Raw genomic sequence first — 229937 nt, 5'->3', positions numbered from 1 at the left:
CGACCTCCAGCGCCATCTGGGTGAAGGTGCCGGGCGAGGCCCCCGTCGACCGGAACAGCACGAACTCCGCGCCGCCGCAGCGGTACAGCAGCCCACCGGGCCGTTCGTCGACCGGCTCCAGACCGAGCTTCTCGGCGTAGAAGCGCCGCGCCCGGTCAAGGTCCTGGGCGGGAAGGCGGGTCGCCACACGGGCCCCGGCCAGCACATCTCTGTCGTCCGCGTCCATGTCTCCACTGTGCCCCGTGAGGAGTCCGGAGGGAGAATCGGGAGTGTCAGCCGTACTCGCCAAGCGACGGAGAGGTGGCGAAGGCCATGGCTGAACACCCGCACGCAGCGCTGGTCCGCAAGGGATTCGAGGCCTTCTCGCGCGGTGACATGGACACCTTGCGCGGGCTGATCGCCGGGGACGCCACACACCACGTGCCCGGAGATCACCCGTTGTCGGGCGACTTCAAGGGGATCGACTCGATCATCGAGATGTACGAGCGGCTCGGCACGGAGACCAACGGGACGGCGCGTGCCGATCTGATCGGCGTCTGTGTCGACGGCCGCGGCCACGCGGTCGGCATGACCCGCTTCACGGCCGACCGCAACGGCAAGCACCTGGACGACACCGGCTGCATCATCTTCCGGATCGTCGGGGACAAGGTCACCGACCTCGACGAGTGTGTCGAGGACATCGACAAGAACAACGAGTTCTGGTCCTGAACAAGCACTGAACAGGCCGAAGGCCGGGTGCCCTCCCATGGGGAACAGGAGGACACCCGGCCTTCGGTTCAAGCTGTTGGATCCGCGCCCGCGTGGCGAACGCAGGCCGCGCGCGGATCCGAGGGGTGCCGGACGGGAGCGGATGAGAGAGGGCCCGCTCGATTCCCTCCGGCGTCACATCAGACGTCAGCCCTTGAGCGCGGCGACCTTCTGAGCCAGCGCCGACTTCTTGTTGGCAGCCTGGTTCTTGTGGATGACGCCCTTCGAGACGGCCTTGTCGAGCTGACGCGCGGCAGCGCGCTGGTACTCGGTGGCCTTCTCGACGTCACCCGCGGCAGCAGCCTCACGGGCCTTGCGGATCGCGGTCTTGAGGGAGGACTTGACGGCCTTGTTGCGCAGCCGCGCCTTCTCGTTGGTCTTGATCCGCTTGATCTGGGACTTGATGTTCGCCACGAATGAGCCTTCTCAGGTTCTGGCACGGGGCCGCACGGATGCCGCACGGTCCTGTACCGGGTGATTTCTTGAAGGAGTGCCTCCTGCGAGAGGGCATGAGGCACAGCCCCCCACGGTACCAGCGGGCTCATTCATGGCCCAAACCCGTCCATGGTCCCCACCCGTGGGACGATGGAGGCTACGTATCGATCCGATCCGACCCGAGACCGCAGACACTGCGGACGCCTCAAGAATCAGGACCCTGCGTGCCCGCGATCCCTAGCCATGTGCCCGAGCCGAGCCGTACCGACCCGGCTCTGATCCGCAATTTCTGCATCATCGCGCACATCGACCACGGCAAGTCCACGCTCGCCGACCGGATGCTCCAGCTGACCGGAGTGGTCGAGCAGCGGCAGATGCGTGCTCAGTACCTCGACCGCATGGACATCGAGCGTGAGCGCGGCATCACGATCAAGTCCCAGGCGGTGCGACTCCCGTGGGCCCCGTCCCACGACAAGAGCAAGACGCACATCCTGAACATGATCGACACCCCGGGGCACGTCGACTTCACCTACGAGGTCTCGCGATCACTCGCCGCCTGCGAGGGCACCATCCTCCTGGTCGACGCCGCCCAGGGCATCGAGGCGCAGACCCTCGCCAACCTCTACCTGGCGATGGAGAACGACCTCACGATCATCCCCGTGCTGAACAAGATCGACCTGCCGGCCGCGCAGCCCGAGAAGTTCGCCGAGGAGCTCGCCCACCTCATCGGGTGCGAGCCCGACGACGTGCTCAAGGTCTCCGCCAAGACCGGGCTCGGTGTCGAGGCGCTGCTGGACAAGGTCGTCGAACAGGTTCCGGCCCCGGTCGGTGTGAAGGACGCCCCCGCGCGGGCCATGATCTTCGACTCCGTCTACGACTCCTACCGGGGCGTGGTGACGTACGTCCGTGTCATCGACGGGCAGCTCAACAAGCGTGAGCGCATCAAGATGATGTCCACGGGTGCCACGCACGAGCTGCTGGAGATCGGCACCAACTCACCGGAGATGCTGTCGTCCGACGGTCTCGGCGTCGGCGAGGTGGGTTACCTCATCACCGGCGTGAAGGACGTCCGCCAGTCCAAGGTCGGTGACACGGTCACCAGCCAGTCCAAGGGTGCCGTGGAGCCGCTGGGCGGCTACAAGGACCCCAAGCCGATGGTGTTCTCCGGCCTCTACCCGCTGGACGGCTCGGACTACCCGGAGCTGCGCGAGGCCCTCGACAAGCTCCAGCTCAACGACGCCGCGCTGGTCTACGAGCCGGAGACCTCCGCCGCCCTCGGCTTCGGCTTCCGCGTCGGTTTCCTCGGCCTGCTGCACCTGGACGTGATCCGGGAGCGGCTGGAGCGCGAGTTCGGGCTCGACCTGATCGCGACCGCCCCGAACGTGGTCTACCGCGTCGTCATGGAGGACGGCACCGAGCACACGGTCACCAACCCGAGCGAGTTCCCCGAGGGCAAGATCGCGGAGGTCTACGAGCCGGTCGTGCGGGCCACCATCCTGGCGCCCAGCGAGTTCATCGGCTCGATCATGGAGCTGTGCCAGACCCGGCGCGGCACCCTGCTCGGCATGGACTACCTCTCCGAGGAGCGGGTCGAGGTCCGCTACACCCTGCCCCTCGCCGAGATCGTCTTCGACTTCTTCGACCAGCTGAAGTCCAAGACCCGCGGCTACGCCTCGCTCGACTACGAGCCCACCGGGGAGCAGACGTCCAGCCTGGTCAAGGTCGACATCCTGCTGCACGGCGACAAGGTGGACGCCTTCTCGGCGATCACCCACAGGGACCAGGCGTACGCCTATGGCGTGCGGCTCGTCGCGAAGCTCAAGGAGCTCATCCCGCGGCAGGCCTTCGAGGTGCCGGTCCAGGCCGCCATCGGCTCCCGGGTGATCGCCCGCGAGACCATCCGCGCCATCCGCAAGGACGTCCTCGCCAAGTGCTACGGCGGTGACATCTCCCGTAAGCGCAAGCTGCTGGAGAAGCAGAAGGAGGGCAAGAAGCGGATGAAGATGGTGGGTTCCGTGGAAGTTCCGCAGGAGGCCTTCATCGCCGTCCTGTCGAGCGATGACAGCGCGGGGTCGGGCAAGGGCAAGAAGTAATCACGGATTACCGTGGGTTACACCGCAAACCGGGTAGAACAGGGGCCCGTCGTGCGAAAGTGCGGCGGGCCCCTGTGCGTACGCGGGGTAGCTCTCTATAGGAAGTGACAGGCCGCGGACCCTTACGCAGGGGCCGGTCGGCCTTTACTCTGATCCCTGCTCGATAGTTACTCGTGAGTTAAACAACGGCTCGCGAACAGCAGCTCGTGAGTGAAAACCCAGCCGCACCTGAGCCAGCCGCGCCGTCGCGGGCCCCGGAGGATGTCGTGAGCGACACACAGACACTGATCGAGAACCGTCCGCCGTCCGTGGCGGGCCTCTTCCTGGACCGCGTGGCCGCCACGCCGGACGCCGAGGCCTACCGCTATCCGGTGCCCGCGTCCTCGGGGCAGGGGCCGGACGACTGGAAGTCGCTGAGCTGGGCGCAGGCCGCCGAGCGGGTCTACGCCATCGCGGCCGGCCTGATCGAGCTCGGCGTGCAGTCCGAGCAGCGCGTCGCCCTCGCGTCCAGCACCCGGATCGAGTGGATCCTCGCCGACCTCGGCATCATGTGCGCCGGCGCCGCCACGACCACGGTCTACCCGCAGACCAACGCGGAGGAGTCGGCGTACATCCTGTCGGACTCCGAGAGCCGGGTGCTGATCGCGGAGAACGTCGAGCAGCTGGCCAAGGCGCGTGAGAAGCGCGCCGAGCTGCCCGACCTCACCCACGTCGTGGTCGTCGACCCGGCCGGGGTCGAGACCGCCGACTGGATCCTCACCCTGGACGAGCTGGAGAAGCGCGGCGCGGCCCGGCTGGAGAAGGACCCCGACCTGATCAAGGAGCGGGTCGGCGCGATCACCAAGGACCAGCTGGCCACCCTCATCTACACCTCCGGCACCACCGGCCGCCCCAAGGGCGTGCGCCTCCCGCACGACAACTGGTCGTACATGGCGAAGGCGATCGCCGCGACCGGGCTGATCAGCGGCGAGGACGTGCAGTACCTGTGGCTGCCCCTCGCGCACGTCTTCGGCAAGGTGCTCACCTCCGGCCAGATCGAGGTCGGGCACGTCACCGCGGTGGACGGCCGCGTCGACAAGATCATCGAGAATCTGCCCGTGGTGCAGCCGACGTACATGGCGGCCGTGCCCCGCATCTTCGAGAAGGTCTACAACGGTGTCGCCGCGAAGGCCCGGGCGGGCGGCGGCGCCAAGTACAAGATCTTCCAGTGGGCCGCCGAGGTCGCCCGCGAGTACGCCAAGGTCGCGCAGGACAACTTCCGGCGTACCGGGACGATGTCCGTGCCGTTCGGGCTGGGCGCCAAGCACAAGGTCGCCGACGCGCTGGTGTACGCCAAGATCCGGGAGGCCTTCGGCGGCAACCTGCGGGCCTGCGTCTCGGGTTCGGCGGCGCTGGCACCCGAGATCGGGTACTTCTTCTCCGGTGTCGGCATCCACATCCTGGAGGGCTACGGCCTGACCGAGTCCTCGGCGGCGTCGTTCGTGAACCCGGGCGAGGCCTACCGCACCGGCACGGTCGGCAAGCCGCTGCCCGGCACGGAGGTGCGGATCGCCGACGACGGGGAGATCCTGCTGCGCGGCCCGGGCATCATGGAGGGCTACCACAAGCTGCCCGAGAAGACCGCCGAGGTGCTGGAGGCGGACGGCTGGTTCCACACCGGGGACATCGGGGAGCTGTCGCCCGACGGGTATCTGCGGATCACCGACCGCAAGAAGGACCTGATCAAGACGTCGGGCGGCAAGTACATCGCGCCGGCCGAGGTCGAGGGGCAGTTCAAGGCGGTGTGCCCGTACGTGTCCAACATCCTCGTGCACGGGGCCGACCGGAACTTCTGCACGGCGCTCATCGCGCTCGACGAGGTCGCGATCACGGAGTGGGCGAAGGAGAACGGGCTGGAGGGGAAGTCGTACGAGGAGATCGTTTCCTCGCCGGTCACGGTGGAGATGGTCGACGGGTATGTGAAGCAGCTCAACGAGGGGCTTCAGCGGTGGCAGACGATCAAGAAGTTCCGGTTGCTGCCGCGGGATCTTGACGTGGAGCACGGGGAGATCACGCCGAGTCTGAAGTTGAAGCGGCCTGTTGTGGAGCGGGAGTACAAGCATCTGATCGAGGAGATGTACGAGGGGTCTCGCGAGGCGTAACGGGGTGGCGCGGGGATTCGTGGGCGGCTGCGGGTCGTTCGTGGTTGCTTGCGCCCACGCGGCGGAGCCGCAAATCGACACGGCCCCGCGCCCCTCAGGTACGTTCATCCACCCGGCGTTTTAGCTCCTGGACTTCTGCGCGTAGGCGTTCCACTTCTCTTCCTTTCCGGTAAAGGTCCAGGAAGACGCCGACCTTTGCCCTGAGGACCCAGGGGTCGAAGGGCTTGGTCACGTAGTCGGCGGCGCCTGTCGCGTAGCCGCGGAAGGCGTAGCCCGAGTCGTCGTCCGCGCCCGTCAGGAAGATGATCGGGACGTCGCGGGTCTGGTCCAGGCGTTTGATGTGGGCGGCCGTCTCGAAGCCGTCCATGCCGGGCATGCGGATGTCCAGCAGGACCAGGGCGACGGGCTGCCGCAGTACGGCCTTCATCGCCTCCTCGCCGGAACGGGCGCGTATCAACGGCTCGTTGAGGGAGGCGAGGACGGCCTCCAGGGCAGTCAGGTTGTCCTCCATGTCGTCGACCAGGAGGATTCCGGCGCGTTCGGTGCTCATGACGGCCGGGCCTCCTGTGTGCTCTCCGCTTCCGGCGTGTCATCCGGGTCCAGCAGTTCGCACACGACCGTCAGCAGCCGGTCGATGTCCACCGGCTTGGGCACGTAGTCGTTGGCGCCGCGGGCGATGGACTTCTCGCGGTCGCCGGGCATCGCCTTCGCGGTCAGGGCGACGATGGGCAGGTCCGCCCAGCGCGGGGTGCGGCGGATGGCGGAGATGGTCTCGTAGCCGTCCATCTCCGGCATCATGATGTCCATCAGGACGAGTGCGACGTCCGCGCTGCGCTCCAGCATCTCGATGCCCTCGCGGCCGTTCTCCGCGTACAGCACGGTCATGCCGACGCGGCCGAGGACATGGGTGAGGGCGAAGACGTTGCGGATGTCGTCGTCGACGATCAGCACCCGCCGCCCGGCCAGGATCCGGCCCGGCCTGCCGGACGTCCACGACTCCAGCCTGGTCGACGAGGGCCAGGCGTCGTCCGTGTCGTACACGGCCGGGAACGGTCCGGCGGTGGCCGGCTGGAGGGTCGGGGGCGGTCCGGGGGGATCCTCGGGGGCCGGTCCGGGCGCCGTGTGACCGGGGCTCACGACGGGCACGTACAGGGTGAACGTGGAGCCCTTGCCGGGTTCGCTCTCGGCGACGATCCGGCCGCCGAGCAGGCCCGCGATCTCCCGGCTGATGGACAGGCCGAGGCCGGTGCCGCCGTACTTGCGGTTGGTGGTGCCGTCGGCCTGCTGGAATGCCTCGAAGATCACCGGGAGTTTCTCCGGCGCGATGCCGATGCCGGTGTCGGACACGGTGAAGGCGATGACGTCGTCGGTGTCCCGGACGTAGTGATGCTCGGCGTCCTTCACCCGGTCGACCCGCAGTTCGACCTTGCCCGACGCGGTGAACTTGATCGCGTTGGAGAGGAGGTTGCGCAGGATCTGCTGGAGGCGCTGCTCGTCCGAGTACATCTCGCGCGGTACGTCCTCGCCGACCGCCAGCTCGAAGGCGAGCCCCCGGTCGATGGTCAGGGGGCGGAACGTGGCGTGGACGTAGTCCAGCAGTTTGATGAGGGGGAGCCGCTTGGGGCGTACGTCCATCCGGCCGGCCTCGATCTTCGACAGGTCCAGGATGTCGTTGATCAGCTGGAGGAGGTCCGAGCCCGAGCGGTGGATCGTCGTCGCGAACTGCACCTCCTGGTCGGAGAGATGACCGTCCGGGTTGTCGGAGAGCAGCCGGGCCAGGATCAGCAGGGAGTTGAGCGGGGTGCGCAGCTCGTGCGACATGTTCGCCAGGAACTCCGACTTGTACTGCGAGGACGTAGCCAGCAGGGCGGCCTTCTCCTCCAGCTCCGCGTTGGACCGTTGGAGTTCGCCCTGCTGCTTCTGGAGTTCGTCCGAGCGTTCCTGGAGCTGCATGGCCAGGCGCTGGGACTCGCCGAGCAGGGACTCCGTGCGGGAGTTGGCGATGATCGTGTTGATGGCGACGCCGATGGTGTTGACGAACTGGTCGAAGAAGGCCAGGTGCACGTCGGAGAAGCGGGAGAAGGAGGCGAGCTCGATAACGCCGAGGAGCTTGTTCTCGAAGAGGATCGGGATGATGACGATCGTCGTGGGAGCCGCCTCGCCGAGACCGCTGTTGATCTTGATGTAGTCGGTCGGGGCGCCCTCGACCAGGATCCGCTTCTTCTCCCGGGCCGCCTGCGCGACCAGGCCGTGCACCGGGAGGGCGCCGGTCTCGACCGTCGCGTCCTGGGCGGCGCCGTAGCCGGCGATGAAGGCGAGCCCCTTGGTGGGAACCGTCGCTCCGGCCTCCTCCGGATCGGCCAGGTAGAACGCGCCGTACTGGGCGTTCACCAGCGGCGTCAGCTCGCGGAGTATCAGGTCGGCGACCTCCATCAGGTCGCGGTGGCCCTGCATCAGGGCGGCCAGGCGCGCCAGGTTGGATTCCAGCCAGTCCTTCGCGCGGGTCGTCTCGCGCAGGTTGGCCACCATCAGGTTGATGTTGTCCTTGAGCTCGGTGACCTCGCCGCGGGTCTCGACCGTGATCGAGCGGGACATGTCGCCCTGGGCCACGGCGGAGGCGACCTCGGCGATCGCGCGGACCTGGGTGGTGAGGTTCGAGGCCAGTTCGTTGACGTTCGTCGTCAGGCGCTTCCAGGTGCCGTAGACGCCCTCGACCCTGGCCTGGCCGCCGAGCTGTCCCTCGGAGCCGACCTCGCGGGCCACGCGCGTGACCTCCGAGGCGAAGGAGGACAGTGTGTCGACCATCGTGTTGATCGTGGTCTTCAGCTCCAGGATCTCGCCGCGCGCGTCCACGTCGATCTTCCGGGACAGGTCGCCCTGCGCCACGGCCGTCGCGACCTGGGCGATGTTGCGGACCTGGGAGGTGAGGTTGTCGGCCATGGAGTTGACGTTGTCCGTCAGGTCCCGCCAGACGCCGGAGACGCCCAGCACCTGGGCCCGGCCGCCGAGCCGGCCGTCGGTGCCGACCTCGCGGGCGACCCGGGTGACCTCGTCGGCGAAGGCGCGCAGCTGCTCCACCATCGTGTTGACGGTGTCCTTCAGCTCCAGGATCTCGCCGCGGGCGTCGACCGTGATCTTCTTCGACAGGTCGCCGTTCGCCACGGCCGTCGTCACCTGGGCGATGTTGCGGACCTGCGAGGTCAGGTTCAGCGCCATGAAGTTGACGTTGTCGGTGAGGTCTTTCCAGACGCCGGAGACGCCCCGGACCTGGGCCTGACCGCCGAGGTTTCCCTCGGTGCCGACCTCGCGGGCGACGCGGGTGACCTCGTCGGCGAAGGCGGAGAGCTGGTCGACCATCGTGTTGATCGTGGACTTGAGCTCCAGGATCTCGCCCTTGGCCTCCACCGTGATCTTCTTGCCGAGATCGCCCTGGGCGACGGCGGTGGAGACGAGCGCGATGTTCCGCACCTGCGAGGTGAGGTTGTCGGCCATGAAGTTGACGTTGTCGGTGAGGTCTTTCCAGACGCCGGAGACGCCCCGGACCTGGGCCCGGCCGCCGAGGTTTCCCTCGGTGCCGACTTCGCGGGCGACGCGGGTGACCTCGTCGGCGAAGGCGGAGAGCTGGTCGACCATCGTGTTGATGGTCGACTTGAGCTCCAGGATCTCGCCCTGCGCGTCGACCGTGATCTTCTGGGACAGGTCGCCGTTGGCCACGGCCGTCGTCACCTGGGCGATGTTGCGGACCTGCGAGGTCAGGTTCGACGCCATGAAGTTGACGTTGTCGGTGAGGTCCTTCCAGACCCCGGACACGCCCCGGACCTGGGCCCGGCCGCCCAACTGCCCCTCGGTGCCGACTTCGCGGGCGACGCGGGTGACCTCGTCGGCGAAGGCGGAGAGCTGGTCGACCATCGTGTTCACGGTCAGCTTCAGTTCCAGCAGCTCGCCGGTCGCCTCCACCGTGACCGTGCGGGTCAGATCGCCGCGTGCCACCGCCGTCGTGACCGCCGCGATGTCCCGCACCTGGGCCGTCAGCCGGGCCGCCATCGTGTTGACGGCCTCGGTCACGTCCCGCCAACTGCCCGACAGCCCCTGCACTTTGGCCCGGCCGCCGAGCCGCCCCTCGGTGCCGACCTCGCGCGCGACCCGCGTCACCTCGCCGGTGAACAGGGAGAGCTGGTCGACCATCTTGTTCACGGCCCGGCCGAGGCGTCGCAGGTCGCCGCGTAATTCGCGCGTCCCGTCGTGCAGATCGACCCGCTGGGTCAGATCGCCGCCGGCCACCGCGTCCAGTACGCGCGTGGCGTTCGCCGCCGGGGCGACGAGGGCGTCGAGCAGCTGGTTCACGTGGTTGACGCGGGACGTCCACAGGCCCTGTCCCGGACTGGCCGAGAGCCGCTCGTCGAGCCGGCCGTACCGCACCAGCTCCCGTCTGACGCGCTGCACCTCGGTGGTGAAGTGGATGTCGCGGTCCATGATCTGGTTGAAGACCGCGGTGAGTTCGGCCACCATCCCGTGGCCGGTTTCCGGCACCTTGGTGAAGTCGCCGTCGCGTGCGGCTGTCATGGCTGCGAGCAGGGGACGCAGATCGGATGCACGAATCTGACCGTCTTCGTACCGGTCTTCGACCACAGGAGTAGCACTGTTCTCACTCATGACGGCCCACTTCGGTAACTCGGCGCTTATGGGCGTGGCCAGTCTGTCACCCTGTCGGCATCGACTGTGGCGTATTCGTACGAACTGCCCGGGGAGCTGTCCATGGGGGCCATTCCGACGCAACGGGAGACCGCTTCCCGTGCCTCAGAGGCGCCTGCGCACGCTTCGGAGATCTCTGTGCCGCCGCACGAGGGGGCCGTCTCCGAGGAGTGTGCGCTGCCTTCCGAGGCGCCGGCGCTCGGGTCCGAGGCGCCCGTGCCCGGCTCCGAGGCGCCCGTGCCCGCATCCGGGCCCGTGGTCGCTTCCGAGAGGCTCGTGGTGGCTTCCGAGGGGCTCGTGGTGGCATCCGAGGAGCCGGTGGTGGTTTCCGAGGCGCCCGCGAAGGAGCGCGCGCGGGCGTACGCGGCCCTGTCCGGCAGCTCTCTCGCGCCGGGCTCCGCGCGCGCCCTGGTGCGCGCGGCGATCGCCGAGTGGACCGGACTCGGCCTGCCCGGTGCCGAGCACCTCACCGACCGTCTCGCCGACGACGCCCTGCTCGTCGTCAGCGAACTCGTCACCAACGCCGTCGTGCACGCCGGCACCGACGTCCAGCTGGAATGCCGGCTGGAATGCGACGACCAGGACACGGCCGCGCTGCTCGTCGAGGTCTCCGACCACCACCCCTCACGCGCCCCGCGCGGCAGCGAGCCGGAAACACCGCAGGACACCCCGGAGTACGGACGCGGCCTGCGGCTCGTCGGCGCGCTCTCCGAGGCCTGGGGCATCACGTACCGCACGGGCCGGAAGACCGTGTGGGCGCGGTTGCCCGCCGGGGGATGCGAGGCCGGCGATCAGATCGAGGCGTACGCCGGGGAGCACGCGCTGGCGCGCGGGCTGCGCGTGGCGGAGATCCTGGCGCCGGAGCCACCTCCCGGGCAGGAGGCCCGGGAGAGCCGATGGAAAGACGCACGCGACCCGCAGGCCCCCGGCGGCTCCGGCGACCTGCGCGACTGGCAGGACCTGCGGGACTGGCGGGAGCGGTACGAGGACTGCGACGGCCGGGACGGACGCGATGGCTCCTGGCTGGGCCGCGGAGCCCTCTCCTTCCTCGCCGAGGCCTCCGACCTCCTCGCCGGACAGCTCGACGAGGACCTGGTCGCCGCCCTCGCCGGGCAGTTGATCGTGCCCCGGCTGGCCGACTGGTGCGCGGTGTGGCTGGAGGACGAGGCCACCGCCGGCGGCTGGAGCGGCGGGGCCGGAGCGGGCGGGCCCCGGCTGGCCCGGGTCTGGCACGGCAGCGAGAACCGCATCGAGGAGCTGCGCCGGGCCCTGGAGAAGGACACCCCCCACCCGTCCGACCCGTTACAAGCCGGTCCGTCCGACTATCCCTGGCCCGGCGAGGCGCTCGGTGACGCCCCCGGCGAGCCGGGCTCGGCCCTGGCGTACCGGCTCGTCGCCGGCGGACGCCCGCTGGGCACCCTCGTCATCGGACGGTCCGGGTCCGCCGGCTTCCCCGACGAGATCACCGGCCTGGTCGAGGACCTCAGCCGCCGGGTCGCGCTCGCCATCGGCGCCGCCCGCCAGTACGCCCGCCAGGCCACCATCAGCGCCGTACTCCAGCGCGGACTGCTGCCCGGCGCCGTGGCCGAGATCCCCGGGGTGCGCAGCGCCCTCGTCTACGAGCCGTGCGACAAGGGCGGGCCCAGCGGCGACTTCTACGACCTGTTCCCGGCCGGAGACGGCCGCTGGTGCTTCGCCGTCGGCGACGTCCAGGGCAAGGGACCCGAGGCCGCCGTCGTGATCGGTCTGGCCCGGCCCTGGCTGCGGCTGCTGGCCCGTGAGGGCTACCGGGTCGCCGACGTCCTCGACCGCCTCAACCAGCTCCTGCTCGACGACGCCACGGAGGCCGCGGACGCGGCGGCCCGGGCGCTGGTGGCGGCGGGCGCGCGGCCGACCCCGCCCGGCGACGGACCCCAGACGCGTTTCCTGTCCCTGCTGTACGGCGAACTCGTCCCCTTCGACGGCGGTGTCCGCTGCACCGTCGCCTCCGCCGGGCACCCGCTGCCCCTGCTGCTCGGGGCGGGCGGCGAGGTCCACACGGCCGCGCAGCCGCAGACCCTGCTGGGCGTCGTCGAGGACGCCACCTACGCGAGTGAGACCTTCGAGCTGCGCTCCGGCGACACGCTGCTGTGCGTGACCGACGGCGTCACCGAGCGCCGCTCCGGCTCCCGCCAGTTCGACGACGGCGACGGTCTCGCGACGGCGCTGGCCGGGTGCGCGGGGCTGGACGCGGAGCTGATAGCCGAGCGGATCACGCGGCTGGTGCACGAGTTCGGGGCGCGGCCCCCGGCGGACGATCTGGCGCTGCTGGTGCTCCAGGCGGAGTGAGTGCCCGGGTGCTGGACAATGGGACGTATGCCTTCCGCACTCCCCGACGGTGAGCCCGTCCCCGACGACGGCGCGCTGCCCGCCTCCGCGCTCGCCGGGGCCGCCGACCGTCCGCTCGGGTTCTACCTGCACGTTCCGTACTGCGCGACGCGCTGCGGCTACTGCGACTTCAACACCTACACGGCGACCGAGCTGCGCGGCACCGGTGGTGTGCTGGCCTCGCGCGACAACTACGCCGAGACGCTGGTCGACGAGGTCCGGCTGGCGCGGAAGGTGCTGGGGGACGACCCGCGGCCCGTTCGCACGGTGTTCGTGGGCGGGGGTACGCCGACCCTGCTCGACGCCGGTGACCTGGTGCGGATGCTCGCGGCCGTCCGTGACGAGTTCGGGCTGGCCGAGGACGCCGAGGTCACGACCGAGGCGAATCCGGAGTCGGTGGATCCGGCGTATCTGGAGGCTCTGCGTGAGGGGGGCTTCAACCGGATCTCCTTCGGGATGCAGAGTGCGCGGCAGCATGTGCTGAAGGTGCTGGACCGGACGCATACGCCGGGGCGGCCCGAGGCGTGTGTCGCGGAGGCCCGGGCGGCCGGGTTCGAGCATGTCAATCTCGACCTGATCTACGGCACGCCGGGGGAGTCCGACGACGACTGGCGGGCGTCGCTGGACGCGGTGCTGGGGGCCGGGCCGGACCATGTCAGCGCGTACGCCCTGATCGTCGAGGAGGGGACGCAGCTGGCTCGGCGGATCCGCCGGGGCGAGGTGCCGATGACGGACGACGATGTCCATGCCGACCGGTACCTGATCGCGGACGAGGTCCTCTCGGGCGCGGGTTTCGAGTGGTACGAGGTGTCCAACTGGGCCACGTCATCGGCGGGGCGGTGCCTGCACAACGAGCTGTACTGGCGGGGGGCCGACTGGTGGGGGGCCGGGCCGGGTGCGCACAGTCATGTGGGCGGGGTGCGGTGGTGGAACGTGAAGCATCCCGGGGCGTATGCGGGGGCGCTGGCGGCGGGGCGGTCGCCGGGGGCCGGGCGTGAGGTGCTGTCGGAGGAGGACCGGCGGGTCGAGCGGATTCTACTGGAGTTGCGGTTGCGGGAGGGGGTGCCGTTGTCGTTGCTGCGGGAGGAGGGGCTGGCGGCTTCGCGGCGGGCGTTGTCGGACGGGCTTCTGGAGGAAGGGCCGTACGAGTCGGGGCGGGCTGTGCTCACTCTGCGGGGGCGGTTGCTGGCCGACGGCGTGGTGCGCGACCTGGTGGACTGAGGTGCTGGGCGTTGTCGCTGGGGCCGGGTGGGTCCGCAGCCCGGCGGAGCGGGGTGCCGCTGCGCCCACCCGTGCCGCCCTGGGGGTACCTCCCAGGCCCTTAAGGCACTGGGGGAGGCACGATTGCCCGCAGCTAAGCGGCATGCCGCAGCCCGGCGGAGCGGGGTGCCGCTGCGCCCACCCGCGCCGCCCTGGGGGTACCTCCCAGGCCCTTGAGGCACCGGGGGAGGCACGATTGCCCGCAGCTCAGCAGCTACGTCGGTGTCGTCACGAAGTCGATCAGTTCCTCGACCCGGCCCAGTAGTTCCGGCTCCAGGTCCTTGTACGACCGTACGGCCGACAGGATTCGCTGCCAGGCCGCGCCCGTGTTCTCCGGCCAGCCCAGTGCCCTGCACACTCCCGTCTTCCAGTCCTGGCCGCGTGGGACCCGGGGCCATGCCTCGATGCCCAGGGACGACGGCTTCACCGCCTCCCAGATGTCGATGTAGGGGTGGCCGACGACCAGGGCGTGGTCGCTCGTCACCGACTGGGCGATGCGCCACTCCTTCGAGCCGGGCACGAGGTGGTCCACCAGGACGCCCAGCCGCGCGTCCGGGCCGGGGGCGAAGTCGGCGACGATCGACGGCAGGTCGTCGACGCCCTCCAGGTACTCCACGACCACGCCCTCGATGCGCAGGTCGTCGCCCCAGACCCTCTCGACCAGCTCGGCGTCGTGCCGGCCCTCGACGTAGATCCGCCCGGCGCGGGCCACGCGGGCGCGGGCGCCGGGGACGGCCACCGAACCGGACGCGGTACGGGTGGGACGTGCGGGGCCGGCGGGCGAGGGACGGACCAGGGTCACGACCCGGCCCTCCAGCAGGAACCCGCGCGGCTCCATGGGGAACACCCGGTGCTTGCCGAAGCGGTCCTCCAGGGTCACCGTGCCCGCCTCGCAGCGGATCACCGCACCGCAGAAACCGGTCCCGGCCTCCTCGACCACCAGGCCCGGCTCCGCCGGGACCTCGGGAACCGGCTTCGGCTTCTTCCACGGCGGGGTCAGGTCCGGAGAGTACTGGCGCATTCGAATGACGATAGGAGAAGGCGTACGGCGATCACCGCGACACGCCGAAATACGCCGCCAGCGCGTCGCGCTGGGCGCGCACGAACACCGCGTCCACCACCGCTCCGTGACCGGGCACGTACAGCGCGTCCTCGCCGCCCAGGTCGAGCAGCCGGTCCAGGGCGGCCGGCCAGTGCGACGGCACGGCGTCGGGGCCCGCCTGCGGCTCGCCGGACTCCTCGACCAGGTCGCCGCAGAACACCACCTCCGGATCGCCCGGCACCAGCACCGCCAGGTCGTGCGCGGTGTGCCCGGGGCCCACGTTCGCCAGCAGCACCTGGCGTCCGCCGCCCAGGTCGAGGGTCCACTCGCCGGAGACCAGGTGGCGGGGCGCGACCAGCCGGTCCGCCGCCTCCTGCGCGGTGGTCTCCGCCAGGCCGTTGCGCACCGCGTCCGCGCGCAGCTCCTCGCGGTCCCGCAGGCGCGTCAGCACCGCGTCCACGCCCACCGCGCCGAACACCTCCGCGTCCGTGAACTCCGCCACCCCGAAGACATGGTCGAAGTGGGGATGGGTCAGCGCGAGATGCGTCACACGGTGACCGGTGAGCGACCGTGCCTGCTCGCGCAACCGCGCGCCCTCGGCCGGGCTCGACCCGGCGTCGATCATGAGGACCGCGTCCTCACCGGCGACCAGCCCCGCCGTGCAGTCCCACACCGGGAGCCGGCACCGCCCCACGCCCGCGGCCACGCGCTCCCAGCCGAGCTCTTCCCAAGTCACCGTCATACGGCGACGCTAGCGGTGACCGCCGCCCGGGGCACGGCAGCACGCGACCAGCCTTGCCGGGGGTGTACCCCACAGCCGTACACTGGGCGGGGAATGCTGGCACTCGCACGCGCAGAGTGCCAGGCCCCACAGGCAGGACACGAGGCGGACGACTTCTGGAGGTGCGCGCGAATGCTCAGTGAACGCAGGCTTCAGGTGCTGCGCGCCATCGTCCAGGACTACGTCGGCACCGAGGAGCCGGTGGGCTCCAAGGCCCTCACCGAGCGGCACAACCTCGGCGTCTCGCCGGCCACCGTCCGCAACGACATGGCGGCCCTGGAGGACGAGGGGTACATCGCCCAGCCGCACACCAGCGCCGGGCGCATCCCCACCGACAAGGGCTACCGGCTGTTCGTGGACAAGCTGGCCGGCGTCAAGCCGATGACCGCGCCCGAGCGGCGCGCCATCCAGAACTTCCTCGAGGGCGCCGTCGACCTCGACGACGTCGTGGCGCGGACGGTACGGCTGCTGGCGCAGCTCACGCGCCAGGTGGCCGTAGTGCAGTACCCGTCGCTGACCCGCTCGACCGTGCGGCACGTGGAGCTGCTCGCTCTCGCGCCCGCGCGGCTGATGCTCGTGCTGATCACGGACACCGGGCGGGTCGAGCAGCGCGTGGTCGACTGCCCGGCGCCCTTCGGCGAGGCCTCGCTCGCGGATCTGCGCGCGCGGCTCAACAGCCGGGTGGCGAACCGCCGTTTCACGGATGTGCCGAGTCTGGTGGAGGATCTGCCGGAGGCGTTCGAGCACGAGGACCGGGGTACGGTCTCCACGGTGCTCTCCACACTTCTGGAGACGCTCGTCGAGGAGAACGAGGAGCGGCTGATGATCGGCGGCACCGCCAACCTGACCCGCTTCGGGCATGACTTTCCCCTCACGATCCGGCCGGTGCTGGAGGCGCTGGAGGAGCAGGTGGTGCTCCTCAAGCTGCTCGGCGAGGCGCAGGATCCGGGCGTGACCGTACGGATCGGTCATGAGAACGCCCACGAAGGACTCAACTCCACGTCCGTCGTGTCGGTCGGCTACGGTTCGGGCGGCGAGGCTGTCGCCAAGCTCGGCGTGGTCGGACCGACCCGCATGGACTACCCGGGAACGATGGGAGCGGTACGCGCAGTGGCACGGTACGTCGGACAGATCCTGGCGGAGTCGTAGTGGCCACGGACTACTACGCCGTACTCGGCGTGCGCCGCGACGCGTCGCAGGAAGAGATCAAGAAGGCCTTCCGGCGGCTCGCGCGCGAGCTGCACCCGGACGTCAACCCCGATCCGAAGACCCAGGAGCGGTTCAAGGAGATCAACGCCGCCTACGAGGTGCTGTCGGACCCGCAGAAGAAGCAGGTCTACGACCTCGGCGGCGACCCGCTCTCGCAGGCCGGAGGCGGCGGTGCGGGCGGCTTCGGGGCCGGTGGCTTCGGGAACTTCTCCGACATCATGGACGCCTTCTTCGGCACGGCGTCGCAGCGCGGTCCGCGCTCGCGCACCCGCCGCGGCCAGGACGCGATGATCCGCATCGAGGTGGAGCTCGACGAGGCGGCCTTCGGCACGACGAAGGACATCCAGGTCGACACGGCGGTCGTCTGCAACACCTGCAACGGTGAGGGCGCGGCGCCGGGGACCTCCGCACAGACGTGTGACATGTGCCGCGGCCGCGGTGAGGTGTCCCAGGTCACGCGGTCCTTCCTAGGCCAGGTCATGACCTCGCGGCCCTGTCCGCAGTGCCAGGGGTTCGGCACGGTGGTGCCCACGCCGTGCCCGGAGTGCGCGGGCGACGGGCGTGTGCGGTCCCGCCGTACGCTCACGGTCAAGATCCCGGCCGGTGTCGACAACGGCACGCGGATCCAGCTCGCCGGTGAGGGCGAAGTCGGTCCCGGCGGCGGCCCTGCGGGCGACCTGTACGTCGAGATCCACGAACTGCCCCACTCGCAGTTCCAGCGGCGCGGCGACGACCTGCACTGCACGGTCACGCTCCCGATGACGGCGGCCGCCCTCGGCACGAAGGTGCCGCTGGAGACGCTGGACGGCCTGGAGGAGGTCGACATCCGCCCGGGCACCCAGTCCGGCCAGTCGATCCCGCTGCACGGCCGCGGTGTCACGCACCTGCGGGGCGGGGGACGCGGCGACCTCATCGTCCACGTCGAGGTCCAGACCCCGAACAAGCTGGACGTCGAGCAGGAGCGCCTGCTGCGCGAGCTGGCCAAGCTGCGCGGCGAGGAACGGCCGACGGGTCAGTTCCAGCCGGGGCAGCAGGGGTTGTTCTCGCGGTTGAAGGATGCCTTCAACGGGCGGTGACGCCGGCGGCTCGGCCGCTGCTGGGGGTCCGGGGGTCGGTCCCCGGGCAGGCACAGTCAGCCCGGGCAGCAGGGGTTGTTCTCGCGGTTGAAGGATGCCTTCAACGGGCGGTGACGCCAGGTCCTCCAGGGGGCGGTGGTGGCTTTTCCTCTGGTCTATGCCACACGGCAGGCCGGTTTCGGAGTAGTCCGGAGGACGTGACAACATGCGGTCATGTCCTCCGCGCTGACCGATCTCTTCCCCCACCCGATCGTGCAGGCCCCCATGGCGGGCGGCGTCTCCGTACCGAAGCTCGCCGCCGCCGTGTGCGAGGCGGGCGGGCTCGGGTTCCTCGCCGCCGGGTACAAGACGGCCGACGGGATGTACGAGGAGATCAAGCAGCTGAGGAGCCTCACCGGCAGGCCCTTCGGCGTGAACCTCTTCATGCCGCAGCCGGAGTACGCCGACCCCGCCGCCATCGACGTCTACGCCCACCAGCTGGCCGGCGAGGCCTCCTGGTACGAGGCCGAGCTCGGCGACCCCGACAGCGGCCGCGACGACGGCTACGAGACCAAGCTCGCGGTCCTGCGCGACAACCCCGTGCCGGTGGTGTCGTTCCACTTCGGCACGCCGAGCCGGGAGGTCGTCGACACCCTGCACCGGGTCGGCACCTTCGTCCTGGTCACGGCCACCACCCCCGACGAGGCCCGGGCCGTCGAGCGGTCCGGCGCGGACGCGGTCATCGCGCAGGGCGTCGAGGCCGGCGGTCACCAGGGCACGCACCGGGACATCCCCGAGACGGACGGTTCCGGCATCGGGCTGCTGTCGCTCCTCGCCCAGATCCGGGAGACCGTGAGCATCCCGATCATCGCCGCCGGCGGCATCATGCGCGGCGGCCAGATCGCCGCGGTCCTCGCGGCGGGCGCGAGCGCGGCCCAGCTCGGCACCGCGTTCCTCGCCACCGCCGAGTCGGGCGCGAACACCCTGCACAAGCAGGCGCTGACCAACCCCCTGTTCGTCCGTACGGAGTTGACCCGGGCCTTCTCCGGGCGCCCGGCGCGCGGCCTGGTCAACCGCTTCCTGCGCGAGCACGGCCCGTACGCGCCCGCCGCCTACCCCGAGATCCACCACCTCACCTCGCCGCTGCGCAAGGCCGCCGCCAAGGCGGGGGACGCGCAGGGCATGGCGCTGTGGGCCGGGCAGGGCCACCGGATGGCGCGGGAGCTGCCCGCCGGGCAGCTCGTGGAGGTGCTGGCCGGTGAACTCGCCGCGGCGCGGACGGCGTTGTCGGGCGGAGGCGGGGTGCGATGACGGCACCGGTGTTCGTGGTCGAGCACTTCGACGCGGCCGGAGGCGGCCGCTTCGTCCTCGACGGCCCGGAGGGACGGCACGCCGTCTCCGTGAAGCGGCTGCGGCCCGGCGAGGACGTCGTCCTCACGGACGGCGCCGGGCGCTGGGCGGACGGTGTCGTGCTCGACACCGAGGGCAAGGACCGGCTGATCGTCCGGCTGGACCCGGTGACGGAGGAACCGCCGGAGCAGCCCCGGGTCACCGTCGTCCAGGCGCTGCCCAAGGGCGACCGCGGGGAACTGGCCGTCGAGACGATGACCGAGGTCGGCGTCGACGCGATCGTGCCGTGGGCGGCGGCGCGCTGCATCACGCAGTGGAAGGGCGACCGCGGGCTGAAGGCGCTGGGCAAGTGGCAGGCGACGGCCCGCGAGGCGGGCAAGCAGTCCCGCCGGGTGCGCTTCCCGCAGGTCGCACAGGCGGCGACGACCAAGCAGGTCGCCGCGCTGCTGGCCGCTGCCGACTTCGCCGCCGTGCTGCACGAGAGCGGGGACGAGGCGCTGGCGACGGCCGAACTGCCGTCGTCCGGCGAGATCGTGCTCGTCGTGGGGCCCGAAGGGGGCGTGACGCCGGAGGAGTTGGCGCTGTTCGCACAGGCGGGGGGCAAGGCGTATCGCCTCGGGCGCAGTGTGCTGCGCACATCGACTGCCGGGACGGCGGCCGCGGCCGTGCTCCTGGCTCGCACCGGCCGCTGGACCTGACCCTTCTCGGAGGCACCGTGGAACTCGCACAGGTACGACTGCTCGTGACCGACTTCGCCGCCTGCTACCACTTCTACGGCGAGGTCCTCGGCCTCAAGCCGCAGTCGGGGGCGGTGGACGGGCCGTACGAGAAGTTCAGCCCCGCCGTCGGCTCGGCGGGGATCGCCCTCCAGGACCGCACGATGATGGCCGAGGTCCTGGACGAGCTGGGTGACGCGGCGAACGGCCACCGCTCCCTGGTCGTCCTGCGCGTCGACGCCCTGGACGCGTACTGCGAGGAGGTCACGATGCGCGGCGCCACGATCCTGCACGGCCCGGCCCACCTGACCGACCGTCTGCGCGTCGCCCACCTCAAGGACCCGGAGGGCAACTTGGTCGAGCTGCAGGAGTGGTTGCTGCTGCACGGCTGACGCCTTTGCGCCCTACCGCTCGGCCCCCGACAGTGGCAGTCTCCCCTCCATGGGGGCACTGAGGAGGATTTGGCGGGGGTCGCGCATCCGTACGGCGGCGGTCGCGGTGACCTGTGCGGTGGCCGCCGTCGGCGGCGTGGTCGCGTGTGAACCCGGTGGCGGGATCAGTTCCGCGGCCGTTGCGTACACCACCGACGAGGCCGTCACCAAGGAGCTCAACCGGCAGAAGGCGGGCGTGCGGTGGCTGACGTGCACCGCCTCCTACGGGAATTCCGGCCAGGGCGGGAAGCCGTCGCCCTCGGCGAGTGAGAAGACCGTCGCCACCGTCCACTGCGAGGGGGAGACGGAGGACGGGAAGGACATCACCGTCGACGGCAAGGTCACCCACGCGGTGGACGGCGCCTGTGTGCGCGGGAACATCACCGCCAAGGTGGACGGCAAGGTGTGGTTCGAGGTCGACGGGCTCGGCGACTGCAACTCCACCAGCCCGCCGCCCGTGGGAGGCGGGCCCTCGAACGGGCAGCCCGGTGCCACCGTCACCGTGACCGTCACGCAGACCATCTGGTGCGATCGGTACCCGGACTGCCGCCCTGTCGAGGGCAAGTGATCCGAACCCTGTCCGCACGGCGGCCTCCCTGCATAGGGTGATCGGGTGACACAGTCCGCATCGCCTGCTTACCTCCGCTTCCCGCACGTGCACGGTGACCTGGTCGCCTTCACCGCCGAGGACGACGTGTGGCTCGCTCCTCTCGACGGCGGACGGGCCTGGCGGGTCAGCGCCGAGAACGTGCCGGTGACCCTGCCCCGCATCTCGCCCGACGGCACCACGGTCGCCTGGACCTCCACCCGCGACGGCGCCCCCGAGGTGCACATCGCCCCGGTCGACGGCGGTCCCGCCAAGCGCCTGACGTACTGGGGCAGTCTGAAGACCCAGGTGCGCGGCTGGACCCCGGACGGCGAGGTCCTCGCGATCAGTTCGCACGGCCAGGCGAGCCTGCGCCGCACCTGGGCGCGTGCCGTCCCGCTCGACGGCGGTCCCGCCACCACCCTGCCGTACGGGCCGGTCGGTGACATCGCCTTCGGGCCGAGTGTCGTCCTGCTGTCCGCGCCGATGGGGCGCGAGGCCGCCTGGTGGAAGCGGTACCGGGGCGGTACGGCGGGCAAGTTGTGGATCGACCCGGACGGCGACGGGGAGTTCGTCCGGCTGCACGAGGAACTCGACGGGAACATCGAGTACCCGCTGTGGGTGGGGATGGGGGTCCCCCCGCTCGAGCGAAGCCGAGAGTGGGGGAGGGTGGCCTTCCTCTCCGACCACGAGGGCACCGGCGCGCTGTACTCCTCCCTCGCCGACGGGTCCGACCTGCGGCGGCACACCCCGCTCGACGGCTTCTACGCCCGGCATGCCGCGACCGACGGCACCCGTGTCGTCTACTCCAGCGCCGGTGAGCTGTGGGTGCTGGACGACCTGGACGGGGCGGAGCCGCGGCGGCTGGACGTGCGGCTCGGCGGACAGCGCGTCGATCTCCAGCCGTTCCCCGTGAACGCCTCCCGGTGGTTCGGGTCGGCGTCCCCGGACCACACCGCACGCGGCAGCGCCGTGTCCGTACGCGGCTGCGTCCACTGGGTCACCCACCGCTCCGGCCCGGCCCGCGCCCTGGCCGCCACGCCCGGCGTGCGGGCCCGGTTGCCGCGGACGTTCCGCGCGGACGGCGAGGAGTGGGTGGTGTGGGTGACGGACGCCGAGGGCGACGACGCCCTGGAGTTCGCGCCCGCCACCGGCCTCACCCCGGGGGCGACACCGCGCCGGCTCGCCGCCGGGCAGCTCGGCAGGGTGCTGGAGCTCGCCATGGCACCGGACGGCAGTCGCGCGGCCGTGGCCTCCCACGACGGTCGCCTGCTGCTCGTCGAGAGGGAGACGGGCGAGGTGCGGGAGGTGGACCGCAGCGAGGACGGTGATGTGTCCGGGCTCGTCTTCTCGCCCGACTCCTCCTGGCTCGCCTGGTCCCACCCCGGCCCGCGGCCCCTGTCGCAGCTGAAGCTCGCCAACACCACCGACCTGTCGGTCACCGAGGCGACCCCGCTGCGCTTCCAGGACTACGCGCCGGCGTTCACGACGGACGGCAAGCACCTCGCGTTCCTGTCGAACCGCTCCTTCGACCCGGTCTACGACGAGCACGTCTTCGACCTGGCCTTCGTGGAGGGGGCCCGGCCGCATCTGATCACGCTCGCGGCCACCACGCCCTCCCCGTTCGGGCCGCAGCGGCACGGCCGGTCCTTCGAGACGCCGGACCGGGAGGAGACCCCCGACAGCGAGGGCACCCCCACCACCCGCATCGACCTCGAAGGCCTCGCCGACCGCATCGTGCCCTTCCCGGTCGAGGCCGCCCGCTACTCCAACCTCCGTGCCGCCAAGGACGGCGTCCTGTGGCTGCGCCACCCGGTCGCCGGTGTGCTCGGCGCGTCCCGGGCCACCCCGGACGACCCCGAGCCCAAGTCCGAACTGGAGCGGTACGACCTGGCCCAGCAGCGCGTCGAGCATCTCGCCGTCGACGCCGACCACTTCGAGGTCAGCGGCGACGGCAAGCGGGTACTGCTGTGGACCGACGGACGGCTGAAGGTCGTCCCCAGCGACCGGCGCGCCTCCGGCGACGACGACAGCGACACCAACATCACCGTCGACCTGGGCCGCGTACGCCAGTTCATCGACCCGGCCGCCGAGTGGCGGCAGATGTTCGACGAGAACGGCCGCATCATGCGCGACCACTTCTGGCGGCCGGACATGAGCGGCGTCGACTGGGACGGCGTCCTCGACCGCTACCGGCCGGTCGTGGACCGGCTCGCCACCCACGACGACCTGGTCGACCTGCTGTGGGAGGTGCAGGGCGAACTCGGCACCTCGCACGCCTACGTCACCCCGCGCGGCGGCTTCGGCGGCGGTCCCCGCCAGGGCCTGCTCGGCGCCGACATCTCCCGCCACGAGGACGGCAGTTGGCGCGTCGACCGCATCCTGCCCTCCGAGACCTCCGACCCGGACGCCCGCAGCCCGCTGGCCGCACCCGGCGTCGCCGTACGCCCCGGGGACGCGATCCTCGCCATCGCCGGACAGCCGGTGGACCCGGTGACCGGCCCCGGCCCGCTGCTGATCGGCACGGCGGGCAAGCCGGTGGAGCTGACCGTCTCCCCGTCCGGCGGAGGCGACCCGCGGCACGCCGTCGTCGTCCCGGTCGCCGACGAGGAGCCGTTGCGCTACCACGCCTGGGTCGCCGACCGGCGCGCCTACGTCCACGAGAAGTCCGGCGGCCGCCTCGGCTACCTCCACGTCCCGGACATGCAGGCCCCCGGCTGGGCCCAGATCCACCGCGACCTGCGCGTCGAGGTCGCTCGCGAGGGCCTGGTCGTCGACGTCCGCGAGAACCGCGGCGGCCACACCTCCCAACTGGTCGTCGAGAAACTCGCCCGCCGCATCGTCGGCTGGGCCGTCCCGCGCGGCATGCGCCCCTACAGCTATCCCGAGGACGCCCCCCGCGGCCCCGTCGTGGCCGTCGCCAACGAGTTCTCCGGCTCCGACGGCGACATCGTCAACGCCGCGATCAAGGCCCTGGGCCTCGGCCCGGTGGTCGGCACCCGCACCTGGGGCGGCGTCATCGGCATCGACAGCCGCTACCGCCTGGTCGACGGCACCCTGGTCACCCAGCCCAAGTACGCCTTCTGGCTGGAGGGCTACGAGTGGGGGGTGGAGAACCACGGGGTGGACCCCGACGTAGAGGTCCTCCAGCGCCCCCAGGATTACGCGGCGGGCAGGGACCCCCAACTGGACGAGGCCATCCGACTCGCTTTGAAGAGTCTGGAGGGCAGTCCGGCAAAAACGCCGCCGGCTTTGCCGACTTCTTAGGGGCGCGGGGCTGTATCGATGTGCGGCTCCGCCGCGTGGGCGCGACCAGCCACAACGCACCCGCACATGACGACGATACGATGCCCGAGTCGGACCCCACATTCGGCCAACCCCCGGAGGAAACATGGCAGGGGAACCCCAGGACGACTGCCTGTTCTGCAAGATCGTCGCGGGAACCATCCCGGCGACGATCGTCCGCGAGACGGACACCACCGTCGCGTTCCGCGACATCAACCCCCAGGCCCCCACCCACGTCCTGATCATCCCCAAGGCGCACTACGAGAACGCCGCCGCCCTCGCCGCCGCCGACCCGGCCCTCACCGCGGACGTGCTCCGCGAGGCCCAGGCCGTCGCCGACGAGGAAAAGCTGGACAGCTTCCGCCTCGTCTTCAACACCGGCAGCGGCGCCGGCCAGACGGTCTGGCACGTACACGGCCACGTGCTCGGCGGCCGCGGCCTCGACTGGCCTCCGGGGTAATGGGGTAATCCGCCTTGTCCGTACGCGAACTCGTGGTGCTCGGCACCGCCAGCCAGGTCCCGACCCGGCACCGCAACCACAACGGCTACCTGCTCCGCTGGGACGGCGAGGGCATCCTGTTCGACCCCGGCGAGGGCACGCAGCGCCAGATGGTGCGGGCCGGGGTCGCCGCGCACGACCTGAACCGGATCTGCGTCACGCACTTCCACGGTGACCACGCACTCGGTCTGCCCGGGGTCATCCAGCGCATCAACCTCGACCAGGTGCCGCACGAGATCACCGCCCACTACCCGAAGTCCGGGCAGCGCTTCTACGAGCGGCTCCAGTACGCCACGCCCTACCGTGCGACCGTTTTCCTCACCGAGGCCCCGGCCGACGGGGACGGCGTCCTCGCGGTCACGCCGTCGTACACGCTGGACACCCGCAGGCTGTCGCACTCGATCGAGTCGTACGGCTACCGGATCACCGAGCACGACGGCCGCCGGATGCTGCCCGAGCGGCTCGCCGCACACGGCATCAAGGGGCCGGACGTCGGCCGGATCCAGCGCGAGGGCTCCCTCGGCGGGGTCTCGCTCGACGACGTCAGCGAGGTGCGGCGCGGGCAGCGGTTCGCGTTCGTCATGGACACCCGGCTGTGCGAGGGGGTGTACGCGCTCGCCGAGGGCTGCGACATGCTCGTCATCGAGTCGACGTTCCTCGACGAGGACGAGCAACTGGCCGTGGAGCACGGGCACCTGACGGCAGGTCAGGCCGCGCGGGTGGCCAGGGACGGCGGAGTGCGGCACCTGGTGCTGACCCACTTCAGCCAGCGCTACACCGACCCTGGGGGCACCTCCCGGACGGAGTCTGGGGGAGAGTTCGAGCGGCAGGCGCGGGCGGCGGGGTACGAGGGCGAGTTGACCGTGGCGCACGATCTGCTGAGGGTGCCGGTTCCGAAGCGTCGGTGAAACGCCCGTACGATGAATTGATGTCCCTCCCCAAAGCCGAACTGCACCTTCATATCGAAGGCACCCTGGAACCGGAACTCGCCTTCGAGCTCGCCGCGCGCAACGGCGTCACCCTGCCCTACGCGGACACGGACGAGCTGCGCGAGGCCTACCGGTTCGAGGACCTCCAGTCGTTCCTGAACCTGTACTACGAGCTCATGGCCGTCCTGCGCACCGAGCGGGACTTCGAGGACCTCGCGAACGCCTACCTCGCACGCGCCGCCGCCCAGGGCGTGCGGCACGCGGAGATCTTCTTCGACCCGCAGGCCCACACCAGCCGCGGGCTGGAGCTCGGCACGGTCGTCGAGGGGCTGTGGCGGGCGCTCGGCGACAGCGCGTCCCGGCACGGCGTCTCGACCCGGCTGATCATGTGCTTCCTGCGCGACGAGTCCGCCGAGTCGGCCCTGGCCACCCTGGACGCGGCCAAGCCGTACCTGGACCGGATCACCGGCGTCGGCCTCGACTCGGCCGAGGTCGGGCATCCGCCGGCGAAGTTCCGCGAGGTGTACGAGGCCGCCGCCGCGCTCGGGCTGCGGCGGGTCGCGCACGCCGGTGAGGAGGGGCCGCCGGAGTACATCACCGAGGCCCTGGACGTCCTCGGCGTCGAGCGGGTCGACCACGGGCTGCGCTGTGTGGAGGACCCGGCGCTGGTGGAGCGGCTGGTGCGGGAGCGGGTGCCGCTGACGCTGTGTCCCCTGTCGAACGTCCGGCTGCGCACCGTCGACACCCTGGCCGACCATCCGCTGCCCGCCATGCTGGACGCCGGCCTCATATGCACGGTGAACTCCGACGACCCGGCCTACTTCGGCGGGTACGCCGGTGACAACTTCGACGCCGTGCGCGGCACCCTCGGCCTGAGCGAGGAGCGGCTGCGCGAGCTCGCCCGCAACTCCTTCCTCGCCTCGTTCCTGGAGGACGACGAGGAGTTGCGGGCGAGGTATCTCGCCGAGGTGGAGGCCTACGCGTTCCGCTGAGGAATCCGCGGCCTCACAGGACCTCCGACCCCGCCTTGTCGTAGGCGCGCTGGGCCGGGACGGCCGGGGCGTCCACGGGGATCTCCACTACCTGCTGTTCCCGGGCGCCGATCTCGGGGACCGCTCCGGTGGGGGTGCCCGTGGCGGCGGCGACCAGGGCGGCCGGGTGGCCGCCGCGGCGGCGGATCGCGCCGGCGAGCAGCGGGCGCCCGCTCGTGTGCAGGGCGACGGCGGTCATCGGCAGGGCGACCACCAGCAGACCGGCGGCCAGGATCGAGCCCATGACCGGGAACCCGGCCTGCGCCGACAGCACGCTGCCGGCCAGCGGCCCGGCGGCCGTGCCCAGCGAGGACGCCGAGCCGACGAGCACCGCCCAGCGGCCGCGCGGGTCGAGCGAGGCGGCGAGCCCGATCAGATACGACAGCACCACCGGATACAGGGTGTTCCAGGCGATCTCGCCGGTCGCGAAGCTCGTCAGGTCGGTCGCGGAGGCGCTGAGCACGATGCAGCCGGCGATGAGGACCGTGCCCGCCCCGATCGGCACCGCGCGTCCCAGCCGCGCCCCGAGCGCGCCCGCCGCGAGGACGCCGGTCAGTCCGGCGCCCAGCGCCACGGCGAAGACGACGCCGACGGTGGCCTCGCCGAGGTGGGCCTGGGTCAGCCCGATCTGTCCGCTCACGCCCCACAGGGAGTTCTGGGCGAGCGACCAGCACAGCATGGCGGCGGCCAGCACCAGGCCCGAACGGGCGTGGGGCAGCCGGGCCTTGTGGTGCCGTGTGGGCGCGGCGGGCGTACCGGCGGGCAGGCGGCCGGTCAGCGGCCACACGGCCAGGGCCGTGAGGGCGATCGCGGCCAGGGGCAGACCGTGCCCCGGCCCGAGGTGCGGGACCGTCAGATACACCGCGCCCGCGAGGGCGGAGACGGTGAGCAGCCCGGCCGTGGAGGCCCGGTGCGGATCCCGCTGGGCGGCGATGAGGGTGGCGGCGACGGTGGTGGCCGTGCCGGATCCGAACCCGCCGACCATCGCGCCGGCGACGACGGCCGGGACGGCGGTGGTCAGCGCGGCACCGCCGTAGCCGAGCAGGGCGAGTGCGAGTCCGAGCCGGGCGAGGGTGCGGGCTCCCAGTGCCTCGACCCGTGAGGCCAGGGCGAATCCGGCGGTGGCCGAACTCAGCAGCAGCGCGCTGCCGACGGCGCCGGCCTGGGTGGCGGAGAGCGGAAGGCCCGAGTCGAGTCTGCCGACGGTGGTCGGCAGCAGATACGGGGCGAGGTACCCGGCCGTGAAAAGGGCGACGAGGGGCCAGGGGGTGGTGCGGGGGGCGAACACGGGCGTTCCCAGGGCATGCGAAAGGAGCGGTGGAAGAGGGGGGGTGGGCGACGACCGTCGACGGACAGGAACGCGCGGGCAATTTGTATCAAGCATGTAGTCGTACGAGTTAACCCGGAGAGTGTGATGTGGCGCACGTTGTGTTTGGTGCGGTGAAGTCCGGGTAAACGAACGCCTTTCACGAGGCGCCGTGGGTGTTTTCGCTAACGCCAGTGCACGGATCCGGCGCCCGTCGGAACCGTCGCTTCGGCCTTCGCCCGGATCTCCCGCATCACGGCGACGATCCGCTCCTCGTGCTCCGGCGTGAGCCGGGCCACCGGCACCGAGCAGCTGATCGCGTCCAGTGCGGGGGTGTCGTAGCGCAGCGCGAAGCCGAAGCCGACGATGCCGGTCACGCCCTCCTCGCGGTCCACGGACCAGCCGCGGGCCCGGACCCGGGCGAGGTCGGCCGCCAGGGACTCCCGGCTCGTGTGCGTGTTCGGGGTCAGCGCCTCGTACGGCCCCTCGGGCAGCTCCGTGTCCGGGCGTTGTGCCAGCAGGGCCTTGCCGAGGGCCCCGGCGTGCGCGGGCAGGCGCCGCCCCACCCGGCTGATCGTGCGCAGGTACTCGTGCGACTCCCGCGTCGCCAGATAGGCCACGTCCCGGCCGTCCAGCCGCCCCATGTGGATCGTCTCGCCGAGCGCCTCGGACGCCTCGTCGAGATACGGCCGTACGACCCTGACCCGCGGGTCGGAGTCGAGGTAGCTGGTGCCGGTGAGCAGGGCGTGGATGCCGATGCCGTACAGGGAGCCGGTGATGTCGGTGCGGACCCAGCCGCGCGAGATCAGGGTCTGGAGCAGCGCGTACATCGAGCTGCGGGGCACGCCGAGTTCGTCGGCCAGCTCCTGGAGCCGTGCCGGGCGGTCGCCGCGCGCCGCGAGGACTTCCAGCAGTTCGACCGTGCGGGCCGCGGACTTCACTTCACGGACGCCCCCTGTGTCTGGCATGTGCCGATCGTAATCGGACAGCCCCGCCTGGTTGACGTTCGCCTATCCAACCCGCATTCTCATACATAGATGACGTCTACATGAGGAGATGGCCCGGAGATGGCCCCGGAAACGAGCGAGGAGATGCCCGTGAGTGCTGGACCGAGTGCGGTCGCGCACCGGCTGCGGGACGGTATGGCCCAGGGCGTGCTGTCGTTCCCGCTGACCAGCTTCCGCGACGACGGCAGCCTCGACCCGGACGGCTTCCGCGCCTATGTCGCGGACCGGCTCGCCGCCTCGCCCGGCGCCGTCTTCCCCGCCTGCGGCACCGGCGAGTTCTTCTCGCTCGACGAGGACGAGTACCGGCAGGTCGTCACCATCACGGTCGAGGAGGCGGCGGGCCGCGTCCCCGTCGTCGCGGGCATCGGCTACGGCTGGGCGCAGGCCGTCCGGTTCGCGCGCATCGCCGAGGACGCCGGAGCCGACGCGCTGCTCGTGCTGCCGCACTACCTCGTCGCCGCCCCGCAGGACGGCCTGGTCGCCCAGCTGGAACAGATCGCCGCCCGCACCCGGCTGCCCCTGATCGCCTACCAGCGCGGCCAGGTCACGTTCACCGCCGAGTCGCTCAGGCGCGTCGCGGCCCTGCCGGGCGTCATCGGCCTCAAGGACGGCCACAGCGACCTCGACCGGCTCCAGCGCCTCACGCTCGCCGCGCCCGAGGGCTTCCTGTTCTTCAACGGCGCCGCCACCGCCGAGATCCAGGCCCGCGCCTATGCCACCGTCGGCGTCCCCGCCTACTCCTCCGCCGTCCACGCCTTCGCCCCCGAGATCGCCGGTGCCTTCTTCGACGCCCTGCGCGACGGCGACCACGGCACCGTCGACAAACTGCTGCGCGGCTTCTACGTCCCGCTCGTCGAACTGCGCGACCGCGTCCCCGGGTACGCCGTGTCGCTGGTGAAGGCGGCGGCCCGGCTGCGCGGCCACCCGGTGGGCCCCGTGCGCGCCCCGCTCACCGACCCCGCGCCCGCCGACCTGGCCGCCCTCAGCGCCCTCCTCACCGCCGGGCTCGACCTCGTAGGAGCCGCTCTGTGAACCTCGCCATCACCGACGTACGGCTGACGCCGATCCTGGTCGCGGACCCGCCGCTGCTGAACACGCAGGGCGTGCACCAGCCCTACACGCCCCGGCTGATCGTCGAGGTCGTCACGGCGGACGGGGTGACCGGCGTGGGGGAGACCTACGGCGACACCAAGTACCTGGAGCTGGCCCGGCCCTTCGCCGAGCGGCTGAAGGGGCGGCAGGTCAGCGACCTCAACGGGCTGTTCACGGTCGCGGACCAGGTCGCGGTGGACGCCTCCCGGGTCGAGAACGCCGTCGACGTCGGCGGGCTGCGCGGCGTCCAGACCGCCGACAAGCTGCGTCTTTCCGTCGTCTCCGGCTTCGAGGTCGCCTGCCTCGACGCCCTCGGCAAGGCCCTCGGGCTGCCCGTGCACGCGCTGCTCGGCGGCAAGGTGCGCGACGCCGTCGAATACAGCGCGTACCTGTTCTACAAGTGGGCCGGCCACCCGGAGGGCGTCGCCTGCGAGAAGGACGACTGGGGGGCCGCCGTCGACCCGGCCGGGGTCGTGGAACAGGCCCGCCGGTTCACCGAGCGGTACGGCTTCACCTCCTTCAAGCTCAAGGGCGGCGTCTTCCCGCCCGACGAGGAGATCGCGGCCGTCCGGGCGCTCGCCGAGGCGTTCCCCGGGCATCCGCTGCGGCTCGACCCCAACGGCGCCTGGTCCCTCCAGACCTCGCTGAAGGTGGCGCGGGAACTCGGGGACGTCCTGGAGTACCTGGAGGACCCGACCCTCGGCACCCCCGCCATGGCCGAGGTCGCCGAACGGACCGGGGTGCCGCTCGCCACCAACATGTGCGTGACGACCTTCGCCGAGATCAAGGAGGCGTTCACCAGGGGCGCCGTCCAGGTGGTGCTCTCCGATCACCACTACTGGGGCGGACCGCGCAACACCCAGCAGCTCGCGGCCGTCTGCCGCACCTTCGGCGTCGGCGTGTCGATGCACTCCAACACCCACCTGGGCATCTCGCTCGCCGCGATGACCCACGTGGCGGCCACCGTCCCGGACCTCCACCACGCCTGCGACTCCCACTACCCCTGGCAGTCCGAGGACGTGCTCACCGAGCGGCTCACCTTCGAGGGCGGCAGGGTGACCGTGCCGGACGCGCCCGGGCTCGGCGTGGAGCTCGACCGTGAGCGGCTGGCCGTGCTGCACCGGCGGTGGCTGGATGACGACGGTGGGCTGCGCGACCGGGACGACGCGGCGGCCATGCGGGTCGCCGACCCGGAGTGGGTGACGCCCTCGATGCCCCGCTGGTAGCCCCGGCTCCCGCCTCGCCCAGGGGGCGCGCGGGGGCCGGTGCGAGCTGACGGAACGGGTGGGCCTGGCGTGATCGGCGTCACGTTGTCGGTGGTGTGGTGCACACTGGCCTGATCCGCACCACGTCAGGGAGCGCATCGTGATCGCGTCCACCGCCCCGGCCGGAAAGGGCCCGGCCGGAAAGGGATCGCACCGCCAGAGCCAGGTCGATCCCCTCGCCCCGCTGCGCGCGCCGCAGGACCCGCCCTGGGACGTCTACCTCACCGGCACGGTCTTCCTCGACATCATCTTCACCGGCCTCGACTCCGCCCCGGTGCGCGGGACCGAGTCCTGGGCGCGCGGGATGGGATCGAGTCCCGGCGGCGTCGCCAACATGGCCACCGCCCTGGCCCGCCTCGGCCTGCGGACGTCCCTCGCGGCGGCCTTCGGCGACGACCACTACGGCGACTACTGCTGGGACGCCCTGGAGCACGGCGAGGGCATCGACCTCTCCCCGTCGCGCACGGTGCCCGGCTGGCACTCCCCGGTGACGGTCTCCATGGCCTACGAGGGCGAGCGCACGATGGTCTCCCACGGCCACGAGCCGCCCCCGGAGGAGCCCGCCCCCGCGTGCCCGCCCCGCGCGCGTGCCGCCGTCGCCTCCCTCGCCCCCGGCGTGAGCGCGCCCTGGATCGCCCAGGCCGCGAGCAAGGGCACCCGGGTCTTCGGCGACGTCGGCTGGGACGACACCGGCGCGTGGGACCTGGCGGAGCTGCCCGACCTGCGGCACTGCGAGGCGTTCCTGCCGAACGCGGAGGAGGCCATGCGGTACACGGGCGCGGACTGTCCCAGGGCGGCGGCGCACGCGCTGACCGAGCACGTGCCGCTCGCGGTGGTCACCCTCGGGGCGGACGGGGCGTACGCGGTGGACCGGCGTACGGGGGAGACCGCGGAGGTGCCGGCGATCGAGGTCGAGGCGCTCGATCCGACCGGGGCGGGGGACGTGTTCGTCGCCGGGTTCGTGACCGGGACGCTGGCGGACTGGCCGCTGGCGGACCGGCTGGCCTTCGCCGGGCTGACGGCGGCGCTGTCGGTGCAGGAGTTCGGCGGGTCGCTGTCGGCCCCGGGGTGGTCGGAGATCGCGGCGTGGTGGCGGCGGGTGCAGTCGGTGGAGGGGCAGGACCGCGAGGCGTTGCGGCGGTACGGGTTCCTGGCGGGGCTCGTGTCGGAGGAGCTGGACAGGCCCTGGCCGTTGCGGCGGGCCGTGCCGACGATCGGGTTCCGGCGCTCGGCGTGACCCTCCTGGCCGACCATGGGGCTCCGCCCCCTGGACCCCCGGGACCTATATGCCCACCCACCGCCCGAATCGGTCGGCCAAAAGGCCCCGTCGCCTCGGATTCCAACCCCGCCCCCAAAACCCCTACGGCGTTGTCAGTCCCCCGTCGTACCCTGGGAACCGCGAGGCCGCCCTCAGCTACGCGGCCGTGAAGAGGAGGAACCGCAGGCCTTCAGCGCCGGCCCATGACTCAGACACCCACAGCTCACACCCCCGCGCAGGAGCAGGCGAGAGCGCAGTTCACCGTCCCCGCCCAGCACCCCATGGTGACGGTGCTGGGTTCCGGCGACGCCCTCCTGCGCGTGATCGAGAAGGCCTTCCCGGCGGCCGACATCCACGTCCGGGGCAATGAGATCAGCGCGGTCGGCGACCCTGTGGACGTCGCCCTCATCGCCCGCGTGTTCGACGAGATGATGCTGGTGCTCCGCACCGGACAGCCGATGACGGAGGACGCAGTGGAACGCTCGATCGCCATGCTCAAGGCGAGCGAGAACGGGGAGAGCGACGGCCAGGAGACCCCGGCCCAGGTGCTCACGCAGAACATCCTGTCCTCGCGAGGCCGCACGATCCGCCCCAAGACGCTCAACCAGAAGCGCTACGTGGACGCGATCGACAAGCACACGATCGTCTTCGGCATCGGCCCGGCGGGCACCGGCAAGACGTACCTGGCGATGGCCAAGGCGGTGCAGGCCCTGCAGTCCAAGCAGGTCAACCGCATCATCCTGACCCGCCCGGCGGTCGAGGCGGGCGAGCGGCTCGGATTCCTCCCGGGCACGCTCTACGAGAAGATCGACCCGTACCTGCGCCCGCTCTACGACGCGCTGCACGACATGCTCGACCCGGACTCCATCCCCCGCCTGATGGCGGCGGGCACGATCGAGGTCGCGCCGCTCGCCTACATGCGCGGCCGCACGCTCAACGACGCCTTCATCATCCTGGACGAGGCCCAGAACACGAGCCCCGAGCAGATGAAGATGTTCCTCACCCGCCTCGGCTTCGACTCGAAGATCGTGATCACGGGTGACGTGACGCAGGTCGACCTCCCGGACGGGACGAAGAGCGGTCTGCGACAGGTGCAGGACATCCTGGACGGCGTAGAGGACGTCCACTTCTCCCGGCTGTCGTCCCACGACGTCGTCCGGCACAAGCTCGTGGGCCGTATCGTCGACGCGTACGAGCAGTACGACACCAAGCACGGCACCCAGAACGGCACGCACAAGGGCCGCGGCAAGTCCGGGCACAAGGGGAAGTAGACCGAGCACCAGCATGTCGATCGACGTCAACAACGAGTCCGGTACCGAGGTCGACGAGCAGGCGATCCTCGACATCGCCCGCTACGCGCTCGCGCGGATGCGCATCCACCCGCTCTCCGAGCTCTCGGTGATCGTCGTGGACGCCGCCGCCATGGAGCAGCTCCACATCCAGTGGATGGACCTGCCGGGCCCGACGGATGTCATGTCCTTCCCGATGGACGAGCTGCGCCCGCCGTCCAAGGACGACGACGAGCCGCCGCAGGGGCTGCTCGGCGACATCGTGCTGTGCCCCGAGGTCGCGGAGAAGCAGGGCAAGGAAGCGGACACGCAGCACTCCATGGACGAGGAGCTCCAGCTGCTCACCGTCCACGGGGTGCTGCACCTGCTGGGCTACGACCACGAGGAACCGGACGAGAAGGCCGAGATGTTCGGCCTCCAGGCGGCCATCGTGGACGGCTGGCGCGCGGAGCGGGGCCTGACCGGCCCGTCCCCGGCGCCGACGGTCTCGTAGCGCCGCCGATGAGTCCGCAACTCGCCCTGGGTGCGGTCGCCCTGGTCGTCGTGGCCTGGCTCGCCGCCTGCGCGGAGGCGGGCCTCGCGCGCGTCTCCAGCTTCCGCGCCGAGGAGGCCGTGCGCTCCGGCCGCCGGGGCAGCGCCAAGCTCTCCCAGGTCGCCGCCGACCCCACCCGCTACCTCAACGTGGCGCTACTGGTCCGCGTCGCCTGTGAGATGGCCGCCGCCGCGCTGATCACCTACGGCTGCCTCAAGGCGTTCGACGGCACGACCGAGGCCCTCCTGATCGCCATCGCGGTGATGGTCCTCGTGTCGTACGTCGCCGTCGGCGTCTCCCCGCGCACCATCGGCCGCCAGCACCCGCTGAACACGGCGACGGTCTCGGCGTACGTCCTGGTGCCGCTGGCCCGGATCATGGGCCCGATCCCGTCGCTGCTCATCCTCATCGGCAACGCGCTCACCCCCGGCAAGGGCTTCCGCCGGGGCCCCTTCGCCTCCGAGGCGGAGCTGCGCGCGCTGGTCGACCTCGCCGAGAAGGAGTCGCTCATCGAGGACGAGGAGCGCCGCATGGTGCACTCGGTCTTCGAGCTGGGCGACACGCTCGTCCGGGAGGTCATGGTCCCGCGCACGGACCTGGTGGTCATCGAGCGCTACAAGACCATCCGCCAGGCCCTCACCCTCGCCCTGCGCTCCGGCTTCTCCCGCATCCCGGTGACCGGCGAGAGCGAGGACGACATCGTCGGGATCGTCTATCTGAAGGACCTGGTCCGCAAGACGCACATCAGCCGCGAGGCCGAGTCCGAGCAGGTGTCCACGGCGATGCGCCCGGCGTTCTTCGTGCCCGACACCAAGAACGCGGGCGACCTGCTGCGCGAGATGCAGAAGGAACGCAACCACGTCGCCGTCGCCGTCGACGAGTACGGCGGCACCGCCGGCATCGTCACCATCGAGGACATCCTCGAGGAGATCGTCGGCGAGATCACCGACGAGTACGACCGCGAACTGCCGCCGGTGGAGGACCTCGGCAAGGACAGTTACCGGGTCACCGCCCGCCTGGACATCGGCGACCTGGGCGAGCTGTACGGCCTGGAGGCGTTCGACGACGAGGACGTCGAGACGGTCGGCGGTCTGCTCGCCAAGGCGCTGGGCCGGGTTCCCATCGCCGGCGCGTCGTCCGTCGTCGCCCTCCCGGACGGCAGGGAACTGCGCCTGACCGCGGAGGCCGCGGCCGGCCGCCGGAACAAGATCGTGACGGTGCTGGTCGAGCCGGTGGACCCGGCGGACCCTCTACCGGACGAGGAGGAGAAGCCGGAATGACTCCCCAGGAACTGCGCGCGTTCTGCCTGTCGTTCAACGCGGCGGTCGAGGACTTCCCGTTCAGCCCGGAGATCTCGGTCTTCAAGGTCCAGGGCAAGCTCTTCGCCCTGTCGCACCTCGACGCGCGTCCCCTCAAGGCCAACCTCAAGTGCGACCCGGACGACGCGCTCCGGCTGCGCCGCGAGCACGAGGGCCTGATCGTCCCCGGCTGGCACATGAACAAGCGGCACTGGAACACGGTCACGTGCGACGGGGGACTCCCGGACCGGCTGGTCCGGGAGCTGATCGAGGACTCGTACGACCTCGTCGTCGCGGGCCTGCCGCGAGCGGACCGCCTGCGCCTCGACCGGCCCTGACGCTTCCGTATGCTCGGATCATGACCGACAGCAGCGCGCTCGACCCCGAGGACCGCAAGATCGTCACCCTGGCCCGTTCCGCGCGGGCCCGCAACGGCGTGCCCGAGGGGGCGGCCGTACGGGACGAGACCGGACGTACGTATGTCGCGGGGACCGTGGCCCTCGACTCCCTGAAGCTCAGTGCCCTCCGGACGGCGGTGGCGATGGCGGTGGCCTCGGGCGCCACGTCGCTGGAGGCGGCGGCGGTCGTGACGGAGGCGGAGACCGTTTCCCCGGAGGATCTGGCGGCGGTGCGGGATCTCGGTGGCGCGCAGACGCCGGTGCTGGTGGCGGGGTTCGACGGGGTCGTGCGGCTGACGGTCCCGGCAGGCTGAGGCCTGCGAGGGCTGCGCCCCCGGACCCCCGTCGGCCTGAACGGCCTCGTCCTCAAGCGCCGGACGGGCTGGTTGCCGACCAGCCGGCCGGTGAAGTCCGGCGGCGGCACCGTCGACTTCACCGGCACGGCGACCGGGCCGCAGTCGCCGGGCCCGTTCGTGTGCGACTGATCCCGGCCGGGCCGGGCGCGACCTACAGCGCGTCCGGCCCGCGCTCGCCCGTCCGCACCCGCACGACCGTGTCCACGGGCAGCGCCCACACCTTGCCGTCGCCGATCTTGCCGGTGTGCGCGGCCTTCACGACCGCGTCGATGACGCCCTCGGCGTCCGCGTCCTCGACGACGACCTCGATCCGGACCTTTGGTACCAGGTCGACCTGGTACTCGGCGCCGCGGTACACCTCGGTGTGGCCGCGCTGCCGCCCGTAGCCGCTGGCCTCGCTCACGGTCAGGCCCTGCACGCCGAGTTCCTGCAGGGCGTTCTTGATCTCGTCGAGGCGGTACGGCTTGACGATCGCGGTGATGAGCTTCATGCCTGGGGGGTGACCTTCTGGGCGGAGGGGACGACGGAGGAGGAGACCGGGGCGCCGTGGCCCAGGACTCCGTGATCGTAGGCCGTCTCGGCGTGCACCGTAAGGTCCAGGCCGGTCTGCTCCTGCTCCTCGCTCGCGCGGAAGCCCAGCGTGGCGTCGATCAGCCTGCCGATCCCGTACGTCACACCGAAGGCGTACGCCGCGACCACGACCACGGCCAGCAGCTGCTTGCCGAGCTGGCCGAGGCCGCCGCCGTAGAGGAAGCCCTCGGCGCCGCCGGTCATCGACTCCACGGCGAAGACGCCGATGAGGAGCGTGCCGATGATCCCGCCGACCAGGTGGACGCCGACGACGTCGAGGGAGTCGTCGTAGTTCAGCTTGAACTTCCAGCTCACGGCGTACGAGCAGATGGCCCCGGCGGTGAGGCCGACGACCAGGGCGCCGAGCAGGGAGACCGAGCCGCAGGACGGGGTGATGGCGACCAGGCCGGCGACCGCGCCGGAGGCTGCGCCCAGGGTGGTGGGGTGGCCGTCGCGCTTCTGCTCGACGAAGAGCCAGCCGAGCAGGCCGGTGCAGCCCGCGGCGAGGGTGTTGAGGAACGCGGCGGCCGCGAGGCCGTTGGCGCCGAGCGCGGACCCGGCGTTGAAGCCGAACCAGCCGAACCAGAGCAGACCGGCGCCCAGCATCACCATGGGCAGGTTGTGCGGGCGCATGGCGTCCTTCTTGAAGCCCAGCCGCGGGCCCAGGACCAGGCACAACGCGAGTCCCGAGGCGCCGGAGACGATCTCCACGGGCAGCCCGCCGGCGAAGTCGAGGGCACCGAGCTTCTCCAGGATCCAGCCGCCCGGGCCCCAGACCCAATGCGCGACCGGAACGTATACGAGCAGCGCCCACACCGGCACGAAGACCAGCCACGCCCCGAACTTCGCCCGGTCGGCGACCGCGCCGCTGACCAATGCGGCCGTGATGATCGCGAAGGTGAGCTGGAAGGTGGCGAAGAGCAGGGTGGGGACCGTCCCCTGGAGGCTGTCCGGGCCGAGGCCGCTCATGCCGGCGTGTTCGAGCCCGCCGATGAGCCCGCCCGCGGTGTCGTCGCCGAAGGCGAGGGAGTACCCGGCGGCCAGCCACACCACGGTCACCAGGGCGATCGACACGAAGCTCATCATCAGCATGTTGAGCACGCTCTTCGTGCGGACCATGCCGCCGTAGAACAGGGCCAGGCCCGGGGTCATCAGCAGGACGAGGGCGGTGGCGGCGAGCAGCCAGGCGGTGTCGCCGGTGTCGGCGCTTGCGGCGGCCAGAGGCACGGTGTCTCCAACGAGGTGGGGCTCCGGGGGCTCGTCAGAGGTTCACCGGCCCGCGTTTCCGGTTGCGTACGGGTGTGTTTCCGTGACGTTTCGTTGCTTGCGGGTTTCGTGAAGCTCACGGCGCGGGCGGCGTTCGGGCGCCTGTGCGGCAGGGCTCTGTGGATCAGGGAGAATGGGCGCCATGAGCGTTCGTACCCAGTCATCCGAAGAGTCGGCCGAGGCTGTCCACAGGGCCCGGCTTCGCCTGCTTCGTGGGCCGTCCCAACGCGGGCAAGTCCACCCTCACGAATGCTCTGGTCGGCCAGAAGGTGGCGATCACGGCGAACCAGCCGCAGACGACGCGGCACACCGTGCGGGGCATCGTGCACCGCCCGGACGCCCAGCTGATCCTGGTCGACACCCCGGGGCTGCACAAGCCGCGCACGCTGCTGGGCGAGCGGCTGAATGACGTCGTGCGCACGACGTGGGCCGAGGTGGACGTGATCGGCTTCTGCCTGCCGGCGAACGAGAAGCTCGGCCCCGGCGACCGCTTCATCGCCAAGGAACTCGCGTCCATCAAGAAGACGCCGAAGATCGCGATCGTCACCAAGACCGACCTGGTGGACAGCAAGACGCTCGCCGAGCAGCTCATCGCGATCGACCAGCTCGGCAAGGAGCTCGGCTTCGAGTGGGCGGAGATCGTCCCGGTGTCGGCGGTCGGCGACAAGCAGGTGGACCTGCTGGCCGACCTGCTCGTCCCGCTCCTGCCGGAGGGCCCGGCGCTCTACCCCGAGGGCGACCTCACCGACGAGCCCGAGCAGGTCATGATCGCCGAGCTGATCCGCGAGGCCGCGCTGGAGGGCGTCCGAGACGAGCTCCCGCACTCCATCGCCGTGGTCGTCGAGGAGATGCTCCCCCGCGAGGACCGCCCGGCCGACAAGCCCCTGCTCGACATCCACGCCTTCGTCTACATCGAGCGCCCCAGCCAGAAGGGCATCATCATCGGCCCCAAGGGCAAGCGCCTGAAGGAGGTCGGCATCAAGTCCCGCAAACAGATCGAGGCCCTGCTCGGCACCCCGGTGTTCCTGGACCTGCATGTGAAGGTCGCCAAGGACTGGCAGCGGGATCCGAGGCAGTTGCGCAAGTTGGGGTTTTGAGGTTCGGGTGCGGGTTGCCTGTGGGTGGTCGGCGTCGGGTGGGGGTGCGGTTGGGCACGCCGGCCGCGCGGCGGTAGCCGCATATTGATGGAGCCTGGACCTGCACGTGAAGGTCGCCAAGGACTGGCAGCGGGATCCGAGGCAGTTGCGCAAGTTGGGGTTTTGAGGCTCCAGGGCGCTATAACGGCGTCGCCAGGCTCGCCCAGACCGCGTTGCCGCCGGTGAGGGGCGAGCGCGTGACTCCCCAGCTGTCGGCTATCTCGCGGACGAGCAGCAGGCCACGGCCGCCCTCGTCGTCGAGGCCGGGGCAGTGGTCCGGGATGCCCCGGCCCGTGAGGTCGCCGTCGTGCACCTCCAGCCGGAAACGCTCCGCCGTCATCCGGCCGACGCCGCACAGGACCCACTCGCCGGGCGTGTGCAGAACGGCGTTGGTCACCAGCTCGGACACCACCAGGACGGCGTTCGCGCACACCTCGTCGGGCACCTGCCACGAGGCCAGCCGCGCCTGCGTGGCATGACGGGCGACCCTGACGCTGGTCCGGTGGGACGGCAGCTCCAGCCAGTGCGTGCGGCCCGGGCGCACCGCGTCCAGGAACCGGGGAGTGGAAGTCGTGTGGGGGGACACGGCGTTCGCCTTCCGTGGGGGTGGGCGCAGTCAAGGAAGGGGCGAGGCGCGAATCGGACGGGCCGGAAAGGGGAGTTGGGGGTTCCGGTGCCCTGTTCGCACAAGTAACTATGCTCGCAGAGCAGTTCACGCTGCAACCGTCTGCCTGATAATTTCAGAAGGAAGGTATCGCGGCTCCGGGCCGCTTGGCGGAACGATCAACTCCCTGTCAGGCTGGCGCCGGTGACGACCCCTCGGGAGGCACGGCGTGAGCGACGCGCGATCTGGCACCGGCGCCGGCGCGCCCACCGTGCTCCGCATGATCCTGGGACGCCGCCTCCAGGAGGCCCGCCAGGCCGCGGGGCTCTCCCTCGACGACGCCGCCAAGGCCCTGCGCGTCACGCCGCTGACCATCCGCCGCCTGGAGAAGGCCGAGGTCGGCCTGAAGATCCTCTACGTCGAGAAGCTGCTCCAGACCTACGGGGCGGAGCAGCAGGAGATCGACGAGTTCGTCACCCTGGCCGAACGGGCCAACGAGCCCGGCTGGTGGCACCCGTACCGCGATGTGATGCCGTCCTGGTTCACGGCCTACGTGAGTCTGGAGACCGGCGCGAGAACCCTGCGCACCTACGAGCCGCAGTACGTCACGGGCCTCCTCCAGACACCCGGGTACGCGCGTGCCGTGCTGCGCGGAGGCTTCCCGAACGACGACGACGAGGACCTGGACCGGCGTGTGGAGCTGCGGCTGCGCCGCCAGAGCCTGCTGACGAAGCCGGACGCGCCCACACTCTGGGTGGTGATGGAGGAGGCCGTACTGCACCGGGTGGTGGGCGGCCCCGAGGTGATGCGCGAGCAGATCGACCGGCTCCTGGAGGCATCCGAGCTGGACCATGTCAGCGTCGACATCGTGCCGTTCGACGCGGGCGCCCACGTCGGGGCGTGCGCGCCCTTCACCTACTTCCGGTTCGAGGAGCGGGAACTGCCCGACATCGTCTACAGCGAGATCCTCTCCGCGTCCGTCTACCTCGACCAGCGCGCCGACGTCGTGGCCCATCTGGAGGCCCACAACCGGCTGTCGCTGAAGACCTCGTCCGCGGACAGCAAGGCGCTGTTGAACCGCATGCGGAAGGAGTACTCATGACCATCGCCGACGGCGCCGTCTACAACGGGATGCCCGCGTCGGACCTCGGGGAACAGGGCTGGGAGCGTCCGTGGAGCGGCCCCAACGGGGGCCAGTGCGTGGAGACCAAGCAACTGGCCGACGGCCGCGTGGCGGTGCGGCAGTCGGCCGATCCCGCCGGTCCCGCGCTGATCTACACGCCCGAGGAGATCACCGCGTTCGTCGCGGGGGTCAAGCAGGGCCTCGCCGACCACCTCACGGCCCGCTGAACCCCCGCTGATCCACCCCACCCCCCACCGAGAGGCACCCCCCATGAGCAACTCGCAGGCCGCGCGGGACATCGACACCAGCAGGCCGCACTCCGCCCGCATGTACGACTACTACCTGGGCGGCAAGGACCACTTCGAGGTCGACAAGCAGGCGGCCGAGCGGGTCGCCGAGGCCTACCCCGCCATCTTCGTCTGCGCCCGCGAGAACCGGGCCTTCATGCACCGGGCCACCCGGGTCCTCGCCCGCGAGCACGGCATCCGCCAGTGGCTGGACATCGGCACCGGCATCCCCACCGAGCCCAACCTGCACCAGGTGGCCCAGTCCGTGGTCCCGGACGCCCGCGTGGTCTACGCCGACAACGACCCCCTCGTCCTCAAGTACGCCGAGCGCCTGATGCGCAGCACGGCCGAGGGCCGTACGACGTACATCGAGGCCGACGTCAACGACCCGCAGTCGCTGCTGACCGCGCCCGAACTGGCCGAGGTCCTGGACCTGAGCCGCCCGGTCGCGCTGTCCCTCAATGCCCTGATGCACTTCGTCACCGACGCCCAGGACCCGTACGGCATCGTGCGCCGCCTGCTGGACGTCCTGCCCTCGGGCAGCGCCCTGGCGCTGAGCCACTGCACGCCCGACTTCGACCCGGCCACCTGGCAGAAGGTCACCGACATCTACACCTCGGCCGGGACACCGGTGCGGTTCCGCCCCCGGGCGGACGTCGCCCGCTTCTTCGACGGCCTGGAGCTGCTCGACCCGGGCGTCACCGTGGGCCACCGCTGGCGTCCCGACGCCTCCGACGGTGACGCCCCGACGGACGCCGAGGTCAGCCTGTGGACCGGGGTGGGCATCAAGCCGTAGCCCCCTCCCTCTGGGCCCGCAGCACCTCCCGGTACCAGCGGTACGACGACTTCGGGGTCCGCTGAAGGGTCTCGAAGTCGACGTGCACCAGGCCGAAGCGGCGTGCGTAGCCCTCCGCCCACTCGAAGTTGTCGAGCAGGGACCACACGAAGTAGCCGCGCACGTCGACGCCCGCCTCCAGCGCCCGGTGCAGGGCCCGGATGTGGCCGTCCAGGTAGGCGATGCGGTCCTGGTCGTCGGTGTCCGGGTACGAGCAGCCGTTCTCGGTGATGACGACGGGCGGGAGCCGGTCGCCGTAGCGGTCCTGGAAGGTGGTGAGGAGCTCGGTCAGGCCCTCGGGCACGACCGGCCAGCCGAAGTCGGTGACCGGGTGGCCCGTGACCTCCCGGACCGAGAAGGGGAGTTCCGCGGGCATGGCGACGCCGCCGAAGGTGATGTCGGTGCCCTGCGGGGCACCCACCCGTGTCGGCGCGTAGTAGTTGACGCCGTACCAGTCGAGCGGTTCGGCGATCACCTTCAGGTCGGCCTCGACGTCCCCGGGCATCAGCTCGCCGATGCCGTCCGGGTACCGGCCCAGCAGCAGCGGGTCCGCGAACAGGCGGTTCAGCAGCACGTCGTAGAACTCGGCCGCCTCCACGTCCTCCGCCTCGGTGGACGCCGCCCAGGTCGGGCCGTGCGAGTTGGCGATGCCGATGTCCGTGGCGCCCGCGGCGCGCAGGGCGCGGACGGCCAGGCCGTGGGCCAGCAACTGGTGGTGGGCGGCCGGGAGCGCGTCGAACAGCAGCTGCCTGCCCGGCGCGTGCACGCCCAGGGCGTGGCCCAGCAGGGTGTGTTCGGCGGGCTCGTTGAGGGTGATCCACTGCGGCACCCGGTCCCCGAGGCGGCCGGCGACCAGCGAGACGTACTCGGCGAAGCGCGCTGCCGTGTCCCGCTCCAGCCAGTCCAGGTCCGCCGGCAGGTCCCAGTGGAACAGGGTCGGCACCGGGCGCACCCCCGCCGCGCACAGGTCGTCCACCAGCCGGTCGTAGAAGTCCAGGCCCTTCTCGGAGCGCACCCGCGGCCACGAGACCGAGAAGCGGTAGGCGTTCACGCCGAGGCCGGCCAGCAGGGCCACGTCCTCGCGGTGGCGGTGGTAGTGGTCGCAGGCCACCGCCGCCGTCGAGCCGTCCTTGACCCGGCCCGGCCCGGCCGTGAAGGCGTCCCACACGGACGGCTCGCGCTCGTCCGCCGCGCCCTCGATCTGGTGCGCCGAGGTCGACACGCCCCAGAGGAAGCCGGCCGGGAATCGGGGGATCGGATTGCCTGCGTCAGTCGCCATGCGCGGATCATCCGTACCGCCGGTAACGGAAGTCAACAGGCCGCCGCGGAAGACCTGTCAGGCACCTTCCTTCAGCACCCGCGAGATCAGCTTCCGCTGTTGGTCCGTCAGCCGCGGGTCGGCCGCGTACACCGTCTTCCCGTCCACGGTGATCTGGTAGCTGAACCCGTCCGGGACCCCCATCGGCGGCGTGCTCCGGCCGGCGGCGACCGCCTGCTCGGCCAGTGCGTGCCATTCGGGGGCATCGGGGCGGCCGGAGGTGTCCACCTCGGCATACCGCTCGATGCCCGCGAACCCGCCCGTGCGCCTCACCTGAATACGCATGGCACCTGTCTAGTACGGAACTACAGGGTCCGCACCCCGACCTGCTCCCAGGCCTTCGACACGGCGTCCAGCTCCTCCCCGTCGCCGAACCGCTCCCGCGCGGCCTTGACGGTGAGCGTGGCGAAGTCGGCGAACATCGCCTGCTGCTTCAGCTCGCCGCCGGTCAGCACGTCGTACCAGATCAGCCCCGCGCGCTCCCAGGCGTGGCCGCCGAGGGCCGTGGCCGCCAGGTAGAAGGCGTGGTTCGGGATGCCCGAGTTGATGTGGACACCGCCGTTGTCGCGACCGGTGCGCACGTAGTCGTCCATCGTGGCCGGCTGCGGGTCCTTGCCCAGGACGTCGTCGTCGTACGCCGTGCCCGGCTCCTTCATGGAGCGCAGTGCCTTGCCCGTCACCCGCGGGGCGAGCAGGCCCGCGCCGATCAGCCAGTCGGCCTCGGCGGCGGTCTGGCCCAGCGTGTACTGCTTGATGAGCGAGCCGAAGACGTCCGACACGGACTCGTTCAGCGCGCCGGGCTGGCCGAAGTAGGTGAGGTTGGCCGTGTACTGCGTGACACCGTGGACCAGCTCGTGGCCGATGACGTCGATCGGGATGGTGAAGTCGAGGAAGATCTCCCCGTCCCCGTCGCCGAAGACCATCTGCTCGCCGTTCCAGAAGGCGTTGTTGTACTCGCGGTCGTAGTGCACGGTCGCGTTCAGCGGCAGGCCGTTGCCGTCGATCGAGTCGCGCTGGTACGCCTTCAGGAGCAGCTCGAACGTGGCGCCGAGACCCGCGTAGGCGCGGTTGACGGTGGCGTCCTTGCCGGGCTTGTCGCCCTCGCCGCGGACCCTGTGGCCGGGCAGGTCGGTGCCGTGCCGGGCGTCGTGGACGGTGCGCTGCGGCTTGCCGTCGGCGACCGCGGCGACGGCGGTGGCGCCGATGACCGTGGTGAGGCGGCGCTGGGTGCGCTCGAAGGCGTCGCGCTCCAGGGTCCGGCGGGCGGGTCCGGCGAGCGCCGAGTCCTCGGCCTGGGCGAGCTTGTCGAGGACATGGGGCGGAACGATGGTGCAGAAGACGGGCTCGAAGCCCCCGTGAGTCGTCATGCCCGGCACCCTTGCACTGCGTGACGGGACTGTCACTAGTCGCCACCATGATTGGTGAAATACGGGGACAAGGGTCCTCACGCTCCGTGGCGAAGTGGTATAGCGCACTTTTTGTCCCGTATGGGCGGCCGGTCCCGCATACTGATACGGACCCGCGCACCCCGGAGGGCCTCGGCTAGCATGCTGCGCATCATGCGTTTCGGGCTGCTTCTCCTTAGCTGCCGCGGCGAGGGCCTGTAGTCGAGGCCGACTCCCTCCCCGCGGAGCTTGGTGCTGCGTCGTCGGCCGTCCTTCCGGACACTCTGAGGAGCCCCCGCATCATGGCGAACCGCCAGCAGCCCAGTTCCATGCCGATCCACAAGTACGGCCGCTACGAGCAGGTCGACATCCCGGACCGCACCTGGCCGGACCAGCGCATCACCACCGCCCCCCGCTGGCTCTCCACGGACCTGCGCGACGGCAACCAGGCCCTGATCGACCCCATGTCGCCCGCCCGCAAGCGCGCGATGTTCGACCTGCTGGTCAAGATGGGCTACAAGGAGATCGAGGTCGGCTTCCCGGCCTCCGGCCAGACCGACTTCGACTTCGTACGCTCGATCATCGAAGAGCCCGGGGCCATCCCCGACGACGTCACCATCTCCGTACTGACCCAGGCCCGTGAGGACCTGATCGAGCGCACGGTGGAGTCGCTGAAGGGCGCCAAGCGCGCGACCGTCCATCTCTACAACGCCACCGCCCCCGTCTTCCGCCGGGTCGTCTTCCGGGGCTCCAAGGACGACATCAAGCAGATCGCCGTCGACGGCACGCGGCTGGTCATGGAGTACGCGGAGAAGCTGCTGGGCCCGGAGACCGAGTTCGGCTACCAGTACAGCCCCGAGATCTTCACCGACACGGAGCTGGACTTCGCGCTGGAGGTCTGCGAGGCCGTCATGGACGTCTGGCAGCCCGGCCCGGGCCGCGAGATCATCCTCAACCTGCCCGCAACGGTGGAGCGTTCGACCCCGTCGACCCACGCCGACCGCTTCGAGTGGATGGGCCGCAACCTCTCCCGCCGCGAGCACGTCTGCCTGTCGATCCACCCGCACAACGACCGCGGCACGGCCGTCGCCGCCGCCGAGCTGGCCCTGATGGCCGGTGCCGACCGCGTCGAGGGCTGCCTGTTCGGGCAGGGCGAGCGCACCGGCAACGTCGACCTGGTCACCCTGGGCATGAACCTCTTCTCCCAGGGCGTCGACCCGCAGATCGACTTCTCCGACATCGACGAGATCCGTCGTACGTGGGAGTACTGCAACCAGATGGAGGTCCACCCGCGCCACCCGTACGTGGGCGACCTGGTCTACACGTCCTTCTCCGGCTCCCACCAGGACGCCATCAACAAGGGCTTCGACGCCATGGAGGCCGACGCGAAGGCCAAGGGCGTCACCGTCGACGACATCGAGTGGGCGGTGCCCTACCTGCCGATCGACCCCAAGGACGTCGGCCGCTCCTACGAGGCGGTCATCCGGGTCAACTCGCAGTCCGGCAAGGGCGGTATCGCGTACGTCCTGAAGAACGACCACAAGCTGGAACTGCCCCGCCGGATGCAGATCGAGTTCTCGAAGATCATCCAGGCGAAGACGGACGCCGAGGGCGGCGAGGTCACGCCGAAGGACATCTGGGCGACCTTCCGGGACGAGTACCTGCCCAACCCCGAGAACCCGTGGGGCCGGATCCAGGTCAAGAACAACCAGTCGACGACCGACACCGACGGCGTGGACACGCTGACGGTGGAGGCCACGGTCGACGGCCAGGACACCGTCCTGACCGGCTCCGGCAACGGCCCGATCTCGGCCTTCTTCGACGCGCTCCAGTCCGTCGGCATCGACGTACGCCTGCTGGACTACCAGGAGCACACGATGAGCGAGGGCGCCTCCGCGCAGGCCGCCTCGTACATCGAATGCGCGATCGACGACAAGGTCCTGTGGGGGATCGGAATCGACGCGAACACCACGCGGGCCTCGCTGAAGGCGGTCGTCTCGGCCGTCAACCGCGCGACGCGCTGACCAGCCCTGTAGGCGGTTTGAGGGCTCCGTCCGCTGATGTCCGGCGGGCGGAGCCCCGTCGTATACCGGCCAATCCCTGTGAGGGTCACGGAAAGGTCTCCTCCGGGGTACTGACTCCTCCTCACAGATGTGGCTAACATCACGCAAGCGCGGCGACGCTGCCGTGCGGCGTGACGGAGGTGCGACGTGCTGCCAGGACGGGGACGAAACGGCCGTGCCGCCAGGCTTTCGAGCATCCTGGGCACCCGTACCGCGTGGACGCCCGCCGGTGACGGGGAGTTCTTCTGCCCCGGCTGCGGCGGCGACCGCAACTACCAGCGGCTGACCGGCCAACGCCGCTTCACCCTGCTCGGCCTGCCGGTGCTGCCGCGCGGCGAGACCGGCCCGGTCGTGGAGTGCGCCGCCTGCCGCCGCCACTTCGGCACGGACGTCCTCGACCATCCGACCACCACCCGCTTCTCCGCGATGCTCCGCGACGCAGTACACACCGTCGCCCTCGCCGTGCTGGCCGCGGGCGGCGCCGGTTCCCGTACGGCGCTGGAGGCCGCGGTGCTCGCCGTGCGCGCGGCCGGCTTCGACGACTGCACGGAGGAACAGCTGGCCGCCCTCGTGGAGGCGCTGAGGGCGGACACCGGCCGGATCACCGGGGAGCCCTGCGGCGCGGGGCTGGCCATAGAGCTGCACGAGGCGCTGGACCCGCTCGCCCCGCACCTCGCCACGGTCGGCCGCGAATCGATCCTGCTCCAGGGAGCGCGCATCGCCCTGGCGGACGGTCCCTACACACCGGCCGAGCGGGACGTGCTCGCGACGGTGGGCGCGGCGCTCACCATCTGCTCGGACGACGTGACCCGGGTGCTGGCGGCGGCGGCCCGGACGCCGTCGTAGAGCGGCGCTGCTGCCGGTTCTGTCGTGGAGCGGCGCTGCTGCCGGGTTCTGTCGATGAACGGCGCCCCTGCCGGGCCCTGGGACCTGACAGGCCCTAGAGCAGCCCCGCCGCCGTCAGGTACGTCCCGACCCGCTCCACCTCGGCCTGTGACAACGGCACCTGTGGCTCCGCCGTGGCCGGGCAGTCGATCACGCCCCGCAGGTGCAGCGCGGCCTTGAAGGCGCCGATCGCCGAGGAGCCGGGGCCCATGCGGGCCGGGTCGCCGACGCCGACCAGGCCGAACAGGGCGCACAGCCGCTCCTGTTCGGCACGGGCCTGCTCCCACTCCCCGGCGCGGCACAGGCGGTCCAGGCGGGCGTAGCCGTGCGGGTCGACGTTGCCGAGGCCGGGCACGGTGCCGTCCGCGCCGACCGCGAGCGCCGCGTCGACGATCAGCTCGGAGCCGGTCAGCACGCTGAAGCCGGTGATGCCCGGGTGGGCCCTGGCCCCGGTCACGACCTGGCGGAAGGCGGCCAGGTCGCCGCTGGAGTCCTTGAGCGCGGCCAGGACACCGTCGGCGGCCAGCTCCAGGACCACGTCCGCGGGCAGCTTCGTGTGGACGGCGACGGGGATGTCGTAGGCGACCACCGGGACCGGGCTCGCGGCGGCGACCGCGCGGTAGTGGCGGGCGATCTCCGCCGGGTGGGTGCGGGCGTAGAACGGGGCGGTGACGACGACCGCGTCCGCGCCCGCCGCCGTCACCGCCGCGACATGGTCCACCACCCTGGCCGTCGTCATGTCGATCGCCCCGGCCAGCACCGGGAGTTGCCCGCCCGTGTGGGCCGCGACCGACTCGACCACCAGCCTGCGCTGGGCGTCCGTCAGATACGCCGCCTCCGAGGTCGAGCCGAGCACGAACAGACCGTGCACCCCGCCGGACACCAGATGGTCGACCAGCCTGAGCAGCGAGGGGACGTCAACCTCGCGTTCCGGTGTCAGGGGCGTGCAGACGGGCGGGATGACACCGGTCAGCGGGGTGAGGGTCATGGAGCCTCCATCGGGTCGCTCTGGCGGACGAGATCGCGGGTCGACTCGTCCTCCTGGACAGGATGGTGGCAGCGGAAGCGGTGCGCGGGGGCCGACGCGACCGAGAAGTCCGGCATCGCCTCCGCGCACGTCGCGTCGGCCTTCCAGCAGCGCGTGCGGAACGGGCAGCCGCTCGGCGGGCGCGTCGCCGACGGGACGGGACCGGCCAGCGGGATCGGCTCGATCGGGTCGAGCAGGCCGGGCGTGGCGGAGAACAGGGCGCGGGTGTACGGGTGCCGGGACCGGTCGGTGACCAGGGCGGCCGGGGACTCCTCGACGATCCGGCCCAGGTACATGGTGATCACGCGGTCGCTCATCCGCCGGACCGTCTGGATGTCGTGCGAGACGAACACCAGGGCCAGGCCCAGGCGTTCCTTCAGGTCCAGCAGCAGATTGAGGATCTGGGCGCGGACCGACACGTCCAGGGCGCTCGTCGGCTCGTCCGCCACGACCAGGTCCGGGTCGAGCGCCAGCGCCCGGGCGATCGCGACGCGCTGCCGCTGCCCGCCCGACAACTGGCCCGGCAGGGCGTCGGCGAGGGCCCGGGGGAGGCCGACCAGCGACATCAACTCCCTGACTCTCTCGTCACGTTGACCCCGAGTGCCCCGGTCGTGCACGTCCAGCGGGTCCCGCAGGATCTGCCGTACGGTCAGACGGCGGTTCAGGGCCGTCGACGGGTCCTGGAAGATCATGCCGGTGCTGCCGCCGACGGCCCGGCGGCGTTCGGCGGGCGGCATCGCCCACAGGTCGCGGCCCCGGAACGACACCGTGCCCCGGGTCGGCCGCTCCACCCCGACCAGTACCTTCGCCAGGGTCGACTTCCCGCAGCCCGACTCGCCCACCACGCCGACGGTCTCGCCGGGCGCGATGGCCAGGTCGGCGCCGGTCAGGGCGTACACCCGGTCACGGGTGAACAGGCCGCCGCTGCGGGCCTTGTGGACGACGTGGGTGTCGGAGAGCTCCACCAGAGCGGGCTGTGCGTTCATGACACCGCCTCGGTCTCCGTGGTCGCCGGCTCCATGGCCGGGTGATGGCAGGCCGCTGTGTGGGCCGCGGTGCCGGCCAGGACCGGAGCCGTCGTACGGCAGACCTCGCTCGCGCGCGGGCAGCGGTCGGCGAACCGGCACCCGGCCGGGAAGTCGGCCGGGGACGGCACGACCCCCTTGATCTGCGTCATCCGTTCCTGCGCCGACTCCAGCGACAGCACGCTGCCGAGCAGGCCGCGCGTGTAGTGGTGGGCCGGGGCCTCCACCAGGTCGGCGGTCACGCCCGTCTCCACGATCTGCCCGCCGTACATCACCACCACCCGGTCGGTGACGTCCGCGACCAGCGCCAGGTCGTGCGAGACGAGGATCAGCGCGAAGCCCAGCTCCTCGCGCAGCCGCAGCAGCAGCTCTATGACCTGGGCCTGCACGGTCACGTCGAGGGCGGTCGTCGGCTCGTCGGCGACGATCAGCTTCGGGTCGCGGGACAGGGCCATGGCGATCAGGACGCGCTGCCGCTGCCCGCCGGACAGTTCGTGCGGGTAGCTGCGCAGGGTGCGCTCGGGGTCGAGGCCGACCATCGTCAGCAACTCGGCGGGGCTGCGCCGCCCGCCGCGCCGGACGACCTGCTTGAGCTGGGCGCGGATCGTCATCGCCGGGTTCAGCGACGACAGCGCGTCCTGGTAGACCATCGCCATCTCGTGGCCCAGGAGCCTGCGGCGTACGCGCATCGGCTCGGCGAGCAGGTCCCGCCGGTCGAACCGGACCTGGCCGCCGACGCGCGCCCCCTTCGGCTGGAGGCCCATGATCGCGAGCGCGGTCAGTGACTTGCCGCAGCCCGACTCGCCGACCAGGCCCAGGACTTCACCGGGATGCACCTCGAAGCTGATGCCGTCCACGATGTCCACACCGCCGTGCCGCCGGTCGAAGCCGATGGTGAGGTTCTCCACGGCGAGCACGGGCTCGCCGTCCCGGGGCAGTCGACGCGCCCGGGCCCGCAGCCGCCGGGCCGCTTCCGTCAGGCCGGGCAGCTGCACGACCTCCCCGCTGCCGGGCTCCGGCGCCTGGAGCCGGTCGTCCTCGGGGACCTCCACCTCGCGCGCGGCCGGGGCCGCCCACGCGTCGGACACCCCCTCGGACAGGATGTTCAGCGACAGCACCGTGACCAGCATCAGCAGGCCGGGAAACACGGTCGCCCACCAGCCGCCGGTGAGCACCATGTTCTTGCCGTCCGCGATGACACTGCCCCAGGACGGGTCGGGCGGCCGTACGCCCGCTCCGATGAAGGACAGCGACGCCTCGAAGACGATCGCCTCGGCGACCTGCACCGTGCAGAACACCAGCACGGGCGCGGCGCAGTTGATCGCCACATGCTTCAGCACGATGTGAGGTGTCCGGGCGCCGATCACCCGTTCCGCCGTCACGTAGTCCTCGCCGTACTGGTCGAGGACGTTCGCGCGGACGACCCGGGCCACCGGCGGCGTGAACAGGAACGCGATCGCGCAGATCAGCACCGTGATGCCGCCGCCGAACACGGCGACCAGCACGGCGGCGAGCGCGATGCCCGGGAACGCCATGACGACGTCCAGGCAGCGCATCAGCGTCTCGTCGACCGCCTTGCGCGAGGTGGCCGCGACCGCTCCGAGCAGTGCCCCGGCCACCAGCGCCAGGCCGGTGGCGCCCAGCCCGATCGCGAGCGACCAGCGCGCCCCGTACATCAGCCGGCTGAGGATGTCCCGGCCGAGACTGTCCTGGCCCATCCAGTGTCCGGCGGAGGGATGCCCGGTGCCGTCGACGGGCGGCTGCTGGTCGAGCGGGTCGTGCGGGGCGAGCAGCGGGGCGAGCAGCGCCAGCAGCACGACGACCGCCAGGAAGCAGACGGCGGCCTTCGACGGCAACGGCAGCCGGCGCCAGGCGCGCAGCCGCACGCCGGGCCGGGACAGCGCCTCGGTGAGGCTCTTGCGGGTCGCCGGACGGGTCATCATGCGGTCGCATCCCTCAGTCGCGGGTTGACCAGCAGGTAGAGGACGTCGATGACGAGGTTCACGACCACGAACCCGGCCGCCGTGGTCAGGACGACGCCCTGGACGACGGCCGGATCGCCGTTCTTCACGGCGTCGATCATCAGCTTGCCCATGCCGGGCAGCGAGAAGATCGTCTCGATGACGACCGCGCCGCCCAGCAGATAGCCGACCCGCAGCCCGAGCACGGTGAGCGGATTGATGAGCGCATTGCGCAGCACGTTCCGCCCGACCACCACCCGGGGCGGCAGCCCGCTGCCGATCGCCGTCCGGACGTAGTCCTTGTCCAGCTCCTCCACCACGGCCGTCCGCACGATCCGGGTCAGCTGCGCCGCCACCGGCAGGGAGAGAGCGAGGGCGGGGAGCGTCATGGTCCTCAGCCAGCCGGTGAAGGAGTCGGCCGGGTTGATGTAGCCGCCGGTCGGGAACCAGCCCAGGTCGACCGCCAGATACTGGATCATCAGCAGCGCCAGCCAGAAGCCGGGGGCCGCGACACCGGTCAGCGACACGACCCGGATGATCTGGTCGGGCAGCCGGTCCCGGTGGATCGCCGCGGTCACGCCGCCCACGAGGGACAGCACGACCGCGATGCCCAGGCCCAGGAAGGTCAGCTGGAGGGTGAGCGGCAGCGCGGTGGTGACCTGGTCGATCACCGGCGCCCGGGTCAGCGCGCTGGTGCCCAGGTCGCCGTGGAACAGGTCGGCGACGAAGTCGGCGTAGCGCACGGGCAGCGGGTCGAGCAGGCCGTGTTCCTCGCGGAAGTCGTGCAGTTGCCGTGGGGTCGGGTTGGCGCCCTGGAAGAACGCGGACGCCGGATCGACGTCCGAGAACCGCATCACCAGGAAGACGAACAGCACGATGCCGAGCATCAGCGGCACGAGCAGGGCGACGCGGCGGAGCAGGATCCGCAGGACTGCCGTCATGCCGCTAGGCCCACTTGGCCTGGAGGAGGTTGATGCCCGGGTAGGCCTGGGCCCTTATGCCGCTGAGCCGCTTCGGGTCCCAGGCCGTCATCAGCTCGTTGTGGACGACCGGGTAGAGCACGGCCTGTTCGGCGACGACGTCGACGTAGTCCTGGACCATCGCCTTCTTCTTCTCCGGGTCCGGCTCCCGGGTGGCCCGGTCCATGTCCCTGAAGAGCGCCTTGGCGACGGGGTCGCCGGCCCACCGCGTGTACTGCATCCACAGGTTCTCGGGCCCGTAGTTGTAGTGCATGATCAGGTCGGCGTCGAGGCCGAACTGGTTGGGGTTGGAGGCGGCGGCGACGACCTGGTAGTCCTGCTTCTGGTCCATCTTCGTGAACACGGCCGTGGTCTCCTGCGGGGACAGGGTCGTCTTCACACCGATCGCGTCCCAGGACGCCTTGATGGTGGGCAGGCAGTCGACGATCCAGCTCACGTTCACCGCGAGGATGTCGATGCTCAGCCCCTTGACCCCGGCCTCCTTCAGCAGCGTCTTCGCCTTGTCCGGGTCGTAGTCGTACACGGTCTTCGCCCGGCGGTAGGACGGGTTGCTCTCGTCGAGGAAGGAACTCGACGGCTTGCCGTGCCCCTTGAGCGCCACCTCCACCATCTTCTCGGTGTCGATGGCGTAGTGCAGGGCCTGACGCACGCGCACGTCGTCGAAGGGCTTGTGCCGGGTGTTGAACATCAGGAACAGGTTGTTCATCCCGGCTCCGCCGGCGACCGTCAGCCCGCCGCTCTCCAACTGCGCGATGTTGGCGTACGGGATGTTGTCCGCGATCTGCGCGCCCGCGCTCGCCCCCGAGATCTTCGCGACGCGGGGTGCCGCGTCCACGATCGTCAGCCAGTTCATCTTCCGGAAGGCCGGCTTGCGCGGGCCGTTGTATCCGTCGAAGGCCTCGAAGGTCGTGTTCGACTTCGGGTGGTGAGCGGTCTGCCGGTACGGCCCCGAGCCGATCGCCTTGCCCTTGATGGCGTCGTCCCACGCGCCGGGCTTGGAGAACACGTGCTTCGGCATGATCTTGGCGAGGGTCAGCCGCGCGAGCCCGTCCGGGAACGGGAACTTGAGCACCAGCTCCACGGTCCGCGCGTCGATCTTCCGGACCTCCTTCAGCCAGCTCGCGAAGAAGCCCTTGGCGAGGGTCTGGGTGCCCGGGTCGAGGATCCGCTCGAAGACGAAGACCACGTCGTCGGCGGTCACCGGCTTGCCGTCGTGGAATGTGGCCCCCTCCCGCAGCGTGAACCTCCAGGACGTGCCGCCCGGGTCCTCCGGCACCTCGGTCGCCAGGGCCGCGTACGGCTCGCGGGAGATCGGGTCGGTGTCCAGCAGGCCCTCGTAGATGTGATGGTTCGCGGCCATGCAGAACGCGGACGCCGTCTGGGTGGGGTCCCAGCTGCCGTCGTTGCCGTAGCCGATCACGGCGGTCAGCGTCCGGTTCGCCCCGCTGCCGCCGCCACCGGTGTCGTTGGTGGACTCCGGCCCGGCCGAACAGGCCGACAGCGACGCGGAGACGGCGGCGGCCGCGCCCAGCACGCCGGTGTACTTCAGGAACGTCCGGCGGTGCGGCGCCGGCACGTCGTGGGTCACGTCGCGCACGGGGTCCTCCAGCGAGAGGTCTGGAAAGGAGAAGGGGGAGGGTGAGCAGCGGAGATACGACGTCCTACGTCCGGCGGTCAGCGCGACCATAGGAGGGGCCGTGGGGGCGGTCAAGGGATCGCGCACGAATGGCGTATCTGCCACAGGTGGGACCAATGGCACTGCCCTGGCAGGTGAGTTGACGGCACATCAGGGCAGGCATGATGAGGGGCGTGACTGAGTTGTGGACCGAGAGTGGCGCCGGCGTCCTGAGACTGCCGTCCGGCCGGCTGGTGCGGGGGCGAGGTCTGCGCCACCCCATGGACCCCGGCGCACCCCTTCCCTCCTACGGCGTCTACCTGCTCGGCCGGCAGCCGCCCGAGGTCCCCTGGGAGGCGTGCTGGATCCGCTGGCCCGACTTCCGCCTCCCGTCGGACCGGCCGGCCGCCCGCGAGGTGCTGGCCGACGCCTGGGAGCGGGCCGCCGGGGAGCGCGTGGAGATCGCCTGCGGCGGAGGACGCGGCCGCACGGGCACGGCCCTGGCCTGCCTCGCGGTCCTGGACGGCGTACCCGCCGAGGAGGCGGTGGCGTACGTGCGCCGGCACTACGACCGGCATGCGGTGGAAACGCCTTGGCAGCGGCGGTACGTACGCCGGTTCGGCGAGGGGTGAGCCCTTCCTTCGGCGCGGCGCCTCATACCTTGGTCGCCCCGCCGTAGACCGACGGCCGACAGCCGGGCCGGGCGTCCGCTCGGCACAGTGGACGGCATGGAAGAGACCAAGGGGATCAAGCAGGCGAAGAGCATCAGCCGGGCGCAGTTCCTGGCCGGGGCGGCGGCGGTGGGGGTCGCCGGGGCGCTGGGGCCGGCGGGACAGGGCCGGGCGGCGGAGCCCCGGCACGGCAGGGGGTTGCGCCGGCGGGGCGTCGTCTACACGGTCGGGGAGGGCGAGACGCCGGGGACCGCGTGGAACGCCCGCCGGATGCGGGCCGATGTCCGGGCCATCCGGGACGACCTGCACGCCGACACCATCGACGTCACCGGCGACGGCGTCGAGCGGCTCACCGCCACCGCCGCCGAGGCCGCCGAACGCGGGCTGCACATCTGGCTGCAGCCGACGCTCGGCGACGCCCCGCAGCGGGACATCCTGGAGCACCTGGCCGAGACCGGCCGGTTCGCGGAACGGCTCCGCCGGCAGGGCGCCGGTGTCGACTTCAGCGTCGGCTGCGAGTTCTGGCTGTTCGTCCCCGGCATCCTGCCGGGCGAGACGGTCCTGGAGCGCATCAGGAACCTGCAGAACGGCACGGTCGACTGGCCCCGGGCGCAGCGCCGCCTCGCCGACTTCACGGCGAAGGCCGCGAAGACCGGCCGCTCCGTCTTCAAGGGCAACCTCAGCTACGCCGCCGCCCAGTCCATCGACGACCCGGACTGGAACCTCTTCGACATCGTCGGCATCGACTACTACTCGTACTTCCCCGAGCGCTCCGGGTACGTCCGGGAGCTGAAGCGGTACCTGCGGTGGGGAAAGCCGCTCGCCATCACCGAGTTCGGTACCTGCGCCTACGTCGGTGCCCCCGAGACCGCCGGCATGGGCTGGGACGTCGTCGACTACGACAAGGAGCCGCCGGAGATCAAGGGCGACCTGGTCCGCAGCGAGCGCGTCCAGGCCGACTACGTGGGCGAACTGCTGGACGTCTTCGAGTCGATGGGCCTGTACGCGGCGATGACCTTCGAGTTCCTCACCGCGGACGCCCCGCACCGCCCGGACGAACCCCGCCTCGACCTCGACATGGCGACGTACGCCCTCACGAAGGCGATCAAGGACCGCCCGGACGACCCCGCCTCCGGCTGGCACTGGGAGCCCAAGGAGGCGTTCCACGCGGTGGCCCGCCGGTACGGGGCGGCGGGCCACCGCGATCAGGGGTGAACGGCGCCCGGTAGCCGCAGCATGAAGACGTCGACCGGGTCCTGGGATTCGACCGTGAAGCCGTGACGTTCGTAGAGGCGGCGGGCCGGGCTGCCCTGGAGGACGTTCAGGCGGACGAGTGCGTCGTCCGCGTCGGTCCGGGTCAGCAGGGTGCGCAGGACCGCCGCTCCCAGGCCCCGGCCCTGGAGGGCCGGGGCGAGATAGAAGTGTTCCAGCCAGTGGCCGTTCTCGTCGGTCTCGGACGGGCGCAGGGCGACACTGCCCGCGAAGGCGCCGTCGGCCTCGATGACCGAGGTGTGCCGGGCGGAGAAGCCGTCGCGCAGGCGCTGTCTGACCCGGTGTTCGTCATAGCGGCCCAGACGCTCCAGGTCCGGGCGCATCACCACCGCCCGCAGTTCCGCTATCGGCTCGACATCCGCCGGCCCGGCCGGGCGCATGGTCCACGAGTGTTCCATGGAGCGGGATCGTAGGGTCGAAGAAATCCGCATACCGCTTTTTCGGCGATCTGCTTTTCGTCTTTGCCGAACCCCTTGTGCTGCCCCGCAGTTGTAGGGCACAGACCCTTCCCGAGTGTAGACGCGGAGCGTCACCGCAGAGATGCGAAGAGTGAAACTCCGAAAGGAGGGGGAGCACGGTGGAGGCACGACACTCGGCGCTCTGCGCCGAAGAAGCGGAGGATGCGGTGAAAGAATTGCGGGCAGAACTCGCCAGGACCGGAATTGTCCAGACGTCACTGGGGCTTCACCCGGTGAATCTTGTGCGGGAAGTACCCTGTCCGCTCGTGGAATCGGGCCGGTGTTCCGTTCGCGCCGCTCGGCGGCTCGCGGCGGTGCCGCGATGAAGCCCCCGGTCGGCGCGTACGTCGTGGACACCCGCAGCGGCCGCATCGGCATCGTCATGGGGCATGAGGGGCCCTACGTACAGCTGAGGCCGTACGGCGGCGGCAAGGAGTGGGACGCCGACCCCGGTGCCGTCCGGCACGCCACCCCCGCGGAGCGGCTGCGCGCGGCGACGGCGTACGCCAACGCCCGCAGCAGGGGTGAGGTCCCTTGACGCCATGACCCTGCGAGAATGGCGCCATGAGTCTGTTCCGCGACGACGGCATCGTGCTGCGCACCCAGAAGCTGGGTGAGGCGGACCGGATCATCACGCTGCTCACCCGCGGTCACGGACGGGTACGGGCGGTGGCCAGGGGTGTGCGCCGGACGAAGTCGAAGTTCGGTGCGCGCCTCGAACCCTTCTCCCACGTCGACGTGCAGTTCTTCGCCAAGGGCAGCGAGCTGGTCGGACGCGGGCTGCCGCTGTGCACGCAGAGCGAGACCATCGCGCCCTACGGGGGCGGGATCGTCAGCGACTACGCGCGGTACACCGCCGGGACCGCGATGCTGGAGACCGCCGAGCGGTTCACCGACCACGAGGGGGAGCCGGCCGTGCAGCAGTATCTGCTGCTCGTCGGCGGGCTGCGGACCCTCGCCCGCGGGGAGCACGCGCCGCATCTCGTGCTGGACGCGTTCCTGCTCCGCTCCCTCGCCGTCAACGGCTACGCCCCGAGCTTCACCGACTGCGCCAAGTGCGGCATGCCCGGGCCCAACCGGTTCTTCTCGGTCGCCTCGGGCGGTTCCGTCTGCGTGGACTGCCGGGTGCCCGGCAGCGTCGTACCCTCGCCGCAGGCCCTGGAACTCCTCGGCGCGCTGCTTACGGGAGACTGGGAGACCGCGGACGCCTGCGAGGCGCGGTACGTCCGGGAGGGCAGCGGGCTGGTGTCCGCGTATCTGCACTGGCACATGGAGCGCGGGCTGCGCTCCCTGCGCTACGTCGAGAAGTAAGCCCTACAGAAGTAAGCAAGCAAGCACGAGGAGCGAGAAACACATGGCCGTACGCGGGATCCTGGGGCGGCAGCGCCGGGAGTACAGGACGCCGGAGCCGCACCCGTCCGGCGCGCGGCCTCCGAAGCTCGGAGAGCTCGTACCGCAGCATGTGGCGATCGTCATGGACGGCAACGGGCGGTGGGCGAAGGAGCGGGGCCTGCCGCGCACCGAGGGCCACAAGGTCGGCGCCGAGCGGGTGCTCGACGTGCTCCAGGGCGCCATCGAGATGGGCGTGGGCGCCATCTCCCTGTACGCCTTCTCCACCGAGAACTGGAAGCGGTCGCCGGAAGAGGTGCGCTTCCTGATGAACTTCAACCGGGACTTCATCCGCAAGACCCGCGACCAGCTCGACGAGCTGGGCATCCGGGTGCGCTGGGTGGGCCGTATGCCCAAGCTCTGGCGCTCGGTCGCCAAGGAGCTCCAGATCGCCCAGGAGCAGACCAAGGACAACGACAAGCTCACGCTGTACTTCTGCATGAACTACGGCGGGCGCGCCGAGATCGCCGACGCGGCGCAGGCGCTCGCGGCCGATGTGAAGGCCGGGAAGCTCGATCCGTCGAAGGTCAACGAGAAGACCTTCGCGAAGTACATGTACTACCCGGACATGCCGGACGTGGACCTGTTCCTGCGCCCGAGCGGTGAGCAGCGCACCTCCAACTACCTGCTCTGGCAGAGCGCGTACGCCGAGATGGTCTTCCAGGACGTGCTCTGGCCGGACTTCGACCGCCGCGACCTGTGGCGGGCCTGCCTGGAGTTCGCCTCCCGGGACCGCCGCTTCGGCGGGGCCATCCCGAACGAGGAACTGCTGGCCATGGAGGGCAAGCAGCCGTAGGTCTCACCGGCCTCGCCCGGCCCGGCAGCCCCTCGAGTGGCAGCCGGGCCGCCCTGGTCCGCTACTTCGCCGCCGCCGCGCAGTCGGCGCACGTGCCGAAGATCTCCACCGTGTGGGCCACGTTCACGAAGCCGTGCTCGGCGGCGATCGCCTCCGCCCACTTCTCCACGGCCGGGCCCTCGACCTCGACGGCCTTGCCGCAGCCGCGGCACACCAGGTGGTGGTGATGGTCGTCGGTGGAGCAGCGGCGGTAGACGGACTCGCCGTCGGCGGTGCGCAGGACGTCGACCTCGCCGGCGTCGGCGAGGGACTGCAGGGTGCGGTAGACCGTGGTGAGCCCGACCGAGTCGCCCTTGTGCTTGAGCATGTCGTGCAGTTCCTGCGCGCTGCGGAACTCGTCGACCTCGTCCAGGGCCGCCGCCACGGCGGCACGCTGCCTGGTGGCGCGGCCCTTCACGGACGGTCCAGCGGTCGTCACCGTTGCCTCCTCACGTCTGCCTTGCCCGGGCCATTGTGCCAGCCCGGGGCGGGGGCGGTCAGACGCCGACTTCGTCGGATGCCTCCCGGGTGGCCGGAATCGCGCACTCGGCAGGGTCGTGGGCCGGATCCGCGGCGCTCCGGGCGCGGGCGCGGCGGCGGGCCAGAGGGGCCGCCAGCGCCGTCAGCACGACGAAGGCGCCGATGGTCAGCAGCACGATCGTCGCGCCGGGCGGCACGTCCTGGTAGTACGACGTGACGGTGCCGCCGATCGTCACACTCACGCCGATGGCCACGGCGATCACGAAGGTCGCGGCGAAGCTGCGGCCGATCTGCTGGGCGGCCGCGACGGGCACCACCATCAGCGCGCTGACCAGGAGCAGGCCGACCACGCGCATCGCCACCGTCACCGTGACGGCCGCGGTGATCGCCGTCAGCAGGTTCAGGGCCCGCACCGGCAGACCCGTCACCCGGGCGAACTCCTCGTCCTGGCTGACCGCGAACAGCTGCCGGCGCAGGCCGAGGGTGACCAGGACGACGAAGGCGGCCAGCACGCAGATCGCCGTGACGTCCGACTCCGACACCGTCGACAGGGAGCCGAAGAGGTACGACGTCAGATTGGCGTTGGAGCCCGTCGGCGCGAGGTTGATGAACATCACACCGCCGGCCATGCCGCCGTAGAACAGCATCGCGAGGGCGATGTCGCCGCGGGTCCGGCCGTACCAGCGGATCAGCTCCATGAGGACCGCGCCGATGACGGAGACGAGGGTCGCCATCCACACCGGGGACCAGGTCAGCAGGAAGCCGAGGCCGACGCCGGTCATCGCCACGTGCCCGATGCCGTCGCCCATCAGGGCCTGGCGGCGCTGGACCAGGTAGATCCCCACGGCGGGTGCCGTGATGCCGACCAGGACGGCGGCGAGCAGCGCCCGCTGCATGAAGGCGTAGTCGAGGAAGTCCATCAGCTCAGCAGTCCCGTGCGGATCGGTTCGGCGCCCGCGGGTGCGTGCGGGTGTACGTGGTCGTGGCCGGGCAGGGCGTGCTGCCCGACCGCCTTCGGGGGCGGTCCGTCGTGCACGACGCAGCCGTCGCGCAGGACGACCGCCCGGTCGATGAGGGGCTCCAGGGGGCCCAGTTCGTGCAGCACCAGCAGCACGGTCGTGCCCTGCGAGACCTGCTCGCGCAGCGTGTGCGCGAGCACCTCCTGGCTGGCCAGGTCGACCCCGGCCATCGGCTCGTCCATGATCAGCAGTTCCGGCTCGGAGGCCAGCGCCCGGGCGATCAGGACCCGCTGGTGCTGGCCGCCGGAGAGCGCGTTGACGGAGTCCTTGGCCCGGTCGGCCATGCCGACGAGCTCCAGGGCCTGCCGTACGGCCGTGTGGTCCGCCTTGCGCAGCACGCCGAAGCGGGCCCGGGACAGGCGGCCCGAGGAGACCACCTCGGTCACCGTGGCGGGCACACCGCCGGCGGCCGTGGTGCGCTGCGGGACATAGCCCACGCGGTGCCAGTCGCGGAACCGCCTGCGGTCCGTGCCGAACAGTTCGATCTCGCCGGCGCCGGTCTGCACCTGGCCGATGATGCTGCGCACGGCCGTGGACTTGCCGGAGCCGTTCGCGCCGAGCAGCGCGACGACCTCACCGTGGCGCACGGTGAGGTCGATGCCGCGCAGGACGGGGCGCGAGCCCAGGTCGGCGCGGACGCCGCGCAGGGATACGACGGGCTCGGTCATGCCGTCCTCCGATGGGTCGATCACTTGGCTCCCAGGGCCGCCTGAAGGCCCTTGAGGTTGGCTTCCATCACCTGGAAGTAGTCGTCGCCGCGGGACTTGTCGGTGATGCCCTCGAGCGGGTCGAGGACGTCCGTCTTCAGCTTCGCGTCCTGGGCCAGGGTCTTGGCGGTCTTGTCGGAGACCAGTGTCTCGTAGAAGACGGTGGTGACACCGTCGGCCTTGGCCTCCTGCTGGAGCTCCCTGACCCGGGCGGCGCTGGGCTCGCTCTCGGGGTCGAGGCCGGAGATGGCCTCCTGGGTGAGGCCGTAGCGCTCGGCGAGGTAGCCGAAGGCGGCGTGGTTGGTGAAGAAGACCTTGGTCCTGGTGTCCTTCAGACCGTTCTCGAACTTGCCGTTGAGGCCGTTCAGCTTCTGGACCAGGGCCGCGGTGTTCTTCTTGTAGTCGGCCGCGTGGTCGGGGTCCGCCTTCTCGAAGGCCTTGCCGACGCCCTGGGCGACCTCGGCGTACTTCACCGGGTCCAGCCAGATGTGGGGGTCGCGCGCGTGCTCTTCCTCCTCGGAGTGCCCCTCCTCGCCCTCGTGGGCGTGCTCGGTGCCGCCGTGGTCCTCCAGGGTGGTCAGGCCGGCCGCGTCGATCTTCGTCTTGATGCCGGTCTGCGAGACCGCCTCGTCGACGGCGGGCTGGAGGCCCTTGAGGTAGAGCGCCGCGTCGGCCTCTTCGAGCTGCGCCCGCTGCTTGGTGCTGATCTCCAGGTCGTGCGGCTCCTGGCCGGGCTCGGTCAGGCTGGTGACGTTCGCGTGGTCGCCGCCGATCTGCTCGGCGAGGAACGCCATCGGGTAGAACGACGCGACGACGTCGAACTTGTCCGTGTTGCCCGTCGCCGCGCTGTCGCTGGAGCAGGCGGAGAGGGCGCCGAGGCCGAGAGCGGTGGCCGCGCTGACCGCGGTGGCGGATATGAGGCGTCGTCGTACGTTCATGACACTCATTTTCAACAAATATGGAAACCGTTGTCAACAAACCAGCTGAGCGGGTTCCGGGGACGGGGTCTGGCGGTCGAGGGAGGGGGAGCGATTTGATTGAGGGGGCGCCCCCGCCGGTAACCTGAAGCATTCGCTGGAAGCAACTCGCTTCGTCGCCCGTCGTCGTAATGAAGAGAGCACCGTGGCCGCCGACAAGATCGACACCATCGTCAGCCTGAGCAAGCGCCGTGGCTTCGTATTCCCCTGTAGTGAGATCTACGGCGGTCAGCGCGCCGCTTGGGACTACGGCCCCCTGGGTGTCGAGCTCAAGGAGAACCTCAAGCGTCAGTGGTGGCGCTACATGGTGACGTCGCGCGAGGACGTCGTCGGTATCGACTCGTCCGTGATCCTGGCCCCCGAGGTCTGGGTCGCCTCCGGCCACGTCGCCACCTTCACGGACCCGCTGACCGAGTGCACCTCCTGCCACAAGCGGTTCCGCGCGGACCACCTGGAGGAGGCCTACGAGGCCAAGCACAACCGCCCGCCGGAGAACGGCCTGGCCGACGTCAACTGCCCCAACTGCGGCAACAAGGGCCAGTTCACGGAGCCCAAGCAGTTCTCGGGCCTGCTGTCCACGCACCTCGGCCCGACGCAGGACTCCGGCTCCATCGCCTACCTGCGGCCCGAGACCGCCCAGGGCATCTTCACCAACTTCTCCCAGGTGCAGACCACCTCCCGCCGCAAGCCGCCGTTCGGCATCGCCCAGATGGGCAAGTCCTTCCGCAACGAGATCACGCCCGGCAACTTCATCTTCCGCACCCGCGAGTTCGAGCAGATGGAGATGGAGTTCTTCGTCAAGCCGGGCGAGGACGAGAAGTGGCAGGAGTACTGGATGGAGCAGCGCTGGAACTGGTACACCGGTCTCGGCCTGCGTGAAGAGAACATGCGCTGGTACGAGCACCCCAAGGAGAAGCTCTCCCACTACTCCAAGCGCACCGCCGACATCGAGTACCGCTTCAACTTCGGCGGCAGCGAGTGGGGCGAGCTGGAGGGTGTCGCCAACCGCACGGACTACGACCTCGGCGCCCACTCCAAGGCCTCCGGCCAGGACCTCACCTACTTCGACCAGGAGGCCGGCGAGCGCTGGACCCCGTACGTCATCGAGCCCGCGGCCGGTGTCGGCCGCGCGATGCTGGCGTTCCTCCTGGACGCCTACATCGAGGACGAGGCGCCCAACGCCAAGGGCAAGATGGAGAAGCGCACGGTGCTGCGCCTCGACCCGCGCCTGTCCCCGGTGAAGGTCGCGGTGCTCCCGCTGTCCCGGAACCCGGAGCTGTCCCCGAAGGCCAAGGGCCTCGCCCAGGCGCTGCGCCAGAACTGGAACATCGAGTTCGACGACGCCGGCGCGATCGGCCGCCGCTACCGCCGCCAGGACGAGATCGGTACGCCGTTCTGCGTGACCGTCGACTTCGACACCCTGGAGGACAACGCGGTCACCGTCCGCGAGCGTGACTCCATGAAGCAGGAGCGCGTCTCCCTCGACCAGATCGAGGGCTACCTGGCGGCCCGCCTGATCGGCTGCTGATCGCCTCTTCCGCGCACGCCGGTGCCGGGTTCCTCCGCGGAGGAACCCGGCACCGGCGCGTTTCACGCCGTGCAGGGCCGACTGGTCCTTCATCACCGCTGCCGATTGGCCCTGTTTCCGGCAGCGGCGCGGCGCCAGGGTGAGCGCATGAGTATCGCCTTTCTGCTGACCACCCTCGTCGTCGTCGCCACGCCGGGCACCGGAGTCGTCTACACCCTCGCCGCCGCGCTCTCCCGGGGCCGGCGCGCGAGCATCGTCGCGGCCGTCGGGTGCACGCTCGGGACCGTGCCGCATCTGCTGGCCACGGTCACCGGGGTCGCCGCCCTGCTGCACGCCAGTGCGACCGCGTTCCAGGTGCTGAAGTACGCCGGGGTCGCCTACCTCCTGTACATGGCGTGGGCCACGGTGCGGGACAAGGAGGCGCTCGTGGTGGAGGAGCGGCGGGCGGCGCCGGTCTCCGCGCGGCGGGTGATCGTACGGGGTGTGCTGATCAACATCCTCAATCCCAAGCTGACGATCTTCTTCTTCGCGTTCCTGCCGCAGTTCGTGAGCCCCGGTGAGCCGCACGCGGTGGTGCGCATGGCGGCGCTCGGCGGGGTGTTCATGCTGGCGACCTTCGCCGTGTTCGCCGCGTACGGGGTGCTGGCCGCGTCGGTGCGCAGCCATGTGATCGGGCGGCCCCGGGTGATGGCGTGGCTGCGGCGGGGGTTCGCGGGGTCGTTCGTGGCGCTGGGGGCGAAGCTGGCGGTCACGGCGCGGTAGCCGGGGTCCGGGGTGGTGGTTCCGGGGCGTGCCGACCCGTATCGAATGACGGCTGACAGATATTGAAATCTGTCAGCTGTCATGCCACAGTGGACGGCATGACGATGCGAACCCGACCCCTCGGAACCACCGGCCCCCAGGTCTCCGCCCTCGGCCTCGGCTGCATGGGCATGTCCGCGCTGTACGGCGAGGCGGACCGGGCCGAGTCCGTCGCGACCCTCCACGCGGCGCTCGAAGCGGGCGTCACCCTGCTGGACACCGGCGACTTCTACGGCATGGGCCACAACGAGATGCTGATCGGCGAGGCCCTGCGCACGGCCCCCGCCGCCCGGCGTGAACAGGCCCTGGTCAGTGTGAAGTTCGGCGCCCTGCGCGGCCCGGACGGCGGCTGGTCCGGCTACGACGGCCGGCCCGCCGCCGTGCGGAACTTCGCCGCGTACTCCCTCCAGCGGCTCGGCGTCGACCACATCGACGTCTACCGCATCGCCCGCCTCGACCCCGACGTGCCGATCGAGGAGACGGTCGGCGCGATCGCGGAACTGGTCGAGAAGGGATACGTGCGGCACATCGGCCTCAGCGAGGTCGGCGCCGAGACGATCCGGCGGGCCGCCGCCACCGCGCCCGTCTCCGACCTCCAGATCGAGTATTCCCTCATCTCGCGCGGCATCGAGGACGAGATCCTCCCCACCACGCGCGAGCTGGGCATCGGCATCACGGCGTACGGCGTGCTCTCCCGGGGCCTGATCTCCGGCCACTTCACCGCCGACCGGCAGCTCGGCGCCGGCGACTTCCGGGCGATGTCCCCGCGCTTCCAGGGGGACAACCTCCGGCACAACCTGAACCTCGTCGAGGCGCTGCGGAAGATCGCCGAGCAGAAGGGCGTCAGCGTCGCGCAGATCGCCATCGCCTGGGTGCTCGCCCGTGGTGAGGACATCGTGCCCCTGGTCGGCGCCCGCCGCCGCGACCGGCTCACGGAGGCGCTGGGCGCGCTGGACGTCTCGCTGGAGGCGGCCGACCTGACCGCGATCGAGGAGGCCGTACCGCCCGGCGCCGCCGCCGGCGACCGCTACCCGGCGGCCCAGATGGCACACCTCGAGAGCTGAACCGGGCTGCGGGTACGGTCAGGGCATGGCACCGACCAGCGAGATCCTGACCGCCGAGCGCATCCTCGAGGCGACCGAGGAGGTGCTGCGCCGGCACGGCCCGGCCAAGGCCACCGTGGTGGACGTGGCCCGCGCGCTCGGCGTCAGCCACGGCAGCGTCTACCGCCACTTCCGCACCAAGGCGGCGCTGCGCGAGGCCGTCACCAAGCGCTGGCTGGACCGCACGTCCGGGGAACTGGCCGGGATCGTCGCCGCGGACCGCGACCCGGAGGCCCGGCTGCGGGACTGGCTCGCCACGCTGTTCGCCGCGAAGCGCCGCAAGGCGGGCGACGATCCGGAGCTGTTCGCCACGTACATGGTCCTCACCGGCGAGAACGGCACGGTGGTGCGCGAGCACATCGCCGACCTGACCGGCCAGCTGACCCGGATCGTCGAGGCGGGCGTCGAGTCCGGCGCCTTCGCCGCCGGCACCGACCCCGCGATGACCGCCCGCGCCCTCTTCCACGCCACGGGCCGCTTCCATGACCCGTGCTACGCCCGGGAGTGGGAAGAGCCCGGCATCGAGGCGGACTTCACGGCGGTCATGGACCTGCTGGTCCGGGCGCTGCGGGCCTGAGAGGACCGCCGTACCGGGTGCGCCCCGGCAGGGGGAGGCACAGGATGGGAAGGGAGGGGTGGGTCGCCGCGCGGGGGCGCTGAGAAGGAGATGGCGATCGTGGATCTCATACTGCGTCCGGGCACCGCGGACGATGCCGCGGAGTGCGGCAGGATCTGCTACGAGGCCTTCGCCGGTATCGCCGGGGAGCACGCGTTCCCACCCGACTTCCCGAGCCCCGACGTGGGTGTCGCGGTGATCGAGGGAGCCCTGACGCACCCGGGCTTCTACAGTGTCGTCGCCGAGCTCGACGGGCGGATCGTGGGCAGCAACTTCCTCGACGAACGCTCGGCCGTCGTCGGGGTGGGGCCCATCACCGTCGACCCCGGCGTGCAGAACGCGGGCGTGGGCCGCCGCCTGATGCGGGACGTGATGGAGCGGGCCGACGAGCGCGGGGCGCCGGGCATCCGGCTGTTGCAGACCGGCTACCACAACAGGTCGTTCTCGCTGTACGTGAGCCTCGGCTTCGTCCACCGGGCCACGGTGGCCTGTGTGCAGGGCCCGCCGATCGGGCGTCCGATGCCCGGCTACACGGTGCGGGAGGCCACGGACGCGGACCTCGGCGCCTGCAACGACGTGTGCCGGCAGGTCCACGGCGTCGACCGGGGCGGCGAGGTCGCCGACGGGCTCAAACAGGGCACCGCCCGGGTCGTGGAGCGCGCGGGACGCGTCACCGGGTACGCCACCGACCTCGCCTTCTTCGCGCACGCCGTCGGCGAGACCACCCCGGACCTCCAGGCCCTGATCGCGGCGGCCCCGCAGTTCGCGGGCCCGGGCATCCTCGTCCCCGTGCGCGACAGCGTGCTGCTGAGGTGGTGCCTGTCCAACGGCCTCAAGGTCGTGCAGCTGATGAGCCTGATGACCATCGGCCTGTACAACGAGCCCGACGGGGCGTACCTGCCCTCGATCCTCTACTAGGGCCGGCCCGTCCGGCCGATCATGCCGCCGTCGGGTCCACCGTCGCCTGGTGGGCCTCCGCCAGGTGTTCCTCGGCCTTCAGCCAGGGCAGGAACTGGGCGCCTCTGCGCCAGCCGCAGGTGTCGCATCTGATGGTGCGCTGCACGCCCGTGCGCCGCACCCGCACGACATGCTCCCGGCCGTGCTGGTCCCAGCGGCTGACCTTGCTGGTGTCGCTTTGCGCCATGACGTCTCCCGCGTCCAGGAATCCGGCGGATCCGGTCCGCTCGCAGCAAGGAGTGTGCTGCAAGACCAACATCAACAGGGTTTTCCCGGACGCGAGTTATCAGGCCGTGAGATACCTCAAGCGACCGTGCGCGGCAGCCGGAGACTCAGCAGGCCGGTCAGCACCACACCGGCGAGCTGCACCAGCAGCGTCGTGACCAGGGCGTCCCGCATGCCCATCCCCGGGACCAGGGACAGGAACAGCGTGCCCAGGGTGGCCACCCCGAGGGCCAGCGCCGACTGCTGAGTGGTGATCATCACGCCGCTGCCGACACCGGCGCGGGCGGGCGGCACCTCGGAGAGGATGACCCGGTAGATGACGGGGAGTTGCAGCGCCTGGCCCGCGCCGGCGACCGCCGCTCCGGGGAGCAGCTCGACGAAGCCGAGGTGCGGCCAGAAGCGCCAGGCGGCCAGTGCCATCAGCGCCAGGCCCAGGCCCTGGAGCGCGGCGCCCGCCGTCACGACCCGCGTGCCGTACCGGGCGACCAGTCGCGGGCCCAGCAGTGAGAAGACGAAGAACACCACCGCCAGCGGCGCGAGCGCCAGGCCCGCGGCGACCGGGTCGAGGCCGGCGCCCTGCTGCAACGCCACCGCGATCACGAACATGAAGCCGCTGAAGCCGATGGAGAAGGGCAGCACCAGCAGCAGTCCCCGGCGCAGGGAGACGAGCGCGAACAGACTCGGCGGCACCAGCGGCGTACGGCCCTCGCGGTCGGCCCGCCGCTCCACCAGGTAGAACGCCGCCGCCGTGAACGGGAACGCCACCAGCGACAGCCAGGTCCACAGCGGCCAGCCCGCCGCCCGGCCCTCGGTGAGCGGGACGAGCAGCGTGAGCAGCGAGGCCGCCAGCAGGACCGTGCCCGGGACGTCGACCGGCTCCGGGCGCGTGGAGCGGGTCTCGGGGACCGCCCGGGCGGCCAGGAACAGCCCGGCGAGGACGACCGGCACGTTGACGAGGAACACCGACCGCCAGCCGGTCCCCGCGATGTCGGCGGCCACCAGGACCCCGCCGAGGATCTGCCCGGCCACCATGGACAGCCCGGCGGTGGCGCCGTACAGGCCCATGGCCTTCGCCCGCCGGGGGCCGGTCGTGGTCGACTGGATGGTGGCCAGCACCTGCGGCAGCATCGCGGCGGCCGACGCGCCCTGTGCGACCCGGGCCGCGACCAGCGACCAGGCGCCGGGCGCCAGGCCGCACGCCAGCGAGGTCAGCCCGAAGGCCGCCATGCCGACGAGGAACAGCCGCCGCCGGCCGAACAGGTCACCGAGCCGTCCGCCGAGGACCAGCAGGACGGCGTACGACACCCCGTAGCCGGCGACGACGAGTTCGAGGACCGACTCGCTCGCGGCGAGGTCGGCGCCGATGGTGGGCAGGGCGACGTTCACGATGAAGAAGTCGATGAGCGGGAGTGCCGCGGCCAGCAGCACCGTGAACAGTCCGAGCCCGCCGAGCACGGGAGCCGGGGCGGCGGGGGAGCGGACGGGACGTGAAGTGAGGGATTCCGTGGTCACGTCATCAGCCTGCGGCGGCGCCCAGGCTGGTACCAGAGTGTCCTTATCCTGGTAGTAACACCACCTGGAAACAGGGTCCGGGTGGCGGCAGGCTGAAGGGTATGACGACCTTGGCGCAGGAGACAGCGGCCCACCCGCCCGAGGCACCCGGTGACGCGGACGTCCGGCGGCACGAGCTGGCGGCGTTCCTGCGCAGCCGCCGGGAGCGGATCGCCCCCGAGCAGGTCGGCCTGCCCCGGGGCCGCCGGCGCCGGACGCCGGGGCTGCGCCGAGAGGAGGTCGCCCAGCTCTCCGCGGTGGGCGTCACCTGGTACACGTGGCTGGAGCAGGCCCGGGACATCCAGGTCTCCGTCCAGGTCCTCGACGCCCTGGCCCGCGCGCTGCTGCTCGACCCCAGCGAGCGCGCCCACCTCTTCCGGCTGGCCGGGGCCGCCGACCCGACGCCGGCGACCACGTGCCCGTCGGTCACGCCGGCGATGCGGGCGGTGCTGGAGCAGGTCGAGCCGTTCCCGGCGTGCCTGCAGAACAGCCGGTACGACATCCTCGCCCACAACCGCACGTACGGGCTGCTGCTGTGCGACCTGGACGCGGTGCCGCCCGAGGACCGCAACTGCATGGTCCTGTCCTACACGCACGCCGAGTGGCAGTCGTCGATCGTGCACCTGGAGGAGACGCAGCGGCTGATGGCCGCGCGCTTCCGGGCCGCGATGGCCGGCCATCTCGCCGAGCCCGCCTGGACGATGCTCCTGAAGCGCCTGCGCACGGAGTCCCCCGCCTTCCGCGCGGCCTGGGACCGCCACGAGGTCGTCGCCCACCGCACCAAGCGCAAGGAGTTCCTCAACCACCACGTCGGCCGCATCACCGTCGACCACACGGACTTCTGGCTGACGCCGGGGACAGGCCCGCGGATCGTCACGTACGTCCCGGCCGACCAGGAGTCCCGGGACCGCCTGGAGCAGCTCCGATCCATAGCGCTGAGCAGAGAAACCGACCGCCAGGGGCGCGGGGAACTGCGCGAGCAGCCCCAACTCACCCGCGGCTAGTCACGCTCCGCAGTCACCGCCACATCCCGCACCTCCGCAGACTCCAGCCTTTCAGCCGTCCGCTCGGCAGTCCCCCGAGCCCACCGCCCACTGCTCACCGCCCCCAGCACCAGCACCGCGAACCCGCACGCCGCGATGATCCACCAGCCCGGCCGCGCGGCCGGCACGAACATCTCGCGGTACGAGGACGCGCCCACGCCGGAGGCGAGCACCGCGCCCACCACCGCGACGCCGAGCGTCTGGCCGAGCTGACGGCTCGTCGAGGCGACGGCCGCGGCGACGCCCGCCTGGGCGCGCGGCATGCCGGAGACCGCCGTGTTGGTGATCGGCGCGTTGACGAAGCCGAAGCCGATGCCGAACAGGACGTACCCCGCGACGAGGGTGGCGTCGGAGGTCTCGGCCTCGAACGCGGCGAAGAGGATGCCGCTGACCGTCATCGCGCAGCCCGCGATCAGCAGCGGCACACGCGGGCCCCGGCTGCCGACCAGGCGGCCGGAGAGCGGGGCGCACAGGAAGGTCGGGGCCGCCATCGGCAGCATCCACAGACCCGCCTCCAGGGCGTTCAGGCCGCGGACGTTCTGCAGGTACAGCGTGGACAGGAACAGGAAGCCGCCGAGTGCGGCGAACGCGCTGATCGCGATGACCGTGGCTCCGCTGAACGGCGCCGAGCGGAAGAAGCGCAGGTCGATCAACGGCTGCGCGCGGCGCGGTTCGTACCACAGCAGTCCGGCCAGCGCGGCCAGGGCGACAGCGGCCGGCAGGGCCGTGGAGGTGAACGGCGTGCTCGGCGCCTCGATGATCGCGTACGTGAGCGTGCCGAACAGCGCGATCACCAGGAGCTGCCCGACCGGGTCCGGGCGGCGGGCCTTGGGGGCTCGGGACTCGGGGACGAAGCGCAGGGTGAGCAGCAGTGCCGCCAGGCCCACCGGCAGGTTGATCCAGAAGATCGAGCGCCAGCCGACCGACTCGACCAGGAGGCCCCCGACCAGCGGGCCGGCGGCCATGGATATGCCGACGACCGCGCCCCACACGCCGATCGCCCGGGCCCGCTCGCGCGGGTCGGTGAAGGTGTTGGTGATGATCGACATGGCGACCGGGTTCAGCATCGAACCGCCCACCGCCTGCACCATCCGGAACGCGACCAGCGCTTCGAGGTTCGGCGCGAGGGAACACAGCACCGAGCCGAGGGTGAAGACCACCAGGCCCGCCATGAAGACCCGCTTGCGGCCGATCCGGTCGGCCGTGGAGCCCGCGAGCATCAGCAGCGAGGCCAGGACCAGCGTGTAGGCGTCGATCGTCCACTGGAGGCCGGACGTGCTCGCGTGCAGGTCCTGTTGCATCGACGGCAGGGCCACGTTCAGGACCGTGTTGTCCAGGCTCACGATCAGCAGGCTCATGCAGCAGATCGCGAGCACCAGCATGCGGCGGCGGGGGCTGAGCTCGGGCATGGGCGCCATCGTACGCCGATTTCGATAGTGTGCCTAACTAATGAATTTTGCCATCTCATTGCACGGCACAATGGAGGAATGTCCACGCCCCTGCAGATCGGTCCGCACACCGTCCAGCCCCCCGTCGTCCTGGCCCCCATGGCCGGGATCACCAACGCGCCGTTCCGCACCCTGTGCAGAGAGTTCAGCGGCGGCAAGGGCCTGTTCGTCAGCGAGATGATCACCACCAGGGCGCTGGTCGAGCGCAACGAGAAGACCATGCAGCTCATTCACTTCGACGCGAGTGAGCGCCCCCGGTCCATCCAGCTGTACGGCGTGGACCCGGCGACCGTCGGCAAGGCCGTCCGCATGATCGCGGAGGAGGACCTCGCCGACCACATCGACCTGAACTTCGGCTGCCCGGTGCCGAAGGTGACCCGCAAGGGCGGCGGCTCCGCGCTCCCGTACAAGCGGAACCTGCTGCGGGCCATCCTGCGCGAGGCGGTCAGCGGCGCCGGCGAGCTGCCGGTGACGATGAAGATGCGCAAGGGCATCGACGACGACCACATCACCTTCCTCGACGCCGGCCGGATCGCCGTCGAGGAGGGCGTCACCGCCATCGCCCTGCACGGCCGCACCGCCGCCCAGCACTACGGCGGCACCGCCGACTGGGACGCCATCGCCCGGCTGAAGGAGCACGTGCCGGAGATCCCCGTGCTCGGCAACGGCGACATCTGGTCGGCCGAGGACGCGCTGCGGATGGTGCGGGAGACCGGCTGCGACGGAGTGGTCGTGGGGCGCGGGTGCCTCGGACGGCCCTGGCTGTTCGCGGACCTCGTCGCGGCTTTCGAGGGGCGCTCCCAGGACATCGCACGGCCCACCCTGAGGGAAGTCGCCGACGTCATGGTCCGGCACGCCACCCTGCTCGGCGAGTGGATCGGGGACGAGTCGCGGGGCGTGATCGACTTCCGCAAGCACGTCGCCTGGTACCTCAAGGGCTTCGCGGTCGGCTCCGAGATGCGCAAGCGGCTCGCGATCACCTCGTCGCTCGAAGAGCTGCGGGCCGGCCTCGACGAGCTGGACCTCGACCAGCCCTGGCCCGTCGGCGCCGACGGGCCCCGGGGCCGTACGTCCGGCAACAACCGGGTGGTGCTGCCGGACGGCTGGCTCAAGGACCCGTACGACTGCGCGGGCATCGGCGAGGACGCGGAGCTGGACACCTCCGGCGGCTGATCAGCCGCCCGAGGGATGCGGTGTGGAGCCGAACGCCGTGAGGAAGCGGTCGCGGAACGCGCTCATCTTCCAGACGGGGGCGTCGCGGTCGGGCTTCAGGCCTTCCGTCCAGTTCCAGTCGGCGACCTTGTCGAGGACCTCCCGGTCCTTCGCGACGATCGACACCGGCACGTCCCGGCTGGCGCGGTCGCCGCTGACCCGGGCGATGGGCTGGTGGTCGCCGAGGAAGACCAGGACGGTCTCGTCGGTGCCGTAGCGCTCCAGCCACTGGGTGAGGCTGGTGACCGAGTACTGGATGGACCTGCCGTACTCCTGCCGGGACTTGGTGGTGTCGGTGATGATGTCGGCGGCCTTCTTGCCGGACTTCTGGATGGCGTCGAAGACCGAGCCGTCGCCCAGTTCGTCCCAGCCGACCGTCTTCGGGATGGGCGCCCAGGGCTGGTGACTGGAGGTCAGGATGACGAACGACATCAGCGGCTTGTCGCGCTTCTTTCCGTGCACCCGGCGCTGGAACGCCTCCAGCGCGTACTGGTCGGGCATCGTCGACCAGCTGAACTTCGGGCCCTTGTAGCCCAGGTCGAAGGCGTCGTAGAGCTTGTCGAGGCCGTACCACTTCTCCTCCGGCCAGCCCTTCTGCACGCCCGGCATCACACCGACCGTGTCCCAGGCGCCGGTCTTCTGGAACGCCTTGGTGAGGGTGAGGTGATCCCCTGCGGTGACCGTGCGGTAGCGGCGCTGGTTGTCGATCCACAGGCCCGACATGGTCGTGGAGTGGCCGAGCCAGCTGCTGCCGCCGTAGGTCGCCGAGGTCAGCCAGCCGCTGCGGGCGTGGAAGCCGGCCTTCGCCAGGGCCTCGGTGCTCGTGTCGAGGGTGCGGTCGACGCCGGGGGCCATGATCGGGTCCTCGACGGCGCTGCGGCCGTAGCTCTCGATGAACGTGAAGATCACGTCCTTGCCGCGCAGGTCGGGGAGGAGCTGGCCGGGCGGGGTGTTGCCGAAGGTGTCCGCCTTCGACTCCTGCACGAACGCCGCCTCGTCCCGCAGCGACTCCACCGTCCGCTGCGCGTGCACCCGCAGGGCCCCGGCCCCGCGCTCGGAGGCGATCGGACCGCCGAACAGCGTCAGGCCCAGCGCGGAGCAGGTGACCCAGGCGGTACCGGCGAGCAGGGCGCCCTTGGTCGCCCGGGGCCGGTGGCGGGCCAGCACGTCGCTGAGCCGGATCGTCGCGGCGACCATGACGGCCGCCACGAGCAGGACGAGTACGACCGCCCCGACGGCGGCGGCGGTCGCGACACCCCCGCCCAGCGTGTCCTCGACGTAAGCCTGCGCGTCCGGGAGCAGGTCCCAGTCCAGCGCGGCGTTGAAGCCCCGGCCCAGGTACTCGTTGAACCCCATGTCGAGCAGGTTCACCGTGGTCAGCGCGGTGAGACCGAGCCCGTACAGCACCGCCGCCACCAGCCGGGGCCGGCGCGGCAGCACCAGCGTCACGACGGCCCCGGCGACCGCCTCCGCCGGGATCCGCGCGAAGCGGTCCGGCTCGACGGCGGGGAGGGTGTTGGGCAGGAGCAGGGCCCCGAGCACCAGGGCGGCGGCGAGGGCGGTGGTGGTCAGACGGAGGGCGCGGGCGGCCCGGGGATGACGGGTGCGCCAGGCGCGGAGGTGCGCGAGCCGGGATCCGGGGGCGGGAGCCCCCACCTCCGCGGTGACGACCTCCGCCCTCTCCTCACGCTCCGTCCCGGACTCGTCCCCCGGGATGTCCGGCTGTGATGACTGGCGGAAGCGTGTGAAGACAGGCACCCGAAGGTCCTTCCCGTACGAAACCCGGCGAGGTGGCGGACCCGCGTGGGGGTACGGGTCCGCCGCCGTTCCGTACGGGGCGCCCACCAGGTGTGTTCAGCCCACCGGGCCAGCGCTCGGCAAACACCGGGCAAACGGCCGGCCAACCGGCCTGCCGACCGGCTCTCAGGCGCCGCCGACCGCCGTGAGCAGTGCCAACGGGGCCGACGCCGACCGGGATTCACGGACGCACGCGTGCGGGTACGGCACCGGCTCGGGGTGGGTGTCGCGGCCGTAGCCCGCGAGGACCTCCGGCAGCCGGTGGCCGGTCGCGCTCGCCGCGTCGACCAGGCCGCGGGCGATCGCGCGGGCCTCGTCGTGCAGCCCGTAGCGGGCCAGGCCCAGCGCGATCAGCGCGTTGTCGTGCGGCCAGACCGAGCCGCGGTGGTAGGAGAGCGGGTGGTAGGCGGGCTGGCCGGCGGCCAGGGTGCGCACGCCCCAGCCGGAGAAGAAGTCGGGCTCCAGCAGGCGCCGGCCGACCTGTTCGCCGTACTCCTTGTCCAGCAGGCCCGACCACAGCAGATGCCCGGCGTCGGAGGCGAGCGCGTCGACCTGCTTGCCCCGGCCGTCGAGCGCGAGCGCCGGGAAGGAGTGCTCCGGCATCCAGAAGTCCCGCTGGAAACGGTCGCGCAGATCACCGGCCGCCTGCTCCAGCAGGTCCGCGTACGTCGTGTCCTGCCAGACCGTGCGCGCCAGCCACGCCGTGCGGCGCAGCGCGTCGTACGCGTAGCCCTGGGCGCCCGCGGCCGTCACCGGGCCGCCCGGCCGGGTGCCCTCGGCGGAGCAGATGGCGCCGGGGGAGTCCTTCCAGTTCTGGTTGGCGAGGCCGCCCTGGTCGGCGCGGTAGACGAGATAGCCGCGCGAGGTCAGGCCGCCGTGGTCCAGCATCCAGCCGACCGCCGCCCGGGCGTGCGGCTCCAGACGGCGGGCCGGGCCGGTCTCGCCGGTCTGCTCGGTGTACGCCCCGAGCAGGACGAGGAACAGGGGCGTGGCGTCGACCGAGCCGTAGTAGCGGCCGTAGGGGACCTGGCCGAAGTGCGCCAGTTCGCCGTGCCGCACCTCGTGCACGATCTTCCCGGGCTGGGCGACCTCGCTGGCACCGGCGTCCGTGGCCTGGGTGGCGGCGAGCGCGGGCAGCGTGGCGGCGGCCAGCCGGGGCCGGTAGGGCAGGGCGAACAGCGAGGTCAGCAGGGCGTCCCGGCCCAGCAGGGTCAGGAACCAGGGCGCACCGGCGGCCGGGACGCGCAGCTCCTCGCCGTCCGGGCCCTTCGCCGGGACCTGGAGCGCGGCCAGGTCGGCGAGGCCCCGGGTGCAGGCCGCGGACAGCTCCGGCCAGCCGGCCGGCAGGGCCACGCCCTCCATGAACCGGCCCTCCCGGGCCAGGAGCTGCTCCTTCAGGGCGGCGGGGGAGCGGGGCACGCGCAGGGCGCGCTTGTCTCCGTGCGGGCGGGCCATGACCCGCAGGACCAGCTCGGCCGTGCCGTGCGGTTCCAGGTCCAGGGTCCACACCAGGCGGCGGGCGCCGGTGCCGGTCTCCTCCACGGCGTCCGGCTGGGGCTCGGTCGTCACCGTCGTGACGGACCGCCACTCGCCGCGCCGGTAGCTGAACTCCACGCCGTGCCCGAGGACCTGGCGGGAGCGGACGGCGCCCGCTTTCGTGTAGGTGCGGTGGTCGGTGCGCAGCTCGAACTGGTCGGTGAAGTCGGCGTCGGCGGTGACCGCGAGGCGGACCGTCGTCGGCACCGGGCGGTTGCTGGTGACCCGCAGCGACTCCACGAACGAGGCGTCCCCGACGGCCTGTTCGCGGAAGAGCGTGTACGCGGGCGGCTCGTCGCGGCCGCCGCGCGGGACGAGGACGCAGCGCGCGGTGTCCCCGTCGGCCACCGGCGTCAGCGTGTCGGGCACGGCCCCGTCGACGGTGAGCTGCCACCGGCTCAGGTGCCGCGCGTCCCGTACGAACATTCCGTCCGGGGCGCTGCCGCCCCGGTAGCCGCTGATGTCGCCGCGGTCGCCGACGGCGGCGAACGTCCCGCCGTGCACGAGCAGATGATGCCGGTCCGTCATCCCCGGTCCCCTCCCTTGATCGCCGTGACGCCGTTCCTGTCGCCTGTGGGCCGGTCGTGCAGCAGGTCGAGCGTGAGCGCGGCGGTCCAGCCGAAGCCGGTCGCGCCGCAGGCCTGTGCGGTGTACGGGTCCACGTACTCCGCGAAGTCGGAGGAGCCCGCGGTGTGCAGGATCCCCCGGCGCAGGGCGTCGGCCCGGCCGCGCTCGCCGTGCAGCCGCAGCCCGCGCTCCAGCAGCCAGCTGGTGTTGAACCAGGCCGGGCCGCGCCAGTAGCGGTGCGGGTCGAAGGCCTCGCCGAGCAGGTCGTAGCTGGGCACCAGCCGGGTCGTGCCGCCGAGCCCGAAGTGCGGGCCGCTCAGGGTGCGCACCAGGGTGGTCGTAAGGTCGCGCGGCAGGGCCGGCAGCAGCAGCGGGACGAGCCCGGAGACACCGCGCTCGGGGATCAGCTCCCCGGCGCGCACGTCCCGGCACAGGAACATCCCGGCCGACGGCTCCCACAGCCGCTCCACCAGGGCGGCGGTGAGCCGCTCGGCGCGGTCCTGCCGGGCCGAGGCCGCCGCGCCCAGTTCGCGGGCGATCCGGGCCAGGGCGTACTCGGAGGCGATGAGCAGGGCGTTGAACGCCGGGTCCTCCACGGCGAAGTCTCCCGGTCCGTCGGCGTATCCGCGGTCCCGGTAGTCGGCCGCCAGCCGTACGTACCGCCCGTAGTCCAGATCCGTCGGCCGGTCCTCGGGGGAGCCGTGGGCGAGGTCGGCGCGGCGGAAGGAGCGGGCCGGAGCCGGAGTGACCCGGGAGAGCGGGCGGTCCCAGCAGGGGCTGTTGTCCATACCCTGTTCCCAGGGGTGCACGACGGACACCAGTCCGCCTCCCCCCAGGTCGCGCCGGTGCAGCAGATACCGGTGCCAGGCCGCGAGCCGGGGATACACCCGGGTGAGGAAGCCGCGCGCCCGGGACAGACCGGGGTCGGCGAGGTGCACCAGCCACGCGGCCAGCGCGTGGACCGGTGGCTGCACGATCCCGGAGGTCTGTACGGTGCGCGGGGCGCCCGCGGCGTGCCCCGCGGTCGAGGAGCGCCAGAAGTCGGGGCTGGGGAAGTACGCGTCGAGGGGGACGGAGGGGTTGAAGACGATGTGCGGGATCCGCCCGTCCGCCCACTGGGCCGCCAGCAGCGTCTCCAGCTCCGTCTGTGCCCGTAACGGCGACAGGTGCCGCAGGCCGATCGCGATGAACGCCGAGTCCCACGACCACTGGTGCGGATACAGACCGCGCGAGGGCACCGTGGACGAGCCCGTCCAGCCGGCCTCCAGTACGGCGGCGGCCCTGACGTGCAGGGGTGAGGCGGCACTGGACGGATCGTATGCAACCGTTCGTCCTGTGGGACGAGGGGCGCGTTGTGCGGTGCTGTCCACTCGGGGCTCTCCGGTAAGACGTCCGGCCGGCCGGTTCGGCTGCGGCTACCGTGGGGTTACGTCTATTTAACACGCAAAACCCACTATGTAAGGCAAGGTTGAGAAACACAAGGGGGTGTGCATGACCGGACGGCCCGTCAGAACGGGACGAGGTGCCGGCCAGGCGAGCGCCGGCGAACTGCTCGAACTGGTGCGCAGTCGCCGCGCCGTGACCCGGGGTGCGCTCCAGCAGGCGACCGGACTGTCCCGCGCCACCGTCGGGCAGCGGCTCGACCGGCTCTTCCGCGCGGGCTGGCTGCGCGAGGGCGCCGGGGGGCCGGTGGACTCCCCGCTGGGCGGGCGCCCCTCCATCACCCTGGAGTTCGACGACGAGCACGCGGTGGTCCTGGCGGCCGACCTCGACACCCGGCACGCGCGGGCGGCCGTGCTGTCGCTGAGCGGCGAGATCCTCACCGAGCACTCCGGCACCCTCGTCGTGGAGGACGGGCCGGACGCCGTGCTGGGTGAACTCGGCCGCTGGTTCGGCGAGCTGCTGGAGAAGACCGGCCGCGGGGCCGAGTCCGTGTGCGGGGTCGGGCTCGCCGTGCCCGGCCCGGTCGACACCGACACCGGCCGCGTCGTCCAGCCGCCGATGATGCCCGGCTGGGACGGCTACGACATAAGGAGCCGGCTGGCCCGGGCGCTCACCGAGCACACGGGCGCCGCCGCCGTGCCGGTACTGGTGGACAACGACGCCAACCTCATGGCGTACGGCGAACAGCGCACCGGCTATCCCGACTGCTCCGCCTTCGTGCTGGTCAAGGTCTCCACCGGCATCGGCGCCGGGGTCGTGGTGGACGGCGCGGTGTTCCGGGGTATCGACGGAGGCGCCGGGGACATCGGGCACATCCGGGTGCCGGAGGGCGCCCAGACGCTGTGCCGGTGCGGTTCCTACGGCTGTCTGGCCGCCATCGCGAGCGGTGGCGCGGTGGCGCGGCGGCTGGTGGAGGCCGGGGTGCCGGCGGCCTCCGGCTCGGACGTGCGGGACCTGCTGGCCTCCGGGCATCCCGACGCGGTCGGCCTGGCCCGGGAGGCCGGGCGCCGGGTCGGGGACGTGCTGGCGACCGTGGTGACGTTGCTCAACCCCGGCGTGCTGATGATCGCCGGGGATCTGGCCGGAACCCCGTTCCTCACGGGCGTGCGCGAACTGCTCTACCAGCGGGCGCTGCCCCGCTCCACCGCCCACCTGGACATCGTGACGGCACGGCTCGGCGAGCGGTCCGGGCTGGTCGGGGCCGGGGCGATGGTCGTGGAGCACCTCTACGCCCCCGAGCGGGTCGAGGAGCGGCTGCGCGCGCTCGGGGTGTGACCGGGACATTTCGGCCCCGAGACGCGTCCGCATGGTGAAATCTCGTCGGCTGTGGCAGCGTGATTCTCGCCACCCTTGATAAGGGTTGCGCTCAGATGAGCGGATCTTGAGCGGCTGCACTTCTCCAAAGGGTGGCACTGAGTGCCACCCTTTGATCGTTCATCGAGCGAAATCAAGCGCGCCGAACGCCGCTCGTATGAGCGCTCCACGGGCTCAAAGGAGGTTCGTGCGTTCAAGAAGTGAAAACATACGGCTGTGATCGCTTGCCGAGCCTTGACTTTCGATCCGCTGGCGGACGAGTGGTTACAGGCGTATGACGCGCGAGTGGACGTACCCAGAAGCCTTTGATCTGGGTATGTTCCTCGCCGTCAGGGCAGCCACCGCGTCCTCGAGGAGTCGAGACCCGTGTCGGAAAACAAAGATCCCCACGTAGCTGAGCACGGTACGAGTGTTGAGGGCGTGAAGTTCGTTTACGACTTCACCGAGGGCAACAAGGACCTCAAGGACCTCCTCGGTGGCAAGGGCGCGAACCTCGCCGAGATGACGAACCTGGGCCTTCCGGTGCCGCCCGGCTTCACGATCACCACCGAGGCGTGCAAGGTCTACCTCGAAAGCGGCGAGGAGCCGGCGGCACTGCGTGACGAGGTGAGTGCGCACCTCGACGCGCTGGAGGCCCGCATGGGCAAGAAGCTCGGCCAGGCCGACGACCCGCTCCTCGTGTCGGTGCGCTCGGGCGCCAAGTTCTCCATGCCCGGCATGATGGACACCGTCCTCAACATCGGCCTCTCCGACAAGTCGGTGCAGGGCCTGGCCAAGCAGGCCGGCGACGACCGCTTCGCCTGGGACTCCTACCGCCGCCTCATCCAGATGTTCGGCAAGACCGTCCTCGGCGTCGACGGCGAGCTCTTCGAGGACGCGCTGGAGGCGGCCAAGGCGGCCAAGAAGGTCACGGTCGACACCGAGCTGGAGGCGGCCGACCTCAAGAAGCTCGTCACCAAGTTCAAGAAGATCGTCAAGACCGAGGCCGGCCGGGACTTCCCGCAGGACCCGCGCGAGCAGATGGACCTCGCCATCCACGCGGTCTTCGACTCCTGGAACACCGACCGCGCCAAGCTCTACCGCCGCCAGGAGCGCATCCCGCACGACCTGGGCACGGCCGTCAACGTCTGCTCGATGGTCTTCGGCAACCTCGGCCCCGACTCCGGCACGGGCGTGGCGTTCACCCGCGACCCCGCCTCCGGCCACCAGGGCGTCTACGGCGACTACCTGCAGAACGCGCAGGGCGAGGACGTGGTCGCGGGCATCCGCAACACCGTGCCGCTCGCGGAGCTGGAGCAGATCGACAAGAAGTCGTACGACCAGCTGATGCAGATCATGGAGACGCTGGAGAACCACTACAAGGACCTCTGCGACATCGAGTTCACCATCGAACGCGGTGTGCTGTGGATGCTCCAGACCCGCGTCGGCAAGCGCACGGCGGGCGCCGCCTTCCGCATCGCGACCCAGCTGGTGGACCAGGGCCTGATCGACGAGGCCGAGGCGCTCACCCGCGTCAACGGCGCCCAGCTCGCGCAGCTGATGTTCCCCCGCTTCGACGAGAGCGCGAAGGTCGAGACGGTCGGCCGGGGCATCGCGGCCTCGCCGGGCGCGGCGGTCGGCAAGGCCGTGTTCGACTCCTACACGGCGGTCAAGTGGTCGCGCTCCGGCGAGAAGGTCATCCTGATCCGCCGCGAGACCAACCCCGACGACCTCGACGGCATGATCGCCGCCGAGGGCATCCTGACCTCGCGCGGCGGCAAGACCTCCCACGCGGCCGTCGTCGCGCGCGGCATGGGCAAGACCTGTGTCTGCGGCGCCGAGGAGCTGGAGGTCGACACCAAGCGCCGCCGGATGACCGTGCCGGGCGGGCACGTCGTCGAGGAGGGCGACGTCGTCTCCATCGACGGCTCGTCGGGCAAGGTGTACCTCGGTGAGGTACCCGTCGTGCCGTCGCCGGTCGTGGAGTACTTCGAGGGCCGGATGCACGCCGGTGCCGAGGACGCCGACGAGCTGGTCGAGGCGGTCCACCGCATCATGGCGTTCGCCGACCGCAAGCGCCGCCTGCGCGTGCGGGCCAACGCCGACAACGCCGAGGACGCGCTGCGTGCCCGCCGCTTCGGCGCCCAGGGCATCGGCCTGTGCCGCACCGAGCACATGTTCCTCGGCGACCGGCGCGAGCTGGTGGAGCGGCTGATCCTGGCCGACACCCAGGCCGAGCGCGAGGAGTCCCTCAAGGAGCTGCTGCCGCTGCAGAAGCAGGACTTCGTCCAGCTCTTCGAGTCGATGGACGGCCTCCCGGTCACCGTCCGCCTCCTGGACCCGCCGCTGCACGAGTTCCTGCCCGACATCACCGAACTGTCGGTCCGCGTGGCCCTGGCGGAGTCCCGCCAGGAGCCGCACGAGAACGAACTCCGCCTCCTCCAGGCGGTCCACCGCCTGCACGAGCAGAACCCGATGCTCGGCCTGCGCGGCGTGCGCCTCGGCCTGGTCATCCCCGGCCTGTTCACCATGCAGGTCCGGGCGATCGCCGAGGCCGCCGCCGAACGCAAGGCCGCCAAGGGCGATCCGCGTGCCGAGATCATGATCCCGCTCGTCGGCACCGTGCAGGAGTTGGAGATCGTGCGCGAGGAGGCCGACAAGGTCATCGCCGAGGTCGAGGCGGCCTCGGGCACGCAGCTCAAGCTGTCCATCGGCACCATGATCGAGCTGCCGCGCGCCGCCCTGACCGCCGGCCAGATCGCCGAGGCCGCCCAGTTCTTCTCCTTCGGCACGAACGACCTGACCCAGACGGTGTGGGGCTTCTCCCGGGACGACGTGGAGGCCAGCTTCTTCACCGCGTACCTGGAGAAGGGCATCTTCGGCGTCTCCCCGTTCGAGACGATCGACAAGGACGGCGTCGGCTCCCTGGTGAAGCTCGCCGTCAAGGCCGGCCGTGAGACCCGCCCCGATCTCAAGCTCGGCGTCTGCGGTGAGCACGGCGGCGACCCGGAGTCGGTCCACTTCTTCCACGAGGTGGGACTCGACTACGTCTCCTGCTCCCCGTTCCGCATCCCGGTGGCCCGGCTGGAGGCGGGCCGCGCGGCGGTCCAGTCGCAGGGCAGCGACCACCGGTAGACCCGTGGCCCGTGCAGGGCCACTGAAGAACCCGGAGCCGTCGGCGGTCCCCGACCACCCTCACCGATCGCGGCGGCTCCGGTGCACGGAGGAGGGCGGGGCGGCACCTTGTGCGGAGGTGCCGCCCCCTCCGTTGTGCCCTCCGAGTGCGTCAGGCGTCGTGGCAGCCCGCCGACGGCGCGCCCCTGGTGGAGCTACGCGCTGCACTGTCTCCCGGCGTCGGTGTGCTTGGGGTACCAGCGGTAGTAGCTGTCGTCGAGGTTACGGCTGTGCGTGTCCCGTCCGTGCCGGGGCCGCCATCCACGCCAGTAGTGGGTGTTACCGATCGCACAGCGGTGCGCGTACAAAGCCGTGCGTGTGGAAGTGGTCCCACACGCTCCGTCATGCACGACGGCGTTCGCATCGCTGCCGCTCGCGCCGTAGACGACCGGGCCTACCGGCCCTATCCCCCGCAGAAAAGCACATCGACTCCAACGCGGCCTGGAATACGGCCGTCACTGTGAATGCCGCTGCCCTCGCCGCGCTTCTGGCCGCTCGTGTCAGGCAATGCTGCGGAGCGTGAATCCGCGACGTCGCCTCATTTGGCCGCATTACATCAATGCCGCGAAGATCTGCCCGGACCTCAATCGGACTCATGCGTCGCGCAGGCTGGACCGTCACCGCCGCCGCAGTCGATCATTACCGGTCACGCGTGGCCCTGTGCGGCAAGCGCCTCGGTCAAATCTCTGACCGTTCGTTCCAGTCAGTTTTCTGGTCCAGGACCGCGACTATGCTCCCCACATCGGTGTCATGGCTGCCTGGATCGCTCCCCTCTGAGCGTTCCGCGAAATGATCAGTGGAGGTGGGTCGTTGAGTAAAGAGCCATTCGATGGTGCCAATTTGGTGACGATCAAGTCCGCATTGTTCGTGGACTTCGACAACATCTACTTGGGACTTCGCGATATGGACCCGGGGGCGGCTGAAGCGTTTGCGACCCGTCCGGACAGGTGGATGAGTTGGTTGGAAGGCAAGAGCGACACAGGTGAAGCTACCCAGGGTGGCCCCGCTCGCCGCTTCCTCGTGCGGAACGTGTATATCAACCCGGAGGCTTTCGGCAGGTACCGCGCCTTCTTCACGCGCAGTGGGTTTCGGTCGATCGACTGCCCACCCTTGACTTCCCGAGGCAAGAACAGTGCCGACATCTACATGGTGCTCGACATCATGGATGCTCTCGCGGACGAGACCCGGTACGACGAGTTTGTGATCATGTCGGCGGACGCCGATTTCACACCCGTGTTGCAGAGGCTCCGGGCCAAGGATCGGTGGACGACGGTGGTGGCGGCCGGCTTGAGCGCCGCTGCCTTCCGAGCGACGTGCGATGTGTTCGTGACGCCTGAGCAGCTCGCCGCAGCCTCGCTCTGGGACGAGTTCCATGCGACTGAGGTGACGTTCGACAGCGACGCCGAGCAGGTCACGGTCGTCCTTCCGCAACAAGCGGGCAGCGACCAGCGCGAGGCAGTCGTCAAGGAGATCTACCGCGTCGTGCGGGCGGCTCCCCGTCCGCTCGCCTCAGCTTCCGCGGCACAGGCGGCGCTCAACATCGATCCCTCGGTGAAGGATTCCGCATGGTACGGCGCCGGAAGCTTCAGTGGGTTCGTGAAGACTCATTGCAGTGATCTTGAGTATGTTGCCACGCCACCCGGATACCTTCTCGATCCAACGCTGCACTCCTTCGAGGACAAGGGTGGTCGGGCAAAGCTTCCTCGTCTTCTCGCTCAGGTGAGTGCCCTGACAGATGTGCCGGCGTTGCAGCCGGACGCCTATGCCCTGCTGTTCGAGGTCCTCGCCCAGGACTTGCAGACTTCTCCGTTTCAGCTGTACCCGACGTCGAAGAGGGTCCGAGACGAAACAGAGTCGCGTGGCAACCCCGTAACTCGCAACGCCGTCAACTTCGTACTCAAGGGGCTTGTCTACGTGGGACAGCGGATGGCCGAAGGTGTTACGGCGGAGGCCCTTGCCGAGGCGTGGGTGGAAAACGTCTACACGTTGTGCGCGAACGCACGGATGTCGCTCTCCGAGGAGGACCGGAACCTGATCCGTAGGTGGATCACCGGGGGTGACATCAGCGGATTCGAGGTGGGGTTGGCAGCCGGCAGCCCTGAGGAGACAGCCTCTCGAGCCATCTGATCAGGCGTACGAGGCCGCCCTCGATACCGAGTGCCTCGTCGGTGACCAGGACGCCGCCGGGGCGTAGCGGGTCCACCCACGCGTCCGGGATCCCAGGCACGGAGCAGGTGGCGATGATCCAGTCGAAGGAACCGGCGGTGTAGCCCTGTCTGCCGTCTGCCGGAAACAGCGGCGGCCTCGGGCGCCCGGTCCCCGGCCAACGAGGCATCCGTCGTCGGCGTCCTGGGTGCGTTCACCTATCCGTTGTTCGACGTCTGGGTCACGCCGTTGGATCTCGCGATCCGTACGTCCGTGGACGTTCCTCGTTCTCGTGCTGGTCCTTCTCGCCCCGGCCCCTGCCGCCGCCGCTCCCGGGGCGGCGGGGGACCCGGTCGGGCCGCTGCTGGAGCGGGCCGCGAGCCCGCTGCGCACCGCCGAAGCCGGCGGGGAGGGGAGCGATCTGCGCCCGGTCGGCGCGGCGGTCGGGGACGCGGTCGTGGTGGGGATGGGCGAGGCGACGCACGGCTCGCACGAGTTCCTCGCCATAAAGGACCGGGTCTTCCGGTACCTGGTGGAGCGCCGGGGCTTTCGCACCTTCGCCCTGGAGACGGCCTGGAGCACCGGGGTTCGCCTCGACGACTACGTCGTGCACGGCAAGGGCGACCCGGAGCGCATCATGCGTGAGGACTTCCAGTACACGTACGCGCTGGACCCGACCGCCGAGAACCTGGCCCTGGTCGAATGGATGCGGGACCACAACCGCCGCCACCCGCAGGACTCGGTCCGCTTCATGGGTAACGACTGGGGGTGCACCGGACCAGAGCTGTACGACCGGGTCACGGACTACATCGCCCGGGTCCGTCCGGGCCTCACGCCGCGCTTCGAGGAGCTGTACCGGGGGCTGCGGCCGGCCGTCCCTTCCGGCGAGTACCAGAGGGCCTACCTGGCCCTGCCGTTCGCCGAACGGCGGGAGAAGGCGTCCCGGACCGGACGCGCCCTGGAGTTGCTGGAGTCGCCGGCGCCGCGCGGCGAGGCCGTGCGGGAGGAGTTCGCCGAGGTGCTGCGGCACGCCACGGTGATCGACCAGACGGCCACCGGGTACGGCTTCGACTTCGAGGATCCCCGGCAGGTTGCCGAGGCCATGCGGTGGCGGGACCAGGTCATGGCCGACAACGTCGTCTGGTGGCGCGAGCACACCGGGCACCGGATCCTGCTGGCCGGCCACAACAACCACATCGGCTACGACCCCGAGGATCCGCGGGTCCTGCCCAGACGCAGGGCGAGTTCCTGCGCGACCGGCTCGGCGGCGGGTACGTGAGCGTCGGACTCACCTTCGGCCGGGGCTCGTTCAAGGCCACCGACCCGGAGGAGTCGCACATGCTCACCCACACGGTCGGCCCCGCCGGGCCCGGCAGCAACGAGCACACGCTGGACCAGGTGCGCTACGACCGCTACGTCATGGACCTGCGTACCGCCCCGGGGCCGGCCCGCCCCTGGCGCGCCGAGGCCCGGCCCACGCGCAGTGTCGGCACCGCCTATCCGGGAGACCGGAACTGGTTCGACATCGCGCTGGGCCGCTGCTTCGACGTGCTGATCCATCAGGACCGGGGGCGGCGGGAGGTGGACCTGCTGTCCATGTCCTGAGGGGCCTGAGAGGGCTGAGGGGCTCTCACTGGAGCAGGCCTTCACGCAGGCATACGGCGGTGCCGGTCAGGGCGGCCTCGTGCAGGGCGGTGAGGGCCGGCAGCGGCGTCGCCAGCGGGGTGGATTCCAGGTCGGCGAGGGCGAACAGGCCGTCCTGGTCGTGTTCGTCGCTGCGCCTGACGGGCTGTCCGGGGGCGAGACGGCCGCCGTGGAAGTAGAAGTCGATCACCGGGCCCGTGCCCTTCACGTCGGCCCGGTGGTCGTAGCCGATGAACCGGGGCTCCCGGTCCAGGACGATGCCGGTCTCCTCGTGCAGCTCCCGGCGCGCGGCACCGAGGGGGTCCTCCCCGTGGTCGAGCATGCCGCCCGGCAGTCCCCAGAGTCCGACACCGGGCTGGCCTTGGGCGTAGCGCAGCAGCAGCATCCGGTCCTCGGCGTCGAGGAGCAGGACGCACGAGGCGACGATGGTCTGCGGCAGCGTCCTGACCCACTCGTCACGCGGCAGCACGCGCGGTACGTCGGTGGCGGGCACGGTCGTGTCCACGGTGGTGTTCCTTCCGTCGTCCGGGCAGCCCGCGACGAGCTGCCCGAACGGTGGAACGGCCGGACGCGCCGATGGTCACCGGTGTACTCGTGTCACGTGTCGCAGGCGATCCCGTCGTTGTCCCGGTCCAGGTGGGAGGCGTAGCCGGGCTCACCGCGGTGGATGGGGGCGGCACCGGCGGCCCGGACGGCGTCGCAGTTGGCGTAGTAGACGTCCGCCGAGCCGCCCGAACCACTGTCGTCGGAGCCGCCGCCCGCGGCCGGTCGTGCGGTGACCGTGATGGTGGCTCTGACGGTCTTGGTGGCGGTGACCGTGGGAGCGGGCTCCGGCTTCTTCGCGAGCGGTGTCGCGGTGGCGGTGGCGGTGGCGGTCGCGGTGACCGTGACGGTCGGCTGCGGCTTGGCGGCCGCGGGCTTCGCGTCGGCCGTCGTGTCGCCGGAGGCGCCGATACCGACGCCGATGAACCAGGCCAGGCCGAGGGCGGGCAGCACATAGCGCTTGCGTGCCCAGCGGGGCGCCGGGCGGGCGGGCTGCGGCGCGGGCGGCATGGGCGGCCCGGGATACGGGTTGGCGTTCGGGCCGGTGTACGGATTGGTCATGGTCGTCCCCCCAGTGGTGACACGTGAGGGGACGACCGTAGATCCGGGTGGCTCCGGATGGCGGAGGGGTGACCATTTTGTGATGGTTACGTGAAGCAGGGTGGTGCGGTTACCCGCGGAACGGGCCCGTCACCTCGTAGGTGATGCCGCCCGAGGAGCTGCCGCTGGTGCCGCGCTGGCTGGAGAAGTACAGGCGGGTGCCGTCCGGGGAGAAGGCCGGGCCCGTGATCTCCGAGCCGGACTGGCCGTCGATGCGGAGGAACGGGGCGACCACGTCGGCGGGGGTGATGACGCAGATCTCCATGTTGCCGCCGTCCTCGGCGACGAAGAGGTCGCCGGAGGCGGTGCCGGTGACGTTGTCGACGCCCGTGAGGGGGGCCGTGCCGCCGGTGACCAGGGAGTCGTCGTAGGCGAGTTCGATGGTCTGGGCGGCCGCGTTGTACTGCCAGACGCGGTTGTCGCCCTTCGTGGTGAACCAGCAGGTGTCGTTCGCGTAGTAGCAGCCCTCGCCGCCGTTGAAGCGCTTGGCGCCGGAGACCTGGCTGCGGGTGGCGGTCGCGCCGGAGGGGTCGGGGACCCGGGCCCAGGTGACCGGGCCGCTGGTGCCGCTGCCCGCCACGAGGACCTCGAGAGTGCCGGAGGACAGGTCGCCCCAGGTCGTCGGGCGGAAGCGGTAGAAGCAGCCGTCGGTGACGTCCTCGGTCAGGTAGATGACCTGGCGCACGGGATCGGCCGCCGCCGCCTCGTGCTTGAAGCGGCCCATGGCGTCGCGGCGCACCGCCGCCTTCGCGCCCCAGGGGTCCGTCTCGTAGACGTAGCCCCGGTCCACCTCCTCGCAGGACAGCCAGGTGTTCCACGGCGTCTTGCCGCCGGCGCAGTTCTGCCGGGTGTTGGACAGGATGCGGTACGCGCCGGTGATCGCCCCGGTCGAGGAGAACCTCACCGCGCTCGCGCCGCCCGAAGGGTTGATCTCGGAGTTGGAGACATAGATCCAGCCCGTGCCGTCGGCGTAACAGGCGCCGCCGTCAGGGGCGTTGTGCCAGGTGTACGACGTGGTCCCGACCCGCTGGCCCGAGCGGGCGACTACCCGGCTGGTGAAGCCACTGGGCAGTCTGATGCCGTTGGCGTCCGGGGAGCCCAGCGGCCCGTAGGGGCCGGTGCCGGGCTGGGCCGGGGCCGCGTACGCGGCCCCGCGCCACAGGGTTCCGCCCAGGGCGGCCGACGTGCCGCCGAGGACGGCCGCACGCAGGAGGCTACGACGTTCCACTCTCACTCCAAGAGGTGCCGTACCGCCCTGCCGCCGGTCGACGGCAGGGTTGTGCGTGGGGGGAGGCGAGAGGGAGGCTAGGCGGGCAGGGTTGACGGGGCATGGACAACTCGTGGCGCTGGGGCGGCATGCTGTGTGCCGCCTGTGGGACCAGGCGCTCGCGGGCCTCGCCTTGTCGTTCGTGGGCTCACGCGGGCAGTGCCGGGGCCTCCCGTCTCCGGGTGGACCTCGGCCGGTCGGTGCCCGGCCCGTGTCCTTCGGCGGGCGGCCGTACGGACGGCAGGCGGATCACCACGTCCAGTCCGCCCGTCGCCGCCGCGTGCAGGGTCGCCTCGCCGCCGCCGGCGTGGGCGAGGCGCTGCACCAGGGCGAGGCCGAGTCCCGAGCCGCCCTTGGGCGCGCCCGGGGCGCGCCAGAAACGGTCGAAGGCGCGGGCCCGCTGCTCCTCCGTCATGCCGGGGCCCTCGTCGGTGACGTGCAGGTCGACCCAGCGGGGGCGGCTGTCGCGCAGGGCGCGCCGCGGCGGGGCCGGCATCCGCAGCTCGATCGTGACGGTGCTGCCGGGCGGGGACGCCCGCAGGGCGTTGGACAGCAGGTTGTCCATGATCTGCTCGACGGCTCCCGGCACGGCCAGCACCGGGCCGACGCTGCCCGTGAAGAGCGCGAGGGAGACGTTCTCCCGCGCGAACAGTGGCTGCCAGGTGCGGTGCCGTTCCGCGCAGACCGTGCCCAGGTCGACGGTGGCGGGGATCGCCGCGTGCTCCTCCAGCCGGGCCATCGCCAGCAGGTGCTCGACCATACGGGCGAGCCGGTCCGTCTCCGTGACGGCCGCGGTGAGGCTGCCGCGGGCCCGGGCGGCGACGTCCGGCTCCATGTTCTCCAGGCGCAGCCGCAACGCCGCGAGCGGGGTCTTCAGCTGGTGCGAGGCCTCGCCGGCGAACGCCCGCTGGGAGGCGAGCAGATGGGCGAGGCGGGCCGCGGTGCGGTTGAACGCGGCGGCCAGACTGCGCACTTCCGGCGGGCCCTTGGTGATCGTCACCGGAGTGAACCGGCCGCCGCCCTCCGCCAGCTCGTGCGTGGCGCGCTCCAGTTCGCGGATCGGGCGGCCGGCCCAGCGGGCGAAGGCGAAACCGACCACGGCCACCGCCGTCAGCGCGGCGAGACCGCCCAGGGCGAGCAGCAGCCACACGTGGTGGACCCGCTCGTGCACCGTCCGCGTGGGCACCGTCAGCCACACGGCACCCACGGGCTGGGCCTCCTGACCGACCGGCGCGGCCACCGACAGGTACTCGACCCCGCCGATCGTGGAGGTGCGCACATCCACCGTCGAGGTGCCGCGCAGCGCGGCCGCGATGCCCGGCCGGTCGGCCAGGGCGCCGGACACCGAGGTGTCCCCCGGGTGTGAGGTGGCGAGCGTCGCGCCCGAGGCGGCGACGACCACCACCTTCCCGCCGATGCGCTTCGCGCAGTGCGCGACCCGCGCGGGCAGGTCCCGCTCGGCCCGCCCCGCCGCGAGGGACAGCGCGGCGTACGCGGAGACCGACTCGGCCTCGTCCTTCGCCGCGTTGACCACCTGCTCCCGCTCGCCGCGCGAGTAGACGAAGCCCAGCGGGATCTCCAGGCAGAGCAGCACCAGCGCGGCGAGGGTGAGGTAGCTGATCAGCAGCCGGCGGGTCATGGAGAGGCCACCTGCGGGGCGTTCGGCCCCGTGTGCACCGCCAGCCGGAAGCCCACGCCCCGCAGGGTCCTGATCCACGCCGGGTGGCCCAGCTTGCGGCGCAGCGCGGCCACATGGACGTCCAGTGTCTTGGTCGGGCCGTCGTAGTGCGGATCCCAGACCCGGTCGAGGATCTGCTGGCGCGAGTAGACCGCGCCCGGGTCCTCGCTGAGGAGCGCCAGCAGGTCGAACTCCTTGGGGGTGAGCGGGACGGGGGAGTCGCCGACCCAGACCTGGCGGGTACGGCGGTCCACGACGAGCGGGCCCGGGTCGTGGGGTGGGTCGGGGGCCGGGTCGTACGACGGTGTGGCAGGGGGGTCCTCCCGTGTGCCCGGTGTGCCCTGCGCGCCCGGTGTGCCCGGTGGCTCGGGGAAGGGCTGCTGGGTGCGTTGCGTGCGGCGGGTCACCGCGCGGACCCGGGCCACCAGTTCCCGCACGCTGAATGGTTTCGCCAGGTAGTCGTCGGCGCCCAGTTCCAGGCCCAGCACACGGTCGGCCTCCTCGCCGCGGGCGCTGAGGATGACGATGGGCACGTCCGAGACCTGCCGGATGCCGCGGCAGACGTCGATGCCGTCCATGTCCGGCAGTCCCAGGTCGAGCAGGACGACATCGTTGTACGGGCCTCTCAGCCCGTCCGTGCCCGTGGCGACATGATCGACCGTCAGTCCGAAGTGGCCCAGCCCTTCGGTGAGCGGCTCCGCGATCGTCTCGTCGTCCTCGATGAGCAGCACTCGTAGGCCCATACGTCCTGTCTCTCCGTGAAGCCGACATGAATCCGGGCAGCGTGAATTCGCATTTTCCGCCCTGGAGTTCACACGCTACAAGATGACCGTTCGTCTGGGTATCCGGACAAAGAATGTTCAATTCCTGGCCGGGCTCTTCAGTTCGCTTAACCTTCTGCTGTAGGTCGTCCGTCTACGGTGAGGTGCACAGATCGAAACCGCAGCTCAGGAGAGTTCAGGAGGCGGAGTTGAAGGCATTGCTGGATCGTGCCCGCACGCTCAGGACGCGCGTCGATTTCGACAGCGGCGAATACCGGAAACTGGCCGAAGGGCAATATCCGGAGGCGTTGTTCATCACCTGCTCGGACTCCCGGGTCATACCCGCGCTCATCACGGGTGCACGGCCCGGGGAGATATTCGAGCTGCGCAACGCGGGCAATATCGTGCCGCCGTACGGACGGCCCGGGGCCTCGGGAGAGGCGGCCACCATCGAGTACGCACTGGAAGTGCTCGGGGTTCAGGACATCGTGGTGTGCGGTCACTCACACTGCGGCGCGATGGGTGCGCTGAAGTCCGGCGACGACCTGTCCGCGCTGCCCGGCGTGGACGCGTGGCTCCACATCGCCCGCCCCGAACTGACCCCCGTACTGGAGTCCGCGCCGGACGACCCGTCACTGCCGGAGGTCTCCCAGGGCAACGTCGTCAACCAGCTGGCCGCGTTGCGGAGTTACCCGGTGGTCCGACAGCGGCTCGACACGGGACGGCTGCGGCTGCACGGCTGGTACTACGAGGTCGACACGGGCTTCGTCTACGAACTCGGCGACGACGGCGCGTTCCGGGTGCATGCCGCGTGAGCGGGGCGCATGCGCGGGGGCGGACACGGGGCGGCGACGCCATGCCGGGGGGCCGGCGGACCGGCCCTGGGGGAGACGCGGGGGGTTGGGGGGCGGCTGACTCCGAGGGGGGTGCTGCCGACTGGGGGTCGGGCGGCTTCCCAAGGGGCCCGGGTGCTCGCGGTGAGGGCGCGGCGGGGTGGGGGTCCGCCGGCTCCGAGGGGGGTGCTTCGGACTGGGGGCCGGGCGGTTCCTCGGAGGGCTCGGGGCGCTGGGAGTCGGGCGGCATCGCAGGGGGCCCGGGGGACTGGGGATCGGGTGGTCGCGGGGAGACCGCGGCGGACTGGGGGCCAGCTGGTTCCGACGGCGGCGCTTCGGACTGGGGTCCGGGCAGGTCGGCCGGGGACTCGGCGAGGGGTGCCGCGGGCTGGGGATCAGGCGGACCAGCGGGCGGTTTGATGGGGGGTCGGCCGAGTGGCCCCGGCGGTGGCCTGGCCGGGGACTCGGCGGGCGGCGTCGCGGGACGGCGGTCGGGCGGTCCGGCGGGCGGCCGGTCGGAGGGCCCGGGTGGCGGCCCCGCGTGGGATTCGGCGGGGGGTGCTGGGGGCGGTCGGTCGGGTGGTCCGGCGGGTGGTGTCGGCGGTGATCCGGCGTGGGACTCTGCCGGAGGCGCTGCGGGCGGGCGGTCGAGTGGTCTCGGCGGTGATCCGGCGTGGGATTCGGCGGGGGGTGCTGGGGGCGGGCGGTCGGGTGGTCCGGGCGGGGGCCCGTATGGCGGACCGGATGGCGGTCCCGGCCGTGGCCCGGCGTGGGACTCGGCGGGGGGCGCTGCGCGCGGACGGCCGGGTGGTTCGGCGGGTGGTCGGTCGGGTGACCCGGAGGGTGGTCCGTATGGCGGTGCCGACCGTGGCCCCGCCTGGGAATCGGCGGGCGGCGTCGCGGGACGGCGGTCGGGCGGTCCCCCCGGCGGTCCGGGGGGCGGCCTGGGCGGTGTGCTGGGTGGGCTGGTCGGGCGGGTGAAGGGCGGTGGCGGCAAGGTAGGGGCCAAGGGTGACCTCGTCACCGACATCACCGCCTCGCTCGTCGTCTTCCTCGTCGCCCTGCCGCTGTGCATCGGTGTCGCCGTCGCCTCCGGCGTGCCCGCCGAACTCGGGATCATCTCCGGGGTGATCGGCGGTCTGGTCGTCGGCGCGGCACGCGGCAGTACGCTCCAGGTCAGCGGGCCGGCCGCCGGCCTCGCCGCGCTCGTCTCGGAGACCGTCGCCGAGGTCGGCGTGGCCATGCTCGGCGTGATCGTGCTGTTCACCGGCCTCCTCCAGATCGTCCTCGGACTCGTGCGGCTCGGCCGGATGTTCCAGGCCATCTCCGTCGCCGTCGTCCAGGGCATGCTGGCCGGCATCGGCGTGCCGCTGATGTTCAGCCAGGCCTATCCGATGGCCGACGCCAAGGCCCCCGGCACGGCGATCGAGAACATGGCCGGCATCCCCGCGCTGCTGGCCGGCATCCTGACCGACCCGCAGGCGATGATCGCCACCCTGCTCGGCGTCGTCACGATCGTGCTCAGCTTCCTGTGGAAGAAGGTGCCGGGCCCGGCCGGGAAGGTCCCCGCCGCGCTGGTCGCGGTAGGCATCGGCATCGTGGTCGCCGCGCTGCCCGGCGTGGACGTGAAGACGCTCCAGGTGGGCAATCTGCTCGCCTCCGTGTCGCTGCCCGGGCCGGAGCAGTTCGCCGGGCTCGCGGACGGGGCGATCATCACCGCCATCCTCACCTTCACGGTCATCGCCTCCGCCGAGAGCCTGTTCACGGCCGCCGCGGTGGACCGTATGCACAGCGGCCCGCGCACCCGCTACAACACCGAGCTGATCGCCCAGGGCGCCGGGAACACCGTCGCCGGCATCCTCGGCGCGCTCCCGATCACCGCGGTCGTGGCCCGCAGTTCGGCCAACGTCCAGGCCGGGGCCAAGACCCGGCTCTCCCGCACCCTGCACGGCCTGTGGCTGCTCGCGTTCGCGCTGCTGCTGCCGCAGGTGCTCGCGCTGATCCCGATCTCGGTGCTCGCCGGTGTCCTCGTGCACAGCGGCTGGAAGCTGTTCGGGCCCGCCGAGTTCCCGAAGATGTGGCGGCAGGACAAGGGCGAGTTCGCGGTGATGACGCTGACCACCCTGGTCATCGTGGTGACCGCGCTGCTGGAGGGCGTGCTGATCGGCCTCGCCGCGGGCATCGTGCTGGCCGCGCTGCGCATGTCCCAGACCGCGATCCGCCAGCACGTCGAGGACGACACGGCGAAGGTCGTCATGGCCGGCAACGCGACGTTCCTGCGGTTGCCGAAGGTGATCGAGGCGCTGGAGGCCGCCGCCGCGGCCGGGAAGCCCAAGATCCGGCTCGACCTGACCGGCGTGACCCACCTGGACCACGCCTGCCGCAACCAGGTCGAGGAGTTCACCGCCCAGCAGCGGGGACTGGGGCTGCGGGTGGAGCTGCTGATGCCGGGGGAGGCGAAGCCGGGCGGCGACCGCGTCGCTGCGCCCGCGGGAGACGCCCAGACACCGCTGCCCAAACGGCCTGTCGCGGCGATGGCCGAAGAACCATGGGGCGAAGCAGCGGGGGAACCCTCCCCCTGGCCCACCGCCGACGCCGAGTGGTTCTACCTCGACACCCGCCCCCTCCCCGACGACCAGCGGTCGAGCCCGGTGGGCTGACGGATACGCCAGGAGCCGGTGGCCCGGGTCCGCCCCGCCCCCACGCCCCCTCGTAGGCTGGATCGCGGCCACCGACGGAGGGAGCCTGCCATGCCGGGCTGGAACACACAGGACATCCCGGATCAGAGCGGCCGCGTCGCGGTCGTCACCGGCGCCAACAGCGGGATCGGGTTCGTCACGGCACGGGAGCTGGCCCGCAAGGGCGCGCGGGTGGTGCTCGCGTGCCGCAGCGAGGCCCGGGGGAACGCGGCCGTGGACCGGCTCCGTGCGGAACTGCCCGAGGCCCGGGTCGAGCTGGGGCGGCTCGACCTCGGGGACCTGGCCTCCGTACGGGAGTTCGCGGCCGGCTTCCCGTACGAGCGGCTGGACGTGCTCGTCGACAACGCCGGGGTGATGGCGCTGCCGTACGGGACGACGGCGGACGGTTTCGAGACGCAGTTCGGGGTCAACCACCTGGGGCACTTCGCCCTCACCGGCCTGCTGCTGCCCGCGCTGCTCGCGGCGCCGGGGGCCCGGGTCGTGGTCGTCTCCAGCGGGATGCACGCCCTCGCCAACATCGACATCAACGACCTCAACAGCGAGCGGCGCTACCGGCGCTGGATCGCCTACGCCCGGTCCAAGACGGCCAACCTGCTGTTCACGCACGAGCTGGCGCGCCGGGCGGCGGCGCACGGCACGGACCTGGTGGCGGCCGCGGCCCACCCCGGGTACGCGGCCACCAACCTCCAGACCACCGGGCCGCTCGCCGAGGGACGCCCGGCCGCCGAGCGGCTCGTGCGGATCGCCAACCGGGTCGTCGCCCAGCCGGCCGAGGCGGGCGCGCTGCCGATCCTGTACGCCGCGACGGAACCCGGCGTGCGGCCCGACTCCTTCACCGGCCCGCGCATCGCCATGTGGCGCGGGGCGCCCGCACCGTCCTGGCGGGCGCCCTGGACCCTCAACGACGCGGCGGGACAGCGGCTGTGGGCCGCGTCCGAGGAACTCACCGGCGTGACGTACGACGCCCTGACGGCATGACACTCACAGAGACACGGCCACCGCGTTGAACGTCGTCTCCGGCGTCTGCGGGCTGGTGAAGCGGGCGTTGACCAGGTAGAGGCGGTCGCCGTAACGGGCGGCGGTGGTGGGGACGTCGAAGCGGGGGTCGGTGATCGTCCTGGTCAGGGTGGCGGTGATGGCCTTCCGGTCGAGGTACCAGACGGTGACCTTGTTCAGGCGGTTCTGGACGACGTACAGCGTGCGGCCGAGACGGACCAGGCCGTCGCCGCCCGCCACGTCCGGCGCGCCCTCCAGCGCGATCTTGACGGCGTGGCCGGTCCGGAGGTCCACGCGGTACAGCTGACCCGCGTTGACGACGATCAGCCCGCGTCCGTCGGGCGTGGCGACCAGGCCGTTGGCGCTGTTGGTCCCGGCGGGCTCCTGCACCCACTCGCCGGTGAGCGGCAAGGCGCGGACCTCGCCCCGCCGCCCGCGCGGCACACCGTGGAGGACGGCCGCACGGGAGTCGGTGAACCAGGCGCGGTCCTCGTGCAGGACCACGTCGTTGATGAACGGCGCGGCGTCCCGGGTGAGTTGGTACGTGGTGAGCAGCTCGCCGGTGCGCGCGTCGACGATCCTCGCGGTGCCTGAGGCGCCGCCGGCCACGTACAGCAGGCCGTCACGGTCCAGCTTCAGGCCGATGGACGCGAGTCCGGCGGTGCCCTCGTGCAGCACACCGCCCTCGCCGGTGCGCAGGTCGGTGCGGTAGATCGCGCCGTCGGCGCGCGAGCCCATGTACGCGTACGGCCTGCTGCCGATGGTGATCCCCTCGGGGAGCCAGCCGTCGGGCAGCGGGAACTCGGTCGGCCGGCCGGTCCCGGGGACGGCCTGCGCCGTGCCGGTGGTGCCGGCGGCCACGGCGAGCGCGGCGACGGCCCCGCCGAGCACGCTCCGCCGGGACGGCCGGGGATGGTTCCGGGTCATGGTCGGGCCTCCGTGGAAGGAAGGTGGGGGTGTGACTCGATGAAACGCGAAGGACCCCCGGCACGGCAGTCGAGTCGGTGAACTCGACAGCAACTCGACAGCAACTCGACATCCCTGCCCGGCAGTTGCTCAGTAGACGATCGACACGATCCGGCACACGGCCTCGGCGAGCCGCCGGTCCCCGTCGACCCGGGCCCGGGCGAGAGCGTCGGCCGGCTCGACACCCCGCGTGCACAGCCGCCAGGCGGTCTCCGGGTCCAGCTCCACGGTGGCCGCCGCCGGCCGGCCGCCGGGATCCTCCGCCAGGGACCAGCCGTCCGGCCCGGCGGTCACGGTCCAGGTGCCCCCTCCCGGGCCGGGGACCGTCACCTCCACCCGCGTGCCGGCCGGCGCGGCGGTGTCGCGCAGCGTGTGGGGCAGGGCCCGCATGAAGGTGTCCAGGACCAGGGACAGGGCCCGCGGCCCGGGGTCGGTGGCCAGCCCGGCCGCGTGCCGGATCTGCTGGCGGTGCGTCCAGTACTCGGTGTACTCCCGCGCACAGTCCAGCCACATCGGCGCCGGGTCCGCCCCGGCCCAGGACACGCCCAGGGACGGCGCGTCCAGGTCGGCGTGCGCGAAGCGGCGGGCCAGTTCGGAGCCGGCCTCCTCCAAGGCGTCGACGAGCGCGGCCGGGTCCATGCCCCGGTGGCGGTCGACCCACTCCTGGTTGGCGCGGTGGATGAACGCCTCCAGGGTCTCTCCCGGCGCGAAGGCGCCGAACTCCCGGCGGCCGAGGCGGGCGGAGTAATCCCCGAGGACGTGTACGGCGACGTCGTGCACGGTCCAGCCCGGCACGGCCGCCGCCTGCCACTGCCCGGGCCGCAGTCCCCGCAACAGGCCCAGCAGCGCCCCGAGTTCCGGCTCGAACAGCGGGCGGGCGTCGATCGGGGCACCGAGCCAGGAGAGGCCGGGCCTGTCGTTCGGCTGCACAACCATGGCCCCAGCCTGCCAGGGGACAAGCAGGAACGCCCCTCCGGGGAGGGGCGTTCCGAGCCGGGCGTCCGCGTTCCTACGCGGTGCGCACCTTGTACGTCGTGACCTGTACCTCCTCGTCGTCCAGGCACTGCCCGGACGCGAGGTCGAAGCGCTGCTTCAGCAGCGGGGAGGCGACGAACGGGCGGCCCTGGTGGGTGCCGGTCAGGCCGCGGGAGAGGACCGCCGCGCCGGTGAACGGGTCGCGGTTGTCGATGGCGAACAGCTCACCGGTGCGGTCCCGGAAGACCGCCGCCTGGCGGCCGTCCGGCAGCAGTGCCGCCACCCCGCGGCCCGGGAGCAGCATGCTGAGGTCGCAGACGGTGAACCAGTCGCCTTCCAGAGCGAGTTCGACCTTCAGATCGGTGGTCTCAGGAGCCAGGGTCATCGCTGGGCGCTTCCTTCCAGTACGTCTTCGGCGGGTCGCATGCCGATGGACAGCAGCGGCAGGTCGGGCTTCATCTGGTCGCGCTCGGGCACGAAGGCGACGACCGGGTCCGGGGTGTCCGGCGCGTTCACGAAGGACACGAACCGGGCGAGCTTCTCGGGGTCGTTGATGGTCTCGGCCCATTCGTCGCGGTAGTGCGCGATGTGCGCCTGCATCAGCTTCTCCAGCTCGTCGCAGATGCCGAGCGAGTCGTGGACCACGACGTCCCGCACGTGCTCCAGGCCGCCGGGGATCCGCTCCAGCCAGGTCGACGTGCGCTCCAGGCGGTCGGCCGTGCGGATGTAGAACATCAGGAACCGGTCGATCAGGCGGACGAGTTCGGCGTCGGACAGGTCCTGGGCGAGCAGGTCCGCGTGGCGCGGGGTGGCGCCGCCGTTGCCGCCGACGTACAGGTTCCAGCCGTTGGCGGTGGCGATCACGCCGAAGTCCTTCGACTGGGCCTCGGCGCACTCGCGCTGGCAGCCGGAGACGGCCGACTTCAGCTTGTGCGGCGACCGGAGCCCGCGGTAGCGCAACTCCAGGTCGATCGCCATGCGGACGGAGTCCTGGACGCCGTAGCGGCACCAGGTCTGGCCGACGCAGGACTTCACCGTGCGCAGTGACTTGCCGTAGGCGTGGCCGGACTCGAAGCCGGCGTCGACCAGGCGGGCCCAGATCAGCGGCAGCTGCTCGACGCGGGCGCCGAACATGTCGATCCGCTGGCCGCCGGTGATCTTCGTGTAGAGGCCGAAGTCGCGGGCGATCTCGCCGATCACGATCAGCTTCTCCGGGGCGATCTCACCGCCCGGGATGCGCGGGACGACCGAGTACGAGCCGTTCTTCTGGAGGTTGGCCAGGAAGTGGTCGTTGGTGTCCTGCAGCGCGGCCTGCTCACCGTCGAGGACGTAGCTGCTCGCGCCGATCGCCGGGGCGAGGGAGGCGATGATCGAGGCGACCGCCGGCTTGCAGACCTCGCAGCCGTCGCCGCCCCTGGCCTCCTCGCGGCCGTGGCGGTCCAGCAGCTCCTGGTAGCTGTTGATGCGCAGGGCGAGGACGATCTCGTACAGCTCCTCGCGGGTCTGCGAGAAGCAGCCGCACAGGCCCTTGTCGACCTCGATGCCGCCGGCCTCCAGCTCGGCGTTGACGAGCTGGCCGAGGACCTTGACGCAGGAGCCGCAGCCGGTGCCGGCCTTGGTGCACTTCTTCACCTCGGGCACGGTCGTGCACTGGTGGTCGGTGACCGCGCCGCGGATCGCGCCCTTGGAGACGTTGTGGCAGGAGCAGATGATCGCGTCGTCCGGCAGCGCGGACGGGCCGAGCTGGGCCGGGGCGCCGGCGCCGGCGGGCAGGACGAGGGCCTCGGGCGCGACCGGCGGGACCGAGCCGGTGAACGCCTTCAGCGTGCCGTACGCCTCCGCGTCGCCGACCAGGATGCCGCCGAGCAGCGTGCCGTCGCGGCCGATGACCAGCTTCTTGTACAGGCCCGCGCGGGAGTCGGAGTAGACGACGTCCAGACAGTCCTCGGCGGTGCCGTGCGCGTCGCCGAAGGACGCCACGTCCACGCCGAGCAGCTTCAGCTTGGTGGACAGGTCGGCGCCGGTGAAGGCGGCCTCGTCGGCGGCGATCGTCGCGGCGGCCGTCTCCGCCTGCTCGTAGCCGGGCGCGACCAGGCCGTACACCCGGCCGTCGGCGGCCAGCGCGCACTCGCCGATCGCGAACACGTGCGGGTCGTTCACCGTGCGGCACTGCTCGTCGACCGCGATGCCGCCGCGCTCGCCGACCGTCAGGCCGCAGTCGCGGGCCAGCTGGTCGCGGGGGCGGACACCGGCGGAGAACACCACCATGTCGGTGGCGAGTTCGGAGCCGTCGGACAGCTTCATGCCGGTCACGGAGCCGTCCTCGCCGACGACGATCTCCTGCGTGCCGACGCCCGTGTGGACGCTCAGGCCCATCTCCTCGATGGTGCGCAGCAGGGCGGCGCCGCCGCCCTCGTCGACCTGCACGGGCATCAGACGGGGCGCGAACTCCACGATGTGGGAGGTGAGTCCGAGACCCTTCAGCGCGCCCGCGGCCTCCAGGCCGAGCAGACCGCCGCCGACCACGGCACCCGTCGTCGCGTTCTTGGCGTACTCCTCGATCGCGAGGAGGTCCTCGATCGTGCGGTAGACGAAGCAGCCCTCGGCGTCCTTGTTCGGGACCGGCGGTACGAACGGGTACGAGCCGGTGGCCAGGACGAGCACGTCGTAGTCGACGACGAGACCGGAGCGGGCGGTCACCCTGCGCGCCTCGCGGTCGATCGTCTCCGCCGGGTCGCCGACGCGCAGCTCGATGCCGTGGTCCTCGATGAACCGCAGGTCCGTCATGGACAGGTCCTCGGGCGTCTTGCCCGAGAAGTACGAGGTGAGCTGGACCCGGTCGTACGCGGGGCGCGGCTCCTCACAGAGCACGACCACGCGGTGCGTGGCGGTCAGGCCGCGCTCGGCGAGCGCTTCGAGGAAGCGCTGGCCGACCATGCCATGGCCGACGAGCACGATCGTGGGGGTGTCCGCGGACATCAGGAGCCTCCATCGTTGGTAAGCAGGTGGAGCAGCGGGCCGCCGTCGGAGGGGAGCGGCTCTGCTCCCTCCCAGGCGCGCGCGAGCGCGCCGACGGTGCCGAGTTCGCCGACGAGGACCCCGCCGACCAGGCGGTCGTCGCGGACGACGACCTTCCGGTAGGTGCCGCGGGTGGCGTCGGTGAGCTGGACGACGTCGTCGCCCGGCAGCGCCTCGGTCTCGCCGAACGCGGCGAGGTCGAAGGGGCTGTCGTGCCCGTTCAGTGTGAGTCGGGTCAGGGAGCGGGTGCCGGTGTAGCGGGCGTCCGTGTCGCCGGCGAGCAGTTCCGCGAGCGCGTCGGCTTGTTCGAGCGCCGGGGCGGCGAGGCCGTAGAGGACGCCGTCGTGCTGGGCGCAGTCGCCGATGGCGTGGATGTACGGGTCGGAGGTGCGCAGCTCGTCGTCGACGACGACGCCCTTGCGGACGTCGAGGCCGGCGGCCTGCGCGAGGCCCACCCGGGGGCGGACGCCGCAGGCCACGACGACGAGGTCGGCGTCGAGCGCGTACCCGTCGGCCATCTCCACGGAGCGGACGGCGCCGCCGACGCAGCGCACGTCCCGTACGCGGCACTCGGTGTGCACCTCGACGCCCAGGTCGGTCAGGTGCCGCTTGACGAGCTTGGAGGCGGCCGGGTCGAGCTGGCGCTCCATCAGCCGCTCGGACTGCTGGGCGAGGACGACCTGGACGCCGCGCAGGGCGAGCGCGCGGGCCGCGGAGACCCCGAGGAGCCCGCCCCCGATCACGACCGCCCGCGCCCCCGGCCGGACCGCCTTGGACAGGCCCAGGCAGTCGTCCATGGTCCGGAAGGCGTGAACGCCCTCGGGCAGCACGTGGTCGGGGGTGAACAGGCCGCGCAGGGGCGGCAGGACGGGGTTGGATCCGGTGGCGAGGACGAGCCGGTCGTATGCGATCACCGTGCCGTCGGCGCACTCGACGGTGCGTTCGTCGCGGTCGATGCCGACGACCCGGCCGCGCGTGGCGTGCGCGGGCGCAGGCAGGGCGATCACCTCGGGGCTGTAACGTCCGGCCAGCACCTCGGCGAGCAGCACCCGGTTGTACGGCCGGTGCTCCTCTTCGCCGATCAGCAACGCGGGCGTGCCGAGCTCACCGAGCCGCCGGGCGAGCCGTACGCCCGCGAGGCCGGTGCCGATCACCACCACACGCTCATTCGAGGTCATGTCCTTGAGCGTGCGGTGCCGGTGTTTCCCGGCAGCATCACGACTGTTTCCCACGGGGAACGCTGCCCTCAGCGGGGGCCGGGGGTGGATGTGAGGGTTCCTGGAGTGCGGCGACGGCGGGCTGTGAGGACAGCGTCGCACGGCCGTCGCATAGGCTCCCGATCATGCCCGACATACCGCTGACCATGATCGCCCTGCTCTGTGTGGCGGCTCTCGCCGCCGGGTGGATCGACGCCGTGGTCGGCGGCGGCGGCCTCCTGCTGCTGCCGGTGCTGCTGCTGGGGCTACCGTCGCACACGCCCGCGGCGCACGCCCTGGGCACCAACAAGGCGGTCGCCATCGTCGGCACGACGGGCGCGGCGGTGACGTACGCCCGCAAGGCGCCGGTGGATGTCCGTACGGCTGTGCGCATCGGGCTGGCCGCGCTCGCCGGGTCGTCCGCCGGGGCGTTCTTCGCGGCCGGGATGAGCACCGACGTCCTCAAGCCGGTGATCATGGTGGTGCTGCTCGGGGTCGCCGCGTTCGTGATCCTGCGGCCCGCCTTCGGCACGGCCCCCGCGACCGGCCCGGCCAGCCGGCGCCGGATCCTCGCGGCGATCGGCCTCGCGGGCCTCGGCATCGGCTTCTACGACGGTCTCGTCGGCCCCGGCACCGGCACCTTCCTGGTCCTCGCGCTCACCGCCGTGCTCCACCTCGACCTCGTCAGCGCCTCCGCCACCGCCAAGATCGTCAACTGCTGCACCAACGCGGGCGCTCTCGCCACGTTCGCCTGGCAGGGCGCGGTCCTGTGGCAGCTGGCCGCCCTGATGGCCGTGTTCAACCTGGCCGGCGGCACCCTGGGCGCCCACACGGCCCTGAAGCAGGGCAGCGGCTTCGTCCGCGTCGTGCTGCTGACGGTGGTGTTCGCCCTGGTGGGGAACCTGGCGTATGAGCAGTGGGTGGCCTAGGACCGGTCGGACAGGCCCTGGGGCCGCAGATCCAGCAGCTCGATGATCCCCGTGCCGCCCTCGTCGCCGTGCCCCTGGCTGAGGCGCCGCTCCATCAGCGCCATGTACGGCGTCAGCAGCTCCGGGCTCACCCGCTGCTCCCCGGCCGTGCGCAGCAGTGTGGCGTTGCCCGCGACCTGCATGGCGAGGTTGGAGGCGACGTCCCTGGTGTAGTCGCCGCTCTCCAGCTGGTCGGCGGTCTGGTGCGCGGCCCGGGCCATCGCGGTCAGCCAGTCCACGAGCAGCGGCGCGAAGTCCTTCGGGGCGATGTCCTCCGGGCGGATCAGCGCGAAGGCGTGCGTGATACCCGCGAACATGCCGTTCATCGCGCTGAGCAGCGCCACGTCGTGCAGCGCGGCGAAGCCCGGGTCGGCCCCGGTGTACCGGGCGCCGGCCGGGACGGCGAGGGTGTCGCGGTGCTCGGCGAACAGCTCGGGGGAGCCGCTGTAGAAGACGTACCCGCCGGACTCCGGGACCCCGATCATCGGCGGGACGGCCATGATCCCGCCGTCCAGGAAGCGGGCGCCGCGCGCTTCGGCCCAGGCGGCGCGGCTGCGGCCCTCGCCGGGCGTGCCCGTGGTGAGGTTCACCAGGTCCCGTCCCGCGAGAGAGGCCCCGTCGAGGGCCTCGCCCACGGAGGCGTCGTCGAGCAGACAGACGACCACGAGCCGGTTCGCGGCCACGGCCTCCGCGGCGGTCCGGGCGACGGTGGCGCCCTCGGTGGCGAGGGGTTCGGCGCGGGAGGCGGTGCGGTTCCAGACGGTCACCGGGTGTCCTGCGGTGAGCCAGGCGCGGGCCAGGGCGGTGCCCATGTCGCCGGTGCCGAGGAGGGTGAGAGGTGTGCGGGGGTCAACTGGGTTGCGGGTCATGGCGTTTAGGCTCGTCCCAGGGGAGGCGCCTGCTCAAGTACGTACTTCGAAGTGGGTGGTTACCCCGGGGGAAGGGTGCAGGCAGGACAAGGGGAGGGCTCGGGCATGGGGACGACGGGGCGGCGGCCGGGGGCGTACGTCTGCGGGATCGACGCGGCGATGGACGTGATCGGCGGCAAGTGGAAGGTGCTGATCCTCTGGGCGCTGAACGAGCGGCCCTGCCGCTTCGGCGAGCTGCGCCGCGAGCTGCCGGGGATCACCGAGAAGGTGCTGGCCTCGCACCTGCGGGAGATGGAGGCCGACGGCCTGGTGCACCGCGAGGCGTACGACGAGGTGCCGCCCCGCGTGGAGTACTCGCTGACACCCCGGGGCGTGAGCCTGAACGAGGCACTGCGGCCGCTCGGGGCCTGGGGGAAGGCCCATGTCCTGGGAGAGTCACCGGCTGCCGGTCAGATGCGCGAAGACGACGACGTTCCCCTGGTACCCGGAGCCGCGTGAGTAGCCGCCGCCGCAGGTGATGACCCTCAGTTCTGGGCGGCGGGCGGCGCCGTAGACCTTCTCGTCGGGGAAGCCCTTCGCCGCGTACGCCTCGACGGCGTCCACGGTGAACACCGCGACGCTGCCGTCCCGCCGGTCCACCTCGACCGTGGCGCCCTTGGCCAGGGCGCCGAGGCCGTAGAAGACCGCGGGGCCGTCGGCGTTGTCGACGTGGCCCGCGACGATCGCGGTGCCCCGCTCGCCGGGCGTGGTGCCGGCCTCGTACCAGCCGGCGAGGTTCTTCCGCTCGGCGGGCGGTACGTCGAGACTGCCGGTCCTCGTCAGGCCGAGGCCGGTCAGGGGCGCGTTCACCCGGATCGCCGGGATGCGGATGCGGTCGGGCGGCGAGGGAGGCAGCGCGGGCACCGCGGGCCGTTCACCGGCCCGGCCGTCCTGCCCGTCCTGCCCGGCGCGGGCCTGCGCGGCGGAGGGCTGCGGCGGGGCGTGCGTCTCGGCGGCGTCACGCAGCAGCCAGGCCCCGGAGCACAGGGCGAACACCGTGAGGGCCGCCATGGCGGCGTCGGCCGGGTTGCCGAACCTCGTGCCGTACCTGGGGAACCTGCGCATGGCCGACCTTTCCTGATCCCCGACAGCCGTCCGGTTTCCGGCCTGCGACCCCCGGCCCCGGCTCCCGTCCGGGGTGCGCCCCGTACCCCCCTCCGGGCCGCGAGGGGCGTCGGACCCGGAGGGGGAGGGGACATGCGGTACCGGCGACGGACAGCGGAGGGTGTCCGTCAGATCCCGTCGCCTCTCGCCCGGCGATGCAGGAGCCAGGTACCGCCCGCGGCGGCGACGGCGAGGGCCGCCACACCGGCCGCGGTCTGCACGGGATCGGGGCCCAGTGCGCCGCCGACCCCCGTCTTCACACTCCCTCTGGGATGGACCCCGGATCGCCCGGAGGTCAGCGTGACCACCAGGTCACCGGTGACCCGCCGGCCGCTCCCGGTGCAGGTCGCCGTGATCTCGTAGGTCCCCGGCTGTGCGCTCGGCGGCACCCTGAACCGCCCGGTCGCGTCCTGCTCGTGCGGGCCCGGCGCGAGGCTGAGGGAGCCGGCCCCGACCGCGCCGGCGTCGCCCGTCGCCGTACCGCCGTCGCCGCAGGCCGCCGTGCGCACCGTGACCTGACCGCCCGGGACGACCGAGGACGGCTCCACCTCCATGTCACCGGCGGGCGCGCCGTACGCCGGGGCGACGGCGAGCGCCGCGGCGGCGACGGCGAGCGCCGCGGCGGCGACGGCGAGCGCGGTGCCGGTCAGCGGCCGGGCGGTACGTCGCATCAGTGCTCCTTCGAGCGGTTCGGTCGTGCACCTGCCCTTCCGAGGTAACGGGCAGTGGGGCGCCCGCGCTTTCTGAGAAAGCGTCAGAATTGGGGTGAATGGGTGTCAGGGGGAGGCGGACCGGCCGGTCTTCATGGACGTCTGTGCAGGTCACAGGCGATCTGCGGACGGGGCGCGGAAAAGCGCGGGGCGCGCGTGTGAACGGGTGATCCGGGTGCCGCGCCCCTCCGGCCTTGACCTCAAGAAAGGTTGAGGTATGAGGCTGTGCGGCATGAACACAGCCGTTACGCACGCATCCACCCCTGCCCGGACCGCGACCGAGCCCCTCCGGGTGACCCTCGTCGTCGGCAGCAACCGCCACGGCCGCTTCGGCCCGGTCGTCGCCCGCTGGCTCCTCGGCCACCTCCAAGGCCGGGACGACCTGGTCGCCGAGGTCGTGGACGTCGCCGACGTCGACCTGCCGATGTCCTTCGAACGGACCCCCGAGGCGACCGCCGCACTGTCCGGCGTCACCCCCGAACTGGCCGGCGCGGACGCCTTCGTGGTCCTCACCCCCGAGTACAACCACTCCTTCCCGGCGGGCCTGAAGAACCTCGTCGACTGGCACTTCGGCGAGTGGCGGGCCAAGCCCGTCGCCCTCGTCTCCTACGGGGGGCTGGCCGGCGGCCTGCGCGCTGTCGAGCACCTCCGGCAGGTCTTCGCCGAACTGCACGCCGTGACGGTCCGCGACACCGTCTCCTTCCACAACGCCGGCGCGTCCTTCGACGACGCGGGCACCCTGCGCGATCCGTCCGGCCCGGACGCGGCGGCCAAGACCATGCTGGACCAACTGGTCTGGTGGGGCCTGGCGTTGCGCGAGGCCAGGGCGAAGCGGCCGTACGCGGGCTGAGCCCCGGCCGCATCCCTGCCCGCCCCTGTCACCCCCGCGCCCGCCAGTCACCGCCCGCGATCGGCCTCCCGCGAGTCCGGAGCCGTGCGGCGACGGCGGGCGCGGCCACGTACACCCAGGCCCGCAGGACCGCCCCGTCCGCGTCGCGTACGACCTTGCGCTCGACGCGTTCGTACAGGCTGCGCGGGTCGCCCGGCACGTAGTCCTCCAGCCGGTCCAGCTCGGCGAGCAGCTCCGCGTACGTCTCCGGGTGTGTGGTGACCAACTCCCCGCACACGACCCCGCCGCCCGGCTCCTCGACCGCGTAGGGATAGCCCGGCCCCTCGTACAGCACCGCGCCCGAGAGCCGCCCCGGCACCTCGGAGCGGGTGCGGCCGCGCAGGAAGAGGTCGTGGTTGACCTCGCCGGGGCGGAGGGTGCCGTAGACGAAGAAGGGCAGGGTCACAGGAACGATTCTCCACCCTCACACACCTCCACACCGGGCCTATGGACATGACATGTCCGGGACGCCTTAACTCGCGGTCAACATCAACGCCGCACCCGGTCGACCCCACGCGACCGGGTGCGCCCGTATGAGGAGACCGATGAGTCGGATACGTCACGTCCGGGGTTCCCGTCTCGCCCTCGCGGGCGGTGCCGCCACCGGCACCGCCGTCCTGCTGGCCGCCGCGCTCTCGCCGACCGCCCTGGCGGAGGAAGGGCCGACCCGGTCCGACGCGATCGACAGTGCCGAGACGGTCCTCGCCGACCGGGCCGCGGACCTGGGCCTCACCGCGGACCAGGAGACGAAGGTCCGGGACGTGGTCGTCGACGAGGACGGCACCCGGCACGTCCGCTACGACCGCACGTACCACCGACTCCCGGTCCTGGGCGGTGACTTCGTCCTCCATCTGAACCCGGACGGCACCTACCGCGGCACGAGCCGGGCCACGAAGTCCGCGCTCTCCGTCAAGAGCGTCACCCCCAAGGTGACCGCCCCGAAGGCCGCCGACCTCGCCGCGAGCCTGCTGCGCGCCGCGCACCTCGGCGAGACCCTGAAGCAGCTGACCGCCAAGCCGCGGCTGGTCGTCGACGCCCTGCACGGCGCCCCCAAGCTGGCCTGGCAGACCGACGCGGTGGCGCACGACGGGCTCGGCAACCCGGTCGGACGCACGGTGCTGACCGACGCGACGACAGGCGACCGGATCGACGCCTGGGAGACCCTGGAGTCGGCGTCGGGCGACGGCAAGTCCCTCTACGGCGGCACGGTCCCGCTGGAGACGACGAAGTCCGGGGCGTCGTACCAGCTGAAGGACGCGACGCGGGGCGGCACGTACACGGGCGACGCGGCGAACAAGACGGACAAGTGCCTGCTGACGATCTGTCTGACCCGCGCCCCCGCGACGGTGTTCACGGACGCCGACAACCACTGGGCCACGGGCGAGACCGCCGACCGCGCGACGGTCGCGGTGGACGCCCAGTACGGCACGGACGTCACCTGGGACTACTTCAAGAACGCGCACGGCCGCAACGGCATCGCCGGCGACGGCAAGGGCTCGTACAACCGCGTCCACTACGGCAAGGACTACAACAACGCCTTCTGGGACGACAACTGCTTCTGCATGACGTACGGCGACGGCGACGGCAAGCAGCTCGGCCCGCTGGTGTCGCTGGACGTGGCCGGGCACGAGATGTCCCACGGCGTGACGTCGAAGACGGCGGCGCTGACGTACTCGGGCGAGTCCGGCGGTCTGAACGAGGCCACGTCGGACATCTTCGGCACGCTGGTGGAGTTCTACGCGGACAACGCCGAGGACCCGGGTGACTGGCTGATCGGCGAGAACGTCGTCCGCTCCGGGCTCGGCCGGGAGGCCCTGCGCCGCATGGACAAGCCGTCGACGGACGGGAAGTCCGCCGACTGCTGGAGCAAGGAGCTGGGCGACCTCGACGTGCACTACTCCTCGGGCGTCGGCAACCACTTCGCGTACCTGCTCGCGGAGGGCAGCGGCGCGAAGACGATCAACGGCGTCGCCCACACCTCCCCGACCTGCGACGACTCCACGGTGCAGGGCATCGGCCGGGCCAAGCTGGGCAAGATCTGGTACCGCGCCCTGACGGTCTACATGACGTCCTCGACGGACTACGCGGGCGCCCGTACGGCCACCCTGAACGCGGCGAAGGACCTCTACGGCAGCGGCAGCACGGAGCAGAAGGCCGTGGCGGCGGCATGGAGCGCGGTCGGCGTGGGCTGAGCCTCACCGAGACACGTGACGGGCGCACCTTCGGTGCGCCCGTTCCGTCACTCCCAGACCACCACGTTGCGCCGCACCGGTACGGACGCCGAACCGGTCGCGAAGAGTTCGGGCGAATGGGCCCGGATGCGCTCGATGTCGCTGAAGACGGCGCGCAGGTGGGTGCGCATGGCGGTCCGGGCCGACGCGAGGTCGCCCCCGACGACCGCGTCGAAGATCTCCCGGTGCTGGTCGGCGAAGACCGCGGGGGAGACGTTCTCGTGCAGGCCCAGGCGCCGGGCCCGGTCCAGATGGCCCTTGGCCGCGGCGACCGTGGTCCACACGTTGCCGTGGCCGCTCAGCCGCATCAGGCCCTGGTGGAAGGCCTCGTCCAGCTCGAAGAACTCCTCCAGATCCAGGCCCGGGCGCTGCTGACGTGCGAGATTGTCCCGCAGTTCCGTGATCACGGAGTGGTCCGGCTCGGACGGCAGGGCGTCCAGTGAGGCCAGCTCGACGGCCTCCCGCAGGAACTGCGCGTCCGCGACCTGCGCCGGGTCCACCCGGGACACGAACGAGCCGATCTTGGGGAAGATCTGCACCAGCCCGTCCTGGGCCAGCAGGATCAGGCTCTCCCGCACCGGGGTGCGGCTCACGCCGAGGGACGCGGCGAGCTCGTTCTCCGACAGGGCCGCGCCCGGGGGAAGTTCGAGGGTCAGCACCATCTGACGCAGCTTCAGGTAGATGGAGCGCCGGCTGGTCCGCCGGTTCGTCTGGGCCATGTGCACATCCTACGTATCGCAGCAGGGGTATTGCTCGACTGTGCGACAGGTGCTTGTATACAAGCACTGCACGACAGGAGCGACGTCCGCTCCCGTCGGCCCCCGCCCGCTCTCAGCCGCCGTAAGGAGAGCCCCCAGTGAGCAAGATCGAGCGCGTCGAGGTCTTCGTCGCCTCCCCGGGCCGCACGTTCGTCACCCTGCGCATCACCACCACGGACGGGGTCACCGGCCTCGGCGACGCCACCCTCAACGGGCGCGAGCTGGCCGTGGCGAGCTATCTGCGCGACCACGTCGCCCCGCTGCTGATCGGCCGGGACCCGGCGCGGATCGAGGACACCTGGCAGTACCTCTACAAGGGCGCCTACTGGCGGCGCGGCCCGGTCACCATGACGGCCGTCGCCGCCGTCGACACGGCCCTGTGGGACATCAAGGGCAAGACCGCCGGGCTTCCCGTGTACGAGCTGCTCGGCGGCCGGTCCCGGGACGGCGTGCTCGTCTACTCGCACGCCAGCGGCACCGACGTCCCCTCTCTCCTCGACGACGTCGAGCGCTATCTGGAGCTGGGTTACAAGGCGGTACGGGCGCAGGCAGCCGTACCCGACGTCGGCGGCACCTACGGCGTCCGCAAGGGCAAGCTCTACGAACCGGCGGCCGGCGACCTGCCCGACGAGCAGCCCTGGGACACCGAGGCCTACCTCGGCTTCGCGCCGACGTACCTGGAGGCCGTACGGGAGCGCTTCGGCTTCGGCTTCCACCTCCTGCACGACGTGCACCACCGGCTGACACCGATCGAGGCGGCCCGCTTCGGCAAGAGCGTCGAGGCCTGCCGGCTGTTCTGGATGGAGGACCCCACCCCGGCCGAGAACCAGGAGGCGTTCCGGCTCATCCGGCAGCACACGACGACCCCGATCGCCGTCGGCGAGGTGTTCAACTCCATCTGGGACGTCCAGCACCTGATCACCGAGCAGCTCATCGACTACGTGCGCACCACCGTGGTCCACGCGGGCGGCATCACGCACCTGCGCCGGATCTTCGACCTGGCCGCGCTGTACCACGTCCGCACCGGCTCGCACGGCGCCACCGACCTCTCCCCGGTCAGCATGGCCGCCGCCGTGCACCTCGACATCGCCGTACCCAACTTCGGCATCCAGGAGCACATGGGCCATCCGGACGAGGCCCGCGAGGTGTTCCGCACGGGCGTCACCTTCGCCGACGGCATGCTGCACCCCTCGGACCAGCCGGGTCTCGGTGTCGAGTACGACGAGAAGGCCGCCGAACGCTTCCCGTACCAGCGGCGCTATCTCCCGGTCGCGCGCCGGCTCGACGGCTCCGTGCACGACTGGTGAGCGGCGTGCACCGGCTGAACCGCGCCGCGCTCGGCGCCCTCCCGCCCGCCTCGCGCCCCCGCGTCGACCCCGCCGGGCTGCGCCCCCGGATCGTCCACTTCGGCATCGGTGCCTTCCACCGGGCGCACCAGGCCGTCTACACCGAGAACGCCGCCGCGGACTCCGGCGAGCCCTGGGGCATCGCCGCGGTCGCTCCCCGGTCGGCGGCGACCGTCGACGCCCTGCGCGCGCAGGACTGCCTGTACTCGGTGACCGAGCGCGGGCCCGAGGGCGACGCCCCCCGTGTCGTCGGCTCGCTCACCGGCGCGTACCTGCTCGGGCGGGACGGGGCGGTCGTCGACGGGCTGCTCACCGACCCCGAGGTGACGGTGGTGACGCTCACCATCACGGAGAAGGGCTACCGCGCCGCCGGTCCGGACACGGTGATCGCACGCCTGGCCGCCGGGCTGGCCGCGCGGATGCGCTCCGGTGCCGCCCCGGTCAGCGTCGTGTCCTGCGACAACATGGCGGACAACGGAGCCGTGCTGCGGACCGCCGTCCGGGACGCCGTGCGCGCCTCGGGAGGGCGGGACCGCGAGCGGATCCTGGAGCTGATCGACCGGTACGTGGCCTTTCCCGCCACCGTCGTGGACCGGATCGTCCCCGCCGCCACAACGGCCGACCTCACGGACACCGCCACCCGGCTGGGCGTCCACGACGCGCTGCCCGTCAGCGGTGAGCCGTACCGGCAGTGGGTGCTGGAGGACCGCTTCGCCGCCCCGCGTCCCCCGTGGGAGCTGGACGGAGCCCTCCTCGTCCCCGACGTCGCCCCCTACCAGCTGACCAAGCTGCGGCTGCTCAACGGCTCGCACTCCGCCCTCGCCGCGCTCGGCATCGCGGCGGGCCGCACCACCGTCGCCGACGCGATGGCCGACGGCTGGGGCGAGCGGCTCGTCAAGGCCCTGTGCGCCGAGGTCGCCCCCACGCTGCCGGACGGCGGCCCGGACCCCGGCCGGTACGCCGACGACCTCGTCGCCCGCTTCCGCAACCCGGGCATGCGGCACCTGCTGCGGCAGATCGCCTCCGACGGCTCGCTCAAGATCACCGAGCGCTGGCTGCCGGCCCTGCGCGTCCTGCGTGAGCGCGGCGCGGCCACACCCGTCCTCGAACTCGCCCTGGCGGGCTGGGTGAACCTCACCCGGGACCAGGACATCCCGGACCCCGCCCAGGACGCGCTCGCCGCCTGCCGGCGCACCGCGGCGGACGACACGGCCGTCGTCCGCGCGCTGCTCACCACCGTCGGCGCGCCCGACCTCGCCGGCGACTCCGGGCTCGTCACCGCCGTCGTACGGCATCTCCCGGCCCTGCGCGTCGGACGAGTGGACATCTGACCGCCACCCCCCACCCCCGAGGAAGTCCCCGCTCACGAACAACGGAGTTCACGATGAAGGACACCACGACCACGGCCGAGCCGGCCGGTGCCGTGCGACGCAGTACGCGTGACCTGACCAAGGCCGCCGTGTCCGGCTGGCTGGGCACGGCCATGGAGTTCATGGACTTCCAGCTGTACTCGCTGGCGGCCGCGATCGTCTTCAACAAGGTCTTCTTCCCGGACGTCAGCCCCGCCATCGGCCTCATCGCCGCGATGGCCACCTACGGCGTCGGCTACGTCGCCCGCCTCGCCGGCGCGGTCTACTTCGGCAGAATGGGCGACCGGCTCGGCCGCAAGAAGGTCCTGACGATCACCATCCTGCTGATGGGCGCCTCGACCACCCTCATCGGGGTCCTGCCCACCTACGCGACCATCGGCATCATGGCGCCCGTCCTGCTCGTCGTCCTGCGGCTGGCGCAGGGCTTCGGCGCGGGCGCGGAGATCGCCGGCGCGACCGTGATGCTCGCCGAGTACGCCCCGGCGCAGCGACGCGGGCTGGTCTCCTCGCTGGTGTCGCTGGGCACCAACTCGGGCACCCTGGCCGCCTCCGGGCTGTGGGCGGTGCTCCTCGCCGTGCTCAGCGAGGAGCAACTGCTCTCCTGGGGCTGGCGGCTGCCCTTCCTGCTGAGCTTCGGCCTGTTGCTGTTCGCGGTGTGGCTGCGGCGCAACCTCAAGGAGAGCCCGGTCTTCGAGGAGCGGCCCGACGTCGTGGACGGCGTGGCGATGAGCCGCCGCGAGGTGGAGTCGGCCGTCACGGAAGGCAAGGGCGGCGACACCGGGCTGCTGGAGGCGGGCCTGAAGCAGCGCAAGGGCCGGGCGTTCTTCCTGGCGCTCGGGCTGCGCTTCGGGCAGGCGGGCAACTCCGGGCTGATCCAGACGTTCCTCGTCGGCTACATCGCGACCGAACTCGCGGCCGAGCGCTCCGTCCCCACCGACGCCATCGTGTACGGGTCGCTGCTGGGTTTCCTCACGGTGCCGGCCGTCGGCCTGCTCGGCGACCGCTTCGGACGCCGCAGGATGTATCTGGCGCTCACCTCGCTCACGGCCGTCGCCGCCTTCCCGCTGATGATGCTGATCACCTCGGGCAGCACGCCCGCGCTCATGGCCGGCATGATCCTGGGGCTGAACATCGGCGTCCTCGGACTGTTCGCGCTGGAGAGCGTGACGATGGCCGAACTCTTCGGCTCCCGTACCCGGTTCACCCAGCTCGCGCTGGCCAAGGAGATCGGCGGCGTCCTCGCCACCGCGATCGGGCCGGTGCTCGCGGCGAGCCTCACCGCCGCCACCGGAAGCTGGTGGCCCATCGCGGCGATGCTCGTCGTCTACTCCCTCATCACCCTCGTCAGCGCGCTGCTCTCGCCCGAGACGCGCGGGCGCGACCTCGTCCGGCTGGAGGACGCCGTATGACCCCCATGAAGGCCGTCGTCGTGCACGGCGCCGGTGACGTCCGGATCGACGAGCGGCCCCGGCCGGAGCCCGCGCGGGACGAGGTGCTGCTCGCCATGGAGTGGGGCGGCATCTGCGGCTCCGACGTCGCGTACTGGAGGAAGGGCGCCTCCGGCACGGCGGCCCTCTCCCACCCCCTGGTCCTCGGCCACGAGGTCGCCGGCCGGGTAGCGGCGCTGGGCCCCGGGGTGACCGGCCTCGCCGAGGGGCAGCCCGTCACCGTCCACCCGGCCCAGCTCGTCGGCGAGCTCCCCGAGCGGCTCGCCGGGCGCAGCAACCTCCACGCGCACGTCCGCTACCTCGGCTCGGCGGCCCACACCCCGCACACCGACGGCGGATTCAGCGAGTTCCGCACGGTCCCCGCGGCCCAGGTCCGTCCGCTGCCCGACGGTGTGGACACCCAGTCGGGCGCCCTGGCGGAGCCGCTGGCGGTCGCCCTGCACGCCGTGGGCCGGGCGGGCGGACTGCGGGGCCGTACGGTCCTGGTGAACGGGGCCGGCCCGATCGGCTCGCTGGTCGTCGCCGCCGCCCGGCATCTCGGCGCGCGGTCGGTGTGCGCGGCCGACCTGTCCGCCGCGTCGCTCGCCGTGGCCCGCAAGATGGGCGCGGACACGACCGTCGACATCTCCCGGGGCGAGGAACTGCCGCGCGACACCGACGTCGTCTTCGAGGCGTCCGGCGCACCGGCCGCGCTGGGGGCGGTCCTGCGGGCCACGGCCCGCGGCGGCACCCTCGTGCAGGTCGGCAACCTGCCGGGGACGGCCGAGCCCGCCGTCCTGGGCGACCTCGTCACCCGCGAGATCACCTGGATCGGCTCCTACCGCTTCGTCGACGAGATCGACGACGCCCTGCGCGCCCTGCGCGACGGCCTGGACGTCTCCCCGGTCATCAGCCATCGCTTCCCGCTGGACCAGGCCGAGCGGGCCCTCGCGGTCGCGGCGGATCCGGCGAGCGCGAGCAGCAAGGTGATGCTGCGGCTCGGCGGACCGGTCACGGTCTGACCCCATACGTACGCCCTCCGGGCTACCCAACCAGGAGAACAGGAGAGCACGTTGCCCCACCCGACCGCCGGTTCCCGGGCCGCCGGGCCCGGTCGCGACGGGCACACCGCGGCGGACGTCGTGTGCCTGGGCGAGACCATGGCCGTCCTCAGCCCGCCGGACGACCGGCCGCTCGCCGACCAGTCCGCGCTCCGCCTCTCCGTCGGCGGCGCCGAGTCCAACGTGGCCTGCGGGCTGGCGGCGCTCGGGCACCGCGCGGCCTGGCTGAGCCGGGTGGGCGACGACGCGTTCGGGCAGCGCATCCGCGCGGAACTCGCGGCCCGGGGAGTCGAGGTGGGCGCCGTCGGTGTCGATCCGCTGCGTCCGACGGGCGTGTACTTCAAGGACCCGGGGCCGGACGCCACCCGGCCGCTGTACTACCGGAGCGGATCGGCCGCGGCCCACATGGGACCGGAACTGGCCCGCGCGCCCGAGCTGCGGGGGCCGCGCGTCGTGCACGTGTCGGGCATCACCGCGGCGCTGTCCGGCAGTTGCGCCCGACTGCTGGAGGAGATCGTCGTACGCCGCACGCCCTGGGGCGCGGCGGCGGCCCGGCCGGTCGTCTCCTTCGACGTCAACCACCGCCCCGCCCTGTGGAGGGGGCGGGCCGCCGACGCGGCAGCGGCGTTGCGGGACCTGGCCCGGGCCGCGGACCTGGTGTTCGTGGGACGCGACGAGGCCGAGGCACTGTGGGGCACGCGCCACCCCGACGACATCGCGAGCCTGCTCGCCCCGGCACCGCTCGTCGTCGTCAAGGACGCGGAGCACGGCGCGACCTCGTACGCGGCGGGCGGCGAGGTCACCTTCGCCCCCGCCCCCGCTGTCGAGGTGGTGGAACCGGTCGGCGCGGGCGACGCCTTCGCCGCCGGGTACCTGTCCGGTGTCCTGGAGGACGCCGACGAGGAGTCCCGCCTGCACCGCGCCCACCGGTCGGCGGCGACGGCCCTGCGCAGCCGGGACGACATCCCCGACCTGGGCATCGCGGCCTCTTCGACCCTCACAGGGCGACGGCCTTAGGGCCGCACCGCCTCCAGACGCACCGCGCACGCCTTGAACTCCGGCATCCGGGAGGTCGGGTCGAGCGCGGGGTTGGTGAGGGAGTTCGCGCGGCCCTCGCCCGGCCAGTGGAACGGCATGAAGACGGTGTCGGGGCGGATGGTGCTGGTGATACGGGCGGGCGCCACGGCCCGGCCCCGCCGGGACACGACGGCCACGGGATCGCCCTCGGCCGCCCCGAGCCGGGCCGCGAGCCGCGGATGCAGCTCCACGAACGGCCCGGGCGCGGCGGCGTTCAGCTCCGTCACGCGCCGGGTCTGCGCCCCGGACTGGTACTGCGCCACGACCCGCCCCGTGGTGAGCAGCACGGGGTATTCGTCATCCGGTTCCTCGGCGATGGCCCGGTGCGAGACGGGGACGAAGCGGGCGCGTCCGTCGGGGGTGGCGAAACGGTCGAGGAAGAGGCGCGGGGTGCCGGGGTGGGCAACGCCCGCCGTGTCAGCCGTCTCGGTGGAGGCCGGGTGACCCGCCGCGCCCCGTTGCGCGCCGGGGTCACCCGCCTCGTCCTCGGCCCCCGTCAGGCCCTCCGGCTCCGCCGCCGGGCACGGCCAGAACACCCCGTTCTCCTCGACGATCCTGCGGTACGTGATCCCCGAGTAGTCCGCGGGACCGCCCGCGCTCGCCCGGCGGAGTTCCTCGAAGATCTCCTCCGGGTCGGTCGGGAAGCCCTTCTCCACGCCCAGGCGGGCGGCCAGTTCGTGGAGGACCTCCAGGTCGCTGCGGACGCCGTCGGGCGGGGTGATGGCCTGGCGGCGGAGCAGGACCCTGCCCTCCAGATTGGTCGTCGTGCCCGTCTCCTCGGCCCACTGGGTGACCGGCAGGACCACGTCCGCGAGCTCCGCCGTCTCCGACAGGACCACGTCACACACGGCCAGGAAGTCCAGGGACTTGATGCGCTCCTCGATGTGCGCGGCACGCGGCGCCGACACCACCGGGTTGGACGCCATCAGCAGCAGGGACCTGATGTCCGTGCCCAGCGCGTCCAGCAGCTCGTACGCACTGCGCCCCGGCCCCGGCAGCGAGTCGGGGTCCACGCCCCACACCTCGGCGACATGCCGCCGCGCCGCCGGGTCGTCGAGCTTGCGGTAGCCCGGCAACTGGTCGGCCTTCTGCCCGTGTTCGCGGCCGCCCTGCCCGTTGCCCTGCCCGGTCAGGCAGCCGTACCCGGACAGCGGGCGGCCCGCCCGTCCGGTCGCCAGGCACAGGTTGATCCACGCGCCCACCGTGTCGGTGCCCTTGGACTGCTGCTCCGGCCCCCGTGCCGTCAGTACCATCGCCGACTCGGGCTCACAGAACATCCGTACCGTCTGGCGCAGTTCGGGTACGGACACCCCCGTGATCCGCTCCACGTACTCCGGCCAGTGCGCCATCGCCGCGGCCCGGGCGTCCTCCCAGCCCGCGGTCCGCTCCTGGACGTACTCCTCGTCCACCCGGCCCTCGGCGATCACCAGGTGCAGCAGGCCCAGGGCGAGCGCCAGGTCCGTGCCCGGCCGGGGCGCCAGATGCAGGTCCGCCTGCTCGGCGGTCTTCGTGCGGCGCGGGTCGATGACGATCAGCGTGCCGCCGTTCTCCCTCAGCTCGTTGAAGAACCGCAGGGACGGCGGCATGGTCTCCGCGAGGTTCGAGCCGACCAGGATCACGCAGCCGGTCTTCGGGATGTCCTCCAGCGGGAACGGCAGCCCCCGGTCGAGACCGAACGCCTTGATCCCGGCCGCCGCCGCCGACGACATGCAGAAACGGCCGTTGTAGTCGATCTGGGAGGTGCCGAGCACGACCCGCGCGAACTTGCCGAGCGTGTACGCCTTCTCGTTCGTCAGGCCGCCCCCGCCGAACACCCCGACCCCGTCCGGCCCGTACTGCGCGCGCGTCCGGCGCAGCCCGTCGGCGATCCGGTCCAGTGCCTCGTCCCAGGAGGCCGGCACCAGCGCGCCCCCCTCGCGCACCAACGGCGAGGTCAGGCGCACGTTCGAGGCCAGCACCGCCGGCGCCGTACGGCCCTTGCCGCACAGCGCGCCCCGGTTCACCGGGAAGTCCGTACGCTCGCTCACCTCGACCGTCCCGTCGGGCGCGGGCGTCAGGTTCATCCCGCACTGCAGGGCGCAGTACGGGCAGTGCGTGGGCGTGGCGGTGGTCTGCATACCGTTCAGCCTGCTTCCGTCGTGTTACGCCCGGGACGGTTCCCTGTTACGCGGCAGGGACGGCAACCTCCCCGCCGCCACCCCGCCCGCGTGAGGCACACGCCCGTCCGCCTTCAGGTCGCCGCCGACCGGCACGGACGTTGCCGATGTGACGAAAAACGTCACATGTGGCTCATTGCTCTCCTTTCTTGGCTGATCCGACCTCGTTGAGAGTTGAAGCAGTGGCACTACGCTCTCGCTACGCGCAGCGCTCGCACGACTCCGCACGGCGTTCGACACCCGGGCATGCCCGCCGCTCACGGCTGCATCCACCCGCGGCCCCGCCGCGTGTGGCCAATCCGATCCTCGAACACAGCCAGGAGGCCACCCGACCATGCCTCTGCGCCATCTCACCCCCCATGACCGGCAGCTGTTCCGCCAGTACGGCCGGGGCCCCACCGTCCCCGTCCCCGACCCGCTCCTGCACCACGCCGTCGCCCGGCACGCCGCCGCCACCCCGCACGCCGTGGCCGCCGAACACCAGGGCGCGCACCTCACCTACGGCGAACTCGACCGGTACGCCGACGCCCTCGCCGCCCGCCTCGTCCGCGAGGGCGTGCGCCCCGGCGACCACGTCGGCCTGTTCGTCCGCCGCTCGATCCCGATGCTCGTGGGCCTCCTCGGCATCCTGAAGGCCGGCGCCGCCTACGTCCCGCAGGACATCGGCCTCGCGCCCCCGGCCCAGCTCACCCACGTCATCCGCACCGCCCGCACCCGGATCGTCCTCACCACCGCGGAACACGCCCACCGGGTACCGCTGCCCGACGGCCCCCGCCTCCTCACGCTCGACGAGCCGCAGCCGTACGCCCCGGCCCCGCGCCCGCGCGTCACCGGCGACGACGGCGCTTACGTGCTGTTCACCTCCGGCACCACCGGCCGCCCCAACGGCGTGAAGGTCACCCACCGCAACGTCGCCAACATCCTGCTCACCGGGCCGGGCGGCCTCGGCATCCGCCCCGGCGACCGGGTCGCCCAGCTCCTCAACATCGCCTTCGACATGGCGGCCTGGGAGATCCTGGGCTGCCTCGCCCACGGCGGCACCCTCGTCATCCGCGGCAAGGACATCGCCGCGGCGGCCCGCACCGCCGACGTGCTGATCGCCACCCCGACCGTGCTGTCCGGCCTCGACCCCGCAGCCTGTCCCCGCGTGCGCACGGTCGCCGTGGCGGGGGAGCCCTGCCCGCGCCCGCTGGCCGACCGCTGGGCGCGGCGGGCCGCCTTCCACAACTGCTGCGGCCCGACCGAGACCACGATCGTCAACACCATGAGCCGCCACGACCCGGCCGCCCCGCTCCTCACCATCGGCCGCCCCACCCCCAACAACACCGTCTACGTCCTCGACCCCGACCGGCGCCCGCTGCCCATCGGCGAGCCCGGCGAGATGTGGGCGGGCGGCGACTGCGTCTCCGCGGGCTACCTCGGTGACGACGCCCTCAACGCCGAGCGCTACGCCCCCGACCCCTTCCTCGGCGGCGGCAGGCGCATGTTCCGTACCCGGGACCTCGGCCGCTGGACCCCCGGCGGTGAACTGGAGCACCTCGGCCGCACCGACGACCAGGTCAAGGTGCGCGGCTTCCGCGTCGAGCTGGACTCCGTCTCCTCCGTCCTGGAGACGGCCGCCGGCTGCAGCCGTGCCGTCACCCTGAAACGCGACGCCCGCACCCTGGTGTCGTTCGTCTGCCCCGCCGACGTCGACCCCGACACGGCCCGCCGCGCGGTCGTGGACGCCCTGCCCTACTACTGCGTCCCCGAGCAGGTCCTGCCGCTGGCGTTCCTCCCCGAGACCGACCGCGGCAAGGTCGACAAACAGGCCCTGCTGGACATGCTCGAACAGCGGCTGGCGGTGGCCCGATGACCACGTCCCCCGCCCGGACCCACCAGGACACGGGCGAACTCCCACCGCTCCTGTCCGCCCCCCGCCGCCTGCTCAAGCACCCCCGCCTGATGCACTACAACCGCCTCGCGGCCCTGGTCCTGCTGGCCAACGCGGCATTCCTGTGGGCCGCCCGTCCCCTGGCCACGCCCACCCTCGGGCACGCCGCCCTCGCCAACCTCGTCCTCGCCGTCCTCGTACGCCAGCAGTACGTCATCAACCTCCTGTTCCGGCTGGCGACTTCGGCCCCGGTGAGCTGGCCGCTGAAGATCCGCTGGACGCTCGGGAAGGTCTACCACTTCGGCGGGCTGCACGTGGGCGGGGCGCTGGCCGCGTCGGCCTGGTTCCTGGCCCTGACGGTCGCGGTGACCCGCGCCGGAACGGACCTGCCGCTGATCGCGGTGAGCTGGACCCTGGTGGCCCTCCTCGCCCTGATCGTCGCCACCGCGCTGCCCCCCTTCCGCTCCCGCCGGCACGACCACTTCGAGAAGATCCACCGCTTCGGCGGCTGGAGCGCCCTCGCGCTGTTGTGGACCCACACCCTGCTCTCCGGTCAGGGGCCGGGTCCGGTCGCGGTCCTCGCCGTCGTCACGTTCAGCGTGGCCCTGCCCTGGCTGCGGCTGCGCAAGGTGGACGTCCGCACTGAACGCCCCTCCCCGCACGTGGCGCTGGCCCGCTTCGACTACGGCGAGACCCCCTTCGCCGGCTCCTCGACCGCGATCAGCCGCAGCCCGCTGACCGAGTGGCACTCCTTCGCCAACGTCCCCGCCCCCGGCCGCCCCGGCTTCCGGCTCACCATCTCCCGCGCCGGTGACTGGACCGGCTCCTTCATCGACGACCTGCCCTCGCGGGTCTGGGTGAAGGGCATCACCACCGCCGGAGTCGCCAACATCGAGGTCCTGTTCAGAAAGGTGATCTACGTCGCGACCGGCAGCGGCATCGGCCCCTGCCTGCCCCACCTGCTCGCCGCCGAGGTCCCCTCGCGCCTGGTCTGGGCGACCCGCGACCCCCGCGCCACCTACGGCGACGCCCTCGTCGACGAGATCCTCGCGGTCCAGCCGCACGCCCTGGTCTGGGACACCTCCCGGCACGGCAAGCCCGACATGGTCCGGCTCGCCCACGCCGCGTACCGCGACTTCGGCGCGGAGGCGGTCATCTGCATCTCCAACAAGCGGCTGACCTGGCAGGTGGTGCACGGCCTGGAACGGCGCGGCGTTCCGGCGTACGGCGCGATCTGGGACTCCTGACCCACTTTCCATGGAGGGAAGATGAACCACCTGAAAATCGAACGGGACGGCCGCGTGGTGACCGTCCGCCTGCACCGCCCGCACGCCCTGAACGCGCTCAGCTCCGAGCTGCTCGCCGAACTCCTCGGCGTCCTGGGCCCGCTGGACGACGACCCGGACGTCGGCTGCTTCGTCGTCACCGGCTCGGAGAAGGTCTTCGCGGCCGGCGCGGACATCAGGGAGATGGCGGGCCGGTCGGCCGTCGACATGATGTCCGAGGACTACTTCGCGGACTGGGAGCACTTCGCCGACCTGCGCACCCCGAAGATCGCCGCCGTGTCCGGCTACGCGCTCGGCGGCGGCTGCGAACTGGCCATGATGTGCGACCTGGTCGTCGCGGGCGAGTCGGCCTCCTTCGGGCAGCCGGAGATCAAGCTGGGAGTGATCCCCGGCATCGGCGGCACCCAGCGGCTGACCCGACTCGTGGGCCGGGCCAAGGCCCTGGACCTGGTGCTCACCGGCCGCACGATGGACGCCCGGGAGGCCGAGCGCTGCGGCTTGGTCTCCCGCGTGGTCCCCGACGACCGGGTCCTCGCCGAGGCACTGGAAGCTGCGGCGGCCATCGCCTCGTACGGCCGTACGGCGGTCAGGGCGGCCCGCGAGTGCGTCGACCGGGCCCTGGAGACGGGCCTGCGGGACGGCCTCCGCTTCGAACGGCGGGTGTTCCACGCGCTGTTCGCGACGCAGGACCAGAAGGAGGGGATGAGCGCGTTCCTGGAGAAGCGGGCGCCGGTGTTCGGCGGCCGGTGAGGGGCGCGAACCTCGCGGACCCCCGGGGAGGGGAGTGCCTGCCGCCACTCCCGTCCCCGGCCCCGTTCAGGGGGGCGCGTCAAGCCCGGCGTGCGAGAGCGCGGCACCTGCGCCAGGTCACCCGGCCGCTGCCGCCAGCGCCCGCTCCACGCCCGGCTCCTTCGGCCCCAGGAACCGCGGATCCGGCCGGAACACCGCGTCCAGCGCCGCCTTTCCCGCCGCGAAGATCTCCCGGGTGCCGCCGTAGTACCAGGTGACGTCATGCTTGGCGTCCACGCCGACGCCGTACGACGTGACACCCGCCGCCTGACACAGCGCCACCGCCCGCCGGATGTGGAAGCCCTGGCTGATCAGCACCGCCCGGTCGACCCCGAAGATCGTCTTCGCGCGCACGCACGAGTCCCAGGTGTCGAACCCCGCGTAGTCGCTGACGATCCGCCCGTCCGGCACGCCGTGCCGGGTCAGGTAGGCGCGCATGGCGTCGGGCTCGTCGTAGTCCTCACGGCTGTTGTCGCCGGTGACCAGCACGACCTTGATACGGCCCTCCCGGTACAGCCCGGCCGCCGCGTCCAGCCGGTGCGCGAGGTACGGCGACGGCTCCCCGTCCCACAGCCCGGCACCGAACACCACGGCCACATCGGTCCGCGGCACGTCCGCCGCCGTCCGCAGCCGGTCGCCCGTGGCCACATACATCCAGGTCACCGGCAGCAGCGCGAGTACGCACCCGGCCATCACCGCCTGCACCAGCCGCCGCTGCCCCCGCCGGCTACGCGGCAGCCGCGGTCTGCGGAACGTCACACGACGCATCGGCGGTCCCTCCCCAGGTCGGCCCCTCGACAGTCAGGGACGTCCGCACGGACCACCCGGTTCATCCGCCTCCGCGTGATCAGCTTCACGCGTTACACGGAAACCCCAGGTCGAGCCGCCTCACACTCCACCCGTCCCACATCGTGAACCGCTGGAAAACACCCGTGACGCCCACGCAACGGGAAGGCAACGTGCGGCGGCGACCATCGGTGGCATGCCCAGCCAGCTCAGCCTCGTCCCGCCGCCCGCCACGCGCCGCCCGGCCCCGCCCGCCCTCGTGGTCGTGGCGCACGGCAGCCGCGACCCCCGCGCGCTGAGCACCGTCCGCGCGCTCCTGGACCGCGTCCGCGCGCTGCGCCCCGACGTGCCGGTGCACCTCGGGCACATCGAACTGAACGCCCCCCTGCTCCCCGACACGCTCGCCGCCCTGGGCGACACGGAGGTGGTCCTGGTCCCCCTCCTCCTCAGCCGCGGCTACCACGTCAAGCAGGACATCCCCGAGATGGCCGCGGCCGCCGAGGCCCGCACCCACCTGGCGGCCCCCCTGGGCCCGCACCCCCTCCTGGTGGACGCCCTGCAGGCCCGTCTGACGGAGGCCGGCTGGGGCGGCACGCCCCGCCGCACCAGCGCGGTCGTCCTCGCCGCGGCCGGCTCCCGCGACCCGGACGCCAAGACGGACACCACCCGCACGGCCCACCTCCTCGCCGCCCGCCTGGGCGTCCCGGTCCTCCCGGCCTACGCCTCGGCAGCGACCCCCACGGTCCAGACGGCCGTCCGCACCCTCCTGGCACGGGGCCGCCACCACATAGCCCTGGCCTCCTACTTCACGGCCCCCGGCCGCTTCGCCACGGAGTGCACCCAAGCGGCCCCCTGGATAGCAGCGGCCCCCCTCGGCACGCACCCCGCCATGGCCCACCTCCTCCTCCACCGCTACGAGGAGACCCTGGCGGCCCGGGCTTTCGAGGAACCAGCACTGGCATCGGCCTAACAGGGGCGCGGGGAACTGCGCGACCAGCCACAAACCACCCGCACCCGCCCGAAAACCGAACCCGGCAGATGCACAGGCGCATACTGTCGGCACATGGACGGCACCTCACCACACCCCCCGGCCTACGACCCGACGTCAGTCGACCGCTGGGCCCCGGAACCAGACAAACGCCCCGGCCGCACCGCCTTCCAACGCGACCGAGCCCGAGTCCTGCACAGCGCCGCCCTGAGAAGACTCGCCGGCAAAACCCAAGTGGTGACGCCCGGCACCCTGGGCCCGGCCTGGGACGCCAGCCCCCGCACCCGCCTCACCCACTCCCTCGAATGCGCCCAGGTCGGCCGTGAACTGGGCGCGGCCCTCGGCTGTGACCCCGACCTCGTGGAAGCCGCCTGCCTCTCCCACGACCTCGGCCACCCGCCCTTCGGCCACAACGGCGAACAGGCCCTCAACGAGTTCGCGGCGGACTGCGGCGGCTTCGAGGGCAACGCCCAGTCCCTCAGACTCCTCACCCGCATCGAGCCCAAACGGTTCACCCCCGACGGCTCCGTCGGCCTCAACCTCACCCGCGCCGCACTCGACGCCGCCACCAAGTACCCCTGGCCCCGCGGCGCCCACCCCATCGACCCGGCGTCCCGCAAGTTCGGCGTCTACGACGACGACCGCCCGGTCTTCGACTGGGTCCGCAAGGACGCCCCCGGCACCCGCGCCTGCTTCGAGGCGCAGGTCATGGACTGGTCCGACGACGTGGCCTACTCGGTGCACGACGTGGAGGACGGCCTGCACGCCGGCCACATCGACCCCAACTGCCTGCACGCCGAACCCGAACGGCAGGACGTCTTCCAGGTCGCCCGGGACCGGTACGTACCGGCGGACACCGACCCCGCCGAACTCGCCGAGGCCCTCGACCGGCTCCTCGCCCAGGAGTGGTGGCCGCACGGCTACGACGGCACCGCCGTCGCCCAGGCCCGTCTGAAGGACGCCACCAGCCAGCTCATCGGCCGCTTCTGCCTGGCCGCCGAGACCGCGACCCGCACCGCGTACGGCGCCGGACGGCTCACCCGGTACGCCGCGGAACTGGTCGTGCCGCGCGAGGCCCGTCTGGAGTGCGCCGTCCTCAAGGCCGTCGCCGACCTCTACGTCATGCAGCGCGCCGAGCAGGAACGCCTGCGCGCCGACCAGCGCGTCGTCGTCGCCGAACTGGCCGAGGCGATCACCGTCCGCGCCCCGGACGGCCTGGACCCGCAGTTCCGCGCCCTGTTCGACCGCGCGCCGGACGACCGGGCCCGCAAACGGGTGATCGTCGACCAGATCGCCTCCCTCACCGACACCTCCGCCCGCTCGCTTCACGCCCGTCTGACGGGACACGCATGAGACTGGCAGGAGACAGGAGACGACACACGGGGAACAGGGGACCCCGGCGCGCCCGATCGTGACCCTCCGTGGCCTGATCGGGTCACTCCCTCTTCCCGCATCACGCTCCGTGCGGGACGCTCAAGTGGCGACATCCTTACGAGGAGGCATCAAGTGGTCGACGCGGATCAGACATTCGTCATCGTCGGAGGCGGACTCGCCGGCGCGAAGGCGGCCGAGGCGCTCCGGGCGGAGGGCTTCACCGGCCGGGTGATACTGATCTGCGACGAACGTGACCACCCCTACGAGCGTCCGCCGCTGTCCAAGGGCTACCTCCTGGGCAAGGAGGAACGCGACAGCGTCTTCGTGCACGAGCCCGCCTGGTACGCGGCGAACGACATCGAGCTGCACCTCGGCCAGACCGTCGACGCGATCGACCGCGCGGCCAAGACGGTCCGCTTCGGCGAGGACGGCACCGTCGTCCGCTACGACAAGCTGCTCCTGGCGACCGGCGCCGAGCCCCGCCGCCTCGACATCCCGGGCACGGACCTGGCCGGCGTCCACCACCTGCGCCGGCTCGCCCACGCCGAGCGGCTCAAGCACGTCCTGACCAACCTCGGGCGGGACAACGGCCACCTCGTGATCGCGGGCGCCGGCTGGATCGGCCTGGAGGTCGCGGCGGCGGCCCGCGAGTACGGCGCGGAGGTCACCGTGGTCCACAGCGGGCCGACCCCGCTGCACCACGTCCTCGGCCCCGAACTCGGCCAGCTCTTCGCCGACCTGCACCGCGATCACGGCGTCCGCTTCCACTTCGGCAGCAGGCTCACCGAGATCGTCGGCCAGGACGGCATGGTCCTCGCGGCCCGCACGGACGACGGCGAGGAACACCCGGCGCACGACGTCCTGGCCGCGATCGGCGCGGCCCCGCGGGTCGCTCTCGCGGAGGCGGCCGGGCTGGAGATCGCCGACCGGGCGCGCGGCGGCGGCGTCGTGGTCGACGAGCGGCTGCGCACCTCCGACCCCGACATCCACGCCGCCGGCGACGTGGCCTCCTTCCCCCACCCCCTCTTCGAGACCGGCATGCGGGTGGAGCACTGGGCCAACGCGCTGAACGGCGGCCCGGCGGCGGCCCGCTGCATGCTCGGCCGGGACGTGACGTACGACCGGGTGCCCTACTTCTTCTCCGACCAGTACGACCTCGGCATGGAGTACTCCGGCTGGGCGCCGCCGGGGACGTACGACCAGGTGGTGATCCGGGGGGACGCGAGCCGGCGCGAGTTCATCGCCTTCTGGGTGAAGGAGGGCCGGGTGCTGGCCGGGATGAACGTGAACGTGTGGGATGTCACAGACAAGATCCAGCAGCTGATCCGCTCCAGGGCCCGGGTGAACACGGAGGCGCTGGCGGACCCGCACGCACCGCTGGACAGCCTCGCCTCGTAGCCGTCAGGACTGTCACTCCGCCCCCGTGCTGCAATTCCCGGGGGGCAACCCCCGGACCCCCGGCCGGGGGCGCTCACCGCCGCAGGAGTGTCAGTTGTGCCCCGTAGAATCACTCCGTGGCTGGACGGATCAACGACGAGGACGTGAAGGCGGTACGGGACGCGGTCCCGATCGACGCCGTGGTGTCCGAGTACCTCCAGCTGCGCAACGCGGGCGGCGGCAACCTCAAGGGTCTGTGCCCGTTCCACGACGAGAAGTCACCGTCCTTCCAGGTCAGCCCGAGCAAGGGACTCTTCCACTGCTTCGGCTGCCAGGAGGGCGGCGACACCATCACGTTCGTGATGAAGATCGACCACCTCTCCTTCTCGGAGGCGGTCGAGCGCCTGGCCGGCCAGGCGGGCATCACCCTGCGCTACGAGGAGGGCGGGTACAACCCCTCCCACCAGCGCGGCGAACGCATCCGCCTGGTCGAGGCCCACAAGATCGCGGCCGAGTGGTACGCGGAACAGCTCGCGACCTCCCCCGAGGCCGACACCGGCCGGGTCTTCCTCGCCGAGCGCGGTTTCGACCAGGCCGCCGCCGTCCACTTCGGCGTCGGCTACAGCCCCCAGGGCTGGGACCACCTCACGCGCTATCTGCGCGGCAAGGGCTTCACCGACAAGGAGATCCTGCTCTCCGGCCTCGCCCAGGAGGGCCGCCGCGGCCCCATCGACCGCTTCCGCGGCCGGCTGATGTGGCCCATCCGCGACATCGGCGGCGACGTCGTCGGCTTCGGCGCCCGCAAGCTCTACGAGGCGGACAACGGCCCCAAGTACCTGAACACGCCCGACACGGCGATCTACCGCAAGTCCCAGGTCCTCTACGGCATCGACCTGGCGAAGAAGGAGATCGCGAAGACGAGCCGGGCGGTGGTCGTCGAGGGCTACACGGACGTCATGGCCTGCCACCTGGCCGGGGTGACGACCGCCATCGCCACCTGCGGCACGGCCTTCGGCGGCGACCACATCAAGATCCTCCGCCGCCTGCTGATGGACAACGGCTCGGCCCGCGTCATCTTCACCTTCGACGGCGACGCGGCCGGCCAGAAGGCGGCCCTGCGCGCGTTCGAGGACGACCAGAAGTTCGCCGCCGAGACGTACATCGCCATCGCCCCCGACGGCATGGACCCCTGCGACCTGCGCCTGGCCAAGGGTGACGAGGCGGTGGCGGACCTGGTCGAACCCCGCACACCGCTCTTCGAGTTCGCCCTGCGCCAGATCGTGAGCCGCTACGACCTCGACACCCCGGCCGGCCGCGCCGCCGCCCTGGACGAGGCGGCCCCGATCGTCGCCCGCATCAAGAACAGCGGCGCCCAGCACGAGGTCGCCGTCCAGCTCGCCGGCATGCTCGGCATCCTCGACACCCAGTTCGTGGTCAAGCGCGTGGCCCAGCTGGCCCGCTGGGCCCGTGACCGCGGCGGCAAGGGCCCGGCCCCGGACCGGCACCAGCACGGATCGCAGCAGCACGCCTTCGCCCAGCCGTCCGCCGCCCCCCGCGGCCCGGCCCTCAACCTCCGCAACCCGGTCTACGCCACCGAACGCGAACTCCTCAAACTCGCCCTCCAGCGCCCCGAGTTGGTCTCCCCGGCCTTCGACGCGTACGGCGTGGACGAGTTCACCGCCCCGCCCTACGCCGCCGTACGCCAGGCCATCCTGGACGCCGGCGGCGCCGAACTGGGCGTCGCGGACCCCCAGGACTACCTGGTGAAGGTCCGCGAGGCCGCCCCGGACGACGCGGTCCGCGCGATGGTGACGGAACTGGCCGTCGAGGCGATCCTGCTGCACAAGGGCGTGAAGGGCGTCGACGAGACCTACGCGGGCGCCCAGTTGGTCACCGTCCGCCGCCGCGCCGTCGAACGCCGCATCCGCGACATCACCGGCCAGCTCACCCGCCTCGGCAGCCACGGTGACCCGGCCCAGCTGGCCGCCGTGCAGAACGAACTCTGGGTCCTCCAGCAGTACGACCAGGCCCTCCGGGAGCACGGCGCCGCCGCGCTCTGAGGTCACCGCGCGGTCACGGACCGGAAGCAAAAAGTCATCGCACGCCCCTCGTGGCGACGATGTGTCTTACCCCACACTGGGTTCCGGTGCCTGAGTCCTCGGAGCGCGGCCGATCCGTCCCCGACGGGTCCCAGACCCCCGCGGTTCCGCTCATCGCGTACGGGACGGACAGCGGCGAGGCCGCCGACTCCGCTCCCGAAGTACCGCTGCCGTCCGCCTTGGCAGCGATCATCCTGGAGGTCGCCCCCGTGCAGACCCAGACCCTCACCCAGACCGACGTCAGCGGCGCCATCGGCGCTGACGGTACCGCCCCGGACGCGGAGGACGACGTCCTCCCCGCGGTCCCGGCGCAAGGCCGCGTCGTGCTCCGCCCCGAGACGGAACCGGAGGAGCCGCCCGCCGAGGCCATCGAGACGGCCGAGGCTCCCGAGCCCGTCGAACCGCCGCGGGCCCGCCCCGACACCGGCGGCCCCTCCTCCGACCTGTTCCGCCAGTACCTGCGGGAGATCGGCCGCATCCCCCTGCTGACCGCCGCCGAGGAGGTCGAACTCGCCCGCCGCGTCGAGGCCGGCCTGTTCGCCGAGGAGAAGCTGCGGCTCGCCTCCGACCTGGACAGCCGGCTGGCGCTGGACCTCGACCGGCTCGTCGTCATGGGCCGGATGGCCAAGCGCCGCCTCATCGAGGCCAACCTGCGCCTGGTCGTCTCCGTAGCCAAGCGCTACGTCGGGCGCGGCCTGACCATGCTCGACCTCGTCCAGGAGGGCAACCTCGGACTCATCCGGGCCGTCGAGAAGTTCGACTACGCCCGGGGCTACAAGTTCTCCACCTACGCCACCTGGTGGATCCGCCAGGCCATGTCCCGCGCCCTGGCCGACCAGGCCCGCACCATCCGGGTCCCCGTGCACGTCGTGGAACTCATCAACCGGGTCGTCCGCGTCCAGCGCCGCATGCTCCAGGAGCGGGGCTACGAGCCGACACCGGAAGAGGTCGCCGCGCACCTCGACCTGGCCCCGGAGCGCGTCAGCGAAGTGCTGCGCCTCGCCCAGGAGCCGGTGTCGCTGCACGCGCCGGTGGGGGAGGAGGACGAAGTCGCCCTCGGCGACCTCATCGAGGACGGCGACGCGACATCACCGGTCGAGTCGGCCGCGTTCCTGTTGCTCAGGGAGCACCTGGAGGCGGTCCTGTCCACCCTTGGTGAGCGGGAGCGGAAGGTCGTCCAACTGAGGTACGGCCTGGCCGACGGCCGCCCGCGCACGCTGGAGGAGATAGGCAGGATCTTCGGCGTCACGAGGGAACGCATCCGTCAGATCGAGTCGAAGACCCTGAACAAACTCCGGGACCACACCTTCGCGGACCAGCTGAGGGGCTATCTGGACTGATGCCGTCTGCCGCCGCCCCACGACACCACATGGCACCTCGAATGCGACTCAGTCGACTTCAGCCGCCGCCTGCGCGAACTGCGCCTTGTACAGCCGGGCGTAGGCCCCGTCCGCCGCCAGCAGCTCCTCGTGCGCGCCCTGCTCCACGATCGCCCCGTTCTCCATCACCAGAATCGTGTCCGCGTCCCGGATCGTCGACAGCCGGTGCGCGATGACGAAGGACGTCCGCCCGTGGGCGAGTTTCGCCATGGCCTTCTGGATCAGCACCTCGGTACGCGTGTCGACCGAACTCGTCGCCTCGTCGAGCACCAGGATCACCGGGTCGGACAGGAACGCCCGAGCGATGGTGATCAGCTGCTTCTCACCCGCGCTGACCCCCGACCCCTCGTCGTCGATCACCGTGTCGTACCCCTCCGGCAGCGTACGGATGAACCGGTCCGCGTGCGCGGCCCGGGCCGCCTCCTCGATCTCTCCGAGGGTCACCTCCCGGGACGCCCCGTACGCGATGTTCTCGGCGATCGTGCCGCCGAACAGCCAGGTGTCCTGGAGCACCATGCCGACCCCGGCGCGCAGCTCGTCCCGGGACATCCGCGCGATGTCGACCCCGTCGAGGGTGATGCGCCCGCCCGTGACGTCGTAGAACCGCATCAAGAGGTTCACCAGCGTCGTCTTGCCGGCGCCCGTCGGGCCGACGATGGCCACCGTCTGCCCGGGCTCGACCTTCAGCGACAGGTCCTCGATCAGCGGCTTCTCCGGGTCGTAGCGGAACGAGACGTGCTCCAGCGCCACCTGCCCGCGCAGTTCCTCGGGCCGCACGCCCGGCACCGGATCGGCGCTCTGCTCCTCCGCGTCCAGCAACTCGAAGACCCGCTCCGCCGAGGCGACGCCCGACTGCACCAGGTTCGCCATGGACGCGACCTGCGTCAGCGGCATGGAGAACTGCCGCGAGTACTGGATGAAGGCCTGCACATCGCCGATGGACAGCGAGCCCGAGGCGACCCGCAGCCCGCCGACGACCGCGACCAGCACGTAGTTGAGGTTCGACACGAAGAACATCAGCGGCTGCATGACCCCGCTGTTGAACTGCGCCCGGAACCCGGCCTCGTACAGCGCCTCGTTGTGCTCGGCGAACTGCTGCGCCGACTCCTCCTGCCGCCCGAACACCTTCACGAGCGCGTGCCCGGTGTACATCTCCTCGATGTGGGCGTTCAGCTTGCCCGTCGAGCGCCACTGCTGCACGAAGTGCGGCTGCGACCGCTTGCCCACGCGTGTGGCGACGACGAACGACAGCGGCACGGTCACCAGCGCGACCAGCGCCAGGATCCACGAGACGTAGAACATCATCGCGAGGACGCCGACGATGGTCAGCACCGAGTTGATGAGCTGCCCCATCGACTGCTGGAGCGTCTGCCCGATGTTGTCGATGTCGTTCGTCGCCCGGGACAGCACCTCACCGCGCTGGCGCTTGTCGAAGTACGACAGCGGCAGCCGCGACAGCTTCGTCTGCACGTCCTCGCGCATCCGGAACATGGTGCGGTTCACGGCCCGGTTGACCATCCGCGTCGCCACCGCCATCAGCAGCCCGGCCACCAGGAACACGCCCAGCGCGAGCAGCAGCACATGCCCGACGGCGGTGAAGTCGATGCCCTCGCCGGGCGTGAAGTCGGTGCTGCGCAGCATGTCGGCGACGTCGCCGTCCCCGCGCTGCCGCATCTGGTCGAGGACCTGCTCCTTGCTCGCCCCCTCGGGCATGCCCCGCCCGACGATGCCCGCGAAGACCAGGTCGGTCGCCTTGCCGAGGATCTTCGGCCCGACGACGTTGAGGCCGACGCTGAGCACCACGCACAGCAGCAGCACGCAGAGGGTGACCCGCTCCGGCCGGAACCGCGCGACGAGCCGTTTGCCCGATCCCTTGAAGTCCAGCGAGCGCTGGTCGGGGCCGCCCCCGGCCATCATCCGCCCCATGGGCCCCGCCATCAGGCAGCCTCCGCTTCCGTGAGCTGGGAGAGCACGATCTCCCGGTAGGTCTCGTTGTCCGCCATCAGCTCGTGGTGCCGGCCGGTGCCGACGACACGGCCCTCGTCGAGGACGACGATCCGGTCGGCCTCCCGGATGGTCGCCACCCGCTGGGCGACGATCACGACGGTCGCCTCCGCGGTCTCCTGCGCGAGCGCGGCCCGCAGGGCGGCGTCCGTGGCGTAGTCGAGCGCGGAGAAGGAGTCGTCGAAGAGGTAGATCTCCGGGCGCTGCACGAGCGTCCGGGCGATCGCGAGCCGCTGCCGCTGACCGCCCGAGACGTTCGTCCCGCCCTGCGCGATCGGCGCGTCGAGCCCGCCCTCCAGCCGCTCCACGAACTCCTTGGCCTGCGCCACCTCCAGCGCGTGCCACAGCTCCTCGTCGGTGGCGTCCGGGTTGCCGTAGCGCAGGTTGGTCGCCACCGTGCCCGCGAACAGGTACGGCCTCTGCGGCACCATCCCGACGGTCTTCGCGAGCAGCTCCGGGTCGAGCTCCGCCACCTCGACACCGTCCACGAGCACCTGCCCCTCGGTCGCGTCGAACAGCCGCGGGACCAGCCCGAGCAGGGTCGACTTGCCGCTGCCGGTCGAGCCGATGACGGCGGTCGTCTCACCCGGCCGGGCGACCAGGTCGACGGCCCGCAGCACCGGCTCCTCGGCACCCGGATAGCGGAAGCCCGCCCCGCGCAGCTCCAGATGCCCGTGCCGGCGCAGCTCCCGCACGGGCGCCGACGGCGGCACGACGCTCGACGAGGTGTCCAGCACCTCCTGGATGCGCTCCGCACACACCTCCGCGCGCGGCACCATCATGAACATGAAGGTGGCCATCATCACGGACATGACGATCTGCATCAGATAGGCGAGGAACGCGGTCAGGTCGCCGATCTGCATCCCCCCGCTGGCGATCCGGTGCGCGCCGAACCACACCACGGCGATCGACGACACGTTCACCACCGTCATCACGATGGGGAACATCAGCGCGAGCAGGTTGCCGGTGCCCAGCGCGAAGTCCGTGAGGTCGGTGTTGGCCTTCCTGAAGCGCTGCTGCTCGTACTCGTCCCGGACGAAGGCCCGGATGACGCGGTTGCCGGTGATCTGCTCGCGCAGCACCCGGTTCACCCTGTCCAGCCGTACCTGCATGGCCCGGAACAGCGGCCGCAGCCGCCGCACGATCAGCGTCACGCAGATGCCCAGCACCGGCACGACCGCCACCAGCACCCCGGACAGCGGCACGTCGAGACCGAGCGCCAGCACGATGCCGCCCACGCACATGATCGGCGCCGACACCATCAGCGTGAACGTCATCAGCGCCAGCATCTGCACCTGCTGGACGTCGTTCGTCGTACGGGTGATCAGCGAGGGCGCCCCGAAGTGACCGACCTCACGCGCGGAGAACGACTGCACCCGGTCGAAGACGGCGGCCCGCACGTCCCGCCCGAGCGCCGACGCCGTACGGGCGCCGTAGTACACGGCACCGATGTTGCACACGACCTGGACCAGCGAGATGCCGATCATGACGGCGCCGTAGCCCAGGATGTATCCGGTGTCGCCGTTCACGACACCCTGGTCGATGATGTCCGCGTTCAGCGTGGGCAGGTAGAGCGTGGCGCAGGTCTGCAGGAACTGCAGCAGCACCAGCAGGGTGATGGGTCTCTTGTAGGGCCTGAGATGGACCCGCAGAAGTGGTATGAGCACGCTGCTTCTCTCGGGTGGGCGACGGGGCCGGGTTGGTTGCCCCTGGCCCCTATCGTCGAACACTCCACCCGCGTTACCTCAACCGAATTAACCCAACAGGCGGTCAAAACCACCCAGGGCCCCTCATATCCGCACCCCTAGGTCCGCATCGCCCCCGGATGCGTCTGCTCCCGTACCGACACGAACTGCTGCCGGACCGCCTGTCCCACGGCCAGTTCCTCCCCGGGCTCCAGGACCTGCGCGACCGCGCCCTGCCAGGCCGGCGGGGTCCGTGCGTCGAGCGTGCCCTGGGACGCCCCGAGCGCCCAGGCCGCCTGCCGGGCGGCGCCGATCGCCGCGTAGTCCGCCGGCTGCGGCACCACGACCTGCGTTCCGAACAGCGAGGGCGCGGCCGCCTGCACGGCGGGCAGTTCGGCGGCCGGACCGAGCAGGAACACCCGCCGCACCTCCACGCCCCGGGCGCGCAGCACGTCCAGCGCGTCCGCGAGCCCGCACAGCATGCCCTCGAACGCGGCCCGCGCCAGGTGCTCCGCCTTCATCGACTCGCGCCTGAGCCCCGCCAGGGTCCCTGCCGTGTGCGGCAGGTTCGGCGTCCGCTCACCCTCCAGATAGGGCAGCAGCACCAGCCCGTGCGCCCCCGGCGTCGACTTCATCGCCAGCTCGGACAGGCTCTCCAGATCGGGCAGCCCCAGCAGCTCGGCGGTCCCGCGCAGCGTCCGTACGGCGTTCAGCGTGGTGACGACCGGCAGGTGCATGCCCGTCGCGTCGGCCAGCGCGGTGATCATCCCGGAGCCGTCGACCAGCGCCTCGGGGTGCACGGCCATCACGGACCCGGACGCGCCCAGCGACACCACCGCGTCCCCGAGCCCGATGCCGAGCCCGAACGCCGCCGCCATGGTCTCGCCGGTCCCCACGGAGATCAGCAGCCCCTCCGGCGTCGTACCGGCCGCGTCCGCCGGGCCGATCACCTCCGGCAGCATCACCTGGTGCCCGAGCGCCAGCTCGACCAGGTCGGGCCGGTAGGCGCCGGTCGCCGCGGACCAGTACCCGGTGCCGGACGCCCCGCCCCGGTCGGTGGTTCTGCGCACCGGCCGGCCCAGCAGCTGCCACACCAGCCAGTCGTGCGCCTGGAGGAGGATCGCGGTGCGCTGCGCGTTCTCGGGCTCGGTCCGCGCCAGCCAGCGCAGCTTCGTCACCGGCTGCGCGGCCTGCGGCACACACCCCACGGCCTGCGCCCACGCCTCGCGCCCCCCGAGCGCGTCGATCAGGTCGGCCGCCGCGACCTGCGTCCGCTTGTCACTGCCGACCATGGCCGGCCGCACGGTGTTGCCCTGCGCGTCCAGCGGCACGACGGCGTTCTGCTGCGCCGAGACGCCGATGGCCTGCACGCCCTCCAGCAGCCCGCCGCCCGCGGCCTCGCCCAGGGACAGCAGCCAGGCCTGCGGGTCGACGTCGGACGGGCGGCCACCGCTGTCGGGGCTCTCCACCGGATGCGGCGCATATCCCTGCCTGAGCACGGCTCCGGAGTCCGTGTCACAGACGACGATACGAGTGAAATCGGGTGAACTGTCCAACCCGGCGACTATCCCCATGGCCAAAATTCTGCCGTACCGCTGCGCTGGCTTGGGCCGTGGGCGCCGTGGGGGCTCGTGCCGGGTTTCGTCTGCGGGCCTCGTCGTGGCTGGTCGCGCAGTTCCCCGCGCCCCTTGCGGGCATGGGCCCGCTCGGCGCCTGAGAAGGAACTGTTACGTGTTGCTCGTGCCCCAGTCGTCCTCGCCGCCGTTGTGGGTGGCCCGCTCCTTGAGGTGGCGGACGCGGTCGGCCACCGAGTCGGGGACGCGGTCGCCGACCTTGTCGCTCACCACGTGGTACGCCTTGCCCGCGAACTCACGGCCCTGGTGGGCCGCCGACTCAGCGGTGTTGCGGACGGCGGGGTTCTGCGCGAACTGACGGGCCGACTTCTTCAGCTGTTCGTAGCGCTCGCGGCCGGCCCTCGTGCCCAGCACGTAACCCAGGACGACTCCGGCGACGAACGTGAGCCGGTAACGCATGGCGGCCACCCTTTCCTTGCGTAGGTCTCCGGTGCGGCGTCGGCGCCGGGGAGTACCGATTGGCGAAGCACCCCCCTGCTTGCGCTAATGTATGTGTCGCAGCGAGCGCGCGCCTCCTGGCGAATACCCAGGTAGGTACGTTCGATGCACAACGAGACCTTCCTCGGTAGCTCAATTGGCAGAGCAGCCGGCTGTTAACCGGCAGGTTACTGGTTCGAGTCCAGTCCGGGGAGCTCGGTCCTCCGTAGCTCAATTGGCAGAGCAGCCGGCTGTTAACCGGCAGGTTACTGGTTCGAGTCCAGTCGGGGGAGCACGCTGAACGAGGACCCCTCAGGGGTCCTTTTTCATGTCCGTTCCGATCTCCTGGGAACCGCGCGGCGCTGGTCGCAGTCCTCATGGTCACGAAGGCCGTGCGCAGCCGCCCAGCCGAAGCAGGAGATCGTATGAGCGGCTATGCTGCGGCAGACGGCGCGCACACATGTACGCGACACGCCGCTATGGGGCGGTAGCTCAGCCGGTTAGAGCAGCGGACTCATAATCCGTCGGCCGTGGGTTCGAGTCCCACCCGCCCCACCTTTCAGGCCTCTGACCTGCGGAAACGTCACATCAGGGGCGGGGATCAGGGCATTGGGTCGCGGGGCTGAATCCGCTGCTCGTGAGTTCAACTCCGCTGCCCGGCGATCAGCTCATTGTGTCGAGGGCGCCGAGGATGTCGGCCGGTTCGGCGCGGGTGGTGTAGTCAGTGCCGACGAAGGCCCAGCGGATCACTCCATAGCGGTCGATGACGTAGGTGGCGGGTAGCGGGAGGGTGCGCGGGTGGCCGTCGTGGACGCGCTGGAGCGAAGTGGCCGTCGGTGAGCAGGCCAACGCGCACGCTGGGGCCGAGACCAGTGATCCGGAGGTGCGCGGCGTCCTGGACCAGCACTACCGGGAGCTGCGCGAGGCGATGCACGCGGCACTGGTGACCGCCGTGGGTGCGCGTGACCCAGGACGACAGGGCGATGCCAGGAAGAAGAACAGAAGGAACAAAGCTTGACGGCGTCGGCGTACGGCGCGGTCGGTCAAGGGGGAGCTCCGCTGGGTTCGGAAGAAGGGTGAAGGGTTCGGACGGCGATACGTCGGATCGCTTGCCGAGTATCCGCACACTCGGCAAGCGATCGACAAGAGCAGGCAGACGGACGGGGTCCCGTACGAGGACACCGTGCTGCCCCGCCCTACCCCGCGCAGTCGAGCCGGGCGTCGGCCCAGTCCGCGTGGTCATGGGCGTTGCCGTCGCCGCCGTCCGCGATCACGAGGTGCAGTTGCTGGGCACCGGTGACGTCGAGGTCCAGGGGCAGGGGCTGTGAGGTGCCGGTGAGGACGGGGGTCGTGGTCAGCGCCCGGCCGTCCGCGGTCACGGAGAAGGTGACCGAGCCGTACGGGGCGACCTCGTCGTCGATGCCGACGGTGGCGGTGAACCGGCTGCAGTTGCCGCCGAGGAAGAACGCCACGTCGCTGTCGGTGTGGGTGCCCAGCCCCTTGGCGTGGACGGTGCCGCGGATCGTGATCGGCAGTCCGTCTCCTGCCGCCTGCTCACCGTTGGAGGAGTCGCGTTCCACCGGGCCCCAGCCGTTGCTGCTGGAGACGAACGACAGGTCGCTCAGGTAGGGGCTCCCGGTGGGCGGCGGGATCGGCACCTCGGTCTTCGCGGTGCCGTACGTCCAGTGCTGCACGCCGCCGCGGACGTAGGTGGCGAGCGGTGAGAAGGTGACGGACACGGGGGTCGCGGCGGCCGTGGGGGCGGTGACGGTCCAGCTCGCCGTGACCGAGTGGCCCGGGGTGACCTTCGAGAAGGTCGTCGGTGTGGTGGCGGCGACCGTCCAGCCGTCCGGGGCGCCGGGCCGCAGGGTGAGGCCGGTGGCCGTGTCGCCCGACGCCGGGACGGTGAAGGTGGTCTTCAGGGTCGCCGACTCACCCCGGTTGATGGTCGCCGGCAGGTCAGCGGCGAGGGTGGCCGGGGCTTCGGCGGCCTGCTTCACGGGGGTGATGCTGAGGTTGTCGAACTCGTCGGTCTGGTAGCCGACCACGCCGATGCCGACCTGCCCGGAGGCGTACGCGGAGTCGTCCACCGCGCCGACCGGCTTGCCGTCGACGCTCACGGTGATCGTGGTGCCGCTGAAACCCAGGGCCCGTTTGTGCCAGCTGCGGGTGCCGAGTGCCCGGGTGGTGCCGTCGGCGAGGGTGGCCAGCCGGCCGCTGGTGTCGCTCTTGACCACCGACCACTTGCCGGTGTCGGCGACCCGCAGGAAGTAGCCCGCCTGGTGGGACTGTGGCCGCTGCTGGTCGCCCGCCCGGCCCATGAGTTCGACCGTGCCGGACTGCTCCAGGTAGACGTCCGAACTGACGGTGTAGTTCTTCCAGTCGGTGTCACCGAGGAGGGCGAACGCGTCGCTGTCGTCCTGCCACTCGATGGGCTGCTGCGCGGCCATCTGCCGGACACACTGGCCGGAGTGCCCGCCCTTGCACGGCGCGGTCTCGAAGGAACCCTGCATGTCGGACAGGTACTTCGCCTCCCGCCCGGGGGCGTTCTGCTCGAAGGAGTCGCTGTAGGGGAGTGCGAGGTGGCCCTGCTTCGGGCTGACGGCGCTGCCCTTGCCCTGGCCGGTGGTGGTGGTCAGGGAGTAGACGTAACCGGGCTTGAGGGTGACGGCGAAGTGCCCGTCCTTGGGGGCCACGTCACCGGTGTGCACGAAAGAGCCGGAGGTGCTGCCGGACTTGAGGTCGGTGGCCCAGATGTGCACCTTGCCGGTCGGCAGTCCGCCGGTGACCGTGAAGTCGGCGGTCTGGGAGGCGCTCGCGGTGGAGGTCTCCAGGATGGTGCTGTACGCCGAGTTGTCCGGCGACTTCAGGGTGACGTAGCTGCCGTTGACGCGGTCCCCACCGAGGTAGCCGCTCGCCTTGTCGACGAACTTCCAGCCGGGCTGGGTGACTTGGGTGACCTGGGCCGTCGTCCAGAGGCTGGTTCCGATGTCGTACGCACCCGACCACGGCTGGTTCGCCACCGCGAGGCCGACCGTGTCGTACGGCAGGTTGGGGTAGATCGCGGCCAGCAGCGGCCAGTTGAGATACGCGGTGAACTTGCCGTCGAGGTAGCCGCGGGTGATGGAGCGGATCAGGGCGCCGGCGCCGGTGTTCTCGTCCAGGGAGCCGTTCTCGCTGGCCCACAGGGGTTTGCCGGTGGCCTGGGCGGTGGCCGAGCTGTTGCAGGTGTTGGCGCTGCCGCCGTCGCCGCCCTCGCACGGGTAGTGGACGCCGACGACGTCGACCGACTTGGCGAAGTCCGGGTCGGAGGCGATGTCGTCCGCGACGTCCAGGCCCGAGTCGGCCCCGACGATCTGTATCGGGAGGTGCTTGGCGGCGAGCGTCGCGTGCAGCTTCTCGTACCAGCCGATGTCGTAGCCGCGTTCGTTCCAGCCGCCCAGGTAGTCGATGTCCAGGCCGTGTTGGCGGGCGCAGCCCAGCCAGGTGGTCAGGTAGTCGATCATGTCCTGGGACCAGAAGTCGCCGCCGGGGGAGTTGTCCGTATTGCCGATCCAGCCGGGGGCGCCCCAGGCGAGGCCGTACAGCTTGATGTGCGGGTTGCGCTTCCTGGCCTGCTCCATCAGCCACCACTCGTAGCCGCTGTCGCAGTGCACGGTTCCCTTGGTGTGCTCGATGCTGGGCTCGGCCCCGTCGGTGGAGTTGGTGTCGCCGCCGATCTCCACCTTGAGCATCTGCAGGGCGGCGCCGTAGCCCGGCTTGAAGAGGTAGTCCAGGATCCGGCTGCGCTGCGGCTCGGGGTAGTTGATGAGCAGCCGTGAGTTGCCTCCGCCGCCGCTGATGGCGCCGATGCCGTCGAAGGTGCGGCCGGTGCCGGCTCCGTCCACGGTGACGTCGGTCTTGCCCGGAACGGGTGCCTCACCGACGAAGTCGATCCGGTCGACGGTCACCGCGGTGCCACTGGAGGCCCCGTTCTTCCGGCCAGTCGACGTGAGCGTGAAGGTGTGCGGGCCGTCGGGCAGCGTGGGACTGGTCCACACGGGGACGTCGCCGGTGCGGGCGGCGCTGTAGAGGTCGACGTCGACGGGCGTGCCGCCGTCGATGGAGACGGCGCCGATGCCGTGGCCGGGGTCGGTGATCGCGTGGAAGGTGAGCTGGGTGCCGGTGAAGGAGAAGTCGACCGAGTCGCCGGTGGTCTCGGTCCAACTGTTGGTGCCCTCGTAGGGGTTGGCGGGTGCGCCCTCTCCGCTCGCGTGGCCCCAGCCGGAGCCGTGGTAGTCGAACTGGTCCCGGCCGCTTCCCTGGACGGAGTCGTCCACCGTGGCGGTGGTGGCGGTGGTGGCCGTGTCGGCGGCCCCGGCCTTCGCCGTGGGGGACATCAGTAGCGCAAGTGCGGTGAGGACCACGGCGCCCAGTCTGGGTACACGGCTCCGTGTGGACTGGGACATACTTGCTCCCGGTGTTACAGGGGTGGCGGAGGGAACAACTCCGCACACCGTGCTACAGGAGCCCACGCGGTCGGGCAATGTTCCGGACAGAATTCAACAGAAAATTGCACGGTGCTTCAGGCCGTGCGGAGGGCCTGTTCGGCCCAGATCGTCTTGCCGTCGTACGTCTGGCGGGTGCCAGGTCTGTCAGACGTGCCTGACACCAGAGGACGTCGAACCGGGCGCCTGGTACATGCACCCCGGTGAGTGGGACAACAGATGACGCGTCTGTACGGTGTCCATGAGCGGCGAACGCAAGGCACGAGGGGTGCAGACATCACCGTCAGGCCGTCTTTGATTCAGGCCGAGCGTGTGGACCGGGCTTCCTTGCGCTGTGGATGCGGCAAGACGGGCGCGCACATTCCCGAGCCCTTCGCCAGTTTGCTCGTGGCAGGCACACCGCAGGAGATGGCAGACGCATCCCTGGAGGGACACGTCTACATTCAGTCGCTCCTTTTTGAAGTGGCGGTGCCGGTGACGTCCATGATCGTGGCTGCGCTTGGTGAGGCTGCCGCAGAGCCAACCGCGTCACCGCGATCGTCGAGGCCGTCCTCGTCCCTTACCACGCCTCAATGTGAGGTTGGAAAAGGATCACTGTCTGAGGTCGATGGTGCGTACCGGCTGTCCCGTGGTCCGGGCGATGGTTTCGAAGTCGCGGTCGCAGTGGAGCAGGGTGAGGCCCGCTTCTTCGGCGGCGGCTGCGACTAGGAGGTCGACCGGGCCCGCGCTGAGGTGTTCGCCCTTCGCGGTGAGCTGCTCCTGGACCACGCGGGAGCGGCGATAGATGCCGTCCGGCATCGGACACCACACGTAGTGGGCGTCGAGTGCCGCCTTCAGTCGTGCGCGGTCCGCGGAAGAGCGGGCGGAGCAGAGGACCTCGAGTTCCGTGATGTCGCAGATCGCGACGAGGCCGGCAGCGATCCTGTCGTCCCACTCGGCCGTGTTCTGGGCGAGAAGGACGCGGGCGAGGGCGGAGGTGTCGATGAGGTAGTCGGCGACGGTCACGGCCGGTACTGGCTCTTGTCCAGGAGGATGTCGATGTCCAGGGCTCCGTCGGCCACCAGTTGCCGGGCGTCTTCGAGTGCGCGCAGGCGCCGGTAGCGAGCGGTGACCTCGCGCAGGGCGGTGTTGATCGTGTCGCGCTTGGTGGTGGTGCCGAGTTCCCTGGCGGCGGCTTCCAGTGCCTCGTCGTCGAGGTCGATGACAGTTCGGCTCACGGCGACTCCCTGTGTATACGATGGCGTATATCAGTATACCTGATCCATGGTATAAGGAGTCGGCGGGCTCCACGGCGGGCTTCACAGCCGGACGCCTCCGGAAGGGATGAGGCCCGGCAGCGAAGTGCCGCCCGCACACGCCTCGGCCGGAAGCTCACCCGCGAGACCACCGCCAAGATCATGGCCGGAGCCCTCGGAGCCCTCGGAGCCCTCGGAGCCCTCGGAGCCCTCGGAGCCCTCGGGGCCCGTAGTGGACACGCAGTGGACGGAAGGATCCTGAAGGACCAGGAAGGCCACGCGCAGGTCCGAAGGGTTGCACGCCGCTGACCTGCTGAAATGGGAAGATCGGGGCAGGATCCGGCCGCAAGCGGAAGATCCGAAAAGGACTCATAATCCGTCGGCCGTGGGTTCGAGTCCCACCCGCCCCACTTCGCACTACGCGGGAAGAAACGATCTGACCAGCGATCTGCTGGCCGGTCGGGTGAGTTGAGGGATCTCGGCGGCCCTGTGGTCGAGGCGGGTCAGCGCCACCTGGGTTCCGTTCGTCATCGCCGGTATGGCCGTCGTCCGCTGCGACCTGGCCGCCACGGCTGTCCGGATACGCCTCGCCCTCACCGGCGTCGCCCTCGCCGTCACCGGCTGTGGCGGCTCCTGGCTGGCGCTGCGTCTCGTGCCCGGTGCCGCCGAAGCCGTCCGGGAAGCCGCAGGGGGACCGGGCATGTCGTCCATGTCGTCCGCACCGCCCGGCAGCGGTGGCATCTTCGGCGACACTCCTGCCGGGATGCTGGTCGCCTCCCCGCACAGCGAGGCGACCCTGTCCATCGTGGGCAACACCGGTGTGGCGATCCTGGTGATCACCGCGTGCCTGGCCGCGATGGACGCCTTGCCCCGGCTGCGCCGCCTGGCGGGGCCCGTCATCGCGGTCGGCTCGATGTCACTGACGGCTCAATGAGAGGGGACGGCCGAGGCCTTCGGGCTCCCTCACCTGCCGTCCGGGGTTCCGTACCGGTGCGGCACGCCGCATCTCAGTCGGCCGCTCGCTTCCAGGTCAGCACCCGCTGCTGCACGCGGCCGTCGACCATGGCGTGCCCGCGCAGAGTCAGGACGTCGCCGCCGAGCGAAAGGGTCCGGGTCTGCTCGGTACCCGCCCAGGCGGGATTGGAGCACACCTCGATGGCGTGGACGACGGTGTCCGGGGCGGTCCGACGCCAAGTGCCCGCGTATCCCATGTAGTTGACGGCTCCGGGGATGGGGTTTCGGCGCGCCATGTTCACCGACATGTAGTCGTCCGCGTAGTACAGCAGTCCGTAGGGCTCGGGGCCGAGCGGGCCCTCACTCGGGTGCCCCTGGTCGTCCTCGTCGTAGTAGGAGACGAGCCGCCACCGGCCCAGCAGTTCAGTTCCGGACACCCGCGGCCTCCCCCACGGTCTCGGGGCGCACGCCGATGGCGATCAGCCGGGCCATCAGATGCGGCAGGAACGGCAGGAGCCGGTTGAGGCGGACCACGAGCGGCCGGTCGGTGCTCTTGCGGTGGGTGCTGGGATAGAGGTCTCCCAGCAGGTGCAGCTGCATGAGCTGGATCACCCGCATGGGCAGTTCGCGGCGCCGCTGAACGGCCCGCAGGTGTGTCGTCCCGGGTACGCGGCCGGCGCGCAGCACCGGCCCGAGTATCCGCGCCGCGGCGACGGCGTCCTGCACCGCCAGGTTGATGCCGACCCCGCCTGCCGGTGACATGGCGTGGGCCGCGTCCCCGATGCACAGCAGACCGGGCGCGTACCAGCGGCGCAACCGGTCGATCCGTACGTCGAGCAGCTTGACGTCGTCCCAGTCGCGGATCTCTTCCTCGAGCCGCGCGGCGAAGCCCGGATGGGCCCGGCGGACGCCGGAGCGGAACTGCTCGATCCCCGTGGCGCGCACCGCTTCGTACCGGCCCTTGGGGATCATCTGGACGGCCTGCCAGTAGGTCTGGCGGTTGATGGCCACGACCAGATATCCGGCGCGGGCCTTGATCGTGGGTACGGTCTCCCCGTCCTGCCTGCTCAGCCGGAACCACAGTGCGTCCATGGGGGCCGCGTCGCCCGCCAGGGGCAGGGCTGCGGCGGTGCGCACGACGGAGCGTCGCCCGTCGGCGCCGATGACCAGCTTCGCCCGTACTTCGAGCGGACCGTCCTCGGTTTCGGCCACGACCCCGGTGACCCGGTCGTTCTCCCGGGTCAGGCCGGTCACTTCGGCGCTCTGCTCCAGCCGGAAACCGGGGCAGGCGCGGCCGGCCTCGGCCAGGAAGTTGAGCACGTCCCACTGCGGCATGAACGCCATGAACCGGAACCGGCCGGGCAAGCGGCTGAAGTCGGCGAAGACGCACGGCCCGGTGGCGGTGTCCATCGTCATGGCCGGCGCCTCGGCGTGGGGGAGCTTCAGGAAGTCGTCCACCAGACCCAGTTCGTCCATGACGCGCAGGGTCGAGGGGTGGACCGTGTCGCCGCGGAAGTCCCGAAGAAAGTCGGGGTGCTTCTCCAGGACGGTCACCCGTACGCCCTGCCGGGCCAGCAGCAGGCCGGCCATGAGCCCGCCGGGCCCTCCTCCGACCACGCACACGTCGGTCTGTTCGACTCTCACCGCACGCTCCTTCCCTGACGCCGAGGCGGCGAAGGTGCCTGGGACTCCTTGAGCCCGGGTGGAGCGGGTGACGCAGCAACTGCCGCCGGAGATAGCCACTTTCCTCTAGGTAATCGCTATGCCTTGCATAGTAGTTTCGGCGGCACGCGCTCGGGGTCATCAAGCCACCGTGTAACGATCGGAGACAGACATCATGAGCAACGCCACCAGGCTGGCGGTCATCTACTACTCCTCGACCGGAGTGGGCACCGCCATCGCGAAGGAGATCGCGGAGGCGGCCGAGAAGTCGGGTGCCGAGGTGCGCCTGCGGAAGGTGGCCGAGCTGGCTCCGCAGGAAGCCATCGACGCCAACCCCACCTGGGCCGCACATCACCAGCAGACGGCGGACGTGCCCGTGGCGGTCCCGGACGACATCGCCTGGGCGGACGCGGTGATCTTCGGCAGCCCGACCCGCTTCGGCAACGTCTCGTCGCAGCTGAAGCAGTTCATCGACACGCTCGGTCCGCTGTGGATGCGCGGCCAGCTCTCCGACAAGGTGTACAGCGGGTTCACGTCGTCCGCGACACAGCACGGCGGTCAGGAGTCCACGCTGCTCGCCCTGTACAACTCCTTCCACCACTTCGGCGGCATCGTCGTCGCCCCCGGCTTCGTTGACCAGGGCAAGTGGGTGGACGGCAACCCGTACGGCACCTCGCACGTGGACGGCAACGGCTCGGTGCCGGTCGACGACGTGGCCCGCGGCGCCGCCCGGATCCAGGCCGAGCGCGTGGTGCGCATCGCCGGCGCGGTGAAGGCGGGCCTGGCGGCACTCTGACCGATCACAGCCGACGCGCCCGCCCCGGAGGTCTCACACCTCCGGGGCGGGCGCGTCGGCGTCCGCCCGCGGCGCTCACACGTCCTGGTTCGCCGCCCGGGCGGCCAGGACCTCGGTCATGTGCTGCTCGGACCACTCCGCGAGGGCGTTGAACACCGGGATGAGGGTCCGCGCCAGTTCCGTCGACTCGTACTCCACCCCGCGGCGGCACCTCGGCGAAGTACGTGCGCGTCACCAGTCCGTCGCGTTCCATCTGCCGCAGGCGCTGGGTGAGCACCTTGGGTGTGCAAGTCGGCAGCAGCTTCTGCAACTCCGTGAAACGCAGCCTCCCGTGGTGGTTGAGTACCCAGAGCACCGGAGTGGTCCACCGGCCGAACACCAGGTCGATGACCGGGGTGATGGGGCAGGGGCCGGACTCGGGTCCGCGCGTCGCCCGTGGCTGATTCGCGTTCATGCTTCCTTCCTCAACAGCCGCTATCCTCTAGGTAATTACTATCTTTAGAAGAGTAGCGTCCTTTCCGCGTCCTCCCCAATGGGGGCGCTGCGGAAAGGAGACGCCATGGCCACGTACATGGTCCTGCCCCGACGTCCGGGAGAGCGGCCTGAGACCGGTCGCACCGTGCACGCGCAGCTCAGTCAGACAGGTCCGATGGAGCTGCATCAGGAGCTGTGGCGCCGGATGGCGAAGCTGGACGGAGTTGTTGTCGGGCGCAGCCATGTGTCGTTGCCCCGGTCGCGGGCCCTGCACCTCGCTCCCGCCCTCGCCGATGGCCCCGACTCCGCTTTCTTCGCCGGCACCGAGTTCGCGCACCTGCACTCCGTGGACGACAGCAGCCTGCACGCCATGCTGCCCTTCGAGTGCGCGGCGGACGCCATCGAGGCGGGCTGGGCGGAGTCCCACCCGCTGGTGCGCCGAGGGTTGCTGCCGCACAGCGCCGTGATGGTCTACGGCCCGCGCGACTCCCATGAGCTGGACATCGTCTGGCAACTGGTCGAGCAGAGCTACGCGTTCGCCCGTGGCCTGCCCGTCTTTCCCTGAACCCACCTCATCACACCCGACGTTCCGAAAGGACAACCGCGCATGAGCGTCTCCGCCGCCTTCGGCAAGTTCAGCGTCCTCGTCATCAGGACCGACAACCTGCCCGCCATGACGGAGTTCTACCGCGACACCCTCGGCCTGGAGCCCAAGGCCTCCGGCGAGACCTTCTCCGCCTTCCACACCGGTGCCGGGGGCGAACTCGTGCTCTGGAATGACGCGGTGAAGCCGTTCGTGCCCGGCTTCGCCGGTGCCGATCTGGAGGCCGCCCGCACCGACCTGCTCAAGAGGGGCGGCGAGCCCACGCCGATCGACGAACACCCGGGCGGCAAGCACTTCTACCTCACCGACCCCGACGGCAACACCATCGCGTTCAGCAACGGCTGACCCCCGTCCTCCTGCCGCCGGACGCTCCCGTCCGGCGGCAGGCTCCTTCGCCCCAGCGGCTCTTCCGACCGAAGGATCTCTCGACCATGGCACTCTCCCGCGTCCGGGCGCAGCGGCTCGGCACCTATCTGTCCGGATGCGCCGTCTTCGCAGCGGGCGCGACCCTGTTCATTCATTCCTCGTACGGCGTGGACCCCCTGGACACCCTCGCACTCGGCATGCTGGAGCACCTGCCCATCACGATCGGCATCGCCCAGGCCTCCGTGGCGGTCGTCTGCATCGCGATCTGGTCGGTGTGGAACCGGCGCCGCCCGGTCGTCTCGCCGTTCGTCACCTTCTTCCTGTGCGGCAGCCTGATCGACCTGATGCGGCTCGCCGACACCTCCGTGATTCCCGCACCGGCCCAACTGGCCCTCGGCGTCGTCCTGTGCGCCTACGGCTCGGCCCTCATCATCATGAGCGGGACCGGCATTCGGGCCATGGATTTGATTGTCCTGACCATGACAGGCCGGTGGCGCTGGCCGTTCTGGGTGGCCAAGGCCTCCGTGGAGGCCGTCCTCCTCGTGCTGGGGTACCTCCTCGGAGGGCCGGTCGGGGTCGGGACCCTGTGCTTCCTCGTCTTCGTCGACGGCCTCATCCAGCCGTTCATGATCCTCAACCAGCGCCTGCTGGGCATGGAGAACCGGGGACTGACGGTCGCGGCCTCCTTCCCCACGCCCGCACCAGCCCCTCAGCGCTCCTGAACAGCGAACCCCGCAGACAGTGATGGAAGGACCACAGTGACCACGTCTTCCGCTCCTCCCGGCTCCGCGCTCGCCGCGTCCCGCGTGCCGCTCGGTGACACCGGCATGACCCTCTCCCGCGTCGGACTCGGCGCCTGGTCCCTCGGCAGTACGGACTGGGGACCACAGGACGACACCGACTCCATCGCGACCATACGAGAGGCCGTCGCCTCCGGCGTCAACTGGATCGACACCGCCGCCGCCTACGGCCTGGGCCACTCCGAGGAGGTCATCGGCCGAGCTCTGGCCGCCCTGAGTCCGCACGAGCGCCCGTACGTCTTCACCAAGTGCGGCGTCGTCCCCGACGAGCGCGGGCTGCGCAAGGTGATGACGCCGGCCAGTGTCCGCACGGAACTGGAGGGGTCGCTGCGCCGCCTCGGCGTGGACCACATCGACCTGTACCAGGTGCACTGGCCCGGCGACGGAAAGCTGCTCGCCTGGGGCCCGGTCACCGACGACCCCGGCGCCCCGGACCTGAGCACCCCACTGGAGGAGTACTGGCAGACCATGGCCGACCTCAGACGTGAGGGGAAGGTCCGTGCCATCGGCCTGTCCAACCACAGCGTGGACGAACTCGAGCGGGCGGCGGCCATCGCCCCCGTCGACGCGGTACAGCCCCCGTTCTCGGCACTGGACCGCGGCACCGCCGACATCCTCGCGTGGTGCGCGGACACCGGCGCCGGCGCGATCGTGTACCAGGTGCTGAAATCCGGACTGCTCTCCGGCGCGTTCTCCGCCGAGCGGGTGGCCGCCCTCCGCGAGACCGACTGGCGGCGCCAGGCTCCCGACTTCACCACCGGTCTGCACCACAACCTCGCTGTCACCGAGGCCCTCGGCGAGGTCGCGGCGCGGCATGCTGTCACCACCGCGGCCGTAGCGATCGCCTGGGTACTGGCCTGGCCCGGCGTGACCGGAGCGATCATCGGCGCACGCAAGCCGGGGCAGAGCGCCGACTGGGCGGCGGCTGCGGCCCTCCGGCTCGGCGAGGACGACCGGCAGGAGATCTCACGGGCCCTGCGGGATCACGTGCCCGACGCCGGGCCCGTCCACCCCTGACGGGCGGTCATCGGCCCGCCGGGCGATGCCGCTCGGCGCGTGGCCGGCCGCCCGCGAGATCCACGGGCACCCCGCCCGAGTGACCCATCCCGCGCCACCGCTCCCACGGGCCGCACGGGCCGTCTGCGGGAGCGGCACCGGCACCATACGACCCGAACCCCCGTGGCCCCCCCACCGACCCTGGAGGTCCCCTTGTCCGACGAGTCACCACCGGCCAGGCAGGCCCGGGCCGCGCTCCCGGTGCTGCTGTTCGCCTCCACGCTCGCCGTCATGGCCGGCTCGATCATCACCCCCGTCCTGGAGGTCATCCGCGGCGACCTCGACGTGAGCGGCACCGCCGCCGGACTCATCATTACCGCACACGGCCTCGCCATCGCCGTGACCAGCCCGATCGTGGGCCGGCTGATCGACCGCTGGGGCGTCCGCGGCCCGCTCGCCGGCGGACTCGTGCTCTACGCGGTGGCGGGCGCGGCCGGTCTGTTCACCGACGGCTACGCCCTGCTGATCGCCAGCCGGCTCGTGTTCGGTATCGGCGCGGCGGCGGTCTTCAGCGGAACGACCGTGGCCATGCTCAGTCTCTACCAGGGCCCCCAGCGCGACCGGGTCATGGGCTGGCGCTCCACCGCCACCAGTGTGGGCGGCGTGGTCTGGCCGCTGATCGGCGGCGCCCTCGGCGGCCTGTCCTGGCACGCCCCGTTCGGCGTCTACCTGGTCGGTGTCCCCATCGCGCTGGCCGCGCTCCTCACCCTGCCCAACGACCGGCCCGCTCCGACCGGCAAGAACGGGGGGCTGCTGCCGCTGCTGCGTACCCGGCCGGCGCTCATCGGCTACTACGCCCTCCAGGCGGCAGCGGCCGTGCTGCTGTACGGCGTCGTGGTCTTCCTGCCGCAGCGACTCGCCCAGATCGACATCGTGTCCCCGTTCCTCGTCTCCCTCTACACCGTCGCGATGATGGCGGCCATGAGCCTGGTCGGACTGGTGTACGCCAAGCTCCGCGCCGCCGCCGGGTATCCGGCGCTGCTGCGCACCGCCGCCGCGACCTGGGTGGCCGCTTTCGTCCTGCTGGGGCTGGTCGACCAGCCGTGGCTGGTCATCGTCGCTCCCGTCCTGTTCGGCATCGGTCAAGGCATCGCCTTCCCCGCGCTGACCGTCCTGGTGGGCGAGGCCGCTCCGGCCGAACTCCGCGGCCAGGCCACCTCGCTGTCCGGCACGGCCAACTTCGCCGGTCAGTTCTTCTCACCCCTCATCCTCGGACCGGTGATCGGGGCCACCTCGATCACGTCCGGTTTCCTCATGGCGGCCGGTCTCTCGCTGCTCGTGCTGCTCGCGCTGAGCGGCATGCGTGACACCTCGCGGCCGGCACCCGGCGCCGAGCCGGCCGCGGCAAAGGACGCCACGGCCGACTCCTCCGGGGGACGGCGCGCCTGACACCGCGCCGCACCCTCTCGACCCCGGCTCCGGAACCCAGGCCCCCCAGCCCGGTTCCGGAGCCGGAACCATGCCGTCGACCCGGTCGGACACCGCCGGCCCACACGCGGACACCACCAGGCCACCTCGGCGCTCGAACCATGGCAGAAGACCTCACGCCCATTTCTCGGACTTGCGGGAGAACCCCATGGCACCCTCCGACAACGATGGTCTGATCCCCGGCTTCCCGGCCCTCCCCGAAGGCGCCGCCCTCGACCACACGGTGGCGCGCGACACCCCGGTGCTCCGCCGCACCGTCAGCGTCAAGGTCCCGAGCCCACGGCCGGCAAGGTCGTGCGGGCATCTCCACCCGAGGGGGCCGCACGTCCCCGAGGCGACAACGGCCCGTGACGCCCGGGTGGCGCCCGCCGCTCCGCCCGGCGGGCCGGCGGGCACCGCCCTGATGTGGCCGGCCCCGATCGGCGCGGCCGTCGTCCTCGCCGTACAGCTCGTGTTCGCGGCGGCGGTGGCCGTGCATCCCCTCCAGGACGTGGATTCGGGGATGAGCTGGCTGGCCGTCGCGGCAGCGGTGCTGTGCGCGTGGCCGGCGTCGACGGGGCTGCGCCCCCCGCGCGGCCGGCAGGTGGGCCTCGCCGCGCTGGCGGCCGTTCTCGTGTGGGTCCTGCCTCCGCTGGAACTCGCGTACGTGGCCCTGTCCACGGTCGTCTCGGCGGTCGGCGCGGGCGCGCTGCGGCGCGTCACGAAAGCCATGGCGGCCAGCCGGACGGGAGTGCGGGCGGAACGCAGGCGGCTGCAGCAGGAACGCCAGCGCCTCCGGCGCGACCTGCACGATCTGGTGGGCTACAGCCTGTCGGCCGTCGTGGTTCAGGCGGATCTGCTCAACCGGCGGCTCACCCAGGAGCGGGGGGCCACCGTGCCGGAGGCCGCCGAACTGGCCCGCCTGACGCGTCAGGCACTGGCCGAGATCCGCGCGCTGTCGGCCGGCGCCCAGCGACTGTCTCTCGCGGTCGAACTGGCGTCCGTGCAGAGGGTCTTGGCCGCGGCCGAGATCAGGACCGTGGTGAAGGGGACGGTCCCGCCGGTCCTGGACCCGGACGTGCAGGACGCGTTGGCCTCCGTGCTCAGGGAGGGCACCACCAACCTCCTCAGACACAGCGACGCCCGGTCCTGCCGTATCACGGTGCGGCGCGGCGCCGGGGAGCTGACGCTGCACATGTCCAACGACGGATACGGGGCGCACGGCGGGGAGGGCACGGGGACCGGCCTGCGCAGCCTGACCGAACGCGTCGCGGCCGTCGGTGGCACGCTGACCTGGTCGCACGACGGCGACCGGTTCCAGCTGTGCGCCCGGTGCCCGGTCGTGTGACACCGGCGTCGGTCTCGGCACCGACACCACACCCGCCGCCTCGATCCGGCTCGCGCCGAGTGGCCACGGCCCCGCACACCAAGGCGTGTGCGGGGCCGTGGCGTTCGTTCAGACGGACTTCCGGCTGCCGACGGGCGGGTCGGTGTCGCTGCGGGGGCCCCTGACGCCCATCCGTCTGCCGGGGTCGGAGAGGTAGTCGTCCGGTGAGGTGATGTCCGGCCCGTCCGGCACCCCCCGGGCACGCAAGAGTGCGGTGACGAGCCCCGCCACCACGAGGTTGACGATCAGGGCGAGCAGACCGGCGTAGACGGTGGCCCCGGTGGGCAGCCCGAGGTCGGCGAGCGGGAACGCCGAAGCCGCGAAGTGCGCCCGCCCGTGGGCCGGGTCGTCGATGAGGTAGAGCATGACGAGCCCTGCGGCGAGGCCGGCGACAAGGCCCGCGACGAGGCCGAAGCGATGGAACCAGCGCGTGTACAACCCCAGGGCGATGGCGGGCAGGGTCTGCAGGACGAGGACGCCGCCGGCCAGTTGGAGTCCGACGGACAACTGCGGGTCGGCCACGACCACGAGGGCGAGCGCGCCGGCCTTGGAGAACAGGGAGGCCACCTTGGAGACCCGGGCCTCCTGGGCGTCCGTGGCAAGGGGATTGACGTACTCGCGGTAGAGGTTGCGGGTGACGAGGTTGCCCGCCGCGATGGACATCACGGCCGCCGGTACCAGGGCCGCGATCCCGAGGGCCGCGAAGGCGATCCCGGCGAGCCAGGGGGGGAACATGCCCTGGAACAACAGCGGCACGACCGTGGTCGGGTCGGGCTGCCCGCTCGCGTCGGGCAGCGGGGTGACGCCCGCGGCGAGGGCCAGGTAGCCGAAGAGCGCGATCAGGCCGAGCAGCAGACTGTAGGCCGGCAGGGCCGCCAGGGTCCGCTTCACCGTGTTGCGGTCGGCGGCGGCGAGCAGACTGGTCGTCATGTGGGGATAGAGGAACAGGGCCAGCGCGGAGCCGAGTGCCAGGGTGACGTACTGGAGGTGGTCGTCACCGTGCAGCAGGATCCCGTCGGAGGACTGCGGTGACGCGGCGAAGCCGGCCCGCGCCGTGTCGAAGACGTGGTCCCAGCCGCCCAGCCGGCTGGGTATCCACAGCAACGATACGATCACCAGGCCGGTGATGAGCACGTCCTTGACGATGGCGATGACGGCGGGGGCACGCATCCCGGAGCGGTAGGTGTACGCGGCCACCACGGCGAAGGCCACGGTGATCGCGCCGTGGCCGGTGATGCCCATGGTGCTCAGCACGGAACTGATGCCCGCCAACTGCAGGGCGAGGTAGGGAACCGTGGCGGCGAGACCGGTCACGGCGACCAGACAGGCCAGCGCGCGGGATCCGTAGCGCACACGCACGAAGTCGGCGGGGGTGACCAGTCCGAGGGCCCGCGAAACGGACCAGAGCCGTACGACCGTGAGGTACACCAACGGGTAGAGGATCACGGTGTAGGGCAGCGCGAAGAAGCCCAGCGCCCCGGAGCCGAACACTATGGCGGGCACCGCGACGAAGGTATACGCCGTGTACAGGTCACCGCCGATGAGGAACCAGGTGGTCCAGGTGCCGAAGCGGCGCCCCCCGAGCCCCCATTCGTCGAGGCTGCTCAGCTCGCCCGCTCGGCGCCAGCGCACCGCCGAGAACCCCAGGACGCTGATGAGTACCAACACCAGGACGAAGGCGGACAGCTGCGTGGCGCGGTCACTCATCTCCCGCTCCGGGACAGCAGGTAGACGAGCGTGACGGTCGCCGAGCTCAGGACGCAGAAGAGCAGTTGCACCCAGTAGAAGAACGGTATGCCGAAGAGGGCCGGTTCCTCGGAGTCGTAGAGGAAGGTGAGCAGCGGCAGCACCACGGGCAGGGCGAGCAGCCAGTGCCAGCGGCTGGACTCCGCGTGCACGGACCGTCCGTGATACCGGGCCCCTCCGTCTTCCCCGGCCTGTGCCCGTCTTCGGTGTAAGTGCACCACGGCTCCTCGATCACTTGTCGGTCCCCGCCCAGAATATGCGGGCGCCTCGAGCCGCGGTCGCGCGCCGGTGAGGTCCCGCCGCGACGCCGGACTCCTCTCGCGGGGGCGGGGCCCGCCCGTCAGCGACGCTCTAGCGGCACTCGAGCCGTCGGCCGCAGCGTGCCGGATCGTAACTTCGGTTCTGCCCGAGGCGAAAGGAACGCAGCAGCCATGTCCTCTACGAACGCGGGCCTGACATGACCCGACGCGTGGTCATCACCGGCATCGGCGTACGGGCTCCCGGCGGGAACGGAACAAAGGCGTTCTGGGACCTGCTGTCACAGGGTCGTACCGCGACGCGGAGCATCTCCTTCTTCGACGCGTCCTCCTTCCGTTCCCGGATCGCCGGGGAGGTCGACTTCGACGCCCAGGCCGAGGGGCTCAGCCCCCGCCAGATCCGCCACATGGACCGGGCGACGCAGTTCGCCGTGGCCTGCACCCGCGAGGCCCTCGCGGACAGCGGGCTCGACGTGAACGCGGCGGACCCGCACCGCATCGGCGTGAGTCTGGGCAGCGCGGTCGCCTCGGCGACCAGCCTGGAGAACGAGTACCTGGTGCTCTCGGACGCCGGCCGGGAGTGGGAGGTCGACCCCACCTATCTGTCGGCCCACATGTTCGACTACCTCAGTCCCGGCGTCATGCCCGCGGAAGTGGCCTGGGAGGTGGGTGCCGAGGGGCCGGTGACGATGGTGTCGGACGGCTGCACCTCGGGCCTGGACTCGGTGGGCTACGGTGTCCAGCTGATCCGCGAAGGCACGGCCGACATCGTCGTCGCCGGGGCCACGGACACCCCCATCTCCCCGATCGTCGTCGCCTGCTTCGACGCGATCAAGGCAACCACTCCGCGCAACGACGATCCAGAGCACGCCTCCAGGCCCTTCGACGGCACCCGCAACGGCTTCGTGCTGGCCGAAGGGGCGGCCATGTTCGTCCTGGAGGACTACGAAACGGCGAGGAAGCGCGGCGCGCACATCTACGCCGAGGTCGGCGGCTACGCCACCCGCTGCAACGCCCATCACATGACGGGCCTGAGGAAGGACGGCCGGGAGATGGCCGAGGCGATCCGGGCCTCCCTCGACGAGGCCCGTCTGGACGGTACCGCCGTCGACTACATCAACGCCCACGGTTCCGGCACCAAGCAGAACGACCGGCACGAGACGGCCGCGTTCAAGCGCAGTCTGGGAGACCACGCCTACAACGTGCCCGTCAGCTCCATCAAGTCCATGGTGGGCCACTCGCTGGGTGCCATCGGCTCGGTCGAGATCGCCGCCTCCCTGCTGGCCATCGAGCACAACGTCGTGCCGCCGACGGCCAACCTGCACACACCGGACCCCGAATGCGACCTCGACTACGTGCCCCTCGCGGCGCGTGAGCAGCGCGTCGACACCGTCCTGACCGTCGGCAGCGGCTTCGGCGGCTTCCAGAGCGCGATGGTCCTGCACCGACCGGAGGTGGTCTCCGCATGAGCACCGTCATCACCGGCATCGGCGCGCTGACGCCCAACGGCCTGGGCATCGAGGCGTTTTGGAAGGCCACCCTGGCGGGCCACAGCGGAATCGGGGAACTCACCGGCTTCGACACCTCGAAGTACCCCTCCCGCCTGGCCGGGCAGATCACCGACTTCGTGGCCGGAGATCACCTGCCGAGCCGGCTGCTGCCGCAGACCGACGTGTCGACCCGGTACGCGCTGGCCGTGGCGGCGTGGGCGCTCGCGGACGCGGGCGTCGACGAGACCACCCTGCCCGACTACGACATGGGCACCGTCACGTCCAACGCCCTGGGCGGCTTCGAGTTCACCCACCGCGAGTTCAGTAAACTCTGGTCCCAGGGCTCGGAGTTCGTCTCCGTCTACGAGTCGTTCGCCTGGTTCTACGCCGTCAACACCGGGCAGATCTCCATCCGTCACAAGCTGCGCGGGCCCAGCGCCGCACTGGTGGGCGAGCAGGCCGGCGGCCTGGACGCCGTCGGCCACGCGCGGCGCACCGTGCGGCGTGGCACCCGGCTCGTCGTGTGCGGCGGCGTGGACTCGGCGCTGGATCCCTGGGGCTGGGTCTCCCAGCTCGCGGGCGGCCGGGTCACCACGGCCACCGACCCGGCCGTGGCCTACCTTCCGTTCGACGTGCGGGCCGACGGCTACGCGCCGGGCGAGGGCGGAGCCATCCTCGTCGCCGAGGACTCCGCCGGCGCTCGGCAGCGGGGCGCGCCGAAGATCTACGGCGAGATCGCCGGATACGCCTCGACGTTCGACCCGAGGCCGGGCTCCGGCCGCGAACCGGCCCTGCGCCGGGCCATCGAGGCCGCCCTGGCCGACGCGCACCTCGCCCCCGCGGACATCGACGTGGTGTTCGCCGACGCGGCGGGCCTGCCCGACCTCGACCGGGCCGAGGCCGAGGCCCTGCGCACGGTGTTCGGTCCGCGCGGCGTAGCGGTGACCGCGCCCAAGGCGCTCACCGGCCGCATGTACGCCGGTGGTGGTCCCACCGACCTGGCCACCGCCCTGCTGTCGATCCGTGACGGTGTCATCCCGGCGAGCGGAGGAACCGAGCTGGTCCCCGACGAGTACGGCATCGACCTCGTGACCGGTGAACCGCGCACCAAGCCGGTGTCGGCGGCGCTGGTCCTGGCCCGCGGCCGCTGGGGCTTCAACTCGGCGATCGTCGTCACCCGTCACGACGCCTGACAGTCACCCACCACAGGAAGGCACACCCATGACTCAGTTCACCCTCGACGACCTGCGGCGCATCCTCGTCGAGTCCGCCGGTGCGGACGACGGCACCGACCTCAGCGGCGACATCCTCGACCTCGGGTTCGACGACCTCGGGTACGACTCCCTCGCCCTGATGGAGACCGCCGCGAAGATCAAGCAGGAGTACGGCATCGACCTGTCCGACGAGGCGGTCGGCGAGGCGGAGACGCCCCGCGCGCTGCTGGACCTCGTGAACGCCGTGTCGGCGGCAGCCGCCTGATCGGCCGCCGCAGCCGGTTCCTCCGGGGCCCGCGTCTCCTCACCCCCGGGATGCGGGCCCCGCACCGTTCACGCCGCGCACACCCCCCAGCCGAGGAGATCTTCATGGCAACACCCGTCCTCCACCGCACCGAGCACACCCGCGTCGTTTCCGCGCCGGCGCGGGCACTGTACGGTCTGGTCGCCGACGTCACGCTGTGGCCCGCCGTCTTCGGGCCGAGCGTCCACGTCCAGCACCTCGAACGCTCCGAGAACGGCGAGACGTTCGAGATCTGGGCCCAGGTCAACGGCAACGTCGCCCACTGGACCTCGCGGCGGCTGCTGGACCCCGCGCGGCTGTACGTGAGCTTCCGCCAGGAACGCCCCTTCGCGCCCCTGACGTCGATGGGGGGCGGCTGGCTCTTTCGGCCCCTGCCCGACGGCCGTACCGAGGTGGTGCTGCGGCACCGCTTCAGCGTCGCCGACGACGCCCCGGACGCGGTCGCGGGCATTCTCGCGGCCCTGGACCACAACAGCGGGGAGGAACTCGCGGCCCTCGCCCGGGTCGCCGAGCTCGGCCACCCGGTGGAGGACGTCGTGTTCTCCTTCACGGACGTCGTCCCCCTGCGCAACAGTCCCGAGGCCGCGTACGACTTCGTCAACCGGGCGGACCTCTGGGCCGAGCGGCTGCCGCACGTCAGCCGGGTGCGCCTCTCCGAGGACGTACCCGGGGTGCAGCACCTGGAGATGGACACCGTCACCGCGGAAGGCTCGGCGCACACCACGCGTTCCGTGCGGATATGCCGGGCGCCCTCGTGGATCGCGTACAAGCAGCATGTGCTGCCGCGGCTGCTGACCGGGCACAGCGGCCTGTGGACCTTCACCGACGGCCCCGACGGGCCGGTGGCCACGGCCCGGCACACGGTGGCGATCGACCCGTCGGCGGTCAACGAGATCGTCGGCGAGGGGGCGACCCTGGCGGACGCGCGCCGCTTCGTACGCGACGCCCTGGGCCGCAACAGCATGACGACGATGACGCACGCGGCCGCGCACGCCGAGGAGCCGGGGACCGTGCCCACGCCCTGACCGCCGGACCGACCGCCGCCCGCCCCCGCGGCACGGTCGCGGGGGCGGGCGTGGCCGGGCGGATCCCCCACCACCCGGCCACGCCGGGAGAAGACGTGCGGGCGGGCAGGATCACCCTGCCCGCCCGCACGTCTTGCCGTACGCCCGCTGGGGCACGGTCAGTAGTTGCCGAGCCCGCCGCAGACGTTGAGGGCCTGCGCGGTGACGGCGGCCGCGTCGTCACCGACCAGGTACTCGACCATGGCGGCCACCTCACGCGTCTCCACGTAACGGCCCATCGGCACGCGGGTCGTGATGCGGTCGTGCGCCTCCTGCTCGGTGACGCCCCAGATGCCCGCGTAGTGCTCGCGCACCCGTTCCGCCATCGGCGTCTCGACGAAGCCCGGACACACCGCGTTCACCGTGATGCCGCTGCGGGCCAGTTCCAGACCGAGTGCCTTGGTGAAGCCCACGACACCGTGCTTGGACGCCGAGTACGGGGCGGCGTGCACGACGCCCTGCTTGCCGCCGGTCGACGCGATGTTGATGACGCGGCCCCGCTTGTTCGCGAGCATGCCACCGGTGTTGAGCACTTCCTTGGTCATCAGGAAGACACTGTTGAGATTGGTGTTGATCACGTCGAACCACAGCTCGTCCGCGAGGTCGGCCGTCGCACCGCCGCCACTGCGGCCGGCGTTGTTGACGAGGATGTCCACGGGCCCGAAGCGGTCGACCGCCGCCCGCACGAACGCCCTGATCTGAGCCGGGTCGGCGACGTCGCACGTCGTGCCGTCCACCTCGTATCCCTCGTCCGTCAGTTCCTTGACGGTGGCCGCCACCTGGTCCTGGTGGCGGGCGCACAGGTAGACACGGGCTCCGAGCCGGGCGAGCCGCCTGACGATCGCCAGACCGATGCCGCTCGTCGCTCCGGTGACCAGAGCAGTCGGCTTCACCGTCTCCGTCATATCTTCTCCCGATTCAGTGGATGAGCAGTCCCGACGAGCCTGGGCAGACCACCTCGCGCGGCGGTGGAACGCGCCTGGACCGTGCCGCGCCGCGCTCGAGGGCGGTTCGAGGCGGCCCGGGCAGCGTGGCCCCGCGGCAACGGCCCACCCCGCTTTCCCGGAGGTTCAACATGACGGCGACCGTGACCAGTGAGCTCTACGCACAGGTGCAGCACTTCTACGCGCGGCAGATGCAGGCGCTGGACGACGGGCGGCTCGAGGAGTACGCCGGCACGTTCACCAAGGACGGCAGCTTCCAGCACAGCCCCGGCGTACCCGCCGCGGTGGGCCGCGATGCGATCCTCGCCGAACTGCGCTCGTTCTTGAAGAAGTACGAGGACGACCCCACCCAGCGCCGCCACTACTTCAACCAGATCGTTCTCGAACCGGGGGAGGACGGCGGCATCCGTTCCACCGTCTACGCGCTGATCGTGCGGGTACGGCCCGGCGAGAAGCCGGACATCTGGCCCAGCACCGTCGTCCACGACGTCATCGACGTCACGGACGGCGAGATCCTGCTGCGCTCCCGTACCGTCAGCTACGACCAATTGGTGTGACCCCCGTGAACAGGAGGGCACCGCTCGCTCCGGACCAGCTGCTGGCCCACGCCGACGCCGCGCTGCGCTCGGCTCTCCTGTCCGCCGCGCACCGGCCGCTGCCACGCCCGGCCAGGGCGGCGGCCGGAGCCGCCTACCTGGACCTGTGGGTGTGCGACCGGCTGCTGAGCGCCGAAGGGGACAGCGCGTCCGCCGGGGCGGGCTTCCTCGTGCCGCGGTTGCTCCTGGAGGCAGTCGACGGGCTCACCCCGTGGGTGGACCCCGGCCCCGGTCCCCGGACCCGGGCGATCCGGGAGTACCGGCGGCGGGCCGCGCTGCTCGGTGACGCGATGTGGCACGGTGACCAGACCGGGCGGCCGGCGGCCGTCACCACCCGGCTCGCCCGGTTGCCGCGCGGTGAGGACCGGCTCTCCCGGCCCCTCACGCCCGTACGGCCCGCGGCCCTGCCGGCGGAGCTGCGCACGCTGCTGGCCGACCTGGAACTGGAGCGCCAGGAGCTGATCGCCGAGTGCGCCCGGACGGCGGACGAGTCCGGTGCCGGGGACTGGGCCCGCGCGGACCGTTACGCGCTGCTGACCGCGGCAGCCGCCTGCCTGGACGGCTGGCGGCGCCGCACCCTGCGCCGCGGGCGGTTGCTCGCCGACCGTACCCGCCTGCGGGGAGCGCTGTCCCGGCTGGTGGTGCGCCTCGACCGGGCGCCGGCCGGTTCCGACGCCGAATTCAGCGCCGCGGTGTTCCCCCAGGCGGTGGAGTACTGTCGCGCGTCCGGCGTGGTGGCCGGTGGGGGACGCCGGCCGGATCGCCGGTGGGTGTGTGAGCCGGTCGGCGGGTGAGAGCCGCACGGTCCGAGGTGACCGGGCCGTGTGCGGCCCGGCGGCGGGGCATGCCTGGGGCCCTGCCGCCGGGTGGCCGTTCGAGATCGTCCGCGGCGGGTCTAGTGCCGCGTCAGCCAAGGTTGCCCGTCAAGGAGCGGCGTCGTGGGGGAGCGTGCTCTGGGGGTCCCCCCGGCCGGAGGCTGGGGGAGTGCCGGCCGGAAGCCCTCGTACTGGATGTACTTGGGCTTTCGGCCGGTGCGGCGAGTGGGGGTACCTCCCACGCCCTTAAGGCAGTGGGGGAGCGTGCCGGGCGTCGCGACGGGGCGAACCTTGGCTGACGCGGCACTGGTCTAGGCGGTGAGCACGTACGGGGTGAAGGACGGGGTCTCCAGCCTGACGTCGTTGGCCAGGATCGCCTGGTGCAGCCGCTGGAGCCGGGGGGAGGGCTCCACTCCGAGCTCCTCGACCAGTGCCTGGCGCAGGTTCTGGAAGGCGTCGAGCGCGCGCCAGGCGTATCCGGCCCGGTACAGGGCGGTCATCAGCTGCGCGCAGTGGGTCTCGTGCAGCGGGTGCTCGGCGACGAGCATGCGCAGTTCGGCGACGAGTTCGGTGTGCCGGCCGAGCCGGAGATCGGCGTCGAGGCGCATCTCCAGCGCCCGCGCACGCTCTTCCCGCATGCCGATGACCTCCATGCCGAGGACCTCCCCGAGCGGGACGTCGACGAGGGCGGGGCCGCGCCACAGGTCGAGCGCACGACGCAGGTGACCGGCCGCCACCCGCGGATCGTCCTCGTCCAGCGCGCGGCCGCCCGAGCGGACGAGCCGCTGGAAGTCCGCGAGGTCGCAGGAGAACTCGTCGGCGGCGAGCCGGTAGCCTCCGTAGCAGGTCTCCAGAACGTCCTTGGCGGTGCGGCCGGTCGCCTCGATCCCGGCCGCGTTCAGATTGCGGCGCAGCTTCAGAATGTAGGTCTGGAGCGTGGTCGCGGCGCTGCGGGGGATCGCCTCGCCCCACACCTCGGCCATCAGCGACTCGACCTGCACGACCCGGCCGGCCCGTAAGGCCAGCAGGGACAGGACCTGCCTAGGTTTTCCAGCCGTCGGTACGATCGAGGTGTCGCGTACGCGTGCTTCGAGTGGTCCCAGAACGTTGAATTCCATAGCATGAGCATGTCGATCCGGGACCGCGCCGGACCAGTGGAACCGGACATGTGTGCGTATGAATTTTTCATACGCGGCCCCCGCCCGGGCGTCAGGCGTGGCAGACCGGCAGCGCGCCGTGGAACTCCACCATCTCCTGGAACAGTGCGGCCATGTCGACCGGTGAGCCGGGCGGCGCCCCGCGCAGCTCCACATAGGCGCGGTGCAGGTTGGGCACCAGCCGTTCGCTGTCCATCAGCTCCGCCCAGGGGCCGAAGTCGGTCTCCCGCGCCACCTGAAGGGGCGTGAGCCCGGCGGCCATCCCGTCCCGGGCGAGATCGCCCACCCACAGCAGGTACCGCTCGGTCTCGTCCAGCACCTGCGGACCGCAGACCGGACCGTGGCCCGGGACGACGACCTGCGGGTCCAGGTCCCGCATGGCCCGTACGGCCGCGAGGGCACCGGACAGCGAGCCCATCGGGATGAACGGGGTCACTCCCCGCATCACCAGGTCGCCGGTGAACAGCACCCGCTGCCCCGGCAGCCAGACGACCGTGTCGTTGACGGTGTGCGCGGTGCCCATGTTCACGACCTCGGCTCGAACGGGCCCGAGGTGCAGGGTGAGCCGCTCCTCGTAGGTCAGCGCCGGCGGTACCAGCTCGATGTTCCCCCAGTCGACGTCCGGCCACAGCCCGGTCAGGTGCAGTCCGACCTGCTGCATCTCGGTACGCGTGCCGGCGTGACCGACGACCAGGGCTTCGGGGAAGACGAAGTTGCCGAAGGTGTGATCGCCGTGCGAGTGCGTGTTGACGACGACGCGCGGGACGGCCCCGACGCCGAGCACGGCCTCGCGCAGGGCACGGGCGCGCCGCTCGGTGGCCGCGGTGTCCACGAGGGCGGTCTCGCGGCCCACGGTGATGACACCCGCGTTGTTCAGGCACCAGCCACCGTCGGGCTGAACATAGGCGTGTACGTGTTCCGCGACTTCTTCCAGCCGCGGTGCGGGACTGATGGAGGCGGCGCTTTCCGGCACAGGCGTGATGGTCATGCGCTCAGCGTGACCAGGGCCCCTTGAACGGCAGTCGAGTCCCGGACCGGATTCCGCTTCGGCGTTGCCTGATTCGCCCGGCGGCCCGTTGCCGTCCGACAAGATGCCGCGGTTCGCCCCGATGCGGCCGGGGTGGACGACCGCGCCGCTCGTGGTCGGTGGTCGGCTCCGGCCTCACCGCTATCGCCGTGCAGGCGGAACTCGGTTTCCACCTGCGCGTCGTGTGCCCGCTCGGTTCGTGAGGCGTGCGGTCCCGCACGTCACAGCCAGCCGGCCTCCTCCGCGATACGGACCGCGTCCAACCGGTTGCGCGCGTGGAGCTTGGCGACCGCGGAGGTGAGATAGTTGCGCACCGTCCCGGTGGACAGGTTCATCCGCTGGGCGATCTCCGCGGGTTCCGCGCCGGTGGCCGCCTGCCGCAGGACGTCGGCCTCCCGCACCGTCAGCGGGCTGACGTCGCTCTCCCAGGAGGCGAGGGCCAGTTCCGGGTCGATGACGCGGCCGCCCTGGGCGATCCGCCGTATCGCCCGGCCGAGTTCCGACGGCGGGGCGTCCTTGAGGAGGTAGCCGCTGACCCGGGCGGCCAGGGCGCGTTGCAACGTGCCCGGTCTTCCCAGCGCGGTCAGGACCAGGGTGCGGCACTGCGGCAGTCGCTCCCGCAGCGTCGCCGCCGCGCTCAGACCGTCGATACCCGGCATGTCGACGTCGATGACCGCCACGTCCGGCCGGCACTCCAGAGCCTTCCCCACGATCGCATCGCCACGGCCCACGTCGGCGACCACTCGCATGCCGCGTTCGCGTTCCAGTAACGCGACCAGCCCGCCGCGGACCATGTCCATGTCCTCGGCCAACATCACCCGTATCAACGAGCTCTCCCCCTTGTGGCAGCCCACGGTGCGACCGGACAGGCGGATCATACATAGATGCCGAGCGGCTGTTTGCTGATAATGGACCGGAATGGCCGGTTCCCTTCTTGCTCCGGCGGGCCCGGCTGAGGCAATGCCATTGCACATGCAACTTCCTCCCATTGTGTTCTCGCCATGTGCGACACGGAAAGCGGAATTGCACTGGCGAGAAATGAGCGGTGGTGTTTTACGGCCCCGCCACACGACGGCCGCCGGTCCAGTGCGGCTCTAGGTGATCGCCGCAGCCTGGGCAGCCGTCAGGGCTCCCGTTGATTCCTTCAGGAAGGGCAGCACATGAGCGACGTCGTGGAGCGGATCACACCGCCACCCGGTCCCACGAACCTGAGGACCCGTGCGGACGAACTCACCGAACTGCGCGCCGCCGTCCGGCGCGGTCCGAGCGAGGCGGCCACCGATGCCCAGCACGCCAAAGGCAAGCTGACGGCCCGCGAGCGCCTGGAACTCCTCTTCGACAAGGGCACGTTCACGGAGGTCGAGGGGCTGCGCCGGCACCGGGCCAGCGGATTCGGGCTGGAGGAGCGGAAGCCCTACACCGACGGTGTGATCACCGGCTGGGGTCTGGTCCACGGGCGCACCGTCTTCGCCTACGCCCACGACTTCCGCATCTTCGGAGGAGCGCTGGGCGAGGCACACGCGAGCAAGATCCACAAAGTGATGGACATGGCCGAGGCCGCGGGAGCTCCCGTGGTCGGTCTGTGCGACGGCGCCGGGGCGCGCATCCAGGAGGGTGTGACCGCGCTCGCGGGCTATGGGGGGATCTTCACCCGAAACGTCCGTAACTCCGGTGTCATCCCCCAGATCTCCGTGATCCTCGGCCCCTGCGCGGGTGGCGCCGCCTACTCGCCCGCCCTCACCGACTTCGTCTTCATGGTGCGCGGCACCTCGCAGATGTTCATCACGGGCCCGGACGTCGTCCAGGCCGTGACGGGCGAGGTCATCACCCAGGACGGGCTCGGGGGAGCGGACACCCACGCCGAGCTCTCGGGCGTCGCCCACAGCGCGTACGACGACGAGGAGAGCTGTCTGGAGGACGTGCGGTATCTCCTGACGCTGCTTCCGGCCAACAACCGCGAACGACCGCCGGCCGTCCCGACCGCCGACCCGCCCGGACCGCCCCACCGACGCGCTGTACGACCTGGTTCCGGCCGACCCGAACCAGGCGTACGACATGCGCCGTGTCATCCGGGAAGTCGTCGACGACGGCGACGTCTTCGAGGTCCACGAGCGCTGGGGCACCAACGTCATCTGCGCGCTGGCGCGACTGGGCGGCGAGGTCGTGGGCATCGTCGCCAACCAGCCGTCCGCCCTGGCCGGAGTGCTCGACATCGCCGCGTCCGAGAAGGCCGCACGGTTCGTGCAGACCTGCGACGCCTTCAACATCCCGCTCGTCACGCTGGTCGACGTGCCCGGCTTCCTGCCGGGGGTGGACCAGGAGCACGGCGGGATCATCCGGCACGGCGCCAAGCTGCTGTACGCCTACTGCAACGCCACCGTGCCGCGGATCTCGCTGATCCTGCGCAAGGCGTACGGCGGCGCTTACATTGTGATGGACTCGCGCTCCATCGGAACGGACCTGGCGCTGGCCTGGCCGTCCAACGAGATCGCCGTCATGGGCGCCGAGGGTGCGGCCAACATCATCTTCCGCCGGGAGATCGCCGCGGCCGAGGACCCGGACGCGGTGCGGGCACAGCGGATCAAGGAGTACCGCAGCGAGCTCATGCACCCGTTCTACGCCGCCGAACGGGGCCTGGTCGACGATGTGATCGACCCTGCCGAGACCCGCTCCCGGCTCGTGGCCGGCCTGGCCATGCTGCGCGCCAAGCAGGTGACGCTGCCCAGCCGCAAGCACGGGAACCAGCCCCAGTGAGCGGGGCGGAACCTGTGGTGGTGGTGCGGCGCGGCCGCCCCCGGCCGGAGGAACTCGTGGCTCTGACCACGGTGCTCCTCGCGCTGTCCAGGAGCGGGCACGGCGAGGACATCGTTCCCGTTCCGCCGGCTGTCGCTTGGTGCCGGACCGACGGCTCGCACCGTCCAGCCCTGTCGTGGCCGGCCGCTTCCGCGCCGGCGTGGAGAACCCTGACATGAAGGAGAGCACGTGAGTCTCCGTAAGGTGCTCATCGCCAACCGTGGCGAAATCGCTGTCCGCGTGGCCCGGGCCTGCCGGGATGCCGGCATCAAGAGCGTGGCCGTCTACGCCGACCCGGACCGGGACGCGTCGCATGTCCGCGCCGCGGATGAGGCGTTCGCCCTGGGCGGTGACACGCCGGGCACCAGCTACCTCGACATCGAGAAGGTGCTGAAGGCCGCCCGCGAGTCGGGCGCGGACGCGATCCACCCCGGCTACGGATTCCTCTCCGAGAACGCGGACTTCGCGCAGGCGGTCCTGGACGCGGGCCTGATCTGGATCGGCCCGCCCCCGCAAGCCATCCGCGACCTGGGCGACAAGGTCGCCGCCCGGCACATCGCGCAGCGCGCGGGCGCCCCGCTGGTGGCGGGCACGCCCGACCCGGTGTCCGGTGCGGAGGAGGTCGTCGCCTTCGCCGAGCAGCACGGTCTGCCGATCGCCATCAAGGCGGCGTTCGGCGGCGGCGGCCGCGGCCTGAAGGTCGCGCGCACGCTCGAAGAGGTCCCGGAGCTGTACGACTCGGCGGTCCGCGAGGCCGTCGCGGCCTTCGGCCGGGGCGAGTGCTTCGTCGAGCGCTACCTCGACAAGCCGCGGCACGTGGAGACCCAGTGCCTGGCCGACCAGCACGGCAACGTGGTGGTCGTCTCCACCCGTGACTGCTCCCTGCAGCGCCGCCACCAGAAGCTGGTGGAGGAGGCCCCGGCCCCCTTCCTGTCCGACGCGCAGGTGGAGCAGCTGTACTCGGCCTCCAAGGCGATCCTGAAGGAGGCCGGCTACGTCGGCGCCGGCACGGTGGAGTTCCTCGTCGGCAACGACGGCACGATCTCCTTCCTGGAGGTCAACACCCGCCTCCAGGTGGAGCACCCGGTCACCGAGGAGGTCGCCGGCATCGACCTCGTGCGCGAGATGTTCCGCATCGCCGACGGCGAGGAGCTCGGCTACGACGACCCGGCGCTGCGCGGGCACTCCTTCGAGTTCCGCATCAACGGCGAGGACCCGGGCCGCAACTTCCTGCCTGCCCCGGGCACGGTCACGACGTTCGCGCCGCCGTCCGGTCCGGGTGTCCGGCTGGACGCGGGCGTGGAGTCCGGGTCGGTCATCGGTCCGGCGTGGGACTCCCTGCTGGCCAAGCTGATCGTCACCGGCCGCACGCGCAAGGAGGCGCTGGAGCGGGCCGCGCGTGCGCTGGAGGAGTTCCAGGTCGAGGGCATGGCGACGGCGATCCCGTTCCACCGCGCGGTGGTGAAGGACCCGGCGTTCGCGCCTGAGCTCACCGGCTCCTCCGACCCGTTCACGGTCCACACCCGCTGGATCGAGACGGAGTTCGTCAACGAGATCAAGCCGTTCACGGCGGCTGCGGACGCCCTGGAGGCGGACGAGGAGCCGGATCGCGAGACGGTGGTCGTCGAGGTCGGCGGCAAGCGTCTGGAGGTCTCCCTCCCGGCGTCCCTGGGCATGTCCCTGGCCCGCACGGGCCTCGCGGCCGGGGCCAAGCCCAAGCGCCGCGCGGCGAAGAAGTCGGGCCCCGCCGCCTCCGGCGACACCCTCGCCTCCCCGATGCAGGGCACGATCGTCAAGGTCGCGGTGGAGGAGGGCCAGGAGGTCAAGGAAGGCGACCTGGTCGTCGTCCTTGAGGCCATGAAGATGGAACAGCCCCTCAACGCCCACAAGTCCGGCACGATCAAGGGCCTCAGCGCGGAAATCGGCACGTCACTGACGTCCGGTGCCGCCATCTGCGAGATCAAGGACTGAAGCAAGGACTCGGGCAAGGACTGAAGCAAGGACTGACACCGTCCACGGGAGGTCCCGATGCACGTCCACGCGTACGACACCGACACCGCGCCGCCGGACGACACCCTCATACCTCCTCACCCGCCCGCTCTGCGGCTGGCGGGCGAGGAGGACGGCGACGACGACACCCACATCTGGCGCGGCATCGACTGACACGTCACGTCACGTCACGTGCCGGCCGACGGCCGAGGCGGCGCTGATCTTCCCGGCAGCCGCGTGCGAACCGGGAGGATCAGCGTGGCTCCTACGCCGCCTCCAGCATCTGGGAGAGCTTCGTCATGCCACGGCCGGTACCCGGGCGGCCCGGGGTGAAGTCCTCGGGCTCGGTCTCAGGTTCGGCCGCGGCGGGTGATGGCTCGCTGCAAGGCCTCGCGGAGCTCGGGGGACGGGCGGGGGCCGTCGGACTTCGCGCTGGCCGTCACGGCGGCGGCCACGTCACGGAGCTTGGTGTTGGAGAGCTGGGAGGTCTCCCGGAGGATGTGCCAGGCCTCGTCGGACGTGCAGCCGTGGGTGGCCATGAGGATGCCCCGGGCCTGGTCGATGACCGGGCGGGAGGCGATGGCCTGGCGGAGCTGCTCGACCTCCTCCTGAAGGACGTGCAGGCGCTCCGCGCGTTCCAGGGCGACCGCGGAGGGGGCCGGACCCGACGGCTGGGCGGGCTCCGGGTCGGGGTGGGGCGCGGCGCGCAGGGGGTCGCTCGTGTCCAGACCCGCCAGTTCCAGGATCCGGCGCGGCTGGCCGTTCCAGTTCGTGGTCGTGACCGTCGCGAAGCGCTGCCGGGCGAAGTCGGCCAGTACGTCGAGGAACTGCAGCCCCGCCGTGTCCATGAAGTGCACGTCCCCCATGTCCAGGTCCACCCGCGTGATCGTGGGCGGCAACTCGGCCAGGGTCCTGGCCAGTGTTTCCGCGCAGCCGTGAACCAGCTCACCGCACGGGGTGAGCTCGGCCCGTTCCGCGTCCACGCGGCCACTGATGACCAGTGTGTTCAACCCTCCTGTGCGATGTGGTGATGCCGCAGACGTCATGTCACCGCCTTCTCGGTCCTCTTCGGTCGTGTTCCTCCTCGCGGAACTGCACGACGTCACTCGCCCCCGTGGACGTCCGTGTGAGGTGCGCCTGCCCGCCGTACGGCGTACTACACACCACGGCGGGGAATGAGCCTCTTCCGGGCGGGTACGAGCGCTGTGGTCCACAAGCGTGGGGAGAGGGGCTTGAACACTCAGTATCGGGTGCCGGCCGACGGGTCCTGTGGTCCCGTGCCGGGCCTTTCGGTGTTCCCGTTGTCCGGGCGGCAGGGTGTCCGGGCGGCGGGCGAGGTCGTCCTGACGACACGTGCGATCTGGGAAGGCGTACTGGAGCAGGCCGTTCGCGAGGATGAGGACGTGTATTACCTTGAGTTGTCCGAGGTGACGTTCGTCGACGTCGCGGGCGCGGGTGCGCTCGCGACGGCCGCCGGGCAGCTCGGGGACGGCCGGCGGTTCGTGGTGCGACAGCCGCCGCCGGCCCTGCGGCGGACGCTGGACCTGCTGTGGCCCGGCCACACCGGGATCGAGGTGTCGGTGTCATGACCGCTCCCGTCGCCGAACCCTTCGGGCCCCTGGAGCCCTTCGTCCATCCCGCGCTCTTCTACCGCGACGAGGCCGAGTACCTCGAAGTCACCGTGCCCTTCGTGCGCGAGGGCCTGGCGGCCGGCGAACCCGTGGCCGTCGCCGTGCCCGGCAAGAACCTCGCGTTGATCCGGGACGCGCTGGGCGAGTCCGCCGAGTCGGTGCGGCTGCTGGACATGCGCGAGGCCGGCCGCAACCCCGGGCGGATCATTCCCGGCGTGCTACGCGCGTTCGCCGACGCCCAGCCGCCCGGACGCCGCGTGCGGATCATCGGCGAGCCCATCTGGGCCGGGCGCTCCGACACGGAGTACCCCGCCTGCGTCCAGCACGAGGCGCTCATCAACGCGGCCTTCCGGGGCCGTACGGCGACCATCCTGTGTCCGTACGACGTCGAGCAGCTTCCCGAGCACGTCCTGGCCGACGCCTACGCCACCCATCCCACCGTCATCCCCTCCGGCTCCCGGCTGGAGCAGGGCAGCGACGCGTACGCGCCCGGGGACGTCGTCGACCGCTACAACGAGGCGCTGCCGCCCGTTCAGGACGCGCTGACGTTCGCCTTCGACTCCGGCTCGCTCTCCGAGGCCCGGCACGTGGCCGTCGGGGAGGGGGCGCGGCTCGGGCTCACCGGCGTCAAGCTGGACGACCTGGCCCTCGCCATGGCCGAGCTCACCACCAACAGCGTGGTGCACGGCGGCGGCCGCGGGGTGCTGCGGGTGTGGACCGAGGACGGGTACGTGGTCTGCGAGGTGCGCGACGAGGGGCGGCTCGCGGACCCGCTGGCCGGGCGGCGGCCCGTGCCCCGGGACCAGCGCGGCGGGCGCGGGCTGCTGCTGGTGAACCTCATCGCCGACCTGGTGCGGCTGCACCGGGGGGACAGCGGGACGACCGTGCGCTGCTGGTTCGCCCGCTGAGGGCCCGGTGAGGGCGGGCCTCGTACCCCGGCGGCTCAGGAACCCAGCGGATCCAGCGCCAGCGGCTCGATCCTGCCCTCCAGCATCGCGCCGAGGCCCTGCACGGCGCACACGTCCGGGCGCTCGGCGATGTGCACGGGCATCCCGGTCGCCTGACGCAGCATCTGGTCCAGGCCCGGCAGCAGCGCACTGCCGCCGACCATCATGATGCCCCGGTCGGCGAGGTCGGCGACCAGGTCGGGCGGGCAGGAGCGCAGCACCTTGCCGATGCCGTCCAGGATGGCGGTGAGCGGCGTCTGGATGGCGTCCCGTACGGCGGCGGTGTCGACCTGGACGGAGCGGGCGAGGCCGGTGGCGACGTCCCGCCCGTGGATCTCCGTCGAGGCCGGGCCGTGCGGGGTGAGGCCGTTGCCGGACAGGGCGAGCTGCAACGGCCGTACCGACTGGCTGGGCAGCATCAGCTCGTGCTCGTGCCGCAGGTGCTGCACGATCGCCTGGTCGACGGCCTCGCCGCCCACCGGGATGCGCTCGGCGGTGACGATAGAGCCGAGGGACAGCACCGCCACCTGCGTCGCCGCCGCACCGCACACCATGATCATCGTGGCCTCGGGCTGCTCCACGGGCAGTCCGCAGCCGACGGCGGCGGCGATCAGCGTGTCCACCAGCTCCACGCGGCGGGCCCCGAGACCGACCAGCGTCTCGATGGCGGCGCGCTGGGCGAGCGGGTCGGCGTCGTGCGGGGTGCAGGCCGCGGCGCGCAGGATCGGCTTGCGGCGCAGGCTGCGGCGCATCTTGTCGCCGAGCAGGTGCCGCAGCATGCGCTGCGCCATCTCGATGTCGACGACGGTGCCGCCGGAGACCGGCCGTACCACCCGGATGTAGTCCGGGGTGCGGCCCGTCATCTTCTCCGCGAGTTCGCCGACCGCGATCAGTGCGCCGGTGCGGGTGTTCACGGCGGCGGCGGACGGCTGGTCGACGACGAGCCCGGCGCCCTTGACGTAGACGCGTGTGCGCGCCGCCCCGAGGTCGACGGCGAAGTGGCAGCGGCGCAACTGCTCCAGACTGGCGGTCATGGCAGGTCCTCCCGAGAGCACAGACCGTGGGAGGCCACCAGGTGGCGGGCCTCGCAGACAGGGGGCCGCCGGGCGGCGGGCCTCCCTCGCATCGTGCGCGGGAGGGGACGGGGGCGCCTTTCGGAGGGGGCCGGGCGGGGCGCCGCCGAACGGGGGGTTCGGCCCCGACGGGCTCAGAGGGAGCGCGCGGCCTCCAGCAGTGGCGCCAGGGAGGAGACAGTGGTTTCGCAGCCCGCCTCCCGGAGCCGCCGGTCGGCGGTGGCGTTGCGGGCGAGGCCGACGAAGCGCACTCCGGCCTGCTGGGCGGCGGTGAGTTCGGCGACCGTGGAGCCGACCAGGACGCCGGTCGCGGCGGCGCCGCCGCAGGAGTCGATCGCGCGCAGGAGGCAGTCGGGGTGCGGGGTCAGCAGGGTGAGGTCCTCGCCGCGGGCGTGGATCCCGGCCAGGGGGAGGCCGTAGGGGCCGAGGTAGTGGTGTACGGCCGGTGCGCTGACGTCCGTGACCACGCTGACGCGGCGGCCGGAGTGGTGCAGGGACCGGACCAGCGGCACGGAGTTGTGGGTCGTCGGCGCGTCGGGGACCGCGCGCAGTTCGATCGCGTCGAGGCGGTCGCGGAGCAGGGGGCCGAGCCGGTCCCGGGCGAAGGCCCGCAGGACGTCGAGCGGATGCACGAACGTCTCCCGTGCCGCGGCGGCGGCCAGGGGCAGGCCCGTCAGGGCGTCCTGCGGGTCCCGGTGTTCGGTGACGAGGGCGAGCAGGTCGAGCGCGGCCTCGCGGGCGGCGGCCGCCGAGAAGAGCCGGGCCAGGGGGCCGTCGAAGCCGAGCAGCACGGTCTCGGCCTCGCCGAGGAGACCGGACAGCGGGGGCGCCGGCCGGGCCGGGGCCTGCGGCACACCGGGCGGCGCCGCCCCCTCCGGGGCCAGTTGCACCGAGGCCGCGACCGACAAGCCCGGCACCGGCCACCCTCGCAGCCCGGCGTTGACCGCGCGCTGGGCCGCGCCCGCCCGGCGCAGCGGATGGCGGCGGGTGATCCGGGCCGCCTCCTCCCGCAGATGGCCGAGCAGCGGCTCGGACACCCGGGTGACCTCGGCGCGTACGAAGGCCACCGGGTCGTCCACCCGCCAGGACAGCTCGACCGCGGCGGTGAAGGCGCCCTTGCCGGAGCTCGGCAGCAGGACCCGGTGGTGGGACTGGTGGGGGGTGAGGTCCACCTCGTAGTACGTCACGAGGCGCGGCGGCCCGTCGCCGTGCGGCTGGGCGGGGTCGAGGAGGGTGAGCGGGCCGTCGGGCTGGGTGTGCACGACGGCGGTGCGGCCCGGGGCCGGTATCCCGAGCCGGCGCAGGTCGTGGGTGATGAAGGGGCCCCGCACCAGATCGCGGGCCTCGGGTTCGGGGGCGGCTGTGGCGGGGGACAGCGGGCAGTACCAGGCGACGGGCGGGGTGTCCGTGGCGCCGCCCCGGTAGAGGGGCTGGAAGCGCCGCGGGCCCTGGGCAGCCGAGCTGCCGGCGAACTGCTCGTACACGTCCGGGGAGACGACCACCTGGATGCCGGCGGGCGCGTGCGGTGCCTGCGGCGGCGGGGTGGGCCGGTCCCAGAACGTCACGGTCAGGCGCGGCGGGTCCGCCAGCCCGGTGAGCACCTCGGGCAGCCCACGCAGGACCGCGACCAGCACGGGGAGCACATAGGTGCCCGGTTCGGTGTGGACGACGTAGCCGTTGCCGCGGACCCGGACGTCGAACTGGGAAGCGGTGAGGGCGCCGCGGGAGAGCATCTCGTGCACCGCGTATTCGAGGGTGATACGGGCCTCGGGGTGGCCGGTGAGGTCGTCGGCCTCGAAGAGGATCACGGGGCGGTCGCGGTGGCCGAGGCGGCGTACCGTCTCCTCGCTCACCGTCGCGAACGCCGTGCCCGAGCCGTCGCGTTCGCCGGTCGTCTCGGCCCGGAACTCGCCGGCCGCGCGTCCCGCGCGTTCGTCGATCAGGCCGCCGACCTGTTCGAGGAACGCGCGGGTGCGGCCGCGGGTCGTGCGCGGCAGGGAGCGCAGCAGCAACTCCCGCACGCCGGGGCGGAACTCGTAGGAGCCGGGCGGGCCGGGGACGGAGGCGAGCATGCCGCTGAGGATCACCTCGGCCAGGTGCTGGGGGCGCGGGTCGCGCTCCACGGTGCGCTGGACCAGGCGCATCACCGGCACGGAGGGGACCGCCAGGGCGAGGTGCCCGGCGAGGCGGAAGGCCTCCGGGGAGGCGGTCGCGCGAAAGCGCAGGACCAGCTCCTGCGGGGAGGAGGAGGCGATGTCGGGGGTCGGTTCGGCGGGCGGGGCGGGGGAGGGCGGCAGCCAGGCCGCCGCGCCCGGGGTGCGGGCCCCGCCCGGGCCGGCGACCAGGGCAGCCCAGTGGGCGAGCCAGGGGGCGCCCGGCTCCAGGACCGGAAGGGGCAGGGCCTGGTCGGGGGGTGGTGCAGCCTCGTAGGGGGTGAAGGCGAGGGCCGCCGAAGGCGCCGCCGTGGCGGGGGAGGTGAGCAGGCCCGGCTCGGCGGGGAGTGCGGTGGTGGGCCAGAGGTGTTCCGGGAGGGGCTGGACCACGGCGAGCGGCAGGTGGCGGGCCCAGTGGCGCAGGGTCCGGTACCAGCGCTCGCCCGCTTCGCCCGGACGCCACTGCGGGCCCATGCAGTCGCTGACGACGAGGGTGACGGTGCGGCCGTCGTCGAGGACGGGGACGTGACGGGCCCGGCCGTCCGGGGTCGCCGGATGCAGGGTGACCGTACGGAAGATGCCCGACTGGGCGAGGGCGGTGTGCAGTTCGCTCACCAGGGGGCGCCAGACCGGCATGGTGGGGCCGGTGTCGTGCACGAGGTTCAGGCGCAGCCAGCGGTCGGGGGCCGGGCGCAGGACCGGCAACCACACGTCGGGGTGGGCGCCGAGCCGGGCGATGCGGTCGGCCGTCGCCCGCTCGTCCAGCACCCGGACGTGCGGGGAGGGCACCTTGCGCTGCAGCGGGCGCAGGGCGCGCTGGAGAGCGAGGGGGTGGGGCAGCATCGGGGGTGCGGGGGCGAGGAGGGGGGACCCGCCGCCCGGGGAGTCGTGCCGGTGGTGCTCGGAGCGTGGGGCGGGCAGGGTCAGCGGGACGCGGTCGGGGGTGTGGCGGACCGGTTCCGGTTCCGGCTGCGGTTGCGGGGGCAGAGGGGCGGGGGTTTCCGCCTCCGCAGGGGTGCTTCCCTCGGGTGCGGACGGGGCGTTGCCGGGTTCCCGCGACGACTCCTCCCCTTGTCGCTCCGGGTCCGACAGGGCGGCCAGCCACAGCACTTCGGCCAGCTCCCGCGGCGTCGGCGACGCGCCGGCCGCGGACAGGGCCGCGGCCAGCCGGGCGACCGGGGACGGCCCGGGGCCGTGGTCAGAAACCATCGCCGTCGGCCGTCGCGCTGAGGTACGGCATCAGCTGCTCGGCGAGGTCGTCGCGGGACTCGGCGTCCAGGCCCGCGACCCCCGTGAGGTAGAGGGCGTTCAGCAGCTGGTCGGTGGCGAGTTCGCCGCCGCCCGCCCGCTCCAGGAAGCGGGTGATCAGACGGTCCGCGTGACCGTCCGGGGTGTTCAGGTGGGCGCGGACGATGTCGGTGAGCTGGTCCCGGCCGGGGCGGCGCAGCTTCAGCCGGACGCAGCGGCGCAGGAACGCGGGCGGGAACTCGCGTTCGCCGTTGCTGGTGAGCACGACGAACGGGAAGGCCCGGCAGCGGATGCGGCCGCGGTGGACGGTGACCGGCGTGTCCGTGCCGTCCGCGAGGACCTCGGCCGCGCCGTCGCCGCAGTGGCGGGCGGCCCGGACCAGTTCCGGGATCTCGTACTGGCCCTCCTCCAGCACGTTCAGCAGGTCGTTCGGCAGGTCGAGGTCGCTCTTGTCGATCTCGTCGACGAGCAGGGCGCGGGGCCGGTCGTAGGGGAGCAGGGCCGTGCCGAGCGGGCCGAGGCGCAGGTGGTCCTCGACACCGCCGGGCTTGTCCGTCCCCTCCCGGGCCGCGTACAGCCGGGACAGCGGGTCGTACTGGTAGAGGCCGTCGGCGAGGGTGCTGCGGCTGGTGATGTTCCAGCGCAGGACCGGGCCGAGGCGCAGCTCGCGCGCCACCGCGTAGGCGAGGGAGGACTTGCCGGTGCCGGGCGGGCCGGTGACGAGCAGGGGGCGGCGCAGGCAGAGCGCGGCGTTGACGAGCCGGACGCTCTCCGGGGTGGCCACGTACGACTTCGCCCGGTGCACGCGGTCGGGGGAGACGGCCGTCGCGTCGTCGCTGTCGAGGGGCGGCGGGAGGGCGGGTCCGCCGTCGAAGGCACGCCAGGGCGGTGGGGCGGGGAGGTGGGCGATACCGTCGTGCGGCTCGTTCTCGCCGGTGTAGACGGACCAGTGCGGCATGGGGGATGTTCTCCGCTCTCCGTTGTCGAGCTGGTGGTTCTCGGGTGCGGGCGGGCCGGGCCCGCGGTGGGTCAGGCCACCGGGGTCCGGGCGTGGGCGGCGGCGACGGCGTGCGGGTCGGCGAAGACGCGCGGGTCGTCCCACAGCAGCTGGATGCCGTGGGCCCAGTGGTCCTCCTCGGCGTCGGCCTCTTCGCGCAGGGCCAGGATGCTGCGGGGGAGTTCGGCGGGCGGTACGGCCTTCAGCCAGGCGTCGAGCACGTCGAGGAAGGCCTTGCCGGTGCAGCCGTCCGCTCCGGAGCAGTCCTCCTGCCCCGAGCCGCAGCCGTCGCGCGACCAGACGATCACCGGGGCCGGCGCGGTGAGCGAGGTGTCGAAGTGCGGCCGGGTGCGGGAGGCGGCCGGGGCGGTGCCGAACCCGGCGAGACAGGCGCCGGGCTGCCGCAGCCGCATCCGCAGCCGCCCGGGCTCCTCCGGGCCGCCGCACTCCACGCGGTGCATCCGCGCGCCCGGCAAGGCGTCGAGGCGCTTCCAGGCCCGGGTCAGGACATGCCGGGTGCTGGCCTTGCGCCGGGCGTGGTCGGTGACGACCAGCGGGTAGACGCAGCCGAGCGGCGTGGCGTCGTCGGGGGCGCTCTCCCAGCGGTCGACGGGCCAGTCCAGCCAGTCCCGGGGCAACGCGAAGGCGACCAGCTCGTCGGCGCCGGGCGTCAGATACCGGAAGGCCGCCTCGATACGGTCCTGCACATAGGCGCGCAGCCGGTGCTGCTCGACCGTGCCGGAGTCCACCGGGTGCCGCCGCCCCTCGCTGTACGCGGACACCTCGACGCGGACCAGGTCGTCGCCCGCGCCGCTGTGCCCGAGTTCGACGAGGATGGGCGACCAGTCGGGCGCCGACGGCTCCATGGCCGGAGTGTGCAGCAGGGCCTGAAGCCGGTCGGCGAACCGGGACACCGTGCGGGCGGCGCCCGGGCCGTCGAGTTCGCACAACACGAACAGGGCCGCCGACCACAGCGAGTCGAACCCCTCCTCGGGCGGCGGCGGATCGAACGGGTCTGCCGCCGCCGTGTAGAGCCGGACCGGGTCGCAGTCCAGGCCCGCGCGGGCCGCCTTCTCGACCAGGGCACGCAGCCGGGCCCGGTCGGCGGTGGTGTGGTCCGAGGTGGGGACCAGGCTCTGGAGCGCCGGCCAGTAGCGGGCCATGACCTGGACGGGCATCATCCGGCCGGTGCGCACGTCCCGGGTGCCGGCCGCCGCCGTGACCATGCCGACGACCTCGCCGGTGTCGGCCAGGGTGACGGCGGCCCCGCTGAAGCCGGGGGCCAGGGGCTGGCCGCCCGGGTGCCAGGCCTCCAGCTGGAGCCACTCCCGTTTGATCAACTGGGGTGCGGTGACGCGGTATTCGGCGAGGGTGCCCTCGTCGAAGCCGGCCGGGAAGCCGTAGACGACGAGCTTGCGCGGTGCCGGGCCGTGCGCGGCGTCGGCCGGGGCCAGCGCGGCCGGGGCGACGGGCACCTCCTGGTCGAGTTCCAGCACGGCGAGGTCGCCGAGGTCGGTGCTGGAGCCGGCCCAGCCGCCGTGGGCGGCCACCCGGGCGGGCACGGGCGGGGAGCCGGGCCGCTCCGTGAACGTCACGGTCAGGCCCTCGCCGTCCCCCACGACGTGGGCGCACGTCAGCACCGTGCCGGGCGCGACCAGGAAACCGGCTCCGGCCACCCGGCCCCGTAACTCGACCCGGGCGTGCCACTCGGCGCTGTTCAGGACGCTCACCAGGGCGCTGTCCACGGCGTGGTTCATGACGCGGCGCCGGCCTCCGGGGTGGACGGGGGCTGCGGGGCGGACGGGGCCGGGGCCTGCGGCGCGGACGGTGTGTCCGGCGCGGACGGCGACCAGGTCAGTTTGACCACCAGGTGGCCCTCGGCGGTGCCCTTGGCGATGAACGCGCCCGTCTCCGCGGACAGTTTGACCCCGAACTCGATCTCCACACCGTCGGGCTTCAGCGAGCCGTCCCGGAACACCCGCAGCGCGGACTCCGCCGCCGAGCGCACCCCTTCCAGGGCGCCCTCGAAGGTGCGGGTCGCCTGGACCGTTCCGTCGCCCCGGGAGACCAGGCGGGAGCCGGACCGCTCCTCCACCGCCTCGACCGCGACCACGGCACCGTCACCGGTTCTGAACTCGACCAACCCGTCCATGACACCCCCGTGGATCCGTCGCGTTGGGCATATCCATTGTGACGGAAGGTACTTGATGGTGTGTGGGGGCACCACCTGACTTAGGGGCCCACGGTCCCCCGGATCACCCCCAGCTCCACCAGGTCCTGCGGCCGGATGCGGAGCTGGTCCGCCGTCGCCTCCACCTCGCGCGGCGGCCGCTTGAGGATGGCCGCCGCCAGCTCCGGCGCGATCACGGAGAAGTAACTGTCCGGCGTGGCCCAGGTGTTGCCGGGCGCGGCCAGCGCCAGCGCGCCGCCGGAGCCGCCCTCGCCGATCACCAGCGTCGTCACCGGGGTGCGGGCGCCGGCCACCGCGCCGAACAGGTCCGCGATCGCGGCGCCCGCGCCCTGCCGCTCCGCCGACGCGTCGTTGGCGGCGCCCGGGGTGTCCACGAGGGTCAGCACCGGGATGCCCAGCCGGTCCGCGAGGCGGATCAGACGGGCGGCGGTGCGGTAGCCGGCGGGGCGGGTCGCGGTCCCGGTCTGCGCGGCGTAGGCGACCGTACGGCCCTCGTGCGTGCCGAAGCCGCACAGCATGCCGTCCGGGTCCGTGCCGCCGCAGCGGTCGCCGCTGATCGCGGCCCGGTCGGAGAAGTAGGCGTCCAGGTAGGCGGCGGCGCGCGGACGCCGGGGCGAGCGGGCGCGCCGGACGGCGTCCCAGCCGGTGGCGGGCAGGCCCGCGTCGTCGCCGAGCGGATCGGGCGGCGGGACCGGCGTGCCGGACGGGCACGTCAGCAGCCGCAGCCACCGGCCCAGCGTCTCGCGCAGCTCCTCCGGCGGTACGACCGCGTCCGCCGCGCCCGCCGCGACCTGCGCCTCGGCCGTGTACGCCGCCGGGTCCGCGTCCGTCGGCCGCACCCGGGAGCCGGCGAAGCCGACCTGGGCCCCGGGCAGCGCGAGGACCACGTCGGCGCCCGCGCCCAGGGTGGCCCAGCCGCCCCCGGTGGTCGGATCGCGCACCACCGCGACCTGGGCGAGACCCGCCTCCCGGGTGAGCGCTGATTGCCGGGCCACGCGCTGGAGTTGGGTCAGCGCGAGCATGCCCTCCTGCATCCTGCTGCCGCCGGTGGCGACCAGTGGCACGACCGGGAGGCGGTGCTCCCGGGCGTAGGTGTAGGCCGCCTCCAGCCGGTCGCCGGTGCGTTCGCCGAGGGAGCCGCCGAGGAAGCCGAACTCGAACGCGATCAGCACGGCCCGGGTGCCGCCGACGCGGGCGGTGCCGCAGACCACGGACTCCTGCTCGCCGGTGCGCTCGGCGGCACGGGCGCGCAGGGCGTCGTAACCGGGCCAGCCGAGCGGACCGTCGGGCTTGGAGTCCCTTATGACGGCGGGCAGTTCGGCGAAGGTGGCGTCGTCGGCGAGGGCGTCGGCGACCGCGCGGGCGGAGAGGCGCTCAGTGGGGAGGCGCTCAGCCATGGGGCAGCGCCCGCTTCATGATCTTCCCCATGTCGTTGCGGGGCAGGGCGTCGAGGTGGTGGACGACCCGCGGGCGCTTGTGCGGGGCGAGCCGCTTCGCCACGTGGTCCGCCAACGCGTCGAGCGACGGAGGGGACTCGGGCTCCGCCGGGACGATCCACGCCACGATCCGCTCGCCCAGGTCGGCGTCCGGCTCCCCGGTGACGGCGGCCTCCCGCACCCCCGGGTGCTCCAGGAGCGCGTTCTCGATCTCCCCCGCCCCGATCTTGTAACCGCCGCTCTTGATCAGGTCGGTGGCCTTGCGGCCGACGATCCGGACATAGCCGTCGGGGTCGCGCACCGCCATGTCGCCGGTGCGGAACCAGCCGTCGGCGGTGAAGGCAGCGGCGGTGGCGTCGGGCCGGTTCAGATACTCGGTGAACAGGTTCGGTCCGCGCACCTGGATCTCGCCCACCGTCTCCCCGTCGTACGCGGTGACCTCCGAGCCGTCCTCCTCGACCAGCCGCAGCTCCACGCCCGGCAACGGCACACCGACCGTGCCCGGGCGGGCCTCGCCGTCGGCACGGACGCTGGTGTTCATCAGCGTCTCCGTCATGCCGTACCGTTCGATCACCCGCCGCCCGGTCGCCGTCGCGATCCGCCCGTGGTCGTGCACGGGCAGCGCGGCGGAACCGGACACCAGCAGCCGCGCCCCGGTCAGCGCCTTCACCAGCTCCGGGTCGCCGGTCACCGCCTCCGCGATCCGGTGGTACATCGTCGGCACGCCGAACAGCATGGTCGCCCCGGTGTTCAGCTCCCGGGCGACGCCCTGCGTGCTGAAGCGGCCCAGGTGCCGCAGCGAGCCGCCGCGCCGCAGCGGGCCGAGGGTGCCCAGGACCAGGCCGTGCACATGGAACAGCGGCAGGCCGTGCACGAGGACGTCGTCGCCGGTCCACTGCCACGCGTCGGCCAGCGCGTCCAGGGTCGAGGCGATCGCCCGGCGCGGGATGACCGCACCCTTGGGCGGGCCCGTGGTGCCGGAGGTGTAGACGATCAGGGTCGGATCCTCGTCCTCGCCGTGGGCCTCGGGCACCGGCCCGGTGCCGTGCACGTCGACGTCGAGCCGGGGCAGCTCCCCTACGGGGGCGGGGAGTTGGTCGTCCGGTGCCGTGAGCACGAGGTCGGGCGCGCTGTCGGACAGGATGTGCCCGAGCTCCTTCTCGCCCGACTTCGGGTTGAGCGGCACGGCGGGGACACCGGCGAGCAGCGCGGCGACGACGGCGACGGCGGTCTCCATGGTGGGGGTCGCCCACACGGCGACCCGCGTGGCCTCGCCGATGCGGCCCGTGAGTGCGCCGGCCGCGGCGGCGAGCTGCGCGTAGGTCAGGGAGCGCTCGCCGAACCGGAGGGCGGGGCGGTCGGACGGGGCGTCGGTCAGGGCCGGGAAGAGGGGGGTCACGCGTCACATCTCCTTAGCTGTTGCCTGCGGTTGTCCGTGGGCGGCGGAGCCGTCTATCCCCATCCGGGCACGACCATCACGAGCCAGGCCGCCGCCGGTACGACCGCCACCACGATCCCTCCGTACACCATCAGCTGCCGGAAGAAACGCTCGCGGTCCACGTCCGGCGCGGCGGCCAGGACGAGTGCGCCGTTCGTGGAGAACGGGCTGACGTCCACGACGGTCGCCGACACGGCGAGTGCGGCCACCATGCCGATCGCCCCGATCTCGCCCCGTTCCAGGAACGGCACGGCCAGGGGGATCAGGGCGCCCATGATGCCCACGGAGGAGGCGAAGGCCGAGACGAGTGCGCCGATGTAGCAGAGCAGGACGGCTGCCAGCAGGGGGATGCCGATGTTTCCTACGCCCTCGCCTGCCCAGGTGATCGTGCCCATCTCGTCGAGGACGCCGATGTAGGTGAGGACGCCGCAGATGAGGAGGACCGTCGGCCAGGCGATCTGGCCCGTCGCCTTGCGGCTGTCGTCCGGCCACAGCGTGCTGAGGAGGACGGCGAGGGTGATGGCGGTGAGGCCGGCGTCCAGGTCGAAGACGAGGACGGCGACCACCAAGGCCAGGAGGGAGGCGAGGGTGGCTGTGCGGGAGGGGGTGAGGTTCGTTGTTTCCGTGCTCGGCGTGGTTGCCGGGGACGGGGCGGTCCGCAGCCCGGCGGAGCGAGGTGCCGCTTTCTGTGGGACGGGCGCCGCCCCAGCAGCACGACTGCCCGCGGCGGGGGCGGGGCTGCCGCCCTCGTTGCCCGCGTCGACGTCCCGTTCGTCCACCGCCCCCTGCGCCCACAGCTTCAAGCCGCCGCAGACGACGAACACCACGCCCGCGATCACCAGGTTCGCCGCCAGGGACGCCAGGAACAGGACCAGCTCGTTGCCGGGCAGCTTCTCGCGTTCCACGATGCCGTTGACGATCGAGCCGTAGATGCTGATGGGGGAGAAGCCGCCGGCCTGGGCGCCGTGGACGACCATCGCGCCCATCAGCAGCGGGCTGATCCCGTACCGGGCGGCGAAGCTCAGGGCGATCGGGGCGACGATCGCCACCGCGGCCGGGCTGACCGCGCCGATCGCCGTGAGTGCGCCGGTCAGGGCGAACATCACCCAGGGGATGAGCGCCACCCGCCCCCGCACGAGCCGGACGGCGGCGTGCACCAGCCAGTCGGTGGTGCCGTTGGCGCGGGCGATCGCGAAGAGGTACGTGACGCCGACCAGGACGACGAACAGGTCGCCGGGGAAGCCGGCGAAGATGCCGTCCGCGTCGAGACCGGCGACGAGCCCGCCGACCCCGAAGGCGGCGGCGAAGGCGAGCGCGCCCATGTTGACGGAACGGGTGGTGGCGATGACGAACACCACGACGAGGACGAGGATGGAGATGAGTTCGGGGGACATACGGGCTCCCGTCTTTGGGCCCCGGAGCGGCTGGGAGCACCAGGAGAGTGGCCGAGTGGCTGAGCCACTTTGGGGTGCGTTGGCTGAAAGGGTGGGTGCGGCCCGCGCGTCCGTCAAGGGGGTGCGTAAGAATTGGTTCAGCCACTCGGCCACCGAGAGGTGCCGGTGTTAGGCTCCCGGCGAGAGGGGGACTCCGTGACCGACGCCTTGCGCCCCATGACCAAACAGCGCCTCTACGAGCAGGTACTGGAGCGCCTGCGTCAGTACGTCGCCGAGGGCGGCCTGCGCGCCGGCGACCGGCTGCCGCCCGAGCGCGATCTGGCCCAGCGGCTCGGGGTGAGCCGCGCCTCGGTGAAGCAGGCGATCGTGGTCCTGGAGGTCCAGGGCCTGGTGGAGGCCCGGCACGGGGGCGGCACGTACCTCGTGCGGGACAGCCTCGACACCGAGCCGGTCGAGCGGATGGTGGAACGCCGCCGGCGCCTGCCCGACGTCCTGGAGGCCCGGGAGGCGCTGGAGACGAAACTCGCCGAACTGGCCGCGGAGCGGCGCTCGGAGGAGGACCTGGCCGCGATGCGCTCGGCGCTCGCGCACATGTCGGAGGAGATCGCGGCGGGCGGTCACGGCGTGGAGGGCGACCGGCTGTTCCACGCGGCCGTGACGGCGGCGGCCCACAGCGCTCTGCTCGCGGAGTTCATGCGCTCCATCACCGAGCAGATCGCCGAGAGCCGCACCGAGTCCCTCCGCCAGCCCGGCCGCCCGTCCCGCTCCCTCTCCCAGCACCAGGCCATCCTCGACGCGATCGCCGCACAGCAGCCTCGCCAGGCGGCCACGGCCATGCGACGGCACGTGCGCACGGTGGCGAAGGTGCGGTTGCTGGACTGGGAGCCGGAGGAGTCCTAGGCGGTGGCCGCGCGCTCCCCCCGCTCCGCCACGTCCGCCACCACACAGCTGACGTTGTCCGGGCCGCCGGCCTCGTTCGCCGCCGTGACCAGGGCCTGAACCGTTTCGCCGGGGGCGGCGGGCGAGGCGAGGAGTTCCTGGATCCGGTCCTCGGGGACCACAGCGGTCAGGCCGTCGGAGCACAGCAGATAGCGGTCGCCCGGCAGCGTGTCGTGCAGGCGGAGGTCCGGGACCGTGGTGGCCCCGTCGCCCGTCAGGGCCTTCAGGAGGAAGGACCGCTGGGGGTGGGAGACGGCCTCCTCGGACGTCAGACGGCCCTCGTCGATCATCGACTGGACGACCGTGTGGTCGTGGGTGATCAGGAACAGTTCGCCGTCGCGCAGCAGATAGGCGCGGGAGTCGCCGATGTGCACCAGGGCCAGCCGTGAGCCCGTCCACAGCAGGGCGGTCAGGGTCGTGCCGATGTCGTCGGCGCCGTCGGCCACGTCCCGGACGGCCTGGGCCGCACCCCGCACCGCGTCCTCCAGGAGGTTGAGGACCCCGCCGGCCGGGATCTCGTCCGTGTCCAGGAAGCGCAGTGCCTCCACGGCGGCGCTGCTCGCGGGCGCGCCGGCCGGTCCGAAGCCGTCGGCGACGGCGAGCAGCCGGGTGCCCGCGTACGCCGTGTCCTGGTTGGCGGGGCGGACGCGACCGGTGTCCGAGTGGGCGGAGAAACGCAGTTCCAGCATGGCGGTGTCCTTTCCGGACTCGTCCGAGTCCGCTGTCAGGTGATCGACCAGGAACGCGGCGAGGTCCCGCCGTACCGCCGTCTGCGCCTCGACACGCGCCCAGTAGGCGCGGATCTCCCGGGCGGCGGCCGTGGAGTCGCGGTCGTGGAGCCGGCACACCTGGCGGATCTCGGCCAGCGGCATGCCCAGCCGCCGCAGCCACGCCACCAGCCGTGCCTGCTCCAGCTGCCCCACCGCGTAGTACCGGTATCCGGTGTCCGGGTCCACCCGGGCGGGCCGCAGCAGGTCCAGCTCGTCGTACAGGCGCAGTGCCTTCGGTGAGAGCCGGCACGCCTTCGCGAACGCGCCGATCGTCAGCATGTCCCGGTGCACCTCGCCACCTCCCTCGGGTTCCGCCACCGATGCTGGGGTCTCACCGAAGGTGAAGGTCAAGCGGGCTGTTCTGGTTCCGCCGGCGGTTGTTAGCCTGCCGGTCGATCATCCGATCGCACGAAGAGGGAGCCCTCTGTGCCCCGTATCGCACTCGTCACCTACGACTCCGGTCCCGAGCCCAGCAAGGACCAGGACCTTCCCCTGCTGGTCCGGGCGCTGAGGGACGCCGGTGCCGAGGCCGTTGCCGTGCCGTGGGACGCCCCCGACCCCGACTGGGGCGGCTTCGACCTCGCCGTGATCCGGTCGACCTGGGACTACAGCTGGCGGACGCAGGAGTTCGTGGCGTGGGTGGAGCGGTGCGGAACGCTGACGCGGCTCGCCAACCCGCCCGCGGTCGTGCGGTGGAACACGGACAAGCGGTACCTCGGGGATCTGGCGACTGCCGGCGTGCCCGTCGTCCCCACCCGGTACATCGCGCCCGGCGAGCCCGCCGACCTCCCTGACCACCAGGAGTACGTCGTCAAGCCCACCTCCGGCGCCGGCGCCCGTTTCGCCGCCCGCTACACCCACGACGAGCACGAAACGGCCCTACGACAGCTGAAGCGGATGCACGCCGAGGGCTTCACGGCGATGGTGCAGCCGTACATGCGCAGCATCGACTCCGCCGGTGAACGGGCCCTGCAGTTCTTCGGCGGGCGCCTGCTGCACGCCGGCCGCAAGGGCGCGGTCCTCGCGCCGGGCACACCGTACGACGCCGAGAAGGTCGCCCATCCCGACCTCCGGCCCTGGGAGCCGACCGCCGCCGAACTCGACGTCGCGGAGCGGGCGCTGGCCGCCGTCCCCGGGCAGCCGGAGCTGCTGTACGCGCGCGTGGACCTCGTCACCGGGCCGGACGGGGAGCCGTGCGTGATGGAGCTGGAGCTGATCGAGCCGAACCTGTTCCTGTGGCTGCACCCGCAGTCCGTGCCGAGGGTGGTCGAGGCCGTCCTGGCCGCCGCCGGCTGATCCCGCCGGGCGCTGCCGGCTCGGGGTCGGGCCTGGTACGGAGCATGTGATTCCCCCTCGTGTTCCCCCTATCCATCAGAAACCCCCCAGCCCTGACGGCCGGTGACGGCCACGCGCTGCAACAGTCCCCAGGTGAACTCCGCGACGACCTCCCACCGCGCCCCCTGCGCGTCCGGTGCGGTGAACGCCAGCCCCCAGCGGGTGGGGGCCGTGCCCTCCAGGGGGCGGGCCGGGGCGAAGGCGCGGGCCGCCTCGTCGACCGTGCAGGACCAGGGCGTGAGGTCGTCGAGCGTGCGCAGCTCGGGCCCCTCGGTGCCCGGGGCGCGGACCAGCCACTCGTTCCACACCGCTCCGTTCGGGGCGGTCAGCACCTCGAAGCGCAGGTCGGGCCAGAGCGGCACGGGCCACAGCCAGGCCTCGCAGTCCAGGTCGCCGATCCGGCGGGGCGTACGGGACTCGGGGGCGCCGAGGACCGAGCGGTAGCGGGACAGGGGCGCCCGGGACCGCGGGGAGCGGACCATCGCCTGCCAGCGCTTGTTGGCCTCGCGCATGTCCGCGAGGGAGGCCCCCAGCTCACGCCGGGCGTCCTCCACCGGGCCGGGGTTGTGGTCGGCCATGCGGCGCAGCAGCACCAGCTGGAAGTCGAGCGGGGTGAAGGGACTAGCGGGGCGCTTTCCGGAGGGCATGGGAACCATCGTCGCCCACGGGCGCGGTGCCCGGGCGGCGGCCGTCCGGCAGGAAGAGGACCGAGTTGACGTAGCGCGGGCCCCGCAGGACGTCGTACGGCAGGACGCGGCGCAGCAGGCCGTGCGAGACGACGTAGGAGGCGTGCGCCTGGTGCTCCTCCAGGGGGAACTTCGCCAGCGGCACCCAGCTGTCGCCGGGCAGGACCCAGCCGTCGTAGCCGAGCAGGGCCAGGTAGGTCACCACCGGGGCGATCGGCTGGATGCGGGATTCCAGCTCCACGAACAGGGCCGGGCGGTCGCGGGCCAGCAGGCCCGTCGCCCCGCGCAGGACCGCCGGCTCGTTGCCGTCCACGTCGATCTTGATGAAGCCGACGTTCCGCAGCCCCAGCTCGTCCAGCGTGACGCACGGGACGTCCAGCGCCCGGCCGTGGATGTCGCGCCGGACCAGCGACGACACGCCCCGGTCGCCCGAGTCGTCCGACGGCAGCCACAGGCGGGCGATGCCCGGGCGGTCCGAGGCCGCCGCACGGATCACCCGTACGTTCGGCGGGACGGCGGCCGTCAGCAGACGGGCCAGGTGGGGCACCGGTTCGATCGTCACCACGTGCTCGGCGCGGCCGGACAGCCGGTGCGTCCAGGGCCCGTACCAGCCGCCGACGTCCACCGCCGTACCGCAGTCCGGCGGGCACAGCTCGGCGAGCCGGGCCAGCTCCGGTTCGAACCGGGGGTAGAGCGCCCGGGCCGTCGCGGCCACCAGGCGGGCGGGCAGGAGGGGAGCGAGCCGGGCGGCCAGGCTGGTCATGGCGTCATCCTCTGGAGAAGTTCCTCGTGCTCGTCGTCCGGGACCTGCTCGCCCGAGGACGGCAGCAACTGCGGAATGCCGTCGACGATCGGATAGCGGCGGCGCAGACGCGGGTTGTACAGCGCCTCCTCCTGCCCGGCCTCCTCGGCCAGCAGATGCAGCGGGCCCTTGTCGAGCGGGCACGCCAGAATCTTCAGCAGCGGGTCGTCGGGCTTCATGGGGATGCCAACTCCTTGGCTGGTGCGGTGGGTCGGGGAGCGGGGTCGTGCTTCGGCATGGTCAGCAGCACGGCGACCGCCAAGGCCGTGCCCGCCACCCGCAGCGCGAGCCGCAGCGGCTCGTCCGGCAGGGCCTCGCCGAACGACAGCGTGCCGAGCACCGCCGTGAACAGGGACGTCACGGTCGTGCACACCGGCACGATCAGCGAGGCCCGGCAGCGCTGGAGCGCCGCCTGCGACATCACCAGGCCGAACACACCGGTGAACAGCAGCAGATACGGATACGGGGAGCTGAGCAGGTCCAGCACCGCGCCGCCGATGCCGCTGGTCGTCAGACGGCTCGACACGCCCTTGATGGCCAGCGAACTGACGCCGTACAGCAGGCCCACCGCCACGCCGTACTCGACGCCGGTCGTCGGCCGCCGGTGCCGGTTGCGGGCCCGCCGCTCGGCGGAGCCGTACAGCCACAGCCCCGCCGCCAGCGACGGCACGCACACCAGCAGGATCAACGGGTACGGCGCCTCCTGGCTGACGGTGTCCGAGCCCTCGCGCAACGACAGCACCACCATCAGCAGCGCGAGCAGGATCGCGGCCAGCGCGTACCGCTCCCGGCCGCTCGTCTCCTCCCCGAGCAGCCGGGCCGACAGCAGCACGAGCAGCACCAGACCGGAGACGAAGATGCCCTGCGCGGCGGCGATCGGGAGGGTGCGGTACACGACGAGCTGGGCGCCGAAACCGGCGGCGAGGGCGAGGGAGCCGCCGATCCACAGGGGGCTGCCGAGGACCAGGCGCAGCAGCCGGGCCGGCTGCCGGATCGTCACCTCGGGCAGCGCGGTGAGCGCCCGTTTCTCCAGCACGAAGCCCAGGCTGTACAGGGTGTTCGCCAGCAGCGCCGCGGCCACTCCCCACCACATGGGCTACGTCCTCCTGGCATGCAGCAGCAGGATCGACGCCAGCTGCGGCCGGGCACACGCCAGCCGGTCCAGCGGCCGCAGCGGGCGCGGCACGCCGTGGAAGGGAGCGCCTTCGAGCGCCACGACCGTGAACCCGGACGCGGCGACGAACTCCCGCAGCGCGCGGGCGGTGTAGAGGCGCAGATGGCCCACGACCTCCGAGCCCGGGCGGCCGTGGATGCCGCGCAGGCTGACCTCCGAGAAGACCGGCTGGACGCCGGCGAGCAGCAGGGCGCGGTTGTACCAGGCGGCCAGGTTCGGCGTGGACAGCATCAGATGCCCGCCGGGCCGCAGGATCCGGCGGATCTCGTCGAGTGCCGCGTCCGGGTCGACGAGATGCTCGATCACCTCGCTGAACAGCACGGCGTCGGCCGACTCCGGCGCGAACGGCAGTCCGCCGCCGGTGAGTTCACCGCGGACCGCGTACGGGATGCGGGTGCGGGCGCGCCGCAGGGCGTCCTGGGACCAGTCGACGCCGATGACGCGGTGGCCGGGCAGGAGCGGGGCGGCGGTGGCGGCGGCGGTGCCGTCGCCGCAGCCGATGTCGAGGATCGTCCGGGGCTTCGGGCCCGCCGGGCCGAGGGCCGCGGCCAGCATCCGGGCCTGGCGGAGGCTGCGCGGGGTGCCGGAGGCGACGGGGACGGCCGGGTTCTCGTAGAAGTCCCGCAGGTCGCGGGGCGGGGGGCCGGTCGTGGTCGTCACGGGGTCACCTCCGTGGTGTGCAGATAGTGCTCGAACAGGTCGCGGAGGTGGGCGCCGTCGCCGTGGCCGAGCAGGGCCCGGGACCAGCGCAGGGCCAGGTGGAGGCGGCCGGCGGTGGAGGCGGTGGTCACGGTGAGGCCGCGCGGCATCCGGGCCGGTGCCGAGAACCAGACCGCGTGCGCGCGGCCCGTCTCCTCACCGAAGTCCAGGGGGTACGGGATACGGCCGATGTTGCTGAGCAGGGTCGTCGACGTCCAGGGCGCGGCGGCCCGGCGCAGGGCGCGGGTGAGGGCGGCGCGGGCGGCGACCGGGGCCCAGGGGGCGGTGAGGAGGGCGGCGCCGTGGCCCAGTTGGGGGCGGGGCAGGGACTTCAGCGCGCGGGTCCGCTCCGCGGTCCGGCGGAGGAGGGCCGTCATGTCCGGGTGGTCCAACTCCACCGGAGCGAAGGGGACTTCCACCAGGCGGGTGCCGTTGCCGATGGGCATCGTGGTGTCGCGGGGGCGGTCGTCCACCGGCATGGTGATGCGGAGGGGGCGGGGACGTGCGCCGTGCTCCCTGTTCCAGTGGGCGATGGTCAGGGCCGTGGTGACCATGAGCTGGTCGTTGACGGTGTAGGGGGAGCCCTTGGGGCGGTGGGGGAGGGGGAGCTCCGTCACCAGCATGCCGTTGCCGGGGGAGGGGTCGGGGGTGCCGGGCGCTACCCGCGCGGGGGGTGACCAGGTGGCCGGGGTGTCCGGGGCTTGGTGGAGGGGTTGGGGTGCGCGAGTGGGGGGTGCTGCAGGGGAGTTGTCCTGGCCTCCGTACAACTCGGCAGCGGTGGCGAGTATGCGGAGGCAGGCCGGGCCGTCGAGGGCGGTGTGGTTGATGGTCAGGAAGAGGACCGAGTCGACCACCTCAAGGCGTATCGGCGGTGACATCGACAGGGGCGGCGCCTCCGTCAGGGCCCGGGTCCTGGCGTCCTGGAGCGCCCGCGGCCCCGGCGGGGCGAAGGTCACCACCTCCGTGTCCGGTTCGCCTGTCAGCTCCCACTCGTAGCGCCGCCGGTACCACGGCCCTTTCGCCTCCCGCATCAGGATCCGCGGGTGCCGGTGCAGGGCCTCGGTGAACGCCTTGCGCAGGCGGGGCTGGTCGACGGGGCCGGGGAGGTGGACCTCGATGTGGACCGTTTCCGGTTCCTCCTCCTGGAGGCAGTGTCGGGACACCTCGTCCACCACCGGGAACGGGACGCGTACCGGTGTCGTCATACGGGCTCGCCCCTCTCCGGTTCGCGCAGACTCACCAGGCCCGCGAACAGGCCGATCAGCGCCAGCAGTTGGGCCGTACGGCCGAACGCGCCGTCGCCCGCGCCCACCGGCTCCCCGGCCCCGAACGCGGCAGCGACCCCCGCTCCCGCCAGCGCCACGAACGCGATCGGCACCAGCAGCGTGTGCCGCCGGGCCGCGAGCAGCGCCAGCGCCGGGACCAGCAGCGCCAGCCACCCCGCGGTGACCACCCCGACCAGCGTCAGCGCCACCGTGCCGAGCCACAGGCCGGGCAGCGGCGGGGCCGGTTGCGGTGCGTCGGGGTTGGGGGCGCGGCGGCGCCAGAGCGCCAGGCCCAGCAGTACCGCGATGCCGGCGCCGCTGCCGATCAGCCCGGCGTCGTACGTGGTGGCCGGTTCGTAGGACAGCTTGACCGTGCCGCCCGCCCCGGCCGGGACCCGCCAGCCCTGCTGCCAGCCGTCCAGCCGCAGCGGGGTGAGCTCCTTGCCGTTCAGGGTGGCCTTCCAGCCGTCGTTGAAGTTCTCGTACGTCGTCAGGTACGAGGCGGCGCCCGAGCCGACCGTCACCTCGCGCCGGTCGCCCAGCCAGTCCCGGACCCGCAGCTCGCGTCCGGCCGCGGCGGCCTCCGGGGCCGTCCCGCGGGTCAGGGTGACGTCCGTCAGCGCGAGCGGGCCGGCGTCGCCGCCCTCCAGCCGGTGGTCGCCCGAGGCCAGCTCCACCTCGGCGTCCTTCTTGTCCCGTTGACAGAGCGTCACCTCGACGGGCCGCCGTTCCACCAGGTCACGCACGGTGCCCTTCGCGCTCGTCCGGTACAGCTCGCCGTCCAGCGCCACGTCGGGCCCCTTCCCGCAGGGCAGCGAGAACGTCCGGGTCCCGTCCGGCTGCGGGGTGCGGTACTGGTCGAGGGCCGGGAGGTACGCCTCCGTCAGGCCCACGGGCAGCCGCAGGTCCTCGTCGGCGACCGGGTTGTGCAGGGTCAGCGGGGCGGTCTCGGTGATCGTGATATCGAGCCGGTCGGTGGTGATCGGCGGGAAGCGGACCCAGCCGTTCTCGTCGACGCCGGCGATCGTGGCGCCGTCCGGGGAGCTGATGTGCACCTGGGAGGCGCGGGTGGACAGGCCGCCCGCGGACGCCAGGACCAGTTCGCCGACCGGCTGCTTGCCGTCCCAGCGCAGGTGGATCGTCGGCCGGTCACCCGCGATCCACGCCGTCGTCAGGTCACCGTCGGTGAGATTGCGCGCCGCGAGGCCCGCGCCGAGGCTCGCCGTGGAGTCGGCGGTGGCGACGATCCGCGACTGCTGCTCGGGCGCGACCTCGTACAGCAGCCGGTCGAGTTCCTCGCCCGGCACCGGCACCGCGCTCGCCGTCACCTCGTACGTCCCGGCCGCCGGTGTCGTGAAGCGGCGGTGCAGGCCGGCCTCGGTGCCGGTCGCGGAGAGGCCGGTCGGGTCGGAGGCCCGGTGCAGGGAGACGACCGTGGCGTCCGCGGTCGCGTCGGCCGCGTCCGCCGGGAGCCGCAGCAGCCGCGTCACCCGCACGTCCGGCAGGTCGACCTCGGTGAAGCCCGCGCCCGTGAGCCCGGCCCGGCGCTCCACCGAGTCCACGATCGTCAGCTTCATCCACCGCGTGCCGCCCTCGGGCGCCTTGACGCGCTGCGCCGTGCCGTTGGGCCGCAGGAAGCTCGTCCGCTCGCCCTTCTCCGTCTCCACCCGCACCTTCGTCGCCGCCGCCCGCACGCTCTCCTGCGGCAGCGGCGTCACCTTGAAGGAGGACGGCATGTCGTAGGAGCCGGTGAAGCCGATGCGCAGCCACTGCCCGTCCGGCGTGTCCGGCGCGCCCTCCGTCCACGCGGTGTCCGGGTTGCCGTCGAAGGCGTTCACCGGGTCGTACTGCGGCAGATGGAACAGCCAGTTGCCGTACGAGGAGGCCGTCACCGAGCGGGCGCCGCGCAGTTCGGCCACCGTCTGGTGCTCGGTGCCCTCGTTCGGCAGGATCTGGCGCGGCTTCCCGCCCGGGTCCTGCTGTGCCTCCGACGCGTTGCGCTCGTCGCGGGTGTACGTGTACGACGTACCGGCGTTGACCAGGCCGAACCGGGTGTCGGCGCGCCGCAGCCCGTCACCCACCACCTGTACCGCCGGGGTGCCGAGCCCCGGGTGGTTGTCGCCGGTCAGGACGGTCGCCCGCCCGCGCAGCCGCGACGCCAGCGGCAGCAGCGCCTCCGGGCCGCCGGACACCACGGCCGTGTCGGAGACCGGCATCAGCCCCGCCTGCCCCGGCCGGACCACGTCCTGCCCGGCCGGCCGGTAGATCTCCACCGCCCGCTGCCGCGGGTACAGCCCCTCGACCTGGAGTGGGGCGTCGTGCGCGAGCCGCCCGCCGGTCATCACCGGCCCCAGCCCCGTCACCCGCTCGTACCCCGACTGTTCGAGGGTGCGCTTGACGGTCGTGGTCGGCACATACCCGATCTGGTCCGGGTCGAGATCGTTGCGTACGACGACGTAGAACAGCCCCGCCCGGCTCAAGTAGTCGGCCAGCCCCGGCACTTCGGCACCGGACATCAGCGCCTGCTCGACGGCGTCCATCGCGCGCCGGTTGCCGGGCGTGCCGAACGGGACGTAGTCGCGCTGCGCCCACCGCGACTCGGCGAGCACGTCGAGCGGCTGGTCGATGGGCGAGCCCCAGGTGTAGACGCCGTGCGCGGTCGCCGGGACGACCAGGGCGCGCGAGTCGGGCGAGTATTTCTCCAGCCAGTCGGCGGTGGCCTGCCAGTAGGCGGGGAGCTTCTGGAAGGAACCCGGGTTGAGGATCGAGCCGTTGAGGTACGGCCACAGCAGCCCCGGCAGGATCAGCACCGCCGCGACCAGCGGGGCGAAGCGCCGGCCGCGCACCGGGCGGGCCCCGCGCGGCTCGGCGGCCACCCCCGCCAGATGGGCGAGGCCCAGCGTGAACGCCAGCGCCAGGCCCGTCTGGAACTTGTAGATGTTCCGGAACGGCGACAGCCACCCGTCCAGCCAGCCCTGCACGACCCCGTGGAACGGCGCCCCGAACGCGCCGCCGTACCCGGCGAGCAGCACCAGCGCCGCGACCAGCACCGTCAGCACGAGCCACCGCCGCTCAGGCATGTCCCGCCGGGCGAGCCCGGCGAGGCCGAGCCCGGCCGCGAGCGCCGAGCACACGATCACGACGACCGACGAGGCCACGGCCCATCCCGCGGGCAGCCACGCCTCACCGAAGTGCAGATAGGCGACCCAGTTCCCGGCGCCGCGCAGTGCCTCGGTCGCCGCCATGGTGTCCGTCGTCGTCTGCGACGTCTCTATATAGGGGAGGAAGTTCTCGCCGTAGACCCCGAGCAGCAGCAGCGGCACCCACCACCAGGCCGTCACCACGAGCAGGGCCGGAGCCCACCAGGCGATCAGTTTGCGCTGCCGGGGCCCGGGCGGCCGGGACAGCAGATACAGCCCCACCGGCAGCAGGGACGCCAGCGTCGCCGAGGCGTTCACGCCGCCCATGAACGGCACGAGCAGCGCCGACCGCAGGGCCGCGACCCGGGCGGCGTACCGCTCGTTCGTCAGCGGCAGCAGCACCCACGGCAGGAACGCGCCGGGCAGAGCGGCGGCCGACGTCGACCCGATCACGGTCGTGAACACCGGCCACAGCGCGTACGCCACGGCCCCCAGCAGCCGGGACGCGCCACTGCCCACCCGTAGCCGCTCGGCCAGCCGCAGCGCACCCCAGAAGGCGACCGACACGACGACCGACATCCACAGCCGCTCCGCCAGCCACACCGGCAGTTGTACGAGGTCGCACAGCCAGTAGAACGGCAGCATCGGCCATAGGTAGCCGACGTACTGGTCCTGGATCCCGCCGAACCCGGCCCGGTCGTGCCACAACTGCCCCAGGTCGGCGAGGAACTGGCCCGGGTCGACCGTCACACCGAGCTTGGTGTCGAAGGTCTGCCGCCCCGGCTGCACGGCCAGGAACAGCACGAACACCACGGCCCAGAACCCCAGCAGCCAGCGCCGGGACCGCGGGCCCTCGGGCGGACCCGCCGCGGTCGCGGTGGTGGGGACGGCTGCCGGTGGAGGAGCCTGGACCGTGGTTGTCATGTAGGACACCGCCGCAGGATGAGGAGGAGGTTCCAGGTGGCGAACTCGCGGATGCCGGGCGCTTTGACGACGGCCTCCGCGAGGAACGGCCAGTAGCGGGAGCGCGCCGAGACGACCGTGACGTCGTCCCGGGCACGCACCTGCCGCAGGGTGGATCCGATGTGCACCGCGAACAGGTTCTCGCCGAGCGTGTGCTTGGCGGGCCTGCCGGTCCGCCGCAGATAACGGGCCCGGGCCCGCTCGGCACCGAAGTAGTGCCACGGGGCCCACTCGTGCCCGCCCCACGGCGACAGCCAGTTGGTGAACGACACGTAGATCAGCCCGCCGGGCCGCGTCACCCGGGCCAGCTCACTCAGGAACGTCTCCGGGTCGGCCACGTGCTCCAGCACGTTCGAGGAGAACGTGACGTCCGCGACGCCGTCCCGGAGGGGCAGCAGGTATCCGTCGGCGACGACGGCCGAGTCGGGGGGTTTCTCGCCGAGCTCGGCCATGTCGGGCTCAAAGAGGAAGGCGTTCGCCCCCCGCTGCCGGAACTCCTCGGTGAAGTAACCGCTGCCGCCCCCTATGTCCAGGACGGTACGCCCGGCGACCGGCCCGTCATAGGCCTCGACCTGGTCGGCGGCGTCGCGGGCGAGCAGTGAGTAGCAGCTTCCGGGATCGTCCTGCTCGTGGAGGAAGGCACGGAACAGGGCAAGAGATCTTCGAAACGAGGGGTCTTTCGCATAGGGACGCACGGGTCGTATCACGGGGCCCAGCCCCTCACCGCCTCCGCGGCGACGACCCGGAACTGCCGCACAGTACGGTCCCACCGAAACTGTGCCGCCCGCTCCCGAGCCGCCTTCCCCATCAACTCCCTCCGCTGCCCGGAGAGAGCCAGCGCACACCACGCCGCCGCGAACGACGACTCACCGCGTGCGAGAACCCCGGTCTCACCATCCACCACGGAGTCCTTGAGCCCCGGCACGTCGAACGCCACGGTCGGCGTCTGTCGCGCCGCGGCCTCCGTCACGACCAGGCCCCACCCCTCCACTGCCGAGGGATGCAGCAACAACCAGGCCGCGCACAACAGCCGGTGCTTCTCCGCCTCCGAGACGTACCCGGTGAACTCCACGCCGGGACCGGCGAGTTGCTCCAGCCGTGCCCGCTCGGGGCCGTCCCCGACGATGACCAGCCGCCCGCCGGTGACGGGCCGCACCCGCTCCCACAACCGCAGCAGCAGATCGATCCGCTTGTACTCGACGAGCCGGCCGACGGCGACGAACAACGGCTCGGGCGAGCGCTCGGCCCGAGGGCCCGGCTCCTCGACCCCGTTGTGCACGACCCGGATCCGGTCCCGCTCGACGCCGATCGCGCGCAGCGCGTGCGCGGTGGAGGAGGACACGGCGACCAGCAGACTCCGCTGCTGCGCCCCGGTCAGCGCCCAGTGTTCGAGTCTTCGGCCGATCCGTGCGGCCGGCGCCAGCGGCCCGCCGAAGCGCATCTTCCACAGGTCGGTGTGGACGTGGTTGACCAGGCACAGCGTGGGCCCGGAGTGCCACAGCGGCGCCAGGTACGGCATGCCGTTGCACACCTCGACCAGCAGATCGCAGTCGCCGACCTGGCGGGCGAAGGCCGACCGGGCGCGCAGATAGTGCCCGTACGGGCCGCCCGCCGACACGACCCGGTAGTCCCGGAAGGCCGCGGGCCCCCCGCACAGCAGGGTCACCTGGTGGCCGAGCCGGGTCAGGCCGTCGGCGAGCTTGTCGACCAGCAGCTCGGAGCCGCCGGCGGACGGGTTGTCCAGATCGCGATGGGCGAGGAAGACGATCCGGCGCGGATGTGGGGGGAGCGCCGGGAGGTGCTGCTCCGCGTTGGGGGGCGCGGTAGGCAGCGAGGACGGCACGTGCTGGGGCATGGGTGCTCCAACTCGTCTCGGGGTGCGGAACTCAGCGTGGGGGATGGTGTGGCTCTGGGGGTCTGGCTGTGGGGGGCCTGAGCCCTTCCTGGGAGGGGAGTGTGGACGGGATGTGCTCGGGTGGGGTTGGACAGTTTTCGCCCGGACGTTCTCCGCGGCTACTCACCGGCGTGACAATTTCGGGCTTTGTTCAAGCTGACGCCACATCACATCGTGAGGGTGGGCTGGGGCGTACCGGATGTATCGGACGGAGCGGGGTGCTCCGGCTCCTTCCGCCCACGCGCCACCAGAACGCAACCCACCGCCGCGAGCACCACACCCGCCACACCGGCCCCGACCGGCAACGTCGTGCCCACCAAGCGCAGTTGACCGCTGTCGCGCTTCGCCTGCCGCACGGCCTCCTTCTGCGTCGCGGTCGTGAAGGAGATCTTCCGGCTGTCCAGCAGCACCGCCGCGTCCTTCTTCCCGCCCGGCGCCCGCAGGGTCCGCCTCGGCCCGGTCTGCGCGTAGATCACGCGGCCGGTGGCCTGGTCGACGACCAGCTCGAAGCCGTGGTTGGAGTACCACTCCTCGGCCAGCACCTGCGGCCGCTGCGGCTGGTCGACGAGGCTGCCCGGCACCATCCGCGTGCCGGTCCTGGTCGGTGGCACGGAGCCGGTGAACTTGTAGCCGGTGTAGCCCTGGATCTTCGCGGTGCCGCGGTAACGCATCACGACCGTGTCGCCGAGGGAGTTGTCCCACCACTGGTACGAGCGTTTCCGCACGTCGAAGGGGAACTTCAGATAGGCCTCGCCCTCGATGTACGGCTTCTCGCCGCAGCAGTGCACGGGACGGGTGGTCTTGCGGTCCATCACCCAGCGGTGCGGCGTGAACTCCAGCGCGTCGTGCGGGTCGGCGGCCGGCAGCGACTTGTCCGTGTCGACCGTGGTCGTCACGTCCCAGACGGCGTTGCCGCTGCGTTCGCTGTCCTCGACGTTGCCGCGCACCCGCTGGGTCACCGTGATCTTCCGGTCGGGCACCGTCTCGATCCGGTCAGTGTCGAAGACGCTGCCCCGGCCGGTGTAGACGGCGGTCGTGTCGATGTCGATCGGGTTCACCGCGGCACGCGGCTGGACGTACCAGGCGAGCAGGGGCGCCAGCACCAGCAGGAACGTGCCGAGACCCAGCAGGACCAGCGAAAAAGGAGAGGTTGTACGGCGCATCCGGGCACTCCAGTGGCTTGGGACGGCTCGACGTACGGGAGGGCCGGCACGGCGGGGAGAACAGCGCGTGCGGCTGGGCCGGGAACCGTAGGCCGCTCTTGACGGGGTGTCAATGCTTGTCGAGACTGGGCGCGACAGGCAGGGACGGGATGCCGGGGTGGGGACAACCTCCGGACGATCTCCGGACGAATCCGGACAGAGAGGCTGACCCTGCGATGTCGAGACTGCTCGCTGCCGCGCTGACCGTCGCGCTCGCCGCCGCCCTTGCCGTGGGCGCCGCGCGGGGCGTCGTCGCGCTGCTCGAAGCCACGCCCGACCAGCCCAACACCCCGCTGATCACCTACGAGCAGGCCGGGCAGGGGAGTTGACGGTGACGGCCGCCCGCACCGGAACCGTCACCACGCGCTCCGCCTGGCACGACGTACCGCGCTTCCAGGTGCGCCGGTTCGCGGCGATCGCCATGGCCGAGGCGCCCGCGCTCGCCGAGGAGATCCTCTGCGAGATCCAGCGCGAGTATCCCCATCTGCCCGTCGTCCTCGACGACTCCGGCGAGCCCATGGCCCTGGTCGGCATCCGCCGCGCCATCGAGGTCTTCGTGCAGCACCTGGAGCGCTCGGAGGGCCGGCCCACCGTCCCGCCCGGCGTCTTCCAGGACTTCGGCCGCGGCGAGGGCCTCAACGGCCGCTCGCTCGACTCCCTGCAGGCCATCTACCGCATGGGCGTACGCCTGGCCTGGCGCCGCTTCGCCGACATCGGCCAGCGCGTGGAGATCCCGCCCCCGGCGATGTACGAACTCGTCGACGCGGGCTACGAGTACCTGGACGGCCTGGTCGACCAGTCCGTACGCGGCTACGCCGAGGCGGCGGCCCGCCAGGCCGGGGAACGCCTGCGCCTCCAGCGCCGCCTGATGGAACTCCTGCTGGCCGAACACCACCGCGGCGACCCCGCCGAGGCCCTGACCGAGCGGGCCGCCCGGATCGGCTGGCCCTTACCCGAGAAGGTCGCGGTCGGGGTCCTGCTGCGCCCCGCCCGGGAGGCCATGGCCCCCGCGGTCGGACAGGGCGTGCTGCTCGACATGGAGTACGAGCAGCCCCGCATGGTCGTGCCCGAGCCGGACGCGGCAGGCCGCTCCGAGCTCCTGCACCGGGCCCTGGCCGGCTGGTCCGGCGCGATCGGCCCGCCGGTCCCGCTCACCGACGCGGCCAAGTCGCTGCGCTGGGCCGAGGCCGCCGTACGCCTGATGGAACGGGACCTGCTCCCCTCAGGCGAGGTCCTCTACTGCACCGAGCACACCGAGGCGCTGGTCCTCCTCCAGCCCGAGGAACTCATCGACGACCTGACCCTGAGATGCCTGGCCCCCCTGACCCACTGCGGCCCCACCCACGGCCGCCGCCTCGCGGAAACCCTCCTGGCCTGGCTGGAGACCCGCGGCGGCGCCCCCGAGGTCGCGACGCGCCTCGGCGTCCACCCCCAGACGGTCCGCTACCGCCTGCGCCAGATCCGCGAACTGTGGGGCGACGAGATCGACGACCCCGACCGCCGCTTCGAACTGGAACTGGTTCTGCGGGCGCAGCGATTGCGGGGGGAGCTGGGGGTGGTGCGGAGGCGGCGGTGAGCCGGGCCGGCGCACCCGGCGGGGCTCACCGCCGCCGCGCCGTCACACCGTGGCCCGCTCCTTCGCCGCAGCCCGCCCGGATGCGGGAGCGTCCAGGTGGACCACCACCGAGGTGTGGAAGCGGTGCACGGCGTCGTCGACACTGCGGATGAAGCCGGACTCCGCGTTGCCCCGGCCACTGCCCATGCCCTTGAAGAGGGACAGGCGGAAGCCGGTGATGCGGGTGGCGCCGTCCTTGGGGAGCAGGTCCCCCGGTTCCGGGCGGAGCCGCTCCAGCGTGCCCCGGGGGCCGCCCGTCTGGCCGTCCACCAGGGTTTCGACGTGCAGGTCCGCCGGTGCCTCCGCGAGCTGGCGGACCAGGCGCTTGACCCACGTCAGGGGATAGCCCTGCTCGGGGGCCGGGATCTCCACGGACGTACGCAGCTTGGCGGTGCGCAGGTCGGCGCTGACGGTGAGCAGGCCGGGGGCGCCCTCGACGCGCAACTCCGCGTGGAGCCTGCCCTCCCGGCACAGCTGGTCGGCCAGGCGGGCGCGGCGGGCCCCGGGGTCGGTGCCGCGCCGGGTGCGCTGGGCGGGCAGCACCTTCTGCCCGAGTTCGCCGCCCAGCCGCAGGCACACCTGGCGGATGAGCCGCTCCCAGCTCTCCACCACCTCCAAGGCGCGCGGGTCGCCCTGGCAGAGGGTCTCGTCGTCGATGCCATTGCGCACCGGCACCCAGGCCGAGCCCATGTTCTGGAAGCCGTGGCAACCGGAGTTGTCGTGCTGGAGGTAGTGCAGGAGGTCCTGGAGGAGCCAGGTGCGGGCCGCGTTGCCGACGCCCTCGTGCCGGATCAGCATCTGGGCCTGATGGGCGACTTCGGCCCAGGACAGGTGCCAGAGCGCCACCTGGTGCTTGCGCCGCCGGTCGACCTTGACGTCGACCAGCGGGCTGCCCTCCAGCGCGACGTCGTTCGACAGCGTGATCACGGCCTCGTAGCCGCGCCGGGCGGCGATGTCCATGTAGGCCTGGACCTGCTCGGACTTGAGGGCGTTGCCGTTGGTCTTGGTCTCGACGAGTGCCGTCCACAGCTTGCCGGCGCGCTCGACGCGGATCACTCCGTCGGGGCGCCGGGGCGTGTCACCGTGCGGCAGGGAGACCTCGGTGAACGTCTCCATGCGACCGGACGGCGCACCGAACGGGGCGGTGATCCGCCTGCCGAACCGGGGCACCTGGGCCATCACCGACAACAGGACCGAGGTGGCGCGCATCTCCCGGTCCCGGTCGCCCTTGAGAGCCGAGACCGGAAAGAGCCGCGCCGGCCTCCAGGTCTCGTTCTCCGCCAGGCTCTGCGCGGGCGCCCTGGGCGGCGTGACCTTCTTCTTCGCGGTCCGGGGCCGGGCCGTCCGCTTCTTCGGGGCGGCTTCCTCGTCGGCCGGCGGTCGCGGTGCCGGGACGGCCTCCAGCGCCGCTCGCGGCTGGGCATCGGGCGCGGGGGCGGCGGGTTCCTCCGCGACCGCCGCCGCGGACTCCGCCTCGTCGTCCTCGATGTCGACGCCGAAGTCCGCCGCCAGCCCGGCCAGCCCGCTCTCGTAGCCCTGTCCGACGGCCCGGAACTTCCACTCCTCCCCCCGCCGGTACAGCTCACCGAAGATGATCGCGCTCACCTGGCCGGGATCCTCGATGACGAACCGGAGGAGGCCCTCGCCCACCGCGTCGGCCAGCGTCACCCGCACGTCGTCCAGCTCGCCGAAGCGCGCGCCTTCGTACCGGCTCGCGGCCACGACGATCCGCTCCACATCGGCCGGGACCGCGGTCAGGTCGAAGCTGATCCGGTCCTCGCTGCCGTCCCCCGTCGGCTCCTTGCCGAGGAGCTGCACACTGCCGTCGGCGGCCACCGGGTTGTTGTAGAAGTAGAAGTCGGCGTCGCTGCGTACCTTGCCGTCCGCGGCCAGCAGCAGGACGGACACGTCGGCGTCGCCCTCACCGGTCGGGCTGGACCAGCCCAGACTGACGATCGCGGATTCGACGGTGTCGCTCAGGGCTGTCAGAGACACGTTCGAGCCCATGGTCATGTCGCGCACAGAGATTTCCCCCCACCCTTGCGACACCTGTGACGTGCCGCACACAGGGCACTTTAATGTGCACGCCACGTGTCTGTGGCGTGCTCATGGGTTTCCGCATCCCGGGCCTCTGCCCATTGCCCGGGCAAACCTCTATGGCTAGCCTGTGTTCGTCATGCCGATCGCCTGTTGATATCTCGAACGTCGATATCGCCACCACAGGCGCCTGAGAACACATAGGGAGGGGGCCGGTCGTGGGACGCCTCGTACCAGCCGTGACCCGGGCTCTCGACATTCTCGAGCTCTTCCTCGACGGGGACGGGACGCTCTCCGCCCCCGACATCGTGCGCAAGCTCCAGCTGCCGCGCACGACCGTGCACGAGCTGGTGACCACGCTCGCCGCCCGGAAGTACATCGTCCCCGTGCCCGGCCAGCCCGGACGCTACCGGCTCGGCGTGCGCCCGTACCAGCTCGGTGCCCGCTACTCCGAGCAGCTCGACCTCGCGGCCGAGGGCCAGCTCGTCGCCCGGTCCGTCGCCGAGACCTGCGACGAGACGGTGCACGTGGCGATCCTCGAGGACACGGACGTCATCTACATCGCCAAGGTCGACTCCACGCACGCCGTGCGGATGGTGTCGGCGGCCGGGCGCAGGCTGCCCGCCCACTGCACGTCCGTCGGCAAGATGCTGCTGGCCTCCCTTCCCGAGCACGAACTCGCCGCGCGGATCCCCGACGGCGCCGAGCTGGTCGCGATGACCTCCAACAGCATCACCGACCCGGCCGCCCTGCGCGAGACCCTGGCCGAGATCCGTGAGCGGGGCCTCGCCGTCGAGAACCGCGAGTCCAACCCGGACGTGAGCTGCGTGGCCGCACCGGTCCGCGACCGCACCGGGCAGGTCGTCGCCGCCCTGTCGATCTCCGTGCCCATGATCCGCTGGAGCGAGGAGCGCCGCGCCGAGCTGGAGCAGCTCGCCGCCAAGGGCGCCGCCGAGCTGTCCGAGCACCTCGGCCACCGGAGCATGGCATGACGACGCCGTACGAGGTCGCCGTACGGGCCGAGGCCGAGCTCGGCGAGGGACCGACCTGGGACGCGGCGGCCGGCCGGCTCCTGTGGATCGACATCCTCGGCTGCCGGGTGCACACGTACGACCCGGCCACCGGGCGCCGCACGGTCCGCCGGACGGAACAGCACGTGGGCGCGGTCAAGCCGCGCGCCGGCGGCGGGCTGGTGCTGAACCTGCGCGACGGGGTCGGCCTCCTCGACCCCGACGGCGATTTTCGCTGGCTGCATCGCGAGCCCGTGCCCGGCCGGCGCGCCAACGACGCGGCCGTCGCGCCGGACGGCTCGCTGTGGGCGGGCACGATGCGCTACGACGAGGCGCCCGGGGGCGGCACGCTGTCCCGGATCACCGGTGACGGATCGGTCGAGGTGGTCCTCGACGACGTGGCGGTGAGCAACGGCACGGGGTGGAGCCCCGACGGCCGGCTCATGTACTACATCGACTCCCCGACCCGGCGGGTCGACGTCTTCGACCACGCGGACGGGCGGCTGTCCGGGCGGCGGACCCTCGCGGAGATCGAGGACGGCGCGGGGTTCCCCGACGGGCTGACCGTGGACGCGGACGGTTGTGTGTGGGTGGCGCTGTGGCAGGGGTCGGCGGTCCGGCGGTACACGCCGGAGGGGCGGCTGGACCGGGTGATCGAGTTGCCGGTGCCGCTGGTCACAGCGTGTGCGTTCGGTGGGGCCGGGCTGAGTGACCTGTACATCACGACGGCTCGGGTCGGGCTGACGGAACCGCCGGCGCCGGCGGGGTCGGTGTTCGTGGTGCCGGGGGCGGGCAAGGGGATTGCCCAGCCCGCGTTCCAAGGCTGAGGTCCGCTCGTGGAGGTGGGGGCGCAACCCGGCGCTGCAAGGTGCCGCTGCGCCCACCCGTGCCGCCCTGGGGGCACCTCCCAGGCCCTTAAGGCACTGGGGGAGGCACGACTGCCCGCAGCCAGGTGTCCAACCCGGCGGCCTTCCGTTCCTCAGCGGTCAGTGGTGGCCCGCTCAACGCCGGCCGCAGCGGCCCCACCGCCGCCGCCACCATCACCGACGGCGTCAGCAACACCCCCGCCCCCCGCTCCAGCGACGTCACGTCCGTCACCCGGCGGGCGATGCGGCCGTTGCCCGTCGCCGTGTACATCAGCCGGTCCACGTACGCCGTCACGAGCCGGTCCCGCAGCGTGGGGCCCTGTTCCGTCGCGCCGGGGTAGAACACGTCCTGCCCGATCGCCAGGTCCCAGGCCGCGCCGACCGGGCGGGACACCGCCTTCTGGATCAGCCGGGACAGTCCGGGAGCCGCCCAGCCGTGCCGCCGCAGCGTGTCCCGCAGGAGCAGGGCGCTCTGCGCGGCGACGGCCAGCCCGTGCCCGTAGACCGGGTTGAACGCGGCGAGGGCGTCGCCGAGGACGGCGAAGTTCCGGGGCCACACCGGCATTCGCTCGTAGAAGTGCCGGCGGTTGACGGTCGTGCGGGTGAACGCCACGTCGGACAGCGGCTCGGCCCGTTCGAGCAGTTCGCCGATGACCGGGTGCCGCAGGTCCTCGCGGGCGAAGCGGACGAAGTCGTCGTTCTCCGGGGACGGCCGGCCGCCCCGGGTGCCGCACAGGGTGACGATCCAGCGGCCTTCCTCGATGGGCAGCAGGAAGCCCGCCCGGCCCGGTCCGCCGTCCCGCCGGTCGGGCTGCACGTTGACGACGGGGAAGCCGTCGCGGGCCGCGGCGGGGGCGAGGTAGAGACGGCTGGCGTACGCCAGGCCCGCGTCGACCTCGCGTCGCTCCGCCGGTGGCAGGCCGAGGGCGGTCAGCCACCGGGCGGCCTGGGAGCCGCGGCCCGAGGCGTCGACGACCAGGTCGGCGGTGAGGATCCGCTCGGGGCCTTCGCAGGGCCGGATGCGGACGCCCGTGACGGCGGCGTCCGTGCCGGTCAGGCCCACCGCCTCGGCCCGCTCGACGACCTCGATCCGCGGGTCGGCCAGGACCCGGGCGCGGACGGTCGCGTCCAGCAGGTCCCGGCCGGCGAGGATCACGTGGTGGGACTCGGCCCAGCGCCGGAACCAGCCCCGCGTCCCCAGGGCGACGACGTCCGTCGTGACCGGCAGCCGGTTCGCCCCGGCGTCGCGGAGTGCTCCGGTGATCCCCGGCAGGAGTTCCTCCATGGCCCGCGCGCCGCCCGACCAGAGCATGTGCGCGTGCCGGGCCTGCGGCAGCCCCTTGCGGGGGCCGGGAGCGGCGGGCAGCGCGTCGCGCTCCACGACGACGACCCGGTCGGCGACGTCGGCCAGGGCGCGGGCCGCGAGCATGCCGGAGTGGGATCCCCCCAGGACGACGGCGGTTCTGGCGGGGGTGGGACGGTCAGTCATGCGCGGGCGTTCTCTCTCCCGGGGGCGGCCGCGCGTGAGCGTACCGCCTCGATGTGGTCGCGGTGACGCAGAGCCAGGGCCACGGCCTGGATCTCCTGGAGCAGGTAGGCGGTGTCGGGGCCGGACGGGGAGGCGGCGCTGTCGGCCTGCGGGGCCCGCTCCCGCGCGGCGACGGCGTCCAGGATCGTGACGGCGGCGGCCAGGGCCTTGGCCCGGCCGGGCTCGAACCCGAGGTCCAGGGCCGCGGCGCAGGAGCGTTCCCGCAGGTCCTCGTCGAGGTGCCGGGAGAGCTGGAGGAGCACGTCGCGGATGTACGTCTCGCGGCGGATCAGGCGCAGTTCGCCGGTCGCGCGCGGGGCGAAGGGGGCGCCGCCGCCGTTCACGGTGCGCAGCAGCAGGTAGAGCGGGCGCAGCTGCCAGTGGGCGAGCCGGATGCGCCAGCGCTCGTGCAGGTACTGGCCGCCGTGCGGGATGATGAAGCCGATCGCGACCATGGTGGCCGACAGGCAGGCGGCCGAGGGCGCCAGGTAGGTGCTCAGCCAGTCCAGGTCGTGGCCGGTCATCCGGGCGATGACGGCGGTGAGTTTGGCGACGTCGAAGAGCAGGTTCGTCGCGTAGCCGACGCCCAGGAACCTCAGGCCCCAGCGCAGCCAGGCGTCGAGGCCGTCGGTGCGCACCCAGTTCCAGATCAGCCGGGCCGTGACCGAGCAGGCCACGGTGTGCGCGAGGAGATAGAGCAGGATCTCCTCGCGCATGAAGGGCGTGGTGGCGTAGTACGTGTCCAGGTCCCGGCGGCGTTCCACGGGGACGTCCGCGAGCCAGAACAGCACCCACAGGGCGACGACCACTCCCGCGTAGGCGAAGACGACCCACCGGGCGGCGCGGCGCGTCGAGGCCGAGCGGTCGGCCAGGCCGTTGCGCCAGGCGACGATCAGCAGCAGCCAGGACGCGCACAGCGCGGTGAGCAGCGAGTACACCAGCGGTGCCGCGATGTTCGGCACGCCGGTGACGCGGTTGGTCCAGCCGATGACCGACGGGGACGCGAAGACGAACACGGCGCAGGCGAACAGCAGCAGCCCGCCGACGGCCCGCAGCATCGGGTCCCGCCACATCCTCACCAGGCTGGGCAGCTTCATCACCAGGGCGACGGTCAGCGCCCCGATCGGCAGCCAGAAGGAGATGGAGAAGGTGCCGAGGACGTCCCGTGCCTCGGTCATCGCGCGCCGCCTCCGCGTCCGCCTCCGCGGTAGCCCATCGACCGCCGCACGGGGTCGAGCGCGGCGTCCGGCTCGTCCGGGACGGTGCCGTCCGCGAAGGAGCGGAACGCGGCGGCGAGCCGGTGCCCGAAGGCGTCGGCCTCGGCCTCGTCCCGCTGGCGCGAGCCGTCCCGGGCCGCCACCGTCAGCGCCACGGACGTCCAGCCGGGTTCGCGGTCCAGGGCCCGGGCCGCCGCCGTACCGGCGACATGGTGGTGGCGGTGCCCCGCGTGCAGGTGCCACAACTCATGTCCGAGGATGACCAGTTGCTGCACGGCCTCGGCCCGCTCCTCGACGATGACCAGGTCGAAGTCCTGGAACTCCACCCACAGGCCGGTCACTTCGATCTCGTCGGGGAACCGCTCGAAACGCAGCTCGACCGGACGCCCGCCCCGCCGCGCGCTCATCTCCTCGCACAAGGCCCGGCACACGTCCCGTACGCCGGAGGGGGGCCGGGGCCTGGCCCGCAGCGCGTCCGCCAGCTCGGCCGTCAGCGCGCGCATGGCGGAGCGGGCGCGTGAGCGCCGCAGGGCCGAGGCGAGGCGTGCCGTGGTCCTCCGCCCGCCCGCGAGATCCATCGAACCCCCTTCGCTTCGCCCCCTGACAGCCTGTTCGAGGGTACGCGTCCGGAACTGCCCCCGTCATGCGATCTCCCGATCGTTCGTTCAAACACCAACGACCCGGATTTCGGGAACTTCAGCTCGACCCATTGACGTTGCAGCGCTGCAATCGTACGGTCCGTTCGACTTCACGAGCGATATTCGATATTTCGAACACGCTCGGAACAACTGAGCTCCGAACAGATAGGGCAGGGCATGGGACGACCTGACCTGAACCGCAGGCAACTCCTGGCCGCGGCGGGTGGCCTCGCGGTCGCGAGCAGTTTCGGCTTCGCCGCACTCGGCACCGGGGCCGACGCACTCGCCTCCAGTGCGAGCACGCGCGTGCGGTACTGGAACCTCTTCAGCGGCGGCGACGGCGCCAACATGATCGCGATGCTGGACGCCTTCCGTAAGGACAACCCGGACATCGCGGTCAAGGACTCCACACTCCAGTGGGGCAACCCCTTCTACACCAAGCTCGCCATGGCGGCCGCCGGCAATCGTGCACCGGACCTCGGCGTCATGCACATGGGCCGGGTCACCGGCTTCTCGCCCGGCCGCCTCCTGGACCCCTGGGACGTCGACCTGCTCGCCAAGTACGGCATACGGGAACAGGACTTCAACCCCAAGCTGTGGCAGCGCGGCGTCATCGACGGCAAGCTCTACGCCCTCCCGCTCGACATCCACGTCCAGCTCTGCTTCTACCGCAAGGACGTGCTGAAGAAGGCCGGCCTGCTCGGCGACGAAGGCAGGATGATCCCGGTCACCTCCACCGACGAGTGGTTCGACGTCCTGAAGAAGGCCAAGGCCGTCCAGAAGAAGGGACTCCAGACGATCGGTCTGTGGGCCAACGACCAGAACTTCCAGTGGTGGTTCTTCGTCGCCTTCTACACCCAGCTCGGCGGCCGGTGGTTCAACGACGACAACACGGAGGTCCTCTTCGACGCCGACAAGGCCACCCAGGTCCTGGAGTTCCTCCGCAAGCACGTCACCGACGGGTACGTCATCCCCGGCGCCCCCACCGGCGAACAGTTCGTCAACGGCGCCCCCTTCACCTGGGAGGGCAACTGGTCCGTGCCGGTTTTCTCCGGCGCCGAGCTGGACTACGGTGCGATGCCGCTGCCGCCCGTCTTCGGCAAGCAGGCCACCCACGCCGAGTCGCACGCGTTCGTCCTGCCTCACCAGTCCGGACGCGGCGGTGACACCAACGCGGGCGCGCACCGGCTCGCCGCCTACGTCGTCAGGCACGCCCTCCAGTGGGCGGCCGGCGGTCACATCCCCGCCTACACGCCGACACTCTCCACGGACGCGTACAAGAAACTCACCCCGCAGAACGAGTACGTGAGCGCCATGGATCACCAGGCCACCGAGCCGAAGGTGTGGTTCGCGGGCTCCACCGGCGTCCTCGCCCAGGATCTCGGCCCGGTCGTCGTCTCCTCGACCATGGGCTCCGCCAAACCGGCCGCGGTCGCGCAGCGGATGAAGAGCCGGCTCACCAAGCTCCTCGCCTCGAAGAACCCGATGGACGGCAGAACCGCCGCGCAGGGAGGTGCGGTCGCATGACGACCAGCGCTCAGACCGTCGTCGCACCGGCCCGCGCCAGGACCGCGACCGCCACCGCGACCGTCCGCCGCAAGCAGGGCTTCCAGCACGGGGGCTGGTTCGTCGCCCCGTTCCTGGCGCTCTTCGTGCTGTTCGTGATCTGGCCGCTGCTGCGCGGCGTCTACCTCAGCTTCACGGACGCCAACATCTCCGGCGAAGGCGCGAGCTTCGTCGGCCTCGACAACTACCGCGAGGCCCTGAACGACTCGGCGATGTGGGACGCGCTCGGTCACAGCGCGTACTTCACGCTGCTGGTCGTCCCGTGCATCACGGTCCTCGCCTTCCTGCTCGCGATGCTCGCCCACCACATCGAGCGCGGCAAGTGGCTGTGGCGGCTGTGCTTCTTCGTGCCGTTCCTGCTGCCCTCGACGGTCGCGGCCAACATGTTCCAGTGGCTGTTCACCCAGGGCATCGGCCTGATCAACCAGACCTTCGGGATCGACACGCCCTGGCTGACCGACAAGTCGTACGCGATGCTCGCCATCGTCATCGAGACCCTGTGGTGGACGGTCGGCTTCAGCTTCCTGCTCTACCTCGCCGCCCTCCAGGGGATTCCCGGCCATCTGTACGAAGCCGCGAAACTGGACGGCGCCAATGCCTGGCACCGCATGGTCCACATCACGCTGCCGATGCTGCGCAACATCACCGGCCTGGTGATCGCGCTCCAGATCCTCGCCTCGCTCCAGCTCTTCGACCAGGCCGTCGTGATGATGGACTTCTCGCCGGGACCGGAGCTCAGCACCCGCTCCTTCGTCCAGTACACCCTCGAACAGGGCTTCACCAGCTACCGCGTGGGCTACGCCTCCGCGATGTCCATCATCTTCTTCGTGATCATCGCAGTCGTCGCCCTGGCGCGGATGTGGCTGCTGCGCAACCGTGAGGAGGGCGGCCGATGACCACCGCCGAGTCGACCGTACGCACCGTACGCACCAAGTCCCGCAAGCCCTGGACGCCGAGCCAGATCATCCTCACGCTGATCGGCGTCGCCGTCTCCGCCCTCTTCGTGGCGCCGATCGCCGCGGCTCTGCTCACCTCGTTCAAGTCCGAGGCGGAGGCGGCCGAGATCCCGCCGCACTGGGTGCCGAAGGTCTGGACGGCCCAGGCGTGGAAGTCGCTGTGGGAGACCGGCAACGTCACCAACTGGTTCGTCAATTCCCTGGTCGTGTCGGTCTGCGTCACCTCCGTCGTGCTGGTGGTCAGCGCCCTCGCCGGATACGGCTTCGCCCGCACCGAGTTCCGCGGCAAGAGCGTGCTCATGGGCATCGTCATGTCGGGCCTGATGATCTCCCCCGCGGTCCTCGGAGTCCCCCTCTTCACCACCGTCCAGCAGATGGGCATGGTCGACACCTACTGGGGCATGATCCTGCCGCAGTGCGCGCCCGCCGCGATGGTCTACATCCTCTACAAATTCTTCCAGGGCATCCCGCGCGAGCTGGAGGAGGCCGCCTTCATCGACGGCGCGGGCCGCTGGCGGGTCTTCTTCACCATCGTCCTGCCGCTCTCCCGGCCCTCCCTCGCCGCGGTCGGCATCTTCACCTTCATCGCCTCGTGGAACAACTTCCTCTGGCCGTACATGGTGACCAACAACCCCGACCTGATGACCATGCCGAACGGCATCGCGACTGTCATGAACTCCTACGGCATCCAGTGGGCCCAGCTCATGGCGGGCGGCCTCATGGCGGGCCTGCCGCTGATCATCGTCTTCGTCTTCTTCCAGCGCCAGATCGTGGCGGGTGTCGCGCACACCGGCCTCGCGGGCCAGTAACCGCCCCGAAGGAGCCACACACGTGAAGCGTCTCCGACTCGCGGCGATCCTCGCCGCCGCCGTCCTCGCCCTGCTGCCGACCTCGGCCACGGCGGACACGGCGTACCCCGACCCGCAGCCCGTCACCGGCCAGCAGATCATCCACGACCCGACCGTGATGCGCCTGAAGTCCGGCGGCTACGTCGCCTACTCCACCGGCGGCATCATCGGCGCCCGCGTCTCGAAGGACCGCAATCACTGGGACGACGCCGGCAACGCCTTCGCGACACCGCCGGCCTGGTGGTACGAGTACAACGACAAGGCCGACCCCTGGGCCCCCGACCTCTCCTACCGCGACGGCCGCTACTGGCTCTACTACGCCGTCTCCTCCTGGGGCACCAACCACTCCGCGATCGGCGTCGCCACGTCCCGCACCGGCCTGCCCGGCACCTGGACCGACCACGGCAAGGTCTTCACCTCGGAGACGACCGACCCGTGGAACGCCATCGACCCGGCGATCATGGGGGCCGACGGCCGGCTGTGGATGTCCTTCGGCTCCTACTGGACCGGGATCCGCATGATCGAACTGAACCCGGCGACGGGCAAGGCGCTCCCCGGCACCGAGGTCCACCACCTGGCAACCCGCCCCGACGCCCCCTACGCGGTCGAGGGCCCCTACATCGTCAAACACGGCCGCTACTACTACCTCTTCGCGTCGTACGACGCCTGCTGCTCGGGCGTGAACTCGACCTACAAGATCAGGGTCGGCAGGTCCCTGAAGGTCACCGGCCCGTACGTCGACAGCACGGGCAAGCCGATGCTGGAGGGCGGCGGCGACCTCCTCCTGGCCGGCCACGGCAGGTACATCGGCCCGGGCGGCGAGTCGATCTTCAGGGACAGGGGCAAGGATGTCCTGGCCTACCACTACTACGACGCAGACGACCAAGGCACCCCGAAGCTGGGGCTGAACAGGCTGAACTGGACGAAGAACGGCTGGCCGGTCGTGGCCTAGGGCGCGGGGAACCGCGCGACACACCACGGACGGCCCGGCAGACAAGATCGAACCGCGAAAGGCAAGCATGCACAAGGCCCGCTTCACCCTCGACCCCGCCTTCACCGTCGGCGAGGTCAACCCCCGTCTCTTCGGCAGCTTCGTGGAACACCTCGGCCGCTGCGTCTACACCGGCGTCTTCGAACCCGACCACCCCACCGCCGACGACAAGGGCCTGCGCCAGGACGTCCTGGACCTCGTCCGCGAACTCGGCGTCACCGCCGTCCGCTACCCCGGCGGCAACTTCGTCTCCGGCTACAAGTGGGAGGACTCGGTCGGCCCGGCCGAGGACCGCCCCCGCCGCCTCGACCTCGCCTGGCACTCCACGGAGACCAACCGCTTCGGCCTCTCCGAGTACATCGACTTCCTCCGCAAGATCGGCCCCCAGGCCGAGCCCATGATGGCCATCAACCTCGGCACCCGAGGCGTAGCCGAAGCCCTCGAACTCCAGGAGTACGCCAACCACACCCAGGGCACCGCCCTGTCCGACCTCCGCGTCAGCCACGGCGACAAGGACCCCTTCGGCATCAAGCTGTGGTGCCTCGGCAACGAGATGGACGGCCCCTGGCAGACCGGCCACAAGACCGCCGAGGAGTACGGCCGCGTCGCCGCCGAGACGGCCCGGGCCATGCGCCAGATGGACCCCGGCGTCGAACTGGTCGCCTGCGGCTCCTCCAGCCAGTCCATGCCGACGTTCGCCGAGTGGGAGGCGACCGTCCTGGAGGAGACGTACGACCTCGTCGACTACATCTCGCTGCACGCCTACTACTGGCCCGAGAACGGCGACATCGACTCCTTCCTGGCCTCCGCCGTCGACATGGAGTCCTTCATCGACAACGTCGTCGCGACGGCCGACCACGTGGGCGCGAAGCTCAAGTCGAAGAAGCGGATCAACCTCTCCTTCGACGAGTGGAACGTCTGGTACCTGCGCGAGTGGGAGGAGCACGCCCGCGCCATCGAACAGGGCGACTGGCCCGAGGCCCCGCGCCTGCTGGAGGACAACTACAGCGTCATGGACGCGGTCGTCTTCGGCTCGCTCCTCATCGCCCTGCTCCGGCACGCCGACCGCGTCACGGTCGCCTGCCTCGCCCAGCTCGTCAACGTCATCGCGCCGATCATGACCGAGCCGGGCGGCCCGGCGTGGCGGCAGACGACGTTCTTCCCGTTCGCGCAGGCGAGCAGGTACGGCCGCGGCCAGGTCCTCGACGTCCGCGTGGAGTCGCCGACGTACGAGACGAAGAAGTACGGCGAGACGGACCTGCTGCACGCCACCGCCGTACGCGCCGAGGACGGCACGGTCACGGTCTTCGCGGTGAACCGCAGCCGCACCGAGGCCCTCCCGCTCGACGTCGCCCTGAACGGCCTCGACCTCACCCGGGTCGTCGAGCACAGCGTCCTCGCGGACGCCGACCCCGACGCCCGCAACACCCTGGAGGACCCCGAGCGGGTCGCCCCGCACCCGGGCGAGGGCACGGCACTCCAGGACGGCACGCTGAGCACCGTCCTGGAGCCGCTGTCCTGGAACGTGATCCGGCTGGCGTGACGGGCCAGGGCGGACCGGTCAGCGTTCGATGCGCGGCTGGGCGGAGGTGGACGGCATGGTCGACGTCGCCCCCACCGCCCAGTAGCCGCCCGAACCCGGCACCGTCGCAAGGGCGTTCATGACGACGGGGGTCGTGGCAACCGGCCCCCGCTCGCTCACCCACGCCGTGCCGTCCCAGCGCAGGTAGTGGGCCCGGGTCTGGTCCCAGAAGTCCCACCCGGAGATACGGTCGGGACGCCCCTGAGCGTCGCCCACGATGCCGGTCAGCACTCCCACGCCGAACGGCGCCGTGACGTACTCCCAGCCGGTGCCGTCCCCGTGCAGCAGCCGGACGCCGGGGGGCTTGCCGGGCGGGCCGCCGACGCCGTAGTCGTAGCCGGTCATCCAGATGTCGTCACGGGCGACCGGAAGCAGCCCGGTGAAGCCGGCACGGATCCCGCCGGGCGCCGGCAGCATGGTCCAGGCCGCTCCGTCCCAGCGGGCGACGAGCTCGCTGCCGTAGACCCAGACGTCGCCGCAGGGCGCGCGGTGGATGCCGTAGGGCGGGATGGTGGTCGTGGCCGGGGGTGCCTCCAGCCAGGTCCACTTGCCCCGGTGGCCGTGCAGCAGCACCGAGCCGTCGCTGTTCCGGCCGGAGACCCAGACGTGGCCCCGGGGGCCGGTCGTGACGGCGGCGAGGGACGTGCCGGGCGCCCCGCGCCCGGGGAAGTCGGCCTCCCGCCACGTCACTCCGTCCCAGGCGAGCAGCCGAGCGGTGCCGGAGGTATCGGTGCCGACGGCCCAGGCGCGGCCGTCGGGCGCGGCGGCGACGGAGCCCAGATGGCCGCCGAAGCCGGGGCCGGTGCGCTGCCAGGCGCTGCCGTCCCACACGAGGGCCAGCGCCGTCCCCCGGACACTGCCGCTGCGGCCCTCCTCGCCCACGGCCCAGGCGAGGCCCGGACCCGCGGCCGCCACGTCGAGCAACTGGGCCGCCGGGGCGGCCTCCGGGGCGGTGACCGCCTCCCACTCGCGTGGTGCGCCACTGTCCCGGCCGGACGCGGCGACGGCCGGCCAGGCGCCCGCCGAGGCGAGTCCGAGACCCGCCCCGGCACCGGCTAATCCGCTGATGAAACGCCGTCTTCGCACGAAATTCCCCTCCCTGTTCCGCGGCTTGCGGGGGCAACACGGTGGCCCAGCCCGCCGGAGAAGGCAATGCACGCGGACGGCTCGATCCGGTCACACCGGCGTGACCGGCACCCCTCCCGCCGCCGCGCCCAGCAGGGTCAGCCGCACCTCTCCCGGCCCCGACGGTGTGGTCCCGTCGGACAACACCGCCAACGCCAGTGTGTTGGCACCACGTGTGCGGAGGATCCCGTTCGGCAGCACGAACGTATGCTGCGGACCTACGTCGTTGATGTACTGGCCCATGTTCCAGCCGTTGAGGAAGATCTGGACGCGGTAGGCCCGCTTCGGGTCGTCGTCGAGGACGAGCCCGATCGAGGCGTCGACGCCCGGGTCGACGTCCAGCCGGAAGTCCGTCCGGTACCAGGTGACGCCCTGCCGCCGGTCGGCACGCGGCAGTTCGGCGTCCTTCCAGTCCCCGTCGTCGTACTCCGGGAGATGCCAGCCCTCGCGTTCCCCGTACAGCCCGCCGTTGTTCATCGGCCCGCGCACGGGATCGGGCGCCGACGCGCCCTGGATCCGCCAGGTCACCTTCGGGGCGGCGCCCTCGAAGGTGACGGCGGTCAGCCCGCGCGCTGCCTTGTGCGTGTCGCGTGCCGTGCCGTCCATGTCGTGCTGCATCCGCCGGACGAGCACGGACAGCACGTGCCGCTGCTCCGGGCTCTGCGCACGGAACTTCTTCCGCAGGCCCTTCGGCAGGGCGAAGGTGGCCTTCGCCGTCCAGGTCCCCTGCCGTGCCCGGTCCTTGTCCGGCACCGGCATCCGGTGCGTGCCCAGCGGCTCGCCGTCCAGCCAGGCCATCAGCAGGCCCTGCGTGCCCGTGCTGTAGTCGAGGGACACGGACTCCAGGCCGCGTCCGTCCGTCCACTCGCCCCGGTACCAGACGTCGCCGTAGTGGAAGCCGTAGTCGTCGGCGAACAGGACGGGCTGCCCGTCGGGCACGGGCGTCGTACTGAACGACGTCTTCCGGTCGGCCGCCGTCCAGCCGGAGTCGTCGAAGCCGGGCTCGGCCTCCGGGTTCTCGGCCCGCCGCCGCCAGCCGTCGAGGGCGGGCAGGGCCGGCCGGGTCACGCCGGGGAGCGGGCGCAGCGCCAGCAGACTGCCGGAGGCGCTGATCCGGGTGGGCACCGGGCGCCCGTTCCACGTGACATGGGTGATCCCGCGCGGCCCCCACACCTCCAGGCCGGTCTGGGCGGTGGTGTCACCGGTGAGGTGGACCGTGGAGCCGCGCAGCGTGGCCGACCGCAGCAGCGCCGGGCCGTAGACGAGGAGCGGGCCGGACGGCGTCTCGTACGGCCACAGCCTGAGGGCCGTCGCGTCGTCGGCGAACAGCAGCAGCATCGGCGTGTCCACGCCGTCGCCCTCGACGCGCACCCGGCTCAGCCCGCCGGCGCCGAGCGGAGCGGTGACGTTGAGCTTGCCGAGGTTCCAGGACCACGCGGGCTCCGCGTCCAGCCGCATGGGCGTCGGCTCGTCCGCGCAGTCCAGTACGACCTGCGCCAGATCGCCCCGCCGGCCCGCGAACACCGCGATCTCCTGCCGTCCGGCGGTCAGGCTCAGCATGGGCTGCACGGTGGCGTGCACCAGCGTCCGCTTCCCGAGCTTCAGCCCGGCGGCGATCAGCTTGGCGTCCCGCGCCGGGACCGTCACCGGCACGTCGATCCCGGCGTCCGGCAGCGTCGAGGACACCGCCTCGCCGGAGTCGTTGCGCAGGACGTAGAAGTGGGCGCCGGTGTCGGGGTTGGCCAGGTGGTAGACCTTGATCCGCTCGTCGGCGGCCCGCACGGCCTTCGCCCGGTTCAGCCTGGCGAGGTCCGGCACGTACCGCAGCAACTGCCCGAGCTGGTGCATCGATGCGAGCTTCGGGGTGGCGTTGCGGGCCTCGTCGAACGCGGCCCCGTAGTCGTACGACGTGTAGACGACCGGCGCGGGCAGCCAGCCCCAGGAGGTGCCGCCGTACGTCATGTAGACGTTGTGCAGCGTGATGCCGTTGGCGAGGTTGGTGAGGTAGAAGCGCCGCTCGTACGCCGCGTCCCGGGTGCGGCGGGCCTCGGCGTAGCCCTTCCCGTCGAACCAGGACCCGCCCCACGGGTCGAACCAGCCCCCGCCGAACTCGGGCACGAACCCGGGCGTGCGCGGACTGGCCGTGGCCCCGCCCTTCGTCCCGCCCGCCCCGAAGTGCCCCCAGTCGGGCGGCACCTCGTCCGGCTCCGGGTACCCGTCGAACCCGTACAGCCAGCGCCCCTTCTCCCCGCCGGTGGGGAACGACCCCGGGGCCCAGTCCCCGTTGCGCCCGTCGTCGTTGTGGAACAGCGGCACGTCGATGCCGTCGGCGCGGACCTTCTCGTACAGGTACGACATGTAGGCGCGCCCGGTCGGCTCGTCGACGTGCGCGTCGTACTCGTTCTCGAGCTGGTAGAGCAGCACCGTGCCCGTGCCCCGGGTGAACAGGCGCTTCGCGACGATGGCGTTCACGGCGGTCAGCCACTCGTCGACGTACCGCAGATACGTCGGGTCGGAGGTGCGGGCCGTGCCCTCGGTCGCGGTCAGCCAGCCGGGGAAGCCGCCGGCGTCGACCTCGGCGTTGATGTACGGGCCGGGCCGCAGGATCACGTACAGACCGGTCTCGGCGGCCATGCGCAGGAACAGGTCGAGGTCGCGCACGCCGGTGAAGTCGTACCGGCCGGGGGCGGGGGAGTGGTAGTTCCAGGCGACGTACACGCTGACGGCGTTGTAGCCGTGGGCACGCATCTTCTCCAGCATGTCCCGCCACAGGGACGGGCTCGGCAGCCGGAAGGGGTGCAGCTCGCCCGACCAGAGGACGAGGCGCCGGCCGTCGACCAGCAGCGAGTACCGGTCGAAGCCGACCTCGTGCCGCCGGCCGTCCGCGCTCGGCACCGGTGGCGGCGGGCCCGTGCGCACGGGCCGTGCCGGGTTGGCGGAGGTCGGCGACCCGCTGCCGGTCAGCGCGAAGCCGAGCGCCGCCGTGCCGGCGAGAGCGTGGAAGGTACGCCTGCTGAGCTCCAAGGGAGCGCCTCCTGTTGTGCTTCCGTGCCGTACGTGGTGCTGGTGGGTCATTGTCTACGGGACCGCGACAATGGTCGTATGAGGATCTCGGCACGTGCGGACTACGCGGTACGAGCGGTCGTGGAACTGGCCGTCCGGCAGGGCGAAGGGCCGGTCAAGGCGGAGGCCGTCGCCACCGCGCAGGACATCCCCCACAAGTTCCTGGAGGGGATCCTCGGCGATCTGCGGCGCGGCGGTGTCGTCGACAGCCGGCGCGGCGGGGGCGGCGGCTACCGGCTGGCCCGGGAGGCCGCGGAGATCACGGTCGCGGACGTGATCCGGGCCGTGGACGGACCGATCGTCTCGGTGCGCGGCGAGCGCCCGACCGGCCTCGCCTACTCCGGCACGGCCGAGCCGCTGCTGCCGCTGTGGATCGCCCTGCGGGCCAATGTGCGCAGGATCCTGGAGGGCGTGACGATCGCCGACCTCGCGGCCGGGGCGCTGCCCGAGCCGGTGGAGCGGCTGGCGGCGGAACCGGCGGCCTGGGAGAACCCGTGACGGGCCGCGTCCGCGGGGGAGCCGGTGGGTGATCCTCATCGCGTCCTCGGGGGGTCCTGGGGCTGGCGCACTCGTAACGCACCTTATGTGCCTGCCGACATCCCGTGTGAATTCCCGCCACTGTGAATGGCCGGAGACCGCCCTGGCCGACTCCCCCCGTCCTGCGTACGATGCGACCGCTCCCGGCCTTCACAGCTCCTCCATGGAATGGTCACAGGTCGGGCGCGCATGCGCTGTCGTCTTGACATGCCCATGCCTCCTCCATGTTCCACCCCCCACGAACGGATGGGAGAACCATGGCCGGTGGCCTGCTCCTGAGCGGCGCGATCGCAGCGCTCCTCACCAGCGCACTCCCCGCACAATCCCCGTCCTCCGGGTTCGTCGACCCGCCCCCGGACAAGATCGTCATCAAGGTCGCCACGGTGAACGGCTCCGGCTGCCCGCAGGGCACGGCAGCGGTCGCCGTCTCCGAGGACAACACGGCGTTCACGGTCACCTACAGTGACTACCTCGCCCAGGCCGGCGGAGGCTCCGACCCGACCGCGTTCCGCAGGAACTGCCAGCTCAGCCTGATCGTCCACGTGCCCCAGGGCTTCACGTACGCCATCGCCAGCGCCGACTACCGAGGCTTCGCCTCACTCCAGCGCGGCGCGAGCGCCTCCCAGCGAGCCTCGTACTACTTCCAGGGCTCGCCCAGCACGGTGGCCAGGAACCACCCCTTCAGCGGCCCCTACAACGACAACTGGCAGGCCACCGACGAGACGGACTGGGCCCAACTGGTCTACGCACCCTGCGGAGTCCAGCGCAACTTCAACATCAACACCGAACTCCGGGTCAACGCCGGCACCCAGTCGGCCGACAAGGTCAGCTTCATGACGATGGACTCGACGGACGGGGACATCAGCACGGTGTACCACATGGCGTGGAAGGAGTGCCCGGAGTCCTGACGGGTGAGGGGCGGCCCACCGGGGCGTTGAGCCGGGTGGGCCGCCCGGGACGGGTTCATGTGCTGTGGCTCAGCCGCTGTGGCTCAGCTGCCGGGCGAAGCGGCGGACGGCATCGCTGAAGGCGTCCGGATCGTCGAAGTTCGCGAGATGCCCGGCTCTCGGGACCAGCTCGACGCGGGCCCGCGGATGCGCCCGGGCGAACTCCGCCTCGCCGGACCGGAAGACGCCGTCCTTCTCGCCGTTCAGGATGAGCACCGGAGCCGCCACATGACGCATCGCGTCCGCGTCGAAACGCCCCAGCACCTCGCCCCAGGCGGCGGGGAGGGTGTGAAAGGCGTAACCGGACCGGATCGTGGCCTCGACGACCTCGGCCGGATACATCCTGTGCAGCAACCAGTCGTTCCACCCGGCCAGCCGATCCGCGGGCAGCCGCGGCACGAGCCCGGCGACCCACCGGTACGGCACCGCCCACGCCCCGCGAGTCGAGGCACTGGCCCCCGCGAGCACCAGCCCGCGCAACCGCTCCGGGTGAACCCGCGCGAACTCCAGCGAGGCGTAACCCCCGAGCGAGTGCCCCACCACCAGGGCAGGCCCGCACCCGAGCGACTCCACGGCACCGCTGATGACCTCAACGGCCGCTTTCAGACTCCAGGCCTCGGCGGAACGGGACCCGTGACCTGGCAGATCGACCGCGGCGACGGGGAACTCGTCCCGCAGCGCGGCGAGTTGCGGGCTCCACTGCCCCGCGCTGAACCGCGTCCCGTGCACGAAGACGATGGGCGGTCCGTCGACTGCCGTCATGATCCCCCCCGAATCGAACCGACTCCGCTGCCGGACCGACCTTACGCCGACACCCGCTCACGAAAGCCGCTTGAGCCGCTGCCCTCCCTGGGAAAGGCTCTGTCCCCATGGAGTTCTTCTGTCACCACCGCGATCGCCCCGGCTCGCTGCCGCTGCGCGAAGAGCTGCTGGAGCAGCACTGGTCCTACATGGACCAGTATGCGACGGAGATGATCGCCCGGGGCCCGACCTTCACCAGTGACGGCGAAACCCTCACCGGCAGTGTCCACATCCTCGACCTGCCGGATCCCGCCACCGCCCGCGCCTTCGCCTTCGACGAGCCCAACTACCAGGCAGGGGCGTACCGGGACGTGATGCTGCGCCGCTGGCGCAACGTCCTGGGCCGCACCATGTGGGACTTCCCCGGGGGCCCGACGACCGGCAACCGCTACCTCGTACTCGGACTGGGGGGCCCGGACCCGGCGGCGTCCGACCTCGACGCACCGCCCGATTCGGACGACCTGATCGCCTACGGCCCCCTGCTGTCCGACGACGGCTCCGACTGGCTGGGCACGGCGGCGCTGGTCCGGGCCCCGGACGGGGAGACGGCACGCGGTGTCCTGACGCGGGGGCGGTATGCCGATGTCGAGGTGCATGCGTGGGAGTTCGGAGGGCGGCGGTGACGGGCGCCGGCGTCAGCCTTGTTCCACGCCCAGCGTCAGCGTGCCCGCGTAGCCGGACGATGTCGTGCTGCCGAGGGGGGTGAGCGTGAGGAGGCCTGATGCCGCGCCCCCGTCGTCGTAGATCGAGTCCTGGGCGAGGGTGGTCCGGGGGACCGTGTTGACGGCGTACTGGGGGAGCGACGCGACCCTCCTCGTGATCGTCTCGTTGAAGAAGAGCTGGCCGGTGTGGAGTTCCTGACCGCCGGTGAAGGAGCCGTCGGGGGTCAGGGTCACGTCCGTGTGGACCTTGATGTGGATGTGGACACAGCGGCCTTGGTACCAGCCGGGGTAGACCGAGGTGATCTTCGCGATGCCGTCGGAGCCGGTGAGGACACCGCCGCGCAGGAACGTGCCGTTGTCGGGCTCGTCGTGGCCGTTGTCGCCCACGAAGCCGGAGTACTCGCCGAGAGCGTCGGCGTGCCAGATCTCGACCAGGGCGTTTTCGAGCGGTGCGCAGGTGTCGTCGTCGACGACCGTGAGCGTCAGCTTCAGGGGGATGCCGGTCTTGTCCTCGCTGATGTCGGAGCGGACGTACTGGCCGTCGAGGTAGTAGGGGCCTTCGGTCATCTCCCTCGTGAGCGTGCAGACGGCTGCGGCGGCCACGGGGGCGGTGGTGCCGACGTCTGTCCTGGCGGCGGCGCCGACCGCAAGGGTGACGGCGGTGGCGCCGGTCGCCATCAGGACGGCACGGCGTCCGATGGGGGTGTTCGCTGCTGAGGCGGTGCCTGTCTTGTCTGTCATGAGCACGGCAGACTAGGAGTCGTTGCTGTCAGTGGCCTGTGTGTTCGGCAAAGTGATGTGCCGTCAAGTGTCTTGTAGGCCAGGTCCCGAATTGCGAGCTGCTCCAGGCCGGTGGCGGTTGTTGCTGCGCGGACCATTGACGCGCAAGAGGTTCGATTCTACGGTCCGTTCGAACTTGCGATCGCTGTTCGAAATGTCGGTCAGCTGTGCCCCCACCGCAAGGAGGACCGTATGAGCCGCTCCATCCTGCGCAAGAGAACCGCCCTGCTCGCCCTCCCCGCCGCCCTGCTCGCCCTCGTTCCGAGCACGGCGTCGGCGTACCCCAACCCCGGCCGCGTCACCGGCGACATCGTCACCCACGACCCGTCGATGATCCGCACCTCGTCCGGTCAGTACCTGCTCTACGCCACCGGCGGCGGCATCGCCAACAAGACCTCCACCGACCGCACCGCCTTCAGGAACGGCGGCGACGCCTTCTCCAGCAGGCCGAGCTGGTGGCGGAACTACTCCTCCGTGCCGGAGGCCTGGGCGCCGGACATCTCGTACCACGGCGGCAAGTACCTGATGTACTACTCCGTCTCGAAGTTCGGCTCGAACACCTCCGCCATCGGTCTCGCGACCTCCAGCACCGGTCAGCCGGGCAGCTGGACCGACCAGGGGACCGTCTACAGCTCGAACTCCGCCAGTGACTTCAACGCCATCGACCCGAACCTCTTCGTGAACGACGACGGCAAGTGGTGGCTGTCCTTCGGCAGTTGGTGGACCGGAATCAAGATGATCCAGATCAACCCCTCCACGGGAAAGCAGCTCAGCTCCAACACCACCCGCTACTCCCTCGCCTCCCGCCCCACCGGGACCAAGGCCGTCGAGGCGCCCTTCATCGTCAAACGGGACGGGTACTACTACCTCTTCGCCTCCTACGACACCTGCTGCAACGGCACCAGCTCGACGTACAAGGTGAAGGTCGGGCGTGCCTCCAGCATCACCGGGCCGTACCGCGACAAGAACGGCGTCGACCTGATGAACAACGGCGGCACGCCCGTCCTGGAGTCGCACGGCAGCGTCATCGGCCCGGGCGGCCAGTCGATCCTCAAGGACGCCGACGGTGACCTGATCGTCTACCACTACTACGACGGCAACGCGGGCGGCACGCCCAAGCTCGGCATCAACCTCCTGAACTGGAGCAGCGGATGGCCCGTCGCCTACTGACCCTGCTGGCCGTCCTGCTGCTCGCCCTCACCCTCGGCCAGCCCACCGCGAGCGCCGCCTCGTTCGCCAACCCGGTCAAGTCCGTCAAGGGCGCCGACCCCTGGATCTCCTACCACGACGGCAACTACTACCTGGTGACGACCAGTTGGACCGACGTCATCACCATCCGCAAGTCCGCCACCCTCGCCGGGCTCTCCACCGCGCCCAGCGTGCAGGTGTGGAAGGGCGACGCCGCCTCCCGGTGCTGCAACATCTGGGCACCCGAGCTGCACTTCGTGGGCGGCCGCTGGTACCTGTACTACGTCGCCGGGCAGAACGTGTCCGACTACAACCCGACGCAGCGCAGCCATGTGCTGGAGAGCGCCGGGTCCGACCCGATGGGCCCCTACACCTACAAGGGGCAGCTCAACTCCGCCTGGATGCTGGACCCGAGCCTGATGAACGTGGGCGGCCGGCTGTACATGCTGGGCAGCGCGATCACCACCGGCGGGACGCAGAACCTCGTCATCGCGCCGATGTCCAACCCGTACACCGTCAGCGGCTCCTACGCGACGATCTCGACACCGACGTACGCCTGGGAGCGGCAGGGCGGCACCGTCAACGAGGGCGCGGAGGTGCTGCAACGCGGCGGCCGGACCTTCCTGGTCTACTCCGCGAGCGGCTGCTGGACGCCCGACTACAAACTCGGGCAACTGGAGCTCACCGGCTCCGACCCGCTGTCCGCCTCCTCCTGGACGAAGAAGTCCACGCCTGCCTTCCAGCGCAGTGACGCGAACGGGGTGTACGGGCCCGGCCACAACGGCTTCTTCACCTCACCCGACGGCCGCGAGAACTGGATTGTCTACCACGCCAACGACTCCGCCTCCGAGGGCTGCGACAACGGCCGTACGACCCGGGGCCCAGAAGTTCACCTGGAACTCCGACGGGACCCCGAACTTCGGCACGCCCGTCCGGCTCGGGGCGTCCCAGCCCGGGCCGTCCGGCGAACCGGCGTCCGCCGCCACGACCTACACCGTCTCCAACCGCAACAGCGGCAAGTGCCTGGACGTCGCCGGCAGTTCGTCGGCCGACGGAGCCAACGTCGTGCAGTACACCTGCAACGGCGGAACCAACCAGCGCTGGCGCCTGGAGGACCTGGGCGACGACACCCACCGACTGGTGAACGCCGCCACCGGCAAGGTCCTCGACACGGCCGACTGCTCGACCGCCGACGGCGCGGACCTACGCCAGTGGTCCTGGCTGAACAACACCTGCCAGCGGTTCCGTTTTACGGCCACCGACAGCGGCTACGTCCGCATCACCAACCAGGCCACCGGCAAGGTGGCCGACGTGGCCGACTGCTCGACGGTGGACGGCGCAGACGTACGCCAGTGGTCCTGGCTCAACAACACCTGCCAACAGTGGAGGTTGAACCCGGTGTAGTGCGATTGCCCTTTCAGGGGTGCGGGGAACTGGGCGATCAACCACGGACAACCCCGCACCCGCCCACCCACACAGACCACCTACGGCGAGAAGGCCCTACCCGGCCTGCCCCATCCCCGCCGCGTTGGGCCACGCCTGCGCCCCCGGCCACCCGGTCGCCGGCGCAGGCGACAACCCGTTCGTCCCCCTGACCTGTGCCGCCGTCAACCCGCCCCGCGCGGGAACCCCCGGCGGCGTGGGCCCGGTGGCGGCCGGCGCGGGAGCCGGCGCCGCGGCCGGGACCGGCGCCTGCGCCACAGGCGCCAGCGGCGGCGCCGGCGCGGCCATGGGCTGAGGCGCCGGCTGCGGCACGGACTGCGGGGCAGGCTGCGGCACGGACTGCGGCACAGGCTGAGGAACGGGCTGCGGCATCTGCTGCTGCCCCATCTGCCCGAAGCGCACACCCTGCCCGGTCTGCCCGACCTGCGCCGCCGCCGGCATCGGCATCCCACCGCTCGGCCCGGCGGGCACGGCACCCGCCGGCACGGCGGACGCGGCGGCGGGGAGCGGCATACCGGTGCCGGCGGCAGCCGGAGCGACGGCGGGCCCGGGAGCGCCGCCGCCGGTGGCCTGCGCGGCAAGGCCCCGCATGCCGGATCCGTTGGTCTCGCTCACCAGACGGTCCACTGCCGCCGTACCCGAGCTGTAGCTGGTCCCATTGCCCAGCTCGGGTACGGCGGCTCCCCTCCTGGACGTCCCGTAGAGCACCTGTTCCAGGCCGGACACCAGGCGACGCACGTCCACCTGGGGGCGCACCACGAGACGCAGGAAGCGGCTGGACGAACCGATCTTGTTGCCGCACTCGCGGACCAGGATCCGGTGCTCGGTGAGCATCCGGTCCCGGACCACGGTGCCCTCGGCGCCCACGGGGAGGCGCACGAAGAGGAAGTTGCCCTGCGACGGGTAGACCGTCAGCCCGGGCAGGGAGGACAGCTGGCTGGCCATGTCGAGGCGGTCGCGCCGGACCTGCTGGAGGCTCTGCGCGTACTCGGCGCCGTGCTCCTTCAGCATGAAGACGACGTGCTCGGCGAAGGAGTTGAGGTTCCACTTGGGCAGCATGGAGCGGACGCGTCCGGCGAGCGCCGGGTTGGCGACCAGGTAGCCGAAACGGATGCCGTGCAGGCCGAAGTTCTTGCCGAGGCTGCGCAGCACGATGACGTTGGGCCGCAGCATCGCCTCCTGCACGACACTCGGCTCGGCCTCGGCGTCCGCGAACTCCAGGAACGACTCGTCGATGACGACCAGGTCGAGGTCGGCCATGGCGTCCATGAACTGGACGATGGCGTGCTTGTGCAGGAAGCCGCCGTCGGGGTTGTTGGGGTTGCAGATGACGGCGACGCGCGTGCCCCGGGCGCGGATGAACTCGGCGTACTGCGCGAGGTCGAGGGCGAACCCGCTGGACTCCTGGAGCGGGAACATGTCGACCCGCTTGCCGGTCTCCATGGGCTGGTCGGTCCAGCGGCCGAAGGTGGGGACGGGGATGGCGAGGGACTCGCGGACGAGCAGGTGGTCGATCCAGGTGATCAGCTCGGTGGAGCCGTTGCCCATCGCCACGCACTGCGGCGGCAGCTGGAGCAGGCTGCACAGCTCGGCCGTGATGGTGTCGGCGCTGGACGGGTAGTACGTGATGATGTCGCGGAGTCTGGCCGACATGTCGTCGAACATGGCCGGGGTGGGGAAGTACGGGTTGCAGGGGATGCAGAAGTCCACTGGCCCCGCACCTTCGCCGCCCTCACGTGTCAACGCCGCCATCGACGGGCTGTGCGCCGCGGTGCTGCGGAACAGCGACGTGACGTTGTCGGCCATGGAACCTCCGTACAGGGCGGATCCGCTGGGGACGGCCGGACCCGACGTTTAAGGACGGCCCGCGCGGGGGAGCGCGGGCCGCCCTTAGATACGGAGGCTGCGGTGGCACTGTTCAACCACTGGGGTTTCCCTCAGAAAATTGTGTGCCACCTGTGAAGACGATCAGCAGCCGAACGTGTGGACCGTCGTCGTCCGGTACGTCTGCCCGGGCCGCAGCACCGTCGACGGGAACGACGGCTTGTTCGGCGAGTCCGGGAAGTGCTGCGTCTCCAGGCAGAGCGCGTCGCCCTGCCGGTAGATGCGGCCGGTCGGGCCGGTCAGCGTGCCGTCGAGGAAGTTGCCGGAGTAGAACTGCAGGCCCGGCTCGTTCGTGGCGATCTTCAGGCTGCGGCCGGAGGCGGGGTCGCGCAGGGTGGCGACGTGCTCGGGCCGGGCGGTGATGCCCTTGTCGAGGACCCAGTTGTGGTCGAAGCCCTTGGCGGTGACCAGCTGGGGGTGCGAGGTGCGGATGTCCCGGCCGATCGCCTTGGCGCGGGTGAAGTCGAAGGGCGTGCCCGCGACCTTCGCCAGCTCGCCCGTCGGGATCAGGCCCGAGTCGGTGGGCGTGAAGCGGGAGGCCGCGATCTGCAGTTCGTGGTCCTCGATCGTGCCGCTGCCCGCGCCGGCCAGGTTCCAGTAGACGTGGCTGGTGAGGTTGACGACGGTGGCCTTGTCGGTGGTGGCCTCGTAGTCGATGCGCCAGTCGCCGTGCCGCGTGAGCGTGTAGGTCACCTTCGTCTTGAGGGTGCCCGGGTAGCCCATCTCGCCGTCGACGCTCGTGTAGTACAGATGCAGACCGACGTCGGAGCCCTTGGTGAACGGCTCGACGTCCCACACGCGCTTGTCGAAGCCCTTGGCGCCGCCGTGCAGGCTCTGCTCGCCGTCGTTGACGGAGAGCTGGTAGTCCTTGCCGTCGAGGGTGAACTTGCCCTTGCCGATGCGGTTGCCGTAGCGGCCGATCAGCGCGCCGAAGTACGGGCTCTTGGCGACGTAGTCCTCGATGTTGTCGAAGCCCGCGGAGACGTTGGCGTAGCGGCCGCGGCGGTCGGGGATCTCCAGCGACTGGACGATGCCGCCGTAGGAGAGGACCTTCAGGCGGGTGCCGCCGTTCTCCAGCGACCAGCTGTAGACCTTGGTGCCGTCGGCGAGCTTGCCGAAGAGCTTCTTCACCGGCTTCCTGCCTCCCGTGGCGTGCGCCGTGCCGCCGAGCGTGGTGGCGGCCATTCCCGCCGCCGCGGCTCCCGCGATGACCGTGCGTCTGTTCAGTTCCATGCGTGCGGCTCCCGATAAGGAGAGGGCCCCGCCTTGGCGGCGGGGCCCCGATCTGACTTACGAACCGACCTTGCGCTTGTTCCACACGTCGAACCCGACTGCCGCCAGGAGCACCAGGCCCTTGATGACCTGCTGCCAGTCGGTGCCGATGCCGACGAGGTTCATACCGTTGTTCAGCACGCCCAGGACCAGGCCACCGATGATCGCGCCGAGGACGGTGCCGACACCGCCGCTCATCGACGCGCCGCCGATGAACGAGGCGGCGATCGCCTCCAGCTCGAAGTTGAGGCCGGCCTTGGGAGAGGCCGCGTTGAAGCGGGCGGCGAAGACCAGACCCGCCAGGGCCGCGAGCATGCCCATGTTCAGGAAGACCAGGAAGGTGACCTTCTTGTCCTTCACACCCGACAGCTTGGCCGCGGGCAGGTTGCCGCCGATGGCGTAGATGTGGCGGCCGATGATCGCGTTGCGCATGATGTAGCCGAAGCCGACGAGCAGCACGCCCAGGATGAGAAGCACGATCGGGGCGCCCTTGTAGCTGGCCAGCAGCATCGTCAGCGTCAGCACGGCGGCGCCGATCGCGACCAGCTTCAGCAGGAACAGCTTGACGGGCGGGACTTCCAGGTCGAACTCCTGCTGCCGCTTGCGGTCCCGGACCTCCTGGAAGATCACGAAGGCGATCATCGCGAAGCCCAGCAGCAGCGTGAGGTTGTGGTAGTTGGTCTCCGGACCGACCTCGGGGAGGAACCCGTTGGCGACCTTCTGCAGCCCGTCCGGGAACGGGCCGAGCGTCTGGCCCTCCAGGAAGATCTCGGTCAGACCGCGGAAGATCAGCATGCCCGCCAGGGTCACGATGAACGACGGTATGCCGCCGTACGCGATGAAGAACCCTTGGACGGCACCCGCGGCCGCGCCCACGGCCAGGCAGAGCACCACGGCGATCGGCCAGGAAATATCCTGTTTGACCATGAACACGGCGGCCATGGAGCCGACGAACGCCGTCAGTGAGCCGACCGACAGGTCGATGTGGCCCGCGATGATGACGAGCATCATGCCGATCGCGAGGATCAGGATGTAGCTGTTCTGCAGGACCAGGTTGGAGACGTTGCGCGGCAGCAGCAGGTCGCCGTCGGTCCACACGGCGAACAGCACCACGATCAGGCCGAGCGCGATCAGCATGCCGTACTGGCGCATGTTGCGGCGCATACCGTCCAGTACCAGCTGCAGGAGTCCGTCGCCGGTGGCCGCCCCTCCCTTGCCGGGCGGCGCGGGGGCCGGCGTCTTGGCGGTCACGTCCGTGCTCATCGGGTTACCTCTTTGTCCTTCGTCATCTGACGCATCAGCGATTCCTGGGAGGCCTCGGCCCGCGAGAACTCACCGGTCAGCCGCCCCGCGGCCATCGTGTAGATGCGGTCGCACATGCCGAGCAGTTCGGGCAGCTCGGAGGAGATGAAGACGACCGCCTTGCCCTGGGCGGCCAGCTGGTCGATGACCGTGTAGATCTCGTACTTGGCACCGACGTCGATCCCGCGCGTCGGCTCGTCCAGGATCAGCACCTCCGGGCCGGAGAAGATCCACTTGCTGAGGACGACCTTCTGCTGGTTGCCGCCGGACAGCTTCCCCACCGGCTCGAAGACGGTCGGCGCCTTGATGTTCATGGACTTGCGGAAGCCCTCGGCGACCTGCCGCTCCTCGTGCTCGTCGACCACACCGCGCTTGGCGACCTTGCTCAGGGCGGTCAGCGAGATGTTCCGGTTGATGGTGTCGATGAGGTTGAGGCCGTAGTGCTTGCGGTCCTCGGTGACGTACGCGATTCCGTGCTTGACCGCCTCGGGGACGGACTTCGTACGGATCTCCTTGCCGTCCCTGAGGACCGTGCCGCCCGCGTACCGGCCGTACGTCCGCCCGAAGACGCTCATGGCGAGTTCGGTGCGGCCGGCGCCCATCAGGCCCGCGATGCCGACGATCTCGCCGCGCCGCACCTGGAGGGAGACGTCGTCGACGACCTTGCGCTGCTGGTCGATCGGGTGGAACACGGTCCAGTCCCGGATCTCCAGGGCGGGCGCCACGCCCTCCTCGGGCTCGTGCGGCGACCGCTCGGGGAAGCGGTGCTCCAGGTCGCGGCCGACCATGCCGCTGATGATCCGGTCCTCGGTGGTCTCCGGCGCCTTCACATCGAGGGTCTCGATGGTCTGGCCGTCGCGCAGGATCGTCACCGAGTCGGCGACCTTGCGGATCTCGTTGAGCTTGTGGGAGATGATGATCGAGGTGATGCCCTGCTTCTTCAACTCCAGGATCAGATCCAGGAGTTTGTCGCTGTCCTCGTCGTTCAGGGCCGCGGTCGGCTCATCCAGGATGAGCAGCTTCACCTTCTTCGACAGGGCCTTCGCGATCTCCACGAGCTGCTGCTTGCCCACGCCGATGTCGGCGACGCGGGTGTCCGGGTGGTCGGCCAGACCGACCCGGCGCAGCAGTTCCGTGGCGTGCCGCAGGGTCTCGGTCCAGCTGATGATCCCCCGCGTGGCGTGCTCGTTGCCGAGGAAGATGTTCTCCGCGAGGGAGAGGTAGGGCACCAGGGCCAGTTCCTGGTGGATGATCACGATGCCGCGCTCTTCGCTGGCCCGGATGTCCTTGAACTGGCAGACCTCACCCTCGAAGAGGATGTCTCCCTCGTAGGTGCCGTGCGGGTGGACGCCGGAGAGGACCTTCATCAGGGTCGACTTGCCGGCGCCGTTCTCTCCGCAGATGGCGTGGACCTCGCCCTGCCGGACGGTCAGGGTGACGTCCGAGAGCGCCTTGACGCCGGGAAAGGTCTTGACGATCGAGCGCATTTCCAGGACGGGTCCCGCCATGGTCGTGCCTTCCAATCAGAGTGAGCCGGCGGTTTCTAGAGGTCGCTTGCCTTGATGTAGCCGGAGTCGACGACTTCCTTCTGGTAGTTGGTCTTGTCGACGGCGACCGGCTCCAGCAGGTAGGCCGGGACGACCTTCGCACCGTTGTCGTAGGTCTTGGTGTCGTTGACCTCGGGCTTCTTGTCGTTCAGCAGCGCGTCGACCATGTTCGAGGCGACCTTGGCGAGCTGGCGGGTGTCCTTGTAGACGGTCATCGACTGCTGGTCGGCGATGATCGACTTCACCGAGGCGAGCTCGGCGTCCTGGCCGGTGACGATCGGCAGCGGCTTGCTCTTGGAGCCGTAGTCGTCCGACTTCAGCGCCGAGAGGATGCCGATGGAGATGCCGTCGTAGGGGGAGAGGACCGCGTCGACCCGCTCGCTCTTGTAGGCCGAGGTCAGGATGTCGTCCATGCGCTTCTGGGCGGTGCCGCCGTCCCAGCGCAGGGTGGTGACCTGGTTCAGCTTGGTCTGCTTGGAGCGGACGACGAGCTGCTTCTTGTCGATGTAGGGCTGCAGGACGTTCATCGCGCCCTGGAAGAAGTAGCGGGTGTTGTTGTCGTCGTTGGAGCCGGCGAACAGCTCGATGTTGAACGGGCCCTTCTTGGAGCCGTCCTTCAGGCCGAGCTTCTCGACGATGTAGGTGCCCTGGAGCTCGCCGACCTTCTCGTTGTCGAACGACGCGTAGTAGTCGACGTTCTTCGTGCCGAGGATCAGGCGGTCGTAGGAGATGACCGGGATGTTGGCGTCCTTGGCCTGCTGGAGCACGTTGTTCATCGACTTGTTGTCGATGGCCGCGACGATCAGCGCCTTCACACCCTGGGTGATCAGGTTCTCGACCTGCGAGACCTGCTGGTCCGGGTCGTCCTCGCCGTAGACCAGCTGGGTCTTGTAGCCCTTGGACTCCAGGTCCTTCTTGACGTTGTTGCCGTCGGCGATCCAGCGCTCGGAGGACTTGGTCGGCATCGCGATGCCGATGGTGCCGCCCTTGGCGCTGCCCCCGCTCTCCTCGCTGCCACCCTCGCTGTTCTGGCCGCAGGCGGACAGGGTCAGGGCGAGGGACGCGGCTCCGGCTATGGCGGCGAGAGCGGCTCTGCGATTACGCATGATGATCATCCTTGATCTGTGTGCAGGGCTCGGTCTGGGAGGCGCGAAGTCGCTCCGGGTGGTCGTGCCGGAAAGACCGAGAAGAGATGTGTCGGATTGTGGTCGGCTGTGTCTTCTTTTGTGAAGCCGAGTTTCCGGAACGTTATGCCGGGATTTCGAACCGTTGCAGATCGCCCGGCAGCCGGGACCCGAGCGGGGCCATGTCGCCGTCGGCTCCGTGGCGGGCCAGAAGGTCCAGGGCGAGCCGGCCGCGCCGCACGCGTTCCTTGGCCGTGGCCAGGGTCAGCTCCCGCATGTGATGCCCGTAGGGGTAGATCCCGGGCGCCTTGGAGAGGCCGAACTTCAGGTAGAGCGGTGCGCCGCGCCGGATGAGCTCGGCGACCTCGTACATCCGGACGTAGCCGCCGAGGTCGTCGGGGGCCTCGATGTACATGTCCATGGGAGCGCCGGAAACCCGGCGGATCTCGGTGAGGTGATCGAGCGTCAGGTCACTGGGCACGTTGATCGAGTCGCCGCCCAGCTTCTCGTACACCGCGTACGCCGCCGGGTTGACGGGCCCGATGAGCGCGCTCACCTTGAGGGTCGTGTCGGCCGGGATGATTCCGGCGGATCTCGCCCGGTGCAGCGTCCACAGTACGCCCTCGTCGGCGACGAGCAGGCACTTGACGCCCAACTCCGTGGCCCGCACGGCGTCTTCGACACATCCGGCGACGGCGTCGTGGCCGCGGGCGCGCAGTCCGGCCCCCCGCGAGTCGGTGCGCGTTGACCCGCCGATGTCCCACGTGCCGCGCGGGCCGGTGAACAGGCAGAGCTCGATGTCGCGTTCGGCCGTCGCCTCGACCATCTCGGTGATCTCGGCGTCGGTCAGCATCCACACGCCGCTGCCCTGGCTGATCCGGTGGATCGGCACGTCCAGCCGCGAGGCCTCCTTCAGGACCACCGCCAGCGCCTCGGGACCCTCGCACGAGGGAATCTCGGTGCGCCAGCGGCCGCCGCCGGGAAAGGAGTGCGGCGAGGCGTCGGCGGGGTCGAGGGCGGGCGCGTTCAGGCCCAGCGTGGTGAGCGCCTGCTCACCGGGCCTACGGGCTGCCGTGGCGGAAGCGTCGGTCACAGGAAAGTCCTTCGGTTCGGTATTTCGGACGAGGTTCGCGGCTCTGGGTAGATCCTGGCGTCACATTCCCGTCTGCCAGGCGCCGTCTGGCAGACGGGAATGTGACACCAGGGCCTTACGGCAAGGCTGGGTGTACGCCGGTACGGGAGCCGTCAGGTTGCCCCCGTACCGGCGTACGTCTAGGGGCGGAGCAACACCTTGCCCACCTTCGGATCGCCGGCTCCCACCAGCTCGATGGCCTGCGAGAACTCGGCGAGCGGCAGCTCGTGCGTCACCAGCGGCAGCGGGTCGAGCAGCCCGGCGGCGAACACCCGCACCGTGTGCGCCCAGGCGTCCGGCGGAGCACCGAAGACGGTGTGCACCTCCAGCTGCCGTACGACGAGGTCGGTCGGGTCGAGACCGGCGGCGCCCGGCGCCGGGATGCCCGTCAGGACCAGCCGGCCGCCGCGCCGGAGCAGGGCGGCGGAGATCCGGGCGGCGTCCGCGGACCCGGCCGTCTCGATCACCACGTCGAAGTCGTCCGGGAGGTCCTCGTCCTTCGTCCGGAAGTCCGTCGCGCCGTACTGCCGCGACAGCGCCTCACGGTCCTGGCGGGTGCCGACGACCAGCAGCTCGGCCGGCGAGTTCGCCTTCAGGAACTGCACGGCGAACATGCCGAGCGTGCC

198 protein-coding genes, 3 tRNA genes and 6 pseudogenes (2 of these 207 only partly in view) are annotated in these 229937 nt (G+C 71.6%); 105 read left to right on the top strand and 102 right to left on the bottom strand.

Annotated elements, in window-relative coordinates; translation table 11 throughout:
- Positions 1-226 carry the 5' portion of a VOC family protein gene (locus QF034_RS13150; protein ID WP_307175136.1) on the bottom strand. It extends 200 nt beyond the left edge of the window, so the window shows 226 of its 426 coding nt (coding positions 1-226); the start codon lies at positions 224-226; the stop codon falls past the left edge of the window.
- 86 nt (positions 227-312) lie between these two features.
- On the opposite strand from QF034_RS13150, the gene QF034_RS13145 reads away from it, so the two are divergent.
- Positions 313-708 (top strand): nuclear transport factor 2 family protein, encoded by a 396-nt coding sequence (locus QF034_RS13145; protein WP_307175135.1) that lies wholly within the window; start codon positions 313-315, stop codon positions 706-708.
- A gap of 186 nt (positions 709-894) precedes the next feature.
- On the opposite strand, the gene rpsT is transcribed toward QF034_RS13145, so the two are convergent.
- Positions 895-1161 carry a 30S ribosomal protein S20 gene (rpsT, locus tag QF034_RS13140; protein WP_010042013.1) on the bottom strand — a complete coding sequence of 89 codons (267 nt, stop codon included), beginning with the start codon at positions 1159-1161 and terminating at the stop codon, positions 895-897.
- A gap of 245 nt (positions 1162-1406) precedes the next feature.
- Here rpsT and lepA point away from each other — a divergent pair, with 245 nt between their 5' ends.
- Together lepA and QF034_RS13130 are read left to right on the top strand one after the other, a co-directional pair.
- Positions 1407-3275 (top strand): translation elongation factor 4, encoded by a 1869-nt coding sequence (gene lepA, locus QF034_RS13135; RefSeq protein WP_307175134.1) that lies wholly within the window; start codon positions 1407-1409, stop codon positions 3273-3275.
- A gap of 266 nt (positions 3276-3541) precedes the next feature.
- A complete protein-coding gene (locus QF034_RS13130) occupies positions 3542-5416 on the top strand; it encodes an AMP-dependent synthetase/ligase (RefSeq protein ID WP_307175133.1) in 1875 nt (624 codons plus the stop codon).
- A 94-nt stretch (positions 5417-5510) separates the two neighbouring features.
- Here the strand turns inward: QF034_RS13130 and QF034_RS13125 are convergent, their stop codons facing one another.
- Together QF034_RS13125 and QF034_RS13120 are read right to left on the bottom strand one after the other, a co-directional pair.
- Positions 5511-5966, bottom strand: coding sequence for a response regulator (locus tag QF034_RS13125; RefSeq protein WP_307175132.1), 456 nt, complete (start codon positions 5964-5966; stop codon positions 5511-5513).
- Positions 5963-10069 carry a HAMP domain-containing protein gene (locus QF034_RS13120; RefSeq protein ID WP_307175131.1) on the bottom strand — a complete coding sequence of 1369 codons (4107 nt, stop codon included), beginning with the start codon at positions 10067-10069 and terminating at the stop codon, positions 5963-5965. The genes QF034_RS13125 and QF034_RS13120 overlap by 4 nt, the downstream gene beginning before the upstream one ends.
- A gap of 102 nt (positions 10070-10171) precedes the next feature.
- Here QF034_RS13120 and QF034_RS13115 point away from each other — a divergent pair, with 102 nt between their 5' ends.
- Together QF034_RS13115 and hemW are read left to right on the top strand one after the other, a co-directional pair.
- Positions 10172-12436, top strand: coding sequence for a SpoIIE family protein phosphatase (locus QF034_RS13115; RefSeq protein WP_370880791.1), 2265 nt, complete (start codon positions 10172-10174; stop codon positions 12434-12436).
- Between the two features lie 27 nt (positions 12437-12463).
- Positions 12464-13696, top strand: coding sequence for a radical SAM family heme chaperone HemW (hemW, locus tag QF034_RS13110; RefSeq protein WP_307175130.1), 1233 nt, complete (start codon positions 12464-12466; stop codon positions 13694-13696).
- A 253-nt stretch (positions 13697-13949) separates the two neighbouring features.
- Here the strand turns inward: hemW and QF034_RS13105 are convergent, their stop codons facing one another.
- Both QF034_RS13105 and QF034_RS13100 read right to left on the bottom strand, forming a co-directional pair.
- Positions 13950-14756, bottom strand: a complete 807-nt coding sequence (locus tag QF034_RS13105) for a DUF3097 domain-containing protein (protein ID WP_307175129.1) — start codon at positions 14754-14756, stop codon at positions 13950-13952.
- A 31-nt stretch (positions 14757-14787) separates the two neighbouring features.
- Complete coding sequence (locus tag QF034_RS13100; RefSeq protein ID WP_307175128.1) at positions 14788-15519, bottom strand: MBL fold metallo-hydrolase; 732 nt, start codon at positions 15517-15519, stop codon at positions 14788-14790.
- A 171-nt stretch (positions 15520-15690) separates the two neighbouring features.
- Between QF034_RS13100 and hrcA the strand changes: the two genes are divergently transcribed.
- The 10 genes from hrcA (at position 15691) to QF034_RS13050 (ending at position 26610) form a co-directional block, all read left to right on the top strand.
- A complete protein-coding gene (gene hrcA / locus QF034_RS13095) occupies positions 15691-16707 on the top strand; it encodes a heat-inducible transcriptional repressor HrcA (RefSeq protein WP_086563135.1) in 1017 nt (338 codons plus the stop codon).
- Positions 16707-17843, top strand: a complete 1137-nt coding sequence (gene dnaJ / locus QF034_RS13090) for a molecular chaperone DnaJ (RefSeq protein ID WP_020270536.1) — start codon at positions 16707-16709, stop codon at positions 17841-17843. Before hrcA ends, dnaJ begins: the two co-directional genes overlap by 1 nt.
- Positions 17844-18056: 213 nt before the next feature.
- Positions 18057-19133, top strand: coding sequence for a nitronate monooxygenase (locus QF034_RS13085; protein WP_307175127.1), 1077 nt, complete (start codon positions 18057-18059; stop codon positions 19131-19133).
- On the top strand, positions 19130-19870 hold the full coding sequence (locus QF034_RS13080; RefSeq protein WP_307175126.1) for a 16S rRNA (uracil(1498)-N(3))-methyltransferase: 741 nt from the start codon (positions 19130-19132) through the stop codon (positions 19868-19870). Before QF034_RS13085 ends, QF034_RS13080 begins: the two co-directional genes overlap by 4 nt.
- A gap of 17 nt (positions 19871-19887) precedes the next feature.
- Positions 19888-20280: a VOC family protein gene (locus tag QF034_RS13075; protein WP_307175125.1), complete on the top strand. Its 393-nt coding sequence runs from the start codon at positions 19888-19890 to the stop codon at positions 20278-20280.
- Positions 20281-20329: 49 nt separating this feature from the next.
- Positions 20330-20887: a hypothetical protein gene (locus QF034_RS13070; RefSeq protein WP_307175124.1), complete on the top strand. Its 558-nt coding sequence runs from the start codon at positions 20330-20332 to the stop codon at positions 20885-20887.
- A 45-nt stretch (positions 20888-20932) separates the two neighbouring features.
- The gene (locus tag QF034_RS13065) at positions 20933-24172 is read left to right on the top strand and encodes a S41 family peptidase (protein WP_307175123.1); all 3240 of its coding nucleotides are present in this window, start codon (positions 20933-20935) and stop codon (positions 24170-24172) included.
- Between the two features lie 124 nt (positions 24173-24296).
- Complete coding sequence (locus QF034_RS13060; protein WP_307175122.1) at positions 24297-24650, top strand: histidine triad nucleotide-binding protein; 354 nt, start codon at positions 24297-24299, stop codon at positions 24648-24650.
- Positions 24651-24664: 14 nt separating this feature from the next.
- Entirely contained in the window at positions 24665-25597 is a 933-nt protein-coding gene (locus tag QF034_RS13055) for a ribonuclease Z (protein ID WP_307175121.1), read from the top strand.
- Positions 25598-25617: 20 nt separating this feature from the next.
- Positions 25618-26610 carry an adenosine deaminase gene (locus QF034_RS13050; protein ID WP_307175120.1) on the top strand — a complete coding sequence of 331 codons (993 nt, stop codon included), beginning with the start codon at positions 25618-25620 and terminating at the stop codon, positions 26608-26610.
- Between the two features lie 13 nt (positions 26611-26623).
- On the opposite strand, the gene QF034_RS13045 is transcribed toward QF034_RS13050, so the two are convergent.
- Together QF034_RS13045 and QF034_RS13040 are read right to left on the bottom strand one after the other, a co-directional pair.
- A complete protein-coding gene (locus QF034_RS13045) occupies positions 26624-27937 on the bottom strand; it encodes an MFS transporter (RefSeq protein ID WP_307175119.1) in 1314 nt (437 codons plus the stop codon).
- Between the two features lie 203 nt (positions 27938-28140).
- Positions 28141-28923 (bottom strand): IclR family transcriptional regulator, encoded by a 783-nt coding sequence (locus tag QF034_RS13040; protein ID WP_307175118.1) that lies wholly within the window; start codon positions 28921-28923, stop codon positions 28141-28143.
- Positions 28924-29046: 123 nt separating this feature from the next.
- Between QF034_RS13040 and QF034_RS13035 the strand changes: the two genes are divergently transcribed.
- The 8 genes from QF034_RS13035 to QF034_RS13000 all read left to right on the top strand — a co-directional run bounded on the left by QF034_RS13035 (position 29047) and on the right by QF034_RS13000 (position 36408).
- Entirely contained in the window at positions 29047-29994 is a 948-nt protein-coding gene (locus QF034_RS13035) for a 5-dehydro-4-deoxyglucarate dehydratase (RefSeq protein ID WP_307179863.1), read from the top strand.
- Complete coding sequence (locus tag QF034_RS13030; protein WP_307175117.1) at positions 29991-31280, top strand: glucarate dehydratase family protein; 1290 nt, start codon at positions 29991-29993, stop codon at positions 31278-31280. The genes QF034_RS13035 and QF034_RS13030 overlap by 4 nt, the downstream gene beginning before the upstream one ends.
- A gap of 139 nt (positions 31281-31419) precedes the next feature.
- Positions 31420-32556 carry a carbohydrate kinase family protein gene (locus QF034_RS13025; protein ID WP_307175116.1) on the top strand — a complete coding sequence of 379 codons (1137 nt, stop codon included), beginning with the start codon at positions 31420-31422 and terminating at the stop codon, positions 32554-32556.
- A 224-nt stretch (positions 32557-32780) separates the two neighbouring features.
- A complete protein-coding gene (locus QF034_RS13020) occupies positions 32781-33848 on the top strand; it encodes a PhoH family protein (RefSeq protein ID WP_307175115.1) in 1068 nt (355 codons plus the stop codon).
- 13 nt (positions 33849-33861) lie between these two features.
- Positions 33862-34359, top strand: a complete 498-nt coding sequence (ybeY, locus tag QF034_RS13015) for an rRNA maturation RNase YbeY (RefSeq protein ID WP_059414063.1) — start codon at positions 33862-33864, stop codon at positions 34357-34359.
- 8 nt (positions 34360-34367) lie between these two features.
- Positions 34368-35678, top strand: a complete 1311-nt coding sequence (locus tag QF034_RS13010) for a hemolysin family protein (protein ID WP_307175114.1) — start codon at positions 34368-34370, stop codon at positions 35676-35678.
- Positions 35675-36034 (top strand): MmcQ/YjbR family DNA-binding protein, encoded by a 360-nt coding sequence (locus QF034_RS13005; RefSeq protein WP_307175113.1) that lies wholly within the window; start codon positions 35675-35677, stop codon positions 36032-36034. Before QF034_RS13010 ends, QF034_RS13005 begins: the two co-directional genes overlap by 4 nt.
- Positions 36035-36054: 20 nt before the next feature.
- On the top strand, positions 36055-36408 hold the full coding sequence (locus QF034_RS13000; RefSeq protein WP_307175112.1) for a cytidine deaminase-like protein: 354 nt from the start codon (positions 36055-36057) through the stop codon (positions 36406-36408).
- Between the two features lie 193 nt (positions 36409-36601).
- Here the strand turns inward: QF034_RS13000 and QF034_RS12995 are convergent, their stop codons facing one another.
- Positions 36602-36940, bottom strand: coding sequence for a P-II family nitrogen regulator (locus QF034_RS12995; protein WP_307175111.1), 339 nt, complete (start codon positions 36938-36940; stop codon positions 36602-36604).
- Positions 36937-38247, bottom strand: coding sequence for an ammonium transporter (locus QF034_RS12990; protein ID WP_307175110.1), 1311 nt, complete (start codon positions 38245-38247; stop codon positions 36937-36939). Before QF034_RS12990 ends, QF034_RS12995 begins: the two co-directional genes overlap by 4 nt.
- Before the next feature lie 172 nt (positions 38248-38419).
- On the opposite strand from QF034_RS12990, the pseudogene era reads away from it, so the two are divergent.
- A pseudogene (gene era, locus QF034_RS12985) lies at positions 38420-39383 on the top strand (GTPase Era).
- Positions 39384-39561: 178 nt separating this feature from the next.
- Here era and QF034_RS12980 read toward each other — a convergent pair.
- On the bottom strand, positions 39562-40008 hold the full coding sequence (locus QF034_RS12980) for an ATP-binding protein (RefSeq protein ID WP_307175109.1): 447 nt from the start codon (positions 40006-40008) through the stop codon (positions 39562-39564).
- Positions 40009-40255: 247 nt separating this feature from the next.
- Here QF034_RS12980 and QF034_RS12975 point away from each other — a divergent pair, with 247 nt between their 5' ends.
- The 3 genes from QF034_RS12975 to QF034_RS12965 are packed head-to-tail and all read left to right on the top strand — an operon-like array spanning position 40256 to position 42232.
- The gene (locus QF034_RS12975) at positions 40256-41128 is read left to right on the top strand and encodes a Sco1979 family transcriptional regulator (RefSeq protein ID WP_307175108.1); all 873 of its coding nucleotides are present in this window, start codon (positions 40256-40258) and stop codon (positions 41126-41128) included.
- Positions 41125-41376 carry a DUF397 domain-containing protein gene (locus QF034_RS12970; RefSeq protein WP_307175107.1) on the top strand — a complete coding sequence of 84 codons (252 nt, stop codon included), beginning with the start codon at positions 41125-41127 and terminating at the stop codon, positions 41374-41376. Before QF034_RS12975 ends, QF034_RS12970 begins: the two co-directional genes overlap by 4 nt.
- Before the next feature lie 43 nt (positions 41377-41419).
- Entirely contained in the window at positions 41420-42232 is an 813-nt protein-coding gene (locus QF034_RS12965; protein ID WP_307175106.1) for an SAM-dependent methyltransferase, read from the top strand.
- On the opposite strand, the gene QF034_RS12960 is transcribed toward QF034_RS12965, so the two are convergent.
- Genes QF034_RS12960 through QF034_RS12950 form a run of 3 tightly spaced genes read right to left on the bottom strand, consistent with a single transcriptional unit; the run spans position 42222 to position 44956 of the window.
- A complete protein-coding gene (locus QF034_RS12960; RefSeq protein ID WP_307175105.1) occupies positions 42222-43550 on the bottom strand; it encodes a GH1 family beta-glucosidase in 1329 nt (442 codons plus the stop codon). The genes QF034_RS12965 and QF034_RS12960 overlap by 11 nt on opposite strands.
- A gap of 57 nt (positions 43551-43607) precedes the next feature.
- Positions 43608-43874: a protealysin inhibitor emfourin gene (locus tag QF034_RS12955; protein ID WP_307175104.1), complete on the bottom strand. Its 267-nt coding sequence runs from the start codon at positions 43872-43874 to the stop codon at positions 43608-43610.
- Positions 43875-43894: 20 nt separating this feature from the next.
- Entirely contained in the window at positions 43895-44956 is a 1062-nt protein-coding gene (locus tag QF034_RS12950; RefSeq protein ID WP_307175103.1) for a M4 family metallopeptidase, read from the bottom strand.
- Between the two features lie 320 nt (positions 44957-45276).
- Here QF034_RS12950 and leuA point away from each other — a divergent pair, with 320 nt between their 5' ends.
- Together leuA and QF034_RS12940 are read left to right on the top strand one after the other, a co-directional pair.
- On the top strand, positions 45277-46998 hold the full coding sequence (leuA, locus tag QF034_RS12945; RefSeq protein ID WP_086559083.1) for a 2-isopropylmalate synthase: 1722 nt from the start codon (positions 45277-45279) through the stop codon (positions 46996-46998).
- 186 nt (positions 46999-47184) lie between these two features.
- The gene (locus tag QF034_RS12940) at positions 47185-47883 is read left to right on the top strand and encodes a tellurite resistance TerB family protein (RefSeq protein WP_307175102.1); all 699 of its coding nucleotides are present in this window, start codon (positions 47185-47187) and stop codon (positions 47881-47883) included.
- Between the two features lie 94 nt (positions 47884-47977).
- Here QF034_RS12940 and QF034_RS12935 read toward each other — a convergent pair whose 3' ends face one another.
- Genes QF034_RS12935 through QF034_RS12915 form a run of 5 tightly spaced genes read right to left on the bottom strand, consistent with a single transcriptional unit; the run spans position 47978 to position 54512 of the window.
- Positions 47978-48910, bottom strand: a complete 933-nt coding sequence (locus tag QF034_RS12935; protein WP_307175101.1) for a dihydrodipicolinate synthase family protein — start codon at positions 48908-48910, stop codon at positions 47978-47980.
- The gene (locus QF034_RS12930) at positions 48907-49935 is read right to left on the bottom strand and encodes an oligopeptide/dipeptide ABC transporter ATP-binding protein (RefSeq protein WP_307175100.1); all 1029 of its coding nucleotides are present in this window, start codon (positions 49933-49935) and stop codon (positions 48907-48909) included. The genes QF034_RS12935 and QF034_RS12930 overlap by 4 nt, the downstream gene beginning before the upstream one ends.
- Positions 49932-51917, bottom strand: coding sequence for a dipeptide/oligopeptide/nickel ABC transporter permease/ATP-binding protein (locus tag QF034_RS12925; RefSeq protein ID WP_307175099.1), 1986 nt, complete (start codon positions 51915-51917; stop codon positions 49932-49934). Before QF034_RS12925 ends, QF034_RS12930 begins: the two co-directional genes overlap by 4 nt.
- Positions 51914-52876: an ABC transporter permease gene (locus QF034_RS12920; RefSeq protein ID WP_307175098.1), complete on the bottom strand. Its 963-nt coding sequence runs from the start codon at positions 52874-52876 to the stop codon at positions 51914-51916. The genes QF034_RS12925 and QF034_RS12920 overlap by 4 nt, the downstream gene beginning before the upstream one ends.
- Positions 52877-52880: 4 nt before the next feature.
- Positions 52881-54512 (bottom strand): ABC transporter substrate-binding protein, encoded by a 1632-nt coding sequence (locus tag QF034_RS12915; protein WP_307175097.1) that lies wholly within the window; start codon positions 54510-54512, stop codon positions 52881-52883.
- A gap of 203 nt (positions 54513-54715) precedes the next feature.
- On the opposite strand from QF034_RS12915, the gene QF034_RS12910 reads away from it, so the two are divergent.
- Positions 54716-55162, top strand: a complete 447-nt coding sequence (locus QF034_RS12910) for a protein-tyrosine phosphatase family protein (protein WP_307175096.1) — start codon at positions 54716-54718, stop codon at positions 55160-55162.
- A gap of 96 nt (positions 55163-55258) precedes the next feature.
- Positions 55259-56416 (top strand): glycoside hydrolase family 113 protein, encoded by a 1158-nt coding sequence (locus QF034_RS12905; protein WP_307175095.1) that lies wholly within the window; start codon positions 55259-55261, stop codon positions 56414-56416.
- Here the strand turns inward: QF034_RS12905 and QF034_RS12900 are convergent.
- Entirely contained in the window at positions 56407-56853 is a 447-nt protein-coding gene (locus QF034_RS12900) for a GNAT family N-acetyltransferase (RefSeq protein ID WP_370880941.1), read from the bottom strand. The genes QF034_RS12905 and QF034_RS12900 overlap by 10 nt on opposite strands.
- Positions 56854-57253: 400 nt before the next feature.
- On the opposite strand from QF034_RS12900, the gene QF034_RS12890 reads away from it, so the two are divergent.
- From QF034_RS12890 to QF034_RS12880, 3 genes are read left to right on the top strand one after another with little or no spacing between them, the layout of a single operon-like run.
- On the top strand, positions 57254-57469 hold the full coding sequence (locus tag QF034_RS12890; RefSeq protein ID WP_086599578.1) for a hypothetical protein: 216 nt from the start codon (positions 57254-57256) through the stop codon (positions 57467-57469).
- 26 nt (positions 57470-57495) lie between these two features.
- Positions 57496-58242 carry a DNA repair protein RecO gene (recO, locus tag QF034_RS12885; protein WP_020273157.1) on the top strand — a complete coding sequence of 249 codons (747 nt, stop codon included), beginning with the start codon at positions 57496-57498 and terminating at the stop codon, positions 58240-58242.
- A 43-nt stretch (positions 58243-58285) separates the two neighbouring features.
- Positions 58286-59116, top strand: a complete 831-nt coding sequence (locus QF034_RS12880) for an isoprenyl transferase (RefSeq protein WP_307175092.1) — start codon at positions 58286-58288, stop codon at positions 59114-59116.
- A 61-nt stretch (positions 59117-59177) separates the two neighbouring features.
- On the opposite strand, the gene QF034_RS12875 is transcribed toward QF034_RS12880, so the two are convergent.
- From QF034_RS12875 to QF034_RS12860, 4 genes are read right to left on the bottom strand one after another with little or no spacing between them, the layout of a single operon-like run.
- On the bottom strand, positions 59178-59594 hold the full coding sequence (locus QF034_RS12875) for a Fur family transcriptional regulator (protein ID WP_086559064.1): 417 nt from the start codon (positions 59592-59594) through the stop codon (positions 59178-59180).
- 58 nt (positions 59595-59652) lie between these two features.
- On the bottom strand, positions 59653-60555 hold the full coding sequence (locus QF034_RS12870) for a metal ABC transporter permease (RefSeq protein ID WP_307175091.1): 903 nt from the start codon (positions 60553-60555) through the stop codon (positions 59653-59655).
- Positions 60555-61322, bottom strand: coding sequence for a metal ABC transporter ATP-binding protein (locus tag QF034_RS12865; protein ID WP_307175090.1), 768 nt, complete (start codon positions 61320-61322; stop codon positions 60555-60557). Before QF034_RS12865 ends, QF034_RS12870 begins: the two co-directional genes overlap by 1 nt.
- A gap of 20 nt (positions 61323-61342) precedes the next feature.
- The gene (locus tag QF034_RS12860; RefSeq protein WP_307175089.1) at positions 61343-62299 is read right to left on the bottom strand and encodes a metal ABC transporter substrate-binding protein; all 957 of its coding nucleotides are present in this window, start codon (positions 62297-62299) and stop codon (positions 61343-61345) included.
- Positions 62300-62483: 184 nt separating this feature from the next.
- On the opposite strand from QF034_RS12860, the gene QF034_RS12855 reads away from it, so the two are divergent.
- The 5 genes from QF034_RS12855 (at position 62484) to QF034_RS12835 (ending at position 67304) form a co-directional block, all read left to right on the top strand.
- Positions 62484-63866 carry a glycine--tRNA ligase gene (locus QF034_RS12855; RefSeq protein WP_307175088.1) on the top strand — a complete coding sequence of 461 codons (1383 nt, stop codon included), beginning with the start codon at positions 62484-62486 and terminating at the stop codon, positions 63864-63866.
- A 147-nt stretch (positions 63867-64013) separates the two neighbouring features.
- Entirely contained in the window at positions 64014-64628 is a 615-nt protein-coding gene (locus QF034_RS12850) for a LysE family translocator (RefSeq protein ID WP_307175087.1), read from the top strand.
- A gap of 98 nt (positions 64629-64726) precedes the next feature.
- Positions 64727-65731, top strand: coding sequence for an aldo/keto reductase (locus QF034_RS12845; RefSeq protein ID WP_307175086.1), 1005 nt, complete (start codon positions 64727-64729; stop codon positions 65729-65731).
- 25 nt (positions 65732-65756) lie between these two features.
- Positions 65757-66347: a TetR/AcrR family transcriptional regulator gene (locus QF034_RS12840; RefSeq protein WP_307175085.1), complete on the top strand. Its 591-nt coding sequence runs from the start codon at positions 65757-65759 to the stop codon at positions 66345-66347.
- A gap of 90 nt (positions 66348-66437) precedes the next feature.
- Complete coding sequence (locus tag QF034_RS12835; RefSeq protein WP_307175084.1) at positions 66438-67304, top strand: GNAT family N-acetyltransferase; 867 nt, start codon at positions 66438-66440, stop codon at positions 67302-67304.
- 19 nt (positions 67305-67323) lie between these two features.
- Here the strand turns inward: QF034_RS12835 and QF034_RS12830 are convergent, their stop codons facing one another.
- Positions 67324-67530: a hypothetical protein gene (locus tag QF034_RS12830; protein ID WP_037669683.1), complete on the bottom strand. Its 207-nt coding sequence runs from the start codon at positions 67528-67530 to the stop codon at positions 67324-67326.
- A gap of 116 nt (positions 67531-67646) precedes the next feature.
- Positions 67647-69080 (bottom strand): MFS transporter, encoded by a 1434-nt coding sequence (locus QF034_RS12825; protein WP_307175083.1) that lies wholly within the window; start codon positions 69078-69080, stop codon positions 67647-67649.
- 101 nt (positions 69081-69181) lie between these two features.
- Between QF034_RS12825 and QF034_RS12820 the strand changes: the two genes are divergently transcribed.
- On the top strand, positions 69182-70123 hold the full coding sequence (locus QF034_RS12820) for an MmyB family transcriptional regulator (RefSeq protein ID WP_307175082.1): 942 nt from the start codon (positions 69182-69184) through the stop codon (positions 70121-70123).
- Here the strand turns inward: QF034_RS12820 and QF034_RS12815 are convergent.
- Positions 70120-71571 carry an MFS transporter gene (locus QF034_RS12815; RefSeq protein WP_307175081.1) on the bottom strand — a complete coding sequence of 484 codons (1452 nt, stop codon included), beginning with the start codon at positions 71569-71571 and terminating at the stop codon, positions 70120-70122. The two genes, QF034_RS12820 and QF034_RS12815, sit on opposite strands and share 4 nt — an antisense overlap.
- Positions 71572-71649: 78 nt before the next feature.
- Here QF034_RS12815 and dusB point away from each other — a divergent pair, with 78 nt between their 5' ends.
- Positions 71650-72783 carry a tRNA dihydrouridine synthase DusB gene (dusB, locus tag QF034_RS12810; protein ID WP_307175080.1) on the top strand — a complete coding sequence of 378 codons (1134 nt, stop codon included), beginning with the start codon at positions 71650-71652 and terminating at the stop codon, positions 72781-72783.
- Here the strand turns inward: dusB and QF034_RS12805 are convergent, their stop codons facing one another.
- The 3 genes from QF034_RS12805 to QF034_RS12795 all read right to left on the bottom strand — a co-directional run bounded on the left by QF034_RS12805 (position 72784) and on the right by QF034_RS12795 (position 78092).
- A complete protein-coding gene (locus QF034_RS12805; RefSeq protein WP_307175079.1) occupies positions 72784-74580 on the bottom strand; it encodes an alkaline phosphatase family protein in 1797 nt (598 codons plus the stop codon). It lies immediately after the preceding gene.
- 165 nt (positions 74581-74745) lie between these two features.
- On the bottom strand, positions 74746-76683 hold the full coding sequence (locus QF034_RS12800) for an amylo-alpha-1,6-glucosidase (RefSeq protein WP_307175078.1): 1938 nt from the start codon (positions 76681-76683) through the stop codon (positions 74746-74748).
- Complete coding sequence (locus tag QF034_RS12795) at positions 76680-78092, bottom strand: MGH1-like glycoside hydrolase domain-containing protein (protein ID WP_307175077.1); 1413 nt, start codon at positions 78090-78092, stop codon at positions 76680-76682. The genes QF034_RS12800 and QF034_RS12795 overlap by 4 nt, the downstream gene beginning before the upstream one ends.
- Before the next feature lie 121 nt (positions 78093-78213).
- Between QF034_RS12795 and QF034_RS12790 the strand changes: the two genes are divergently transcribed.
- From QF034_RS12790 to QF034_RS12780, 3 genes are all read left to right on the top strand, one after another.
- Entirely contained in the window at positions 78214-79440 is a 1227-nt protein-coding gene (locus tag QF034_RS12790) for an ROK family transcriptional regulator (protein WP_307175076.1), read from the top strand.
- Positions 79441-79845: 405 nt separating this feature from the next.
- Positions 79846-82593, top strand: coding sequence for a pyruvate, phosphate dikinase (ppdK, locus tag QF034_RS12785; protein ID WP_370880790.1), 2748 nt, complete (start codon positions 79846-79848; stop codon positions 82591-82593).
- A gap of 882 nt (positions 82594-83475) precedes the next feature.
- The gene (locus QF034_RS12780) at positions 83476-84759 is read left to right on the top strand and encodes an NYN domain-containing protein (RefSeq protein ID WP_307175074.1); all 1284 of its coding nucleotides are present in this window, start codon (positions 83476-83478) and stop codon (positions 84757-84759) included.
- Here QF034_RS12780 and QF034_RS12775 read toward each other — a convergent pair.
- Positions 84695-84967: a hypothetical protein gene (locus QF034_RS12775; RefSeq protein WP_307175073.1), complete on the bottom strand. Its 273-nt coding sequence runs from the start codon at positions 84965-84967 to the stop codon at positions 84695-84697. The two genes, QF034_RS12780 and QF034_RS12775, sit on opposite strands and share 65 nt — an antisense overlap.
- Before the next feature lie 102 nt (positions 84968-85069).
- Between QF034_RS12775 and QF034_RS12770 the strand changes: the two genes are divergently transcribed.
- Positions 85070-86056, top strand: a complete 987-nt coding sequence (locus QF034_RS12770; RefSeq protein WP_307175072.1) for an erythromycin esterase family protein — start codon at positions 85070-85072, stop codon at positions 86054-86056.
- Positions 86053-86382 (top strand): erythromycin esterase family protein, encoded by a 330-nt coding sequence (locus tag QF034_RS12765; protein ID WP_307175071.1) that lies wholly within the window; start codon positions 86053-86055, stop codon positions 86380-86382. The genes QF034_RS12770 and QF034_RS12765 overlap by 4 nt, the downstream gene beginning before the upstream one ends.
- 25 nt (positions 86383-86407) lie before the next feature.
- On the opposite strand, the gene QF034_RS12760 is transcribed toward QF034_RS12765, so the two are convergent.
- From QF034_RS12760 to QF034_RS12740, 5 genes are all read right to left on the bottom strand, one after another.
- Positions 86408-86926 (bottom strand): NUDIX hydrolase, encoded by a 519-nt coding sequence (locus tag QF034_RS12760; RefSeq protein ID WP_307175070.1) that lies wholly within the window; start codon positions 86924-86926, stop codon positions 86408-86410.
- Between the two features lie 92 nt (positions 86927-87018).
- Complete coding sequence (locus QF034_RS12755; RefSeq protein ID WP_307175069.1) at positions 87019-87525, bottom strand: excalibur calcium-binding domain-containing protein; 507 nt, start codon at positions 87523-87525, stop codon at positions 87019-87021.
- A gap of 109 nt (positions 87526-87634) precedes the next feature.
- Entirely contained in the window at positions 87635-88792 is a 1158-nt protein-coding gene (locus QF034_RS12750; RefSeq protein ID WP_307175068.1) for an alkaline phosphatase PhoX, read from the bottom strand.
- Between the two features lie 187 nt (positions 88793-88979).
- Complete coding sequence (locus QF034_RS12745) at positions 88980-90470, bottom strand: sensor histidine kinase (protein WP_307175067.1); 1491 nt, start codon at positions 90468-90470, stop codon at positions 88980-88982.
- Entirely contained in the window at positions 90467-91252 is a 786-nt protein-coding gene (locus QF034_RS12740; RefSeq protein WP_307175066.1) for a response regulator transcription factor, read from the bottom strand. The genes QF034_RS12745 and QF034_RS12740 overlap by 4 nt, the downstream gene beginning before the upstream one ends.
- Positions 91253-91479: 227 nt before the next feature.
- Between QF034_RS12740 and QF034_RS12735 the strand changes: the two genes are divergently transcribed.
- The 3 genes from QF034_RS12735 to QF034_RS12725 all read left to right on the top strand — a co-directional run bounded on the left by QF034_RS12735 (position 91480) and on the right by QF034_RS12725 (position 95780).
- Positions 91480-92085 (top strand): carbonic anhydrase, encoded by a 606-nt coding sequence (locus QF034_RS12735; protein ID WP_307175064.1) that lies wholly within the window; start codon positions 91480-91482, stop codon positions 92083-92085.
- A gap of 971 nt (positions 92086-93056) precedes the next feature.
- Positions 93057-94763, top strand: coding sequence for a SulP family inorganic anion transporter (locus tag QF034_RS12730; RefSeq protein ID WP_307175063.1), 1707 nt, complete (start codon positions 93057-93059; stop codon positions 94761-94763).
- A 90-nt stretch (positions 94764-94853) separates the two neighbouring features.
- Positions 94854-95780, top strand: a complete 927-nt coding sequence (locus QF034_RS12725; RefSeq protein WP_307175062.1) for an oxidoreductase — start codon at positions 94854-94856, stop codon at positions 95778-95780.
- A gap of 3 nt (positions 95781-95783) precedes the next feature.
- Here the strand turns inward: QF034_RS12725 and QF034_RS12720 are convergent, their stop codons facing one another.
- From QF034_RS12720 to QF034_RS12700, 5 genes are all read right to left on the bottom strand, one after another.
- Complete coding sequence (locus QF034_RS12720; RefSeq protein WP_307175061.1) at positions 95784-96725, bottom strand: SMP-30/gluconolactonase/LRE family protein; 942 nt, start codon at positions 96723-96725, stop codon at positions 95784-95786.
- A gap of 129 nt (positions 96726-96854) precedes the next feature.
- Positions 96855-97700 (bottom strand): maleylpyruvate isomerase family mycothiol-dependent enzyme, encoded by an 846-nt coding sequence (locus tag QF034_RS12715; protein ID WP_307175060.1) that lies wholly within the window; start codon positions 97698-97700, stop codon positions 96855-96857.
- Between the two features lie 73 nt (positions 97701-97773).
- Complete coding sequence (gene nirD, locus QF034_RS12710) at positions 97774-98124, bottom strand: nitrite reductase small subunit NirD (RefSeq protein WP_307175059.1); 351 nt, start codon at positions 98122-98124, stop codon at positions 97774-97776.
- The gene (nirB, locus tag QF034_RS12705; RefSeq protein WP_307175058.1) at positions 98121-100718 is read right to left on the bottom strand and encodes a nitrite reductase large subunit NirB; all 2598 of its coding nucleotides are present in this window, start codon (positions 100716-100718) and stop codon (positions 98121-98123) included. Before nirB ends, nirD begins: the two co-directional genes overlap by 4 nt.
- Positions 100718-101935: an NAD(P)/FAD-dependent oxidoreductase gene (locus QF034_RS12700; protein ID WP_307175057.1), complete on the bottom strand. Its 1218-nt coding sequence runs from the start codon at positions 101933-101935 to the stop codon at positions 100718-100720. The genes nirB and QF034_RS12700 overlap by 1 nt, the downstream gene beginning before the upstream one ends.
- A 164-nt stretch (positions 101936-102099) precedes the next feature.
- On the opposite strand from QF034_RS12700, the gene QF034_RS12695 reads away from it, so the two are divergent.
- Positions 102100-102882 carry a sulfite exporter TauE/SafE family protein gene (locus QF034_RS12695; RefSeq protein WP_307175056.1) on the top strand — a complete coding sequence of 261 codons (783 nt, stop codon included), beginning with the start codon at positions 102100-102102 and terminating at the stop codon, positions 102880-102882.
- On the opposite strand, the gene QF034_RS12690 is transcribed toward QF034_RS12695, so the two are convergent.
- A complete protein-coding gene (locus QF034_RS12690) occupies positions 102879-103790 on the bottom strand; it encodes an NAD(P)-dependent oxidoreductase (RefSeq protein WP_307175055.1) in 912 nt (303 codons plus the stop codon). The two genes, QF034_RS12695 and QF034_RS12690, sit on opposite strands and share 4 nt — an antisense overlap.
- A gap of 105 nt (positions 103791-103895) precedes the next feature.
- Here QF034_RS12690 and QF034_RS12685 point away from each other — a divergent pair, with 105 nt between their 5' ends.
- Positions 103896-104288, top strand: coding sequence for a winged helix-turn-helix transcriptional regulator (locus QF034_RS12685; protein WP_307175054.1), 393 nt, complete (start codon positions 103896-103898; stop codon positions 104286-104288).
- On the opposite strand, the gene QF034_RS12680 is transcribed toward QF034_RS12685, so the two are convergent.
- Together QF034_RS12680 and QF034_RS12675 are read right to left on the bottom strand one after the other, a co-directional pair.
- Positions 104226-104894, bottom strand: a complete 669-nt coding sequence (locus tag QF034_RS12680) for a class F sortase (protein WP_307175053.1) — start codon at positions 104892-104894, stop codon at positions 104226-104228. The genes QF034_RS12685 and QF034_RS12680 overlap by 63 nt on opposite strands.
- A gap of 167 nt (positions 104895-105061) precedes the next feature.
- The gene (locus QF034_RS12675) at positions 105062-105604 is read right to left on the bottom strand and encodes a GVDTG sorting domain-containing protein (RefSeq protein ID WP_307175052.1); all 543 of its coding nucleotides are present in this window, start codon (positions 105602-105604) and stop codon (positions 105062-105064) included.
- A 271-nt stretch (positions 105605-105875) separates the two neighbouring features.
- Here QF034_RS12675 and QF034_RS12670 point away from each other — a divergent pair, with 271 nt between their 5' ends.
- Complete coding sequence (locus tag QF034_RS12670; RefSeq protein WP_307175051.1) at positions 105876-106493, top strand: NADPH-dependent FMN reductase; 618 nt, start codon at positions 105876-105878, stop codon at positions 106491-106493.
- A 28-nt stretch (positions 106494-106521) separates the two neighbouring features.
- Here the strand turns inward: QF034_RS12670 and QF034_RS12665 are convergent, their stop codons facing one another.
- Positions 106522-106938 carry a gamma-glutamylcyclotransferase family protein gene (locus tag QF034_RS12665; protein ID WP_307175050.1) on the bottom strand — a complete coding sequence of 139 codons (417 nt, stop codon included), beginning with the start codon at positions 106936-106938 and terminating at the stop codon, positions 106522-106524.
- A 139-nt stretch (positions 106939-107077) separates the two neighbouring features.
- On the opposite strand from QF034_RS12665, the gene QF034_RS12660 reads away from it, so the two are divergent.
- Positions 107078-108724: a M4 family metallopeptidase gene (locus QF034_RS12660; RefSeq protein WP_307175049.1), complete on the top strand. Its 1647-nt coding sequence runs from the start codon at positions 107078-107080 to the stop codon at positions 108722-108724.
- 47 nt (positions 108725-108771) lie between these two features.
- On the opposite strand, the gene QF034_RS12655 is transcribed toward QF034_RS12660, so the two are convergent.
- Positions 108772-109482: a GntR family transcriptional regulator gene (locus QF034_RS12655; RefSeq protein WP_307175048.1), complete on the bottom strand. Its 711-nt coding sequence runs from the start codon at positions 109480-109482 to the stop codon at positions 108772-108774.
- A 137-nt stretch (positions 109483-109619) separates the two neighbouring features.
- Between QF034_RS12655 and manD the strand changes: the two genes are divergently transcribed.
- The 5 genes from manD to QF034_RS12630 are packed head-to-tail and all read left to right on the top strand — an operon-like array spanning position 109620 to position 115742.
- Entirely contained in the window at positions 109620-110828 is a 1209-nt protein-coding gene (gene manD / locus QF034_RS12650) for a D-mannonate dehydratase ManD (protein WP_307175047.1), read from the top strand.
- Positions 110829-110833: 5 nt separating this feature from the next.
- Positions 110834-112198, top strand: a complete 1365-nt coding sequence (locus QF034_RS12645; protein ID WP_307175046.1) for a mannitol dehydrogenase family protein — start codon at positions 110834-110836, stop codon at positions 112196-112198.
- 53 nt (positions 112199-112251) lie between these two features.
- Entirely contained in the window at positions 112252-113646 is a 1395-nt protein-coding gene (locus tag QF034_RS12640; RefSeq protein WP_307175045.1) for an MFS transporter, read from the top strand.
- On the top strand, positions 113643-114686 hold the full coding sequence (locus tag QF034_RS12635; protein WP_307175044.1) for an L-idonate 5-dehydrogenase: 1044 nt from the start codon (positions 113643-113645) through the stop codon (positions 114684-114686). Before QF034_RS12640 ends, QF034_RS12635 begins: the two co-directional genes overlap by 4 nt.
- Before the next feature lie 51 nt (positions 114687-114737).
- Positions 114738-115742, top strand: a complete 1005-nt coding sequence (locus tag QF034_RS12630) for a sugar kinase (protein WP_307175043.1) — start codon at positions 114738-114740, stop codon at positions 115740-115742.
- Here QF034_RS12630 and QF034_RS12625 read toward each other — a convergent pair.
- Entirely contained in the window at positions 115739-117919 is a 2181-nt protein-coding gene (locus QF034_RS12625) for a molybdopterin oxidoreductase family protein (protein ID WP_307175042.1), read from the bottom strand. The genes QF034_RS12630 and QF034_RS12625 overlap by 4 nt on opposite strands.
- 373 nt (positions 117920-118292) lie before the next feature.
- On the opposite strand from QF034_RS12625, the gene QF034_RS12620 reads away from it, so the two are divergent.
- From QF034_RS12620 to QF034_RS12610, 3 genes are read left to right on the top strand one after another with little or no spacing between them, the layout of a single operon-like run.
- Complete coding sequence (locus QF034_RS12620) at positions 118293-119813, top strand: amino acid adenylation domain-containing protein (RefSeq protein ID WP_307175041.1); 1521 nt, start codon at positions 118293-118295, stop codon at positions 119811-119813.
- On the top strand, positions 119810-121078 hold the full coding sequence (locus QF034_RS12615) for an FNR domain-containing protein (RefSeq protein WP_307175039.1): 1269 nt from the start codon (positions 119810-119812) through the stop codon (positions 121076-121078). The genes QF034_RS12620 and QF034_RS12615 overlap by 4 nt, the downstream gene beginning before the upstream one ends.
- A gap of 21 nt (positions 121079-121099) precedes the next feature.
- The gene (locus tag QF034_RS12610; protein ID WP_307175038.1) at positions 121100-121867 is read left to right on the top strand and encodes an enoyl-CoA hydratase-related protein; all 768 of its coding nucleotides are present in this window, start codon (positions 121100-121102) and stop codon (positions 121865-121867) included.
- Between the two features lie 117 nt (positions 121868-121984).
- On the opposite strand, the gene QF034_RS12605 is transcribed toward QF034_RS12610, so the two are convergent.
- Positions 121985-122674: a SanA/YdcF family protein gene (locus QF034_RS12605; RefSeq protein ID WP_307175037.1), complete on the bottom strand. Its 690-nt coding sequence runs from the start codon at positions 122672-122674 to the stop codon at positions 121985-121987.
- 214 nt (positions 122675-122888) lie between these two features.
- Between QF034_RS12605 and QF034_RS12600 the strand changes: the two genes are divergently transcribed.
- From QF034_RS12600 to QF034_RS12580, 5 genes are all read left to right on the top strand, one after another.
- The gene (locus tag QF034_RS12600; RefSeq protein WP_307175036.1) at positions 122889-123662 is read left to right on the top strand and encodes a sirohydrochlorin chelatase; all 774 of its coding nucleotides are present in this window, start codon (positions 122889-122891) and stop codon (positions 123660-123662) included.
- Positions 123663-123755: 93 nt separating this feature from the next.
- A complete protein-coding gene (locus QF034_RS12595; protein WP_307175035.1) occupies positions 123756-125033 on the top strand; it encodes a deoxyguanosinetriphosphate triphosphohydrolase in 1278 nt (425 codons plus the stop codon).
- 153 nt (positions 125034-125186) lie between these two features.
- Positions 125187-126452 (top strand): NAD(P)/FAD-dependent oxidoreductase, encoded by a 1266-nt coding sequence (locus QF034_RS12590; RefSeq protein WP_307175034.1) that lies wholly within the window; start codon positions 125187-125189, stop codon positions 126450-126452.
- A 116-nt stretch (positions 126453-126568) separates the two neighbouring features.
- Entirely contained in the window at positions 126569-128491 is a 1923-nt protein-coding gene (gene dnaG / locus QF034_RS12585) for a DNA primase (RefSeq protein ID WP_307175033.1), read from the top strand.
- Between the two features lie 86 nt (positions 128492-128577).
- A complete protein-coding gene (locus QF034_RS12580; protein WP_307175032.1) occupies positions 128578-129870 on the top strand; it encodes an RNA polymerase sigma factor in 1293 nt (430 codons plus the stop codon).
- Positions 129871-129918: 48 nt separating this feature from the next.
- Here the strand turns inward: QF034_RS12580 and QF034_RS12575 are convergent, their stop codons facing one another.
- The 4 genes from QF034_RS12575 to QF034_RS12560 all read right to left on the bottom strand — a co-directional run bounded on the left by QF034_RS12575 (position 129919) and on the right by QF034_RS12560 (position 135631).
- Positions 129919-131847: an ABC transporter ATP-binding protein gene (locus QF034_RS12575; RefSeq protein WP_307175031.1), complete on the bottom strand. Its 1929-nt coding sequence runs from the start codon at positions 131845-131847 to the stop codon at positions 129919-129921.
- Positions 131847-133580, bottom strand: a complete 1734-nt coding sequence (locus tag QF034_RS12570) for an ABC transporter ATP-binding protein (RefSeq protein WP_307175030.1) — start codon at positions 133578-133580, stop codon at positions 131847-131849. Before QF034_RS12570 ends, QF034_RS12575 begins: the two co-directional genes overlap by 1 nt.
- 137 nt (positions 133581-133717) lie before the next feature.
- Entirely contained in the window at positions 133718-135172 is a 1455-nt protein-coding gene (locus QF034_RS12565) for an FGGY family carbohydrate kinase (RefSeq protein ID WP_307175029.1), read from the bottom strand.
- Between the two features lie 153 nt (positions 135173-135325).
- Positions 135326-135631: a YtxH domain-containing protein gene (locus QF034_RS12560; RefSeq protein ID WP_086560002.1), complete on the bottom strand. Its 306-nt coding sequence runs from the start codon at positions 135629-135631 to the stop codon at positions 135326-135328.
- Between the two features lie 160 nt (positions 135632-135791).
- Between QF034_RS12560 and QF034_RS12555 the strand changes: the two genes are divergently transcribed.
- The 3 genes from QF034_RS12555 to QF034_RS12545 all read left to right on the top strand — a co-directional run bounded on the left by QF034_RS12555 (position 135792) and on the right by QF034_RS12545 (position 136204).
- Positions 135792-135864 (top strand) — tRNA-Asn (locus QF034_RS12555).
- 5 nt (positions 135865-135869) lie between these two features.
- A tRNA-Asn gene (locus tag QF034_RS12550) sits at positions 135870-135942 on the top strand.
- Between the two features lie 188 nt (positions 135943-136130).
- Positions 136131-136204, top strand: a tRNA-Ile gene (locus QF034_RS12545).
- Between the two features lie 108 nt (positions 136205-136312).
- Here QF034_RS12545 and QF034_RS12540 read toward each other — a convergent pair.
- The 5 genes and pseudogenes from QF034_RS12540 to QF034_RS12520 form a co-directional block, all read right to left on the bottom strand.
- Positions 136313-136471 (bottom strand): annotated as a pseudogene (locus QF034_RS12540) (AhpC/TSA family protein); the annotation flags it as partial.
- Positions 136472-136845: 374 nt separating this feature from the next.
- Positions 136846-140028 carry an NPCBM/NEW2 domain-containing protein gene (locus QF034_RS12535; protein ID WP_307175028.1) on the bottom strand — a complete coding sequence of 1061 codons (3183 nt, stop codon included), beginning with the start codon at positions 140026-140028 and terminating at the stop codon, positions 136846-136848.
- Positions 140029-140727: 699 nt separating this feature from the next.
- The gene (locus QF034_RS12530) at positions 140728-141141 is read right to left on the bottom strand and encodes a PIN domain nuclease (protein ID WP_307175027.1); all 414 of its coding nucleotides are present in this window, start codon (positions 141139-141141) and stop codon (positions 140728-140730) included.
- Positions 141138-141353 carry a type II toxin-antitoxin system VapB family antitoxin gene (locus QF034_RS12525; protein WP_189883028.1) on the bottom strand — a complete coding sequence of 72 codons (216 nt, stop codon included), beginning with the start codon at positions 141351-141353 and terminating at the stop codon, positions 141138-141140. The genes QF034_RS12530 and QF034_RS12525 overlap by 4 nt, the downstream gene beginning before the upstream one ends.
- Positions 141354-141434: 81 nt before the next feature.
- Positions 141435-141611 (bottom strand): hypothetical protein, encoded by a 177-nt coding sequence (locus QF034_RS12520; protein WP_307175026.1) that lies wholly within the window; start codon positions 141609-141611, stop codon positions 141435-141437.
- A gap of 271 nt (positions 141612-141882) precedes the next feature.
- Here QF034_RS12520 and QF034_RS12515 point away from each other — a divergent pair.
- A pseudogene (locus QF034_RS12515) lies at positions 141883-142299 on the top strand (hypothetical protein); the annotation flags it as partial.
- 79 nt (positions 142300-142378) lie between these two features.
- On the opposite strand, the gene QF034_RS12510 reads toward QF034_RS12515, so the two are convergent.
- Positions 142379-142762 carry a lipocalin-like domain-containing protein gene (locus tag QF034_RS12510; protein WP_307175025.1) on the bottom strand — a complete coding sequence of 128 codons (384 nt, stop codon included), beginning with the start codon at positions 142760-142762 and terminating at the stop codon, positions 142379-142381.
- Positions 142749-143969 carry an FAD-dependent oxidoreductase gene (locus QF034_RS12505; RefSeq protein WP_307175024.1) on the bottom strand — a complete coding sequence of 407 codons (1221 nt, stop codon included), beginning with the start codon at positions 143967-143969 and terminating at the stop codon, positions 142749-142751. The genes QF034_RS12510 and QF034_RS12505 overlap by 14 nt, the downstream gene beginning before the upstream one ends.
- Before the next feature lie 193 nt (positions 143970-144162).
- Between QF034_RS12505 and wrbA the strand changes: the two genes are divergently transcribed.
- Positions 144163-144783 carry an NAD(P)H:quinone oxidoreductase gene (gene wrbA, locus QF034_RS12500; protein ID WP_307175023.1) on the top strand — a complete coding sequence of 207 codons (621 nt, stop codon included), beginning with the start codon at positions 144163-144165 and terminating at the stop codon, positions 144781-144783.
- A gap of 75 nt (positions 144784-144858) precedes the next feature.
- Here the strand turns inward: wrbA and QF034_RS41475 are convergent, their stop codons facing one another.
- The gene (locus QF034_RS41475) at positions 144859-144981 is read right to left on the bottom strand and encodes a hypothetical protein (RefSeq protein ID WP_370880789.1); all 123 of its coding nucleotides are present in this window, start codon (positions 144979-144981) and stop codon (positions 144859-144861) included.
- A gap of 64 nt (positions 144982-145045) precedes the next feature.
- Positions 145046-145237 (bottom strand): annotated as a pseudogene (locus QF034_RS41470) (winged helix-turn-helix transcriptional regulator); the annotation flags it as partial.
- Between the two features lie 195 nt (positions 145238-145432).
- Between QF034_RS41470 and QF034_RS12490 the strand changes: the two are divergent.
- The 6 genes from QF034_RS12490 to QF034_RS12465 all read left to right on the top strand — a co-directional run bounded on the left by QF034_RS12490 (position 145433) and on the right by QF034_RS12465 (position 150838).
- Positions 145433-145822, top strand: coding sequence for a luciferase domain-containing protein (locus tag QF034_RS12490; protein WP_307175022.1), 390 nt, complete (start codon positions 145433-145435; stop codon positions 145820-145822).
- Positions 145823-145864: 42 nt separating this feature from the next.
- Entirely contained in the window at positions 145865-146206 is a 342-nt protein-coding gene (locus QF034_RS12485; protein ID WP_307175021.1) for a VOC family protein, read from the top strand.
- Between the two features lie 86 nt (positions 146207-146292).
- Positions 146293-146949 (top strand): YczE/YyaS/YitT family protein, encoded by a 657-nt coding sequence (locus QF034_RS12480; protein ID WP_307175020.1) that lies wholly within the window; start codon positions 146293-146295, stop codon positions 146947-146949.
- Between the two features lie 36 nt (positions 146950-146985).
- Positions 146986-148044 carry an aldo/keto reductase gene (locus tag QF034_RS12475; RefSeq protein WP_307175019.1) on the top strand — a complete coding sequence of 353 codons (1059 nt, stop codon included), beginning with the start codon at positions 146986-146988 and terminating at the stop codon, positions 148042-148044.
- Between the two features lie 192 nt (positions 148045-148236).
- Complete coding sequence (locus tag QF034_RS12470) at positions 148237-149472, top strand: MFS transporter (protein WP_307175018.1); 1236 nt, start codon at positions 148237-148239, stop codon at positions 149470-149472.
- A gap of 187 nt (positions 149473-149659) precedes the next feature.
- On the top strand, positions 149660-150838 hold the full coding sequence (locus QF034_RS12465) for a sensor histidine kinase (protein WP_307175017.1): 1179 nt from the start codon (positions 149660-149662) through the stop codon (positions 150836-150838).
- 108 nt (positions 150839-150946) lie between these two features.
- Here QF034_RS12465 and mctP read toward each other — a convergent pair whose 3' ends face one another.
- Positions 150947-152584: a monocarboxylate uptake permease MctP gene (gene mctP / locus QF034_RS12460; protein WP_307175016.1), complete on the bottom strand. Its 1638-nt coding sequence runs from the start codon at positions 152582-152584 to the stop codon at positions 150947-150949.
- Positions 152581-152775 carry a DUF3311 domain-containing protein gene (locus QF034_RS12455; protein WP_307175015.1) on the bottom strand — a complete coding sequence of 65 codons (195 nt, stop codon included), beginning with the start codon at positions 152773-152775 and terminating at the stop codon, positions 152581-152583. The genes mctP and QF034_RS12455 overlap by 4 nt, the downstream gene beginning before the upstream one ends.
- A gap of 305 nt (positions 152776-153080) precedes the next feature.
- Here QF034_RS12455 and QF034_RS12450 point away from each other — a divergent pair, with 305 nt between their 5' ends.
- The 4 genes from QF034_RS12450 to QF034_RS12435 all read left to right on the top strand — a co-directional run bounded on the left by QF034_RS12450 (position 153081) and on the right by QF034_RS12435 (position 156913).
- On the top strand, positions 153081-154349 hold the full coding sequence (locus QF034_RS12450; protein WP_307175014.1) for a beta-ketoacyl-[acyl-carrier-protein] synthase family protein: 1269 nt from the start codon (positions 153081-153083) through the stop codon (positions 154347-154349).
- Positions 154346-155563: a ketosynthase chain-length factor gene (locus tag QF034_RS12445; protein WP_307175013.1), complete on the top strand. Its 1218-nt coding sequence runs from the start codon at positions 154346-154348 to the stop codon at positions 155561-155563. Before QF034_RS12450 ends, QF034_RS12445 begins: the two co-directional genes overlap by 4 nt.
- A gap of 28 nt (positions 155564-155591) precedes the next feature.
- Entirely contained in the window at positions 155592-155849 is a 258-nt protein-coding gene (locus tag QF034_RS12440; RefSeq protein WP_307175012.1) for an acyl carrier protein, read from the top strand.
- 104 nt (positions 155850-155953) lie between these two features.
- Entirely contained in the window at positions 155954-156913 is a 960-nt protein-coding gene (locus tag QF034_RS12435) for an aromatase/cyclase (protein ID WP_307175011.1), read from the top strand.
- Positions 156914-157071: 158 nt separating this feature from the next.
- Here QF034_RS12435 and QF034_RS12430 read toward each other — a convergent pair whose 3' ends face one another.
- Positions 157072-157857, bottom strand: coding sequence for a 3-oxoacyl-ACP reductase (locus QF034_RS12430; protein WP_307175010.1), 786 nt, complete (start codon positions 157855-157857; stop codon positions 157072-157074).
- 170 nt (positions 157858-158027) lie between these two features.
- Here QF034_RS12430 and QF034_RS12425 point away from each other — a divergent pair, with 170 nt between their 5' ends.
- Together QF034_RS12425 and QF034_RS12420 are read left to right on the top strand one after the other, a co-directional pair.
- Entirely contained in the window at positions 158028-158453 is a 426-nt protein-coding gene (locus QF034_RS12425; protein ID WP_307175009.1) for a nuclear transport factor 2 family protein, read from the top strand.
- Positions 158454-158458: 5 nt separating this feature from the next.
- The gene (locus QF034_RS12420) at positions 158459-159286 is read left to right on the top strand and encodes a hypothetical protein (protein ID WP_307175008.1); all 828 of its coding nucleotides are present in this window, start codon (positions 158459-158461) and stop codon (positions 159284-159286) included.
- A gap of 332 nt (positions 159287-159618) precedes the next feature.
- Here QF034_RS12420 and QF034_RS12415 read toward each other — a convergent pair whose 3' ends face one another.
- The 3 genes from QF034_RS12415 to QF034_RS12405 all read right to left on the bottom strand — a co-directional run bounded on the left by QF034_RS12415 (position 159619) and on the right by QF034_RS12405 (position 162306).
- Entirely contained in the window at positions 159619-160425 is an 807-nt protein-coding gene (locus QF034_RS12415) for an AfsR/SARP family transcriptional regulator (protein WP_307175007.1), read from the bottom strand.
- Between the two features lie 91 nt (positions 160426-160516).
- Positions 160517-161452, bottom strand: coding sequence for an MBL fold metallo-hydrolase (locus tag QF034_RS12410; RefSeq protein WP_307175006.1), 936 nt, complete (start codon positions 161450-161452; stop codon positions 160517-160519).
- Positions 161453-161712: 260 nt separating this feature from the next.
- Entirely contained in the window at positions 161713-162306 is a 594-nt protein-coding gene (locus tag QF034_RS12405) for a response regulator transcription factor (protein ID WP_307175005.1), read from the bottom strand.
- A 345-nt stretch (positions 162307-162651) separates the two neighbouring features.
- On the opposite strand from QF034_RS12405, the pseudogene QF034_RS12400 reads away from it, so the two are divergent.
- The 4 genes and pseudogenes from QF034_RS12400 (at position 162652) to QF034_RS12390 (ending at position 166447) form a co-directional block, all read left to right on the top strand.
- Positions 162652-164245 (top strand): annotated as a pseudogene (locus QF034_RS12400) (acyl-CoA carboxylase subunit beta).
- Positions 164242-164463 carry an acyl-CoA carboxylase epsilon subunit gene (locus tag QF034_RS41465; RefSeq protein WP_370880788.1) on the top strand — a complete coding sequence of 74 codons (222 nt, stop codon included), beginning with the start codon at positions 164242-164244 and terminating at the stop codon, positions 164461-164463. The pseudogene QF034_RS12400 and the gene QF034_RS41465 overlap by 4 nt, the downstream one beginning before the upstream one ends.
- A gap of 10 nt (positions 164464-164473) precedes the next feature.
- Positions 164474-166255 carry an acetyl/propionyl/methylcrotonyl-CoA carboxylase subunit alpha gene (locus QF034_RS12395; RefSeq protein WP_307175004.1) on the top strand — a complete coding sequence of 594 codons (1782 nt, stop codon included), beginning with the start codon at positions 164474-164476 and terminating at the stop codon, positions 166253-166255.
- Between the two features lie 57 nt (positions 166256-166312).
- On the top strand, positions 166313-166447 hold the full coding sequence (locus QF034_RS12390) for a hypothetical protein (protein WP_307175003.1): 135 nt from the start codon (positions 166313-166315) through the stop codon (positions 166445-166447).
- Positions 166448-166623: 176 nt separating this feature from the next.
- Here the strand turns inward: QF034_RS12390 and QF034_RS12385 are convergent, their stop codons facing one another.
- A complete protein-coding gene (locus tag QF034_RS12385) occupies positions 166624-167319 on the bottom strand; it encodes an ANTAR domain-containing response regulator (RefSeq protein WP_307175002.1) in 696 nt (231 codons plus the stop codon).
- A 186-nt stretch (positions 167320-167505) separates the two neighbouring features.
- Between QF034_RS12385 and QF034_RS12380 the strand changes: the two genes are divergently transcribed.
- Together QF034_RS12380 and QF034_RS12375 are read left to right on the top strand one after the other, a co-directional pair.
- Entirely contained in the window at positions 167506-167862 is a 357-nt protein-coding gene (locus QF034_RS12380; protein WP_307175001.1) for an STAS domain-containing protein, read from the top strand.
- The gene (locus QF034_RS12375; RefSeq protein ID WP_307175000.1) at positions 167859-168812 is read left to right on the top strand and encodes an anti-sigma factor RsbA family regulatory protein; all 954 of its coding nucleotides are present in this window, start codon (positions 167859-167861) and stop codon (positions 168810-168812) included. The genes QF034_RS12380 and QF034_RS12375 overlap by 4 nt, the downstream gene beginning before the upstream one ends.
- A 35-nt stretch (positions 168813-168847) precedes the next feature.
- Here QF034_RS12375 and QF034_RS12370 read toward each other — a convergent pair whose 3' ends face one another.
- The 8 genes from QF034_RS12370 to QF034_RS12335 form a co-directional block, all read right to left on the bottom strand.
- The gene (locus tag QF034_RS12370) at positions 168848-169885 is read right to left on the bottom strand and encodes a rod shape-determining protein (RefSeq protein ID WP_307174999.1); all 1038 of its coding nucleotides are present in this window, start codon (positions 169883-169885) and stop codon (positions 168848-168850) included.
- Positions 169886-170058: 173 nt separating this feature from the next.
- Positions 170059-173286 (bottom strand): SAV_2336 N-terminal domain-related protein, encoded by a 3228-nt coding sequence (locus QF034_RS12365; protein ID WP_307174998.1) that lies wholly within the window; start codon positions 173284-173286, stop codon positions 170059-170061.
- Positions 173276-174283 (bottom strand): AAA family ATPase, encoded by a 1008-nt coding sequence (locus QF034_RS12360; RefSeq protein WP_307174997.1) that lies wholly within the window; start codon positions 174281-174283, stop codon positions 173276-173278. Before QF034_RS12360 ends, QF034_RS12365 begins: the two co-directional genes overlap by 11 nt.
- Before the next feature lie 71 nt (positions 174284-174354).
- A complete protein-coding gene (locus QF034_RS12355) occupies positions 174355-176079 on the bottom strand; it encodes a VMAP-C domain-containing protein (RefSeq protein WP_307174996.1) in 1725 nt (574 codons plus the stop codon).
- Positions 176076-176474, bottom strand: a complete 399-nt coding sequence (locus tag QF034_RS12350; RefSeq protein ID WP_307174995.1) for a CU044_2847 family protein — start codon at positions 176472-176474, stop codon at positions 176076-176078. Before QF034_RS12350 ends, QF034_RS12355 begins: the two co-directional genes overlap by 4 nt.
- Positions 176475-176554: 80 nt before the next feature.
- Complete coding sequence (locus tag QF034_RS12345) at positions 176555-177910, bottom strand: carboxyl transferase domain-containing protein (protein WP_307174994.1); 1356 nt, start codon at positions 177908-177910, stop codon at positions 176555-176557.
- Positions 177903-179348, bottom strand: coding sequence for an acyl-CoA synthetase (locus QF034_RS12340; protein ID WP_307174993.1), 1446 nt, complete (start codon positions 179346-179348; stop codon positions 177903-177905). Before QF034_RS12340 ends, QF034_RS12345 begins: the two co-directional genes overlap by 8 nt.
- Before the next feature lie 53 nt (positions 179349-179401).
- On the bottom strand, positions 179402-180781 hold the full coding sequence (locus QF034_RS12335) for an SLC13 family permease (protein ID WP_307174992.1): 1380 nt from the start codon (positions 180779-180781) through the stop codon (positions 179402-179404).
- 195 nt (positions 180782-180976) lie between these two features.
- On the opposite strand from QF034_RS12335, the gene QF034_RS12330 reads away from it, so the two are divergent.
- A complete protein-coding gene (locus QF034_RS12330) occupies positions 180977-181681 on the top strand; it encodes a FadR/GntR family transcriptional regulator (RefSeq protein ID WP_307174991.1) in 705 nt (234 codons plus the stop codon).
- On the opposite strand, the gene QF034_RS12325 is transcribed toward QF034_RS12330, so the two are convergent.
- Positions 181678-182769, bottom strand: a complete 1092-nt coding sequence (locus QF034_RS12325; protein WP_307174990.1) for a MerR family transcriptional regulator — start codon at positions 182767-182769, stop codon at positions 181678-181680. The two genes, QF034_RS12330 and QF034_RS12325, sit on opposite strands and share 4 nt — an antisense overlap.
- Positions 182770-182916: 147 nt before the next feature.
- Here QF034_RS12325 and QF034_RS12320 point away from each other — a divergent pair, with 147 nt between their 5' ends.
- Complete coding sequence (locus QF034_RS12320) at positions 182917-183786, top strand: ATP-grasp domain-containing protein (RefSeq protein ID WP_307174989.1); 870 nt, start codon at positions 182917-182919, stop codon at positions 183784-183786.
- A 68-nt stretch (positions 183787-183854) separates the two neighbouring features.
- Here the strand turns inward: QF034_RS12320 and QF034_RS12315 are convergent, their stop codons facing one another.
- From QF034_RS12315 to pgfA, 10 genes are all read right to left on the bottom strand, one after another.
- A complete protein-coding gene (locus QF034_RS12315; protein WP_307174988.1) occupies positions 183855-184481 on the bottom strand; it encodes a hypothetical protein in 627 nt (208 codons plus the stop codon).
- Positions 184447-185274 carry an FkbM family methyltransferase gene (locus tag QF034_RS12310; protein WP_307174987.1) on the bottom strand — a complete coding sequence of 276 codons (828 nt, stop codon included), beginning with the start codon at positions 185272-185274 and terminating at the stop codon, positions 184447-184449. Before QF034_RS12310 ends, QF034_RS12315 begins: the two co-directional genes overlap by 35 nt.
- A complete protein-coding gene (locus QF034_RS12305) occupies positions 185271-185492 on the bottom strand; it encodes a Trm112 family protein (protein ID WP_307174986.1) in 222 nt (73 codons plus the stop codon). The genes QF034_RS12310 and QF034_RS12305 overlap by 4 nt, the downstream gene beginning before the upstream one ends.
- Positions 185489-186394, bottom strand: a complete 906-nt coding sequence (locus tag QF034_RS12300) for a hypothetical protein (RefSeq protein ID WP_307179862.1) — start codon at positions 186392-186394, stop codon at positions 185489-185491. The genes QF034_RS12305 and QF034_RS12300 overlap by 4 nt, the downstream gene beginning before the upstream one ends.
- Before the next feature lie 15 nt (positions 186395-186409).
- Positions 186410-187147: a class I SAM-dependent methyltransferase gene (locus tag QF034_RS12295; RefSeq protein WP_307174985.1), complete on the bottom strand. Its 738-nt coding sequence runs from the start codon at positions 187145-187147 to the stop codon at positions 186410-186412.
- Positions 187144-188391, bottom strand: coding sequence for a condensation protein (locus QF034_RS12290; protein ID WP_307174984.1), 1248 nt, complete (start codon positions 188389-188391; stop codon positions 187144-187146). Before QF034_RS12290 ends, QF034_RS12295 begins: the two co-directional genes overlap by 4 nt.
- On the bottom strand, positions 188388-192515 hold the full coding sequence (locus QF034_RS12285; RefSeq protein ID WP_307174983.1) for an alpha-(1->3)-arabinofuranosyltransferase: 4128 nt from the start codon (positions 192513-192515) through the stop codon (positions 188388-188390). The genes QF034_RS12290 and QF034_RS12285 overlap by 4 nt, the downstream gene beginning before the upstream one ends.
- Positions 192512-193249, bottom strand: a complete 738-nt coding sequence (locus QF034_RS12280) for a class I SAM-dependent methyltransferase (protein WP_307174982.1) — start codon at positions 193247-193249, stop codon at positions 192512-192514. Before QF034_RS12280 ends, QF034_RS12285 begins: the two co-directional genes overlap by 4 nt.
- Before the next feature lie 8 nt (positions 193250-193257).
- A complete protein-coding gene (locus tag QF034_RS12275) occupies positions 193258-194409 on the bottom strand; it encodes a glycosyltransferase family 4 protein (RefSeq protein ID WP_307174981.1) in 1152 nt (383 codons plus the stop codon).
- A 206-nt stretch (positions 194410-194615) separates the two neighbouring features.
- Positions 194616-195611 carry a cell envelope lipid trafficking protein PgfA gene (pgfA, locus tag QF034_RS12270; protein ID WP_307174980.1) on the bottom strand — a complete coding sequence of 332 codons (996 nt, stop codon included), beginning with the start codon at positions 195609-195611 and terminating at the stop codon, positions 194616-194618.
- Positions 195612-195826: 215 nt separating this feature from the next.
- On the opposite strand from pgfA, the gene QF034_RS12265 reads away from it, so the two are divergent.
- A complete protein-coding gene (locus QF034_RS12265; protein WP_307174979.1) occupies positions 195827-195979 on the top strand; it encodes a hypothetical protein in 153 nt (50 codons plus the stop codon).
- Between the two features lie 2 nt (positions 195980-195981).
- Positions 195982-197226, top strand: a complete 1245-nt coding sequence (locus tag QF034_RS12260) for a PucR family transcriptional regulator (RefSeq protein WP_307174978.1) — start codon at positions 195982-195984, stop codon at positions 197224-197226.
- Positions 197227-197268: 42 nt separating this feature from the next.
- Here QF034_RS12260 and QF034_RS12255 read toward each other — a convergent pair whose 3' ends face one another.
- Positions 197269-199278: a TerD family protein gene (locus QF034_RS12255; protein ID WP_307179861.1), complete on the bottom strand. Its 2010-nt coding sequence runs from the start codon at positions 199276-199278 to the stop codon at positions 197269-197271.
- A gap of 242 nt (positions 199279-199520) precedes the next feature.
- Between QF034_RS12255 and QF034_RS12250 the strand changes: the two genes are divergently transcribed.
- Positions 199521-200294, top strand: a complete 774-nt coding sequence (locus QF034_RS12250) for an IclR family transcriptional regulator (protein ID WP_307174977.1) — start codon at positions 199521-199523, stop codon at positions 200292-200294.
- Entirely contained in the window at positions 200291-201139 is an 849-nt protein-coding gene (locus QF034_RS12245) for an SMP-30/gluconolactonase/LRE family protein (RefSeq protein WP_307174976.1), read from the top strand. Before QF034_RS12250 ends, QF034_RS12245 begins: the two co-directional genes overlap by 4 nt.
- Positions 201140-201227: 88 nt before the next feature.
- On the opposite strand, the gene QF034_RS12240 is transcribed toward QF034_RS12245, so the two are convergent.
- From QF034_RS12240 to QF034_RS12230, 3 genes are read right to left on the bottom strand one after another with little or no spacing between them, the layout of a single operon-like run.
- Entirely contained in the window at positions 201228-202667 is a 1440-nt protein-coding gene (locus QF034_RS12240) for an NAD(P)/FAD-dependent oxidoreductase (RefSeq protein WP_307174975.1), read from the bottom strand.
- Entirely contained in the window at positions 202664-203884 is a 1221-nt protein-coding gene (locus QF034_RS12235) for an MAB_1171c family putative transporter (RefSeq protein ID WP_307174974.1), read from the bottom strand. Before QF034_RS12235 ends, QF034_RS12240 begins: the two co-directional genes overlap by 4 nt.
- Positions 203881-204501 (bottom strand): toxin-antitoxin system, toxin component family protein, encoded by a 621-nt coding sequence (locus tag QF034_RS12230; protein ID WP_307174973.1) that lies wholly within the window; start codon positions 204499-204501, stop codon positions 203881-203883. The genes QF034_RS12235 and QF034_RS12230 overlap by 4 nt, the downstream gene beginning before the upstream one ends.
- Before the next feature lie 237 nt (positions 204502-204738).
- Here QF034_RS12230 and QF034_RS12225 point away from each other — a divergent pair, with 237 nt between their 5' ends.
- From QF034_RS12225 to arfA, 5 genes are all read left to right on the top strand, one after another.
- The gene (locus QF034_RS12225; protein ID WP_307174972.1) at positions 204739-206088 is read left to right on the top strand and encodes an extracellular solute-binding protein; all 1350 of its coding nucleotides are present in this window, start codon (positions 204739-204741) and stop codon (positions 206086-206088) included.
- A complete protein-coding gene (locus tag QF034_RS12220) occupies positions 206085-207023 on the top strand; it encodes a carbohydrate ABC transporter permease (protein WP_307174971.1) in 939 nt (312 codons plus the stop codon). The genes QF034_RS12225 and QF034_RS12220 overlap by 4 nt, the downstream gene beginning before the upstream one ends.
- Positions 207020-207892, top strand: a complete 873-nt coding sequence (locus tag QF034_RS12215; protein WP_307174970.1) for a carbohydrate ABC transporter permease — start codon at positions 207020-207022, stop codon at positions 207890-207892. Before QF034_RS12220 ends, QF034_RS12215 begins: the two co-directional genes overlap by 4 nt.
- 22 nt (positions 207893-207914) lie before the next feature.
- Positions 207915-208883, top strand: coding sequence for an arabinan endo-1,5-alpha-L-arabinosidase (locus tag QF034_RS12210; RefSeq protein WP_307174968.1), 969 nt, complete (start codon positions 207915-207917; stop codon positions 208881-208883).
- A gap of 67 nt (positions 208884-208950) precedes the next feature.
- The gene (gene arfA, locus QF034_RS12205) at positions 208951-210465 is read left to right on the top strand and encodes an arabinosylfuranosidase ArfA (RefSeq protein ID WP_307174967.1); all 1515 of its coding nucleotides are present in this window, start codon (positions 208951-208953) and stop codon (positions 210463-210465) included.
- Positions 210466-210483: 18 nt separating this feature from the next.
- Here arfA and QF034_RS12200 read toward each other — a convergent pair whose 3' ends face one another.
- Together QF034_RS12200 and QF034_RS12195 are read right to left on the bottom strand one after the other, a co-directional pair.
- Positions 210484-211590: an NHL repeat-containing protein gene (locus QF034_RS12200; RefSeq protein ID WP_307174965.1), complete on the bottom strand. Its 1107-nt coding sequence runs from the start codon at positions 211588-211590 to the stop codon at positions 210484-210486.
- A gap of 90 nt (positions 211591-211680) precedes the next feature.
- Positions 211681-214653, bottom strand: a complete 2973-nt coding sequence (locus tag QF034_RS12195; protein WP_307174964.1) for a glycoside hydrolase family 35 protein — start codon at positions 214651-214653, stop codon at positions 211681-211683.
- Between the two features lie 78 nt (positions 214654-214731).
- Between QF034_RS12195 and QF034_RS12190 the strand changes: the two genes are divergently transcribed.
- Entirely contained in the window at positions 214732-215190 is a 459-nt protein-coding gene (locus QF034_RS12190) for an RrF2 family transcriptional regulator (RefSeq protein WP_020272842.1), read from the top strand.
- Positions 215191-215486: 296 nt separating this feature from the next.
- Entirely contained in the window at positions 215487-216137 is a 651-nt protein-coding gene (locus QF034_RS12185; RefSeq protein ID WP_307174963.1) for a DUF4360 domain-containing protein, read from the top strand.
- Positions 216138-216206: 69 nt separating this feature from the next.
- Here the strand turns inward: QF034_RS12185 and QF034_RS12180 are convergent, their stop codons facing one another.
- A complete protein-coding gene (locus tag QF034_RS12180) occupies positions 216207-216938 on the bottom strand; it encodes an alpha/beta fold hydrolase (RefSeq protein WP_307174962.1) in 732 nt (243 codons plus the stop codon).
- Between the two features lie 107 nt (positions 216939-217045).
- Here QF034_RS12180 and QF034_RS12175 point away from each other — a divergent pair, with 107 nt between their 5' ends.
- Positions 217046-217600, top strand: a complete 555-nt coding sequence (locus QF034_RS12175) for a YciI family protein (RefSeq protein WP_307174961.1) — start codon at positions 217046-217048, stop codon at positions 217598-217600.
- A 12-nt stretch (positions 217601-217612) separates the two neighbouring features.
- On the opposite strand, the gene QF034_RS12170 is transcribed toward QF034_RS12175, so the two are convergent.
- The gene (locus tag QF034_RS12170; protein ID WP_307174960.1) at positions 217613-218380 is read right to left on the bottom strand and encodes an intradiol ring-cleavage dioxygenase; all 768 of its coding nucleotides are present in this window, start codon (positions 218378-218380) and stop codon (positions 217613-217615) included.
- Between the two features lie 231 nt (positions 218381-218611).
- On the opposite strand from QF034_RS12170, the gene QF034_RS12165 reads away from it, so the two are divergent.
- Complete coding sequence (locus QF034_RS12165; protein WP_307174959.1) at positions 218612-219589, top strand: arabinan endo-1,5-alpha-L-arabinosidase; 978 nt, start codon at positions 218612-218614, stop codon at positions 219587-219589.
- Positions 219571-221011 (top strand): annotated as a pseudogene (locus QF034_RS12160) (family 43 glycosylhydrolase). The gene QF034_RS12165 and the pseudogene QF034_RS12160 overlap by 19 nt, the downstream one beginning before the upstream one ends.
- 96 nt (positions 221012-221107) lie before the next feature.
- Here QF034_RS12160 and QF034_RS12155 read toward each other — a convergent pair.
- From QF034_RS12155 to QF034_RS12125, 7 genes are all read right to left on the bottom strand, one after another.
- Positions 221108-222856 (bottom strand): pyridoxal phosphate-dependent aminotransferase, encoded by a 1749-nt coding sequence (locus tag QF034_RS12155; RefSeq protein ID WP_307174958.1) that lies wholly within the window; start codon positions 222854-222856, stop codon positions 221108-221110.
- 162 nt (positions 222857-223018) lie between these two features.
- Positions 223019-224167 (bottom strand): aldose epimerase family protein, encoded by a 1149-nt coding sequence (locus tag QF034_RS12150; protein ID WP_307174957.1) that lies wholly within the window; start codon positions 224165-224167, stop codon positions 223019-223021.
- A 57-nt stretch (positions 224168-224224) separates the two neighbouring features.
- Positions 224225-225469, bottom strand: a complete 1245-nt coding sequence (gene mmsB, locus QF034_RS12145) for a multiple monosaccharide ABC transporter permease (protein ID WP_307174956.1) — start codon at positions 225467-225469, stop codon at positions 224225-224227.
- Positions 225466-227016, bottom strand: coding sequence for a multiple monosaccharide ABC transporter ATP-binding protein (mmsA, locus tag QF034_RS12140; protein WP_307174955.1), 1551 nt, complete (start codon positions 227014-227016; stop codon positions 225466-225468). Before mmsA ends, mmsB begins: the two co-directional genes overlap by 4 nt.
- Before the next feature lie 35 nt (positions 227017-227051).
- The gene (gene chvE, locus QF034_RS12135; protein ID WP_370880786.1) at positions 227052-228161 is read right to left on the bottom strand and encodes a multiple monosaccharide ABC transporter substrate-binding protein; all 1110 of its coding nucleotides are present in this window, start codon (positions 228159-228161) and stop codon (positions 227052-227054) included.
- A gap of 142 nt (positions 228162-228303) precedes the next feature.
- Entirely contained in the window at positions 228304-229272 is a 969-nt protein-coding gene (locus QF034_RS12130; RefSeq protein WP_307174953.1) for a glycosyltransferase family protein, read from the bottom strand.
- Positions 229273-229451: 179 nt separating this feature from the next.
- Positions 229452-229937 carry the 3' portion of a zinc-dependent alcohol dehydrogenase gene (locus QF034_RS12125; RefSeq protein ID WP_307174952.1) on the bottom strand. It continues 519 nt past the right edge of the window, so 486 of the gene's 1005 nt are visible here — the last part of the coding sequence; its start codon lies off the right edge, out of view — the gene reads right to left on this strand; its stop codon occupies positions 229452-229454.

It is taken from the genome of Streptomyces africanus, assembly GCF_030816955.1.
GTDB lineage: Bacteria > Actinomycetota > Actinomycetes > Streptomycetales > Streptomycetaceae > Streptomyces > Streptomyces africanus.
This window is presented reverse-complemented; position numbering and strand designations above follow the sequence as displayed.

Bases quoted from the DNA above. Each gene is read 5' to 3' on its own strand.
- QF034_RS13145 (WP_307175135.1), top strand. From the start codon at position 313: ATGGCTGAACACCCGCACGCAGCGCTGGTCCGCAAGGGATTCGAGGCC.
- QF034_RS13125 (WP_307175132.1), bottom strand. From the start codon at position 5,966: ATGAGCACCGAACGCGCCGGAATCCTCCTGGTCGACGACATGGAGGAC.
- QF034_RS13120 (WP_307175131.1), bottom strand. From the start codon at position 10,069: ATGAGTGAGAACAGTGCTACTCCTGTGGTCGAAGACCGGTACGAAGAC.
- QF034_RS13115 (WP_370880791.1), top strand. From the start codon at position 10,172: ATGGGGGCCATTCCGACGCAACGGGAGACCGCTTCCCGTGCCTCAGAG.
- hemW (WP_307175130.1), top strand. From the start codon at position 12,464: ATGCCTTCCGCACTCCCCGACGGTGAGCCCGTCCCCGACGACGGCGCG.
- QF034_RS13105 (WP_307175129.1), bottom strand. From the start codon at position 14,756: ATGCGCCAGTACTCTCCGGACCTGACCCCGCCGTGGAAGAAGCCGAAG.
- QF034_RS13100 (WP_307175128.1), bottom strand. From the start codon at position 15,519: ATGACGGTGACTTGGGAAGAGCTCGGCTGGGAGCGCGTGGCCGCGGGC.
- hrcA (WP_086563135.1), top strand. From the start codon at position 15,691: ATGCTCAGTGAACGCAGGCTTCAGGTGCTGCGCGCCATCGTCCAGGAC.
- QF034_RS13085 (WP_307175127.1), top strand. From the start codon at position 18,057: ATGTCCTCCGCGCTGACCGATCTCTTCCCCCACCCGATCGTGCAGGCC.
- QF034_RS13080 (WP_307175126.1), top strand. From the start codon at position 19,130: ATGACGGCACCGGTGTTCGTGGTCGAGCACTTCGACGCGGCCGGAGGC.
- QF034_RS13070 (WP_307175124.1), top strand. From the start codon at position 20,330: ATGGGGGCACTGAGGAGGATTTGGCGGGGGTCGCGCATCCGTACGGCG.
- QF034_RS13060 (WP_307175122.1), top strand. From the start codon at position 24,297: ATGGCAGGGGAACCCCAGGACGACTGCCTGTTCTGCAAGATCGTCGCG.
- QF034_RS13050 (WP_307175120.1), top strand. From the start codon at position 25,618: ATGTCCCTCCCCAAAGCCGAACTGCACCTTCATATCGAAGGCACCCTG.
- QF034_RS13040 (WP_307175118.1), bottom strand. From the start codon at position 28,923: ATGCCAGACACAGGGGGCGTCCGTGAAGTGAAGTCCGCGGCCCGCACG.
- QF034_RS13035 (WP_307179863.1), top strand. From the start codon at position 29,047: ATGCCCGTGAGTGCTGGACCGAGTGCGGTCGCGCACCGGCTGCGGGAC.
- QF034_RS13020 (WP_307175115.1), top strand. From the start codon at position 32,781: ATGACTCAGACACCCACAGCTCACACCCCCGCGCAGGAGCAGGCGAGA.
- ybeY (WP_059414063.1), top strand. From the start codon at position 33,862: ATGTCGATCGACGTCAACAACGAGTCCGGTACCGAGGTCGACGAGCAG.
- QF034_RS13010 (WP_307175114.1), top strand. From the start codon at position 34,368: ATGAGTCCGCAACTCGCCCTGGGTGCGGTCGCCCTGGTCGTCGTGGCC.
- QF034_RS13005 (WP_307175113.1), top strand. From the start codon at position 35,675: ATGACTCCCCAGGAACTGCGCGCGTTCTGCCTGTCGTTCAACGCGGCG.
- QF034_RS13000 (WP_307175112.1), top strand. From the start codon at position 36,055: ATGACCGACAGCAGCGCGCTCGACCCCGAGGACCGCAAGATCGTCACC.
- QF034_RS12995 (WP_307175111.1), bottom strand. From the start codon at position 36,940: ATGAAGCTCATCACCGCGATCGTCAAGCCGTACCGCCTCGACGAGATC.
- QF034_RS12970 (WP_307175107.1), top strand. From the start codon at position 41,125: ATGACCATCGCCGACGGCGCCGTCTACAACGGGATGCCCGCGTCGGAC.
- QF034_RS12965 (WP_307175106.1), top strand. From the start codon at position 41,420: ATGAGCAACTCGCAGGCCGCGCGGGACATCGACACCAGCAGGCCGCAC.
- QF034_RS12960 (WP_307175105.1), bottom strand. From the start codon at position 43,550: ATGGCGACTGACGCAGGCAATCCGATCCCCCGATTCCCGGCCGGCTTC.
- QF034_RS12955 (WP_307175104.1), bottom strand. From the start codon at position 43,874: ATGCGTATTCAGGTGAGGCGCACGGGCGGGTTCGCGGGCATCGAGCGG.
- QF034_RS12950 (WP_307175103.1), bottom strand. From the start codon at position 44,956: ATGACGACTCACGGGGGCTTCGAGCCCGTCTTCTGCACCATCGTTCCG.
- leuA (WP_086559083.1), top strand. From the start codon at position 45,277: ATGGCGAACCGCCAGCAGCCCAGTTCCATGCCGATCCACAAGTACGGC.
- QF034_RS12935 (WP_307175101.1), bottom strand. From the start codon at position 48,910: ATGACCCTCACCCCGCTGACCGGTGTCATCCCGCCCGTCTGCACGCCC.
- QF034_RS12930 (WP_307175100.1), bottom strand. From the start codon at position 49,935: ATGAACGCACAGCCCGCTCTGGTGGAGCTCTCCGACACCCACGTCGTC.
- QF034_RS12925 (WP_307175099.1), bottom strand. From the start codon at position 51,917: ATGATGACCCGTCCGGCGACCCGCAAGAGCCTCACCGAGGCGCTGTCC.
- QF034_RS12920 (WP_307175098.1), bottom strand. From the start codon at position 52,876: ATGACGGCAGTCCTGCGGATCCTGCTCCGCCGCGTCGCCCTGCTCGTG.
- QF034_RS12910 (WP_307175096.1), top strand. From the start codon at position 54,716: ATGAGGGGCGTGACTGAGTTGTGGACCGAGAGTGGCGCCGGCGTCCTG.
- QF034_RS12905 (WP_307175095.1), top strand. From the start codon at position 55,259: ATGGAAGAGACCAAGGGGATCAAGCAGGCGAAGAGCATCAGCCGGGCG.
- QF034_RS12900 (WP_370880941.1), bottom strand. From the start codon at position 56,853: ATGCGCCCGGCCGGGCCGGCGGATGTCGAGCCGATAGCGGAACTGCGG.
- QF034_RS12890 (WP_086599578.1), top strand. From the start codon at position 57,254: ATGAAGCCCCCGGTCGGCGCGTACGTCGTGGACACCCGCAGCGGCCGC.
- recO (WP_020273157.1), top strand. From the start codon at position 57,496: ATGAGTCTGTTCCGCGACGACGGCATCGTGCTGCGCACCCAGAAGCTG.
- QF034_RS12880 (WP_307175092.1), top strand. From the start codon at position 58,286: ATGGCCGTACGCGGGATCCTGGGGCGGCAGCGCCGGGAGTACAGGACG.
- QF034_RS12870 (WP_307175091.1), bottom strand. From the start codon at position 60,555: ATGGACTTCCTCGACTACGCCTTCATGCAGCGGGCGCTGCTCGCCGCC.
- QF034_RS12865 (WP_307175090.1), bottom strand. From the start codon at position 61,322: ATGACCGAGCCCGTCGTATCCCTGCGCGGCGTCCGCGCCGACCTGGGC.
- QF034_RS12860 (WP_307175089.1), bottom strand. From the start codon at position 62,299: ATGAACGTACGACGACGCCTCATATCCGCCACCGCGGTCAGCGCGGCC.
- QF034_RS12850 (WP_307175087.1), top strand. From the start codon at position 64,014: ATGAGTATCGCCTTTCTGCTGACCACCCTCGTCGTCGTCGCCACGCCG.
- QF034_RS12845 (WP_307175086.1), top strand. From the start codon at position 64,727: ATGACGATGCGAACCCGACCCCTCGGAACCACCGGCCCCCAGGTCTCC.
- QF034_RS12840 (WP_307175085.1), top strand. From the start codon at position 65,757: ATGGCACCGACCAGCGAGATCCTGACCGCCGAGCGCATCCTCGAGGCG.
- QF034_RS12835 (WP_307175084.1), top strand. From the start codon at position 66,438: ATGGCGATCGTGGATCTCATACTGCGTCCGGGCACCGCGGACGATGCC.
- QF034_RS12830 (WP_037669683.1), bottom strand. From the start codon at position 67,530: ATGGCGCAAAGCGACACCAGCAAGGTCAGCCGCTGGGACCAGCACGGC.
- QF034_RS12820 (WP_307175082.1), top strand. From the start codon at position 69,182: ATGACGACCTTGGCGCAGGAGACAGCGGCCCACCCGCCCGAGGCACCC.
- QF034_RS12815 (WP_307175081.1), bottom strand. From the start codon at position 71,571: ATGCCCGAGCTCAGCCCCCGCCGCCGCATGCTGGTGCTCGCGATCTGC.
- dusB (WP_307175080.1), top strand. From the start codon at position 71,650: ATGTCCACGCCCCTGCAGATCGGTCCGCACACCGTCCAGCCCCCCGTC.
- QF034_RS12800 (WP_307175078.1), bottom strand. From the start codon at position 76,683: ATGACGGACCGGCATCATCTGCTCGTGCACGGCGGGACGTTCGCCGCC.
- QF034_RS12790 (WP_307175076.1), top strand. From the start codon at position 78,214: ATGACCGGACGGCCCGTCAGAACGGGACGAGGTGCCGGCCAGGCGAGC.
- QF034_RS12775 (WP_307175073.1), bottom strand. From the start codon at position 84,967: ATGCCTCGTTGGCCGGGGACCGGGCGCCCGAGGCCGCCGCTGTTTCCG.
- QF034_RS12755 (WP_307175069.1), bottom strand. From the start codon at position 87,525: ATGACCAATCCGTACACCGGCCCGAACGCCAACCCGTATCCCGGGCCG.
- QF034_RS12745 (WP_307175067.1), bottom strand. From the start codon at position 90,470: ATGACCCGCCGGCTGCTGATCAGCTACCTCACCCTCGCCGCGCTGGTG.
- QF034_RS12740 (WP_307175066.1), bottom strand. From the start codon at position 91,252: ATGGGCCTACGAGTGCTGCTCATCGAGGACGACGAGACGATCGCGGAG.
- QF034_RS12725 (WP_307175062.1), top strand. From the start codon at position 94,854: ATGCCGGGCTGGAACACACAGGACATCCCGGATCAGAGCGGCCGCGTC.
- QF034_RS12720 (WP_307175061.1), bottom strand. From the start codon at position 96,725: ATGACCCGGAACCATCCCCGGCCGTCCCGGCGGAGCGTGCTCGGCGGG.
- QF034_RS12715 (WP_307175060.1), bottom strand. From the start codon at position 97,700: ATGGTTGTGCAGCCGAACGACAGGCCCGGCCTCTCCTGGCTCGGTGCC.
- nirD (WP_307175059.1), bottom strand. From the start codon at position 98,124: ATGACCCTGGCTCCTGAGACCACCGATCTGAAGGTCGAACTCGCTCTG.
- nirB (WP_307175058.1), bottom strand. From the start codon at position 100,718: ATGTCCGCGGACACCCCCACGATCGTGCTCGTCGGCCATGGCATGGTC.
- QF034_RS12700 (WP_307175057.1), bottom strand. From the start codon at position 101,935: ATGACCTCGAATGAGCGTGTGGTGGTGATCGGCACCGGCCTCGCGGGC.
- QF034_RS12695 (WP_307175056.1), top strand. From the start codon at position 102,100: ATGCCCGACATACCGCTGACCATGATCGCCCTGCTCTGTGTGGCGGCT.
- QF034_RS12690 (WP_307175055.1), bottom strand. From the start codon at position 103,790: ATGACCCGCAACCCAGTTGACCCCCGCACACCTCTCACCCTCCTCGGC.
- QF034_RS12685 (WP_307175054.1), top strand. From the start codon at position 103,896: ATGGGGACGACGGGGCGGCGGCCGGGGGCGTACGTCTGCGGGATCGAC.
- QF034_RS12680 (WP_307175053.1), bottom strand. From the start codon at position 104,894: ATGCGCAGGTTCCCCAGGTACGGCACGAGGTTCGGCAACCCGGCCGAC.
- QF034_RS12675 (WP_307175052.1), bottom strand. From the start codon at position 105,604: ATGCGACGTACCGCCCGGCCGCTGACCGGCACCGCGCTCGCCGTCGCC.
- QF034_RS12670 (WP_307175051.1), top strand. From the start codon at position 105,876: ATGAACACAGCCGTTACGCACGCATCCACCCCTGCCCGGACCGCGACC.
- QF034_RS12660 (WP_307175049.1), top strand. From the start codon at position 107,078: ATGAGTCGGATACGTCACGTCCGGGGTTCCCGTCTCGCCCTCGCGGGC.
- QF034_RS12655 (WP_307175048.1), bottom strand. From the start codon at position 109,482: ATGGCCCAGACGAACCGGCGGACCAGCCGGCGCTCCATCTACCTGAAG.
- QF034_RS12640 (WP_307175045.1), top strand. From the start codon at position 112,252: ATGAAGGACACCACGACCACGGCCGAGCCGGCCGGTGCCGTGCGACGC.
- QF034_RS12635 (WP_307175044.1), top strand. From the start codon at position 113,643: ATGACCCCCATGAAGGCCGTCGTCGTGCACGGCGCCGGTGACGTCCGG.
- QF034_RS12625 (WP_307175042.1), bottom strand. From the start codon at position 117,919: ATGCAGACCACCGCCACGCCCACGCACTGCCCGTACTGCGCCCTGCAG.
- QF034_RS12620 (WP_307175041.1), top strand. From the start codon at position 118,293: ATGCCTCTGCGCCATCTCACCCCCCATGACCGGCAGCTGTTCCGCCAG.
- QF034_RS12615 (WP_307175039.1), top strand. From the start codon at position 119,810: ATGACCACGTCCCCCGCCCGGACCCACCAGGACACGGGCGAACTCCCA.
- QF034_RS12610 (WP_307175038.1), top strand. From the start codon at position 121,100: ATGAACCACCTGAAAATCGAACGGGACGGCCGCGTGGTGACCGTCCGC.
- QF034_RS12605 (WP_307175037.1), bottom strand. From the start codon at position 122,674: ATGCGTCGTGTGACGTTCCGCAGACCGCGGCTGCCGCGTAGCCGGCGG.
- QF034_RS12600 (WP_307175036.1), top strand. From the start codon at position 122,889: ATGCCCAGCCAGCTCAGCCTCGTCCCGCCGCCCGCCACGCGCCGCCCG.
- QF034_RS12595 (WP_307175035.1), top strand. From the start codon at position 123,756: ATGGACGGCACCTCACCACACCCCCCGGCCTACGACCCGACGTCAGTC.
- QF034_RS12575 (WP_307175031.1), bottom strand. From the start codon at position 131,847: ATGGCGGGGCCCATGGGGCGGATGATGGCCGGGGGCGGCCCCGACCAG.
- QF034_RS12565 (WP_307175029.1), bottom strand. From the start codon at position 135,172: ATGGGGATAGTCGCCGGGTTGGACAGTTCACCCGATTTCACTCGTATC.
- QF034_RS12560 (WP_086560002.1), bottom strand. From the start codon at position 135,631: ATGCGTTACCGGCTCACGTTCGTCGCCGGAGTCGTCCTGGGTTACGTG.
- QF034_RS12535 (WP_307175028.1), bottom strand. From the start codon at position 140,028: ATGTCCCCCACGGCGAAGGCCGGGGCCGCCGACACGGCCACCACCGCC.
- wrbA (WP_307175023.1), top strand. From the start codon at position 144,163: ATGAGCAACGCCACCAGGCTGGCGGTCATCTACTACTCCTCGACCGGA.
- QF034_RS12490 (WP_307175022.1), top strand. From the start codon at position 145,433: ATGGAGCTGCATCAGGAGCTGTGGCGCCGGATGGCGAAGCTGGACGGA.
- QF034_RS12485 (WP_307175021.1), top strand. From the start codon at position 145,865: ATGAGCGTCTCCGCCGCCTTCGGCAAGTTCAGCGTCCTCGTCATCAGG.
- QF034_RS12480 (WP_307175020.1), top strand. From the start codon at position 146,293: ATGGCACTCTCCCGCGTCCGGGCGCAGCGGCTCGGCACCTATCTGTCC.
- QF034_RS12465 (WP_307175017.1), top strand. From the start codon at position 149,660: ATGGCACCCTCCGACAACGATGGTCTGATCCCCGGCTTCCCGGCCCTC.
- mctP (WP_307175016.1), bottom strand. From the start codon at position 152,584: ATGAGTGACCGCGCCACGCAGCTGTCCGCCTTCGTCCTGGTGTTGGTA.
- QF034_RS12450 (WP_307175014.1), top strand. From the start codon at position 153,081: ATGACCCGACGCGTGGTCATCACCGGCATCGGCGTACGGGCTCCCGGC.
- QF034_RS12445 (WP_307175013.1), top strand. From the start codon at position 154,346: ATGAGCACCGTCATCACCGGCATCGGCGCGCTGACGCCCAACGGCCTG.
- QF034_RS12440 (WP_307175012.1), top strand. From the start codon at position 155,592: ATGACTCAGTTCACCCTCGACGACCTGCGGCGCATCCTCGTCGAGTCC.
- QF034_RS12435 (WP_307175011.1), top strand. From the start codon at position 155,954: ATGGCAACACCCGTCCTCCACCGCACCGAGCACACCCGCGTCGTTTCC.
- QF034_RS12430 (WP_307175010.1), bottom strand. From the start codon at position 157,857: ATGACGGAGACGGTGAAGCCGACTGCTCTGGTCACCGGAGCGACGAGC.
- QF034_RS12425 (WP_307175009.1), top strand. From the start codon at position 158,028: ATGACGGCGACCGTGACCAGTGAGCTCTACGCACAGGTGCAGCACTTC.
- QF034_RS12415 (WP_307175007.1), bottom strand. From the start codon at position 160,425: ATGGAATTCAACGTTCTGGGACCACTCGAAGCACGCGTACGCGACACC.
- QF034_RS12410 (WP_307175006.1), bottom strand. From the start codon at position 161,452: ATGACCATCACGCCTGTGCCGGAAAGCGCCGCCTCCATCAGTCCCGCA.
- QF034_RS12405 (WP_307175005.1), bottom strand. From the start codon at position 162,306: ATGTTGGCCGAGGACATGGACATGGTCCGCGGCGGGCTGGTCGCGTTA.
- QF034_RS12390 (WP_307175003.1), top strand. From the start codon at position 166,313: ATGCACGTCCACGCGTACGACACCGACACCGCGCCGCCGGACGACACC.
- QF034_RS12385 (WP_307175002.1), bottom strand. From the start codon at position 167,319: ATGACGTCTGCGGCATCACCACATCGCACAGGAGGGTTGAACACACTG.
- QF034_RS12375 (WP_307175000.1), top strand. From the start codon at position 167,859: ATGACCGCTCCCGTCGCCGAACCCTTCGGGCCCCTGGAGCCCTTCGTC.
- QF034_RS12370 (WP_307174999.1), bottom strand. From the start codon at position 169,885: ATGACCGCCAGTCTGGAGCAGTTGCGCCGCTGCCACTTCGCCGTCGAC.
- QF034_RS12365 (WP_307174998.1), bottom strand. From the start codon at position 173,286: ATGGTTTCTGACCACGGCCCCGGGCCGTCCCCGGTCGCCCGGCTGGCC.
- QF034_RS12360 (WP_307174997.1), bottom strand. From the start codon at position 174,283: ATGCCGCACTGGTCCGTCTACACCGGCGAGAACGAGCCGCACGACGGT.
- QF034_RS12355 (WP_307174996.1), bottom strand. From the start codon at position 176,079: ATGAACCACGCCGTGGACAGCGCCCTGGTGAGCGTCCTGAACAGCGCC.
- QF034_RS12350 (WP_307174995.1), bottom strand. From the start codon at position 176,474: ATGGACGGGTTGGTCGAGTTCAGAACCGGTGACGGTGCCGTGGTCGCG.
- QF034_RS12345 (WP_307174994.1), bottom strand. From the start codon at position 177,910: ATGGCTGAGCGCCTCCCCACTGAGCGCCTCTCCGCCCGCGCGGTCGCC.
- QF034_RS12335 (WP_307174992.1), bottom strand. From the start codon at position 180,781: ATGTCCCCCGAACTCATCTCCATCCTCGTCCTCGTCGTGGTGTTCGTC.
- QF034_RS12325 (WP_307174990.1), bottom strand. From the start codon at position 182,769: ATGCTGACGATCGGCGCGTTCGCGAAGGCGTGCCGGCTCTCACCGAAG.
- QF034_RS12315 (WP_307174988.1), bottom strand. From the start codon at position 184,481: ATGGTTCCCATGCCCTCCGGAAAGCGCCCCGCTAGTCCCTTCACCCCG.
- QF034_RS12310 (WP_307174987.1), bottom strand. From the start codon at position 185,274: ATGACCAGCCTGGCCGCCCGGCTCGCTCCCCTCCTGCCCGCCCGCCTG.
- QF034_RS12305 (WP_307174986.1), bottom strand. From the start codon at position 185,492: ATGAAGCCCGACGACCCGCTGCTGAAGATTCTGGCGTGCCCGCTCGAC.
- QF034_RS12290 (WP_307174984.1), bottom strand. From the start codon at position 188,391: ATGACGACACCGGTACGCGTCCCGTTCCCGGTGGTGGACGAGGTGTCC.
- QF034_RS12285 (WP_307174983.1), bottom strand. From the start codon at position 192,515: ATGACAACCACGGTCCAGGCTCCTCCACCGGCAGCCGTCCCCACCACC.
- QF034_RS12275 (WP_307174981.1), bottom strand. From the start codon at position 194,409: ATGCCCCAGCACGTGCCGTCCTCGCTGCCTACCGCGCCCCCCAACGCG.
- pgfA (WP_307174980.1), bottom strand. From the start codon at position 195,611: ATGCGCCGTACAACCTCTCCTTTTTCGCTGGTCCTGCTGGGTCTCGGC.
- QF034_RS12265 (WP_307174979.1), top strand. From the start codon at position 195,827: ATGTCGAGACTGCTCGCTGCCGCGCTGACCGTCGCGCTCGCCGCCGCC.
- QF034_RS12255 (WP_307179861.1), bottom strand. From the start codon at position 199,278: ATGACCATGGGCTCGAACGTGTCTCTGACAGCCCTGAGCGACACCGTC.
- QF034_RS12245 (WP_307174976.1), top strand. From the start codon at position 200,291: ATGACGACGCCGTACGAGGTCGCCGTACGGGCCGAGGCCGAGCTCGGC.
- QF034_RS12240 (WP_307174975.1), bottom strand. From the start codon at position 202,667: ATGACTGACCGTCCCACCCCCGCCAGAACCGCCGTCGTCCTGGGGGGA.
- QF034_RS12235 (WP_307174974.1), bottom strand. From the start codon at position 203,884: ATGACCGAGGCACGGGACGTCCTCGGCACCTTCTCCATCTCCTTCTGG.
- QF034_RS12230 (WP_307174973.1), bottom strand. From the start codon at position 204,501: ATGGATCTCGCGGGCGGGCGGAGGACCACGGCACGCCTCGCCTCGGCC.
- QF034_RS12225 (WP_307174972.1), top strand. From the start codon at position 204,739: ATGGGACGACCTGACCTGAACCGCAGGCAACTCCTGGCCGCGGCGGGT.
- QF034_RS12220 (WP_307174971.1), top strand. From the start codon at position 206,085: ATGACGACCAGCGCTCAGACCGTCGTCGCACCGGCCCGCGCCAGGACC.
- QF034_RS12215 (WP_307174970.1), top strand. From the start codon at position 207,020: ATGACCACCGCCGAGTCGACCGTACGCACCGTACGCACCAAGTCCCGC.
- arfA (WP_307174967.1), top strand. From the start codon at position 208,951: ATGCACAAGGCCCGCTTCACCCTCGACCCCGCCTTCACCGTCGGCGAG.
- QF034_RS12190 (WP_020272842.1), top strand. From the start codon at position 214,732: ATGAGGATCTCGGCACGTGCGGACTACGCGGTACGAGCGGTCGTGGAA.
- QF034_RS12185 (WP_307174963.1), top strand. From the start codon at position 215,487: ATGGCCGGTGGCCTGCTCCTGAGCGGCGCGATCGCAGCGCTCCTCACC.
- QF034_RS12180 (WP_307174962.1), bottom strand. From the start codon at position 216,938: ATGACGGCAGTCGACGGACCGCCCATCGTCTTCGTGCACGGGACGCGG.
- QF034_RS12175 (WP_307174961.1), top strand. From the start codon at position 217,046: ATGGAGTTCTTCTGTCACCACCGCGATCGCCCCGGCTCGCTGCCGCTG.
- QF034_RS12170 (WP_307174960.1), bottom strand. From the start codon at position 218,380: ATGACAGACAAGACAGGCACCGCCTCAGCAGCGAACACCCCCATCGGA.
- QF034_RS12165 (WP_307174959.1), top strand. From the start codon at position 218,612: ATGAGCCGCTCCATCCTGCGCAAGAGAACCGCCCTGCTCGCCCTCCCC.
- QF034_RS12155 (WP_307174958.1), bottom strand. From the start codon at position 222,856: ATGGCCGACAACGTCACGTCGCTGTTCCGCAGCACCGCGGCGCACAGC.
- QF034_RS12150 (WP_307174957.1), bottom strand. From the start codon at position 224,167: ATGGAACTGAACAGACGCACGGTCATCGCGGGAGCCGCGGCGGCGGGA.
- mmsB (WP_307174956.1), bottom strand. From the start codon at position 225,469: ATGAGCACGGACGTGACCGCCAAGACGCCGGCCCCCGCGCCGCCCGGC.
- mmsA (WP_307174955.1), bottom strand. From the start codon at position 227,016: ATGGCGGGACCCGTCCTGGAAATGCGCTCGATCGTCAAGACCTTTCCC.
- chvE (WP_370880786.1), bottom strand. From the start codon at position 228,161: ATGCGTAATCGCAGAGCCGCTCTCGCCGCCATAGCCGGAGCCGCGTCC.